Raw genomic sequence first — 230686 nt, 5'->3', positions numbered from 1 at the left:
AATGTAGTTGCAAGTAAATTAGGATCTATTAAAGAAGAATACGGTAAAGATGCTGTCGGCTTTATTTCTTCATCTAAAATTACGAATGAAGACAATTATGTAATTCAGAAGTTAGCTCGACAAGTATTTGAAACGAATAATATTGATAACTGCTCACGTTATTGTCAATCGCCAGCGACAGACGGATTATTCCGTACAATTGGTATGGGCGGAGATGCTGGAACGATTAAAGATATTGCAAAATCCGGTCTTGTTATTATTGTAGGTTGTAATCCGACAGAAGGTCATCCTGTTTTAGCTACACGTATTAAACGTGCGCATAAATTACACGGACAAAAATTAATTGTGGCTGATCTTCGTAAAACAGAAATGGCAGAGCGTTCAGACGTCTTTATTAGTCCAAAACAAGGAACAGATCAAGTATGGTTAATGGCTGTTACGAAATATATGATTGACCAAGGCTGGCACGATCAACGATTTATTGATGAGAATGTAAACTTCTTTGAAGATTTCAAAGAGAGTCTGAAAGAATATACACTTGAATATGCAGAAGAAATGACTGGTATTTCTAAAGAAACACTTATTCAAATGGCTGAAATGATTCGTGATGCAGATGGTACATGTATCCTTTGGGGTATGGGAGTAACGCAAAATACAGGTGGATCTGATACTTCCGCTGCGATTTCAAACTTACTTCTTGCAACAGGTAATTATCGTCGTCCAGGTGCTGGTGCATATCCACTTCGAGGTCATAATAATGTACAAGGTGCTTGTGATATGGGTACTTTACCAGGATGGCTTCCAGGATATCAGCACGTTACGAACGATATGGAACGTGCGAAATTTGAAATGGCTTACGGAGTGAAAATTAATAGTAAACCAGGTCTTAATAATATTGAAATGCTTCACGCAATTGACGAAGGGAAAATGAAAGCTATGTATCTTGTCGGAGAGGATATGGCTCTTGTAGACTCTAATGCGAACCATGTACATGAAGTGTTATCGAGCCTTGATTTCTTCGTTGTACAAGATGTTTTCTTATCTAAAACTGCTCAATATGCAGATGTTGTATTACCGGCAGCGCCATCTCTTGAGAAAGAAGGTACTTTCACAAATACAGAACGCCGTGTACAAAGACTATATCAAGTTCTTCCTACACTTGGAGATGCGAAGCCAGACTGGTGGATCGTGCAAGAAGTTGCGAATAAATTAGGTGCAAACTGGAGTTATAGTCATCCAAGTGAAATTTTTGCTGAAATGGCAAGTTTATCACCGCTATTTTCACAAGCAAACTATGAAGTACTTGAAGGATGGAATAGTTTCCATTGGGGAAGTTTTGATGGAGCGAATACACCACTACTTTTCCAAGATGGATTTAACTTCCCGGATAAAAAAGCTCGTTTTGCGATTGCTGACTGGGTACGTCCAGCTGAATTCCCAGCGGAGTTTGATCTTCACATTAATAACGGGCGTATGCTTGAGCATTTTCATGAAGGGAATATGACAAATAAATCAACAGGTATTCAAACGAAAGTGCCTGGTGTATTTGTTGAAATTTCTCCAGCACTTGCAAAAGAACGTGGAGTGAAAACAGGTTCATTAGTTCGTCTTATCTCTCCTTTTGGAGCATTAAAATTACGTGCACTCGTTACAGATCGTGTAAAAGCGAATGAGTTATATTTACCGATGAACTCTACAGATAATGAAACAGCAATTAATTTCTTAACAGGTCCTGCTGTGGACGTACGTACGAACACACCTGCTTATAAACAGACGAAAGTGCGTATGGAAGTGCTAGAAGTTGATGGCGCAAATCCGATGCCAAAAGCGAACCCGCGTAACAAAAAACGTCATCCTCAAGCTGGTATTGAGGTGAATCGTAAGTGGGCACGTCCAGGGTATGTGCATTTAACGGATAAGTAGGAGGAGAAAAATATGGCTGCACCTATAAAAATGATTCAAAAACAAGAATTAACTGAGGAAGAAATAAAACAGCAAAAATTAGATGATTTAAAAGAGCTCCTAGCTAATAATGAAGAAGCTTTAAATCAAATGTTTAATATTGTTGGGGAATTAAATGACATCGGAATGCTAGAAGCTGCAAATTCTATGCTAAAGGCGAAAGAACCAATCGCAAAGATTGTTCTTGGCCAAGTGACTCGTGAGCCTGTTACAAATTTAATTAATAATATGATGGGTGCTGCGGGTGCTTTAACAGAACTTGATCCGGAACTTACGAAAAAGCTTATAGGTAGCTTATTAGTAGGACTAGAAGAAGGAAATGAACATCTAGAGAGTAACAAAAAAGTAGGGGTATTCGATCTTATGAAAGTATTGAAAGACCCAGACATTAACCGTGCTATCGGGTTTGGACTTCATTTCTTAAAAGGTATGGGGAAAGGGTTAAAAGACGAATAAACTTCATGAAGTGAACCTTTTCGCCCAAATGTTTGTACGAAATAGTTTGGGCGGAAGGATCATTTTGGTAAAATATATAATAAAGTAAAATGAGGCTTTTGGGAGGTATAATTGTATGTCAAAAAAAGTACATGAATTTAATGATATGATACGAAAACTTCGAAAAGAACTTTTCGGAAAAGGGCCAGAAAGAATTCATACTGTATTTGCTGAAAATATGGCGATTGCGACCCTTTATGGAAACTTAACACCTACTGAAAAATTCATTTCAAGTACGATGGACGGTGCAGAAATGGTTCATATGGCTAGAACGAAAATGATTCAAGAAGTGTATGCTGCGAATTCCCGTGAACACTTGGAGGAACTTGTTGGAGCGAAATTAGTGAATTTATTTTCAGATATGAAAGTAGAAGAGGATATTGCAGTTTCGGTATTTGTTTTTGATAAAAATATAACGTGAGAGAAGGATACTGATCGTGAACCCGATACAGGTAGAAAGAGAAATCTTTCGTTATGAACATGGGGCGTTTAAACATATAGAGGACAGTATTGTAACAGAGTTTCCAGTCACGATTAAAATGAACGGACAGGAGTTTGTTACAATGGTTAGTACTCCAGAATATATAGAAGATATGGTAATAGGCTTCTTAGCATCTGAAGGAATCATTCGGAAGTATGAAGAGATTGATGACATATGGGTACAAGAGAAAGAAGGATTTGTACATGTCACGACAGCAAAAGTGAATCCATATTACGAACAAATGCAAAATAAACGATATATTACTTCATGCTGTGGTATGAGTAGACAAGGGTTTGTTTTTGCGAATGATGCACTAAGCGCAAAGAAAATGAATGGAGTCCATGTACAGGTTGCTGCAGAAGACTGTTTTCGATTAATGAAAGAAATGCAGCAATCTGCGGAGACGTTTCGTCATACAGGTGGCGTTCATAATGCATCTTTGTGTGATGTGAATGGTATTATTTTAAGCCGAATGGATATCGGTAGACATAATGCATTAGATAAAATTTACGGTTATTGCTTAAAAAATAATATTTCTATAAAAGATAAAATCATTGTTTTTAGTGGTCGTATTTCTTCGGAAATATTATTGAAGGTTGCAAAGATTGGTTGTGAAATTATACTGTCAAAATCAGCTCCAACTGAGTTGGCTTTGCAGCTAGCAGAAGAACTAGGTATTACTACGATAGGGTTTATTCGGAATGAATCCTTAAATGTATATACCCATCCAGAGCGTGTTATAAATATAAAATAAGTAAAAGCGAGGCAATAAAGATGAAACCTGTCACATTAGACAAACTACAACGCCCTTTAAAGGATTTACGTATTTCTGTTACTGATCGCTGTAATTTTCGCTGTCGCTATTGTATGCCAGAAGAAATATTTGGTCCGGATTATTCGTTTTTGTCTAATGATAAAATTTTATCTTTTGATGAGATTGAAAGGATAACACGTATTTTTGTTTCTTTAGGTGTAAGAAAGTTACGAATTACGGGCGGAGAACCGTTACTTCGAAGAGGTCTTCCGCAGCTTATTGAGCGCCTTAATAAAATAGATGGTGTGGAGGATATCGGTTTAACAACCAATGGATCACTACTGAAAAAGTTTGCTCCTGATTTATATAAGGCGGGTTTATCACGTGTGACAGTTAGTTTAGATTCCTTAGAAGAAGATCGGTTTTTCTATTTGAATGGTAATAGAAGCAAAGTGCAAAGGGTCCTGGAAGGAATACAGGCTGCAGCTGAAGTTGGTATGAAAATTAAAATTAACATGGTCGTTCAAAAAGGGAAAAATGAACAAGATATTTTGCAGATGGCGCAATACTTTAAGGAAAATAAGCATATTCTTCGTTTTATTGAGTATATGGACGTTGGGAATTATAACGGTTGGGAATTAAGAGAGGTCGTCTCGAAACAAGAAATAGTAGATGCCATTCATCAAGTTATGCCATTAGAACGGATAGAAGCAAATTATGCAGGTGAAGTTGCGACTCGCTATCGTTATATTGGAAGTGATGAAGAAATAGGTATTATTTCATCAGTAACAGATTCCTTCTGTTCATCATGTACGAGAGCACGTATTTCTGCAGAAGGAAAATTATATACTTGTTTGTTCGCTTCTAAAGGAAATGACTTGAGAGAACTACTTCGATCTGGATACACTGACGAGGAAATAACATATATCGTACGCGATATATGGAACAATCGAGAAGATCGGTATTCAGATGAACGCTTAAATAATACAAGTAAAAGAAGAATACCTAAAATTGAAATGTCACATATTGGTGGTTGATATATAAAAGTGACGCTTTGAGGAAGTATATACAAAATGGAAAGTATGCAACGTTTGTAGATTTTCTATTTTATAGTAAAAGTGATGATTGATATCTCTGTAAAAGATGTGCAGAGAAATTAAGCAGCATTCAAACACCTTTATTTTGAGGAGGTTTTTTGAAGCTGCTTTTTTATTTGGAGAAAATGGAGGAATTAGTAATGGCATTTCATAAACCGGAACAAATTGCTGAGCTTGTAATTGAGGCCGGTGTTCAAAAAGTAAGTCAGACGTTGCCAGCAATGCTTATTCTCGGTTTTTTAGGAGGAGCGTTTATTTCGCTCGGTTTTTTACTTAACATTCGCGTTTTAGGTAACTTACCAGAGCGCTGGGGTAGTTTGGTCAATGTTTTAGGAGGAGCGGTTTTTCCTGTTGGATTAATGCTCGTCGTATTAGCAGGAGGTGAATTAATTACCGGAAATATGATGTCACTTTCTATGGCGCTTTATGCAAAGAAAATTACATTGGTAAGTGTACTAAATAACTGGGTTTGGATTACTTTCATGAATTTCGTGGGAGCTATTTTTGTTGCGTATTGTTTCGGTCATCTTGGCGGATTAACAGAGGGAGATTATTTAAATAAAACGGTAGCGATAGCAGAAGGAAAGTTACATGAAACGTTTGGGAGAACTTTAATTTTAGCGATTGGATGTAATTGGCTCGTTTGTCTTGCGCTTTGGCTCGCTTATGGGACGAGTGATTTTGTCGGGAAAATAATCGGAATTTGGATTCCAATTATGGCATTTGTAGTGATTGGATTTCAGCAAGTGGTAGCAAATATGTTTGTTATTTCAGCAGTTATTTTTGCAGGTCATCTGACGTGGATGGATCTTGCTAGAAATTTTGTTCCTGTTTTTATCGGAAATGTAATTGGGGGAGCTGGATTTGTTGGATTTGCTTATTTTGCTTGTTATCAAAAACAACATTCTAATATGAAATAGAGTTCGTGAGAGGAAGGATATGTAATGGCTGAGCGGTATTCACGACAACAGTTGTTCAAACCAATTGGGAGTAGAGGGCAAGAAAAAATTCGAAATAAACATGTGTTAATTGTAGGAGCAGGCGCATTAGGAAGTGCAAGTGCCGAAAGTTTCGTACGTGCAGGTATTGGCAAGTTGACGATTATTGATCGTGACTACGTTGAATGGAGTAATTTACAAAGGCAACAACTGTACTCTGAACAAGATGCGAGAGAGAAAATACCGAAAGCAATTGCTGCAAAAAATCGGCTAGAACAAATTAATTCGGAAGTACAAATACATGCTTTCGTAATGGATGCAGTTGCAGAAAATATGGAAGACCTATTAAAAAATGTAGATGTAATAATTGATGCAACAGATAATTTCGATATTCGATTTGTAATAAATGATTTATCGCAAAAACATAATATTCCTTGGATATATGGTTCTTGCGTTGGATCGTACGGTATGAGTTATACAGTTATTCCGCAAGAGACACCATGTTTACATTGTATGCTGAAGAACGTTCCTGTTACAGGTGTGACATGTGATACAGCTGGAATTATTAGCCCGACTGTTCAAGTTGTCGCAGCATATCAAGTGGCGGAGGCATTCAAAATTTTAGTAGGAGATTTCTCAGCAATTAGAAAAACATTTTTCATGTTTGATATATGGAGTAATCAAAACCATTTTATAAAACTAGGGAAAATCAAAACAGACGATTGCCCTTCGTGCGGTTCGGATCGAACTTATCCTTATTTATCATACGAAAACCAAACGAAGGTAGCTGCTTTATGCGGAAGAAATACAGTGCAAATTAGGCCAGTAGAAAATAGAAAGTACGATTTTGACGATATAGAAAAAGTATTAAACAAACTAGGGAAAGTAGAGCGGAATCTGTATTTACTATCTTGCCAACTAGATGATTACCGCGTCGTTATTTTTCGGGATGGTCGTGTTTTCATTCATGGTACAAATGATATTTCGAAAGCGAAACAATTATATTATCGCGTATTCGGTTAATAGAAAGGGATGTCAATAATGGAAAGAAGAGTGCCAATTACGGTTGATGAAGCTGTTCGTAAAGTAATGGGATTTGCTAGTAACGGCTTAAAGGAACTACTACCTATTGAATTAGCTTACGGACGTATATTAGCGGAGGATTTAGTAGCTGACCATGATGTACCTTCATTCAATCGTTCACCGTATGATGGGTTTGCTATTAGAGCAGAAGATACGAATTTAGCGGGTTATGAAACGCCAATTGTATTTAAAGTAGTTGGTGAAATTGGCGCAGGATCGCTATTCGATGAGAAAGTAGGTCCGTTTCAAGCGGTTCGAATTATGACGGGAGCACAAATTCCGAATGGGTGTGATGCGGTTGTTATGTTAGAGCTGACTCGTCAATATGAGGAAGCTGGCAACAATTATATGGAAGTGAAGCGATCGTTCAAAGCGGGCGACAATATTTCTTTTCAAGGTGAAGATGCTCGTAAAGGAACGGTTCTTGCAAAAAAAGGATCATACATTCATCCAGGGATTTCAGCTCTTCTTGCTACGTTCGGATATAGTGAGGTACCAGTGGCGAGAAAGCCTGTAATTGGATTGTTAGCGACTGGTAGTGAATTACTGGATGTAAATGATTCGTTACAGCCAGGGAAAATCCGAAATAGTAATACGTATATGATATTGTCTCAAATTCGAAGAGCGGGCGGCAGAGTAAAATATTTTGGGAAGTTTAGCGATGATTTTCATACATGTTTCACAGCTGTAAAAGAAGCGTTAAGCCAAGTGGATATGCTCATTACAACAGGCGGTGTATCAGTAGGGGATTACGATTATTTACCAGCTATTTACGAAAAGTTAGGTGCATCGGTTCTTTTCAATAAAGTTGCAATGCGGCCAGGAAGTGTTACGACTGTAGCGCAATTAAATGGCAAGTTATTATTTGGTTTATCAGGAAATCCATCTGCTTGTTACGTAGGATTTGAATTATTTGTAAGACCGTGTATTCGGACGTATATGTTTATTGAAAAAGCACATGTAAAAAGAGAAAAAGCGTTATTAGGAGAAGATTTTTTAAAACCAAATCCATTTACAAGATTTGTGCGAGCAAAACTGACATATAACGAAGGGCAATTAATTGCTTATCCGTCAGGGTTTGATAAATCTAGCTCGGTTTCTTCTCTAGCAGAGACAAATATATTTATTGTACTTCCAGGTGGTACGAGAGGTTATAAAAAAGATATGTTCGTAGATGTTCTCTTGCTGGAAGATAACGAAGGTAGTGAATGGCCTTGGGCATTTTATAAAGTGAGAGGTGTTTCTAATGGGACAAGCGCTATTTGAGATTGTAGATATACCGATTGTAGTTGAAGAAGTAACGAATAAAGTCGCAAGAAGAGAAGCAGGTGCAATTACAACTTTTATTGGTACGGTGAGAGAGTTAACAAAAGGAAAACGAACATTACATTTAGAGTATGAAGCATATAAACCGATGGCAGTAAAACAACTTACGAAAATTGGTGAAGAAATGAATGGAAAATGGCCGGATGCAAAAGTAGCAATTACGCACCGAGTAGGGCGGTTAGAAATCATGGATATTGCGGTCGTTATTGCAGTTTCATCACCGCATCGTAAAGTAGCGTATGAAGCGAATGAATACGCGATTGAACGTATAAAACGAATCGTCCCAATTTGGAAAAAAGAATTTTGGGAAGATGGAACGATGTGGATTGGAGATCAACTTGAAAATACGGCATATCCGGATGGAAAACCGAAGAAGGAAGAATGAGAAGATGATTACAATTTTATTGTTCGCAAATTTACGTGAGGAAGTCGGATCGAATCGACTAGTAATTTTAGAAAAGCAAGAAATGACAGTTCAGCAATTAAAAGAATGGCTCAAAGCAAGCTATTGCTTACAATCGTTTGATAGAGTGATGGTGGCTGTTAATGAAGAGTTTGTAACGGATGAAGAGATGATAAAAGCTGGAGATATAGTCGCATTAATCCCGCCCGTTAGTGGGGGATAATAAGCTTTTTCGCCAAGAAGATGTTGTATATAAATTCGAATACGAGAAGGGATGAGTTCTATGATTACTCAAGAACAAATAATGAACGCATTAAAACATGTAGAGGATCCGGAGTTACACAAAAGTATTGTAGAATTAAATATGGTTAGAAATATACAAATGAATGGAACAGAGGTTAAACTTGAAGTAGTGCTAACGATTCAAGGTTGTCCATTAAAGGCAAAAATTCAACAAGATGTGGAAGAGTCTCTTCAGGCAATTGGTGCATCTAAAGTAGATTTGACATTTGGTTCTATGACACAAGAAGAACGAGCTGCGCTAACAGAGAAGTTAAAGAAAAATAGTAGAACAGAAACTGGAATGCCGAGCATGCTTCGCCTTGATTCAGGGGTACGATTTATTACTGTAACGAGCGGTAAAGGTGGAGTTGGAAAATCAACGGTGACAATTAACCTTGCAACTGCTTTAGCTCGTATGGGCAAAAAAGTGGGGATATTAGATGCAGATATATATGGTTTTAGCATTCCAGCTATGATGGAAACGAATCAAAAACCGACGATGATTGATCAAACAGCAATTCCGGTTGTTAGTCACGGTGTTAAAATTATGTCGATGGGATTTTTTACGGAAGGAAATAACCCAGTTATGTGGCGCGGACCGATGTTAAATAAATGGATTCAAAATTTCCTTGCGAATACGCACTGGGGAGAATTAGATTATTTACTTCTTGATTTACCACCTGGCACAGGAGATGTAGCTATTGATGTTGCAGCAATGATCCCGCAGGCGCAAGAAATTATCGTTACAACACCACACAATGTAGCTTCATTCGTAGCATCTAGAGTAGGTGTTATGGCAAAACATACGAAACACGAGATTTTAGGGATTGTAGAAAATATGGCTTATTATGAAGAACAAGATGGATCGAAAAATTATCTCTTCGGAAAAGGTGGCGGCGAAATGCTTGCAGAACAATTGCAAACAGAAGTGATTGCACAAATACCTTTTGCAAAACGAGAAGAAAATAACGGTTCATCTGTATATGATGAAGAGTCTCTTGTAGGAGAAGTGTTTACATCGTTAGCGGAGGATATTATTTATAGAGGATAGAGGGGGAAGTTTAGTATGGCGTGTAATATCGATCATTCTATGGAAGATGTAATGAATAAGCTTGAAAGTCAAAAGAGTTTTTTGCCTAAAGAGATTTTTACAGGATTGAAGGGATTTTTGCAAGGTAATCATTCACAGGAAATATTAAATGATATCTTTCATCTTTTAAAAAAGTATGACTTAGTTAGTAAAGAAGAACGAGAGATGAGAAATATTCAATTATTGCTGATTATAAAATAAATACGCTTTGGCTTTTGTTTTTTTGCAGAAGGGGTGAATGTAATGGATATGAAAAAGATGATTGAAACGATAGAAGCAACTAAAGTGACTGACGAAGAATTATCGATTTCTACTTTACATCAAAAGCTTGTGAAGTTGTATAGTCAAAAAGATAGTGCGGAGTATACGGAGATATTAAAATATATTTTATCATTATCCGTGCAGCTGAAGCTGAATCTCGTATTGAAATATTTTGGTGTGCGTCCGGTTGTTGCTGCAGATGAACGTATGCAATTTCAAGAGATATTTAAATGTTTAGCTAAGAAAGATGATAATGGGGAATGGTTTCTAAATTTCGTTTCTTTATATGTAGGACTAATTGTAGTTCTTCATTTTGATGAAAAAGAGATTGAGAGAAGTTTTTTCGATGATATGGTAGTGGATGAAGGGAATGCAATATAAGATTCTGCTTATAACATCTTTCTATTTAATTGCTTTAACTGCGATTTTAGTTCGTTATTTAAATATAAAGGTAACTAATTAATAAAAAGTGTTCTTCAGTTGTTTCCATCGTTTTTTCATGTTACCATTAAGCGAATTTTTCATAGGGAGAGAAAGCGATGAAATGGATTTATTTTATTATTATTAACGTTATAGCTTTTAGCCTTATGGGGCTTGATAAACGAAAAGCGAAGAAGAAACAGTGGAGAACGCCAGAAAGTACGTTGTTTTTATCAGCGGCAGCTGGAGGCGCAGTTGGTGCTTGGATCGGTATGTATATGTTTCACCATAAAACACATAAAAAGAAATTTGTTTTCGGTATACCATTACTTGTCGTTATAACAGTATGTTTACTTTTTGTTGTATGAGAAATGTCGAAAGAATTGCAGATTGATTATTGGTAAAGTGAGCATGCGGGACCGTATAATGGAGAAAAATGAGAAGAGGAGAAAAGGGAAGATGGGGAGTCAATCAGCACAGCAAAAAAAAGGGATTATATATGCAGCTGGTGCTTATACGATGTGGGGAATCCTACCAATCTATTGGAAATGGGTTGAGGAAGTTCCAGCAGATGAAATATTAGCACACCGCATCGTTTGGGCGTTTGTTTTTATGTTACTTGTATTAGGTGTTACGAAGAGGTTTCGTCAGTTTATTGGGGAGTTCGTGAACCTTTTTAAACGACCTAAATTATTAATGTCATTAACAATAGCTTCAGTCTTGATTAGCGGAAACTGGTTTGTCTACATATGGGCCGTTAATCATAATCATGTTATTGAAGCAAGTCTTGGATATTATATTAATCCGCTTATTAGTATTTTACTTGGTACAGTCGTTTTAAAGGAAAAGTTAAACTTTTGGCAATATGTTGCAGTTGGTTTAGCTGGAATAGGGGTTATCATTTTAACAGTCCGTTTCGGATCTATTCCGTGGGTTTCTTTATCACTTGCCTTTTCGTTTGGATTATACGGATTAACGAAAAAATTGTTAAACTATGATGCGACAATTGGTCTTACGATGGAAACAATGTTAGTGACGCCGTTTGCAATTATTTATCTCGTTATGACAGGAGCGCATGGATTCGGTTCATTTGGATCTATTTCCATGTCATCGACGTTACTATTAATAGGAGCAGGCATTGTTACAGCTTTACCACTTTTTTATTTTGCAAAAGGAGCACAACTTATTCCGCTTTATATGGTAGGATTTTTACAATATATTGCACCAACGATTAGTTTAATTTTAGGTGTATTCGTATTTGGTGAACATTTCACATCTACTCATATGATGGCATTTTTCTGTATATGGGTTGCATTATTTGTGTTTTCAATAGCGAAAACAAAGTTTTTAGTGCAGAAGCAACCGAAATTTATAAAAAATAAATCAGCAAAAGTATCATAATGCGTAGTATTTTCTACGCATTTTTCTTTATACTGATACTATATAGATTTCCATTATAGTCAGTAGGGAGCTGAGAACGTGGAAACAATTTTACATAATGATCCGCTTATGGCCGCTGTAATTTCATGGTTTCTAGCACAATTAACGAAAGTAGTCTTTAAATTATTCAAAACGGGTGAATTTGATTTTGCAAAGTTTTTCGCTTCAGGTGGGATGCCGAGTTCTCATGCTTCAACTGTTACAGCACTTGCGACAGGTGTTGGCGTTGTGGAAGGTGTGGAAAGTACCTTATTTGCTATTGCTGCTATCTTTGCAATAATTGTTATGTATGATGCTTCAGGAGTAAGACTTGCAGTTAGTAAACAAGCGAAAATATTGAATGAGTTCTTTCACGGTAGACAAACAGAATATAAGAAGTTAAATGAACTTGTCGGGCATACACCGTATGAAGTAGTAGTCGGTGCTTTAGTAGGGATTATTGTCGGAGTGGGATATTGCTTATGAGCAGAACATTTTATATGTTCTGTTTTTCTTTGTTTTCATACATATTTAGCTACCTTTTTGAATATCGTTATACGGATTTCGAAAGGGTGGGTGAGTAACTTGTTATTATATGAAAAAGTGCATGAAGAAATAGCGAGAAGAACAACTGCACTTCAAACGATGCAACGGCAAGATGGTACGTGGCAGTTTTGTTTTGAAGGAGCACCATTAACAGATTGCCATATGATTTTTTTATTAAAATTATTAGGTAGAGATAAAGAGATAGAACCGTTTGTAAAAAGATTAGCATCACTTCAAACAAATGAAGGAACATGGAAATTGTATGAAGATGAAGTGGGTGGCAATTTATCTGCTACAATTCAATCTTATGCGGCCTTACTAGCTTCAAAAAAATATACAAAAGAAGATGCGAATATGAGGCGAGCCGAAATGTTTATTAAGGAACGTGGAGGCGTGGCGCGTGCTCATTTTATGACGAAGTTTTTATTAGCAATTCATGGAGAATATGAATACCCTTCGCTCTTTCATTTGCCAACACCGATTATGTTTCTGCAAAATGATTCACCCCTCAGTATATTTGAATTGAGTAGCTCAGCACGTATCCATTTAATTCCGATGATGGTTTGTTTAAATAAAAGATTTCGAGTAGGAAAAAAGTTACTGCCAAATTTAAATCATATCGCAGGCGGGGGCGGGGAATGGTTTCGGGAGGAGCGGTCTCCGTTGTTTCAAACGTTATTAAGTGATGTAAAACAAATCATATCGTATCCACTTTCTTTACACCATAAAGGATATGAGGAAGTCGAACGTTTTATGAAAGAGCGTATTGATGAAAATGGAACGTTATATAGTTACGCAACTGCCTCATTTTATATGATTTATGCTTTACTCGCGTTAGGACATTCTCTTCAATCATCAATGATTCAAAAAGCTATAGCAGGGATAACATCTTATATATGGAAGATGGAAAGAGGGAATCATTTGCAAAACTCTCCTTCAACTGTATGGGATACGGCTTTACTCAGCTATACGTTACAAGAGGCCCACGCTTCGAAAGATAATAAGATGATTCAACATGCAGCAGCGTATGTATTAAAAAAACAGCATACAAAAAAAGCTGATTGGAGCGTACATGCTCCGGCGCTTACTCCAGGCGGTTGGGGTTTTTCGGATGTGAATACGACAATTCCAGATGTCGATGATACAACAGCCGTGCTAAGAGCGTTGGCAAGAAGTAGGGGGAACGAAAATGTAGATAATGCTTGGAAGAAAGGGGTCAATTGGGTTAAAGGATTACAAAATAATGATGGTGGTTGGGGAGCGTTTGAAAAAGGTGTGACGAGTAATTTATTAGCAAATTTACCAATCGAAAATGCAAGCGATATGATTACAGATCCCTCTACACCAGATATTACAGGAAGAGTGTTAGAGCTTTTCGGGACATACGCGCAAAATGAATTGCCTGAGAAACAAAAACAAAGTGCGATAAATTGGTTAATGAATGTGCAAGAGGAAAATGGATCATGGTATGGGAAATGGGGGATTTGTTATATATACGGTACGTGGGGTGTTATGACTGGTTTACGGTCACTCGGAATTCCATCTAGCAATCCATCAATGAAAAGAGCAGCTTTATGGTTGGAACATATACAGCATGAAGATGGTGGGTGGGGGGAATCGTGCCAAAGTAGCGTGGAAAAAAGGTTCATTACTTTACCATTTAGTACACCATCCCAAACAGCATGGGCGTTAGATGCTCTCATTTCTTACCATGATGAAGAAACACCAGCTATTCGAAAAGGTATTTCATATTTGCTTGCGAATCCTTATGTGAATGAAAAATATCCTACCGGAACAGGTTTGCCAGGTGGGTTTTATATTCGTTATCATAGCTATGCCTATATATATCCGCTACTTACTTTGGCACATTATATAAAAAAATATAGAAAATAAACCGAGAGGATATCTCTCGGTTTATTTTGTTGGGTAGTAGGTCCCTGTTGAAAAGAATAAGGTTGTGCGTTCTTTATTTTTCTGTTGACTGGCGTTTTTGACGTGCATCAGCGGCATTTGCACGTGCGTTTGCTTCTAAGTCATTGTGGTCAGCGAGTTCACGAGAGAACTCAACATCAATGCCATCAGCAGCTTTGTTTTGCTTGAAATTTTTTTTGTTCATTCGACACAATCTCCTTGTGTTTTATGCGACGTTGCAAAGTTAGTTTGACACAAATAGACTTTTTTATACAAAGAGGAATTGGGAAGCAAAGAGCCGAAATATACAGTATAAGTAATAGAAATGGGGGATAGGGATGGAGTTTTTAAATGGGAAAACAGCTGTAGTAACAGGAGCTGCACAGGGAATTGGAAAAGAGATTGCAAGGGTTTATGCAAAACTAGGGGCTAAAGTATTAATTAGCGATGTAAATGAAGAGAAGCTACAAAAAACGACACGTGAATTATCAGATGAAGGATATGAAGTGAAGCAGTATCGTTGTGATGTGAGTAATCAAAATGATGCGAAGTCCTTAATTGAATACGCTGTCCAAACATTTGGTACACTGCACATTTTAGTAAATAATGCAGGAATTACGCGAGATGCTATGTTACATAAAATGGAGAAACCAGAATGGGAACAAGTACTGCAAGTAAATTTAACAGGTGTTTTTTATTGTATGCAGCCAGCGCTTCTTTACATGAGACAACAAGGGTATGGACGCATTATTAATATATCTTCAATTAGTAGAGAAGGAAACATAGGTCAAGCGAATTATGCTGCTACAAAGGCAGGAGTTGTAGGTTTAACGAAAACAGCGGCGAAAGAAGTTGGAAGCTTCGGCATTACGTGCAATGCGATTTGTCCAGGGTTTATGGATACAGATATGACAAAAACGATACCAGATAAAGTGAAAGAAAAGATGGTTGGCGCGATTCCAGTTGGTAGAATTGGAACGCCAGAAGATATTGCGAACGCAGCTGCCTTTTTAGCGTCAGAATACGCATCCTATATTACAGGAGAAGTATTGAATGTGAGCGGAGGACTACAAGTTTAAAGGAATACATAATGAAAAGAACCTGACCGGATAGGCCAGGTTCTTTTTTCGTTAATTTAAGTTGAGCCAAACGCTCTTCACTTCTGTATAGTTATTTAATGCGTAAGATCCCATTTCACGGCCAAGACCAGATTGTTTAAAACCTCCGAATGGAGATGCTGCATCAAAGACGTTATAACAGTTTACCCATACAGTACCAGCACGTACTTTACTTGCAACATAGTGTGCTGTTTTAACATTTTCTGTCCACACACCAGCCGCTAAGCCGAACTGTGATTTATTTGCACGTTCAATTACTTCATCAATATCGTTAAAAGGTATTGCAGAAATAACTGGACCGAAAATTTCTTCTTTTGCGATCGTCATTTCGTCATTTACGTCGGCGAATACTGTAGGAGAAACGAAGTAGCCTTGATCGAATGGATTGCTTCCTCCGCAAAGTACTTCAGCGCCTTCTTCAATCCCTTTTTCAATGTAGCCCATTACACGTTTTTGTTGTTCTTCGGAAACGAGAGGACCGATTGTTGTTTCAGGGTTAAGACCGACACCTTGATTTAGTTTTTTAGAATAGAGGACGAGATCAGCCATGACATTATCATACATTTTCTTCGGAACAAATAAGCGTGATCCAGCAGAGCATACTTGTCCTTGGTTAAACATAACACCAGAAAGTGCACCAGGAATCGCGCGAGATAAATCAGCATCTGGCAAGATGATATTTGGTGATTTACCGCCTAACTCAAGTGTAACGCGTTTTAATGATTCAGATGCTTGTCGCATAATTTGTTTACCGACTGGAGTAGAACCAGTAAATGCAATTTTATCAACGAGTGGATGATTAACGAGAGCTTGTCCAGCTGATTCACCGAATCCAGGAACGATATTAATAACACCTTTCGGGAATCCAGCTTCTTCAATTAATTCAGCTAAGTATAGAGCAGATAGTGGAGTTTGCTCTGCAGGTTTTAAAACGATTGTACATCCTGTAGCAAGCGCTGCTCCCATTTTCCACATTGCCATAAGAAGTGGGAAGTTCCAAGGAATAATTTGACCGACGACACCAACAGCCTCATGGCGTGTATAGTTAAAGTAATTACCAGAAACAGGGATTGTTTGACCAACGATTTTCGTAGCCCAGCCAGCATAATAGCGCATATGTTCAATTGCAAGTGGTATGTCTGCTGCCATTGTTTCACGGATTGGCTTTCCGTTATCTAATGTTTCGAGCTGTGCAAGCTCTTCTTTATGTTCTTCCATTAAATCAGCTAACTTGTACATAAGACGGCTTCGCTCAGCAGTGCTCATGCGAGACCAAGGACCTTCGTCGAAAGCCATGCGAGCTGCAACGACAGCTTTATGAATATCTTCTCGACCAGCCTCAGAAACGACGGCAAGTGTTTCGCCGGTTGCTGGGTTAGGTGTTTTAAATGTTTTTCCGGAAGCGCTCTCAATGAAGGATCCATTCACATATAACTTTTTTGTACCTTGAAGAAACTTTTCTACCTTTTCATGAAGATTTACAGCTAGTTGACTCATTGTATAACCCCCTTGAAAATATAATGTAAACGCAGTACGAGACGGCGTTTATTCCGAAATCAAGGATGTGGGAACTAGATGGAAAGCCTCTAATTTTAATCATAATTAACAAATACTGAAAATTCAAATTTCATTTGTGTTACAATTGTAAAAAATATGTAATGTAAGAGAAACTTCTATATGATTATAAAAAATCCTGCTTGTTTTTGCTTTCTAGTAGGAAAAACTAGAAGAACAATGGTACAATAATACATCGTGAGAGGAGGGAGAAAATGAAGAATTATCATGATGATCCACGCTTTCGAATTGCCCATAGAGAAGCGTTAATTGGTCTTGGACTTGCTATTATCAATTTTATAATATGGTACGGATTTGCTTATGGGCTTGGTAGTGAAAATCCAAGTGAATATACATATGTATTCGGTTTTCCAGCATGGTTTTTTTATAGCTGTATCGTTGGATTTATCGTTATGGTTATTTTACTTAGTTTAGTTGTTCGTTTTGTATTTCAAGATATTTCACTCGATGAGGAAGAAAAAAGTGAGGAATAATAGATGAATTGGTATGTAATCATTCCAATGATAATTTCGTTTATCGTTGTATTTTTAATTGGTGTATATGCTTCAAGACGCGTACAAGCGACTGCTCATAATAAATTTTTACAAGAATATTTTCTTGGTGGGCGTGAACTTGGCGGTTTATTATTAGCGATGACAATGATTGCTACGTATGGTAGTGCTAGTAGCTTTATTGGTGGTCCAGGTATTGCGTACAATATGGGCCTCGGATGGGTATTATTATCTGCGATTCAAGTTGTAACAGGGTATATAGTTTTAACGGTTATCGGTAAAAAGTTTGCAATTATCGCTAGGAAGATGGAAGCCATTACTCTTATCGATTATTTAAAGGGAAGATACAATAATAAAGCAGTTGTTATACTTTCTGCGTTATGTATTATTATCTTCTTATTTTCAGCAACAGTAGCTCAATGGGTCGGCGGTGGCCGATTAATTGAATCACTAACGGGTCTATCTTATACAACAGCACTATTTTTATTTACTTTTTCTGTACTTGTGTACGTATTAATTGGTGGATTTCGTGCAGTTGCTTTATCAGATACGTTATTAGGAATTATTATGTTAGTTGGAACGACAATCATTTTAATTGCTACTGTCATTGCTGGTGGTGGAATTGAAAAGATTATGCAGGAACTTATTCAAATCAATCCGAATTTAATTACACCATTCGGAGCGGATGGTAGTTTAACGAAATCATATGTGACATCATTTTGGATTTTAATTGGAATTGGTGTTGTTGGTTTACCGCAAATTAGCGTGCGTGCCATGTCTTATAAAAATTCAAAAGCTATGCATCAAGCATTAATAATTGGAACGGTTGTTGTAGGTACAATTATGATTGGTATGCATTTAACAGGTGTATTTGCACGAGTCGTACTTCCGGGTATAACGGTACCAGATAAAGTAATGCCGCTACTCGCGATGGAAGTGTTGCCACCTTGGTTAGCCGGAGTTTTTTTAGCCGCGCCAATGGCAGCAATTATGTCTACAGTAAACTCGTTATTGTTACTTGTAAGTTCATCAATTATTAAAGATATATACGTAAATTACATAAATAAAGATGCAGCAGACAGTACGATCAGAAAAGGAAGTTTGTGGATTACTGGTATCGTAGGGCTACTCGTTTATGCAGCAGCAATTAAACCACCAGATTTTTTAATATGGTTAAATTTATTTTCTTTCGGTGGATTAGAAGCAGCATTCATTTGGCCAATTGTATTAGGGTTATATTGGAGAAAAGGAAATGCAACAGGAGCGCTTGCCTCTATTTTAGTTGGGGTAGGCTCATATATGTGTATTCATCTTTTCTATCCAAATCCGTTCGGTATACATACAGTTGTCTTCCCAATTTGTTTTGCGTTTATCGCTTATATCATTGGAAGTATGAGTGCTGTGAAGAAAAACAGTATAGGTTAGAGGAAGAACGTAGTCCTTATAGAGGACTACGTTTTTTTGTGTGAATTTATTCTTTTTTATTCTGTATATGTAAGGTTATTCATAAATTAATAACAATTGAGGGGATGGAGTTGAGGTCGATGAAAAAAGTATTATTTTTGGGAGACCCAGGAATTGATGACTCTTTAGCCATCATGTATGGAATTATGCATCCTGATATTGATATTGTTGGTGTTGTAACCGGATATGGAAATGTAACACAAGAAAAGGCGACAAGTAATGCAGCATATTTGCTGCAAATGGCAGGGCGGGAGGATATACCTGTTATTAATGGTGCGAAAATTCCTTTATCCGGAGATGTTACAACGTATTATCCAGAAATTCATGGGGCAGACGGTTTAGGGCCAATTAAACCTCCAAAAGCTTTTTCGCCAAATATAAAACCTTTTTGTGCTTTTTTTGATATTCTTGAAAAGTATAAAGGAGAATTAATCATTGTTGATGCTGGTAGGTCAACGACACTAGCGACAGCATTTATTTTAGAAAAGCCGATGATGAAGTATGTGAAAGAATATTATATAATGGGTGGTGCTTTTTTAATGCCCGGCAATGTGACACCAGTCGCAGAGGCGAATTTTCATGGTGATCCGATTGCGTCACAATTAGTTATGCAAAATGCCAAGAATTTGACATTAGTGCCACTTAACGTTACATCTGAAGCAATTATTACGCCAGAAATGGTGAAATATATTACGAAACACTCTAAAACGAATTTTAATAAATTAATTGAACCGATATTTACGTATTATTATAAAGCGTATAAAAAGTTAAATCCGAAAATAACAGGTAGCCCAGTACATGACGTTGTTACAATGATGGTTGCGGCGAATCCGTCTATTTTGGATTATGTGTACCGTCGTGTCGATGTGGATACAGTAGGGATTGCAAAGGGAGAAAGTATTGCTGATTTCCGTCCACAACCTGATGCAAAATCCTTAAAGAATTGGGTGCGAATTGGTTGGTCATTACATTATAAAAAATTTCTCGAAGACTTCGTAAAAATTATGACGTAGACATAATAGGAGAATACAAGTTAAAATAATGGAGATGATTACTAAAATAATCATCTCCATTATTTTGTTTGAAAGAGATAGATAGAGAAGAGTTATACAATAGGAGAGGAATTTTACTTGAAAAAAACTATAGTATGCGCAGTGATTGTGGGTATTTTCGTTTTGCTAATATCGGGTAATTTTTTAGTGAAAAAAGTGTGGAGTTCAAATAATGATGATGCACAGTATATCGCATCCTTTATTGAAGAACATAAAGATGAAAAAAATAGTGCGCTTCTCGTGAAGAGAAATGATAAAGTTGTTTATTCTGTAAATCCAAATGTTGTATTGCCAGTTGCTAGTACGATGAAGTTAATTGTGGCGCTTGAATATACGAAACAAGTTACGGAAGGGAAAATTGATCCGTCTAGTTTCGTTTCCATTAATGATATAAATCGTTATTATGTGCCGAATACAGATGGCGGTGCACAAGATAGATGGCAAAGGTATTTGCAAAAGACAGACAAGATAACAGAAGAGGCAGTTTCTTTAGAAGAAGTGGCAAAAGGAATGGTTAAGTTTAGTTCGAATGCGAATGCTGAATATTTAATGGAAGTGTTAGGGTTGGATAATATTAATCGAAATTTACAAAGTTTATCCCTTCCAGCACATCAGCCGCTATTTCCGATTGTTTCATCTTTATACATCCCTGGATATTTGCATAAAGAACTACATGTTCCGAAATATAAAATAGAGAAAAAGTTAAAAGAAATGTCTCAAGAGCAATATCGTGAATATGCGATGATTATACATGAACGCTTAAAAAAGAAGGGGCCATTATTACAGAAGGAAATACCTCTTTATTTAGAGGAACGTTACGATAAAATTTGGTCAGATCGATTACCAGCAGCTTCTGCAAACGATTATATGGTACTGCTTCAAAAGGCAAACCATAAAGGTGGCCTAACAGAAGCCGAAGAAAAAGTGTGGGCGAATATCGTTGAAACAGATATGAGCGCTAAAAAATATCGTAAAACATTTAGACATGCAGGGCAAAAAAATGGCTATACGCCATGGACAGTTACAAAAGCAGTTTATGCGATGGATAAACGCGGGAACTGTACAGAAATAGTGTTTTTAGCCAATAATTTAAATGAGGACGACAGTGCAGAAATACGGAAACATTTAGCAAACTTACATTTCCAAGTGTTGCAAAGTGATAAGTATGATGCGACTTTTATTAAGTAAACTCGGTGCAGAGAGCACCGAGTTTATTTTTATGTACAAGCACATTTTTCCTATCTCTGGGTATGATGGGTAGTAATACTTAGGTGAGAGGGGAAAAGGTGATGAAACAAAGTAAAGAAGATTTTATAAAGAGTGAAGGCGCTGATTTCCCTGGAAAAACATATGTGGATTGCGTATTACAACATGTATTTCATTTTCAGCGAAATTACTTATTGAAAGATATGTTTCAAGTGCATAAAGCGCATATTGTGATGCTAACAGAAGAAAGTCTAATGAAAAAGGAAGAAGCTAAAGTTATATTAAACGCTCTTAAAAAGGTAGAGGGAATTCAAAAAGATCAATTGCTATATACAGAGCAGCATGAAGATCTCTTTTTTCTAGTCGAACATTTAATTTCTCAAGAAGCGAAATGCGATTTTGTAAGTAATATGCATATTGGTAGAAGTAGAAATGATATGGGGGTAACGATGTATCGTATGAGTTTAAGGCGATATGTACTACGATTAATGGAGCATCATTTGTTATTGCAAGAAAGTATACTACAACTTGCTGCTGATCATAAAGAAACGATTATGCCAGCTTATACACATACACAACCAGCACAGCCCACAACATTTGGTCATTATACGTTAGCGATTTATGATACGATGCAGAGAGATTTAGAACGAATGAAACGAACGTACAAACTTTTAAATCAGTCTCCAATGGGAGCCGCCGCTCTTTCTACAACAAGTTTCCCAATTAAACGAGAGCGAGTTGCCAATTTACTTGGGTTTACAAATGTAATTGAGAACTCATATGATGCTGTTGCTGGAGCGGACTATTTATTAGAAGTTAGCTCGTTACTTATGGTAATTATGACGAATACGAGTAGATGGATTCATGATTTTTTATTATTAGCGACGAAAGAATATGATGGTATTACTGTTGCAAAGCCATATGTACAAATAAGTAGTATTATGCCGCAAAAGCGAAATCCAGTTTCCATTGAACACGCCCGTGCGATTACGAGTAGTGCTTTAGGAGAAGCATTTACAGTATTTCAAATGATTCATAATACACCATTTGGTGATATTGTCGATACGGAAGATGATTTGCAGCCGTATTTATATAAAGGAATTGAAAAGACCATTCGTGTTTTTTGTATTATGAATGCAGTTATTCGAACAATGAAAGTAGAAGAAGAAACGTTAAAAAGTCGTTCTTATAAACATGCAATTACGATAACTGATTTCGCAGATGTTTTAACAAAAAACTATAGCATTCCATTTCGGCATGCGCATCATGCAGCGAGTGTTATTGCGAATATGTCATTGGAGCAACAAAAGGAGCTACATGAATTACATTTAAAAGATGTAAATATATACTTACAAGAAAAATTTGAAATACATTTATTGGAAAAAGAGTGGGGGGAAATAATATCGCCAGAAGCATTTATTCAAAAAAGAAATGTATACGGTGGACCGAGTAAAAAAGAAATGGAGCGCATGATTAAAAATCGAACAGAGTCATTTCAGAAAGAAGAAGAGGTATTTGAAAAGGAAAAACAGAGAATTTTACAAGCGGAAAATGATTTGAATACGTTAGCTTCGAATATTATTGAATCGTAAAAGAAGGATTTAATGAATTAATCGCCAATACTTAATGAAACTATAAATAGAGGGAAGAGATTGTCGATGATTCAATTACATGTATACGAAGAGATTCTTCATTTTAAAGAAGAGGTTACACCATTTTTAGAAAAGAATGAGCAGGAAAATAATCTCATATTAGGTGTATTACAAATGGTCCAACAACCGATATTTATGGGGGTAGCAAAACAAGAGGAAGAAATTGTAGTTGTATTTCTTCAAACAGAAGAAAAGAAACAAATCATTGTTGCTACGTCTGAAATTGAGGAAGAGGATATCGTGGAACTTGCAAAAAAATTAACGAAAGTATATTCAAATGTTCCTGGATTGATTGGTAATAAGAAAATTGTACAGAAATTAGCGGAAGAGATTGCCGTGTTAGAAAATAAGAAAACGAATGTTGTAATGGAGCAAGGTGTGTATGCATTACAACAAGTTAAGAAGAAGTGGACCGAGGATGGGGCTTTTCGAGAAATAGGTAGTGATGAGCTACCATTAATAGAACAGTGGATTTATCAATTTTGCGAAGATGTAAGGCTTCCTACTACGAAAGAAGAAGCGAAACAAACCGCTCATACATTAATTACGAACCGTCGTCTATTTGGTTTAGAAGTAGATGGGAAGCTTGTTTCTGTAGCTGCAAAAACGAGACCAACTACAAAAAATATAACAGTTAATTTCGTATATACACCGAAAGAAGCGCGGAAAAAAGGGTACGCATCTAGTTGTGTCGCTGCACTTAGTCAACGTATGTTAGATGAAGGATATAAGACGACTACGTTATATACTGATCTAGCAAACCCTACGTCTAATAAAATTTATCAAGAAATTGGTTATGAAAAAATTGCGGAGTCTGTACTTATATTTTTAGAGAAATAAAATGAAAAGGCACGCTATTACAGCGTGCCTTTTTGTTATTCATCAATTCGAATGACTTCACCTTGCGGGAAATTCTCAGTTTCTAGTAAGCTACGAATTGCTTTCGCAACGTATTCAGGTGACAGTAGTTTTCCTTCTTCTTTTAGTGCGATGAAGCGGTCTAAATTTATGAAGTCTTCTTTATTTGTTTCACGAATTTGTGCTTGCATACTTGTATCAACAACACCAGGTGCAAAAGCGACGATTTTTACTGGATATTCTTTTTCTGCTTCTTCGGTTGCTACGCACTGTGTAAACATATTTACACCAGCTTTTGTTGTACAATAAGCGCCCCATCCAAAATAAGGATTTTTTCCTGCACCAGATGAAATGTTTATAACACGTTTATCTACTTTCCAGTCTTTCGTATATCTCATGAAAGTAGAGGTAAGAATCATCGGTGCAAGTAAATTAATTTGAACGTTCGTAATGAACAGTTCGCTCTCAGCTTTTTCTATCGGTTTCATGGGTGCGAGTGTACCTGCGTTATTAATTAAATGAATAGATGATACAGTATCTTCTTTTATAGATGAAATGATTTCGTTAAAGTTAGATTCTAAGTTATGTATATCTTGAAGATCTAAGGGGTGGAAAATGCAATTGCTGTTATATTGTTCTGCGAGTTTAGTAAGCTCTTTATTTTCTCTTCTAGAAATAGAGATGATACTCGTGTTTTCTTCTAACAATTGCGCGGCGATTGCCTCACCTAAACCTTGTGAAGTTCCTGTTATGATAACGTAGCGCATAGGGTAGTAAACTCCTCTCCATATATGTGGAATTTTGTTGGACAACGTACATTGTATAGTTTGTCTACATTTTATAGTATAGAGCACTTTTTACTATAAATGAAATGAGATGATTGTGTGCCTTTTATGAATCGCTTTACAACAACAGTAACTGGTGCCGTCACGTTCACTGGGAACACGTTAGGACTAAGTCCTACATCGCCTGCACCAAATAATAACTTCGGTACGATTGATGTATTTACAACGGTAAATACATCGCTCCAAGTAACTGGATTCCCAGCAGGAACGACGAATGACTGGCCATTAAATTCTTCAAGTGCAATTTTGAATCTTCCGGCAGGGAGTAGTATTTTATACGCAGAACTAGTATGGGCCGGCACATACCGGACCGATACAGAAGATGTTTCAGCTTTTTTAAATGATAACATTACATTTACAACACCAGCAGGAACGTTTTCAGTTACGCCAGACCCTGCTACCGCGCAGCAAGGTTCAGTAGGAAACCAGTTTTATTATGCTCGCTCTGCTAATGTAACGAATCTTGTAAGTGCAGGTGGGGCAGGAACTTATACGACAGGGGCCGTACCGGCTACAAGAACTTCAGCTGATCCAACAATTAGTCGTTCAGCTGGCTGGACGCTTGAGGTTGTGTATCAAAATGCAAGTTTACCGCTTCGAAATTTGTCAGTATATGCAGGTCAAGAAATTATCGATGCTTCATCACCACCAGTTGATGCTACTATTTCTGGATTTGCTACTCCGGCAACAGGAGCTGTAACAGGAAGGGTACTTGTAACTGCCCAAGAAGGTGATTCTAACATTTCTGGAGATCAGCTTCGCTTTGGGCCGAATGCGAATACTACAGTTGCGTTATTCGGACCAAGAAATCCCGCGAATAATTTCTTTCAGTCACAAATTTGTAATGACAGTGGAAATTTAGATACGAGCGGTACATTTGGAGATTTGAATCAGCCGTTAGGGGTAGCTTTGGCTGTCCGAAGACAAGGGTGGGATATTACGAATGTAGATGCCTCTTCATCTTTAATAAACAATCAAACGTCAGCAACGGTTCGCTTCGTTACAAATGGAGATGGATACGCTGCAGCTGGTTTTGGTGTTCAAATTGATGCAACGGGGCCAATTATTAATCCTGTTAAATCGGTCAATAGAACAGTCGCAGGGGTAGGGGATACTCTCACCTATACGATTACGGTCCCGAATACAGGAACAGGAAGCGCAGAAAACGTTGTATTACGTGATAGTATTCCGAGCGGAACGACGTTTGTTGCAGGTAGTGTAACGGTAGGGGGAGTAACGCAGCCGAATGCAAACCCTGCTAATGGAATTAATTTAGGTACAATCCCAAATAACACGCAAAGAATTGTTACATTTCAAGTTCGAATAACATCATTCCCGAATCCAAATCCTATTTCAAATCGTGCAATGGTGTCATATCAATTCCGTCCTTTCGTCGGTAGTCCACCTATTACAAGTACCTCTTCTTCCAATACAGTACAAACGACAGTGAATCAAGCAACTATAAGTATGCAAAAATCTGTAGATTTACAGACGGCAACGCTTAATGATGTATTAACGTACACGGTTAATGTGACGAATAATGGAAACGTTACCGCAAATAATGTTATTTTTGTTGATAGTATTCCTGCAGGAACAACATTTGTAGCAAACAGCGTTACGGTAAATGGAGTAGGACGTCCAGGAGCAAATCCAGCAAGTAGTATTAATCTAGGAAGTATTAATGCTTCGCAAACGACGGTAGTGCGCTTTCAAGTTCGAGTAACATCTAATCCTCTTGTCAATCCAATTCCGAACCGTGCGAGTGCAACATTTACCTTTACTCCAGTACCTGGTCAACAACCAGTTTCCGGGCAAGCGACAAGTAATACTGTATTTACTACTATTAATATAGCTGACATAAGAACAAGAAAAACAGTAGATAGAGCTTTTGCGACAGTAAATGACATTCTTACGTACACTGTAACAATTGAAAATACAGGAAATGTACTTGCAACGAACGTTATTTTTCAAGATCCAATCCCAATTGGAACGACTTTTATCGCAAATAGTGTGACTGTGGATGGGGCTTCACAGCCTGGAGCAAATCCAGCGACTGGGTTTACAGTAGCAAATATTTCTCCAGGTGGAAGTAGGACGGTTACATTTCAAGTCCGGGTGACATCTACGCCATCAGGAGGTACGATTGCGAATCGCGGAAATGTATCTGCTAATTTCGTCGTTAAACCGAATCAACCACCAGTAACGATTAATAGGCAAACGAATACAGTTGTGACACAAGTGAATACAGGTGGTTTAAATGTAATAAAAGAAGTGAATACAACGCAAGCAGCAGTCGGTGACACTTTAACGTACACGATTGCCGTTCAAAATACAGGAAACGTTCCGTTAACAAATGTATTTTTCCAAGACACTATTTCTTCCGCTGTTTCTTTCGTTGCAAATTCTGTAACAATTAATGGAGTACCGCAAAGTGGACTGAATCCGAATACAGGATTTACTCTTCCAAATATTCCTGCGGCTCAAACAGTTGTAGTGACATTTGACGTATTAATTGTACAGGATCCAGAAAATGAAGATATTTTAAATCAAGCAAATGTAACAGCAAGTTTTCAAGTGAATCCGAGCGAACCGCCAGTAACAATCAATGTTCCGAGTAATATTGTGAATACAACTGTACAATCAGGGAACTTTGAAGTTGTGAAAGCAGTGAATACGGATGTTGCAACTGTAGGGGATGTTTTAGTATATACAATCGAAATCATAAATGCAGGTAGTGTACCAGCTACAAATGTATTTTTCCAAGATTCAATTCCACAAGGGACATTATTTATTGAAAATAGTGTAGTTGTTAATGGTGTTTTACTAGAAGGGGCAGATCCAGAACTTGGATTCCAATTAAATAATTTGCCTACTGGCGCGAGTGTGATTGTTACGTTTGAAGTATTAATTGATGAAATTCCCCAAGGAAATAATGTCGTAAATAATGCGAATGTAACTGGTGATTTCCTTGTAAATCCAACAGAGCCACCGATTACTGTAACAGTACCAAGTAATACTGTTATGACAGTCGTGAATTCTTCAGGATTAAATGTAATGAAAAGTGTAAGTGCTACTGAAGCAGGAGTAGGAGATACGTTAACGTATACAGTTCGTATACAGAATAGTGGAACAGTAGCAGCAACAAATGTATCATTCCTTGATCCGATTCCTACTGGAACAACGTTTGTAGCAAATAGTGTAACGATAAATGGAGCGCCACAACCAGGTTTAAACCCAACAACTGGATTTCCACTTGCTAATATTCCAGTAGGAGGGATGGTAACAGTTACTTTTCAAGTGACAATCACGAGTGTACCACCAAATAGAGTTCTTCCGAATAATGCGAATGTAACTGCGGATTTCCAAGTAAGTCCTCTCCAGCCGCCAATTACAATCGTAACGATTAGTAATATTGTTGTGACGCGAGTGAATGTAGGATCACTTAATGTAATGAAGAGTGTAAATACACCACAAGCAGGAGTAGGAGATACGTTAACGTATACGATTCTTATTCAAAATACAGGAACTGTTCCTGCAACGAATATTATTTTTCAGGATCCAATTCCGTCTGGTACTGCGTTTGTAGCAAATAGTGTGACGATAAATGGAGTTGTTCAACAAGGCGCGAATCCTATGGCAGGTTTCCCAGTACCTAATATTCCAGTTGGGCAAACTGCTACAATTACGTTTCAAGTTACAGTGACGAGCGTGCCGAGTGGTGGGAATATAAGAAATCAATCGAATGTAACTGCAAGTTTTCTTATAAATCCGGCTGGTCCTCCTATAACGACTGTTACGAATAGTAACTTTGTAGTGACGCAAGTAAACACAGCTCGGTTAAATATACAAAAATCTTCATCTGTACAACAAGCAGCACTTGGAGAAACTTACACGTATTCTATTGTCATTCGAAATAACGGCACAGTAACAGCAACGAATGTCTCTTTTATTGATCCAATTGCTTTAGAAACAATATTTGTAGTAAATAGTGTAACGATAAATGGAGCGCCACAACCTGGATTTGACCCAAATATTGGTTTCCCGCTTCCTAATATTGCAGCTGGAACATCATTGACAGTAACGTTCCAAGTTACGGTAGTTGCACCGTCTACACGTGGGGCAGTATTAAATACAGCATCTGTTACAGCCACTTTCTTATTAAATCCTTTACAACCACCTGTAACAACAACGAACTCAAGTAATACAACGGTAGTTACAATCCCGTTACCTCCTCCTGGTGAAGTAACAGCAACAAAAACAGTTGATGTTGCAACTGGGGCTGTTGGGGATGTATTAACGTATACTGTGCTAATAACGAATGTAGGGATTATCCCTGTTACAGATGTGTTCTTCCAAGATGTCATTCCAGAAGGAACAACATTTGTAGCAAATAGTGTAACGATAGGTGGAGTGCAGCAACTTGGTTTAAATCCAGAAATAGGATTTACAGTTACTCCATTATTAATTGCTGGTGGAAATATTGAGGTAACGTTCCAAGTGACGATTACAGAAATTCCAGATAATGAAGTCATATTAAATGATGCAGACGTTACGTTTACTTCACAACCAAATCCTCAGGAACCACCGATTACGGAAACGATATTAACGAATTTAGTCGTTACGACAATTAATATAGCTTCGATTTTCCCATTAAAACTAGTAGATAAAGAAGTAGCCACTGTAGGAGAAATATTAACGTATGATGTATTGATTTTTAACTTTGGAACAGTGGCAGCGACGAATGTTGAATTTATCGATACTACTTCCACTGGTGTAGCATTTGTACCAGGAAGTGTGAGCATAAACGGGGTACCGGCACCAGGATTAGATCCTTTCATAGGTTTTACAGTTCCAGATATACCTGTAGATGATTTTGTACTTGTCACATATCAGGAAGTGGTTACAAGCATACCAGAAGGTGGAACGATTGTTAACTTTGTAGACGTTACAGCTACATTTGCTGTAAGTGGAACAGAACCACCTATTACAGAGACGACGACAAGTAACACGACATTAACAGAAATAAATGAACCTGGTCTGAATGTATTAAAATCAGTAAGTCAGCCGATTGTTGCAGTAGGCGATATAATCACATATACAACAGTAGTTCAAAATACAGGGACAGTGGTAGCGACGAATGTTCAATATAGTGATGTATTACCGTCCTCGATCACATTTGTCCCAGATAGTGTAACGATAGATAGTGTGTTACAACCTGGATTCAATCCTAATAATGGATTCCCGCTTCCAGATATAACTCCAGGTGAAAGTGTAGAAGTTACGTTCCAAGTAACAGTTGTCAGTGTTCCATCAAACGGAACAATTGCTAATACTGCAAATATTACGGGAAGCTTTATATTAGTACCAGGAGAACCACCAGTTGTAGTAAACCAACCGAGCAATACAACACTTACAACTGTAAATAGAGGACGATTTAATGTTATTAAACAAGTAAATAGGGCTGCTACTCTCGTTGGAGATGTATTAACGTATACAGTTCAAATAACGAATACAGGAACAGTAACAGCTAATGATGTTCAGTTTATTGATACAATTTCAGCAGGAGCGTCATTTGTACCAAGTAGTGTAACGATAAATGGAGCCCCGCAACCAAACTTAAATCCGATTACTGGCTTTGGAGTTGGAGATATACCAGTTGGAGAAACAGTTATCGTGACGTTTCAAGCGACAGTTACAAACATCCCGTCATCAGGAACCATTACGAACGTTGCAAATATAACGGGAAACTTTACTTTAGTACCAGGAGAGCCACCAGTTGTAGTAACAGAGCCGAGTAATACGACAATAACAAGGGTAAATAGAGGACGATTTAATGTTATAAAAACCGTAAATAAAGAAGCAACACGATTAGGGGATACGTTAACTTATAGTGTGCAAGTTACAAATACGGGAACGGTAACAGCGACGAATGTTCAGTTTATCGATGTTCCGTCACCTAGTTTAGAATTCGTTCCTGGAAGTGTGCAAATAAATGGAATTCCGCAAGTAGGTTTAGATCCATTTGTAGGCTTTTCATTACCAGATCTTGCAGTAGGGGATAGCTTATTAATTACATTTGAAGTAAATGTAATCGCGGTTCCACCTTCTAGTAGCATTATGAATACAGCGAGAGTAACTGGTGATTTCGAATTGATTCCAGGAGAACCACCGTTTACAATTACGAACTCAAGTAATACGACAGTCACACCAGTAAATAGAGGCAGTTTAGATATGCTGAAAGAAGTAGATCATCCGATTGTTGGAGTAGGAGAAACGGTAACGTATACTGTTCGTATATTAAATACAGGTACTGCTGATGCGATGAATGTTCAATTTATAGACGTGTTATCTCAGGAAGCTGAATTTGTTCCAAATAGTGTAACGATAAATGGAGTTCCGCAGCCAGGGTTAAATCCACAGGCTGGATTTACGATACCAGACATCCCAGTCGGTGAGACGGCACTTGTAACATATGAAGCTACAATTACAAGTTTTCCAGATGGTGGTACAGTAGTGAACGTTGCTGGGGCGTTAGCAGAGTATATTTTAGTACCAGGAGAGCCGCCGGTTACAGTAATGGACACGAGTAATACTGTTATTGTAACAGTAAATACTGCAATTTTATTTGTTGCAAAAGGAGCGGATTTTGAAGTAGCGATGGTAGGAGATGTTGTCACTTACGGAATTGCTGTTATAAATGATAGTACAGTTCCTGTGACGAATATTGTTTTAACGGATATCATTGATCCGAATACGTTATTTATAAATGGCACGGTAACGGTAAATGATGTACCTCTTCCGTTTGCCAATCCGAATACTGGTATTCCGTTAGGGGATTTTCAGCCAAATGATGCGGCAATTATTAATTTCCAAGTTGTAATAACAGGCGGGCAAATAAATAACTTAGTTACAAATACAGCTACGGCGAGTGGGCTTGCAATTGTGAATCCAAATGAACCGCCTGTAGTAGTTGAAGGCGATAGCAATACAGTTGTTATCCCGTTTATTCCTCAAAATGTCTCAACGACAGTCGTAAAAACGGCAGACCATCAAACAGCAACAATAGGAGATGTTATTACGTTTACGACAGTTATTACAAATACGGGTGATACTGTAATACAAAATATTCGTTTTCAAGATATGTTAGATAGTAGTGTTCAATTTGTCCTTGGAAGTGTAACGGTTGATAATACGCCAGTGCCAAATGTAAACCCAATATCAGGATTTCTTATAGGAAGTTTAAATCCAGGTGAAGCACGCACAGTCTCGTTCCAAGTAGTAGTTCAGAGCGCGCCAAGTGGTTCAGGAAATTATATAAATCAAGCGAGTATTCGCTTCGAACACCAAGTAGGAACAGTATTGCCACCTGTTACACAAATAATAGAAAGTAATATAGTTGTTATTCCGTTTGTTCCAACAATTGAACAAATTTGTGAAACAAACTTTAATTGCTTAGATAAAATTCCATTCCAATGTTCTCCATGTAATCATTTGCACGAACATAAAAAATAAAACAAAAAAGAGCATTTTGTGAAGTGCCCCCTAAAAGTTAGACACGGTTATTTCATTAGGCAGCTTGATAAAAGTGAGTCCGGTATGTACCGGGCTCATTTTTAATTTTGCCTTAATCCGTAGTGCTTTTTCTATATCATTTAAAGCAATGGATCTATTGTTAAAAAACTCAAATATTTTTAATAAATGAACCTAAATCATAACCTGTTTTTATTATAGCTATAGCTGAAATCACAATTAATGGATATTTAATATATGGATTGTTGAGGAGTTCCATTATGTTTTTCATGTTGTAAACCTCCTTGGCATTATTTATATCATTATATTTATAATATAGAATATAATGATTAACAGTCAATATAATGTAAAGAAAGATACTTAATTGAAGGAGAACTAAACAAAATAATAGATAAAAAAACCTTTATTTTTATCATTTCTTCTACAAGTAATTAAGAGTCAGTATAGCATATAGAAACAGATCTTAGGAAAGAAGCTATTAGGCAATTGAAATAAGCCTCTACTTTTACCGTATTTAGTTTAAGAATTAGTTTGTCCAATTCTTTTGAAACATAACTATAATAATTTAATTTCAATATCATAAGCAACTCAATTATTATATAGAAATACAAATTCAATGACTTGAGTTCAATGTTTTGTTACGCTATAAATAGCTTGATTTGTTTTTAACTTAAACATATTAAGAGTACTTAATAATTTTGATGAAGGTGTACTTACAAGTATTTCAGGAGATAGTGCTCAAGATTTACAGCAACAGGGAGACTTAAATCAGTCTAGTACTCTATCAAAAGAGGATGCAAAGAACCAGATTTTTAATCTATACGGGAACGATCTTAAATTTGTTGAGGAACCTGAGATCAAAGAAGTAGTATATGTGAATACGTCCTATAAAGTAAAATTTATGCTCTGGATCTTTAGCTCAGCTGGTTAGAGCAAACGGTTTATAACCGTTCGGTCGTAGGTTCGAGTCCTACAAGGTCCACTTATAAAAACAAGGAGAAAGCACTCAAATGGGGGCTTTCTCCTTGTTTTAATAAATAAAATGTCTTTTTTTCTTTAGCAAGGTTTATAAAATTCTAAGAGTTCAACTGGAATATTATTTTTGTATGCTATACATGCTTTTGTATCACCAGGCTGAATGGTCTTTTGGTCAATTAACAAAAGCGCAGCAAACGTATTTGCTTCTATCTCTAATTTGTCAACGGAAAAGAATGTATTCTTACGCAGAAAAGGTGTATTTGCATGAGTATGTAGGACTGCATGTCCTAATTCATGAGCACAAACAGTTCTCTGCATAGATGGAGATAAATTAGTATTAATAACAATGAAACGATTTCTTTTTTCATATTTATAAAAACCATTTATTTCTTCATGTAAATCCCATGTTAGTACATGTATTTTTAAGTAATCTGCAAGCTCATAGGGGTTTGTCGTGTTGTATTTGTTGCTAAGTTGTTGGACTAGATCTCTAATGACGAATTTCAATGTATTCCCTCCTAAGCTCGCATCAGTTATCGTCTGGGTTACGATATTTCTTAGGCACGTATTTTTTATTGATTACTTTCGTTTGTTTTACAATATACTCCATTGCATCTAATAGTGATTCTACAGCTTCTTGACTCATAGGTTCACCAGAGAACATTAAGCCATCTTCTCCTTGAAGGTCTTTTTTTATTTCTTCCATTCTTTTTGCTATGTCTTTCTCATCTTTTGGCGTTAATTGCTTCTTAGTTTCGTCCGTAACAGCTCGTCCTAGTAAATAGTCAGCTGAAACTGAAAAACAATCCGCTAATTTAGTTAGAACATCATGTGGAGGGAATCTTTCTTCTGATTCGTAGTAGCCTATCATTCTTTGGGATACTCCAATTTTTTCAGCCAATTGTTTTTGTGTTAAATTTTCTTTTTTTCGTAAGGATTTTATTCTAACTCCTATCACATTGTTCACCTCTCTGATTGAACTAATTGTTCTCTTTTGAATTTATTTTAGCACAAATTGTTCTTTTTTGCATTGACACAGAACAATTAGTTCTGTAATCTGTATTTAGAACTAATTGTTCTTTCGGAAGTGGGATAATGGGAAATAAAATGTACGATCCGCAAAAGAATTTATATAAAGAAATTGCACATTATTGTGGAGTGACTGAACGGTATATTCGAATGGTTGATCAAAAAGAAAGAACTCCATCAATGGGAACAGCTAAGAAGATTGCTAAGTATTTTGATATGAGTATAGATGCTCTTTTTTTTAGTAATAAATCGAACTTAAAGTTCTTTTTAATGTCGTGTTGGTTTGAAAGGAATAAAAAGTAGGTTTCATCATGGGGAAGTTATTGATAGTGAGTACAGAATCTCGAATGTAGGTATTTGATCTTAACAATAGTGGAGAGGTAGATATTATGGGGATTTTTAGAGTTAAAAAGGATAATAATTATTCCGTTATTAATAATACGGGTTTAAAAGATAAAAGGCTTTCTTGGAAGGCGAAGGGGATATTAGCATACATACTTACACTTCCAGATGATTGGGTGTTTTATAGGGAAGAATTATCGCAGCACGCAAAAGATGGTATTAATAGCTTAAGAGCTGGAATGCAAGAATTAAAAGAGTACGGATATATTAAGAGATTTCCTATTAAAGATGTAAAAAACAAAATTGTCAGGTGGGAGACTATTATTTACGAAATCCCATTGGAGGATTTTCCACCAGTGGAAAACCCACCTGTTGATAATCCTGTTGCTGGGAACCTAACGGTGGAAAACCGCAAGCTACTAAATACTGATATACAAAGTACTAAAGAACTAAATACGGATATACCAAATACAAATTATCATCATGATAATCAAGATAAATCACTATCACAAAGATTGATGGATGAAGATTTTAAAATAGCTTATAGCTATTTGCTGAAAAACGGTATTTCGTTAAGTAAAATAGCTATCGCAGAGCTTGGTGAATTTTGTGGAGTATTGGGAAGTGAATTGGTTCTTGAAGCAGTAAATAGATCTCTTGATGAAAATGTACCGAAATGGAGATATGTACGTGGGATTCTCAAAAAGTGGGAAACAAAAAAAGTAAAAACACGAAATGACGTAGCTGTACTAGATGAACAGTTTGATCTTAGTAAAAATAAAAAACAATCTGGTTCAGGATACACAAAACGAAATGAAATGGTACCAGGATGGTTACATCAAAAGGAAGATGAAGACTCAGGAGAACAACATAGACATATTAATGAGGTAACGATTGAAGAAGAGCGTGAGAGGTTAAAAGCTTTATTAAGAAAATACAAATCACAATAAATATCCGTTTTTCCGATTAAATTGATTATTAAGGTTAGTTTATCTTTGGTTACATCAATAAAAGCAGAATTTAAATAAAGAAAAGTAGGGGGATTATTGTATGTTTGACTGGCTGAAAGATTATCAGAAACTAGAAGAAGAAATTACATATTTAGAATATAACTTAGACAAATCAAAAGCGGAATTAAAGCGCTGGACTAGTGGTGACTTGCAACATGTACGATTAACCGCTGAATCGGAAGGGGCTAAAGTAGAAGACCGGATTGAAGCTATTGGATATGAATTAGGACATAAGATGAATGAAGTGTTCAATTTAAAGATTTTAATTAATAAGTTTACAGGACTAGATCATCAAATACTCAAAATGAAGTATGTTGATGGAATGACCTTAGAACAAATAGCGTTTGACTTGCATTATAGTACAGGCTATATCCGACGAAAACACGCTGAAATAAGAAAGATTGTTAAGTTTTTAGATGGGTTTTAATGTTACCTTTTTGTAGGCTACATGCGGTGTACAGAAAGTATTGAAAAAGTGATTTATAGTAGTAATATAAGATTTCGACGAAAGAGCAACTATTTTATGGTTGCTCTTTTTGTTGTGAAAGAAGCTAAGTACTATGGAGTAATTCAATAGGTTAATAGGTATTTAGAAGTTAAAAGTACTTAGTAAAATAGTAGTGTTTGGTCCAAAAATAATAGGGAAATAAGGAGATGTTTAGTAATGGGTATGTTAGCTGCGTCAGTTAAGACAAAGAATTTGCCGCAACGGGTCCTCCGATGGCAGACAATGGTAGAAAATGAATGTAATGCACAAGGGGTACCTGAGTTAGTACCTTATGTATTAGGAATTATTATGGTGGAAAGTGATGGTAATGCTGAACAGACGCCCGATATTATGCAGTCAAGTGAATCTCAAGGGAGACCGATGAATTCAATTGACAATCCTAAGGAGTCAATTCATTACGGGGTAATGCACTTAATAGGAGCTTTTGCAGATGCAAAAAAATATGGTATTACAGATTTAAGTGCAATTGTTCAAGCATATAATTTTGGGCGTTTTTACATCCGTTGGTTAGCCTCTAACAATAAACAGCATTCACTGCAGGTGGCAGAACAGTATTCTAAAACTGTTGTTGCGCCATCTCTTGGAAATAGCACTGGCGCAATGATTCGATATAGTCATCCTATCGCTGTGGCATACAATGGTGGCTATAAATATAAAAATGGTGGAAATTTCTTCTATGCTGAAATTGTTAAACAGTATGTAGATTTTGTCGGAGGAGTTGATCCTACTGATGTAGATACGCGTAAAAACGTGACGCTACCTTCTGATTGGTTAACTAATAACTTAGGTTGGTTACAATGTATAGAACGACAATCTTGGGTGTATAAAGAACCAAATGAACTTGCGGAAGTAGTAGGAAAGATTCCTCTTGGCAGTGGGCATGTGTATTTAGAGACTGCATGGGATGGGAAAAGATTTTGGTTTAAAATTGCCAATGATAACTGGGTTCCTGAAACAGTAATGCGTATTGAAAAAGATGGTAGAAGTAAAGGTGTCATTTGGAATGAATGGGATGGGCTAGAATGTTACCATCACGCAAATTACAACAGTGGTATACGCGATCGAGTAAGTGTAGGCCAATGGGTAATTGAGTTTAGAGATAACAACTGGATTTATATTACAGATAAAGGCTGGGTAGAGTTTGACGAAAAAATTATTCGTTGGATTCGATAGATTTGTTAAAAAGAAGAGTAGGTCCTTATGGAGCGACTCTTCTTTATTTTTTATTAATTAGAATCACAAGCTAAATAACAATGTAGCTAGAAAAAGGATTTCTATCAATGATTAACAAAGGAGCATGTATAAATGAAGAAAATAGCAGATATATCTTATCATAATGGAAATATAAATTGGGCTGAAGCGAGTAATGATTTGGAGCTGGCTATTATTCGTGTACAATATGGATCTAATAAGGTTGATTCAAAATATAAAGAATATGTCCAAGGTTGTAAAGCATATGGAGTTCCATTTGGTCATTATGCTTATGGATGTTATACAAGTGTCCAAGACGCTATTGTAGAAGCAAGAGATTTTATGAATCGTGCAGACAAGGATGCAAAATTCCTTGTATTGGATGTAGAAGATGACACACTTGCTAGTTGTGGACCCACTAACTTAGCAAAAGCATCTCAGGCCTTCATTGATACATGTCGTGCAGCGGGCTGGAAAGTTGGATTATACGTGTCACATCACATGTATACAAGTTATGGACTAAATAGTGTGAGTGCAGATTTCTTATGGATTCCTCGTTATGGTGGCAGTAAACCTGCATATAGCTGTGATCTATGGCAATATACTGAAACTGGTAGGGTTGCAGGAATTACTGGTAATGTAGACTTAAATTACTTAGTAGGAAATAAAACTATTGAATGGTTTATAGGAAAGGGCTCTAATTCAAATAATCCTGATCCTACAGATGTAGACACCCGAAAGAATGTATCATTACCACCAGATTGGTTAACCAATAACTTAGGTTGGTTACAATGTGTAGAGCGACAGTCTTGGGTATATAAAGAACCAAATGAACTTGCGGAAGTAGTAGGAAAGCTTCCTCTTGGCAGTGGCCATGTATATTTAGAGAGTGCATGGGATGGGAAAAGATTTTGGTTTAAAATCGCCAATGACAACTGGGTTCCTGAAACAGCAATACGTATCGAAAAAGATGGTAGGAGTAAAGGTGTCATTTGGAATGAATGGAAAGGATTAGAGTGTTACCATCATGCGAATTACAACAGTGGTATACGTGATCGAGTAAGCGAAGGACAATGGGTAATTGAGTTTAGGGATAACAATTGGATTTACATTAAAGATAAAGGTTGGGTAGAATTTGATGAAAAAATCATTCGCTGGATTCGCTAATTAAAAAAATTATTTGTATTAAAGTAAAACTAAAAAAGATGAAACATATCGATAGGATAGTTTTAGAACAAATAGCGTTTGACTTGCATTATAGTACAGGCTATATCCGACGAAAACACGCTGAAATAAGAAAGATTGTCAAGTTTTTAGATGGGTTTTAATGTTACCTTTTTGTAGGCTACATGCAGTGTACAGAAAGTATTGAAAAAGTGATTTATAGTAGTAATATAAGATTTCGACGAAAGGGCAACTATATTTATGGTTGCTCTTTTTGTTGTGAAAGAAGGTGAGCAACATGAAGTAATTTTATAGATTAATGGGTATTTGGCTGATAGTCATATTTAATATGGTAGTAGTTTTTTAGGCAAGCATAATGGGAAAATAAGGAGATGTTTAGTAATGAGTATATTAGCTACTTCAGTTAAAACAAAGAATTTGCCACAACAAGTGTTACGTTGGCAATCAATGGTAGAAAGTGAATGTTCTGCACAAGGAGTACCTGAGTTAATTCCTTACGTACTTGGAATCATTATGGTGGAAAGTGACGGGAATTCTGAAAAAACACCTGATATTATGCAATCAAGTGAATCACAAGGGTGGCCAATGAATACAATTAAAAATCCTAAAGATTCAATTTATTATGGAGTAAAGCATCTAAAAGGAGCTTTTGATGATGCGAAAAAAAATGGTATTACAGATTTAAGTGCCATTGTTCAATCATATAATTTTGGACGAGCTTACCTTCGCTGGTTAGCTTCAAACAAGAAACAACATTCATTACCGGTGGCGGATCTGTATTCTAAAACGGTTGTTGCACCATCACTTGGAAATACAACAGGTGCCATGGTTCGATATAGTAATCCAATTGCTGTGGCATACAATGGTGGCTACCGATATAAAAACGGAGGGAATTTCTTCTACGCTGAAATTGTTAAGCAATATGTTGATTTTGATGGGGGAACTAATCCTTCTGAAAATAAAGAACCATCAGAGTGGGCGAGAAGTGCATGGAAGTGGGGATTAGAAAAAGGAATTGTAGATGGGAATTCACATCCACATGGAACGGTAGTAGAAGAAATCTTGGTACACATGTTACAACGTGTATACAACAACAAAGTATTTTTAGGTACTGGAAGTGCAGTATCCTTCGCTATTGATACAAGTTACCGGAATGGAGAACCGTCAGAATGGGCGAGAGACGCATGGAAGTGGGGTCTAGAAAAAGGGATTGTAGATGGAAATTCACATCCACATGGAGAAGTGACAGAAGAAATTCTGGTACACATGTTGCAACGTGTATACAACAACAAAGTATTCTCAGGTACTGGAAGCTCAGGAGCATTTGTCACTAATGTAAGTTATCAAAATGGAGAGCCATCAGAATGGGCGAGAGATGCATGGAAATGGGGATTAGAAAAAGGAATTATAGATGGGAATTCACATCCACATGGAAAAGTAACAGAGGAAATTTTAGTACACATACTACAACGATGTACAAATAATGGGGTATTTAAGTAATTATAAGATTTTCATATTATAAAGATTCTTGTCAAATAAAAAAGTAAACGAAGGTACTCATTTAAGTACCTTGATTATACTGTGCAAAAAAGAAAGGAAGATTAGTATGGCAAAGTTTATTTATCCAACAGATACAACGAGAGTAACAAGTGGTTTTAGAGGCAGCAGACCAAATCACCATGGGATAGACCTTGCTGAAGCAGGGTATCATCCGATTTATGCAGCGGCTAATGGAAAAGTTAGTCGCTCGTATTTTTCATCTAGTTACGGTGAATGTATTATGATCGTGCATACTATTGATGGAGTTACATGGGAGACTGTATACGCTCATATGCGTAGTGGTTCTCGAACGGTGAACGTAGGAGATTATGTTACCCAAGGACAAACTATTGGAGTTATGGGGAACACTGGGGATTCTAGTGGCCAACACTTACATTTTGAACTGCATAAAGGCGGCTGGAATATTAATAAGAGTAATGCTGTGAACCCATTAGACCATTTAGGAAAAGGACCTGATCCTTCTGAAAATAAAGAGCCATCAGATTGGGCAAAAGATGCATGGAAATGGGGATTAGAAAAAGGAATTATAGATGGAAATTCTCATCCGCATGGAACAGTTTTAGAAGAAATTTTAGTACACATGTTACAGCGTGTATACAATAACAAAGTATTCTTAGGTACTGGAAGCGTAGTATCGGTTTCTATTGATACAAGTTATAGAAATGGGCAACCATCGGAATGGGCGAGAGATGCATGGAAATGGGGACTAGAAAAAGGAATTGTAGATGGAAATTCTCATCCACATGGAGAAGTGACGGAAGAAATCCTGGTACACATGCTGCAACGTATATACAATAACAAAGTATTCTCAGATACTAGAAGTACAGTGTCAATCGCCTCTAATGTGAGCTACCAAAATGGAGAGCCATTAGAATGGGCGAGAGATGCATGGAAATGGGGATTAGAAAGAGGAATTATTGATGAGAACTCACATCCACATGGAAAAGTGACAGAGGAAATTTTAGTGCACATTCTACAACGATGTGCGAATAATGGAGTATTTAATTAAATAAAAAGCCTGATTCTTATTCTGCTAATCCCTGTCTAATAGACAGGGATTAAAATTTATAATTAGAAGATTTAAATTCACAAATCGTTTGTTTTTAGTGTAGCTGAACTAAGTGTATACAATCTACGTTGTGTTTTAGAAATAGTATATGTTTACTAGAAACATATTTTTGATATTAGGTTACGACGTAAGTGATCCGAATTGGTAGTTTTTCTGTTAAATACTGCACTCATTAAATATCTGAATATTCTTTCGAGTCGGAGAGTAAATATTACTCCTTTAATTAAATTAAGATATTATTTTTCAAACTACATAGCAAAATTTACGTACTAAATGAGATTGTTAGAAAATCAATAAACAAAATTAAAACGGGAGAGGAAGATATGACAAATACACATCCAGAGGAAAATCAATTTCAGAACCAAATTCTAAATCAAATCATGCCAAGTGATGACAATCAATTTATGGAAATTGATGACGTTGTGGATAATTTAGTGAATGCTGGGATTATTACCGCTAGCAATTTTAACGTCAACGTGGAGCTGTTTAGAGGAAGTCCAATTACTGTTTCCATTGTAAAAACGGGAAACCCAGCAACAGAGGTTCCTACAAAAGTAGTTACCGAGGATAGTATTGAGGGACAAATTGAGGTGGACGTTAAACCAGAAGGGATTAAATAATGAGATGAAAAGACGAGTATATGTATATTAAGATTTTTAACTTTTAATTAAATACGAAGTAGGAGAGAGGTGGAAATAATGGATGGTTTGCAAGAGATGAAAGGTGATGTTCAGGAAATAAGACAAGATATTAAAGATATACGATTAGAGATTAGAGGTCTAGAAATGAGGACAGCAGGTAATGAAAAAGACATTATTAATATTAATAAGCAATTAGATAAGATTAGTGCAAATACAACATGGATATTACGCCTTATTATTGGTGGAATAATTGGAGCAGCTCTGACCTTCCTCTTGAAAGGTGGCGGTATGTAATGATTGAAATTACGGCAATGATTGGGGCTGTTATAGGGTTATCGCAAATTGCTAAAACAAATGGATTGCAAACAAAATATATTCCGATATTTAATTTGACGCTTGGCATTATACTGGGTGTTTTATTTTTGTCTCAAGATATCAAAATGAATATATTTCAAGGAATGATTATCGGATTGTCAGCAAGTGGATTGTTTGACCATACGAAAATTATAAAAAAGGATGACAATAGGAAATGAAAAAGAAATCCAAATTAACCCATGGAATGATCGTATCATGGAAGAAGAACACAAGTGGTTATTAGAACCAAACGCGAAAATTTGGCCCGAAAAGGAATAGACGAAAATAAAAACGAGCACTCCTATTTATAGTGATGAAGTGACCCCTAAAAGTTAGACACGGTTATTTTATCAAGCTGCCTTAATCCGTTTTGTATTATAATAATCTGTATATATTTCTAATTCTATTTTAAAATGCTCTACACTTTCAAATTCTTTTATGTAGAGGAACTCCGCCTTCATAATTCTGAAGAAATTCTCTATTACTGCGTTGTCGTAACAGTTACCTTTTCGAGACATGCTCTGTACAATAGCTCTTGATTCAAGTGTACGGACGTATTGTCTCATTTGATAATGTCATTCTTGATCAGAATCCATCAGTAGTTGGTGATTTTCAGGCAAATGTTCTAATGCATTCTCTAACATCTTTGAAACAAGTGAATACGTCGGTCTAGAACCAATTGTATAGGTAATAATTTCACCATTATACAAGTCTAATACAGGTGATACATACAGTTTCTCTCCAAACAATGTAAACTCTGTGATGTCCGTTACCTATTTTTGATTCGGTGCATCTGTATAAAAATTACGCTCTAAAATATTAGGTGCAATTCTACCGACTTTTCCTTTATAGGATTTATATTTCTTCATATGCACAACACACTTTAATCCAAGCTCTTTCATAATGCGTTGAACCTTTTTGTGATTCACTTTCTGACCACGATTCGTTAATTCATCACGAATGCGACGGTAACCATAACGACCTTCATTTTCCTCATAAATCGCTTTCATCTCAGCTTTCAAATCGGCATCTACATCTGGACGATTCATTTTCTTTACTAAATTATAATACGTGCTTCGTGGAATATTAGCTAGCTCCACGAGTACCTTCACCGAATATTTATGCCTTAATTCATAGACTACTTGCGCTTTGTCTGGTCTCGTGATTTTTCCAAACAGAAATCGTTGAAGGGGCAGGAATGTTAAAAATAGCTGCCGTCTCAAATAAGGACATACCGTTTTCAATCATAAAGTTTAGTACGTCTAGTTTAAATTGTTGTGTGTAATTTGTACAACGTTTTAGAAAAGCTTCCACACCATTCTGTTTATACTGGTTTACCCAATTCAAAATAATTGTGTTACTTATACCGATCGCTCTACCCATTTTTCGATAACTTTCATTTCCGTTCAAATACCGTAGAACGATTTGTATTTTTTCATCAGCTGTAAATTTAGCCATAGAAAAACTGCACCTCCAATTGTTAGACTGTGTCTAACAATTGGAGGTGCAGTTCAGAATAAGATGCTCTTTTTGTATCAATCACATAGATTCGTTTTCGGGTGAGGTAAAAAACTCGTTGATTTTGTTGGAAAGTAGAAATGGAATGGCTCCTTTTATAATAGAAATATCCCAGTCCCACCATGCGAGATTTTCTAGTTTGTCAATCGTTTCTTGCGGGAAACGATATCGAATAAATTTTGCAGGATTACCAGCTACAATTGCATATGGGGGTACGTCTTTTGTAACAACACTCTTTGCCCCAATAATGGCTCCGTTACCAATTGTAACACCAGATAAAATGCAGGATTGATAACCAATCCATACATCGTTGCCGACTACAATGTCGCCTTTTGAAGAAGGATGACCAGTAATATGTGCTCCTTCATTAAAAAATGCATTAAATGGGTATGTCGTTATCCAGTCTGCGCGATGTTCACCGCCAAGTATAAAAACGACTTCTTCTCCTAATGAACAAAACTTACCTATTTTTAATTTTGTTTCATCATTCCAAGAAAAAATGGTTGGACCTACTTTACTATAAGTATAATCACCAATATCATATTTATTATATTCAGGTTTTTGATTTAAAAATAACATAACAAATTTAGCATCCTCTCTAAAGCAAGTAATGGATATGGAATATTATATGCAACTTGGAATAAGTCGAACTGTGTTGTATGAATTGGTAATGCACAAAAATAGTAGTAGGCGTAATGCATAAAAAAGGAGTGGAATGAATGATATACGAAATGGGATTATATAATAAACCTTTTCAATCAATTCAATTAGGAAAAAAAGTATATGAAGTACGTTTATACGATACAAAACGTCAACTTATAAAACAAGATGATAATATTGTATTTACGAACCTTACGACAGCAGCAACGATGACTGTAAAAGTAACGGAAATAAAACGATACGCAAGCTTTAAAGCAATGTACGAACAAATTGATCACAAATTATTGGATTGTGAAAATGATAGTTTAGAGGAAATGCTAGAAAGTACATACAAAATATATACGAAAGAACAAGAAAAAAAGTGGGGAACAGTTGCGATTCGTATTGAGGTAATAAAATGATAAGAAATCGCGGCGGGGCTATCATTGTGCAGGAAGGGAAAATTGCTCTTATAAAACGTATTCGAGAAGGGGAAACATATTATGTTTTTCCAGGCGGAGGAATTGAAGAAGGAGAAACAGCTGAAGAAGCAACAAAGCGAGAAATTTATGAAGAATTAGGGGTACATATAAAAGTGGAGCATCTCATTGCAAAGGTGGAGTATAAAGGTACGGAGTATTATTTTAATGCCCATATTATAGATGGAGTTTTCGGAAGTGGTAAAGCTGAAGAATTCAAACTGAAAGATAGAGGGAGTTATATTCCGTTATGGTTGCCGATACACGAGTTGGAAAAAGTGAGTATAAAACCGTATGAAGTGGTCGGAAGTATATGTAATCATTATAAAAAGTAAGGTCTGACAACATACAAAAAAAACCATTGACATAGTCTTCTGATTTAAGTATTGTATTCGAGTATGTTTATAATCAGGAGGTTTATATGAGCAATCAAACTACTACACATCATGTGAAAATGACAACAGCAGATCCATCTGGAATTGGTCTATTTGGATTAGCGATGGTAACACTTGTAGCATCATCTCAAAAGTTAGGCTTAACAGATGGCGTTTCACTTGTATTACCGTGGGCAATCTTTTTAGGAGGATTTGCACAAATCTTTGCGTGCATTCACGATGCAAAGCATAACAATACGTTCGGTACAACAGCATTCGGTGCCTACGGCCTATTTTGGTTAGGTGTTGGAATGACTTGGTTAATTCAACTTGGAGTATTTGGCGAAAAATTAGCACAAGCTGCAGATTCAAAACAGCTGGGTGTAGCCTTTATTGGATATTTGATTTTCACAATCTTTATGACAATTGGTGCAATGGAAACACATAAAGTATTATTTATGATTTTCGTCCTTATTGATTTCTTATTTATTGGTCTTTCATTAAGTACTTTAGGTGTTATGCCGCATGCAATGCATAATTTAGCAGCGTATTCTGAACTATGTATTTCATTATTATCTTTCTATGGTTCAGCAGCAGCAGTGTTAAATACACACTTCGGTAAAGTTGTATTACCAGTTGGAAAGCCGTTTGGTATTTTTAAAAAGTAATAAAAAAGCACAGGTGATTGTATAGTCATCTGTGCTTTTTTATATGGAATAAATAAAAATGAAAAATATAATTGAAATTGATTCTCATTATTAATATAATGAGAATGAGAATCATTTATTGTAAGAGGGGGATGCCGAAGTGGCAAAAATTTTAATAGCCTATGCAAGTATGTCAGGAAATACAGAGAGTATTGCTGATTTAATAAAAGTTAGTTTAGATGCTTTTGATCATGAAGTAGTATTGCAAGAAATGGAAGGCATGGATGCTGAAGAATTATTAGCCTATGATGGAATCATTTTAGGATCTTATACGTGGGGCGATGGTGAATTACCGTTTGAGGCGGAAGATTTCCATGAGGACTTAGAAAATATAGATTTATCAGGGAAGAAAGTAGCGGTATTCGGATCAGGTGATACGGCGTATGAACTATTTTGTGAAGCGGTAACGATATTTGAAGAAAGACTTGTAGAACGCGGTGCAGAGCTTGTACAAGAAGGATTGAAAATCGAACTAGCTCCAGAAGATGAAGAGGATGTTGAAAAATGCAGTAATTTTGCAATTGCATTTGCTGAGAAGTTCTAAGAATGGGAGTGTCAACGTGGAGACAATGTTAAGTGCGACCGCTATTACAAAGTTAAGAGATGGAAAACTTATGTTAGCTACTACATATAATGGCTTATTTATTGAACGAGACGGAGAATGGAAACAAATATTAAATGGTTTTCAAAAACGAATTAGGGATTTACATAGCGAAGATAATGTAGTGTATGGTGTAGGTGACGAAGGGATTTTTATTCGTAGTATGAATGGTGGGGAGAACTGGACGGTTCAGCGTTTTCCAACAAAAGCAACGAGTTGGAATGTGTGTAGTAATGTACAAGGAACAGTCATTGCTCATGGAGATAAAACGTTGTATCGTTCTAATGATTTTGGTTCGACATGGGAAACCATTCATCCATTTCTTGAGTATGGTGGCGGGGCACCATCTATTCGATCGTTATTTTTATATAAACATTACTTATTTATTGGTACGAAAATACATGCTAAATATGGTGGTGTTTGGCTCTTTAATTTGGAGACACGTAAATTAAAGAGGATTAAAATCGTGATGAATCAGATGATCTCAGCGTTGACTGTACACAATTCTTATATAGTAGCAGCGAGTGGATCGTGCAAGGGGATTAGCGGGAATATTTCTTTTTGTAAAATAGATGAAAGTATTGAGAGTGAAAAAACATATTGGCACACATGTCAAAGTGAGCAGAAAGCAAGTAGCTATTTAGCCTTGAGTGTAGATCAACATGTGCTATATACAACGTCAACGCAAAATAAGGCGGGGATTAGTACGGTTTGTCGTGTACTATTAGAAGAAGGACTTGTTACAGTATGTGACTCAGTTAAAGGGCATGGCTGGCGCATCGTTAACCAAAAAGAGGGTTATGTTGTAGCTGGATCAGGTGAATCAAAAGCGATGCAATGGAAGAAAAAAATTATATAGCAAAAAAAACTTTACTTTTATTATATTGATATGATATAGTTACTTTAAACCATTTTACTTTTAATAATATAGAGATTTAAATGAGCTGTAACTTCCGAGGAGGATAGCAATGTTAAATCTCCTCTGGGGTTGCAGTTTTTTAATTTTTGAAGTATTATTGTAAAGTGGTTGAAAATGAATATGTACATATAGGTACATTGTAGGAGGATTTTTTAAATGCAAAACGGTAAAGTAAAATGGTTTAACGCAGAAAAAGGTTTCGGTTTCATCGAAGTTGAAGGCGGAGAAGACGTATTCGTTCATTTCTCAGCTATCCAAGGCGACGGCTTCAAATCTTTAGAAGAAGGTCAAGAAGTTACTTTCGAAGTAGAACAAGGTAACCGTGGACCTCAAGCTACAAACGTTAACAAGAAGTAATTATGGAAAAAAGAAGGGCTTGCCCTTCTTTTTTTTTGCATTTTTATTGAATAACCTCCTATGTACATATAATAATGAGATTAAATTTTCGTTTATTAGACGAAGTATTTCATGCATAAAGTGCATGAATAAATAAATACTGAAAATAGAGTATGTGTGTGAAAAGGAATTTAGAAAGAGGTAAATAAATTGGAAAACGCTACACATTTTATTGTGTTCGATATAGAGAGAAATTTCAGGCCGTATAAATCAGAAGATCCGTCAGAGATAGTTGATATCGGAGCTGTAAAAATAGAAGCAAGTACAATGAAGGTAATTGGAGAATTTTCGGAGTTAGTAAAGCCGAGTGCACGACTCACTCGTCATACGACAAAATTAACAGGAATTACAAAGAAAGATTTAATTGGTGTGGAGAAATTCCCGCAAATTATAGAGAAATTTATTCAATTTATCGGAGAAGACTCTGTATTTGTTTCATGGGGAAGAGAAGATTATCGTTTTCTATCTCATGATTGTACGTTACACGGTGTAGAATGTCCATGTATGGAAAAAGAGAGCAAATTTGATTTGCAGAAGTTTGTTTTCCAAGCGTATGAAGAGTTATTTGAGCATACACCAAGTTTACAATTTGCAGTAGAACAGCTCGGTTTAACGTGGGAAGGAAAGCAGCACCGAGCTTTAGCGGATGCTGAGAATACAGCGAATATACTTCTTAAAGTATATAGCGAGAGAGACATTCATAAACGGTACAAAAGACATGGTGAGCTTGAACTTGTAGAGAACGGAAAACTAACAGAAAAAGCGAAAAAAAAGATGCGAAAATGGGTATTTAAAGAAATGAGAAAAAATACAGAGCGTCCTTTCGTTTGGAGTGCATTTGAAAGTAGTGACACGTGGGAAAGTATAACGGAAAGATATTATATAAGTGAAGCTACAATAGAACTTCTGAAAAAGCATTTTCCTACGGCGGTGAGAAAAGCGGAAAGGCAGATTAGGTATTTGGCTGAGATGGAGGAGAATGTAGAGGTTAAATGACATTCTCCTCTATTTCTAGCTACATAAATTTAAATTCATTGTACTGATGGATGAATAAAGTATTCATATTAAATAGGAATTGATTTGTTGTGATTAGGCCATTATAATTGCTTTGAAAATTAAGGTGTGGTAAGAATTTTTAAATACATTCATAAAATTAGAGCCCATAGAAATGAAAGAGGGTAGAGTTAAATGGAAGCAATCTTTAACATTGTAACAGTTTTAGTTTTTGGGATAATATTTACCACGCTATTAGCAGTAATTACACTTCCTTTCATAGCAAAGAAGAAGAATTGGAAAAAGCTTAATATATCTTTAAAGCGTGGTGTATTAAAGATTAAAATCGAAGAGTAAATATGAGTTTTATACAAGGGAGGTGTGATAGTGATAGACTTGGATATTAAAGACGTCACCGTACAGATGGAATTAAACGGTGTCTTTTGGAATGAGGATGGGCTTGCTGAAATGACGGTGACTACAAAAGCTGAGCATTCTCTTATTCTTCGTCTAGTAGTTGACTTAGAAAGTAAAACTATTAGGGCGACGAGTGCCGAAATAGTGAATGGATTCTGCCCTCTGTGCAAACAGAAAAGGGACGAATGTAGTGAACTTAATGACTTGCAAAACAAAATGGATATTTTAGAAGAAGCCTATGATTGGGTAAGAGAGCATCCAGAATATCGTTTTCAATTATCTTTTTACGAGTACAATAAATTTGAGGTAGTGAAGTGAAATTTTCATTTTACCAACATACATAGTGACTACTCTAATGGAAATACGCTTGTACAACAAGGAAGGAATCTACTGGATTCTGCAACAATTGTTATCTTGGATTAAAAATAAACATATTTTGTTATAAAGCAGAAAAACCGATTCTACTAAGAATCGGTTTTTAATATAAAGGTCAACTAAGTTCAAAATAAAAGAGCGCTTATTAAAAGCGCTCAGTAAAAATAGATATATGGAAGGATTTATTCAATCCCGTTCGGATCATAAGAATACTGCTGCTTATTCTCAATCCGCTCAATCACATCTTGCAATTCATCTGGCTTCAGAAATTCAATCGGAGAGAAGCCTTTCTCAAACGTAAGTGTATCAGCTTCGATCATTAGTACGTATCGGTCATTTACTTTTGCGATATGTATTTGATCCCCGAAATCAGCAAGCAGGGCCTTCACAGAGATATGATCTGCTTTTAACTTTAATTCCACTTCAGGAGCATGCTCGACGATTTGAGCGGTAGCCTCCATTACTTCTTCAGTTGAAAATTGTTCCATAATTTCGCGTTTCGGACTGGCAGCCCATACTTCCATTGCTTGGTCGAATTGTTCGCGTTCTTCCGTACCTTCTTCAAATACATCTTCAATTTGGTCATATACCATGTCCATTACTTGTGTTTTCATAATTTCAGGCATAGAGCGTTCGTACTCGACGAATTTTAAGAAGTCTTCAAAGTAGCGGGCGTGTGATGCTTGGTGAATTTTTAGTTCGCCTACTTCAACCATACCTTCTTCAGGCATGTACGGATATTGGATAGATTTCATATTTTTTGTTGTGATGGCCATTTCAACGTTACGAATCAGTGTGGATTCATCTGAAATAGAAGCGACTTTCGGTTCGAAGTCACATTTCATAACGAAAACGAATGGATCATCAAAGTATTTGCGTAGTTTTGCTTGCGCAATTAAAAATACACCACCGCGTACAGCACTTGTGTCCAGATATGTATAAACGAGAGGTTCACTCATATCTTTGAAGTTTTCTTTTGTTTCCGCAAAGCGAATGCGATTAAAGAGGTTGTAATGAGGGTTTGAATCAAGTTCGTGCCCTTCTTCTACAATGAAGCGACCAATCTTTGTCGGAGCTTGTTCTGTTTTCGCATGACGTTCTACTTTTCGCTTTGAAATTTTTAATAATTCACCATTCAAAAATTCTTTTAAGGAGCTATCTTCATACTCTTCAGCGTCTAACGTTTGAAAATGTTTGTAGCGTTTATCAACAGCTTCACCTTTTCCTTCTACTTGTACAACATAAAAGGAAAGATAATTTATTTCAAAATCCATATTTATCACCTTGTTTCATTTCATTAACTCTTATCAGTATAGAGATGGAAAAAACTTTCGTCAATTTATATAAAGGAAGGGGGAGCCCCTTCCTTTATATATTTTTTACTTTCGCAATTAAAATCCGTCTTCTAATGCTGAAAATGGAATGTTTAGTCTGTTTTCTATTGTACGTAAACGCTGGTTTAAGCGGTTTAATCTACGTGTATGACGCTCAACCGTGTTTTCTAATTGACGTACTCTTTGTTCAAGCTCATTTACTCGTCTTTCTAGTTGACGGTTTCCAGTACCAGGAAAAGAGATTGGAAGTTGGAATTGTCGATTTTGATCATATGGATTAACTTGTTCTGCTGGATCTATATATTGTTGGTATTGTGCTTGTAAATCATATTGAGGTTGATAACCATTTTGGTTATATGGATCGTATGGATTGTAGGGGTACATAAAAATATCCTCCATTTCTTTAAAATAGGTTAATTCACCATAATGTATGTGTGAAAGCGGAGTGTGGCACGGCAAATACCTATTTATGTTCACAAGGTGTTTCTTTATAAATAAGAATATGGAGTTTTACATTTGTATTTCTTTCGTTTTATGGTATATACTGGATAAAAAGGTGAGGTTACATAAAGGTTACAATTCTATCGAACTCCAACTTTTATGTAAATATGTATAGACATTTAGAAAAGAAAAGAGTAATTTATATAGAGTGAAAAATAACTTGTAACATTTTATAAATATATTGTAAAATGATTGTAACAAAACATACATAAAAATGAAATAATACATAAAAGTAATATTGGGAAAAAGGGGAGAGTATATTGTTCCGTAAAGTAAAGGGTATATTAGTTGGGGTGTTATGTGTAGCTATAGTGAGTGGTTGTGGTGCAAAAGTAAGTGATGTTGCATTAGTAAGTGACATTGGTGGCCACACGGTAGAGGCTAAAGCAGAGGTGCAGGATTCTATTAGTTTAGTAGATGGTCGTACTGGTACGGAAGTGAAAAAACTAGATTTATCGAGTCTAGGTTATTTTGAAGATGAAGCAAAATTTAAAAAATCGGTAACGAAGGTTGCTAGTGAGGTTGGGAAAAGCGTTGATAAAAAGATGGTTCCTTCACGCGTAGCACCTGATGGAAGTTGGCAAGAAGGAAAACCTGCTTATGAGTTAATGGAAAAAGAATTAGTAGATAAATTATTAAACGTTGGTATGTGGGACTCTTCCTATCAATTACCTATTGTTGAGAAAAAGCCTATCGCAACATTAAGTGATGCGCAAGGAAGTGGTACGGTAATTGGTAGATATGAAACGAATTTAGGTGGCTCAGCAGGTGGCCGTATTGAGAATATTCGCTTGTCAGCAGCGGGCATAAATGGAGTTGTATTAGCAAAAGGAGACAGTTTCTCTTTCAATGCATTAATTGGTGATACAACGCCAGATAAAGGATATCAACTAGGAAAAGAAATTGTAGATGGTAAATTAGTAGATGGATACGGCGGTGGTGTTTGTCAAACATCATCAACATTATACAATGCAGCAGATCAAGCTGGTTTGAAAATGGTAGAGAGAACGACACATTCTAAAACGGTAGGTTATGTTCCACAAGGAAGAGATGCTACAATTGCGTATCCATACTTAGACTTAGTGTTTGAAAACACGAATGATGCACCTGTGAAACTTTATATGGGCATTCAAGGTGGAAAGTTAGTTGCTGAAGTACATAAAATGAGATAAGAATAATAGTAGACTGTTTCGTAAAGTCACCTTTTCTGAAAGTTAGAAGAGGGGGCTTTTTTATTATGGAAATAAAAAAGATTATAAATTCTGACTTTTCTTATTTACATAGGGTGATTTTAGTTGTATCCTTCATAGTAACGGTTATATGTATTGGAAATATATAAGGATAAGGAGATGGAGTTATTCATGGTACAAATTCATCCGAAAACACGTATTGGTCATGTTGAATTTAAAGTGCAAAATTTAGAGCGCCAAATTGCTTTTTATGAGAATGTAGTAGGCTTAGAAGTAATTCAGCGTGAGGAGAATAAAGCATATTTATCAGGAAAAGGTGGAAAGAACACGTTACTTGTTCTTGAAAAATTAGAGGACGGGGTATTGCAAGAGCCGCGTACGACTGGTATATATCATGTAGCTTTTTTAGTTCCAACTCGTGAGGCTTTTGCTTCGGCATTATTTGGGGTGATTCGTAATAAGAATGTAATTGATAGTCCGGATGAGCAAGAAGGACGTTATACATATTCAAATGAAATTTTACCGATCTCAAGGTTTAATAGTGCAAGTGATCATACATATAGCGAAGCGTTTTATTTACAAGATTTAGAGGGGAATGGTATAGAAATTTATGCAGACCGCCCGCGTGATCAATGGGGAGAAGGACCAGGAGGAAGTACGCCGCTAGATTTAAAAGAACTGGCAACGCTCGTTGATTATGAGGTTGATGGATTGCCTGCTAATACTGTCGTTGGGCACGTACATTTACGAATAGCGGATGTAGAGAAGTCACACGAGTTTTATGTAGAGACAGTAGGATTTGAAGTGCAACAGCGTGAAGATGACTGCTTATTCATTTCTGCAGGAGGATATCATCACCATATAGGTGCAAATACGTGGAACGGAGTAAATAATCCACATCCACCAGCGTATGCAACTGGACTTAAGGTATATACAATTGTATTACCGCATAAAGAAGCGTTAGATGAAGTGAAAGAAAGATTAATAGAAAAACAACATAAAGTAAACGAAAGTACAAACGGATTTACAGTAGTAGATCCTAGTGGTATTACAGTGCAGTTTGAAATAGAGACAGCATAAAAGAAGTCGGAAGGTGTATAATCACTTTCCGACTTCTTTTTGATACGTAATCCAAGTAGCACAAGGATTGAAAGGAAAGGATTTTAATATCTCCATTGCATATATACTCGTTGAATCGAATTCACCTTGAATGAAAGAATAACCATGTTCACTTGCATACATAGATTGTTTGAAAACGAGAAGTTTCAGTAAGGATAAATTTTCTGTAGTGTGAGTCCCACACCATCCTAGTTCTACCGTATTATCTCTTTCTGATGTATGGAGGAAAGAGTACGCAATAATTTTATTTTCTTCATCTATCATTACAAAGCTCCCATCTAGTAACACATCATCAGTTAAGATCTGTTCTTTCCAAGTTTCGAGCGGGTATGAGGCAACGGGATTTGCTAAGTGAGTATCCTCATAATTCGTTTTTACTAAGTGAGCTAGCTTTTCAAAGAAGCTATTATTAAACTCGATGTTTGATAAGGTTTGTACATGATAATTTGAATGAAGCATTGTATCGATAGCTATGATTTTTCGTACGTCTAATATCGGCATATATGTTCTTCGGATTTCCGTAAAATTATGTTCTTCATAATAGGCTTTTAAATGAGCCGATGTTTCCCATATAGAGGTTTGTAATGGTAATTTGAAGTTTTCTCGTTTTAGAATCTCGGTTAAAAAAATTTGTTCTATGTGTAGCACTGAATAGAAAGGGTTCGTATATATTCGAAAGTATGTGCAGTATGGATGGAAGTTATTATTCCAGGTGAGAAAGGTGCCTACTACATCTTTTTTATAGTAGGCAACATATGCACATTTTGTTTTATTATCTCGTAATAAATTAAATAGATAAGAGTCTTCATTGTATAAATCAATAAGTTGTTTTACTTTTAGCTCATTACTTCTACTATATTTCTCTATAACAAGATTATTTTTATCGGATGACTTTTTCATAGCTTAATCCAAAATCTTCTTACTACATTTCCATCTTCCTCGATGAAATCATCATCACGAAGCCCGCCGTTATGTAAAATTGTTTTTTCTGATCCTGTATTCACTTCGTCACAAACGACAAGTACTTTCTCGATGTTTAATTCCTTCGTTTTTTCTAGCGATAATTCTAATAACTTCGTAGCATAACCTTTTCTTCTTTCAGAAGGGCGAATGCCATAACCGATATGACCTCCAGCGTTAAATAAATGCTCGGTTAAACTATGACGTATATTAACAGCTCCTACAATTTTATTTTCATCTGTAACGAGCCAATACGTAGAGTCTGGTACCCAAGATTCAGGGAGGTTTATTCCGTTATGCGCATCGTGAAGTTCTTGAATCATTGCCGTGAAATTAGAGGGGTCTTTTGAGATAACCCATGGAATCATTGTTTCACCGCTATCTTTCCATTCTTTATAAAAATCTAAGTATTCTTCTTGTAAATCGGTAGTAGGTGTAAGTAAAGAGACGTTCATTGTTAGTAAGCTCCTTTATTTATGTAGTATTTATAAAAAATTACGATACAAAATGAAAGCGTTTTCTAAACTTTCTCAACCTCATTTTATGCAATCCATATCCCGTTTTTAAATGGAAAGTAAAGTTTATGGTTTTTCGTATAAAAAGTGGGCTGAATTCTATTTATGTTAATATTGAAAATATTAACATAAATCACCTAGGATATTAAGTATATTTTAATGAAATGTTTTTATATCGATAAATGGATGTGTGTGATAATTTTTGTTTTATCTATCTATAATGAATGAAAGGGGGAAGGGCTCGTGAGTGTAAATTTGGATTTGATTATACGAATCGGTGTTGCGGGTTTGTTAGGAGCAATAATCGGTATTGAAAGGGAAATTCGATCAAAAGAGGCGGGATTAAAGACTCATTTCCTCGTAGCGGTAGGGAGTGCTTTAATAATGGTCGTTTCAAAATATGCCTTTTCAGATATTATGAATGAAGAACATACGGCTCTTGATCCGAGCCGTATTGCAGCGCAAGTGGTTAGTGGAGTAGGTTTTTTAGGTGCAGGTACAATTATTATTCAAAAACAGGCGGTGAAAGGGTTAACGACAGCGGCTGGTTTATGGGCTACAGCAGGAATTGGATTAGCAATTGGCGCTGGCATGTATGTAGTAGGCATTGGAGCGACGATTCTAGTTTTAATTGGTTTAGAGATTGTGAGTCGTATTTTTAAGGTGCAATTTTTATTTCCGCAAAATATAACAGTGCAAATGTGTATAAATAAACATGAGGCGGTACAGCAAATATTAGAAATACTTCATATGAAAGACATTCCAATACTTTCATATGAAGTGGAGACTTCACAGCAAGGCGCAGAAATAGTATATAAGGTAGGAATGCAGCTGAAAAATATATCGTCAGAAGAAAAGAATGAATTTATTCAGCATATGCAAACATTACCGGAAGTTACGTTTATAAAGTTAAAATCATAGCGTTGAAAACGAGGGTAGATATAGCAGACATTTCGCTATTATCTATCTTTTTTTGATATAAAATTCACATAAAGTCAAGTGTTAATTTTGCTAGGCATGGATACATGTGTGAACGTTCCCTTATTTTTTTCTCAATACAGAATAAAAAGTAAGAATAGTAAAATAATGGTGCGGGACACTAAAAAATGTAAGGTAGGGGAGAGCATGAAAGGCTATTCAAAAAAAGTGTTAGTAGGGGTAAGTTTTGCTAGTTTAATGTTAGGGAGTTTTCAAGGGAGCACATTGGCAGAAAGTAAAAAGGGAGAGCAAGTTTCTTATCGGAATGTGCTAAAAATGGAACCAGTTGGTGTGCAACTGCCAGTGCAAGAATTAGCTCATTCATCAAAAGTGCTTGAAAATAAGTCTTTTGAGAAAAGGCTACAATTTGCTGATTTGTCGCAAAGACCACCTGAAGTAAAAAAAGAAAGTAAGCAATTAGCTGCAGCGAAAACTTATACAATTGCTGAACTAAATCAATTAAGCAATCAGCAGTTAGTAGATTTACTTGTAACAATTGATTGGGAGCAAATTACGGGTCTATTTCAATTTAATAAGGATAGCCTTGCATTCTATCAAAATGATAGTAGGATGCAGGCAATTATTGATAAATTGAAGCAGCAAGGACAAGTTTATACGAAAGATGACTCCAAAGGGATTGAGACTTTAGTAGAAGTATTACGTTCAGGGTTTTATTTAGGATTTTATCATACAGAATTAAGTAAACTAAATGAGCGGAGCTATCATGATAAATGCTTACCTGCATTAAAAACGATTGCGAATAACCCGAATTTCAAACTCGGTACGTTAGAACAAAATAGAGTTGTATCATCATACGGAAAATTAATAGGAAATGCTTCGAGTGATGTGGAAACGATAACATCAGCTGCAAAGATTTTTAAACAATATAACGATAATTTTTCTACATTGGTAGACAATCTTTCAGCTGGAAATGCGATTTACGATATTATGCAAGGTGTTGATTACGACATTCAATCGTATTTGTACGATACGAGAAAAGCACCGAAAGATACAGTATGGTACCAAAAAATTGATAGCTATATTAATGAATTAAGTCGTTTTGCTTTAATTGGAACGGTGACAGAGAAGAATGGTTGGTTAATTAATAATGGTATTTATTATACAGGTAGACTTGGTACGTTCCATAGTACAGGAACGAAAGGATTGCAAGTTGTAACAGACGCGATGAAAATGTATCCGTATTTAGGAGAGCAATATTTCGTAGCGGCTGAGCAAATCGCGACGAATTATGGCGGGAAAGATGCAAATGGAAATGTTGTTAATTTAGATCAAATACGAGAAGACGGGAAGAAAAAGTATTTGCCGAAAACGTATACGTTTGATGATGGGGCAATTGTTTTAAAGGCTGGAGATAAAGTGACAGAAGAAAAAGTAAAACGTCTATATTGGGCGGCAAAAGAAGTAAAGGCACAATTCCATCGTACAGTTGAAAGTGATCAACCTTTAGAAAAAGGAAATCCTGATGATGTATTAACGATGGTTATTTATAATAGTCCAGCTGAATATCAATTTAATCGTCAATTGTACGGATATGAAACGAATAACGGTGGCCTTTATATAGAAGGAACAGGTACGTTCTTTACTTATGAACGTACGCCAGAAGAAAGTATTTATAGTTTAGAAGAATTGTTCCGACATGAGTTTACTCATTACTTACAAGGTAGATATGAAGTACCAGGGCTTTGGGGACAAGGTAAGATGTATGAGAATGAGAGATTATCTTGGTTTGAAGAAGGGAATGCGGAGTTTTTTGCGGGGGCAACGAGAACGGATAATGTTGTACCGAGAAAGAGCATTATAGGAGGAATATCTTCAAATCCAGCAGAACGTTATACGGCAGAGCGAACGTTAAATGCAAAGTATGGAACGTGGGATTTCTATAATTATTCCTTCGCTTTACAATCGTATATGTACAATAAGAGATATGATATGTTTGACAAAGTTCATGATCTTATTAGAAAAAATGATGTAACAGCATATGATGCATACCGTTCTACTTTAAGTAAAGATGCGAATTTAAATAAAGAGTATCAAGATTATATGCAAATGTTAGTCGATAACCGTGAGAAATTTAATGTTCCATTAGTATCAGATGATTATTTAGCAACTCACGTACCAAAACCAGTTTCAGATATTGCGGTAGAAATTACAGCAGAAGCAAAATTAAGTAATGTATCAGTTAAGAAAAATAAATCACAGTTCTTTAATACATTTACACTGCAAGGAACGTATACAGGTACTACTGCAAAAGGGGAATATGAAGACTGGAAAACAATTACACAAAACGTAAATGATACGTTAAAACGTTTAAGTGCAAAAGAATGGACAGGCTACAAAACAGTAACAGCTTACTTTGTGAATTATCGTGTGAATGCATCAGGGCAATTTGAATATGATATTGTGTTCCATGGTATGAATACAGAAGAAGGTGCTGTGAATAAAGCACCAGTCGCGATTATAAATGGTCCATATAGCGGAAATGTAAATGCAGCAATATCGTTTAAAAGCGATGGATCAAAAGATGAAGATGGAAAAATTGTTGCTTATAAATGGGAGTTTGGTGATGGTACTGTAAGCAATGAACAAAATCCAACTCACGTGTATACAACAGAAGGAACGTACACGGCAAAATTGACAGTAACAGACGACAAAGGATTAACGAATACTGTTACAACGAATGTAACGGTTCAAAAGAAAGAAGATAACAGTGTAGAAAAAGAGCCGAATAATTCATTCCAAACAGCAAATAAACTGCAATTAAATCAAGTTTTACGTGCTAGTTTAGGAAATGGTGATACGAGTGATTACTTTGAAATTAATATCGAAACGGCGAAAAACCTACAAATTAATGTAACGAAGGAAAATAATATCGGAGTAAACTGGGTTCTTTATTCAGAAGCGGATTTAAATAATTATGTTACGTATGCCCAGCAAGAAGGAAATAAGTTAGTAGGAAGTTACTACACGTATCCAGGAAAATATTATTTACATGTGTATCAGTATGGCGGGGGAACAGGGAATTATACGGTAGAAGTGAAATAGTAAAAAGGTCGCCGTGAGTGGCGACCTTTTTGTTACGCATAATAAAAAAATTTAAATGAAATTTATAAAAGTTTGATAGGCAATACCAAGGGAAAGTATCGTAGCTACCATATGTGCAGTCCATTTAGGCATACTTAAATTCAGTACGACATTATACAAGATTCCATATAAGATAAAAATGATTAATATAAATGCAATGAATTGAAGAATTAGAAAAAAAGTGGTTGTTCTAAAGAATTAATATCATGTTGTTCCATTTATTCTCACTCCCTTTACTTATTATATTGATATAATATATTTATAAGTGGAAGAGTTATTTCTATAAAGTACCAAAAATGTGATATGAAAGGGGTATTGGAAATTACAAGAACTAACGCGAACTATCATGTAACGTAACATATTATGCGTTATAGCCGAATAATTTTAAATCTTCCCCTGAGTCTGAAATGATCTCTTCGAACTGCAATCCTACTTTTTCTAAAAGCTTTCCTGAATTGATGTTATCAATAGTAGTAATGGCTACAATTCGTTTCATACCTAGGTTCTGTACACCGTAGTCTATTACAGCAGAAGCGGATTCAAAACCATATCCCTTTGAACGGAATTTCTCTAAAAAGGCAAAGCCGATATCAACATCTTCTAATGAATCTCTTTTAATAAGTCCGCACATACCAAGTGGAGTGAAATCTTCTTTTCGCTCTACTAAGTAAAGACCAAAGCCCATTTTATTATACATATCAACTGGTCCGTTTAAGATGTATTTTTTTGCATCGTCTAAGTTTTTAATCCTTTTATCACCAATAAACTGAATCCATGCAGGATCGTTTACTAATTCTAGAATAAATGGGGCGTCTTTTATATCAAACCAGCGAAGAACGAGTCGTTCAGTTTCAAGAACTATCAATCCATTGCACCACCTTTAATAGTTATAACAATTAGTATGGGTTGCGAAATACAAAAGTGCAACATATTTTAATTATGCTCTACTTGTTCACATAAAGTTCGTTTGTTTTGTATAAAGGGATATTTTATAATTAGAATTGATTGTAAAGAGTGAGATACTTATACAATGACTCCTAGGTAACTAGGAGTTTTTACTATATAACTATCATTATTACTAAATATGACACACTACACATTCTACTCAAGGAGGTACATAATGAAGAAATTATATAATGCATCGTTTACGTATTTGATTATCGGTTTATTATCAGGGATTTTCGCTAGGGAGTATGGAAAGTATAAGGGGATTGTAGGCTCTACTTTGTTAAATCTTTTGCATACACATACACTTGTACTCGGCTTTTTCTTCTTTTTAATTGCTTTAGGATTAGCAAAAGTATTCGCGTTTCATGAAGCGAAAAGTTTTAATAAGTGGTTTGTTTTACATAATATTGCATTAATTTTAATGTTAGGTTCATTGGCAGCGAGAGGGCTGCTTCAGCTAAATGGAGCGGACTTTAAAGGGTTAACTTATATTGTAGGATTTTCCCATTCGTTAATGGCAGTTACTTTAGTTTGGTTTATGTTGTTAATAAAGAAGTCGTTTAAAATATAGTTTTATAGAAAAGAACTTGCAGCAATTGCTGCAAGTTCTTTTTGTTTATTCGAAAGTAAGAAATGAATTTTGTATATGTAAAACTTGAATTATTTAATTTTTCGGATTATTATGTATAAAACCCTTAACATATTTTGTAATTCTAATTTATAGAAAGTAGGAGTGTGTACGATGGAGATAACAGTAGAACGTTTAGTAAATGAACTAAAGGGTGTACTTCCCGAAGATCGAGTAGTTGTGAATACGACAGTAAGAGAGTTACATAGTAAAGATGAATCTTATCATACTAGTAGTTTACCCGATGTAGTTGTTTTTCCGAAAACGACTGAAGAGGTTAGTAGAATAATGAAAGTGGCGGGTGAGCATAAAAAACCTGTCGTTCCTTTTGGGGTAGGCTCTAGTTTAGAAGGACACGTTATTCCATATGAAAAAGGAATTACAATGGATTTCTCTCTTATGAATAAAATACTCGAAATAAGAGAGAAAGATTTTCTTGTGAGAGTACAGCCGGGAGTGACTCGCTCTCAGCTTAATAAAGAATTGAAGAAATACGGTTTGTTTTTTAGTGTAGATCCAGGTGCAGATGCAACGTTAGGTGGAATGGCTGCTACAAATGCGAGTGGAACGACAGCAGTTAAATATGGGGTAATGCGTGATCAAGTTCGTGATTTAGAAGTCGTTCTTGCTGATGGGGAAGTAATACATACTGGAAATTTAGCAGCGAAGTCATCATCAGGTTACCATTTAAATGGTGTTTTCGTAGGGTCAGAAGGGACGCTCGGATGTTTTACGGAGTTAACTTTAAAAGTATACGGCATACCAGAACATGTTATGGCAGCGAGAGCATCGTTTCCAACTATAAATGATGCAGTAGAAGCTGTTATTAATATACTACAAGCGGGTATTCCAATTGCGAGAATTGAACTTGTAGATGAATTATCTATGAAACAAGTAAATCGTTATAATGAAACAAGTTACAGAGAAGAGCCTACACTGTTTTTAGAGTTTCACGGTAATGAAGCTGGGCTAAAGCAAGATATTGAATTCACGAAGGAAATTGTTTTTGATCATACATGTAAAGAAGTTGCTTTTGAAACGGAAACTGCAGCGAGAAATAAATTATGGGATGCACGGCATAATCTAGCGTACTCTTACGTTCATAGCTATCCTGGTAAAAAGCTTATGAGTACAGACGTATGTGTACCAATTTCAGAATTAGCTGGTGCAATCCAACATGCGAAAGAAACATTAGATAAAGTAGGTCTTGTCGGTGGTATTCTTGGTCATGTAGGAGACGGAAATTTCCACGTGCTCTTAATGGTCGATCCGAACGATAAAGAAGAAGTGGAAAAAGCGGACGAAATAAACGAAAGTATCGTTTTATATGCTCTTAAACGAGGTGGAACGTGTACGGGAGAACATGGCGTTGGGATTGGGAAACGGAAGTATCAAGAAGAAGAACATGGGGCGGCATTACTCGTAATGAAAAAAATAAAAAAAGCTCTCGATCCGCAAAACATTTTGAATCCGAATAAAGTTTTTCAGTTGAAGGATAGGGGATGATGGGGTGAAAGTACTAGAAGCGATAAGTAATATAGCTGGAAAGTATTTTGCATTTTGGGTTATTTGTATTGCAGCTATTGCATATTTCATTCCTGGACCATTTCTCGGGTTAACTAGTTACATAACGATTTTACTCGGAGTTGTCATGTTTGGGATGGGATTAACATTAAAGGCTGTTGATTTCAAAATCATAGCTACAAAACCATTGCCAGTTATTATCGGTGTATGTGCTCAGTTTATTATTATGCCACTTGTCGCATACGTACTAGCCTACGTTATGAATCTGCCAGCTGAATTAGCAGCTGGATTAGTGTTGCTCGGTTCAGTACCGGGTGGCACTGCATCAAATGTTATGGTTTATTTAGCAAAAGGGAACTTAGCGTTGTCTATTGCAATGACGTCATTATCAACGTTACTAGCACCAATTGCTACACCTCTTATTTTATTATTACTTGCGGGACAATGGATGCCAGTGAATGCTATTTCTATGTTTCTTTCTATCGTACAAGTCATTATCATACCTATTATTTTAGGATTAGTAGTGAAGAAGTTTTTCCCTACAACTGTTACGAAAGGAATGACTGTTATTCCTTTAATATCAGTTGTAGCAATTATCATTATAGTTTCAGCGGTGGTTTCAGCGAATGTAAGTAGCATTACTTCTTCAGGTCTTCTTATCTTTATCGCAGTTATGCTCCATAATGCATTTGGCTTTTTACTCGGATATATAACAGCGTTCGTACTTGGACTAGACGAAGGGACAAGAAGAGCTATTTCAATAGAAGTAGGAATGCAAAATTCAGGATTAGGTGTTGCGCTAGCAACAGCACATTTTGGACCAGCTGCCGCACTCCCAAGTGTATTAGCAGCAGTATGGCATAACATTGCAGGACCGATATTAGCAACCATCTGGTCAAAAAATGCAAAGAATACTTTCAGTGATGAAAATGTATCGGTAAATATAGAAAAATAGGAATGATAAAGAATGCAAAAACGTATTGTACATTTTGAAGGACTTGTTGTTTTCTTAGCTACGATTTATACGTATTCGATATATGAATTTAGTTGGATTATATTTTGGGTATTCCTTTTAGCACCGGATTTATCAATGTTAGCGTACGGTATAAATAATCGTGTTGGTGCTAACATTTATAATTTATGTCACACATATATTATATCTATATTAATAGCTATCATAGGTGTCTATTTTAAGATAGATACCGTTATAATGATTGGGTTAATATGGACAGCGCATATTGGAATGGATCGAATGTTTGGATATGGATTGAAATATGAGACGGATTTTAAGGATACTCATATTCAAAGGTTGTAAATTGTATTGGGAAGAGGGATATATTGAAACAGAGAATTACTATCGAAGAATATAACACCAAATGGGAAAGTGAATTTAATAAACTAAGGTCGCATTGATTTTGATTACGTGCGACCTATTTTTTTCGTTATTGAAAGCTGCCACTATAAAATAATGACAAACTGTCCCTGTTGGAAGCTGCGATTACTAAATATAATAAGAAATAAAATAGAAAAGACCGGAAAAGAGGGAGCTTATGTACATACCAAAATATTTCGCAATACAAGATGAAGAGATGAAGTACGAAATAATTGAACAAAATAGCTTTGCGACATTATTTTCTCAACATAATGGGGAACCATATGCAACGCATTTACCGTTGTTATTAAATAGGGAGACTCTAACTTTACATGGCCATTTCGCACGTCCGAATGAACAGTGGAAAGATAGTGAGAATCAAGAAGTATTAGCTGTATTCCAAGGACCACATAGCTACATATCGCCGTCATGGTATGAAACGAACAATGCAGTACCAACTTGGAATTACGTTGCAGTACATGTATATGGAGAGTTGGAAATTGTTGAGGGTGAACAGGAATTAATAGATTCTCTTCAAGATTTAGTACATACATATGAAAATCCAAAGAGTACCTATTCACTTGATGATGTAGATTCGAATTATATGGCAGGATTAAGTAAAGGGATAGTTGGTTTTAAAATTAGGATTAGTAAAATAGAAGGGAAAGCGAAGTTAAGTCAAAATCATTCTGTAGAAAGAAGAAAATTAGTTGTGGAAGAACTTGAGAAAGTTGGTAGTGAGGGGAGTAGGGGGATTGCGGAGTTGATGAGAAAATAAAGTTTACTTGAAAGGGAAACATTCTAAATAAGCATATTTAAAAAAGACCTTCTGAATTGAAGGTCTTTCGTTTTTTAAAGCGCTTTTACAGCTGTTGTTGAGTTGTAGTCTTTACTTACGTCAACAGATTGAACAAAGTCAGGTCTTTGTGGTGCGGGAAGATCAGCGTGACTTGCTTTATATGTAAATGAACTATTTATCCCAATAGACACAATTCCAATAACAGATAATCCTAATAAGATAGAACTAATTTTTTTTATCATTTTAATGCCCCTTTCTCAAAAGTTTTTTCTTTTGCTTGTAATGCTTTATGAAAATACTCACTTGCTTTTATGTGATTATTTTCATCGTAAAGTTTAACTGCTAATCTTTCTGAATATTCTTGAGTGTAGTTATATAAAGATTCTTTGTCGAAATACGTAATTCCTTCAAGAATAATATTTTCTAGATCTTCAGTTGTCTCATTATTGTTAAGAGAATTTAAAATTTTAAAATGAAGTATATATTCATCATTGTTTAGTTCTGTACAAACTTCCAACCCTTTTTTGATAAGTTTTTTAGCAATGTTTATTTCACCAAGTTTAGAATGCTCTCTGGCTTGTAAAAAGAGCGCTTTAAAGTGTGTAGGTATTTTGGTTGACACCTCTGATAAATGTCGAATCGCTAGAGAAGACAGGTTTTGACTTGCATAGAGCCAGCCTAGATTATTACGAACGCTTAAAACTAAATCATTTTCGTTTAGTTTTTGTAAAATGGAAAGAGCAGAATTGAACTTTTCCTCTGCTTGTTCATATTGCTTTAAAAATACACAGGAGGAACCAATTATATTGTCGCAAAGTGCTAATTTTATCTCGAACCCGTTTTCAGTCATGAAAATATTTCGGGCTTTTGTTGCTTGCTGAATTGCTTCAATAGGTTTATAAAAATGTTGATTAAAGATAGCGAATCGGTAATTAAATTCTGCTTCCTCTAGTTTATCTGAAACTTTTCCTAGTAGCTTTTCAGCATTTTCGTAATGTTCGCTAGCTAAGTTGTAATTTGTTGTTAAAGTAGCATGAATTGCTTTAAAGAAATGATAGTAGTAAGAAAGTTGGTGATTAGCTGGAATCGAGTAAGAATCTATCTTATTGAAACTGTCTTTTGTAATACCTAAACCATCAGTTAAAACTTTGAAACGAAAATTTAATAGAGAATAGTATAATGCTAAGTTCTCATCTTCCTCAAAGTTTAGTTCCTTTTCCTTAATTTCATGCTTTAAGTTTGTCGCCAGAGACACATCTTGTTTAAGCATAGCTAAATACCAATCATTAAATAATTTCGTAATTTGTTCATTACCTTGTAGTTGAACGTTCATGAAATCCCCTCGCTTTTTGAATATTCTTATAAAATATAGTATCAAAAATAACAATATTTAGAAATGGTGTTTTATATTTCTCAACATTTGTATAGTAGAGTTGTGATTAGGCTCATTGAAATGGAGTGGAGTTTGTTTTTGGAGTAAAGAAAGAGCAGAGGAGATAGTATAAAAAAGGTGTGTTCACACAATTTGTATGAACACACCTTTTTACATATTAAACAATCAAGTCCCACAAAAAGTACGATAAGGGCGATTCGTCGGCGTAGGTGGAACGCAGTATTCTTCTTGATCTGTAGAATACGCATAAGGATTTGATAGAGCCTCAAGAAGTTTCTCCATTACGCTATAGTCGCCATTTGTGACAGCTGCTTCTAGTGCTTCTTCTACGCGATGGTTTCTTGGGATGATTGATGGATTATTATTTTGCATCATTTCGTAGGCATTTTCTTTCGATTCTTCTTGTTTTTCTAATCGAGATTGCCACAGTTTATACCATTCTTTAAATTCAGGGCTATCGAATAGAGGCGTATTTTCTAACGTATCAAGAGTTAATGAACGGAATGTATTTGTGTAATCCGCTTTATATTTCTCCATCATTTTTAAAAGTTGCTCAATAAGTGAGTGATCTTGTTCTTCGTTGCTAAATAGTCCTAATTTCTTTTTCATTCCAAGGAACCACTGTTTTTCATACTGTACGCTAAATTTTGAAATTTCATCTTGAGCAATCTTTAATGCTTCTTCTTCATCTTCGTGTAGGATTGGTATTAAAGATTCAGCTAGTCGCGCGAGGTCCCATGCGGCCATATATGGCTGATTTCCATATGCGTAGCGACCTTGTGTATCAATAGAGCTAAATACGGTTCCTTGGTCGTAATTATCCATAAATGCACAAGGGCCGTAATCAATCGTTTCTCCACTAATTGTTATATTGTCAGTGTTCATTACACCGTGGATAAATCCAACAAGTTGCCATTTAGCGATGAGGCTTGCTTGTTTTTTGATGACTTCTTGTAGCAATGCAGTATATCGGTTTTCATGATCTTCAATTTCTGGGTAATGTCTTTTTATTGTATAGTCAGCTAGCGATTGAAGATCCTCGATTGAGCCGCGAGCTGCAGCATATTGAAATGTGCCGACGCGTATATGGCTACTTGCTACTCTAGTCAAAATAGCTCCAGGTAACTTTGTTTGACGATAGGTTGGTTCACCAGTTGTGACAACTGCTAAACTGCGGGTAGTTGGGATATCAAGTGCATACATTGCTTCGCTAATAATATATTCACGTAGCATCGGACCGAGTGCAGCACGACCATCACCGCGGCGTGAATACGGAGTAGGGCCAGAACCTTTTAGTTGAATGTCAAAACGTTTTCCTGAAGGTGTAATTTGTTCGCCAATTAAAAGAGCACGACCGTCGCCTAACATATTAAAATGTCCGAATTGATGACCAGCATATGCTTGAGCTAATGGATGAGCGTCTTCTGGGAGAGCATTACCGGCGAAAATAGCGATTTCGGCTTCTTTCTTCAGTTCTTCAGGATTAAAGCCAAGAGATATCGCAAGTGAATGGTTTAGCTTAACTAACTCCGGTGAACTTACGGGAGTAGGGGGGATTTCTGTATAAAATGAATGTGGTAAAGTCGCATAACTATTATCTAAATTCCAACCTGCTTCATTATTTTTAGTCATTTTATCTCCTCCTTGTTTATTTTTTTATTATGTATTTGTATGTATGTATTCTTTGTAAAATTAGCTAAAAGTATAATATGATATTTCCCCTTGCAATCTATTGTAAGGACTTCACTGCACTATGTCTATTTAACAGCAAATATAAAAACTCCATTTTAAAAAATGGAGTTTTTATTATTACTTAATTTTTACAATTATTTTCCCTTTTGCTCTTCCAGCCTCTGAATATTCCATTGCTTTTTGAGCATCTTCAAAAGGGAAAACGCGATCGATTACCGGTTTGATTTTGCCAGCTTCAATATAGTTTGCAATAGTGCGTAATTGATCGCCGCTTGGCTTCATAAATAAAAATGAATATCGAGCATTATGCTTTTTTTCAAGTGCAGTAAGTTTTTTACTTGCTAATGAAAATAAGAGTGTTTTGAAAAATCCCGAACCGAATTCTTTACCGAATCGAGCATTCGGCATACCTGAAACGGAAACAATGTTGCCGCCGCTTTTTATAATGTTGAATGATTTTTCAAGTGTTGTACCGCCGATTGTATCAAATACTGCATCATAATCTTTTAGTATATCTTCAAATTTTTCTGTTTTGTAATTAATAATTTCATCTGCGCCAAGAGATTTTACTAAATTCGCACCAGCTTCACTAGCAGTCGTTGTAACAGTAGCACCCATTATTTTTGCTAACTGAATTGCGAAAGTACCAACACCACCAGATCCAGCGTGAATTAAAATCTTCTGTCCTTTTTGTAATTGCATGATGTCATGTAAAGCTTGATAAGATGTTAAGCCAACGAGTGGAATCGACGCCGCTTCCTCAAAACTTAAATTTTTTGGTTTTAAAGCTATATCATCTTCATGAATGGCTATATACTCCGCGAAAGTACCAATCTTATTTTTTCTTGGACGAGCATATATTTCATCACCGACTTTAAAACGAGTTACTTTTGATCCAACCTTCGTGATGACACCGGAAAAGTCATTCCCAAGGATTAGAGGCATTTCATATTTCAGTAACATTTTAACTTTTCCATCACGTATTTTAAAATCAATTGGGTTAATACTAGCTGCATGAATTTCTGCGAGCAATTCATACTCATTTATTTCAGGAGTAGGTACCTCGGCCATACGCATTGGAACTTTTCCGTACTTATCAATTATCATCGCTTTCATTTCTTATACCTCCAAATTTCAATAAAGTGAAACTTTAATCAGTGGGGGATTCTCCATCCCCCACTGATTATTAGCCCTCACCAATCGGACTTTTATGGGCAGTTGATCCCCTATCTAAATTCTTTGCTTTCGCTGAATTCTGAGGTGGGGGTCTTACTGCCCGTTAAAGTGGGATAAAAGTTGTGCAATAGCTTTTCAATATCTAATACAAGATTTTTTAATAAACTTAATTTTGTACGTATATCAATATAATAAAAGTTTTTTGTACCTTCTTTTCGCATTAAAATAATACCGGCTTCTCGTAAAATTCTAAGGTGATGTGATACTGCTGGTCGAGAAAGATGTGTTTGTTTCGTAATTTCGCCTACACGTAATCCGGTTTGACATTCTGTTTCCATTAGAACTAACAAAATAGCTTGCCGTGTTTCATCACCAATTGCCAATAACACTTTTTGTGAATCAATAAAATCTCTTTTTATAATATTTAATTGTTCTTGTTTATTCATTTCAATCACTTTACCTCCTGCTAATTAGTCGAAAGGTTTAAGATGATGGACCATTACTTCGATACGATAATGCTACATGATTGTTGTATGAGCTGCAATATTGGGAAAGAAAATCGAGACGAATGAATTTTTTATGTTGAAAATTATAGGGAGATAGAAAAGGGATTAGAAGGACTACATAACACAATAGATGAAGTTTTAAAAACAAAAAATGATGTAACAATAAAATAAGCTGTTGTAACCTTATATAATCCATAAGGTTACAACAGCTTATAATATTTGTATTATCGTTGATTTTTACGATAGAACATGGTTCAACGTAAAGTAAGTTCTTTTGTTTTACATTTTCATACAGACACAATTTAGGTGGGTTATAGATGTATGAAAATATAAAAGTGTTTTGGGGCGTAATCTATCTATATGATAATTCAAAATGAAATATAAGTCTATATTTTAATGTTTTTTTTGATTATATTTATATCACTGAGCTCAGAACAATGATGTGGAGGGTAAATTTATGAAATCGAATGATGTACCAGTTTTAATTGTTGGAGGAGGATTATCAGGATTAGCATCTGCGCTATTCCTTGCAAAACATAACATGGAGTACTTACTTATTGAAAGGCATCCGTCTACTGCCATTCATCCGAAAGCAGGCGGTCTTACTTTCCGTACAATGGAGTTATTTCGAGAATTAGGTTTGGAACAAAGAATTAAATTGGAAGGTAAAGCATTAGAGAACTGCCGAGGAAGAATAGTAGTTCATACAATAGCTGAGGCGAATAAAGAAGAATTGGAACAAATGAGAGCGACGCAATACGGAAGCGATGAAGAGTTACTTCAAAAAATAGAAAAGATTAGTCCATCAAAACAAACTGCGTGTTATCAAATAATTTTAGAAGAGATGATGTTACAAGAAGCGAAAACGCTAGGCGGGCAACTATCTTTTTATCATGAATTAGTTTCATTTGAACAAAATGAAAACGGGGTAAAAGCAACGATTCGAAATCGTGAAACAGAAAAAGAAAGTGTCATACATTGTGACTATGTAATTGCAGCAGATGGAGCGAATAGTAAAATACGTGAGCAACTAGGGATAAGTACTGAGGGACGAGGTACAATCGGTGGCTATTATATGAATATTTATTTTGAAGCGGATTTAAGTGTGTTTATACAAGGAGATGCATTTGGTTTTACTATGGTACTTCATCCGGAAGTACTTGGTGCGCTTATACCAGTTGATAACGAAAGAAAATGGATTTACCATGTATCCTACGATCCATTAAAAGGAGAGGGACCAGAGGATTTCACTATAGAACGCTGTAAACAAATTATTCAAACCGCAATTGGAAGCACAAATGTTGAGCCAGAAATAGTAAGTGTTTTACCGTGGGAAGCGACTGAAAGTACTGCTACAAAATTTCAAGATAATCGCATTTTTTTAGTTGGTGATTCTGCCCATATTATGCCGCCAACTGGAGGATTTGGTTCAAATACAGGAATACAAGATGCGCACAATCTAGCTTGGAAATTAGCGGCTGTTTTAAAAGGGAAGGCAAAACCAAAATTGTTAGAAACATATCATGAAGAGAGATGTCCTGTTGCAAAATTAACGACAGATTATGCGAGTAGTTTACTGTTTCATGCGGCGAATAGAGAAGAAGGTAGTTTAAATAATATGGACGGTTTAGCTGTTACAGTTGGATATCAGTATTGTTCAGAGGCGATTATAGATGACTTAGTTACCCCGCATAGAATGGATATTGTACAGTTGAACGGAAGACCTGGTACGCGGGCACCACATTTTGTTGGAATGTATGAGGGGAAAGAAGTCTCTGTACTTGATTTATTAGGTAACGATTTTGTTTTATTTACTGGAGCAGAAAATGGTTCTTGGGCTGAATCAGCACATACTGTTTCAGCTAAATTAGGAGTAAATATAAAAGTGTATCGCGTTGGTTTAAGTGGAGACTTTATTGCTCAAGAAGATATTTTTAGTAAATTATATGGGATAGAGAATGGAGGAGCTGTATTAATTAGACCAGATGGCTTTATAGGATGGCGTTCGGAAAAAGAGGTAGTAAATCTAGATGTAGTGCTTGAAGAGGTAATGGTTAATTTATTATGTGATTTTTAAGTAACTAAGGAAGTATTGTCTTTTATAGGACGATACTTCTTTTTTTAGCTTAAAAAATAAAGATTGTGTAGTGAAGAGACATTATTATTATAAAAATATATGTAAATTAATTCTCTTTCTTTTTGTTGTTATTAGAATTTTTTTAGTTTTTAGATATAAGTGTTGGCAATTACTAGATTGAATCATTTTTTTATTGTATTATATTTCCTAGAGATTACATACTACATTACCTCTAGCCGAAGTAAAGCAAATAGACGATGTAAAAAGACATATTTTATCACCAAAAGAATTTCTTAAAGATTGATTAAAATTAAAAACAAGTGCTTTAGGCTATGCAGCAATTGGGGTTGGTACAACTGCTGTAAGTGCCTTTGCGGGAGCCAAAGTAGGCGCAGCTGTAGGAACTGTTGCTGGGGCTTGTATTGGCTTGGGTGTTTCTATAGGAGCTAGTATAGTAACAGATGGAATTAAGTTTAATAAAGGTGATTGGAATCATGATGGTAAACAGGATTCGATAAAAGATAAAGTTAAAACTGGAATCGGAGTAGCTTTAGATAAAATTTTTTAGTTTTTGGGAGATTAATATGGAAAAATACCACGGAAAGAGCACGGAACAAATTATTCAGAAATTGATGCCTGACAGTGTAAGATCGAGTGTTGTTATGGTGTGGGTAGTTATTAATTTTATGATTTTAACCCCATTTTTATTTCCTCCAACCTTTACTATATACTTATATATAATTTTACCTTTTCTTTTGACTGCTAATATATGGGGGGGATGGGTATTTTTTTATAAACCAAATGAGCCAAGGTTGGTACACATTTTATATAATGGATTTATGGGAATAACTTTTTCTTTTGGAAGCTTTATAGTGATTCAAAAGATTGCATATACTTTTATTAAAATTGAAACACCTCTGTTTTTTATTGTTACTTTTCTGCTTTACATTCTTACAATCTATAAATTGATTTCAATTGGAATGAAAAGTTTTTTAAGGCGATTAAACAATGAAGAAAATGAAAATATAAAAATTTCTCCAATTGTTTATTTATCAGGATTGGGATATGTAATTGGACAAATATGTATAGGTACATTATCACAAAACGGTTTAGCGACGGTCTTAATTTTAGTCTTTTCTTTATTTGCTGTTGTGCTTAGTATATCTGGAGTATATATATGGGTATATGTTGATTTGAAGAGGAAGGAAATGGATGGGATGCATAATGGACAAATATAATGGCAACAACATAGTGAATTGTATACGAATATTAATACCATTTGATATAAGGAATGTAGTAGGGGCCTTTATGTGGGTTATCATGAATTTTATGCTACTTATCATTTTATTCATATTTCCACCGTTCAATATATACTCCTACGTAGCCTTACCATTTTATGTGATATGTAATCTATGGGGGATTTGGGTTTCCATTTATAAGCCCCGGCAGTCTCAGTTGCAACATTTACTATATTCTGGATTTGTTTCATTAAGTATTTCATTTTGTAGTTTTATAGCTGTGCAAAAGTTAGCTTACGAATTCGTAAAAATAGAGTCGCCTTTATTTTTTATTTTATCGCTTATTGCATATAGTTTAATTGTTTATAAATCTGAATTATTCTGGATTAAATATTTTACAGCCCGCTTAAGAGGGACAACGGATCAAGATGTAAAAATCCCTAAAATTGTATTTTTTTCAAGTTTAGGTTATATGATTGGTCAAATTAGTATTGGAATTTTGAGCCAAAAGGCTATGGCTATTTTATTAATCATTCTCTTCTCATTTTTTTCCGTTGTGTTCTTAGCTCTAAGTACACATGTATATTTTTACTTTGATTTTAGAAAACAAGGTATTACTTCGGGACATTTAAAAGAATTACATTCTCAAAAGAAACCTAAATTGTCAAGGAAGGAAAGGAGACAATCCGTGGCTGCTTCGGGACATGTAAATATACCACATTCTCAAAAGAAACCTAAACTTGCAAGAAAGGATATACGAAATTAAGAATTTGTAATTAAGTAAAACCTAGATTTACGTAAATATCACGTCAAATGACAATAGAATTTTATCTTGTATGAATGGAAATTAAAGAAGTTAGATAGGAATTAGGCTGTACAGAAAATTCGATGTGTTCAAATACTAATTAGTATAAGATAGATATATAACTTATACTGATTAAAGCTTTACCGTACTGAAAAAATAATATTCACAAATTTTAATAGGTTTGGTATGATTAATTTCGACAAGTTAATCGAGGCCGGAGATATTTGAGATAAGCCATAAATTTATTTAGGGGTACAGAAGTGTCCTCTAAATAAATTATGGCTTTTTTTATTGGATGAACCGTACACAATAGGGAAGTTACATGTGGAAAGGAGGGGTATAGAAAATAAATAGTTTTCTATATCAATAACATAAGGAAAGTATATTCGTAAGACTGAAATTTTAATATAAGCTTATAAAAATAATGAAAATATATCTTCTATTTCGTGTAAATCTCATTAACTTGTTGAAATTTACAACGTAGGAAGGGTTAGAAGGATGAGAAAAATTATTAGCGTGTTAGTTATTTTCTTTATGACGGGAAGTATCTTTGCTGGGGGAGCTGTTCATGCGAAAGCAGAAGGAAAGCATGAGTGGAATACGAATAAGTTTTTAAATATTGCACATCGCGGAGCAAGTGGACATGCACCTGAGCATACTTTTGCTTCTTATGATCTTGTGAAAAAAATGAAAGCGGATTATTTGGAGTTAGATATTCAATTAACTAAGGATGGCCAATTAATTGCAATGCATGATACAGCAGTTGATCGCACTACAAATGGAACAGGTGAAGTACGAGATAAAACATTAAGTGAAATAAAAAGCTTAGATGCAGGATCTTGGTTCAATAAAGCTTATCCAGAAAAGGCTAAGCAAGAGTACGTTGGTCAAAAGGTTCCGACTCTTGAAGAAATCTTCCAAAAGTACGGAAGAAGCATGAAGTATTACATTGAAACAAAATCACCAGATGTGTATCCAGGAATGGAAGAGAAATTATTAGCTTTATTAAAAAAATATAATTTAGTAGGTCAAAACATGTCTTCTAGCCGTGTTATGATTCAATCATTTAGTAAAGACAGTTTAACAAAGATTCATAGTATGAATAAAAATATTCCGTTAGTTCAACTGCTTTGGTATTATCCAAATGAAAACAATGAGATTGTTGAATGGTCTGGTATTACACATGAACCGAAAAGTGTAACGAATGATGATTTTCAAGAAATTAAAAAATATGCAGTTGGTATTGGACCGAACTTACGTAATGATAACGGAGAATTAATTATTGATGAGTCATATATGAAAATGGCTAGGAAAAATGGACTGTTAATTCACCCGTATACAATTAACGAGAAACCAGATATGAGATTGTTAATTAAATGGGGTGCTACAGGAATGTTTACAAATTATCCAGATCGATTACATAGTGTGTTAAAAGAAAGATAAGTAAGATAGCATAAAAGGTATACCGACGTTGTGGTATACCTTTTTCTATTATGCTAGATTATAGTAGTAGGATACATATTCTTCTAAGCCTTGAACTTCTTTTTCAGGTGGCTCAATGCCGCCTTTTCTACCGTAGCAAACATTTCTCAAGTATTCTCCAAAAATCATAGAGCGGCTTTTCTTATTTTCCATCCAATTATATCTATTAATTATAAACTCACCATCGAAATTTGTATCAAATGTATATGGGATACAAGTAATTGTTTTAGGTAAATGTTTTTTTAATACTCTATATTGTCGACCAGCTCCTAAACTTTTACATACAAAGAGTAATCGATTAATCTTTGTGAAATCAAAAATCTTTTTCGCTTCCATTACATTAGCGATAGAATGGAGGGAGTTTGTCTCGAATATAATAACGTCTTTTGGTACGCCATGTTCCATTAATTTATTTACAATTACTTCTGCTTCTGATAAATCCCCGTAATTCCAGATCGGATGTTTCATGCCATGCAAACTAGTACCGCCTGTAACGATAATTTGGTTTCCTAAGCCTTGTTGATAAGCTTTTAGAGGGGCTTGCCAATTGCCAGGATGAGAACCGCCAAAAACGAAAATGGCATCACATTTTTGTGGTGTGGTTTCTTTTAGAAAAGTGATTTCTGTAATTTGATCGATTTGTTTTTTCGTAAGAGTAGGGACATCAGGATATTTAGGGATTACCATTTGAAAACCTCCTATATAGTAAAATGATAAATTCATTATATAGCGATTTTATTAAGTAGAAAAAGAGAAGCTTTTTATTTGAAAGTTCCCCTTTTAAGATAACTCTCCAACAAACCAAATCTCTTTTTCATAGATTGCATCCTCATCATAAATGACTTCTTGAAAGTGTAACATTTGGACAGTAGGACAAATTGAAATTCTCCATGCTTCCCAAAAATCAGATTCATTTGAAAGAAGAATCCATTTTTGGAATTCACTATTTCTATTAAAGAAATTATGAAAGTAACCCTCATTTTTAAATACAATGATTTGTGAGTCCCATAAATTCTCTATAGAAATCAAAGTAACAACTCGATATGTATGTGTATCACTCGGCTTTATTTTTATTAAATGCTGTGCTTGATTTAATAAGGTTTGTATACACAATCGTTTTACTTTTCTAGGTGTTTTACACGAATTGATAAAAGCTTGGGAAACTGGTAAAGGCATATACCAATATTCATCGTTATAGAAAGCAGAAGGGAACGTTTTTGTATGTTCTTCAATTCGCTTTATCATCGTGTTAGTTTTACGCTTCATACCACGTATTTTCTTTTCACGCATTGTTAAATCATCTCCATAAATTTTTGTAATGCAGCTGAGTGATATAGATCTTTTCTAGTAATAAAAGTAGTAGGAACTTTTTTGAATCTATTTGGTAAAGGATTGAATGATAAGTTATGTGCATGACCACTTAAAATAGATTTCATCATAATTGCTACGCCCATATTTGATTTTACACATGCGAGTATCGCTTCAATTGTTCCGAACTCTAATATTCGTTTAGGCGAGATGTCTTCTTCTTGAAGCCAGTCTTCTAATAAACTTCTATAATAGCAACCGTGACTAAAAGCGAGTAAATTCATATTTTCTATGTCTGTAAGAGAGGGTAAAGGTTTTTTACTAATGAGAACTAATTCTTCTTCACGAAATACACTTGTATGAAGTTCACCGTGCGGAGTAGAGCCAGCTATAAACGCTCCGTCTAGTTTTCGTTCTAACACAAGCCTAATTAGTTGTTCGGTCGTATTTGTTTCTAAAATTAATTCGACTTTTGGATATTTCTCATAATAGGCAGTTAATATAGATGGCAGCCTTACCGCAGTTGTAGATTCTGTACACCCAATTTTCAAAGTGCCTTTAGGCTCGATTCCATTACTTTGAACCGCTTTTATAGATTGATCCATTAAGTGGATAATTTGTTTAGCGTATGTTAATAAAATCTCACCGTTAGAAGTTAAAGTTACACCTTTTCCGTTACGGTAAAATAAAGGCACGCCTAATTCATTTTCTAGTTGTTTCATACGCATTGTTACGCCTGATTGTACATAGTTCAAATTTTTAGCTGCGTGAGAAATATTATTTTCCTTCGCAACTTCGTAAAATACAGTTAAATCTTTTATGTCCACGTATCATCCCTCCGAAAAGGTATCAATTTTTTTGATGGATTATATGATGAATCTTTATTTTATATGATATCAGAACTTTCATACAATGGAAGTGAGTGGAGGGATGATTGTGTTAATCGAAGAAAGGATGAAAAGTACTTATAAGTGGATGATGTTAATTGTTGCGACGATTGCTCAAACAACAGCGACACTTATAACGTATGGTGTTGGAGTTTTGGCGTTATTTTGGAAAGAAGAATATGAGCTTACGAATATGGAGAGTGGATTGTTAGTAAGTGTTGTAAATGTTGGACCATTATTTTGTATGCTTTTTGTTGGGCGGCTACTTGATCAATATAATGAAAAGTTGTTAATTTCTATCAGTTCATTTTTGCTAGGAGGTTCGCTTTTACTAACCAATATAGTAAGTGGATTTAATGGACTGTTATTTGTACTTTTATTAGTAGGAATGTTTTATAGTGTTTCCCAGCCAGGAGGAAGTAAAGTGATTTTAAAATGGTTCTCAAAAGAAAATCGTGGATTAGCGATGGGAATAAGGCAAGCTGGTATACCGATTGGTGGTGCGTTAGCGGGAGTGTTAATCCCTTTTCTTACGATACAATATAATGTGACTTACGCGATAAATAGTATGGCATGCATTTGTATAATTGGAGGTTTATTATTTTTTATGTTTTATAAAGAGCCATATGCTCAGGAGGAAGTAAGGAAAGAACATATTAAAATTTCTTTTTGGACGCAGCTAAAAGTAGTGATATGCAAAAAAGAGTTGTATCCAATTTATATAACGGGGATTTGCATGATTTCATTGCAAATGGTGTTAGTTGGGCACTTTATGAAATTTCTAGTAAGGGAACAATCAATTCCATCTATTGTAGCCGGAACAATATTTTCGGTTATGTTTTTTTCTCGAATGATTGGCCGTGTTATATTAGCAGCTATTAGTGATTTGTTTTATAAGGGGAATCGGCACATACCTTTATTTATAGCTGTCTGCGCTTCTATCGGTTTGATTCTATTGTTAGTAATGTGCATACATACAGTAACGAGTGGAGTATTATATGGTATAAGTGCATTGTTAGGCTTCTTTTCAATTGGATGGTTTAGTCTTTTTATCGTCGAAGTTGCTGAATTGGCAAGTGAAGAACGTGTTGGAATAACAGTTAGTTTGGCACTGACATTCAATCAAATTGCGATTATTGTTGCACCTGTTTTATTTGGTTATATTGTAGATGAAAAAGGCTATACGTATGCGTGGTTATGTATAGTGGTATTACTATGTATCTCGGCAGTGAGTTTATATAGTAAAAACAAAAAATAAAAGAAAGTTAGTAATGTAAATTTTATATGAAGAAAATCTAAAGAAATGCCGAATGTGCGACATTTCTTTTTTATATGTTGTATAATCAAAAAATAAATGAGATTTGTTTTCAATGACGTTCATTGCCTCTTTTGAAATTACCTGTTACTTTAGCCATAATGAGTTGTTTTTCTGTATCGTTATGTGCATGATTTATTTTGTTTAAAAATTTTTCAGCATCATTTCCTTTTAATATTTTAATTTGTTTTCCGTAATATTCAATTAAAACTATGTTATTTTTTGTTACTCTGTAATGGAACATCATATCATTTAAACGATTGTGTTTATCGGTATTTTTCATCGTAACAACTCCATTTCTTATTATGTGTAACAAATGTTACATAAGCTGTTGAAATTATAGTAGGGTGTATCCGATTGTAAGGTGGAAATTTTGCAAGAAAGAAATACAATAGAGAGTAGCCAAAAACTGAATATGAGAAAAAGGAATCTAGTTTAAATAGGTGAATATAATAATATAAAGTATTTGAAAATTAACAGATATAGAATAGAATGGATGCGCGTTAAGTGAAACTAGATAAAAGAGGGTTCCTATTATGCTAAAGAAATGGTTAATTGTTTTCTTTATTTTTGCTATTTTTTGTGGGAGTGTCGTTGCACTAATACATGTAAATAAAGGTAAGAAATATGATATAAAGGCATTTTCTAATTTAAATAGTAAGCAAAAGGACGGTATGCAAGAAGTTGATGCAAATGAAAAAAAGCGCTATGAAGTTGTAGCTGGAAAACTAGATCAATATTTAAAAGAAAAAGGATTTAATGGGAGTGTTCTTGTAGCTAGTAAAGATCATGTGATTTTACGAAAAGGTTATGGGTATGCGAATGTGAAAGATAAAGTAGTCACGACGCCAAGAACGAAATATCGTATTGGTTCTATTACGAAAACAGTAGTTGCAATATCTATTATGCAACTAAAAGAAAAAGGGAAATTAAACATTGAAGACAATGTAAATAAGTATATTTCTTCATTTCCGGCAGATAAAAACATTACGTTACGAAATTTGTTAACACATACGTCTGGGTTGCCAGATCAGGGACAAGGTAGGGTTGATGCGGCGTCACGATTAAAGTTAGTAACGTGGATTGGTGCACAAAAATTGCAATTTCCTGCAGGGACTGGGTGGAAATATACAGATTATAATTATATGGTGCTTGCGTATATTGTAGAAAAGATATCGAATAAACCGCTCGCTGAATATGTGAAAGAAAATATTTTTACGCCTGTTGAAATGCATGAATCAGGAATGGGGGCTACCCTTCCTGAAGATATTTTCTTAGCAGAAGGTTATACGAAAAAAGATAATGAGTTAATAGCTGCACCCCGCTTAAAAATGAATTGGTTGTATGGGTGTGGTGAAATGTATACGACTGTTGAAGATATGAAAAGATTAGATGAGGCTATTATGGATGGAAAACTGCTGTCTAAACAAAGTGTATTAGATATGTTTACTGCATCACCTGTAAGAAAATATGGATTTAGTTTCTATACTAATCCAGATTATTATCATAATCATGGTGTATTAGCTGGTTGGAATACATTTAATAATTTTAACCGGGATAAACGAACGTTTGTAATATTATTCTCTAACGTACAAAATGATATGAATGATACGTTTAATCAGGAGTTTAGGAAAATGGCGAATGATTTAATAGAAGGAAAATAATAATTTGTAAATCGGTATTGATATGTAATTATCAATACCGATTTTTTATTTGGGAAATTTCAATGAAGAAGTAACTATGAAGAGGGATTATTAGAATAATTTTATATAGGAAGTTAAATGATATGTATGTTAAATATAGGAAAGTTGCTGCGTGAAGTTCATCTGTTCGTATTGAATTTATGCGTAAGATTAATTGTTAAATTTTACATCTACAAAAAAGCTTGAGCTTCACACTATGTGAAGCTTTACATTATTGGAGACAAGAACAGGAGGTTTACAAAATGAAAAAAATAGTAAAGTTTTGCTTAATGGCTACATTATCTACAACGATTATTAGTGGATGCTCTTTTGAGGGGAATAATGAAAATGCTAAAGGGAAAGAGAGTGAAAAAGTAGAGGTACAGAAAAATGCTGGGAAATATACGATGCCAGATGAAAAAGATAAACATGAAGGTACATGGCTACAATGGCCTCATGAATTTACATATGGTGAAGAGTATAAGCAGGAAGTGGAACCGATTTGGATTAAGATGGCAAGTGCATTAACTGAAGGTGAAAAAGTCCACATTGTTGCATACGATGAGGAGGAGAAAGAGCGCATTAATAAGCTTTTGATAGATAAAGGACTGAATATGGATAAAATTGATTTCTTTATCTCGCCTACTGATGATGTATGGGCAAGGGATAGTGGACCAATTTTTGTTTATGACAATAATAAAAATCTCAAAATATTAGATCCAGCATTTAATGGTTGGGGGAAGAAAACTCCTTATAAAAATGATGCTCGTATACGTGAGAATGTTAGTAAACAATCAGGGATTGAAAGAATTGATTGGGGAAAGTTTGTCCTTGAAGGTGGTGCAATTGAATTAGACAGTAATGGGACTGCTTTATTAACCCGGAGTGCTGTGACGAATAAAAATAGAAATCCTGATTTATCAGAAAAGGACATTGAAACATATATTAGTGATCTTGGGGTAACAAACTTTATTTGGTTAGACGGAGTGCCTAATTTAGATATTACTGACTTTCATATTGATGGATTTGCTAAATTCCATGGTAAATCTACCATTGTAACGATGAAAGAAGATGACCTAGCCGAATGGGGTTTGTCAAACAAGGATATGGATGCATTGTTAGATGCAAAAAATGCTTCAGGACAGAAGTATAAGTATGAATACTTACCCCTTAGTAAAGATAAAGTTACTTTAGAAAATGGAAAAGCTCTCGATTATAAAGGTTCGTATATCAATTATTATATTGGGAATACAGTGGTGTTAGTGCCTAATTATAATGATCCGAATGATAAAATCGCAAATGATACGATTCAGAAGTTATACCCAGACCGTAAAGTAGTTGGTATTGATGTGAGAGAGCTGTATAAAAATGGTGGCATGATTCATTGTGTTACACAGCAACAACCGATTCAATTGAAATAATCGATTGAAATTCAGCAACCTTCTGACAAAATAGGTACATTGTTACCTTTATCTATTTTGTCATGTTTTATTTTTCGCAAAAAGGAGCAAGGGCATTGAAAGGAATAATATTAACTAGTTTCATAATGATAGGGCGTATGATTCTATTATTAAATTTCATACTTTCATATAAAATTTTATTATTGTATTTTAAAAACCTGTCAAGAGTCAATTTTTCGCTCAACCACGGCTATATATTTTTTATATAAATATATAATATTTCTCCGTGCTATAATCCATTCATGAAATGTGCACGTTTCGAACATTGTTATGAAAAGGTAAATAGTTGACATAGTGAAATTAGTTATTCAACCATTATTAAAAAGCGAGGTAAATAGTATGGAACAAAAACATAATGGAATTATTTTTACTGCAATACCAGATAAATCGAATGAATATTATCGCCCATTTTATGAAGATCTAATTTATTTTAATGAATATTTAAATGAAAATAAAGCATTTACTGATCAACTTATATCTTTATCTGTTGAGGAGCAAGGCTTTCATACAAGCTCTTTTGAGTATGATGATATTTGGCTAAGGGATGTTGCGCCAGTTGTAACAAGTCATCTAGTTAAATTTAAATATCGCCCAAATTATTTACCGAAAGATCAAGGGCGATATTTAGATCAACAATTTAATAAATGGTTGAAAAAGAATGACTTTGAATATGTAAAATCTCCATTGATATTAGATGGTGGAAATCTGATTTGGAATAAAAAAGATACTGTTATATTAACAGAACGCATATTTGATGATAATTATGATTGGACGGAAGAAGAAATTATAGAGCAACTGGAATGGGATTTAGATGTGAGCCGAGTTATTATTATTCCTGCTGAAGAAGGAGATGTACTTGCACACGCAGACGGAATGGTTAAATTTATTGATGAACATACAATGTTTATTAGTGATTTTCTTGGGGATCGTGAATTTAGATATAGTGTTCAAGAGATTATTCAAGAGCAAATGCCAGAAGCTGAATTTATAGTTGTTCCGTCATCATATACAGAAAAGGGGCAATATGATCAAGAAATAGCATCGGCAAAAGGGTTGTATATAAATATGTTAGAAACATGTGATGCGATTTACGTTCCTAAGTTTGGACTACCTAAAGATGGGGAAGTTTTACAATATATTCAACAATATACGGAGAAACAAGCTATTCAAATTCATGTAGGAGAAATATCAACAATGGGAGGCGCAATAAATTGTTTAACGTGGTATTGTCCTGATCATTTGTTACCTTCAAAAATGAAAAGATTGCACAATCAGAATGAAGAATTTTCAGTTAGGAAGATTTTTGATTGGTTTTAAAATAAGCGTATAAGAAAATGTATTCAAGGGGTATGTATATGTATACAATTACTGAATTTTCGCGGATTTGTAAAATGAGTACACGGATGTTAAGGCATTATGACAAAGAGGATATATTAAAACCAGCATATGTGAACCCGGAAAATGGGTATAGATATTATGAGCAAGGGCAGTTAGAAATAGCGTTAAAAATTAAAAGGCTAAGAGAGTATAAGTTCCCTCTACCGAAAATTAAAATAATTCTTCAGTCATCAGATCAAGATTCATTTATTAAACATATGCAAGCGCAAATTATAGAGTTGTCTCATGAGGTGAAACAAAATTTACAGGTTATTTCTGAAATGAATGAAATGGTAAATATGAATCATGCTTTAAATACTGCTTGTCATAGAAATTACGATATATTTATTGGAATGAGAAATGAAATAACAGTAATTGCTCAAAGATTACAAATAGATATAGAGGATATGGATGATTATTTTTATGACTTATATGAAAATATACAAAAGAATAACTTTCAAATAGTCGGTTCGCCCTCTACAGTCTTTTATGATGAAGAGTATATTCCAAATCATAGTGATATTGAATTAAGAATTCCGATTATGGATGAGGATAATAAAGGTGTATTACAAGAATGTGAAATAAACAAGCTAAATCAGCATCAAATTGTTACTACTATGCATTATGGTAGCTACGACTATATAGGTTATGCTTATATGGCATTAGAAGAGTGGATAGAAAGGAACGGTTATATAATAGATGGTCATCCATATGAAGTTTATATAAAAGGGCCTGAATGTGATTGTTTAGTAGAAGAGTATGTGACACAAATTTGTTTTTTAGTTACGAAAATAGAATGAGAATATGGAAAGAACCTCTCATTCTGTATGGGTTAACTCAAAGGCACTCGAGTTAGCGGGAATAAATAAAGATACGAAAGATCCACAAGGCGGAAGAATCATTCGGGATCCAGAGACAGGAGAACCGTTTGGGATTCTTTATGATACAGCAGGAGATATGGTGATGGAAAAAGCATGGAATTCCCAGCCGAAACTCTTTGAAAAAAATTATGAAGGTTTGCTGGATGGATTAAATGAGGTTACGAAGAATGGTATTACTACAGTTGGCGATGGCCGTCTTTATTGGAAGCGAGGCTGGTTAGACGTTTGGAATAAAGTAAATGACGAAAAAAAACTAACAACGCGAGTAGTACTTCGTCCATGGGTATATCCGAATTTAAATGAAGCAGAACAAATGGAGTATTTCAAAAAAATTAAGCGTGATGATATATCATCTCGAATGCTTATTAATCAAGTGAAAATGTATAGTGATGGAATTAGCATTAACAGCACAGCTAAAATACTAGAAAAATATAAATTTGAGTGGTTTAAGGGAACACCGTATGGTTTGAACTATATTCCGGAAGAAAAAATGAAATGGTGGTTGACGGAGCTTAATAAAATTGGTTACGGTGCACTCATTCACACAATTGGGGATGGTGGAGTAAGAGAGAGTTTAAATGCGATTGAAGCAGCGAAAAAAGAAGGAGCGAATCAGCCTTATACGCTTACGCACGTAGAAATGGTAGAAGATAGTGATATAAAACGCTTTGCTAAATTAGGTGTTAGCGCTGATTTCCAAGTAGGTCATGATTTTGCAGAAGATCCTAAACAAAGCTGGGCAAGTACATATTTTTCAGATCAACAGATGAAACGAATTATGCCGTTAGGGCGAATTTGGAAAACAGGTGCAAATGTATCGCTTAGTAGCGATTGGGATGTAAACGAACTGAATCCACTTGTGACGATTTCAAATGCATTAAGTATTGATGAAAAGGGTTTATCTGATGTATATGCAGCTATTGATGCTTATACAATTAAGCCAGCAAAAGCATTAGGCCTTGATAATATCACTGGTTCGATTGAAGTAGGGAAATCGGCTGATATGGTATTACTAGATGAAGATATTACTAAAATGAGTGCTGATAAGATTCCGAATGCGAAAGTTTTGGTGACGGTTTTACAAGGAGAACTAGTGTATCACAAGGAGAACTAGTGTATCACAAGGAGAAATAAAGAGTTGTTTTATGAAGGTGCTTCAAGAAAATGAAAATATTTCTGTTGACCTTAACACGATGTCAAAGTTTAGACTGAACTTACATTCGAAGAAGGGGTGAACAGGTATGACAAAAAGTTTATTTTATATGCCTGCTGAGTGGGAGAAACATGAGGGGACATGGCTCCAATGGCCTCATAATAAAACGCATAGAGGTGAAGGTTACAGAGCTAAGCTAGATGATATTTGGGTAGCGATGGCAAAGGAACTTCATTACGGAGAAACTGTGCATATTGTTGTATATGATGAGAAAGAAAAAGTACATGTCCAATCGAAGTTAATAGAAGCGAAAGTGGATATGGATAAAATTGATTTTTTAATTGAAAAAACGGATGATGTTTGGATAAGAGATAATGGGCCGATCTTTGTGAAAGATAAAGAGGGAAATCTCCGCCTAACACACTGGGTATTTAATGGTTGGGGGGATAAATATCCGTATGAAAACGATGCTATTATACCAACGAAAATAAGTGAAAGGTATAGTATTCCAAAAGTTGAATCTAGTGTCTGTATAGAGGGCGGGGGAATTGAGGTGAACGGAAACGGGACCTTAATGGCAGCGAAAACTTCTATTATAAATGAGAATCGAAATCCTACACGAAGTCAGAAAGAGATTGAAATAGAGTTGACCAAATATTTAGGAGTAACGAATTTTATATGGATAACCGGTATTCGCGGTGAGGATAATTATGATGAAGATACAGATTATCATATTGATGGGGCAGCACGTTTTGTAAATGAAAATACGATTCTTTATGAATATGATCCTTTCGGGGAAGGCGAGTCATATCTTTTGGAGGCGTACGAAAAGCATTATCAAGAATTGCGACAGGCAAGAAATATAGATGGAAAGCCATTTCAGCTCATACCAGTACCGGTGACAAGAAAAGTGGTAAAAGAAGCAGACTGTAAGGGCTCATATTTAAATTTTTATATTGGAAATGAAGTTGTATTAGTTCCTATATATGGCGATGAGCATGACAAGTTAGGGCTTCAAATCATTGAAGGGCAGTTTCCGGGAAGAAGAATTGTCGGCATTTATGTAAATGAACTGTTTGCATATGGTGGCATGATTCACTGTGTGACGCAGCAACATTTAGCATAAAGTGATGCAAATGAAAAAAGCATGCAGAGTATATACTCTGCATGCTTTTTATAATGCTGAAAACTCTTCAACAAGTGAGCTAAACCGATTTAGTGCACTTTCAATCGGTTCTGGTGTAGTTAAATCAACACCAGCTTTTTTCAGTAAGTTTAATGGATAGTCAGAACTTCCACCTTTAAGGAACTCAATATAATGTTTTTGAGCATTTGGATCACCGCTTAATAATTTGTCGGCAATTTGGATTGCAGAAGCGAATCCAGTTGCGTATTTGTACACGTAAAACGGACGGTAGAAATGAGGTATTCTAGCCCAGCCGTATTTTACTTCTTCGTCAAATACGAGGAAGTCACCATTATACTCTCTGAACAAGTTTTCATAAACTTCGCTAAAGACTTGGGCATTTAATGGTTTGCCTTGCTGTGCCATTTCATGTGTGATTTTTTCAAACTCAGCGAACATGATTTGTGTAAAGAAAGTGCCTTTAAATTTCTCGATGAAATGGTTTACTAAATGGTTGCGTACATCAGCATCTTTTGCTTCTTTTAATAAATGATGAATTAATAGCACTTCATTTACTGTAGAAGCAACTTCTGCGACAAAAATAGTATAGTGTGCAGAAATTCTTGGTTGGTATCCGTGTGAGTAATGTGTATGCATGCCGTGTCCACATTCATGAGTAAGAGTGAAAAGGCTATTTAAATCATCGTGATGATTTAAAAGAATGAAAGGATGAACACCGTATACACCAAAGTTATAAGCGCCGGAACGTTTTCCAGGTGTTTCTCTTACGTCGATATAGCGTTTATCTTTAAAGCTTTTTAATGTTTCAATATATTCTTCACCTAATGGAGCTAGTGATTCGATCATCATGTCAAATGCTTTGTCATATGGAATGTCTTGTTTTACACCCGCTACTAAATCAACGCCCAAGTCGTATTGACGTAGTTCATCTACATTTAATTTTTCTTTTCGAAGTTCATTATAGGTATGTAGTGATTGAATATTTTTTTTCGTCGTCTCAATTAAATTTTCATATACTTCTTTCGGAACCATGTCGCCAAATAATGACTTTTCTAAAGCTGATGGATATTTTCTTAGCTTTGAAACAGTAACATTATTTTTAATAGCAGCAGATAAAGTAGAAGCGATAGAATTCTTTAATTGAACGTATGGCTTGTAATAAGCTTTATAGGCTTCTTTACGTTTCTCGCGATTCTCATCTTCTATTAACTTTGCATACATTCCGCGCGTTAAAGTAACTTTTTCTCCATCATCAGTAGTCACTTCACCAAATAGTATATCCGCATTATTTAACATGCCATATGTATGCTGCGGAGAGGAAAGTGCTTCACCCATTTGTGATAAAATCTCTTCTTGGTCTTTATTCAATACGTGTTTTTTATAACGGTATAATTCAAATAAATCTTCTTTATAATATTGTAAGCCTTCTGCTTCTTCTATGTAAGAATGTAATGTGTTTTCATCTACGCTAAGTAAGAATGGGGAAAAGAAAGATTTAGCCGCACTTACTTTCACGTGTAATTGTGATACTTTATCGACAAGAGATTGGGCGTCAGTATCGCGCGTATCAAGGTCAGATTGTAATCGCGCATAAGCGAACATTAAAGATATTATGCTAGAAATTTCTTCACTCTTTGTTAAATAAGCTAATAAGCTATTGCCGTCGTGAATAGTGCCATTAAACTCATGTAAGTCTGTCGTTAATACTTCAATTTTATGAAAATCGCTTTCCCAATCTTCAATGCTATGGTATATATCCGTTAAATCCCATTTCTCCTTATCAGCTACTTGTAGTCGATCTTTAAGTTCTGTCATAATCATTTCCTTTCTAAATATGTAGTTATATTCCTATATAACTATGAAATACAACAAATTGCAAAAAATCCCTGCTGAAAATTGAAAAGCCTTGCTAAAAATAGCAAGGCTTAAAAAATTATAATGTAATGCCGAATTTTGAATGTAAAAGCTTTTTATATTGCACATCTGTAACGTTTTCTTTCGTTTTTTTACCGTTTTTCGTTATTGTCAGACTATCCTTTGTTAAAGATGCATGCCCATCTTCAGTTAATTTTACAATAAGAGGTACTTTGTTGAATGGTGAGCCCTCATGTTCAACGATAATTTTTTGTGCTGCATTTGCTTTTTCTTCAGCCACTTCTTCTATATAAAATGCATAGCCTAACGTCCAATCATCAGCAGAAGATTGATCCAAAAACTCATTGTTTTTACGCATCTCTAACATATAGTTTCCCTTTTTGGTCATTTCTTTACGAATACGATGATCTCCTGTAACGGAGTGAATGACTTCACCTGAGAAAGGGACAGGTGCAAGAGGTAAGTATGATCCGAATCCAACCTCAATTAAATAAAATTCATTATGATGTGTTAAAACGGTTGCGATATGGCCAGAATCAACAGCCCATATAGAATTTGCAGCATTGTACACTGTTCCTGAAACGAGATGAACATCAAATCCAGCGTCTTTAAGGAAGTAATACATAGTAGGATTGAGTTCATAACAAAGACCACCACGGCTGTTTACTAAAATTTTCTCTTTCAAATTTTCTTTTGATATTTCTTTAAAATTCTTTTCGAGAATATTTAAGTTTTCAAAAGGAACAGTTTGTGCCATTGCGTACATAATGTTAGATAAATCTTCAAATGAAACTTTGTGTTTTTCTTCTATATGTAATCTTGAAAAAAATTGTTTTTGAAAGTCGGTCATAGAAATCCCTCCGTTATGCTTTTATAGGTAAATTGTAAACAATCTTGAATAGGATGTGAAATTAAAACTACGTTGAATATTTGAAGTGAGACTAAAAATAATGTGGGAGAGTGAGAGATTGCTACTTTACTAATTCTAGAACGAATATTATAATAATTCCGATAAACTATGCAAACGTTTTCTTAGAAGGGGATGTTGTAAATATGTTAAAAAAAATAACAGTAGTCGGCTTGTCGGTTGTTTTGTTTTTACCTAGTATACATGGGGGAAGTAAAGTGTATGCAGATACGGTTAACAATGGAACGTTAATGCAGTATTTTGAGTGGTATGCTCCGAATGATGGGAATCATTGGAATCGCTTGCATTCAGATGCTGAAAATTTAGCGCAAAAAGGAATTACATCTGTTTGGATACCACCTGCATATAAAGGAACTACGCAAAATGACGTAGGATATGGAGCATATGATTTATATGATTTAGGTGAATTCAATCAAAAGGGAACAGTGCGGACGAAATATGGGACGAAAGAACAATTGAAATCTGCAATTGACGCTTTACATAAGAAAAACATCGATGTATACGGTGATGTAGTTATGAATCATAAAGGTGGGGCTGATTATACGGAAACTGTCACAGCAGTTGAGGTAGATCCAAGCAATCGAAATGTTGAAGTATCAGGTGATTATGAAATTAGTGCGTGGACGGGATTTAACTTTCCGGGGCGCGGAGATTCTTATTCTAATTTCAAATGGAAATGGTATCATTTTGACGGAACGGATTGGGATGAAGGAAGGGAATTAAACCGAATTTATAAATTTAGGGGCATAGGTAAAGCGTGGGACTGGGAAGTGTCTAGCGAGAATGGAAATTATGATTATTTGATGTATGCGGATCTTGATTTTGATCATCCAGATGTTGCGAATGAAATGAAAAAATGGGGAACGTGGTATGCGAAGGAATTAAATTTAGATGGATTTCGTTTAGATGCTGTTAAACATATTGATCATGAATATTTACGCGATTGGGTAAATCATGTCAGACAGCAAACGGGGAAAGAAATGTTTACAGTAGCTGAATATTGGCAAAATGATATCCAGACTTTAAATAATTATTTAGCGAAGGTCAATTATAATCAATCTGTGTTCGATGCACCACTTCATTATAATTTTCATTATGCTTCAAAAGGAAATGGGAATTATGATATGAGGAATATTTTAAAAGGAACAGTAGTTGCGAATCATCCTACACTTGCAGTTACGCTAGTTGAAAATCATGATTCACAGCCTGGTCAGTCATTGGAATCTGTAGTGAGCCCTTGGTTCAAACCGTTGGCATATGCATTTATTTTAACGCGTGCAGAGGGATATCCTTCTGTTTTCTATGGTGATTACTATGGTACAAAAGGAAATAGTAACTATGAAATTCCAGCGTTAAAGGACAAAATTGATCCGATTTTAACGGCACGAAAAAACTTTGCATATGGTACGCAGCGTGATTATTTGGATCATCCAGATGTGATTGGCTGGACAAGAGAAGGTGATAGTGTACATGCTAATTCTGGTTTAGCAACATTAATCTCTGATGGACCAGGAGGGGCAAAGTGGATGGATGTTGGAAAGAATAACGCAGGGGAAGTATGGTACGATATGACGGGTAATCAAACAAATACTGTAACAATTAATAAGGACGGATGGGGGCAGTTCCACGTAAGTGGAGGATCAGTTTCCATATATGTTCAGCAGTGAATTGGTGATAGAAAAGAAGAGGAAGACTGAAATATAAGTCTTCCTCTTCTTTTTATATTGTTATCATACCTAAATCTTTATTTTAATAAATGAATTAATCGACTTTTAAAACAACAAGAGATGCATTGGAATAAATAATGTCACCCGTGGCTTCTCTTATTCGTACCCGAAGAACATCTCCTTGGTTTAAAGGTAATAGATCAGTTCTGGCGGATGTAGCTCTTACCCCAGAACCACCACCAACTCGTGTTTCAATTGCGAATTGAATAGAATCGTTTATTGTAAGATTTAATATACTAGACGAAATAGCTTGTATCGCAAATACGATTGAAAAGGATATAGAGTATACACCAGTGGTATTAATTGTAATGGAGTTGTCTACTGGGTTTAGAGTAGTTCCACTAACAGGTCCTGGAACGGTAAAATTAACATTTGTATTAACTACTGCTGAAAAACCGATACCTATGTTAGAAGTTATTGTTCCAAATACGGGAAGGATTCCTAAACCGGTTGCTCCAGTGGGACCAGTTATTCCAATGCCGGTAGGTCCTGTACCCCCAGTGGGACCAGTTATTCCAATGCCGGTAGGCCCTGTACCCCCAGTGGGACCAGTTATTCCAATGCCAGTAGGCCCTGTAATCCCAGTGGGACCAGTTATTCCAATGCCGGTAGGCCCTGTACCCCCAGTGGGACCAGTTATTCCAATGCCAGTAAAACCTGTCGCACCGGTAGGTCCTGTCATTCCAGTAGGTCCGGATGGGAATGTAAATGGTGGAATTGGTGGTAGTGTGGGGCCAATTAAATTTGGTTCAAGGGCAGGCCCATGTAAAATAATATATTGTTCGCTCATATAGTAACCTCCTATGATTGCTTGTCATAATTATTAAATGTATTAGGGAAAGTAAATGACATTCGCAATAGCGGAGGCGCTTATTTAATTTTTTTGCAGCGAAATTAAAGTTATTACTTTAAAGTTCGATACAATAAAAAACTGTATTGTGATTGCTATAGAACTAAATATTAGTATGTTTTTAACGTGATTTTCATATATATTATATTTGCTTTACACTATAAGTGTAAAGTGATAATAAATGAGTGTTTTTACACTTGTGGTTATGAGAAGAAGTTCTTTATATAAATCGTAATTTAAAATCCATAAGGACATTTCTGTATAGGCAGTAGTAGCAAAAGGAGAGGCAATATGAAAAAAACAATAATGAAATATAGCATAATGTTTAGTTTATTACTATTAACGTCATGTGATATATCGGATAAAGAAATTGAACAAAAAGCACAAAGTTATACAAAATCGGAGCATGGTATTTCTGTAAAACTAGATCGAATTGAAATAGCCGACCAAGGTAAGGATTTTTTAGGTCCAAACACACGAACAGCTTATGTACAGCAAGTAGATGAACCGCATTTACAATTTCAAATATCCTTCGATGGACGAAGTTCTCTGAAGGTAAATAATGATAACTATAAAATAAAAAAAGGAGCAAATGATTTACGAGAAAGATTCAATACATATTATGAAGAAAAAGGGACTAATACTCTACTTACTTTCGAGAAAATGCAGACGGGGGATATTGTTTTCAATAAGGATGCAGAGAAAAGAATAGTGAAGAAACATCCGAAGCATTATGTTACGGCAGTTTTCAAAAGTAATATCTTTTTGGACGTAAACAACCGTGCACATATGGAAACGTTAGCGGAGCTTGCGAGAAGTATTCAGGAATTTAATAAGATAATTGAAAATAGTAAGAGTAGTGTGGATGATATAACGATTCAGTTGCCAAATGATAATAAGGATGTATTACAACATATTCCGGTAGATTATATAGTAACGGCTGAAGAGGCGAAAAAGACACTTGAGAAAAATGTTGATTATATGAAAGCTTTACAGTCTGCAAGGAAATAGTCTGACACCTTTACTTCTCACAAAACATATAGTATGATGATTTCAGTAAATTAGATTTCAATGACTATAATATAAATTAATGAGAGGTGCTTTTTGTGAGTGCGGTAGGTACTAAATAGGAAAAATTTAATGAAATAAATCGGATAAGACCAGGGGATTTTTATGTATATCATACCCCTAATTTTGTCATGGATTTATTTCGATACCTATGAAGATACCTACAATACTTTATAAAGCGTGTAATAAGAGGATTGTCATTTGTTTTTTATGGCTTATTTCCTCATAGGTTATTACACATGCCTTGTAAATGTAAAAGCTGCGGTATCCCCGCAGCTTTTTTGTGTATATTTTTAATGTATAAAAATGGTAATTGAATAATGTAGAACTCATTGGAATCTAATGAGTAGGTATCTTCATTTATGATAAAAATCAATCATAGTGAGGAGAAACAAAATGAATACGATGACTTTTGAAAAGTTACAATATAACGAATTAAAGGAAATAGTGAAATCATATTGTGTAAGTGGATTAGGAAAAGAAATATTAAATAAATTAGAGCCGAGTACGAATATAAAAGTAGTGAGAAATCGTTTAAATGAAACGACAGAAGCACGAGCTATAGTAGATGCAGAAGGGCATGTTCCTTTCTTCGGCATTTCAAATATTGCTAGTACAATTCAAAAATTAGAAAAAGGGATGATTTTAGATCCTGAAGAGTTAGTAAGTGTTTCAGACTTTTTACGTGGCTGTAGAAAGATTAAAAAGTTTATGTTAGATAAAGAATTTTTTGCGCCAGTATTAGCTTCTTATGCGAATTCAATGACTGAATATAAAAGTATTGAAGAGGAAATCAACTTTTCCATTAAAGGTAATAGTATTGATGCAGTTGCGAGTAAAGAGTTAAAACGAATTCGAAATAACATTGATTCTGTAGACGGAAAAATAAAAGAGCGCTTAACGAAGTTTTTAAATAGTAGTGCAAATAAGAAGTATATTCAAGAGTTCTTTATTAGTAAGAAGGATGATAGGTATACAATTCCAATTAAATCTTCTTATAAAAATCAAGTTGCGGGAAGTATAGTTGAAGCGTCCGCTAAAGGCTCTACTGTATTTATAGAACCACACACGGTTACAAAGTTAAATGCGGAACTCGCTAGTTTGAAAGCAGAAGAAGCGATGGAAGAGTATCAAATTTTAGCGACTTTATCAGGGATTGTAGTAGAAAATATTTATCATATAAAAATTAATATGGAATTAATTAGTCAGTATGATATGGTATTTGCAAAAGCGAAGTTTAGTAAATCGATTGATGGAATAGAGCCAAAGTTAAATGATCATGGCTACATTCATTTAGTAAATTGTAAGCATCCGCTTTTAAGCGGAAAAGTAGTACCGTTACACTTTGAAATCGGTCAAAACTATCGTAGTTTAATTATTACAGGACCAAATGCAGGCGGGAAAACAATTGTATTAAAAACAATCGGATTGTTAACTTTAGCGACAATGTCAGGCTTGCATATTGCTGGAGATAAAGAAACAGAAATTGCTATTTTCGAAAATGTATTTGTAGATATTGGTGATAATCAAAGTATCGAAAATGCACTCAGTACATTTTCATCTCATATGAAAAACCTTTCTGAGATTATGAGGATGTCAAATAATAATACGTTGCTATTATTTGATGAAATAGGAAGTGGGACTGAACCGAATGAAGGGGCAGCACTTGCAATTTCTATTTTAGAGGAGTTCTACCTTGCGGGATGTATTACAGTTGCAAGTACGCATTACGGTGAAATTAAACGCTTTTCAGAAATGCATGGTGATTTTATGAACGCAGCAATGCAATTCAATAGTGAAACACTAGAGCCACTTTATAAATTAGTAATCGGTAAATCAGGTGAAAGTAATGCGCTTTGGATTGCGAATAAAATGAACGTAAGAGAGCGTGTACTGCAAAGAGCGAAAGAGTATATGGGAAATAAAGAGTACGCTCTAGAAAAAGTGAATGAAAGCAAAATTAGAAAACCGAAATTTGTGCAAGAAAAAAGAGAAAATCATTACGAGTACAAAATCGGCGATCGTGTAAATGTATTAGATTATGATGATTTTGGTATTATCTATAAGGAAATAGATAATTTCTATAACGTCGTTGTATATTATAACGGTGAATTTGTTGAAGTGAATGTAAAACGTATTACTTTAGAGGTAGCGGCGAAGGAATTATACCCAGAGGGATATGATTTAAATACACTATTTGTCGATTATAAAGAAAGAAAAATGCAACATGATATTGAGCGCGGATCGAAAAAAGCGCTTCGTAAAATCCAAAAAGAAATAAGGAAGAATAGAGGATAATATAGAATGGTAACGATTAGACAAGAACAAAAAAATGATTACAGAAAAACAGAAGAAGTTGTACAACAAGCATTTTTAAATGAAGAATTTAGTGATAAAAAGGAACATGAACTTGTAAAACGTATTAGAGAATGTGACGCATTTATTCCAGAGTTATCAATTGTTGCAGTAGCTGAAGAAATAGTCGGTCACATTATGTTATCGGAAATTACGATAGAACAGGATGGGATTTCTGAAGAATCATTAGCACTTGCACCAGTTTCAGTTGCTAGGGGCCATCAGAAAAAAGGAATTGGTGGAAAACTTATTGGAGCTGCGTTAGAAAAAGCGAAAGAACTTGGATACGGGTCAGTTGTAGTATTAGGACATCCAGAGTACTATCCGAAATTTGGCTTTAAGAAAGCAAGTAAGTGGAATATAAAAGCACCATTTGAAGTGCCTGAAGAGGTGTTTATGGTGATGGAATTAAGGGAGAATGCTCTTGAAGGTGTAGAAGGAGTTGTTCAGTATTCGAGTGCATTTGCTGAGTAGGAATATCAGTTAAGAAATGTAATCATAAAAGATGCTATCTTTTTGTAGAGATATACAGAAAGATAGCTTTTTTTATTAAGCAAATTCACTTACGTATATTTTGCTCAATGAATAATTAAGATGGTAAAATTGATATAGAAATGTAAAAGGAGAGAAAAGGATGAAGAATAGAGAAACAGATAGCAATGAGAATGTAGTTACGTTATATGTTACAAGACACGGAAAAACAATATTAAATACGAATCATCGCGCGCAAGGCTGGGCAGACTCCCCGTTAGTAGAAAAAGGTGTTGAAGTTGCCTCTAATTTAGGAACAGGATTAAAAGATGTTCATTTTACGAATGCGTATAGTAGTGATAGCGGCCGAGCGATTGAAACTGCTAATTTAGTATTAAAATATAGTGAGCAATCAAAGTTAAAACTTGAGAAAAGAAAAAAATTACGAGAATTAAATTTTGGTATTTTTGAAGGTGAAAAACTTGAAAATATGTGGGATGTGGTTGGAAAAGCTGCAGGCGTTGCATCACCAGAAGAACTTATGAAGTTTTCTATTCAAGAAGTGATTAATCTGATTAGAGCAGCAGACCCTACGAAACAGGCGGAAGATTGGGAATTATTTTCTACTCGTATAAAAGCAGAGATTGATAAAGTTAGTGAAGAAGCTGCTGCAAATGGAGGTGGCAACGTTTTAGTTGTCGTTCATGGGCTTTTGATTACTGCATTAATTGAAATGCTAGACAGTAGTAAAACAAAACTTGGAGTGGAAAATGCAAGTGTGACAAAGATTGTATATCAAGATGGAACATATACAGTCGAGTCTGTTGGGGATATGAGTTACGTTGCAAAAGGGAAAGAAAGTGTGGAGATATAAAAATAAGAAAAGGAAGATAGAGAAATCTAGCTTCCTTTTCATTTTGTGAATTACGGGATTAATAAAATCTTCCCTGTACTTTTTCTGCTCTCTAATAAATTATGTGCAAGAGCACCATCTTGTAAGGCGAATGTAGTAGGATTCGCAATGTTTAATTTTCCAGTAGTAATCCAATCAAATAATTGAGTAGAGCGCTGCTTACGTTCTTCAAAAGTAGTAAGCACATTCCAAAGGTCTCCGCCAGTTAAAGTTTTTGAAGTATCCATCAGCATACGCGGATCAACGGGCGCAGGATTACCGCCGGCCATTCCGTAAAATACGATAGTGCCACCAGTTTTAGTAGCGCTAAAACTTTCCTCTAATGTAGAACCTACTGATTCATATACAACATTTACTCCATTACTGTTTGTTATTTCAAGTACTTTCGCCGGCCATGCTTCCGTATATAAAAATACGTGGTCAGCACCAGCTAATGTAGCTATTTGTGCTTTTTCTTTTGATGACGTGAGGCCGATTACTGTTCCGCCTAGTAGTTTAATTATTTGGATAAGAAGTTGCCCAACACCACCAGCTGCGGCATGTACTAAAGCTATATCACCTTGTTTTATTTCATAGCTATCTTTCGTTAAATAATGTGCTGTTAATCCTTGTAATAAGACAGAAGCGGCTGTTTCAAAAGAAATAGAATCTGGAAATATAATTGCTTTCTCAGATGGAACGGCAACTAGTTCTGCATTAGCAAATGGTACATCAGCAAATGCAATACGATCTCCAGGATTAATATTCGTAACGTCAGCTCCTACTTTTTCAACAATGCCAGCCCCTTCATAACCTAATATATACGGCGGGTTGCCAGCGAGATGATAATCACCGCGGCGTCTATAAATGTCGGCGAAATTTAAACCGATTGCTTTCGTACGGACAAGAACTTCATTTGGATTTATGATTGGATCATTTAGTTCTTTATATTGTAGTACATCCGGATTTCCGAACTGTTCGAAACAAAGTGCTTTCATATGGAATACCTCCATTTATATTGTTTGTCGATGCTCTTTATCATACAATACAAATATCGATAGACAAAGAGGATTATTTCGATGAAATCAATCGAAAATTACGATTGAAAAGAGGGATGAGAAATGGAGATAAAACAATTAGTTACATTTAAAATAGCCGCGGACACTTTGAATTTTACACAAACTGCGAAGAAATTAAACTTTGCTCAATCGAGCGTAACAGCGCAAATTAAAACGTTAGAAGCTGAGCTAGGTACGCCGTTATTTGAAAGATTAGGAAAACGCCTTTTCTTAACTGAAGCAGGTAGGAAGTTTCAACTATATGCCGACAAGATGATTGTACTTAGTAATGAAGCGAAAATGGCTGTGAAAGATGATGAAGAAATAGCTGGTACGTTAACGATTGGTGCACAAGAAAGTCAGTGTACATATAGGCTTCCATCTATATTAAAGAGGTTTAAAGCACAATTCCCTCAAATAAAACTTATATTTAAACCAGCGCATTCCAATAAAGATGCGAAGGAACAATTGATGGAGGGAAAAGTCGATCTTGCCTTTATTTTGGACGAATGTAAAACAGAAGATGCTTTACATGTGGAGCCGCTTATGAAAGAAGAATTAAAAATAGTAGCTGCTTCAGGGCATCATTTACTCGAGAAAGCTTCCATTTCTACAAAAGATTTAGAAAGTGAGACGCTGTTGCTAACAGAGCTAGGGTGCTCGTACCGGACTTTATTTGAAGAGCTACTTCGTACAGAAGATGTGTATCCAGCAAATAAAATTGAGTTCGTTAGTGTAGAGGCAATTAAACAATGTGTTATTGCAGATTTAGGAATAGCTGTTTTACCAGCGATAGTAGTAGAAAAAGATATACGGGAAGGGACGATAAAAGAGTTACATGTAGAAAGTGCAATCTCACCAATTTACACACAAATTGCTTGGCATAAAGATAAATGGATGACAGTGCCACTGCAGCAATTTATTGATGTAACGAGGGAGTTTCTTACAACGGATTAAGTGGAGAAATATTTATTTTATATAGTAGTAAAAATGGCAATTTTGTATAAAGAACCGATGCTTGCATGAAACGAGTATCGGTTCTTTTATGTTTTAAATAAAGGATGCTATAAAATGTGTATTTCTCAACTTTTTTTCTTAGATGGATACGTAAATTTCTTCGTATATTCCAATAATCATAAGGAAATTTACAACGTTTATTGGTTTCTGTAAGATGCCTCTAGGAAGTATGAAAGGAGGGGCGTACATAGGGGATAGATTGTCTTTATTATACGTACTTATTTTGAGGGGGAGATTTAAAATGTTTAAAAAGCTAATGAAAGTATGTGCGTTAAGTGTAGTGAGTGTCGGGGTATTATTTAGTTTTCAAGAAAGTACATTTGCAGCTACTGATTTAAGTAGTTATTATGACGGGAAAAATCCAGCAACAACAAAGGTATACGGGGGAAGTACAACGTGTGATGCTGATGGATTTAATGCAAAGTCTACAGCCGTGTACGAAGGTAGTAAAAAAGTAGGAACAGTGTATTTACGTTACAGTAATAAATGTCATGCAGCATGGTCTAAGCTTGTTTTAGATCAACCAGCACCAGCTGTTTCTGGAGGAGTGTATGCGTACGCTGTTGTGAATAAATACAAAAATGGTGTATTCCAAAAATCAGTCACTTCTAATCAGGGAAACGGCACAATAAAAACAGGTCAAACGAGCACTTATACAGGAATGGTATTTGATTTAACTGCTGATTTCGGATACACAGCAGATGCTGAAGCGGTTACGTTTAATAACGGTTATGGAAAAACAGGACGCTATTAAAAAGGAGTGGAATACTTTGAAACTTTTAAAAAAGCTAAGCGCATGTTTTTGTCTATCATTGCTCGCTTTAACTAGTGTGTTTAGTACGACGAATAGCGATAAAGCATATGCAGAAGATCATTCGTATGATGGGAAAAGTCCTTACTATAATAGCTGTGATCAATCCGCTGTAACGAAAGAAAAGAAATGGATTGATTCCAATTCTTATGTAGAATTAAAGTTTAGCACGACGTGTAAGACAGCATGGGCGAAAGTTACAGTAACTCGTGCAGCAGTATATAATAACGAAGCTGATGCAAGAATCGTAAGAAAAACAGATGGAAAGGCATATACTTGCGGGAGTGCTGGAGGAAATGGTGTTGTGAATAAAGGGCAAACATCATGCTATACGCCAATGGTATATGATTTAGATCCAAGAAAGGCACAAGCGCAAGGGAAACATGCTATTCCGAATAGTGATGCATATAATTATGCGGAGACAATTTGGTATTAATATAATACATGAGTTAAGAGTTGTTATTTGATATAAAAATGGAAGAGCCTTACTGCATTTTAGTGTGGTAAGGTTCTTTCAAGTTGTTAATAGTTTAAGAACAGTTCTTTACAATGACATATCTTTATAATCACTTTTAAGTATCGCCATAATAATTTCATCCGAGTACGTATCGTTATAAAATAAAGATTGACGTAAGGTGCCTTCTTTTACAAAACCAACCTTTTCATAAGCTTTAATTCCGCGTAAATTATGGCTAAACACTTCTAACTGTAAACGATTTAATGATAGTTGTTCAAAAACAAAACTTAAAACTATTTTAATAGCTTCAGTTCCATAGCCTTTTCCTGTTAATGACATAGAAAGCATCGATATTCGGAAGCCTGCTCTTTTGTTACCCTCATCGATATCTAAAATCGACAACTCTCCAATCATTTCGTCATTGCTTTGTAAACAAATAGCGAAATCGTAGCGACTCGAATCATTATTTATATGAGCTATATGTGTCTTTATTTGTTCCAATGAAAAAGTAGGTTTGGTTCCAGTCATATAACGTATCTCTGTATCCATCGTACTTTCTAATATAATTGGGGCATCTAGTTCGCAAAGAGGTCTTAAATAAATTCTTTCACTCTCTAATCTCATTATAAATTTCTCCTTAAGTTTGGTGATAGAGTATATAAATATTTTTGCTCTACATGGAAGAAGAGTTTTATTTTGTGTATTGTTTGAAAAGTATGTGTCTTACTTTGATGTTACATGAATTTTATAATGATATGGTATACCTAAAACAAATAATAAAAGTTTTATACATAACAAAATGCATCAACAAGTTTTTTAATAGTCGAATTAACTAAGATCTGTATCAGGAGGAGTATATCCAAGGTGACGAGTCATTGATACAATTTGTCCTTTATGGTGAAACTCATGAGTCTCTGTATGAGTTAAAAGCCATAGCGGAGTTGTGCTCCAAGGCTCTTTTTGCCATTTCACTTCATTTGCTATATTTTCGAGCCATCGGTCATTGTATTCATCTAAAAAACGTATTACAACCTCATCTACTAACTTAAATCTATCACGGACTTTCTCGATATCTGCATGCTCAATTTCATAATCACTAGCAAATGAAAAATCTGCCCGTTTTTGCTTGAATGCGAATGATCCAAGCCAGTATCGGTAGCAATCGGCTACATGAATATGCGTCTTTATAATGCTACCGCTTCCGAAATTTGGAACAGTGCTATGTAATTTTTCTAGTGGGATTTCTCCCAAAAATGTAAATAGAGTTTCTCTTGTAGAACTAATAAGATTATATTGTTGTTTTAAAATATGTAACATGTAATTGACACTCCTCTATTATTTACTAAACTAACTGTGTAGTAAGTAATTCTATATTTATTAGGGGTGAACCTTTTAAATATTATTACTAAGCATATTAGATGTTTTTCTTAATCGTTTCTGATAGATTAAACAAGGTGAAACTTTAATAAGTTGAACATTCTTAGTTCATAATAAATGGTACATGAAGAAGGGGAACGATCAAATGAATAGACTAGTTGGCTTAAAACAATTTGAAATAACGCGTGGGGAATTGCTTAAATTTATGGAGACGCTAGACGATAAAACTGTGGATACGCAGCCACGAGGTTTTAATAATACAATTCGCTGGCATATCGGTCATGTGTTAACGGCAGCAGAAGTTTTCATGTTTGGAAAAGAATTCAAACAATTACCAACTGAATATCCAGGTATGTTTGGGTATGGATCAAGACCGTCTAAATGGAAAACAGAAGGACCATCGTTAGAAGTGTTAACGACTCAATTAAAAGAACAAGCAAAACGTATTAACGAAATTCCAGCAGAAGCATTTGAAAATAAACTGCCAGAGCCATTCCTAGGATTGGAAACAGTAGGGGAGCTTTACGGTATGATGCTTTATCATGAAGCTGATCATATTGGACAAATGAAGGCGATGGAACGTATTATTAAGGCTCTTTAGTTGTAATTGCATATAAAAAACGAAATTATATTGTGAAATATTATAATGACAAAAAGGATAGATAATTTATTATCTATCCTTTTTGTCGTTGAGCTTAAAGAATTATGAACGCTTGCCATCGTGATACTGATAAAGTAGGTATAGTTATTATATTTATTTTACATAATAGAAAAATATTGAAGGAAATACAGAATTAAGGTTGCAAAAGCCGTACGAAATATAAGTATAATAATAGAGAAGAACTAGAAATAGGGGTGAATACTATGATTACATTAGAACAAAAGTTGGAGCAATACACACATACGTATGGACAGTTAAAGGGAGAACTAAAATGGAAAACGAGTGATTCTCGAACAGGAATGATGATTGCTGCTATGTATGCAGGTAGTGATAAATTGTTTGATCTCGGACGTTTTTTAGAAATTAGTAGTTATATTAAGAATCAGGTAGGGATGTTTTCATACTTGAAGTCTTATCATCGCTTTGTGGTGGCCGCAACTTTAGATATTCACTTTACAGATTACAAGGAAGCTTTCCGGAAGTTTTTAGATTTATATGAACAATTGGTCGCTGGTGGTTTTAGCCGAAGTATATTTACTTATCTCGCAGCATCTGTGCTTTTAACAGAAGAAAATGAACAGCATGGCACGCACATTCAGCGTTCGATGCAAGTATATAAACGTATGAAAGAGGATCATCTTTTTCTTACAGGTACAAATGATTATCCACTCGCGGTTTTACTAGCAGGACAATCAGAGAATGTAGAAACACTTATGGACCGAGTAGAACGTCTGTATCAGAAACTAGCGAAAGCTGGTTTGCGTAAAGGGAATGATCTTCAGTTTTTAAGTCATATCCTCTCACTAAAGAAGGATGTTCGTGAAGAAATGTTAGTTGCAACATGTACAAACATATGGAATTTGTTAAAACAAGAAAAGGTAAAAGTGAAACAGATGCATTATCCAGCTATCGGGCTACTAGCGTTACTTGAAGATGGAGAAAAAGAGATTCATTCTATTAAAGCATTGATTGAAAAATTGCAGGGGGAGAAATTATTCCGTTGGCATACAGATGCGAATATTCTTATTGCTATTCAACTGTTCGTAAGTCAGAAAGGTGAGGAAAGTAAAACTACCAACACAGGTTTACAAACAATGATAGAAGTCCTCATACAGGCACAACAGGCAGCTATGATGGCAACGATTGCTGCTTCATCTGCAGCAACCTCTTCTGCTAGTAGTAGTTCATAATGTGCAACGAATGGCTTATGCTCTTGTAATTCATAACTCCTTTGATAAGGGCGGTTTAAAAAAGCCCATCACTCTCTAATGAGTGATGGGCTAACTGTTTTTACATAATCAGCATTATCTTTTCGATTCCTTCAAATATTTGAGTTGTGTAACAATCATAATGCTAATAACAACGAGTAAAAACCATGAGCTAATTTTGCTTAAGTGAACGAGATTCCACGCTTCCCGTTGATTTGGATATTGCCATGCTCCGAAAAATGTTGCGATGTTCTCTGCAATCCAAATAAAGAAACCGATAAGGAAAAAGGAGAGAACGAGTGGCATTTTATATGTAAAGCCTCGTAATGAAAATTCTACAAATGTCCGAAAGAAAACGATGAATAAAAGTACAGTTAATACCCATCTAAAGTCATATAGAAAATGATGTGTAAAAAAATTAAAGTAAATCATTGCTCCTAGAGGTATTGCAAAAATAGCTTTCGGCCAATGATGCATTTGCAAATGCAATCTTCTCCACGCTTGGCATATGTAACTTGCAACACTTGCATACATAAAGCCGCTGTAAAGTGGAACTCCAAAAACCTTTGAATATGCCTCTTCCGGATAACTCCATGAACCGAAATGTACTTTATATATTTCTAGTAAAAGGCCGATGAGGTGGAAGACGGTAATTACTTTTAATTCGTCTTTCGTCTCAAGTCCAGTTTTATACATAAACCACTGCATAAGAAGACATACGATGAGTATGAAATCATATCGGTATAATCCTGGGATAAAAACGATTTTTGAAAGGGCTAGTGTTAAAAAAATAACGACAGGGAATAAACAGGATAATGCTTGTTCATAAGTAAAATAGAGTAGTTGTTTTACATAAAACATGTTTTCACCTTCTAGGATTTCTTGTTTTGATTGAATAATCTGAAGAATAATTAAGTATACTATAGTTCTAAATGATAGAGAACTATAATTAGTTTGTTTGAAAAAACAAAAAAATGTAAAATGAAGTTAATTCAATGTAGAGGAGATGTGCCAATGTCAGCGCTTATTGTAAGTATCCCGTGTATAAAGCAGTTTATAGAATAAGGGGATAAATAGGCTAATAATTATCCCCGTTATTAAAAAAGGGGGAGTTTGAAATGACGATGAATCTTTTTCAAAATAAAACTGTTAAATTATCCGCTATTAGAGAATCAGATGCTGCAGTAATGGCTATGTGGCAAGAGGATAGTGAGTATTTAAGAAATGTCGATACAGATGTAGCGTTTCCGCAATCGTTACAAGAAATAGCAAGTGATGGGCTATTAAAGGGACGGAGATCGAATAGTGTATCTTTCATGTTGAGGACAGTTCAAGATGATCGTTTAATTGGTTTTGTTGCAATTCATGGCATAGAGTGGAATAACAGAACAGGTTTATTAGCTATTGGTATAGGAGATGCAAATGATAGAGGTAAGGGATATGGAAGAGAAGCAATCCATCTTATTTTAAAGTATGCATTTCATGAATTGAATTTGCACCGCATCGGTCTGGATGTGATTTCTTATAACAAAGCTGCTATTGAGTTGTATAAAAAGATGGGTTTTCAGATGGAAGGCTGTATGAGAGAAGCGGTTCAAAGAGATGGGAAGTGTTTTGATCGTATCATTATGGGGATATTGCGAGATGAGTGGATAGAGCTGCAAGATTAAAAATGCATTCTTATATGTGTAATATGCAGGAGATAAAACGATAATTGGCGAATTTTTACAATGTACTGATTGAACTTATAAGGAGTTATGCAAAATGAATTTAGAAAAAGCAAAACCAGTAAATGAAGAGGTCGCTGAATTAAAGGAACTAATTAAAGAATTGCACGGAAGTGTACATCAACTTCAAAGCGAAGTGCAGCAATTAAGGCATGAAAGACCGGTTGTTGAAGTGAGAAAAGGTGTTCAATTATCGCCAGCAATCGTCGGGCAAATTGGTGGTATGATTTTAGGTGGCTTAGCAATTATCGGTATATTTTGGTGAACGAAAAAAGGTATGCAATTTAGAGCTGCATACCTTTTTTATTGTCGTTATTTGTCGGTAAGTCGATATTTTCTGTCGAATCGTCGATATAATTTCACACACTACAACTTTTACATTAAATAACGTAAATAAATATAAGCGTGTGATAACAATAATGCAATAATAGTTAACGGTAACCCAATTTTTAAAAAGTCCATATATGAGAAAGCATGTCCTTCACGTTTTGCAATACCAGCAACGACTACGTTTGCTGATGCTCCGATTAACGTTCCGTTTCCTCCTAAGCAAGCTCCAAGTGATAATGCCCACCATAGTACTTCGATTTGCGGAGAATCGACAGATAGTCCGAGCCCTGTAGCTAAATCTTGAATAAGTGGGATCATCGTTGCGACAAATGGGATATTGTCAATTGTCGCAGATGCGATGCCTGATACCCATAAGATAAGTATAGCGGCAAAACCGATATCACCATTCGTTACGTCGAGTACTTCTTTTGCGAGTGAAGAAATAAGTCCGATATCAATTAACCCGCCAACGAGAACGAATAGTCCAGCGAAGAAGAAAATAGTTACCCATTCAACGTGGGCAAATACATCTTCAATATCATGTTCTTTCACACCGATTAACATAAGAAGTGTAGCGCCTGTCATCGCGATAACCGCAGCGTCTACATGAATAATCGAATGAAGTACAAAGCCTAAAATAGTTAGTCCTAAAATCGAAATGGATTTTAAAAGGAGGCTTTGATCTTTAATATAATCTTTTTCATTTAATGCCATTAATTTTTTGATTTGCTCAGGTGTTGTTTTTAGTTTGTTACGATACAGGAAGTAAATAATGCCAAGTGTCACGATAGAAATAATAATTACGATTGGAGCTAAGTTTAGTAAAAAGGCATTAAAATCTAAATGCTTATTTGCTGATCCAATCATAATGTTAGGTGGATCACCGATTAATGTTGCTGTTCCGCCTATATTTGAAAATAGTACTTCTGAAATTAAATAAGGAACAGGGTTTACTTTTAAAATACGTGTAATAGATAGTGTAACAGGTACGATTAATAATACGGTTGTTACGTTGTCCAAAAATGCTGAACCGACAGCAGTTAATAGGGATAGCAATAATAAAATGCGGATTGGTTTTCCGCCAGCTGCCTTCGCTGCTTTAATGGCCACAAATTCAAAGACGCCTGATTGACTCGTAATATGTACGAGAATCATCATCCCAATTAAAAGGGTGATCGTTTCCCATTGAATATGTGATGTGAAAGCGGTATGTAAATCTACAATTCCAAAAATAATCATAATAGCAGCACCGAATAGTGCAATTACAGCACGATTCAATTTCTCAGAAATAATAAATCCGTACGTGACTAAAAATACGGCAATTGCAAAATAATATTGCCAATTTGCTACTTCATGTGCTGATTGTTCCAATCATGTCACCTTCTTTAAAGTATGTATTCAATTGTAAACATGCATCCTTCTGCATAATTTATATTGTAGCAAATTCAAAAAAGAAAGAAAACTATTTAACAAAGTGAAGGAAAAAATGTGTTTTTTACATATGATATAAAAAAATAAAGAAACACAGTGCAAATTATTAGGAAAAGTAAGAGTTGTCCTCTAATATAGAGATAGCAATTTACATTATTTTTGCGTAAAATGGTTTAAAGAGGTGAATTCCGATGGAAATAGTAAAAGATAGTTCTCTTATTCAAAATGAAATTGAACGTTTTGTAAATAAAGATGTATATATTCATTTAGAAACAACGAACGGAGCGTATGCGTCACACTTTAACGAAAAGATGATGACAGTTGGAGCATTCATTCGAAATGCAATTATTCGCTTTGAACGTGGGAAGATTACTGGAACAAATCCATACCGAGTTGGTTTGAAAATGGATCATGGCTGGGTATATGCAGAAGGTATTACGCACTGGGAAGTAGACGATAAAGAGCGTTTATTACTTGCAGGGCATGATAACCAAGGCCGCTTAGCAGTTGCACTTGAGTTAAGCTTAACGCCATTTAAGTAAGAAGGAGGGAAACTTATGGAGAGACATGTACTTGTTGTATTTCCGCATCCAGATGATGAAGCATTTGCGGCGGGAGGAACAATTCGCTTATTAACAGATCAAGGAGTACCTGTAACGTATGCATGTGGTACTTTAGGACAAATGGGACGTAATATGGGGAAAAACGTATTCGCTAACCGTGAAACGATTCCAAATATCCGTGAAAAAGAATTGAAAGATGCATGTAAAGCGATGGGGATTCAAGACTTAAGAATGCTTGGTTTCCATGATAAAACGTTAGAATTTGAAGATGTTGATTTCGTTGCAGATAAAATTGAAGCAATCATTCAAGAAGTAAATCCATCTCGAATTATTACATTTTATCCAGAGCACGGCGTACATCCAGATCATGATGCATTTGGCCGCGCAGTCGTTCGTGCTGTATCACGTATGCAAAAAGAAGAACGTCCAGTCATTCATGCAGTTGCGATTACGAGAAATCGTGAAGCAGTACTCGGTGAGCCCGATGTTGTAAATAATATTAGTGAAGTATTCGAGCATAAATTAGCTGCACTAGGTGCGCACCGTTCACAAACAGAAGCGATGTTAGAAGAAACACATGCAAAAATAAAAAATAAAGATGCAGCAACGTTAAAATGGCTGCAACTTGAACAATTTTGGACTTATAAATGGGAGTAGGCTAGAAGGGAACCTTCTAGTAGCTCTTACATAGAAAAAGCACCGTCATTTGTGACGGTGCTTTTTTAGTGAATAATTTTTATTCTCCGCTATTTGAGAGTAACCTTCACTTTATCGTGTACTCCATTCTTTTGTAAATTCATCATGATATGCTTCGCTCCAATGGTATGGCTGCAACTCTTTTAACGGTTTGAAAATGATATCTTGTTTAGAATTTGTAATGGCGCATAGTACTTCTGGTCCCCAATAAAATAACCGTTCTTGGCATACACCACAAGGTGATAATACTTTTAATTCAGAATGCTCATTTTCCCTTGCAAGACAAATAGAATGTGTAACTTTCTTATGAAATTTATGTGCTTCTAAAATTGCACCTGTTTCCATACAAAGTTCTGTTGAAGCGTTTATTACGTCAGGGGCCACACTTGTATAAATGGATCCATCTTCTACACGGATTGCTGCAGCTCCGCCCCAATTATGTGGATATCTTTGGTCAATTAAATTTTTCACTGCATCATATAATTGTTGTTCAATGCTCAATTGTATTTCCTCATTTCTGCTTAATTTTCGATTCAATGACTGTTATTTTTTTAGTAATACCGTTAAAAAAGAATAGACATTCAATTTCAAACTATAAATGCAAGAATTACTTTTCATCTGCATACTTTTCCTCTAAGGCAATTAATAGAGGAATTGATATAGTTACAAGAATGATTAAAGTGGTTATAAAGGATTTAGAAAGAGAAAAAGAACCTTCGATTAAAGGTGATAAAAACTTGAATGAAAGTATACTTGTTATTAAGGAAACTACTAAAAAGCTAAAAAGAGACACATTTTTATTTTTGATAGATGTTTCTATAAAATCTTTAAGACAGCTTATGACGACAAATATAGTTAATATAATAAGAGAAATAAAATAATGTGTTACATTTGTCATACTAATAGTAGGATCGTCTATTATGTAAGCAAGTAACTTAGATACTAACATACCTCCAAATAATAAAATAATAAAAGCAAGTAATCCTTCCGATGTATAAGTGCTGAAATTATCTTTCTTGTTAAAGAGTTTATAATTCAGAGTAGATTGGCTTATTTGAATTAGGAATAGGATAATAATCCACACATAATATACAATTGGTAATTCTCCTGAGAATAGAGCAACCAGGAAATTTATTACTGTCCTCAAAATTTCAATCATTACAAAAATCCTCCTGTGTGTAAGCTTTGCGACATTAAAATATGCTAGTCTATCGTGCAATAATTTGATCTATCAATTCAAACTATTCCTAATTATTCCATAAAAAGGTGGTGGCATCAAGTTATCTTTTTAACAAATACTCTAAGGCCTAGCACTAGAAAAAGAAACGCAATATGTAATATAATTGAAAAAGTATATATTAAAATCAATGTTAATATTACCCTCCTATAAGTATTAACATACGTAATTGAGGTGTTTTCTTTGTTGTTTTATGATCGAATTTCTATAATGGCCCCTCCTGTTCCGTAGCTTAGGAAAGTCTTTTTATTTCTGAGATTTTCAAAGTTATAGGAGGGTATGAAAAATGAAAAAAGTCTCAGTACCATCACTTTTGTTAATGATTATTCTTGTGGCATTTCCGCAAATTAGTGAAACGATTTACACACCGTCTTTACCTGACATTTCACAGGCGCTACATGTAAGTAATAATGAGGTACAGTTAACGCTTAGTGTGTATTTCGCTGGATTTGCTTTAGGTGTATTTTTTATTGGATGGTTATCAGATATAATTGGCCGTCGCCCGGCAATGTTATTTGGAATAGTCGTATATGGCGTTGGGAGTTTCTTATGCTTTATTGCAAATTCCATTGAAGTTTTATTGGTAAGTCGTTTTATTCAAGCGTTTGGAGCAAGTGCTGGCTCTGTTGTTACACAAACGATTCTTCGTGAAAGTGTAGAAGGGCATAAGAGGCATGTTATGTTTGCTCAAATCTCGGCAGTCATTGCTTTTACACCAGCGATAGGACCGTTAATTGGTGGCTTTCTTGATCAAATGTTTGGATTTAAAATCGTATTTTTAAGTTTAGTAGTTATGAGTGTCGGGATTTTTCTGTATACGTTTGTTTCTCTTCCGGAAACAAAAACGGACTCAGTAACGAATAAAATAAATGTGCTTTCAGTCTTGAAGAGGTTAATTACAAATCCGAAAGTAGTAACATATGGGGTATTAATTGGAGGAGCGAATGGTGTTTTATTTAGCTATTATGCAGAAGCGCCGTTTATCTTTATTGAATACTTTCAGTTATCGCCTAGTATGTATGGATTTTTAGGAATTGTTGTTGCTTCTGCTTCTATTATTGGAGCGAAAGTTTCAAAACGATTGCTTGCTACTTATAAACCAGAGAAAATTATATATATCGGTTGTCTCGTAATGACAGGAGGAGCTGTTTTTTTATCTGTTATTACGTTTGTTGGATCAAATCCGAATGTAATATATATGATTGTATTTTTAGTATCGATGTTTATATTGCTATTAGGAATTGGGATAGCGTTACCTAACTGTTTAAGTTTAGCGTTAGTAGATTTTCAAGATGTCATTGGTACTGCGGGAGCATTGTTTAGCTTAGGGTACTATGTCATTGTAACGATGACAATTTGGGGAATGAGTCAGCTGCATACAGGTTCGTTACTCGTGATGCCACTTTATTTTCTGGCTATTGTAGTTAACATGATGGTGTTTACTAAAGTGTTTATTTTAGGTAAAGAAACTTCAAAAATGAGTTAAATATGAAATGGTAAAAGGGTCTCATTTTTTAATGAGACTCTTTTATATTTTATCCCGCTGTTTTGAGGCAGCAAGATTCCTGCCTCAAAATTGGGCTGGATTAAAGAAGTTAGTAGTTTATTAATATATTAAATTTCTGGTTGGTATATAAATCGGACGTGTGGGAAATTGCGTTATCAACTATAAAGATTGAAGTACATGAGATGTGAAACCGAGGAAGAAATACTCTCCTCGGTTATTTATATTGTAATAATATTCATACCGGAATCATATTGAATAGATGTATTTTATTGTTAATTTAGTTAAAAATTAATCAGACTTATGTATAATGATTTACCGAAAAAATAATTGAACTTTTCAGATAAATGAATTAATATAAGGTAAGTAATTTTAAGATTTATAGAATATTGGAAGATGAAAGGTTTTGAGAATTTTGTAAGAGGCAAAAAACGATTTTAGGATAGCTTTAAAGCTAGTGTAAAATGACGTTTGCTTCATCATTTTCAGGGCCGAAAGGAATCAGGGGAAAGCATCTTGTTTTAAAATGCGGCTATGAATCATCTAAGAGGGGGAAGTGAAGTGGCAAACAAAGAATTGAAAAGGGGTTTAGAAGCACGTCATATTCAAATGATCGCTTTAGGCGGAACGATTGGTGTTGGCTTGTTTATGGGGTCAGCCAGCACGATTAAATGGACAGGTCCGTCAGTAATGCTTGCTTATGCAATTGCAGGTATTTTTATCTTCTTCATTATGCGTGCGATGGGTGAAATGTTGTATATGGAACCAAGTACAGGTTCATTTGCGACGTTCGGTCACAAGTATATTCATCCGTTAGCTGGTTATATGACAGCGTGGAGTAACTGGTTCCAGTGGGTTATCGTTGGGATGTCAGAGATTATTGCAGTTGGAGCCTATATGAAGTATTGGTTCCCAGACTTACCAGCTTGGATACCAGGTGTAATCGCAATGGTTATTCTTGGCGCAGCTAACTTAATTTCTGTTAAGTCATTTGGTGAATTTGAATTTTGGTTTGCGATGATTAAAATCGTTACGATTCTATTAATGATTATTGCAGGATTTGGACTTATTTTCTTTGGAATTGGTAACGGTGGAGAAGCGATTGGCATATCTAATCTTTGGTCAAATGGCGGTTTCTTTACAGGTGGTTTTTCAGGATTCTTCTTTGCATTATCACTTGTAGTTGGTGCATACCAAGGTGTGGAATTAATCGGTATTACTGCTGGTGAAGCGAAGGATCCGAAGAAGACACTTACAAGAGCAATTCAAAGTACAATTTGGCGTATTTTAATTTTCTATATTGGTGCTATTTTCGTTATTGTAACTGTGTATCCGTGGGATCAATTAAGTACAATTGGTAGTCCGTTCGTAGCAACTTTTGCGAAGGTTGGTATTACGGCAGCAGCTGGACTTATTAACTTCGTTGTTATTACAGCGGCAATGTCGGGTTGTAATAGTGGTATTTATAGTGCGGGCCGTATGCTTTATACGTTAGGTGTAAATGGACAAGCGCCGAAATATTTCACGAAACTTTCTGGAAATGGTGTACCTTTATTCGGTACAGTTGGTGTAATTATCGGTTTAGCGGTTGGTGTTGTATTAAGTTATATTGCGCCGAAAAACTTATTCGTATATGTATATAGTGCGAGTGTACTTCCTGGTATGGTGCCATGGTTCGTCATTTTAATTAGTCAAATTAATTTTAGAAAAGCAAAAGGGGCAGAGATGAAAGATCATCCGTTCAAAATGCCATTTGCTCCTGTTACAAACTATTTGACAATTGCCTTTTTAATAATGGTATTAATCGGAATGTGGTTTAACGATGATACGCGTATTTCACTAGTTGTAGGTATTGTTTTCTTAGCTATCGTAACAATTAGTTTCTATGCTTTCGGAATAGGGAAACGACCTCCGTTAGACGTTCAAAATGATCAAGAGATTTCAAGTAAATAAAGGTGAAAAAAGTCCGATTTCTTATTTAGAAATCGGACTTTTTGTTATTAAAATTTCTCTAAAACGATTTTTCCAATTGTACGCCCACTTTCAAGTAGTGCATGTACTTTTTTTACGTTTTCAGCATTAATTGGTGTGAATGTTTCATTTAAAGTAGTCTTTAAAATACCTTCATCTAATAGTTCGCTTACTTTATTTAATAGTTCGTGCTGCGTAATCATATCACCAGTTTCATACATCGCTTTTGTAAACATAAATTCCCAAACGAATGTAGCACTTTTACTTTTTAAAATACCCATCTCAAGAGGGTGTTCATTTTCTACGATAGAGCAAATTTTTCCTTGTGGTTTAATGAGGTCGCATATTGCTTGCCAATGTTGATCTGTATTGTTTAAGCAGAAAATATAATCTACATCTTTTAGCCCGAACTCTAATATTTGCTCTTGTAAAGGTTGGTGATGGTTAATGATATAATCGGCACCGAATTTTTCAACCCAGTGTATCGTTTCATTGCGGGATGCAGTTGTGATAACATTCAGTCCAGCCCATTTTGCTAATTGAATTGCAATCGAGCCAACACCGCCAGCTCCGCCGATAATTAAAATATTTTTAAATGTATTCTTATCTTTCTTATTATAATCAATGCCCAAGCGTTCGAATAAACCTTCCCAAGCTGTAATAGCTGTTAACGGAAGTGCTGCAGATTCAGCATCACTTAACGTTTTTGGTTTTTTACCAACGATTCTTTCATCAACTAGGTGGTATTCACTATATGTACCTTGTCTCGTAATACTTCCAGCGTAAAATACTTCGTCGCCTTCTTTAAATAACGTACAACCTTCGCCTGTTTGCACGACAACACCACTAGCATCCCAGCCAAGTATTTTCGCTACATCTTCTTTTTTATCTTTCGGAGAGCGAACTTTTGTATCAACTGGATTAACGGAAATAGCGTTAATTTTAACAAGTATATCTCTTCCTGTAGCAACAGGTCTTTCAACTTCAATATCAATTAAACTGTTTTCTTCTTCAATAGGTAAGTATTCATGTAAACCAATTGCTTTCATTTGTATTCCCTCCATTAAAGTAAGAGTTTTTCTCTTTTATTATAGTAGGTAAAGCGTCATTATGTAAAAAAGTTGAGTTCTTTCCATTTTGTAAAAGAGCTGTTTCAACTTCATTTAGAACTTTGTAACTGGCGAGCAACATCCATCACTCTGATTTTATAAGCGTCGGATGAGAGGTATACTTATTTTTCCAGTGTACCTTGCAATGAACAATACCAAGTGTTATATTATACTTGTAGTTATTAGTTATAAAATAGTACTAAATAATAAACAGTAGTGGATATCAATTAGAATAGGGTGAATGAATATTGAATGTACAATTTAAAAAAGGAGTTTTAGAACTTTGTGTTCTTGTCTTACTGGATAAGCAAGACCGTTATGGATATGAATTAGTTCGAAATATTTCCAATCGAATTGAAATATCAGAAGGGTCTGTTTATCCTCTTCTTCGAAGGCTAACTAAGGAAGAATATTTTACAACGTATTTACAGGAGTCTTCAGAAGGCCCTTCAAGAAAGTATTATACACTGACGGATAAAGGTAGAACGTATTTGTATCAACTTTTGGAGGAATGGAATGAGTTTTCACAAGGTGTCAATCAATTAATTAAAGAAGGTGTAGGTAATGACGAAAGATAAATTTTTACAACAATTAAATGTATCTCTAAAAAGGTTATCTGATAAAGAGCGTGCAGAAATTTTAAAAGATTATGAAGAACATTTTACTTTCGGATTAGAGGAAGGGAAAAGTGAAGAAGAAATTGCAACTTCATTAGGCTCTCCAGCTCAAATCGCCAAAGAGTTATTAGCAGATTATCATATTGAGAAAGTAACAGCAAGTGCAACAACAGGAAATGTTTTTCGGGCAATTTGGGCAGTAATTGGATTAGGTTTTTTTAATTTGTTAATCGTGCTTGGACCTGCAATTACATTAGCGGCATTAATTTTTTCAGGATGGGTTCTAGGTATCTCATTTTTAGGCGCACCATTACTTGTTTTAGTTGATACGATTATACATCCAAATACATTCTTGCTATTTAATCTTTTTGTTTCTTTAGCACTTTGTGGACTTGGATATTTCATTGTTATTGCTATGTTATTTTTAACGAAGCTAGCAAAGAATGGATTTGTTCGTTATTTAAAGTTCAATATAGCATTAGTAAAAGGTGGTTTGAAGCATGATAAATAAAAAGAGTCTTTCAATCATTGCAGGTATTATTTTCATTATTGGTATTATCGGAAGTTTATTCACTTATCGTTCAATTGCTGCAGTACCAATTTCAGAAGAAAAGGTCGTTAATAATAATAATGTGTCAAGCGTCATTATTGATACAAATAACGTTCGTGTTAATATCAATCCTACAAAAGATAGTAACGTGAAAGTAAAATTAGATGGCGAGGTTAATCCAAACGTAAAAAGAACATTAGCTACGGATGAGGAAGATTCAACGCTTCTCATTTCTTATAAAGAAAAACAACAGAGCTGGTTCAACTTTAATATTTCTGAAGTATTGGCTCCATTAACATTAAATGTGTATCTACCTGAAAAACAATATGATTCATTAAAAGTTTCCAATAATAATGGCTACGTTTCTGCTAAAAAACTAAACGCAACACATTTTAATATCAATACAAGCAATGGACATGTTGAATTAAGAGAAATCAATTCGCCAAAAATTATCGCAGAAGCAAACAATGGAATTATGGATTTCAAAGATGTATTGGCACAAAATATTCATGTGAAATCGAACAACGGACGAATAATGCTAGACCATGTTGAAGGTGAAATAGAGGGGCAAACTAAAAATGGAAGTCTTACTCTTAAAACGAATGAACTGGATCGAAATCTCAATTTTATGACTCATAATGGGAAAATTAATATTGAAACCGAAAAAGAACCAACTAATGTTCAATTTAATGTTTCTGTCGACAACGGCAGCGCGAATATCCTGAATAAATATAACGGGAATACGGTTATTGGAAAGGGAGAAAATATAATTAAATTAAACACACATAACGGAAATATTACAGTGAAAAACCAATAGCATATTACCTTTTATAATCTCAGCTCGTCGCACATAAAGAGCAATAATAAATAAAAAAGAACCGACTCCTTTTTTCAACATATAGGTAGTAGGTTTTTTTTTATGTAACCTTCGTTTAAGTGTGTATCCTTTTCGTATTTCAAAATACAAACAGTTGATTTATTACCCTGGATTCTTAGAAAAATAACGAATAATAATTAATAGTGTAAGAAGAATTTGTGAATGACTCAAAAATAATAGCTGAAACAATGAAAAGTGAGAAGGAGTTTATTTCTAGCAAGAGGAATTCTTTACTGTATTGTTTTATTCAAAACTAAATGTAAAGGTGGATACATAATGACAGTAAAGAAGCTTTATTTCGTCCCAGCAGGTCGTTGTATGTTGGACCATTCGTCTGTTAATAGTACATTAACACCAGGAGAATTATTAGACTTACCGGTTTGGTGTTATCTTTTGGAGACTGAAGAAGGACCTATTTTAGTAGATACAGGTATGCCAGAAAGTGCAGTTAATAATGAAGGTCTTTTTAACGGTACATTTGTTGAAGGGCAGATTTTACCGAAAATGACTGAAGAAGATAGAATCGTGAATATTTTAAAACGGGTTGGTTATGAGCCGGAAGACCTTCTTTATATTATTAGTTCTCACTTGCATTTTGATCATGCAGGAGGAAATGGCGCTTTTATAAATACACCAATCATTGTACAGCGTGCTGAATATGAGGCGGCGCAGCATAGCGAAGAATATTTGAAAGAATGTATATTGCCGAATTTAAACTACAAAATCATTGAAGGTGATTATGAAGTCGTATCAGGAGTTCAATTATTGCATACACCAGGCCATACTCCAGGGCATCAATCGCTATTAATTGAGACGGAAAAATCCGGTTCTGTATTATTAACGATTGATGCATCTTATACGAAAGAGAATTTTGAAGAGGAAGTGCCGTTTGCTGGATTTGATCCAGAATTAGCTTTATCTTCAATTAAACGTTTAAAAGAAGTTGTGATAAAAGAGAAGCCGATTGTTTTCTTTGGGCATGATATAGAGCAGGAAAAGGGATGTAAAGTGTTCCCGGAATATATATAGTGCAAAAAGTCACGGGCGAATGAGCTCATGACTTTTTCGTTTAAATAATTTTTTTGAATAAGTTATAAACTTTTTTTGAACTATCTTCATTTAATTGATAGTACGTAAGGTTTACATCATCGGGAGTATCTTGCTGAGCAATCATCACTTCACTACTGTGATGATCAACTACCCATATGAAATATTTTTTATAAGTTCCATCCTCGAAAGTAATCCACATATCACAATCTATTAAATCTGATCCTTCTTCATCTAATGTTAATTTGCCTTTTTTGGCGGTATCCATACTGTTAATAAACGTTTTTAATTCATCTGTTTTTGTGAGAAAGATATCCTTTTTTGTTTTAATTGACTCGACATGAATATCTTTTATTTCCTGTTTTCCTAAAAAGACAGGGGGCTCATTTGGGTCTCTTTGAGTTGAAATGATAGTAGCTTTCTTCTTTGGCTTATTTGCTGTATAGAAGTCTTGAATAGATTTTTCTGAGTTAAAAAACCATACGATACCAAAAATAATCAATGTGCTACAAAGCAGTAAAATGATTTTTTTAATAGAATATTCTCCTCTCTATTACTTCGTATGAAGAGCGTTTCTATTAATATATGATAGGTAATCGTAAAGTATTATAGTTGAACTTGGTTATGCTTCACAGTTTTTATCGGACGATCTACGAGTAAATTGTAAGTGAGCCCAATTAATACGAAAATGCCACCGACAACTTTGCCCATTGAGAGTTCGTGTGACAAAATGAAATCAATGATAGTCCCCGCAAATAACTGTCCAATAAAGATGAGTAACGTTAAATAAAATGCTGATATTTTAGGAGTGATATAGTTCGATAATGAGATGACGATAACGCCTACTAATCCGCCTAAGTAAACAGCGATAGGAATAGATTGTAATGTATGCATTGGAATATACAATGAATCTGAACTGAAAAGTAAAAATAACATAGAGAAAAATAATCCAGTAATATAATTAAAAAACGTGCCTTCCCAATTTCCAATCTTCGCTGCTAAATTCGCATTAATAATTCTAGCAACAACGATAGAAACACCAGCTAAAATAGCGATAGTAATATATAACATTTTTTTGCCCCCATTAATAAATTGTCATGATTATAATTCCAGAAGAGATGAAACATAATCCAATTAGTTTTTTCTTTTCAAACTTTGAAACTTTCATTCCTAATAAGCCAAAATGATCAATAACGATGGAAGCAATGGATTGACCGAATAAACTTAATGCGATTGTAATGGAGGCACCAAGGACGGAGAAACTTATATTATTAAAAAGAACAGTGAATACACCAATCGCACCAGCGCTATATAAGAAAAGTGGAATCCCTTTATTAAAATGGATTTTATTTTTGTTTATGATTAAAACGAAAATAACTGCAATTAAACCGACAAGGTGAATGACAACGCTTGCGGTATACTTGCCAATTAACTCAGATAAAATCCCATTCAATGGGAGCATAATGGCAATAAGCACACCAATAAAGACAGAAAGAAAGTTATACAATGTAATATCCCCTTTATATTTCATATTTGTAATGACTGTATCATGCTGAAATTGTCTATTACTATGACATATGTCATAGTGGAAGAAGAAAATTTTGATTACAATGGGGAGTAGTTGTAAAGGTGGGGGACTATGAAGAAAGTATGTAATTCTATTAAATTAGCAGAGTATATGAAACAAAATAATATTGACGCATTTTTTAGTAATGATATGAAGCCGTATATGGAATTAATATTTTTTAAAAAGAATGAGTTTATTTGTAGAGAAAATGAAGAGATAGATTATTTATTTTTCTTCGTTGAGGGAAAAGCGAAAGCGTTTAATACATTAAGTAACGGGAAATCTGTATTACTATGCTTTTATGATAGTTTGCAGTTACTAGGAGATGTGGAGTTAATTCATTCTCAAAAGACTGCTTCAAACGTACAAGTAATGGCAGATTCATATTGTGTTGGTTTGCCTTTAGGGAAAGTGAGAAATCAACTATTTCATGATGCGAAATTTTTACGGTGTATTTGTGGATCGTTAGCACATAAATTAAACCGACTTTCAAAAAATAGTACAATTAATTTATTATATCCACTTGAAAATAGACTTGCGAGTTACATGTTAGCAGCAGGGGAACGAGCGGTGCAGCACGGAAATCGAATTGTATTTAGTGGGAATTTAACGGAAACAGCTGAATTGTTAGGAACTAGTTATCGGCACCTATTACGTACATTAAATATTTTTTGTGATAAAGAGATTATAAAGAAAAATAATGGTTGCTTTGAAGTAGTAAATGTGGATGTTTTGAGGGAACTGGCGGCAGATGTTTATAAATAGGAGGAGATTATAAATGATTACACCTATATTTAGAATTTTTGATATTGAAAAAGCAAAGCTATTTTACATAGATTTTTTAGGATTTAAACTGGATTGGGAACATCGGTATGAGGAGCATATGCCATTATATATGCAAATTTCGTTACATGATGCTGTAATACATTTATCAGAACATCATGGTGATGCTTCGCCAGGCGGTGCGATTCGGGTGAAAATAGAGGATTTAAAAAGTTATTATGCTATTTTATCAAGTAAAGATTATGCTTATTCAAAACCTGATATAGAGAGAACACCGTGGGATACAATGGAATTAACTGTGATTGATCCGTTTTCAAATAGAATCGTATTTTATGAAGAGAGATGGTAGAGCCGGAAGGGATTAATATATAAATTTTTTAGAGATCGTGCAGTGTAATTGCGTATTAAATAAATGTAATGAAGAGTAGTTCATAAAGTAGCGAACTACTCTTTTTCCTTTTGTTAAACAAATTGAATTATTGATAAATAAATCGTATCATAAAACATATAAACGAATGAGTATATATTCATGTGAAATGGGAAGGAGGAAAAGGATGTTAGATGCAATTATCGTTGGAGCTGGTCAAGGTGGATTAACAATGGGATATTACTTGAAGCAAGAAGGATATAATTTTTTATTACTTGAGGCAGGAAACCGAATTGGGGATTCATGGAGAAATAGATATGATTCTTTACAGCTCTTCACACCGAGGGAATATAGTAGTTTACCAGGTATGATAGTAAAAGGAGAAGGAAAGGGATTTCCATGTAAAGATGAAATTGCAACGTATTTAGAAGAATATGCAAGGTACTTTACATTACCAATCCAATTGCAAACCGAGGTTTTAAAAATAAAGAAAGAAAAAGAGATATTCGAATTACATACTCCTACAGAAATTTTACAAGCAAAAAAGGTTGTTATCGCAACAGGTGGTTTTCAGCAACCGTACATCCCCTCATTTTCACAACATCTTTCATCACATATCTTTCAAATACATTCATCACAATATAAATCACCATCACAAATTCCTAAGAGAAAAGTACTAGTAGTAGGTGGCGGGAATTCAGGAATGCAAATCGCAGTAGAACTTGCAAAAACTCATGAAGTTACAATGTCTATCGGTCATCCTTTAACATTTTTACCGTTACATCTTTTTAGAAAAAGCATTTTTAATTGGCTAGAAAAATTGGGTTTATTGTACGCCGAAGTAAATACTAAGAGGGGAAAATGGTTTCAGAAGAGAAAGGATCCTATTTTTGGTTTTGAAGGGAAAGAACTTATTCGTAATGGAGCAATTAAACTAGAGGGAAAAGTGGTTAGTGCATCAGAAAATAATATTATGTTTCAAAATGGTGGCACGTATAGTGCAGAAAGCATTATATGGTCAACTGGTTTTATTCAGAACTATAAATGGATTGAACTAGAAAAGGCAGTGAATGAGAATGGATTTCCTAATCATGTAAGAGGAATAAGTCCAGTAAAAGGATTATATTATATCGGTTTGCCGTGGCAATCTCAAAGGGGATCTGCACTTATTTGTGGTGTAGGAAAGGATGCAGCGTATTTACTTTCTGAAATCAAAAAAATAGATCAGTAGCAGCAACTACTGATCATCCATATGTACATGAATTAGGAGAGGTCAAACATTTATTAACTTTATTATAATAGATTTTCATGAGAATAAAAACTGAAAATTCTAATTTTATGTTGAGAAAGTTTTTTGTATCGAAATATATAAAAGAATAGGGATTTTTATTAAAAGAAAAAATAATATTTATATTTTAGTAGATTATGGTATAGTCTACATGAGATGCATTTCCATAAATATAATTATTCAAATGATAATTGCATTTATGTGAGGGAAGGAGAAGGCATTATGAAGTTTGATGATCAACGCCTATTAGGAGTACGATTAGGATCGGTACTTGTAACAGAGGAAAATCAATATTTAGTAATTAAGAAAAAAGATCATTATGCATTATTAAATATACATGATTTAGAATGCACACATGTTGAAGTGCAGTTAGAACATATTGAAGAATTGTTGCGGGAAGATTTCCAAGAAAGTATAACGGAGATTATCGCGCCGGAACATATCAAAATTGTTGCGAAAAATGTTATATAGAGAAAGAAGCTGGAAGAACAGCTTCTTTCTTTTCATTATAAGGATAACGTTTTTAAAACATCACCAATAATTCCTTCCATTTGATGAACACCTAAGTCAGTGTTCGTCATTATAACAGCACCATTACCTCGGTATGGATAGCATACCATTATACATTGAAATCCCACGCCCCATCCAAGTGAATACATTTGTAAGTCGTCGTTAGAATCATCTAGAAACACACCTAACCCAGTCCATTTTGAGCAACCTTGAGGAGAAATCATATCTTGTACTAATTTTTGAGAAAGTTTTAGTTTGCCCTGTCCTTGCAAAGAATGAATGATTTCAATTACTAAAGTTGATAAGTCAGTTGGTGTTGTCCAAATGCCTGAAGCAGCTGCGAATGGATAAAATGGATACTTCTCATTTGTAACGGTGCCATCTTTATTATGCCCACAAGCAAAGGCCTCCATTTTATTTATATCTTTAGTAGAGAATAGCATGCTATTTTTCAGTTGTAGTGGCTGAAAGATATATTCTTCAAGTAAAAGATTGAATGGTTTTCCAGCTATATCTTCAAGTAGTAGTTCAATAATACAAAAGTTTGCATCAGAGTAGTGAAATTCGCTTTCTGGTTTATAAGTTATTTCTATCGGTACTGGGCAATATGATGTTTTACCGGCAAGGAGTTCAGACAAGTTTGGTCGGCCTTGTGCAAGTGTATAATGTTCAAAACTATTAGGAGGGTCAATAATTCCAGATTGGTGACTTAATAAATTTCGCAACGTGACTTTGTTCTGTGAGGTAAATAGATTGGTAGGTATGTTCCAAGATGTGAGTCTATCATTTACGTCTTCATCTAAATACACGATTTTTTGATCTGATAACGTTAGTACGAGCATTGTAGTGATGAATTTACTAATTGAACAAGAATTGAATATGGAATTCGTAGTGACAGTTTTAGTTGTTCCAGATTCAAGTGTTCCAAAAGCAATCGCTTCGTCTAGTTTGCCGTCACGTATAACGGCAAGGCTTAAACCTGCAACGGAATATTGGTTCATTTTCTCGTATATAGTGTTACTTTTTAAGTTCATAGTGACTCCTTTCTTGCAAAAGACAGAATATTAGTTCTATTATACAGTAGTTAATAGAGAGAATGAGAGAAAAAGAAAAAACTTCATCTTTTATCGATGAAGTTCTTTTAGTTAATTCGAAGTGAATGCTTTAAAAAATTTATCTCGGTACATGTACATAAGCCATGAGGTTGTTAGTAAAGAAATAATGATTTGTTTGTTTTGAATTGGCGCATTGAAAACAAGCCAGCCAACGATATCAAATAATAAATGTAGTGCAATTGAAAGAACTAAAAATTGTAGTAACGTATTTAAAAATCTTTTCATAAAGTGTCCCCCTGAAATAAAAGGTTTTATCAACAGTGTTGTATATTAATATTATACATTAAATGTGTTTAGTGGTAAAATTTACATAAGTTAGTGAAATAAAACAAATGAAAGCTAATGAGGAGGAATAGTCATGGAATTTTGGATGATCATACCGATAGCGGTCTTTGGGTTTATTTATATCGTTGAAAAATTAAATAGAATCGAAAAGAAAACGGATGCCCGTTTAAAGCGGATGGAAGATAGATTACAATTAATTTCGAAAGAAATGGGAATTGTAGATAGAGAACCTGAAATTAATAAAGAGTTGCGCCAGCTTATGGAAGAAGGAAAAACAGTTACAGCAGTTAAGAGAGTAAGAGAGGCTTTTGGTTTTTCATTGTTAGAAGCGAAGCAATATGTCGATAAATTATAAAAAAGATCATCCGATTGGGTGATCTTTTTTCACTGCACCATGCGTGTATTTACATAAGCAGCGATTATAACGTGGCCAATTATAATGATAGGAAATACGATTTTTGCATTAGGAGTAATGAAGACACTGCCAATTGTGGCGATAACACCGGCAATTAAATTATAAAGACCAACTATTTTTGATAACTTTACTTTATTTGGTACACGGCGTTCATTGAATCCTGATAAGAGCCAAGTGTATTGTTTTACTCCGATGAAATAGGCTAGTGCAAATGAGATGATTGCAAGTATGAATAATGATGGGGAAGCGAAGAGAGTCATTGAAAAACACCTCCGTTAAAGGGTTATAAATAAATTATAGTATGATTGTTATAATTTAACAAAGTAGATTTTAAGTGTAATAGAAAAACGGAGTATTTATCATGAAGGGAGATTAAGTATGAATATTGTGGAATTCCAGAGATATGTATCAAATTTCAGTAAAGAAAAAGGATTTCAAGATACAACCATTGAAGAGCGTACGATGTATACGATGGCGGAATTGGGTGAATTAGCGGAAGTTATATTAAAGCGTGATAAAATACAAGATTCGAAAAGAGAGATTGGTTTAGAAATGTTTGATGTCATTTGGAATGTATGTGATTTAGCGAATAAGTTAGAAATTGATTTAGAGAAGGCATTCGAAGAAAAAATGATGATAAATAAAAAGCGTGAATGGTAGGTAGGATTTTAATTTGTAAAGATGGGTGATATGAATGAAAAAGAAGCTTATTATAGGAGGAGTCTTTACCTTAATTAGTGTAATGAGTGTTTTCGCTTACTTAGTTTTTCAAGGCATATTTATTCCGAATCAAATAAGTGCGGATAAGTATGAAATAAAAGGTGTAGATGTCGCATCGTATCAAGGTGATATAGATTGGAGGGAGTTGGAAAAGCAAAATATGAAGTTTGCGTTTATAAAGGCTACTGAAGGAAGCGCGTTTGTAGATAAGTACTTTTCGAAAAATTGGACGAATGCGAATAAGACAGGTATGCGCGTCGGAGTGTATCATTTTTTTAGTTTTGATAGTAAGGGTGAAACACAAGCAGAACAATATATACGAACTGTTCCAAAATATAAACAAGCATTGCCACCCGTAATTGATGTTGAGTTTTACGCTAATAAAAAGGATAATCCGCCTAAGCGTGAAGATGTTGCAAAAGAGTTGTCAGTCATGGTTGAAATGTTAGAAAAACATTACGGTAAGAAAGTAATATTGTATGCAACTCAAGAGGCATATGATTTGTATATAAAGGATGCGTATCCCCAATGTGATATATGGATTCGTAGTGTTTTTACAAAACCGAGTTTATCTGATGAGAGAAAATGGACGTTTTGGCAATACACAAACCGCGGGAGATTAAATGGTTATAATGGAAAAGAGAAGTATATTGATTTGAATATATTTTATGGGAACGAGGAAGAGTTTGAGAATTATGGAATAAAAGGTTAAGTTTTAAAGCGCACAAAGTTTTGTGCGCTTTTTATTAATGGTATGAAAAATATGTAAGAAAAGATGGAACAAACATTTGAAATGAATTGTCTAATATAGGTAATAACTATTTCGTTTGAAAGAAAGGGTGGAGAAAATGAAAAATACATTATTAAAATTAGGGGTATGTGTTAGTTTACTAGGAACAACTCAATTTGTTAGTACAATTTCTTCTGTACAAGCAGAACGAACGGTAGAGCAAAAAGTAATAAAAAATGAGACAGGAACTATTTCAATTTCTCAGTTAAACAAAAATGTATGGGTTCATACGGAGTTAGGTTACTTTAACGGAGAAGCAGTTCCTTCGAACGGTCTAGTTCTTACTACTTCTAAAGGGTTAGTACTAGTCGATTCTTCTTGGGATGATAAGTTAACGAAGGAATTAATAGAGATGGTAGAAAAGAAATTTAAGAAGCGCGTAACGGATGTTATTATTACACATGCGCACGCTGATCGAATAGGCGGAATAAAAACGTTGAAAGAAAGAGGCATTAAAGCGCATAGTACGGCATTGACTGCAGAACTAGCAAAGAAAAATGGATATGAGGAACCACTTGGAGACTTACAAACAATTACGAAATTAAAGTTTGGAAATATGAAAGTAGAAACGTTTTATCCAGGGAAAGGACATACAGAAGATAATATTGTCGTATGGCTACCGCAATACAACATTTTAGCTGGAGGCTGTTTAGTGAAATCAGCGTCCGCTAAAGATTTAGGAAACGTCGCTGATGCCTATGTAAATGAATGGTCCAAATCGATTGAGAATGTGCTGAAGCGATATGGAAATATAAATGCAGTAGTGCCTGGTCATGGAGAAGTAGGGGATAGAGGATTACTTTTACATACTTTGGATTTGTTGAAATAAAAAATTATGGGAATAAAAAAGCGAGGAGAAACAATTTTCTCCTCGCTTTCTTCTAGCTATATTTAAATGCGAAGCTATCAATTATGCCTGCATACGTTACTGAGATTTTAATTCCAAGTATACAAATACCAGTACCGTCATAATTGCTATAACAACGTAAGTAGCATCAAGCATTATAAGTGTTTTTAAAGTTTCAGTCATCCTCATTCACCCCTGGTATAAAAATATAAACATAATCTCTTATTAATTAGATAAGAGATTATAAAGATTACAATGTACATGAAATTTCTTAAGTAGATTCTATATAAATATATCATATAAATAATGTAAGTAATGTTAAGATAGTGTAAATGTATTGTAAATAAAGTGATTTTTCATAAAATCTTTAATCAAAAAATTGATAGGTCTTCAAAATGAAAAAACGCTATTCTTTCATTTGAATAATAAAAAGAAAGAATAGCGTTTTTGTATGTCTATTTCTGTTTGCTTAAGAGATTTATAGTACGAAATTTTCATTTCGTACTATAAACTAGAAAGTTAAATATGTGATTCAGCAATAGTTTAGATATTTGAAAAACTGAACAATATGATTATGTAATGTTTTTTGGTGTCAATAAAAATATTATGTCAACAATATGAACTGTCACAAATTTATAATAAGTATTGTGATTGATATCACATCCTTTTTTCCCAATGGGTATTATGCTTGATTTGTAAGGAATGATTGGGAGAGGGTGGGATGATAATGTTTTGTTATCAATGTGAACAAACACCAACAGGCGGATGTAAAGTAATAGGTGTTTGCGGTAAAAATGAAACAATAGCAAGTTTACAAGATACGATTGTGTTTGGCTTAAAAGGAATTGCTGCTTATCGTACGCATGCTGCTCAGCTAGGGTATACTGATGCATTTGTAGATGCTACGACGCAAGAAGCATTGTATATGACATTAACCAATTCTAACTTTAATGAACAAGAACATATTGATATGGCTATGAAAGTTGGGAAATCGGCTTTACGAGTAATGGAGTTGTTAGATGAGGCACATACGAATCATTTTGGTGTTCCAGAGCCTGTTCAAATTACGCAAAACCATGTAGAAGGTAAAGCAATTGTAGTTACTGGTCATAATTTATTTGCGTTAGAAGAATTATTAAAACAAACAGAAGGAAAAGAAATTAATATTTATACGCATTCTGAAATGTTGCCAGCACACGGTTATCCGCAGCTGAAAAAATATAAACATTTAAAAGGAAACATTGGTAAGGCATGGTATGATCAACGACGTCTTTTTGAAAAATTTACAGGTGCCATATTAGCGACAACGAACTGTGTTATGCCAATTAAAGGATCATACTCTGATCGATTCTTTTCATATGATATTGCAGGTTTAGAGGGTGTACAAAAAATTGAAAATGATGATTTTGCACCGTTGATTGAAAAAGCGCTAGAACTTCCAGAAGTACATATGGAGTCGGATGAACAGTTAGTAACAGGGTTTCATCATAATACAGTATTATCATTAGCTCCGGAAATTATTAATGCAGTAAAGGAAGGAAAGATTAAGCGATTCTTTGTCATCGCAGGTTGTGATGCTCCGGGAAAAGGCGGAGAATATTATCGTGAGTTAGCAACGTCACTTCCGCCAGAAACAGTTATTTTAACAACTTCTTGCGGGAAATTCCGCTTTAATGATGTGAGTTATGGTGTTGTGCCTGGTACAGAGATTCCGCGTTACATTGACTTAGGGCAATGCAATAATTCAATTTCTACAGTGAAAATAGCGGCTGCTTTAGCAGATGCTTTCCAATGTGAAGTGAATGAATTGCCAGTTAGTATTGTCTTATCATGGTTTGAACAAAAAGCGGTTGCCATTTTACTTGGGCTATTTAGTCTTGGAATTCAAGATATTCGCATCGGTCCAAAGGCTCCAGAATTTATTTCACCTGGCGTGCTTGATGTATTACAAGAAACATTCGGTTTAAAACTAATTACAACTGCAGCAGAAGATATGGATATGATGTTATCGTAACGAAAAAATGTTTTTATTTAATTATGGCTGTATAAATCATTTGTATGTGCGTGATTAAACGTACATACAAATGATTTATCTTATTAATAAAAGGAAGCTGCTATATCTATAAAATTTATGATTTTATAAGGCTTTTAAAGGGTCCCACCACATGCCCATCAACTTAAGATTTGTAAGTATCCACAAAATGAAATTTCCACATGAATATCTATAATTTTACCTCTTTTTCATTTGAATTGAAAATATTGAAAAAAGCCCAACTCATTTTGATTACACTTTTCAACATGTAGGGCTTTTTTTACTGTAACAAAAAGTTGGGGTACAGACGCATACCCACCAACCGTTTATTATAAAGTAATCTCTGAACGTATTATATTATTGTTTTTTCTTGACAGACATAAAAATGATTTATTTGCCTTGTTGATAATTGTTAAACGATATTATAAAATGTTTATGTATATTCAAACTTATTTTATTTTCGTTTGGTTTTATTGGATGTGTAGGGAATGTTAATGACAATAAAATAATGGGTATATTACCTGCAAAAAGAGTGGAACTAATACGGAAAGGATGCGTTTGTTAAAAAATTAAAAAAGTAAGCATTGTTAGCTCTTGAAGAAAAATGAATAAAAAAGTTACAAGCATATGGAGAATAGGTGTATATAAAAAAGTCCTAAAGGGGGACGGAATTATGAAACAAAGAAAGTATTTGGTAACACCTCAAGATCGAATGAATTATGTATTAGGTCTTTATTCTGCAGATCAACAAATTAATGCAGTTCTTTATTTTCCTGTAGGTATATCAAAGGAAATACTTCAAGAATCAGTAAGGATAACGTTACAATTGCAGCCAGTTTTGAACAGCCGGTTTGTAGAAAATGATATTCCTTACTGGGAGGAACATTCATCTGGCACTAAATCACCCATTTTCTTTTTTGCAGAAGGAAATAATCAAGAACTTGAAATAATGGCAATGGATTTTATTAAGGAATCTGGTGATCGTATTCATGGGCCTATGGTTCAAACAAAATTATTACGAGGCACTACAATAGATATGTTAGTTGTGAAATTATCTCATCTATGTTCAGATGGTGCAGGAGTCAAGGAATATATTAATTTACTTGGAACAATTTATACTCAACTTTCCTTGGGACGATCTAAGAATCAAATTATAAAGGAATTTGGTGAGGAAAATGAGAGTTTTCGAGATCAATCACATGTATTCAAATATGCTGGAATATCGGACATAAAAAGTGCGTATCGTCCTAACCAAGAACAACAGGCATCGTTATGGTCTTTTCCATCTAAACCTAACAAAAATAAATTCCCCCAAATGTCCGTACGACGGTTGAGCCATGAGCAAACTCTACGTCTAACTCAATGGGCAAAAGGACAACAGGCTACCTTGAATGATGTAATCATGGCTGCATACTTCCGAGCTTTATCACATTTCACTGTGTATGCAGAACCTCGCACCGCAGAAAAAATGATTGGTTTGACAATTGATTTACGTCGATATCTGCCTAATAATACAACTGGTGCTATTTGCAACTTATCCGGTATGGAAATGCCAGTGATTAAATTGGAAGAAGATGAAACATTTAATCAGACTCTTGTTCGAGTTAAACAATCAATGGATAAAATAAAGTCTCAAAATCCAGGTCTTTCTTCAGCTGCAGGAATGGAGCTACTGGCAGAAATAAAGCTATCTACAGTGAAAGAAATGTATAATCAGCAATACGAACAGGCTGTACAGATGGGGATGGCGTTGCCATTACTGACAAATTTGGGAGTAATCGCTGATGAAGCTATTCAGTTTGGTCAAATTCAAGCTGAGGACGGGTATATGACATCGCCTATTATGTATGCACCATTCTTTTCAATGGGAGCAAGCTCTTATAATGGAAGACTTACATTTACGATTGGTTATCATGCGCCGGATACATCAAAAGAAAAGGTAGAAGAATTTTTAGATAGTGTTGTGAATCAACTATCATAAATAAAAGAGAATACAACGTAAAAATTTCTAATGGGGATGGTATTTTAGTGGCTCGTTTCATGTACGGCTAATCTTTGATCGCACCTATTTTTATGCTGTATATTTATAGAAAATCGTAGTGAGAAACAAAATATATCGGCATAAAAGTACTAAAAAAGAGCTGATTTAAACTACACTTTGAGTCAGCTCTTTTTATTATTTTTTTGAAATGTTTCATACATATTACTCATAATAGGATTGATATGTATGCTCATCAACCCAAGATTTTAATATATCCTCAAAATCAAAATTTTATATTTCTACAGTTGCGAAATGAGAGGGAATTGCCAAACGGTTATGTAAGAGATGCGGTTGTATACAGTATTATTGCAAGTGAATGGCTGATTATAAAAGAACAACTACTACAAAAACTTGCTGTATATAAATAAGGAAATAAGGTCAAATATATAAAACCGAGATACTCCCATCTTTTTGATTTGAGGGCATCTCAGTTTTGGTAGCTTGATGGCGATGGGGTAGCAGCCTCTACAACAAAAAATGTACATATTTTTGTTGTAGAGGTTTCTTTAGCTGACTAGTTATATGAATAATTCATTATAAAAAAGTAGCCTGTATCTGATTGGGATATAGCGGATTTTAAATTTTTTTGAAAATAAAGTTGACATTCTCTCTACTCAGTCATACAATGTAGTTGTAATAAGTAATACTGAATAGCGTGATTTTAATCAAAAGCTATTCAGTAAAAATTCGCCTTAGTACTCTGTGATACTGAATATAAGTCAGACAGAATAGGGGGTAAAGGAGGATCATAACATGGAAAATTTAACTGAAATGCTGAAAGGTTCACTGGAAGGGTGTGTGCTGGAAATCATTAGCCGCCGAGAAACGTATGGCTATGAGATTACCCGCCACCTGAATGATCTTGGGTTTACCGAAGTTGTGGAAGGGACGGTTTATACTATCCTCGTACGATTAGAAAAGAAAAAGCTTGTGAATATTGAAAAGAAGCCATCAGATATGGGGCCGCCTCGTAAGTTTTATTCATTAAATGAGGATGGCCGTCAGGAGCTTGAACTGTTTTGGAAAAAATGGGATTTTGTATCTTCAAAAATTAACGTCTTGAAGTCAAACTAGCCTCATAATATAAAATGTTCCGGCTCATATTTGGAGAGTTTCTTGTTCTGCTTTATAAAAAAGGAGGAAAATAAGATGTTGGAAATGTTTAAAAAATTAATAGGTGATAAAAAAGAGTACAAAATGATGATGGCACGTGTTGGAGCACTGCCAGAGGATTATCAGTTTGTGTTTAAGAAAATTCAAAACTACATGTGGAATTTCTCAGCGGGTAATGGGATGGATATGCTGCACATACAGTATGAATTAATCGATTTGTTTGAAGCTGGTGCAGCGGAAGGCAGACAAGTGCTTGACATTACTGGGGAGGACGTAGCATCCTTTGCTGATGAACTAGTGGCAAACGCTAAAACGTATGTCTCTAAGTATCGTGAAGATTTGAATGAAAGTATTATGAAGAAATTGAGAAAAAAATAAATGCAATTAGTAATACCGACTGATTAGCTGGTTACAAATGTGAATTGCCGCCATCGCTATTCAGTTATATTTTTAAACTGCTACTAAGTAATACAGATTATCAGTGATACTAAATAGAGGTTATAGGTAACCTATTTTAATAAGGGGGAAAAAGTATGAGCAATGCAGCAATTTCTGTAAAAGGGTTAAAAAAATCTTTTAAAGATAAAGAAGTCTTAAAGGGAGTGGATTTTGAGGTGCAGCGTGGCTCCATTTTCGCGCTGCTAGGCTCAAATGGAGCGGGAAAGACGACAACGGTCAACATCCTTTCAACGCTAATGAAACAAGATGATGGTGAAGTAAGTATTTGCAGTTTTGACGTCCAACGTCAATCAGATCATGTTCGTCAAAGCATCAGTTTGACAGGACAGTTCGCAGCTTTAGACGGCATGCTTACTGGAAGGGAAAACTTGATAATGATTGCTAAATTACGTGGTGTTTCCAATCCCACTCAAGTTGCTGATAATCTACTTGCAAGATTTAGCCTGACTGATGCGGCCAACCAGAGGGCAGACCAGTATTCAGGTGGGATGAAGCGCCGACTTGATATCGCGATGAGTTTGATTGGGGCGCCAGCAGTTATTTTTCTTGACGAACCAACGACTGGACTTGATCCGGAAGCGCGGATCGAAGTGTGGGATACAGTCAAGGAACTTGCCGGCAGCGGCACAACGATCTTACTTACGACTCAGTACTTGGAGGAAGCAGAACAACTGGCGGACCGTATCGCTATTTTGCATGGCGGAAAAATCATAACGACAGGTACTCTTACAGAACTGAAAGAGATGTTCCCGCCAGCAAAAGTAGAGTATATCGAGAAGCAGCCGACGTTGGAAGAAATTTTTCTTGCGATTATCGGTAAAAAGGAGGAGATGTAAATGAAAAGCAAAACAGGGGTATTACTAGGGCGCTTAATGCGTAATATTATGCGTAGTCCGGATACAATTATTACAGTAGCAATTACACCGATTATGATGATGCTATTATTTGTTTACGTATTTGGCGGGGCTATAAAGACAGGGACGGATAACTACGTTAATTATTTATTGCCGGGAATTTTGTTAATGGCTATCGCATCCGGTGTGGCTTACACTTCTGTACGATTGTTTACGGATGTAAAGAGTGGGCTGATGGCACGTTTCATTACGATGCCTATTAAGCGCTCATCGATATTGTGGGCTCACGTTTTAACTTCTCTTGTTGCTAATGTACTTACTATCGTGGTGGTTATTCTTGTTGCGCTCTTAATGGGCTTTCGTTCTAGTGCAAATATGCTAGATTGGCTTGCGGTAGCGGGAATACTGGGGATGTTTACGTTAGCGCTAACATGGCTAGCCATCATTCCAGGACTGAAAGCGAAGTCTATGGAAGGGGCGACAGCTTACTCGTACCCGCTAATTTTTCTTCCATTTATTAGTTCAGCCTTCGTACCTACAGAAACGATGCCTAAAATTGTTCGTGCGTTCGCTGAGAATCAGCCTGTAACTTCGATCGTGAATGCGATTCGCGCCCTATTATATGAAGGGACTGTTGGCAACGATATTTGGACTGCACTGGCTTGGTGCGTAGGTATCATGATTATCTCTTACTTTTTCGCTAGCAAAGCATTTAAACGTCAGTTAGGGTAAGTGAATTAAGTCATCCGAAATTATATATATTTGAAAAAGCACGGGAGATTTTCCGTGCTTTTATTATTTGTTGCGCACTTATGGTAGAAAATATAGGAAACAGGTAACGAATTAAACTCAATATTTTGAGGTTTAACCGATCACTGCTTATGGAGAATATAAACATAACCGCTCTTGTAAATCGTTTAATATTTCTTCAGGCATTTCCCTGGTCGTAATATCTTTCCCTAGGAAAAGTAGCCAATTTGTTATCTCTGTCACTTCATCGGAATTGTTAACATTGATAAATGTTTTTAAAATGGCTGTGGATTGGTAAGGGTTTGTATAAGAAATTGAAATTTTTAAAGGATGGTATTTTTTGTACTGGGCAATCGCTTTTGGACCAAGTTCAAGTACAAGGTTAATTGCTTCGTCCTTCTTATTTAGTTTTTCTAAAATCTGTTTCTTATTTAACCTCTTTTTCGTCATGTACGGTTCGATATTGATGAGGTCATCGACAGGGAACATCATCTTCTTTTCCTCTTTTAAGTCAAATCCTTCAATAATCCAATGGCTTTTTTCTTGATAAAGGTGTAATAGATAAATGGGATAAGACTTGATTTCTTTCTCTTCTTTGGTTGTAATCAATAAATGACTATCCAAAAGAAGGATTTGGATGAGTTTTTCTAACATAGGGTGGGGTAGGTCAGAAAGCTCAAGTAGATCGGGATTATGAGGATTAGTCCCTTCAAAAAGTAAGAGTTGATTTAAAAGAACGAGGTCATCTTGCTGGGTTTCTGAAATGAGTCCTAGTAGTTTTTCGGCTAAAGATTGACGACTTTTTAAATAGGGAAGTTGTTGATTTCTTGTAGCCATAAAGGCAATAAAAAGAGCTTTGACTTCATTGTCAGTAAAGCGAACAACGGGCAGGATAGAATTATGCATGACAAAATATCCACCAGTTCTTCCAACTTCAGCGACAAGTGGCATGCCCATAGCTTCAATGTCTCTAATGTCTCTAATAGCTGTCGATCGTGATATGTTAAATTCTCGCATGATTTCAGTAATCGTAAAGTGGGAGCGATTGTTGATATACCGCATAATTGTATTAATCCGTTCAACTTTTTTCATTGGAGTCTCCTAAACAGTATCATTTTTTGACATGATTTAAAGATATTATAAACGTATCAGATGAAAAGATAAATCGTTTGATTCATTTTAAAAAAAGGAAGGTTTTGAATATGAAAAATTATACGATTGAAGAAAAAGATAGCTTTATTGTGTTAGGTATTGGAACTGAAATTAAGAGTGACTATACAAACTTTGCTGGAATAAATAAAGAAAAAGAAGACTTTTGGTCAGCTGTTAAAGAAGATGGAAGGTTGGACACTTTAAAAGCTTTAGCTACAAATGAATACATTTTTTCTGTGAGCGAAGCGGTGAATAATAAGATGATGTATTATGCTGGTGTCATGACAGAAGCACAAATAGAAGAAGAATCTAGAGTGATCCAGTTTCCGAAGGGAGAATACTTAGTAGTGAAAGGGGAAGACAAAACGGCTGAAGAGCTAAGTAATAAGCTGACTGGCATCGCCTTCGGTCAAGCTTTACGAGAAGCAACAGATTTTGCTTATGTTGGTGGACCGAATACAACGGTTGAGATGGGACAGAGAGACGGCTTAGTATTTGGTGAAATGTGGATTCCAGTTGTTAGGAAGTAAAGTGATAAAAGGTACGAATATGGAAAATAGAGGCTAACAATATTGAATTGTTGGCCTTTTTGACATAAATAAATTATTCATTCATATGCTGCTACACATTATGTTCTGATAAAATGGAATGAAAGGGAATTAATGTAAGGTGGTGGCAGGGTGAATAAAAAAAGGATATTTGAGCTATTCATAGTAGCGTTTATTTTTCTATTCCTTCATGTAAGCACATATACCAATGAAAAATTTAACGATAAATTGGGTTCCTTTACTTTCGTTGTTCTATTTCTTATCGTTTATATTAACGCTATATTTATAGAAAGGTATTTTGATGATATACAAAAGTGGGTTCGAAATATCACAATTTGTTTTGCTTTGTTAGTAGTTGCTGTAGTGTCACTGTGGATAGGGTATTTTTAAATCCTTGCTTAATTGATCTTTTCTTTCCTCAGTCATGATAAAATTTACAATAGGAAATTTTATGTAACATGAAGGGAGAAGGGTTATGGTTAGCTTTAGTACTTTGTTAGCTTTTGCAATTGTTTCACTTAGCATGGTTTGTTCACCAGGGCCTAATATGATTTATCTTATCTCTCGTTCCATTACGCAAGGGCGTATGGCAGGATTTATTTCTCTCTTGGGTATTATGCTCGGATTTGTAATTTATATAATCGCAACAATGTTCGGACTGACAGTTTTATTCCTTGCAGTACCCGCTGTCTACGAAGCAGTCAAGTGGGCAGGTGCTGCTTACTTGCTCTGGCTTGCCTGGAATTCGATAAAACCGGGTGCTACTTCTATTACGGAACCTCATACTATTTCTAATGAGCCACCACGGAAATTATTTCTAATGGGACTTATGACGAACCTTCTAAATCCAAAGATTGCTATTTTATATGTGTCACTGTTACCCCAATTTGAAGATCCTGAGAAGGGATCGTTGCTACTACAAGGTGCAGTTTTAGGCCTTACGCAAATCACTGTTAGTTTTATAGTCAACCTTCTAATTGTGTTTACAGCAAGTAAAATTGCTACATGGTTTGGCACACGCCCAACGTGGCTACGAGTGCAGCGTTGGCTTATGGCAAGTGTATTAATGGGGCTTGCTGTACGTCTTGCTTTTGAACGTCGACAGTAGGATTATCTTTAACATTTTGACGATCTTATTGAAATGATTCAAGTTAGTTATAAAAAATAGTAAAAGAAAACCATCAATTTGATTAATTTTTTAAAATTGATGGTTTTTATTTTTGAAACAAATATTTATTTTATAGAAAATATTTTTAGACCCCCATAAATTTTGTTGTTCCTTCGAATATGTATAGTGCAGAAAGCAAATGGAAGTAAAAGTGCACATCGGATACAGCATTGAAATATTTATAAAATTGCTAGATTAAATGAGGAAGCCGAAAGAAAAGGCTGAAATTACCAGCAATATAGAGAAGAGTTATTTAAAGATTGCAGATAAAATAGAAAAAGAGCAAGCAAAACAATATAAGAAATTAAATGAAAATGCAGATTTAGCTTTTGTATAAATAGAACAGAATAATCATTAAGAAAACGGTGAGAAAAGTCATTCTTGAAAAATATGAGCAACAGCAAGAAGACAAGCTTAAAGAAAAGTACTAAGAAAATGTGGTTAAATGGTCACTTTTTTAGTGACCATTTTGCTATGTGAAGGAGGCTGGGAGATTACAAGTGTTGAGTTTAGTAATGAAGATCTTAAGAAAACCAAAAATAGAAGATATCGTATGTAATATACAAAACAACGGAGAAGATAAGGAAGCTTTTATCTTACAGTATCAGCCGTTTATTAGAAAATCAATCTCGTCTGTCTGCCGTAGATATATTACAGAACAGGATGATGAATATAGTATTGGATTGTTTGCGTTTAATGAAGCAATTGAAAAATATTCATATAAAAAAGGGAAATCTTTTCTAGCGTTTGCTGATCTTCTTATAAAAAGAGATGTAATTGACTATATACGCAAGGAGTCTAAGCATAACCTTGTCTTTTTAAAAGAAGATGAGCAAGAGGAAATGTTAGAAATGCAAGTATCGCTTACGGAGTATATGAAAGAGATGGAAAATAGTAACCGTAAGGAGGAAATTCTTCATTTTCAAAGTGTGCTAGCTGAATTTAAAATCACATTTTCAGAGCTTGCTAAAGAATCTCCTAAGCATCGTGATACGCGCGAGCACCTAATAGAAATTGTGAAGATTATTATAAAAGAAGAGGAAATGATGGAAGAACTGTTCCGAAAGAAAAAATTACCGCTTAAACATATTGAACCGCGTGTTAGAGTAAGTCGTAAAACGTTGGAGCGACATAGAAAATATATCATTGCAATGTGTATTATCTTCGCAAATAACTATACATACATTCTTGATTATATAAGGGGAGGGAAGCATGTTGAATAAAGGAATTGTGATGGATATAAAAAAACATAGCGTAGTTGTTTTAACGCCAAATGGAGAGTTTATTACGTGTAAAAGAAAAGGGGATTCTTGCGTGATTGGAGAGGAAATCTCGTTTGAAGAACAAGAACAAAGAACATCGCGTTTTTCAATCCCTTATTTCTTAAAGCCGGCATCATTACTTGTTGCTTGTTTTCTATGTGTGCTGTTCTTTTTCTACAACCAACCGGAAGAAAAAGTATTTGCCTACGTCTCAGTGGATATAAATCCAAGTTTAGAGGTGAGCGTAACAAAAGATTTTCGTGTTATAGATTTGCAAGCTTGTAATGATGATGGAAGGCATATTTTAAAAGAATTGAAGCAATGGGAAAACAAACAATTGCAAGAAGTAATACGTACGATTATAAAGCAAAGTCAAGAAGATAAGTATTTAACAAATGATAAGCAAGTTATGCTAACAGCTGTTGCAAAGGATAAGTCACTAGCACCAAAGTTGGAAAAGGTAATGAAAGAATTAAAGAAAGAATATGAGCTAAAACATATTACAGTCGAATATCAAAATAGTACGATGCAAGTACGAGAGAATGCTAAAAAAGCTGGAATTGGCACAGGTTTTTATATAAAGCAAGAGAATGAGAAGAATAAATCGCTTACGCCTCCTTCCACGCCGTCTAATCAAGTGGAAAACGAAGAAGAGGTGCAATCGCAGCCGGAGGCATCTCCTGATGTATCACCGAATTGGTCTCCTGTAAAAGAAAAAAAATATGAGAAGCCAGAGCATGAAGAACAAAAGAAAACAGAGGAACAGCCATCTAGGCAAATAAAAGAAAATAATGGACAACAGCAAGGAAACAACAGTAGAGGATCTCAGCAAGAAAATAGAGGGAATCAACAGGAGAATAACGGTAGAGGATCGCAACAAGGAAATAAGGGGAATCAGCAAGGGAACAACGGTAGAGAATCGCAACAAGGGAATAAGGGGAATCAGCAAGGGGACAATGGAAGAGGATCGCAACAAGGGAATAATGGAAATCAGCAAGGGGACAATGGAAGAGGATCGCAACAAGGAGATAAGGGGAATCAGCAAGGGAACAACGGTAGAGAATCGCAACAAGGAAATAAGGGGAATCAGCAAGGGAACAACGGTAGAGGATCGCAACAAGAAAATAATGGAAATCAGCAAGGGGATAATGGAAGAGGATCGCAGAAAGAAAATGATGGAAATCAACAAGGGAACAATGGGAGGGGGTCTCAACAAGAAAATAGAGGCCACCAACAAGGAAATGAAAAGAAGAATCAATAGAATATGGAAGTGAGAGATTCAATTCAAAGCTAAAAGGATTTATCTCGCTATTGTGGGCAGTAAAACTCCCATCTCTAATTTTGGCTGGGGCAAAGAAGTTAGATAGGAGTTGGGCTGCTTATAAATACCCAATTGGTGAGGGCTGATTAAAGTTGCATTTTATTATTCTATAGTTCTATTAAGAAGGAGTATGTGAAAAATATAATGGAGAAAAACATTCAACAAGAGAAAGGTAAATCAAAACCTATTTTTTATGATCCTAAAGGAAGGAGGAACATAGCTTTTATCTCGTTTCTATGTATCTCAATAGTTAGCGTAAGTAGTGTATTTTATTTTTTCTTTCAAAGTATTTTTTCAACACCAGAAATTCCAAATATGAATCCTACTGTAAAGCAAGATACGAAACTTGTACCAATTAATCAAAAACTTAGTGACGAGCAGTTAAAGAAGGAAGAATTCAAACCAAATACCGAAATGAAGGGTAATAAAAATTTGGTGAATTCGATGAACGATAGTGAACAACCAAAAGAAGTGTATGGTTTTTATGTGAATTGGGATAAAAATAGTACAGCGTCTTTAAAAGAAAATATCAATTCATTAACCACATTAGTACCAGAATGGTATCATTTAAAAGAAGATTTAACGATTAGAAGTGAGATAAAACCTGAGATTGTAAAACTAGCGCAAAAAAATCATGTGAAAATTATGCCGTTGCTTACTAACTATAGAGAAGAAGCTTCTGGCCCTGACAGTGAGCTTATCCGTAAGTTACTGAATTCTCCGAATGATGCGAAGACGAAGTTTATTAATGATTTAGTAGGCCAAGTTAAAAAGAGTCAGTTTTCAGGTATTAATATTGACTTTGAGGCCGTACCTGAAAGTGATAGAGAAAACTTAACAAATTTTATGAAAGAACTTACTACGGCCTTTCATAAACATGATTTGCTCGTCACACAAGATGTTCCAGCTAATGATAAGGCCTTTGATTATGGTGCGTTAGCAAAAGTAATAGATCGAATGATTGTAATGATGTACGATGAGCACTATGGAGCGGGGGAACCAGGCCCGATTGCTTCAAATAAATGGTTCCAACACACATTAAAAGAACTGAATATTCCGTCTAATAAACTTGTAGTTGCTTTCGGTAACTATGGATATGATTGGGAAGTAAATAGTAAAAAACCTGCGAAGTCTTTAACTTTTTCAGAAGTTATGACAATGGCTCATGATTCTAATATGAAAATTCAATGGGATAACATGAGTGGAAATCCTTATTTTAGATATAAAACAGGAGAGAAAGATCATACTGCTTGGTTCTTAGATAGTGTTACTCTCTATAATCAAGTGAAAATCGCAATGGAAAACAATGCTAAAGGGTTTGCATTATGGAGATTAGGAGCAGAAGACCCTACAATATGGAAAGTTTTAAAAAATCCGATTGGGGTACAAAAAAATCCTGATGCATTACATAAAATTACTAGTTTAGATGAAGTGAATTATGCTGGACAAGGTGAAATTTTACAGATTGAGAATGAAAGAGAAAATGGGTTGAGAGATTTTAAAATAGGAAAAGATGGTTATCTTACAGATGAAGTATATAGATCATTACCATCTACATACGAAGTGCAACGATATGGAAAACCGAATGGGAAACAAGTAGTATTAACATTTGATGATGGGCCAGACCCGAAATATACACCGGAAATTTTAGATATATTAAAAGAGAATAAAATAAACGCTGCTTTTTTTGTACTTGGTGAAAACGCGCAACTAAATCCTAGTATTGTGAAAAGAATATACGATGAAGGGCATGAAATTGGCAATCATACTTTCAAGCATCCTAATGTCGCTGATACGTCTTTACTACGAACAAAATTAGAACTTAATACGACGCAACGTTTAATTCAAGAAATAACTGGACATTCTACGGTTTTATTTAGACCGCCATATGAAGCCGATGCTAACCCGGATTCATCAAATGAAATATTGCCTATTTTGCGTGCACAAAATATGAACTATACAATGGTAGCAGAAAAAGTTGATCCTGAAGACTGGGCAACACCATCAACAAATGAATTAGTAAAGCGTGCTCTTACTCCCGTTTATAAGGGAGCGGGAAATATTGTTCTACTACATGATGCGGGAGGGAATCGTACCCATACGGTAGAAGCGCTTCCGGTTATTATTAAAGAACTTAAAAAACATGGATATAGTTTTGTAACAATTTCAGATTTAATGAATAAAGAACGAGATGAAATTATGCCTCCTGTTTCTTCTGAAGGAAAGCAATATTTACTTTACAATAAAGCTGTCTTTTCAGGAACGGGATACTTTAAACGTATATTAACAACTATTTTTTATATTGCCATTGGATTAGGTATTTTTCGATTCTTATTCTTAATTTATTTTGCATGGAAGCAGAAAAGAAAAACGCTATCTCGTTGCATTAATTCGTCCTATCAACCTTTTGTTAGTGTTGTCATAGCAGCATATAATGAAGAAAAGGTGATAGCCAAGACGATTCGCTCAATTTTGGATAGTAATTATAGAGAGTTTGAAGTTATTGTTGTGGATGACGGATCGACAGATGGTACATTAAAAGTAATGCAAGAAACATTTTATAAACACCCTAAAATTCGTTTCATTCAGAAAGAAAACGGCGGGAAATCATCGGCAATGAACCTAGCGTTTCAACAATCGCGAGGAGAGATCATTGTCACTTTAGATGCGGATACTATTATTGCGCAAGACGCTATTTCTCTCATGATTAGACACTTTGAAGATCAGAATGTAGCGGCAGTTTCAGGTAATGTCAAAGTGGGGAATAGACGAAACTTGTTAACTACTTGGCAACATGTTGAGTATATTACAGGGTTTAATTTAGAACGTAGAGCTTTTGATGAGTTAAATTGTATTACAGTAGTTCCAGGAGCTATTGGGGCATGGCGTAAAAAGAATGTAGTGGAATCTGATTATTTAAGTGAAGATACATTGGCAGAAGATACGGATCTTACTATTACATTTTTACGTCAAGGGTATAGAATTGTATATGAAGAAAAGGCGTATGCTTATACGGAATCACCTGAAGATGTGAAAAGTCTCATTAAACAGCGATATCGTTGGTCATATGGTACACTCCAATGTCTTTGGAAACATCGAAAAGCATTGTTTAATACAAAACATAAAACGTTAGGATTTATTGCATTGCCTAACATGTGGTTATTCCAATATGTTCTGCAATTCATTGCTCCTTTTGCAGATATATTAATGATTATGGGGCTATTTAGTAGTGATCCACTAAAAGTTTTAGGATTTTATTTTGTATTCTTTTTAATGGATCTATTCGCATCTTTGTTTGCATTTAAATTAGAGGAAGAGAATCCGAAACCACTAGCATGGTTAATTTTACAACGCTTTATTTATCGTCAATTTATGACTTATGTTGTCATTAAATCTATATTCTCATCAATTCGAGGAGTAGCGGTAGGGTGGAATAAGCTAAAGAGAATGGGAAGTGTTAAACATTCTACGGAACATAAGGAGGCATCTTAAGAGAACAGATTATCTGTTCTCTTTTTCATTGATTTTAGTTAGATGAGTGTAGAATAGATACGTTTTTATCTATAAGGGGATTTTTATTGATTACTGATAGTGAGACATTATGTTAAGATACTCCTTTAGTTTCGGGGAAAAGTTTTTTATATTTTTTTTAAAATGACGGACATAAAATCGTATATACCTTCGAATTATATATGTGGATAACATAAATATGTATATAAAAGGGGAGAAAAAACATGAAAGAAATGTATGAAGAAATCACTGAAATATTGAAGGTATTAGCACATCCTGTCCGCTTATCATTAGTAAAAATAATGCTTGCAAAAGGTCCTATTAACGTAACGACAATGTATGAAATGTTACAAATGCCTCAAAGTACAATTAGTCAACATTTATCTAAACTAAAAGCTACGAAAGTCGTTACAGGTACTCGGAAAGGGTTAGAAATTTATTATGAGGTAACTGACAATCGCACAAAATCAATATTAGCATGTTTAGTTTAAATACTGATTGTCTAGATATTAAGAAGAGGATGCTAAAGTAATTCTATGACTACAATTTTTAAGATTTTATACAAAAGTAATATGTATAAGTGTATGTGGTTTTCTTACTAACATAAGTGTATGTAGACTGGTTATTAATTTGTTATACTTCTTAATTAGATTATTTTATTTCATAATATTGTATGATCTTCACCTTGTTAAATTTAATATTATTTTATTAAAAATTAGTAAGGTGAAAGATTATTTATGTACACATGAAATATTTTATAAAGAGTACGACTTTACTCCAAAGTTACATTTTTAGTTTTTTATCTATAGATCTAATACTAAAGGGAAAATAACTGAAATATAAATGTAATTGAAAGGAGTGGAGTAACAATGGAGGTAAGCCTTTTTTTAGGATTTTTTTGGGGGTGGATAACGGTTATCATCTCAGGAATACTTTTTGTGCGACCATCTATACTACGTGAACTGAAAAAATTAGTGGTAGAAGACAGAGGATTTGGAATTATGTATGGCTTTCTATCAATTTTCCTCGGGTTAGGTACGGTTATCCTACATAATGTTTGGACACTTAATTGGCAGGGACTTATTACACTTATTGCATGGCTCGCACTATTAAAAGGGATTTATGTAATTGCATATCCTGAACCATCCAAGAAAACCGATTTTGAAGTAAGGGTACTATCTACTCGTATAGTGCTTGCTATCCTTGGTGCTTTATCTTTATGGATGCTTATAATACTTTATATGAAATAGAGACAAATATTTATGATCATGAGAGTATGTAGGTGGGGAGTTTTGGGTAGCCCTTTGGAACGGGATGTTATAGTTAGCTGTAAATTTAGTGTTTCTTCCCTTGTAGATATGTTTTTATAAATAGTGAGATGGGCAAAACGAAGAGAGTCCTAAATAAATAGGATTCTTTTCGTTTTATAAAAGTGAATTTATCTTGTATTACTAATACAATTGATAATCATTTTTCCGGACTATTCGCAGTTATCTACCTTGGTATACTTAATATCGGCTATGTGACCATCTGGTCGAATCAAAATGGTATCTATATTTTTAACTCGGAATCTTGTATTTCTCCTACAACTATCTTTATGTGCGAATCAATATTCATTTTATTTATCTTATCTATATAAGAAGGGTGAATTAATAAAATAAATTTACCATCTTTCATTAATTCAAAGAGTTTATAACTTTTCTTATTTTGAGAAGAAATAGTGAGATTTGTACATCTTTTTCCTATCAATGGATGCCTATCTGTATCGTGCATCGACGAATACATAACCCCTAAACCACTTACTCTTTCAGATAAATCGTGATTTACCTCGGGGTATGTAAGCAAGTGCGAAAATAACTCCCTTAATTCCATTCCTGCGTTTGAAAAGTTTATCATTAATTGTTCTTGCGCTTGTACTTCCTTGAAAAATTGTTTTCCCACAGCATGTCGTTCAATATGATAACTTTCTAATAGGCTTTTATATTTTTTTTGTTTTATTGCGAGTCCTAATTTCCAGCCTATATTAAAAGCATCTTGTAAACCTACATTCAAACCTTGTCCTCCAGCAGGGAAATGAATATGTGCTGCATCCCCTGCTAAGAATACACGCTTATGTTGATAAGTATTTGCTAATTTGGTTGCATTGCCAAAACGAGAAAGCCATATTGTGCTCTTAATTTGAAGATGTTCACCTGTAATACTATAAATACTATCTATAAACTCCTTTTCTGTAACAGCAACATGAACGGGTATTGTCTGATTCTTAGGATCAACAATTGCAAAACGAAATACATCAGGTGCAATAGGCACCATTATTAATATCCCATTTATATTAGAAGTAGATAAAAATGGAGTATCTGGTATATTTTCTAAAATAACATCGCCTAATATAGCAGTAGTTGTTGTGTTTGTTCCATTAAACGGTATATTTGATAATTCACGTACTACACTTCTTGCTCCATCAGCTCCTATTACATATGGAACTTCTATTTTATATATTGTGTCTCTTTGTTCTATTTCTAGTTGTACGAATGTTTCATACTGTTTTAAGTCTTTCAGAGTATGCCCACGTTTAATGTCTACACCTAATTCCAATGCACGTTCTTCTAATATTTCTTCTGTAATAGATTGGGGAATAAAAAGTGTATATGGAAAATCAGTATCTAAATTTTTAAAGTTTAATCTTGTATCTAAGGCAGCAAAATGACTTGTATCTAATTTCTTACCTCTAGATAAAAATCGATTTTCAATGCCTCTCATGGCCATCAATTCCAGTGAGCGGGGGTGTAGTGTTAGTGCTCTAGAATTTCGTACTCGATCTAATCTTCTCTCTAAAACAATAACTTTTACGCCTTGAATAGCTAATTCGCATGCTGCCATAAGTCCAACTGGACCACCACCAACTACCGCTACATCATAATAATTTTCCATGTCATGCCCTCCATTTATTTAAGTGACTAAGAGCTAATGTAAAAAATTGTGAAAGTTATCTATTGTACGTATATAATTATACTTCATTTTAGTTTCCTTGGAAACTAAAATGAAGTTCCTTGGAAAAGTCTACATAGTAAATGTGGAATTAAAGGTATATAGCGTGTCTGCAGCTTCTTCTGCTTGTACTATTGGTGTTAAAAAGCCTATCGAGTTCCTTCTGGGAGTTGTAAAGGGTTTTCCACTATTCGTAGTTGGAAGGAAATGGTAGTGGCTTTAACTCCACTTCAAATAATTCGCTTTCAATTTCATTAAGTGCATACATTGATACAGGATATGGAGAGGTATTAGATAAGACTTGTGATGAAAGAAGCTCTCCTGATGAGGAGTAAAATGTAACAAACACTTGTGAAAATGGAGGGGCCATAATAATTACACGGTCAGTTTTTTGTAACGTATTAACCAACTCCAAAATAATATAGTTTTATAAAAATCAAAAAATAGATGAATGTAAAGAGATTATTATGGATACTTTTCCAATAGTGAATTAAGAAAATTAATAAACTCTTTACTCCATTGTAAACAATTTAAGAGCACACATTTATGCGTGCTCTTAGAATAGAAAGGTAGTTTTCTATGAGTAGGGAGTCCCCATACAATAAAATATGCTTGTCCAATTTAAATGTGAGAAGTTTTTTAATAAAAACGCTATTTGGTAAGTCTATGTAAAAAAATGTCTTGTACAGGCACTCTTTGCAAAGTGTGTTGTCTACTGTCGTGATTTTTGAAAAGCGATGAGAGCTATTAGCTAACTTATAAAACTAGCTAGTAAGCTCCTAAAAAAGAAACCCCACCGACCAGTTACTAGGGTGATAGTTAAGAAAAAGATTGGTATTAAAATAATCATTATTAAAGATGTTTCTTTATATGAAGTGAATCCCTAAAACAGGACATATTTCAAAACACCTAAACTCTCTATTGCCTAAATTCTTTAGGTAATAGAGGGTTTAATTTTTCTTGAATTCGCACACAATTGTAGCCCATTTGTCACTTATGATTGCTGTTAATTATATGGAGCATGTAGCAATAGGATTGAAGAAAGTCCCGATATTTGTGCATATTCCACTTCAGATTATTATATCGGTAATTTTTATTTGTTATTGTTATAATTCGCAAAAGGATACATTCATAGGGGGATATTTTAAAAGATTAGTGGTAATCAATATATAGTGTCAAATGCAGTGATGATGTTTTACTATGACTATGAGATAGCCTGTATTTTTCTAGGCATAATAAAACCACATCCCAAATTGTTGACTATATGTCTAACAACAACTAGGATGCGGTTCAATTAATAAAAAGTGTCTGAAGGAAATATAAGGTAAAAAGTATAGGATACTTTTGTTATAAAGAGTATTTATAGATGAATGTTATTGTTTTTTACTTCTGAAAGATTTGGGGTTCTAAATTACGAGTTGTTGGAGTACCTCTACTATAACATTTCAGTAGAAATATTGAACCACTAATATGAATGTAGAAGATTTAATAAAGACGGTAATGTTCTGTTAGTCATGTAATCTTTTCATTTGATGGTCTTTTCCCCATTCAAATAGTTCATCCATAATTTGCATTAAAGATTTTCCATGTTCGCTTATTGTGTACTCAACCTTTGGTGGTACTTCTTGATATACAGTACGATGGATAATCCCATCAGCCTCAAGTTGCCGAAGTTGCTGTGTGAGAACTTTTTGTGTAATGTTTGGAATTTCTCGTTTTATTTCATTGGTTCGCATTTTTCCATCCGCCAAAACACATAAAATATAAATTTTCCATTTTCCACCGATCACGTCGAGTGTCGTTGCGATTGGGCAATTATCATTTTGATTCATATAACACCTCCACAGGTACTTTAAGGTTCCTATAGCACTTTAAAGTACGTACTTTTCAATTATATGTGACTCACTCATACTAATACGTAAAGGATTGAATAATTTAAAAAGGGGATGGAAGATGATGAGAACACTTGTAATTGTAGCACACCCTGATATTGAAAAATCAAAAATTAATAAAAGATGGATCGAAGAACTTGAGAAACATTCGGATGAAATAACGGTGCATGAATTATATAAAGCGGCACCGAATTGGGAGTTTAATATCGAAGAAGAGCAAAAGCTATTAGTAGAACATGACAGATATATATTTCAATTTCCGCTTTATTGGTACAGTTCACCACCATTATTAAAAAAATGGTTTGACGATGTATTAACATATGGATTTGCGTACGGATCAAAAGGAGACAAAGTGAAAGGGAAAGAATTTGGTCTAGCTATTTCTATAGGTGGATTAGAAAAAGACTATGAAAATAGCGGAATTACAATGGAAGAGTTAACGAAACCATTTCAAGCTACTTGCTTATATACAGATATGAAATTTATACCTTCATTTTATTTATATGGTGCCGAATATAAATTAAGTGATGAAGAGATTGATAAAAGTGCACCTGAGTACGTACGATATGTGATGAATAAGGAGTATTCTAATATATAAGAGGAAATAGCCATTTACTTGTTAAGTAGATGGCTATTTTTATTAAATTTATATTCACTAAGTGTAATCTTTAGTAAATTAATAGTTAATCTGGTAAAATAAAAAACCTAACATATATAAAGGGGAGTTTTACTTGAGAACGATGCAAAAATTATTACAAAAAAGAGCAATGCAATCACCAAATTTGGAAGCGCTTGTAGGGGGAGAGAAAAGGTATTCGTTTCAGCAGTATAATGAACGAGTAAATCAGCTTGCACACTATTTGCTACATAACGGTGTACAAAGAGGGGATCGTATTGGAATACTATGCAAAAATAATCATCCGTTTCCAAGCGTTATGATGGCAAGTTTAAAAATTGGAGCTGTATGTATTCCGCTAAATCATCAGCTTACTGCTTTTGAATTAGAAACGATTGTAAAAGAAGCAAAATTAAAAGTGTTAGTTATTGATGAAGAATTTAAAGAAGTTTTATTAAAGATTGATGCTGTTAAAGAAATCTCTTATGTAATTAAAACGACAGAAGAAGGTTTTGGTTCATTTGAATTAACATTACAAGAACAGCCAATGACAGAACCGAACGTAGAAGTTCATGAAGAGGATGATGCGATTTACTTATTTACTTCAGGAACGACTGGACAGGCGAAAGCATGTGTTATTGGACATAAAAACTTACATCATTATTTTGCTGAGATTGCAGGACAAAGAGAAATTCCAGCAGGTGAGCGCTTTTTATCCGTGCATCCATTGTTTCATATGAGTGGCGTGCTTTCTATTTTAAATTGTATTTATCATGGCGTTACGATGATATTCTTAGCTGATCCGAATCCTACTCTTATTTGGGATAAGATTGAAGAAGAGAAAATTACGACAATGCTTGCATTCCCGGCTGTTTATAGCTACATGCTTGATGAGCTAAATAAAAAAGAACGTAACATTTCGACTTTTAAAGTAGCGCAAAGTGGTGGTACAAAAGTGCCAGAAACACTCATTCAAAAATATATGGAAAAAGGAATATATATGGTGCAAGGCTATGGTAGTACGGAAGGTTGGGTTGTAACTTCTTGGCATCCAATGATGGGGAAAGAAAAGATGTCTTCTGTAGGAAAAACGCTTAAACATGTAGAGCTGAAAATTGTTCATCCAGAAACAGGTGATGAACTAACAACAAATGAAGTTGGCGAAATTCATGTAAGAAGTCCATACATGTTTAAAGGATATTGGAATAATGAAAAGGCGACAAAGAAGGTAGTAAAAGATAATTGGTTTAACATGGGCGATGCTGGCATGATAGATGACGACGGATTCCTGCATATTATGGGAAGATATAAAGACGTTATCATACGCGGTGGTGACAACGTATATCCAGATCAAGTAGAAGATGTCATTCATGAAATACATGGTGTTTTAGAAGTTGCAGTAGTTGGGGTTCCAAATGACTTTTGGGGAGAGATTCCGACAGCGTACATTGTAAAAGACATGCAAACGTCTTTAACAGAAGAAGAAATTATGCAGCACTGTAAAGAAAAACTAGCAAGTTATAAAATACCCGAAGTTGTATTTATGGACAAATTACCGAAAAATGCTTTAGGAAAAGTGTTGAAGAGGGAATTAAGGGAAGATGTACTTGTAAAATAAAAAGTGATTAGATGATAAGGAATCCAGTTATGCAGTGAGAGCATGACTGGATTTTTGTTTGTAAGGAACATAATAATTTACTAGATTTTGTATTTTGTGTAAGATAATAAAGAATATTCAATTAATAATTCGAGGATGAGAGGTAAATGAAGCTACCATTATTAGAAGTAGAAACAGAGAGACTTATGATCCGTCCGTTCCAAAAAGATGATTATGAAAGTTGGTTAGATGGATTTAATAAGAGGCTGCCATCTCAATATAAATACGATGATGGTTATCATGACATGTCGTCTTCAACAAAAGAATGGTTCGCGGAATGGATAAGAGGTTTTGATGAAGCAGCACATCGAGATGAGATGTATGTATTAGGTATTTTTCGTAAAGAAGACGGGGCTAATATTGGAAAGCTAGAGCTAATAAAAATTTTACGTATAGATTATCAATGGGCGATGATGGGGTATTCCATACATAATCAATACTGGAAAAATGGATATGGTGTTGAAAGTGTGAAAAACGCGTTATCGTTATTTTTTAATAGTCTTCATTTTCATAGAATTGAATTACATATACGTGTTGATAATGAGCCATCCGTTCATCTCGCGGAAAGAGCAGGCTTTTCTTTTGAATGTAAGAGAGAGGCTTTTTCTTTAGAGAAGGATAAGTGGATGGATTTTCTTATTTATTTTAAAAATAAGGAGATGGATATATGAGAGTTCTAATTACAGGTGGAAATCGCGGTTTAGGGTTACAGTTAGTCAAAGTATTTCATGAAAATGGGCATATCGTTTATCCGTTAGTTAGAACTGAAGTTGCGGTAACGCAATTGAAGCAAATATTTAGTTGTAGATGTTTTCCTATATTGGCAGACTTATCGATTGATGAGAGTACGGAGCAAATTAAGAACCAGCTTAAGGAATATACGGAGCATATTGATCTAGTTATAAATAACGCTGGAATTACTGGAAAGGAGACTGAGATTTTACATACAAATTCAGAAGAGTTAACCGACTTATTTAATATTCACTGCTTAGGCGTAATTCGAGCTGTAAAAGGTACATATGTGGCTTTAGCTAAATCAGATCATCCGAGAATAATAAATGTGTCCTCTCGGTTAGGATCACTACATAAAATGGCGAACAAAGAGTTTCCGCAAGGACAGTTCTCATATTCCTATCGAATTGCTAAAGCTGCACAAAATATGTTAACACTCTGCTTACAACAAGAGTTTGAGGATAAAGGAATTCGTGTAACTGCTATTCACCCTGGAAAATTAAAGACTGACATTGGTGCTTTTGATGCGAATATGACTCCGGCTGAAGGAGCGCAAAATATATATGATTGGGTAATAGATTCAAATGAGGGTACTTCAGGGAAGTTTATTGAGCCAGGTGTGGGGGAATTGAAGTGGTAAAGTATGATCTTATAAGTATTCAATAACTATTTGGATTTTCATGGAGAATATGAAATGGTTTGCTACACATAAGTACAATTGGATAAAAAAAGAAAGTCCAGAATACATCCGGACTTTCATTATCTGTTCAACACTTCAATATACGAAGCATCTCCAGTTGTTCTTAAAGCAGAGCGGAAATTGTTGTTTTCTAACGTTTTAGCGACTTGTTGTAACTGCTGTGCATCATCATGATGGATAAGTAGGCTGTCGGCACCGCTTTCTTCTATATGAATGTGTTCGACATTTCCAATAGCATCATGTACAGCTTTTAAAAATTCAGGTTTCATATTGTCCTCCTATATGTATGTAACGTTGTTGTTAGTATTTCCTTATTTTTGAAATATAAAAGTAAATGAATTTTTGTTATATTAAGATTTTGGAAGGGGTTTCCTATTTGTTTGTCAAATAGTAGTAAAGTTGTCTTTTGAATTAAGGGAATCTTCGGAATTAAAGGGTGAGGGAATGAATATTTCAATAATTGCTACACAACTAGTTAAGGAGAAAGTTATTTCACATGATCCAAATAGCGTAAAAGTGCTGAATGGAGGAACGACAAGTACTGTATATTTGTTGGATGAAAAATATGTAGTAAAGCTGAATGAAGCGGAAGTAATATGTGAAGAAGCTCATTTTCTTTCTTTTTATGAGGGGAATACATTATTTTCAAAGCTTTTGTATAAGGAACCTTTACATACATATATTGTGTATTCTTTCCTTGAAGGGAGTACGTCGTGCGAACAAGGACATAAACGAAGTACGCTTAGAACACTTGTAAAAGAAGTTATCAATAAGTATAAAATTGTTCCAGAGGCAGAAGGCTGGGGATGGAAAGAAAGTCCGGTTCAATGTTGGAATGAATTTTTAACGGCAAATGTAATGGAAGCTTATGAAAATGTAAGACGTTACATAAGTGAGGAAGATTATAGAATTGTTCTTAAACTAGCAAATAGGGACGCCGGAGTAAATCAGCCATTTTTATTACATGGTGATTTCGGATTTCATAATTTTATATTCCAAGAGAATGAGCTGTATGGAGTAATTGATCCATTACCAGTGCTAGGAGATCCTATATATGATTTAATTTATGCATTCTGTTCAACTCCTGAAGATATAACAAAAGAAACGATTGATTATGTGATGAAACAATGTGTATTTCATAAAACAGAACGAGATTTATACGAGGAAATAGTAATAGGATTATATTTGCGTATAGATACATGTTTGAGACACCACCCGAAAGATTTAGAAGATTACTTAGTAGCTTGGCGTTATTGGATGGGCGAAATTGAGCCGGCTTTATAGTACAAATAGTTTGGGGGAGATAGTGAAATGAACATAGCAGAAGCAAAACGAGATTTAGCACAAAGAACGAAAAAAGGATTTCCAGTTATAATAGCTGGTATTTTATTTTGGGTTGTAGCGAGTATAACGGGTGTTCTTCTTTCAGAAAAGCAAGTTGTGTGGGTGTATTTAATTGGTATGGGTTGTGTGTTTCCTTGCGGCCTAATGATAGCTGCCATATTAAAAATTGATATGTTTGCGAAAGGAAATCCGCTAGGGACTTTAGCTGGAGTAATTGGTGGGATAAATGTATTAAATATTCCGTTTGTATTACTTGCCTATTTTCAATTTCCAGAGTGGTTACCTTTCGTAGTAGCGATGTTAATAGGTGTTCATTTTGTACCGTACGTTTGGATTTATGAAAGTAAAAGTTATGGTTTATTGTCAGTAGGGACTATATTCGTAACGTCAGTTTGCGGGATTCTTTTTGCAGACAATGGATTTACTGTAATTCCATTGTCAGTTACAGCAGTCTACTTACTAACTCTAATAGGTTTATTAATTGAAAATAAAAAAATAGATCATTATCAACAAAAATCAGCTTAATAAAAATATAGGGATAGGGGGAATTAGTATGAAAAATTTCGTTTGTACAACGTGCGGCGTACAGTATGCAGCGAGTGTGGAAGAACCGGTAAGTTGTGTTATTTGTGATGAGGAGAGACAATATGTGAATCCGAAAGGGCAATCTTGGACGACTTTAGAAAACTTGCGAACGAGTGATACATATAAAAATGAAATAATTGAAGAAGAGCATGGACTTTATAGCATTACGACAAAACCAAAATTTGCGATCGGTCAAACGGCATTTGTCATAAAAACAGGTTCCTATCGTTTATTATGGGATTGTATTACTTATTTAGATGAAACGACAATTGAGAAGATAAAAGAGTGGGGCGGGTTAGATGCGATTGCACTATCTCATCCTCATTATTATTCAACGCAAGTCGAATGGGCAGAAACGTTTGATGTACCAATTTATATACATGAAGACGATAAAGAGTGGGTAGTACGCCCGAGTAGTCGTATTATTTACTGGTCTGGCGAGTCTTTACAATTAGCGGACGGAATTACTATTCATCGTCTTGGAGGACATTTTAGCGGTGGTTCTGTATTATATTGGGAAGAAGGAAATGATGGGAACGGTATTTTATTAACAGGTGATATTATTCAAGTTGTAGCGGATCAGCAGTGGGTGAGTTTCATGTACAGCTATCCGAACTTAATTCCATTGCCAGCGAGAAAAGTGGAGGAAATGGCGAATCGAGTGAAGCCATTACAATTTAATCGTTTATATAATGCTTTTCACGGAGTAGTGAAAGAGAATGCAAATGAGGCAGTGGAACGTTCTGCTGAAAGGTATATTAAGGCGGTAGAAGGAAAGTTATTTCGTACGTAAAAGGAGATTTAGCTCTATGAAAACGTTAGTATGCTTCGGTGATAGTATTACAGCTGATGAAATATTTTTTGATGGAACGCCGAGGTTAACACCGCGTTTGCAGGAGATGTTTTCAAATTGGAAGGTGGTAAATGCGGGGGTTCCGGGTGATAATACGTTCGATGCGTTACATAGGGTTGAAGATGATGTACTATCACATAAACCAGACTTTGTAACAGTTTTTCTTGGTACGAATGATTCGGTATTATTTGATCCAGTACCATTACAAGTATACAAAGACAATTTAGAGAAGATTGTAAGTATGATTTTACCAGAAAAAGTATTACTTATTAGTCCTGCACCAGTTGATGAAGAACGCCAGCATAATAGAACCAATAAAGTACTTGGTCAGTATGCAGACGTAGTAGAGGAAGTGGCGAAGGAAACAGGAAGTTATTTTCTAAATTTATATGCTGAAATGATTCAAGAGCCTCATTATAAAAGATTAGTAGAAGATGATGAAAAAGACGGTTTACATTTTGGCCGACAAGGTTATGAATATGTAGCGGAGTTAATTGGTAAAAAGTTAAAAGGGATTTTGTAAGAAGCAAAGTGTGCGCGCTTTGCTTTTTTGTTCGCGTATTTCCTCCTACAATGTTGCTGTGTTCAATGCAGTAGCTTTTATTATGCTAAACATGTAGGAAAGAAATGAATAAAGTGGAATATAATTTGTTTCGCTAATGGAATGCATCCAAGACTTAACAGTTGATTAATTGAACTGTAAAGTTTAAAATTACAGTATAGTTTTTAGAAGTGAGTTGCCATCGTTTGTAAAAAACAGATAAATTAAATATTCTCGAATAAATAATATAACGTGTATTTCATTCTAAACTGTAATTTTTTTTAATACATTTCAATAATCTATATAATAATTTTAAAAAGTAAAGGAGTGTGTAAAATATGGTGGTTTTATATACGACAGCAAGCTGTAGTTCATGCCGAAAAGCAAAAGCATGGCTTGAAGAACATCAAATTGATTATACCGAAAAAAATATCGTATCAAATTCTCTTACAGTCGATGAGCTTAAATCCATTCTCCGTTTAACTGAAGATGGTGCTACTGAAATTATTTCAACTAGATCTAAAACTTTTCAGGAATTAAATATAAATATTGAGGCGCTTTCGCTTAATGAGTTTTATAAATTAATAATTGAGTATCCTCAAATGTTACGTCGTCCAATTATGCTGGATGAAAAAAGATTACAGGTTGGTTTTAATGAGGAAGAAATTCGTAAATTTTTACCGCGTAGCGTTCGAACATTTTTGAATATTGAATTGCAAAAAATGGCTAATTAATAAGTAATATTTTGAAAGGAGGAAACAGAAGTGATTGAAGTATGTGTTACAGTTAATTATAAAGATAGAAACTATCACACAAATGTTATTGTGAGTAAAGATACGATTTGGACAAAAATTAAACAATTGGCAGAAGAACAAGTTAAGAAACAGTGGACTGTTTAAATTTATTTGCAACTTAAAAAGCTAAATGAAGTTAGGAGATATAGGGGAGTTCTGATAGAATATAAAGGAATTTATTTTTTCATGCTAAGCATTATTCTTGAATATTTTAACATATTATCCGAAAGAAGTCTCCTTCCTCAGGTGTGTGAAACACGATAGTCTAGCGGCATTGCGGAGATGAATTTCGGTTTGGCGTAGCCAAACATTTGGTTTTCCTATTTATTTCGCCTCTGATATAATCAGTCTTATAAGAGGGGAATTTTGGTATAACAATGAAAGTAGATAATAATCTTGTAGTGTTCAGGTTGTGTGATCACCGTCATAGCTTATGGAAAATGAGGTGAATGGATATGCCAAAGCAGAATAAGGCGTATAAATTCCGTCTGTATCCAACAGAAGAACAAGCACATCTCATACGAAAAACATTCGGGTGTGTACGTTTTGTGTATAACAAAATGTTAGCTGAACGAAAAGAAGTATATGAAAAATATAAAGAGAACAAGGAAGAACTAAAGAAAGAAAAATTCCCTACTCCTGCAAAATATAAGACAGAGTATGAATGGTTGAAAGAAGTTGATTCATTGGCATTGGCCAACGCTCAATTAAACTTGCAAACTGCTTATAAGAATTTTTTTAGTGGTCAAAGTGATTTTCCTACATTCAAAAGTAAAAAGAGTAGAAAATCCTATACAACGAATCGAGTAAACGGAAATATTATGTTATTTCATGGTTATATCAAATTACCAAAATTGAAAATGGTGAAACTGAAGCAACATAGAGAAATCCCGCCAAAACATATCATCAAATCGTGTACGATTTCGATGACACCTACTGGTAAATACTATGTGTCCATCTTGACTGAATATGAAAAAGAGATTGTACAAAAAGAAGTACAAAGTGTAGTTGGATTAGACTTCGCAATGGCTGAATTGTACGTGAGTAGCGAAGATGAGAAAGCCAATTATCCTCGCTTTTATCGTCAGATGTTAGAGAAATTAGCGAAGGCACAACGAGTATTAGCAAGACGTGTGAAAGGTTCAGAACGCTGGAATAAACAACGAATTCGTGTAGCGAAGTTGCATGAAAAGGTCGCCAATCAACGTAAAAATTTTCTTCATCATAAGTCTAAAGAATTAGCTACGAGTTTTGACGTTGTAGCAATCGAAGACTTACATATGAAAGGAATGTCACGAGCATTTAGATTTGGTAAGAGTGTAGCGGACAACGGTTGGAGGATGTTCACGACATTTTTAGCATATAAGCTACAAGAACAAGGAAAACAGCTTGTAAAAATAGATAAATGGTTTCCTTCTACAAAGATGTGTAGTAATTGTGGAAATAAAAAAGAAATGCCATTATGTGAACGCACGTATGCGTGTTTGTGTGGACTCACAATTGGCCGTGATTATAATGCAGCGATCAATATCAAAAAGGAAGCCATCCGCTTATTAGTGTTGGCATAAATAGTAATAAAATAACCTTTGGAACAAGGGAGTTAGCTCGGCTGTCCTAGGACAAATTCGTTAGCTATCAAAAGTAGCGATGAACCGAGAAGCCCCTACTTCAAGTAAGCTCGTAAGAGGTACTAAGTGGTGGGTAGTTCACCGTTTGACTAACCTATCTGTAATATTTATGGCTACAGTATGTTACTAAGCAAGAAATCATATTTTTTATCGTAGGAGGACAACAATGAACAGCGACTTTACCTTGGCCATTCACAGTTTAACTTATTTAGCTTTACAGCCAGATCGGATGTCAACAAGTAATGCTATTTCAGCAAGTGCAGGTGTTCATCCAGTACGCATTCGCAAAGTGCTAAGTTTGTTAAAAAAACATAAGTTTATACAATCAAAAGAGGGAACTGGTGGAGGTTTTATTTTTGCCCGTGATTTAAGTGAAATTAATCTTTGGAATATGTATCAAATAACCTCTGAAGGTGCATTGCAGCCGAAGTGTCCAGAATCAAATGATCAGTGTATTGTAGGTTCGAATATGCGGAAAGTTCTTTTTGCTATTTTCTTAGGTGCGGAAGAACATCTAGGTGAATATTTAAAGAATTATACAATGAAAGAAGTTGTTGACCTTATCAATCAAGAACGTTAAGCGGCTTAATTATTATGTAGCCGTGAGTTCTTAAAAAATAACTGTAAATAAAAATATTACAGTTTAATTTAGTTGTTATATATTTTTTATCGTTACAAAAAATATTTATAAGAAGGTGAAAAAGTATGATGTCAAATAATAATCATGTTTTAAAAGTGGGAGATTGGGTTCGTGGAATATCAAATGAGGGTGAATTCATAGTTGGTTACATTGTATCACTTGATGAAGTAGAAGATGTAGTTACAGTTAGCATTGTGAAACGTGACGACAAGTACACAATGAACGAAGCGATTTTACTTTTTAGTAAACATGTTAACAAACTCCCTGAATCAAAGGTAATCAATAAGGAACAAATCCTTTATCTTATAGATCTTGCGTTATTAACAGGAGATGAAGAATGGTTTATTGAGCTTTCTGCAAAATTAAACTCGATAAAAGAGCTAGTTAATGGGGGATTTTAAAGCGTACATTAGCTATTTTTAATAGGGTGGATTGTGCAATAATATCATCTCTTTTGTTGCATTTTAATAAAAGAGGTGATTGATGGTATGAAAATGAAAATAATTAGCGTCATATGTTTTCTGAGTTTTTTATTACCCTGTATTTCCGCTCAAGCAATTGTAAAAAAAGAAAATAATAGAAATGAAAGCTTTGACATAGATTTAACCGGTTATGAACTTTATTCGTTTGGTGACTTTAATCAATTAGGTTATAAGATAACGCCGCTTACTCAACTGTTTTTAGGGATAGTTCAAACAGAAGGGGCATGGATTGATGAACCACGACTATATATTAAGGGAAATAAAGGGTATTTTCATCTTTGGAAAGAGGACGGTACGAATGTTCTTTATACCGTTGAAAAGAGCGGTGATTTTTGGAGAATTATAGATGTAAAAAGAAAGAAGATCAACAGAATACCTGTACCAAAACAGTTTTTAAAAGAGGTATTAATTAATCTCTTATTAGAGCCAATAAGTAAAGAAGTTGAAAACTATTATAAGGAACCAAAACTTTGGTATCGAGGTTTTGAAAAAATACTTGAAATAAAAACAGATAAAACAAACAGTATTTTTTATGTAACTGTTCAAATTCAAACTTTTGAGGGGGCACATAATCCACCTTATGGAGAGGACACAATTACTTTTCGTATAAAAGGAAATGATGTAAAAACGATTCATTACAAACATAGGGATATTCCTGAAGAAGAGTTAAAAAAACTCGAATTAAGATGACATGGAAGTGATTTGTTTGCGCACTCCTAATAACAATCATTTTGTATATAAGCTGTCCATATGGGCAGCTTATTATATTTTTTGCTTAGATTAGGTTTTTAAAAAGTGTATATGAATTCAATATTGATAATATATATCCTAAAAATTGGTTTATACATTTAAAAAGATATTTCTTTTTAACCACGTTAATTATTTAGTAGAATATCTTTTTAAAATTAAAATAAAATTTTTCGATAAAGAAAAATATAAATATTTTTAAAATGAGTAGCTTAAATAAACAATATTTTACTGTATTTTATGCTAATTAATTCCGTTTTAAGCGATAGGAACAAGGGTTGTGCACTAACTGTAAAATATTATCCATGTAAAATTATATCCAATTAATATTTCTGAAAATATAAAAATATTAATTTTATAAATATACACGTTATAATGAGTGCGTCGAGAGAAATTTTATTATCTCTGGAGAAAATATAAAAAATGCGATTATTAGTAAGAAAGGTGTGTGGTTAGAGGCGAAATGTATGTAAAGTGCTTCAGTGGCTTGTGTAATCAATACCATAAATGCTGCCGAAGCTATTAAAGTGATGTATAGAATTGAGAAAGAAATGCCTCATAAATGAAGAGAGGCCGGTTTAACTGAAATTACTGTTACAAGTAATTCAGAGAAACCATTAAAGTAATACACTGTTATTAGAAATGTTGCAACGTATTTATGAAGTCTATTCAATATTGTTCTCTTAAGCGGTCTTTATATAAAGAGCGGATATTACGAGTAAACTTTTTTGTGAACGCTAACATTTATGTTAGGACGCTAACTAGCGAATGTTTCAATTTGGATTCATTATGATGAAGGACATACAATGTGGGGCAACTTGTAAGGAATTCATTATCCAAAAAGGTAAATATTTGTTAGCAATAAAAAGAGACGCAGGAATAGATACAAGGGGGAGTTATTATATGAACGGGAATACTGCAAAGAAAATAGAAGTTCAAGCTGAAAATACCGCACTAAAAAATGAGCAATATGCAGATCCGAAAAAGTGGCATAAGCAGGATACTACATGGGCATTGAGCCTATTTGGAACTGCAATTGGAGCAGGGGTGCTCTTTTTACCGATTAATGCAGGTTCAGGTGGTTTATTATCTTTACTACTAATTACATTGCTTGCATATCCAGTTATGTACTACTCACATAGGGCACTTGCTAAAATGATATACGCTTCTAATTCTGCTGATGAGGGGATCACAGGTACAATTAGAGAGTATTTCGGAAATAAAGCGAGTATCATTTTTAACATCGTATATTTCGGTTCAATTTATACAATCGTACTAATGTATTCGGTTGCACTTACAAATACTGCAAGTAGTTTTATCGTGCATCAATTGCACATGCCAGAGCCTCCAAGGGCTATTTTATCACTTGTATTAGTTCTTGGTCTTATCGCTATACTGAATTTTGGTCAAGATATTACTGTAAAGGTAATGAGTATGCTAGTGTATCCTTTCATAGCTTCTCTACTGTTTATCGCAATATCTTTAATTCCACAGTGGAATACGTCAATGCTTAGTTTTTCAGCTGTTTCTACTGCTTCAACAGGAATAGGATATTTTGGAACGATATTAATGATTCTACCAATCATCGTATTCTCATTTAATCATTCACCTATGATTTCATCATTTGTTGTGAAACAGAGAGCTACGTATGGGATAGAAGCTACTGATGCTAAATGTGCGCAAATACAAAAGGTTTGTTATATCATGACATTTGCGGTTGTTATGTTCTTCGTCTGGAGCAGTACATTGAGTTTGACTCCAGATGATATTAAAATGGCAAAAGAGCAGAACTTATCAATCCTTTCATATCTTGCTAATGAGCTTAATTCGCCTGTAATCACTATTGCAGCTCCTATCATTGCTTTTGTGGCTATTACAAAGTCTTTCCTTGGCCACTATATCGGAGCATATGAGGTAATGCGTGACGTGATTATGAAGTTCGGTAAAACACGTGGAAAAGATATAGAAGAAAAAACAATTAAGACAATAATCCTTACTTTTGTCGTATTAACATGCTGGTATGTTGCTTATGCAAATCCAAGTATTCTTGGAATTATTGATTCTCTAAGTGGTCCATTAGTTGCTGCTATCTTATGTCTATTACCGATGTATGCGATTCAAAAAGTACCAGTACTAGCTAAATACAAAGGGAAAATGAGTAACGTATTTGTTATTATTGTAGGTGTACTTACTGTTTTAGCAAGTATTAAATCATTATTCTAATTCACGATTGTTAGTTCTATTGCAAAATAAAATAGAACGATTTTGGGACAGGTTTCTCCGTTTGGAGAGTCTGTCCTTTTTTAATGCGAAACAATTTTATCTTATTGATTTTATGTGATATTTCCGCATAATTGTAGCTAAGGGAGATGATTTCAAGTTGAGTAAACTGAATATTAGTACAACGATTTCAGGAGATATAATTGTTACCCGTCTTATTGGCAAGATTAAAACAGATGATGTTTATAAATGGTTTAATGGTTTCGAGCAGGTTTGTCAGCAATTCATTTCCGAGGGGCGGAAATACAAATTGCTGGTCGATAGAAAAGGATACATACCAGATCATTTTTCTGTTCAAAAAGCATGGAAAGAGAAGTTTTTCAATGAAACGATTTTGAATCACAGTAAGGCAATTGCTTTTCTCCTTGAAGAAGGGGAGATACTGAATTATTTACAACAGTCCAATACAAAAGAATCTGTAAAATTTTTCGATGATTATGAACAAGCATTCCTTTGGTTGAATGAATATCCCATATAAAACTTTTAGTGAACCAGTTGCTTAAGTAACTGGTTTTTTTATGTTTGCAAGTAGTATCTGGAAGAAAACTTCTATACGAAATGTTTAGCGCTAGAGGACATACATTTTTAATGAGTTAAATATAATTCATAATAGCACCAAGAAGAAAAGAGTACGCTTTACGGTATTACTTATATGGAAAGGGCGTACGATAGAGTCACAGAAATTCAAAAATATCAATGTGACATAAAGTGAGTAAGGGGGATAAACATATGAGTACTTCAAATTTGAATGAAATTAGTAAACAAATTTTAATAGAGGAGGAAACACTTCAATTTGCCTCTTTTACAAATGAAGATGCTTTGCAAATAGGTTTATTTATCGTTGAAACAGCGAGGAAAGAAGGGAAATTGATTGCTGTTGATATAGCGAAAAATGGTGTGCAACTATTTCATTTCAAGATGACAGGGACGACTGCGGAAAATACGCAATGGATTGAGCGTAAAAAACGAGTTGTTTCTTTGCATAATCATAGCTCGTATTATATGCAGATACAAAGTGAAATAACGGGCATTCCATATAATGAAAAATATCTTTTAGATAGGTCGGATTATGCTGCGTTTGGTGGTTGCGTTCCTGTGCAAATAAAAGATGTAGGAGTTATTGGAATGATAACAGTTTCAGGGTTACCACCAGAAGAAGATCATGAATTAGTTATAAGGGCAGTTAAAAATCATTTGAAACAATAATAAAAAGGCAAAACCGAACAAGAATATGTTCGGTTTTGCCTTTTTATTATTCAGTTCATGAACATATTTCTAATAAGATGTTACGGAATAAAAATCTTTAATTCGAGACACTTTTCTTGACGATTATAATCTATGTAGTTAATATGGTAGACATAACGTAATTAAATTACTAAAAGTAATTAAGTTATTTTATATAAGTAAAGGTGGGTAAGTAGCATGTGGTAAAAATGCTTTGAATTGCCACTATTAATATTGGGGACAATTAGAAAGCGACAACTATAAAAAATTAGAAGTTAAGAAGTAAGATTGGATCAACAATAATAGTAGCTTCTGTACAATGCATTCTTACTATAGTGGCAATGACTATACATCACGAGGAGGACTGAAATTGGAATCGATGACCTTTGTTTTATTTGGAGCGACAGGGGATTTAGCGAAAAGAAAAATTTACCCCGCGCTATATAACTTATATAGAGATCAAAAGCTTCCAAAGCCAATATCCGTTATTGGGCTTGGAAGACGTGAAGTATCTCATTTAGATTTTCAAAAAAGAATAAAAGAGTCCATAGAAACTTTTTCTCGTCGCAGAGAAGAAGGTACTCCGAAAATAGAAGATTTTTTAGAGTATTTTCGTTATTGTCCGTTAGATGTGAATAAGCCAGAAGATTATAAAAGGTTATTACAAGTAGTTCGTGAAAGGGAAGAAGAACAAAATATACAAGGGAATAGAATGTTCTACCTTTCAGTTACTCCTGACTTCTTTGAGACAATTGCTTTAAATATTAAAGAAAGTGGACTCGATGGAACGGATGGATGGAAGCGCCTGATGATTGAGAAACCGTTTGGTCATGATCTTACATCTGCCCGAGAGCTGAATGATAGGCTTAGTCGAACGTTTGAAGAAGACGAAATATACCGTATTGATCATTATTTAGGTAAACCGATGATTCAAAACATTGAAGCACTTGAATTTGCAAATCCTGTTCTTCAATCGATTTGGAATAAAGAACATATTGCGAATGTACAAATAACAGCTAGTGAAACGGTTGGGGTAGAAGAAAGGGCAGCATATTATGATCATGCAGGAGCCATTCGCGATATGGTTCAAAATCATATGTTGCAAATATTAATGATGACTGCTATGAATCTGCCGGAAAAGATAAATGCATGTGAAATTCGTGAGGAAAAACGAAAGGTAATGGAAACTCTTCGTAAAGTGAAAAAAGAAGACGTTCAGAACCATATCATTCGCGGACAATATGCTTCAGGGGAGATAAAAGGACAAGAAGTTGTAGCGTATAGAGAGGAGCCAGGAGTAAATCCTTCTTCTCAAACAGATACATATGTTGCGGCTCGCTTATGGATTGATAACCCATTTTGGACTGATGTTCCTTTTTATATACGAACAGGAAAAAGAATGAAAGAAAAGTCTACTCGTATTGTAATTGAATTTAAAAATACGTTAAAACAGCAATATCAAGATAGTAATCCTAATGCAGAGCCTAATTTGTTAATCATTGAAATTAGCCCAAATGAAAATGTTTCACTCCAATTAAATAGTAAAAATCCATTGAACAATGGAGAGCTTGAACCGATCCGAATTCATTTTACTTGTGAGCAAACAGGAGTGGGAATACCGGAAGCTTATGAAAGACTCATTTATGATGCTATATGTGGAGATGCTACATTCTTTGCACACTGGAGAGAAGTTGAATTGTCATGGGAATGGGTGCAGCCAATACTTGAAGCATTCGAAGAAAACTTGTTACCTCTTCATGAATATGAGTCTGGCTCGTATGGTCCGGATGCTGCTCATGCTCTATTACAAGAAAGTGAATTTAAATGGTGGTTAGATGAGGGATTGAAAAAATAAGTACATTCTTATAAGTAAAGCAATACGAAAAAAAGATATTCATCATTTTATTAACATGTATTTATGATGAAAGGTAATTCAAGGAGGAATTATATTATGAGAGTAGGATTAATTGGTTTAGGTAAAATGGGATTAAATTTAGGGAAGAATTTAATGGATCATAAACATGAAGTAGCGGCATTCGATTTAAATACGAGTGCGGTGGAAGAAATGAAAGAGTATGGTGCTACAGGTGTATCTAGTTTAAGCGAACTCGTTCAATCATTGGAATCACCAAGAATTCTTTGGGTAATGGTTCCGCACGCTGTTGTTGATTCTGTTATTAATGAGATTACTCCGCTGTTATCAAAAGGAGATATTTTAATTGAAGCTGGTAATTCACATTATAAAGAGTCTATTCGCCGATATGAGCAATTAAAGAAAGATGGTATTCACTTTATGGATGCAGGAACTTCTGGCGGAATGGAAGGTGCTCGTAATGGTGCTTGTTACATGATCGGAGGAGATCAAGAAGCTTGGGACATCGTTGAACCTATCTTCCGTGATACAGCTGTAGAAAATGGATTCTTATATGCAGGGAAAGCTGGTAGCGGTCACTTCTTAAAAATGATTCATAACGGAATTGAATACGGAATGATGGCTGCTATTGGTGAAGGATTTGAGGTTTTAGAGAAGAGTGAATTTGATTACGATTATGAAAAAGTATCAAGAGTATGGAACAACGGTTCAGTCATTCGTTCATGGTTAATGGAATTGACTGAAAATGCATTTTCTAAAGATGCAAAACTGGATGAAATTAAGGGCGTTATGCATTCTTCTGGTGAAGGGAAATGGACAGTAGAAACAGCATTAGACCTTCAAACAGCAACGCCTGTTATCGCAATGTCTCTATTAATGCGCTACCGCTCATTAGATAATGATACATTTACAGGGAAAGTTGTAGCAGCACTGCGCAATGAATTTGGCGGACATGCAGTAGAAAAGAAATAAACATTTTAAAAGTATAACTCGTTAACGTTTAAAAAATGGAGGGAATAAATCATGAAGTTTTTTATTGATACTGCAAATCTTGAGGACATAAAAAAAGCATATAAACTAGGTGTTTTAGCTGGTGTTACAACGAATCCGTCTTTAGTAGCGAAAGAAGGCATTAAGTTTGAAGACCGTATTGCAGAAATTTGTCAGGCAGTACCTAACGTTGAATCTGTTTCGGCAGAAGTAACTCCAGATGTTGTAGCAGCTGAAGAAATGATCTCCCAAGCAGAAGAACTGATTAAAATTAATGGTGGCGATAAAAACATCACGATAAAACTTCCGATGACACTAGCAGGATTAGAAGCTTGCCGCTACCTTACTGAAAAAGGTGTGAAAACGAACGTTACACTTATTTTCACTGTGAACCAAGCTCTTTTAGCTGCTCGAGCAGGTGCAACGTACGTTTCTCCATTTTTAGGTCGCTTAGATGATATTTCTGAAGATGGCGTACTATTAGTTGCTAAAATTGCTGAATTATTCGATGTGCATCAATTAGATACACAAATTATTGCGGCTTCTGTCAGACACCCAGACCATGTCACTCGTGTAGCGATGGCAGGTGCACATATTGCTACAATTCCTTATAAAGTCATTGAACAACTTGCTATGCATCCACTAACAGATCAAGGTATTGAAAAGTTTGCTGCGGATTGGGCGAAAGCGCCTAAGTTATAATGTGGTGAGGCTGTCGCTTTTCAAAATAGCACTATAGTTATAAAAAGGACCTCCTTATGAGAGTGAAGTTTGTTAAAACGTAGCTCTCATAAGGGAGCGTCTTTTTTGTATAAATCAGGGGCTCTTTTGTTATAGGAATATTTTGAAAGGGGTTACATAGTGAACTCAAAATACATGATTGGTGTAGATATTGGGACAACTAGTACAAAATCAGTTTTGTTTTCGATTGATGGATCAGTTATTGCAAGTCATGGAATTGAATACCCTTTATATTCTCCCGCACCAGAAATAGCAGAACAAGATCCAGAAGAGATTTTTCAAGCGGTCATACATACGATTAAAGAAACTATACGATCAAGTAATATACAGCCAGTTGATGTTCTTTGTGTTTCTTTTAGTTCGGCCATGCATAGTGTCATTGCTGTAGACGAAGTAGGGAAGCCGTTAACGAGATGTATCACTTGGGCAGATAATAGAAGTGCAAGCTGGGCAGAAAAAATAAAGAATGATATGAATGGTCATGAAATTTACCTTCGTACTGGAACACCAATTCATGCTATGTCACCACTTTCGAAATTAGTTTGGCTTAAAAATGAACATGCTGAATTGTTTGCAAAAAGCTATAAATTCATTTCTATTAAAGAGTATGTGTTCTATAAGTTATTTAAGGAATATGTAATTGATTATTCTATAGCATCAGCAACAGGAATGTTTAATTTGAAATCTTTAAAATGGGATGAAGAAGTTCTTCGTGTTGCAGGAATTACAGATGAAAAGCTATCTACAGTTGTTCCAACGACGCACAGTTTAATCGGGATAAATGAAGAACTTGCAAGAGAGATGAATGTACTTGTTACTACTCCTTTTATAGTCGGTGCGAGTGATGGAGTACTATCGAATTTAGGTGTGAATGCAATAGAACCTGGGGTTGTTGCTATTACAATTGGTACGAGCGGTGCAGTACGAGTTGTAACAAATCAGCCTGTAACGGATCCGAAAGGTAGGACTTTTTGTTACGCGTTAACTGAGGACCTTTGGGTAATTGGTGGACCGGTTAATAATGGTGGCATGATTTTTAGGTGGGTTCGCGACCAATTATGTACGTTAGAAGTTGAGGATGGGAAGCGCTTAGGAAAAGATCCTTATGAATTGCTTACTGAAATAGCAGCGAAAGTGAATCCTGGATCGGATGGTTTATTATTTCATCCGTATTTAGCAGGAGAAAGAGCTCCTTTATGGAATGCGAATGCGCGTGGATCTTTCTTTGGGCTTGGGCTACATCATAAGAAAGAGCATCTTATCCGTGCTGTTTTAGAGGGAATCATTTATAACTTGTATACAGTTCTTCTTGCTTTAAAAGAGCTAATTGGTGAACCGAAAAAAATTCAAGCGACAGGTGGCTTTGCAAGATCGGAACTTTGGAGACAGATGATGGCGGATATTTTTCATCAAGACGTATATGTTCCTGAAAGTTTCGAAAGCTCTTGCTTAGGAGCGGCAATCCTCGGGTTATATAGTTTAGGTGAAATAGATACATTACATGTAGTTTCTCATATGGTAGGTGCCAATTTTTATCATGAGCCAAACATGGAAAGTGTGGAGAAATATAAAGAATTAATACCGATCTATATTCGTCTGGCCCGTCATCTAGAAGAAGAATATGAGAGTATAGCGGCTTTTCAGAAAAAGTGGGTTTAGAGGCTATTTGGCAGGGAAATATGGTAACTTATAAAGAGGTACTCCGATTTTTTAGGATACTCTTTCAACATAAAATATTTTAAGAAGTATGGTGAATGAAAAATATAGGGAGAGGGTTATGAAAATGACGGATAACAAAGAGTTTATTGGATATGTTGGAACGTACACGAAAGAAAATAGTGAAGGGATATATACTTTTACATTAAATACAGAAGCACAAAAAGTTAGTAATGTAGCACTTGCGGCAAAGCTAGATAACCCTACATATGTAACGATTAGCAAAAATAATCAATATCTCTATTCTGTTGTTAAGGAAGGCGAATCTGGTGGTGTAGCTGCCTATTCGATTCATAGTCATACTGGAGAGCTAACAGAACAAAACAGACAAGTAGTAGAAGGGGCTTCTCCTTGTCATATTAGTGTGGATAGTGAAAATGGTACGGTAGTTACAGCGAATTACCATAAAGGAACGATAGAGTCTTTCGTAGTTAATGAAGAAGCTGGAACTGTAAATGCTGCCACATCTATTATTACACATGAAGGTTCAGGTCCGAATAAAGAAAGACAAGAAAAACCACATGCACATTACGCGGGATATACTCCTGATGAAAAATATGTAGTGGGCGTTGATTTAGGGATAGATAAAATCATTACGTATGAAATAAAAGATAGTAAGTTAAAAGAAGTAAATAGCTTGTCTGTAAAACCAGGAAGTGGTCCGAGACATATTACTTTTCACCCGAACGGAAGGCACGCTTATGTGATGACTGAACTGAGTTCGGAAGTCATTACGTTATCATATAATCCAGAAGAAGGGTCCTTTACAGAATTACAGTACATTGCTACAGTGCCGAAAGAATTTGATGACAATAGTCAAGGAAGTGCGATTCATATTTCTTCTGACGGCCGTTTTGTATATGCGGGTAATCGTGGTCATAATAGTATTGCTGTTTTCAGTGTGGATCAAAATGCAGGCCAGCTTACATTTGTTGCACATACATCTACAGAAGGAAATTGGCCGAGGGACTTTGTGTTAGACCCGACTGAAAAGTTTCTTGTTGCTACAAATGAAAAATCACATAATCTTGTGTTATTTTCAAGAAGTGAATCTACAGGTAAGTTAACGCTTATCCAATCTGACGTTGTTGTGCCAGAGCCTGTTTGTGTTAAATTTTTAAATATTTAAGTTGTGTTCGATATATTTGAAAAATCGTTGATATAATTTCATAAGTCTAAAAAAAGCAAAGCGATATCGCTTTGCTTTTTATTGTTTCTTTTTCGGTCTACGTACTAACTCGCCGCCGCAGTTTGGGCAAACGTTTTGTCTTTCTTCTGTACATGGTGCACAAAATGTACATTCATACACGCAAATGTAAGCTTCAGAATTTTGCTCGAGCGATTGATCGCAAATTTGACAGTTTGTTTTCATTTCGAGTGCCATAGTAAGTCTCCTTTTAGTTTGAATATTTATAATTTAATTATAATTCATTAGATAGAAACTGTCTTTTTCAATTGAAAGGAAATCAAATGATAAAGTTACGATTTGAAATGAAAGATGCTATTTTATTTTAAAATTGATTATTTATTACAGTTGGAATATTATGAAATAGTCAAAAGACAACAGGGGGTATATATTTTGACTAATCATAACGATCATTTAAAAGCAAATTGTGAAAAATGCTTCGGTTTATGTTGCGTGGCGTTACCGTTCGCAGCATCGGTAGATTTTGCGGTGAATAAAAATGGTGGGAAGCCATGTTCTAATTTACAGTCAGATTATAAATGTAGCATACATAAAGATCTTAGAGGAAAAGGTTATAAAGGTTGTACAGTATTTGAGTGTTTTGGCGCTGGGCAGAAGATTTCGCAAGTTACGTTTAACGGGATTGATTGGCGGAAAGATGCTAAGCATGCAAGGGAAATGTATGATGCTTTTCCAGTTATGCATCAGCTTCATGAAATACTGTGGTATTTGAATGAGGCTATTCTGTTAAAGGCGACACAATCGATTCATAAAGAACTAAGTAAAGCGATTGAAGAGACGGAGTGCCTTTCAAATTTAAATGCGGACGAGTTAATGAAAGTAAATATTCCATTACATCGTGCAGAAGTAAATGTATTACTTTTAGAAACGAGTGAGCTAGTTTTGAAGGAAATGAATGCCGCGCGTAAGAAACGAATGAGTCACCGCGGAGCAGATCTTATGGGAGCAAATTTGAAGAAGAAAGATTTGCAAGGAGCGAATTTAAGAGGAGCTTATTTAATTGCGGCTAACTTAAATGGAGCAAACTTAAGAGGAGCAGATCTTATCGGAGCAGATTTACGAGATGCAGATATTCGTGGGGCTGATTTTACAAATAGTATTTTTCTGACGCAAGTTCAAATTAATGCAGCGAAAGGGGACAAACATACGAAATTGCCGAAAATGTTGTCCCGTCCATCGCATTGGAGTGCGTAAAGAGTATGGAACAGGCAGAGATTAAGAATCTCTGCCTGTTTTTTCATTTCTTTTCAAAAGTAGTAATGAAAACACTACATATAATAAGAATACCACCAATAAAAAAGTTACTATTTAATGTCTCATTTAATAAGAGCCAACCAAGCAACGATCCGACGATAGGTTGGAAGAAGAAAAATAACGATCCGATGCTTGCGTCCATTAATTCTAATCCTTTATTCCAAAGGAAAAAGGCACCTGCCGTTGAGACGACACCTAAGTAAATTACGCCTAATATTACGTACGTATTTACTGTTTCGATATAGGTTGATTGTAGTTCCCATATCATAAAAGGTGTAATGAAAAAGAGTGAAAAGAATATGGCGTACGTTGTAATCACTAAAGATGAAAATCGAACTGAAGCAATCTTTACATAAATGGATAGTAAAGCCCACGTAATAGCGGCTCCGACTAATATGATCGTACCGATAAAATAGGAGCCAATTTCAATATCCCATCCAATGACGATAATGACGCCAATTGTCGCTATGATAGTAGATAGCAGTCTACGAGCGGTTAGCTTTTCTTTTAAAATGATCGCTGCAAAGATAACCATAAATGCAGGGGTGGCTGATGTTACTAACGAGCCTGTATGAGCATCAGATAATTTTGTTCCGATAAATTGACATGTGATCGAAATGAAGTATCCGATAAATCCAATCCAAGCGAATAATAGCCAATCTTTTTTGCGTATGGTTATTTTTTTCTTTTGCTTTTTCTCAGCTATTTTCAAAATTGCATATAAAACAACAAAAGCAACGATAAAGCGTAGCCAAACGAGTGTCAGTGGTGGGATAAAGTCGAGTACGTATTTGCTAACAACATACATACCGCCCCATATACTAGCTGCTAGTGATAAACATATAGCTCCTAAAATTGTTTATTTCATGTTAAAGTACCTCCGTCTATTTTTAGGGTATTATGAGTTCCCTAAGACGAGGCATAATGCACGTGTTATATGAATGCCCGTCTTAGTTTATAGACGGCCTACAGGTTGATCGTTTTCGAATGAAGTGTTGTAGTACATGCGTGCATTCCTCCTTCATATTTTATAATGATATTATAACTTAATTTTCAGTTTATTGGGATGATTATTATACGGAGTGGATTCTTTAGAAAATGGTGGTTGTTTAAGAAAGTATAGTATATAGAAGTTAATTCTTTAATTTGTACTGATTGACCAGAAGCGATATTGATTGTGCCAGTAACGTCGTGTTCTAATACTGTTACGAGAGCATCAGCGACGTCATCCACATGGAGAAAATCTCTCGATTGTTTTCCAAGTGTACAAAATCCACCGGCAAGAATAAAAGCTTTCATTTGTTCCTCTCAATTAAAAAGAATTTGATATCGATGTTATTATGATATGTACTTAAATTAGAAAGGAACGGGCAATTTCATAGTTATATTTTGTTCGTTTTGGTTTTTTGAATTTGAGTATTTTGCTATATAGTTAAATTAATAGGTTAGGTCATATAAGATAAGGCGATAAATTTTGTATAAATTATGAATAATAAACCGTCACGTTTGACTGTACAGTTTATGTATTGTATGATGTTAGTAATATAAACAAGGGGGGAAGATCGTTGGGAAGGTGTATCGAATCGGACAGTTGGCTCTCATGGCTCACGTGTCGAAACGCACGATTGATTATTATACGAATCTAGGAATCTTAAAAGCGGAGCGATCTCAATCTAATTATCGCTATTACGATGAAACAGCATTTGAGACATTACAATTTATTGAGAAGTGCAAAGAAATGCATATGCCGCTTTGTGAGATTAAAGAGAAAATCGAGGAGAAGAAGAAGCTGCTCGGTATCAATGAACACGTTTCGAAACAAGTGAATGAAGTGACAGACCATATTCATCAATTAGAAGCAGAGTTAACGGAGTTAAAGCCGCTTTTAGATGGATTGACTGATTCACAACGTGAAAAAATATCGAAATCTTTATCTGGTCAAACGACAGCTTTAATACAGACACTTGCTCTATTATTATAGAAAAAGTGAAATCCGACCTCTTTAATTTTTGTATCGGGCTATGTTTTCTAATAAACAAATAAGAAAACATTATAGTATACAGGAGGTGGACACCTTAGTTTTTTAAACTAAGGGGATTCATTGGAAATATTTAATTTAGTCATGGTTGCGATTTTAATCGCATTTACTGGATTTTTCGTAGCAGCAGAGTTTGCGATTGTAAAGGTACGTTCAAGTCGTATTGATCAGCTTGTTGCGGAAGGGAAACGCGGTGCTTTAGCAGCGAAAAAAGTAACAACAAATTTAGATGAATATTTATCTGCTTGTCAATTAGGTATTACAGTTACAGCTATGGGATTAGGTTGGTTAGGTGAACCGACAATTGAAAAGTTATTACACCCGTTATTTGAGAAATGGAACATAAATCCTTCTATTTCATCAGTATTAACATTTGGTCTTGCTTTTATGCTAATGACGTATCTACACGTTGTAGTAGGGGAATTAGCTCCGAAAACGATGGCAATTCAAAAGGCTGAGCAAGTAACATTGTTATTGGCAGGTCCGTTAATGATGTTCTATAAAGTCATGTATCCATTTATTTGGGTATTAAACGGTTCAGCTCGTGTTGTAACTGGCTTATTCGGTTTAAAACCAGCTTCAGAACATGAAGTAGCTCATACAGAGGAAGAATTACGTCTTATCCTTTCAGATAGCTATGAAAGTGGCGAAATTAATCAGGCTGAATACAAGTATGTAAATAACATTTTTGAATTTGATAATCGTATTGCAAAAGAGATTATGGTACCGCGAACAGAAATCATTGGTTTCTACCTGGAAGATTCAGTAGAAGAACACATGAAAGTAATCCAAAATGAACGATACACACGTTATCCGATTTTTGGAGAAGATAAAGATGATATTATCGGTATGGTCAATGTAAAAGATTTCTTTATTCGATATATGAACAACGATAAAGAAGATTTATCATCGATTCGCACGTATATGCGTCCGATTATTGAAGTGATGGAAACAACTCCAATTCACGATTTATTACTTCAAATGCAGAAGAAGCGAATTCCGATGGCTGTTTTATATGATGAGTACGGAGGAACAGCCGGAATTGTAACGCTTGAAGATATCTTGGAGGAAATCGTCGGCGAAATTCGTGACGAATATGATGAAGATGAAGCACCACCAATTCAGCATGTGAATGAGCACCATAAAATCGTTGATGGAAAAGTGCTTATCTCCGAAGTGAAAGATTTATTTGGATTACACATTGAAGAAGATGATGTGGATACAATCGGTGGCTGGATTATGATGCAAAATCATGAAATTGAAGAAGGACAACATGTTGAGGCGGAAGGGTATGCATTTAAAGTGTTAGAAAAAGACGCTTACCAAATTAAACGTGTTGAAATTCGTAAGATGGAGCAAGAACAAGAAGAAGAGAAAGCAGCAACTGTGTAAGTTGCTGCTTTTCTTCTAAAGTATAAAAAATGCGAAATTAGGAGCGGATATTTTGATTCAAGCAGCCTTACGTGTATATCGATTACAATTGTATGTGATCTTTAGTGGTTTACTACTTATGTGGACGATTACTCCGTTTGGAAAACAAGTAACAGGGTTTGGTATCGGATTAGCTGTAAGTGCATATTGCCTTTGGTTATTAGCTCGCAGAGTGGAGAAACTTGGGAAAAGTATCGTCATGAAAGAAAAGGCTCCTGGATTAGGAGTTCTAAACCGATTTGCAGCAGCCATTTTAGGGGCTATTATCATGTATGAAATTGAGCATGAAATGGAAATGTGGGCATTCGGTACAGGCATTTTAGGTGGTCACTTTTTAATGATTGCGAATTTAGCTTATGCAAATATGCAGTTAGTGAAGGAAGAAGAGAAGCAAAGGGAACATGCTTCGAAAAACATAGAGCTATGATGAAAGGGACCTAGTGGGGTTCCTTTTTTGAGTTTAAGCGAGCTAATGAAGAGAATCAAATTTACGACAAATATAATACGCTTCTTTTTTACGTTTTTCAATAGTATGAAAAATAATGTAAAAAAATTAAAAAACCCATCGATTTCTAAAGGTTATGTATGTTATTATGACAAAAGACTTTTTGAAAGAGGTGGATACCAATGTTACAAGCGTTACTTATTTTTGTGCTTCAAATTATTTACGTTCCAATTTTAACAATCCGTACGATTTTGCTTGTAAAGAATCAAACAAGATCCGCTGCTGGTGTTGGATTGTTAGAAGGAGCTATTTACATTGTCAGTTTAGGTATTGTGTTTCAAGATTTATCAAATTGGATGAACATCATTGCCTATGTCATTGGCTTTAGTACGGGACTATTATTAGGCGGTTATATAGAGAATAAATTAGCAATTGGATATATTACGTATCAAGTTAGTTTGCTAGACCGTTGTAATGAATTAGTAGATGAACTACGTCACTCTGGATTTGGTGTTACAGTATTTGAAGGCGAAGGAATTAATTCAATACGTTATCGCTTAGATATCGTTGCAAAGCGTTCTAGAGAAAAAGAACTGTTAGAAATTATTAATGAAATTGCACCAAAAGCGTTTATGTCTTCTTATGAAATCCGTTCATTTAAAGGCGGATATTTAACGAAGGCGATGAAGAAAAGAGCATTAATGAAGAAGAAAGATGAACATGTATCGTAAAGAAAAGGGAGTTGTGCAGCTGTAAAAGCATTTCATAATCCCTATATAAAAAAGAGAGGAATCTACATTAAAATAGATTCCTCTCTTTTTTATGTATTATTTTTTTCTACTCTTTCTCAGATTAACAATTAACCATACAACTTGAATAATTAGTGGTAATATAAATGCAATTAATAAAACGATAAAGGCAATTAATTTCAGCTCAAGTGTTTGAGTAACACCGGTCCCATCAACCTCTCTTAGCCAAATGATAGCTGTCAATATCCCGAACGTTATAATCCAAAATATGTTACCAATCCACCAATAAATCCATCTTCTTTTCATGCTAGCACTCCTTACATTTACCCTCTGTTAAAAGTAAATTTTCGTTCGTTACATTTATAATGAAATACCTATAAAATTAATTTTTTTTAACTGTATATCTAACTTGTTTAAAGGTTACCATGTCTCCATCTTGAGTATCATCTTTCGTTTGCAAAAGTTGGACTTTTGGTTTGTAATCTGTCCTATGAGCGTGCTCGATATCTTTAATGTTAACTTTGTAGGATTCACCATTCTTTATTTTTTGTGCCAATACTTTTTTATTGGCAACATAAATAAAAGTTACTTTATTTTCATCAATACCTTCAGTCTTAATTTCTAATTCATTATCTTTTGTTGTAATCGTTGGTGTTAATAATTCCATACTGCCTTTCCCGGTTTCTAAAGAATTTTCTGCTATAGTTGAACATCCGGATAATATGATTCCAGTGAATAGAAGAAAAGCTAATTTCTTTTTCATAACATCCCCCGATTTCAAGTGATTTTTGATTTTGGCATTGCTAGGCTTGTAGTGTTTTATGTAAATGTTTAGCTAGCACTCTTTTTAATTGTAGCATAATATGTAAAGTGAAACAGGTTATATATCCAATTTGTGGATAATAGGAAAGCTTACTTATGACCGAGAATCAGTACTTTTACAGTAAGTATCTATTTTCGTTAGAAAGCGGTGTTGCTAAAGGCATTATAAATTGGATGTCCAAATGTAGGATAATGAATTTATTTTTTATGGAAATTACAATTTTTACATTTTAAAATAATGATAGGGAATAGAGGAATTCATTTACTTCGGAGGTAGTTACTTGAACATTAACGAGAAGGCAATTGAAATGTTTGAACAAAATAAATATGAGGAAGCGATGGAACTGTTTCAACGAGCAGTACACGAATCTAGAGGTGTACAATCCCTCAATAATCTTGCTTGGATGTATTTTTATGAGGAAGAGGATGATGATAAAGCTCTTGAATTAATAAAAGAAGTTGTTAAGTTGAATCCTTCCTCATACTTCCCTTATAACATTTTAGGGGACATTTACATAAAACAAGAAAAGTGGACAGAAGCGAAAGAAGTATTACAAAAGTCTATTTCGATTCAACCATCCAATGAAGCATATCACAATGTAGCTGTAGCGCATTATAACCTTGGAGAGCTGGAAAAAGCTTCGGAATTTTTCTTGCGAGTTGCAGGGGATTCGGACTATATCATGTATTGCTATGTAAAATGTTTAATTGATTTAGAGCGAACGACAGAAGCGAAAGAGAAGTTAGATGCTTTTAACAGGAAATCTGATAATTTTTTAGGAGAAATTAATGTAGCAGATTTATATGTTGAGTTGCATTGCTATAAAGAAGCAATTGAATGGTTCGAAAAGGGATACAAAGAATGCTGGAAAAGTCCCAATTGGATTAGTAGATTTGTGTATGCTCTATATAAAGCTAATAATTACTCCCGTATGAATGAAGTTATACGGGAATCTATTGAAGCGAAAACAGAAGAAATAGAAGACGTTCAGAATGAAGAGGTAGAAGAAAACTGGACAGAAAAAGATAAGAAAGAGTTAATTGAGGAATATACAGAAGAGAATAATTGTTATAAAACAATGATAGAACGTATCAAATCTGGATACGTTCCAGGGTTAGAATTTGAAACGGATTATATAGGGGGATGCTATTTATTTGGCTGTAAAAGACATAATCATCTTGAATATGAAGAATAAAAAAATCGGCTGTCAAATATGACGGTCGAATTTTTTTATGATAGGCCGGTTGTCTAAAGGTACCATCTCAATTGTAATGTGATTACATAGGTATATATCTTCTTTAGGGAATCCTTTTTTAATATTTAAAATATGTAGTGAAATAAAACCAATAAGTCCTATTCCACCGAAAATAAGCCATGGTGTATACATTCCGCCTAAGTTGGATGTAAAAGATGTACCGGTATAATTACCGATGATAAAACCAAATGCGAGTGATAGTTGATAAAATCCGAAGTAAGTAGCTGTATATGATTCGTTACTGTAATTTGCAATAGCAATATCAGCGTTAGGTAATACGAGTGTTTCGCCAATTGTAAATAAAATTACACAAATAAATAGCCAATACGGGTGTTGAAATAAAGGAATGAGTAAAAAGGAAATACTCATTAATAAAACACCGTATTTAATAATCGAAAGTGTATTGTATTTATGAAATAGTTTTCGAAATAATACCATAAATATGACGCCTGTTATTGCATTTATCGTAATAACTAGTGTAGCAAGCTGGTTGCTATTACTAATGTTTTTCATATGAAGTGGAAGTGCGACAGTAAGCTGAGTAAACATAATATAGAAGAAAATCATAATAAATGAAAACAAAAGGAAAGATTTGTTTTGTAAGATAGCCTGTAGCCCTAATGTAATAGACGTATTTTCAGTAGTGACTTGGAAGTGATTTTTAAGTAAGTAAAAGATAAAAGCAAATAACAGCATAAGAGATCCTGTTAGAGAAAAAGCATAGATTGGATCGAGTAAGAGTAAGAACCCTCCTGCAATTGGTCCAATTATTGCACCGCAATTAAAACTAAGGTTTAAATATGTAAATAAATTTTTTCTCATATGAGCTGGTTGTGAGCCGAATATGGCGCGCGCAGCAGGTTCGTAAAATGCGGTTCCGAAGCCAATAAGTGCAGAAGAAATAGAAGTTGTATAGAAATCAGAGCATATTCCTAAAGCGATAAATCCGATTCCTCTTAAAAATAATCCGGCTATCATCATAATGATATAGCCTATTTTGTCAGCAATTAAACCTGAGAATAATGGGACAACTCGTGATGTGATTGTCATAACCGTCAACACTGTTCCTACTTGAACAGCAGAAAAATGAAGAAAGCTTAATAGATAAATAGCTAAAAATGCGTATACTGCAAAATACCCAAAAGACATAAAAAATGAAGAAATAAGCATGAAACGTATCGGTATTGAGAAACTTTTCATAGAACTCCTCCTAATATTGTAACCAGTAAAATTATTTAATGGTAAACTATTTTATATTATAATTATACATAAAGTCAGAAAAAAGTAAATTTTAAGAAGAAGGTGGATGGAATTGAATCAAAATGCACCAAATGAATTAGAATATATTCGGGAATTTTTAAATACATGGAAAATACCAAACGATACGAGAGAGCCAATTGATATGCTGCAAACAGAAGAGGATATAAAGCTCTTTATGAAAAAATATTTTCATGAAGAGGTTCCATTTCATACGATAGAGGAATTAAAAAGTTTTCGAGAAGATATTCGGTTAACCGTTGAAGGCGAAGGATCATTGCAAAAGTGGTTAGAGAAATACCCATTTCATGTACATGTAAAAGAAGATATGAAAGGTATTACATATGAGCCTGTGCACGAAGAGAATGTATATACAAAAGTATTAAGCGTTGTTTTAATGGCGATTCAAGAAAATTTGTGGGGAAGGTTAAAAGCATGCCCAGATTGTCGCTGGGTATTTTATGATTATTCGCGAAATGGAAGTAAAAGATGGTGCGGTATGTATGCTGGAGAAGCCGGAGGAAGAGCGTGCGGTACGATTGCGAAAGTGAAAAATTACCGGGCGAAGAGAAAAGGGAGATCGGGTTATAATGTGTAATTTATATTAGGGGAAGAAAATTGGATGGGGGAATGTAGAATATGAAAGGTACACAAATGTTAGCTTTAAATAAAAAGTGTTGGGATACAGTTGCACCATATTTCTTTCAAGTGGATTGTTTACCGAAATATGGTCCGTATACAGCGTCTGAAGATGAGATTCATTTGTTCGATTCAATTAGAAATAAAAAGGTTCTTGATATTGGATGTGGAAGTGGGCATTCGTTGCAATATATGGCAGAACACGGGGCAGAGGAAGTATGGGGGCTTGATCTTTCAAGTGAACAAATTAAAACAGCGAGTGAAACGTTAAAGTGTTGGAATCCAAAATTAATATGCGGAGCAATGGAAGAGGAAGGGGATATTCCGAAAGGGTATTTTGATATTGTATATTCCATTTATGCATTAGGTTGGACTTCGAATTTAAGAAAAACGTTGGAACTAATTTATTCGTATGTAAAGCCAGGCGGAAGTTTTATTTTTAGCTGGGAGCATCCAGTGTATTCAAACTTACAGTATGGTACAGAAGAAATTGTTTTAAAGTCTTCATACCATGAGGAAACACCTATTACGTTTGAAACATTTAAAGGAGAAAATGTACAAGCGACATTATATAAGAGAAAAATAAGTACATACATAAATGAGTTAAATAGAGCGGGATTTACAATTGAGAGAATAGAAGAGCCTGAACCATCTAGCTCATTTGATGAAGAACGAGCTGAGCCGTCTACGAAATATTATTCTTTATATAAAGCTAGAATGGTGCCAACGACTTTTATTATTAAGGCGAGAAAGTAAAGTGCTTTATAAAAAGAAGCCTATCATTTCAAATAAATGAAATGATAGGCTTCTTTATTTTTTAAAAAATGAGTTCAGAGTGTACTTTTCTTATAAAAATGCATTTCATATAAAAGGTGTAATTATTTTGGGGAAGGGGGATTGTTGTGCGTCATCATAGAAAGTGCAAAAAATTTGGAGTGGCACTGCCTCTTCCACTTATAGGAGCAACGGGTCCAACTGGTAATAGTGGTCCAACGGGTCCAACTGGAGGGCATGAAGGTCCGGTCGGGCCTCCGGGAATCACTGGACCGATAGGAGCAACGGGTCCACAAGGCCCTCAAGGTATTCAAGGCATACAAGGTTCGCGAGGAACAACGGGAGCTCAAGGAATACAAGGTGCCATTGGTGATACTGGAGAGCAAGGTGTAACAGGTCCAGTTGGTTTGCAAGGTCCTCAAGGATTAATTGGAGAGCAAGGTCCTGTTGGCGATATTGGATTACAAGGACTAGAAGGAATACAAGGAATTACAGGCCCTGCTGGTAGTCAAGGTATACAAGGCGCCCAAGGGATACAAGGAGAAATAGGTGAGCGAGGACAAACGGGAGCACAAGGAATGCAAGGTGTGATAGGTGAAGCTGGTATTACAGGTGTAACAGGTTCGCAAGGTACCCAAGGAGCACAAGGAATACAAGGGGAGGACGGAACTACAGGTATACAAGGAGAAGAAGGTCCACAAGGCATACAAGGAATTACTGGAGAGCAAGGACACCAAGGTGATCAAGGGATACAAGGTGTAACTGGCCCAACTGGTTCTACTGGAATACAAGGCCCTCAAGGCATAAGCGGAATAAAGGGAATAACAGGTGTAATAGGCCCTCAAGGTCCACAAGGTATTCAAGGGATACAAGGAGTAAGCGGATCCACAGGTTTTCAAGGAGCAAAAGGAGTACGAGGGATAACAGGAGCAACAGGGAGTATTGGTATGCAAGGCCCAGAAGGACCACCCGGTGGTCCGACGGGAACAACCGGTCCAATTGGTCCATCTAGTGGAGTGACAGGTCCATCTGGCCCACCTGGTCCACCTGGGGGGCCAACAGGTCCAACGGGAGGAACAGGTGCACGGGGTATAACCGGAGGAACAGGTGCAATAGGAATACAAGGTTCACAAGGCATAACTGGTCCTACTGGCGCTCAAGGTGTAAGGGGAGCACAAGGTTCCCAAGGGGTAGTTGGTGTAGTTGGAATGCAAGGTGCACAAGGTTCTCAAGGTAACCAAGGAATAACAGGAGCAACTGGTGTAGAAGGCCCCCAAGGAATTCAAGGCCCGCAGGGAGAAATTGGTCCAACTGGTGCAGAAGGTCCTAAAGGTGTGCAAGGTATACAAGGGGTAACCGGTCCAACAGGGGCACAAGGAATACAAGGTCCACAAGGGGTAACGGGGCAGGCGGGAGCAACAGGACCGACGGGAGCAACTGGTCCACAAGGGGTGCAAGGAATACAAGGTCCACAAGGGATAACGGGACCAACGGGAGCGACCGGACCGACGGGAATAACAGGCCCACAAGGAATCCAAGGAATCCAAGGTCCGCAAGGTGTGACGGGGGCAACCGGAGCAACAGGAGCGACGGGAGTGACTGGTGCGACCGGCCCGACAGGGTTACAAGGGATAAGAGGAGCAACCGGTGCGACTGGTCAGGCGGGAGTAACAGGTCCAACAGGTCCGACGGGAGCAACCGGCGCAACAGGTCCTACTGGATCGTCTGCCATATCAACAGGTGGTGGCTATTTCTTCTCTACCTCAACAAGTACAATTGCAGCAAACGCCAACATCCCAATTAATTCTGGATCAACTGTATATGGAACGGGTGTATCTTTAACTAGTGCTACAACTGTCACAGTATCCACACCAGGAATATATTTAGTAAGCTACTATTTCCAAGGGGACGCGACTGGTGGGAATGAGACAGTATCTGTTAGGTTGCTATTAAATGGAACACAAGTAACAGGGAGTTTCATACAAAATGTGACGACATCAACGGTAGTAATCGAACCAGCCATTTCAAATACACTTCTTGTGAATGTAACGAGCGCCAATTCAACATTAATATTACAAAATGGCCCGTTAGGTGTAGGGCATGTGACGACTATAGCAGGTGCGATTACGGCAAGTTTAAATGTAGTGAGAATACTATAAGAAATATAAAAAACACAAGGAATGTCTGTATAGACACACCTTGTGTTTTTTTTCTTTATCTTTTCGGTTGAAAAATATGCTGAAAGAAGTATTTGTGATGTAAGTTATCTACAACTTTATTTGCTTGATATGTGCGATGTTGTTCGAGTCGAAGTCTTTGCTCCATCATTTTTATTGCGTGATCAGATAAACGTAACATTATACATGTCTCCTTTTCTATAAATATAGGTGTCTATTGGTATCGATCCCATATTTATAATTAAGGAGGTACACTGTGTAACATAGGCAAAAAGCACCTTCCTCTCCCATTACGCTTACGAGGTTAGCTGTCGGACTCGGGAAGTGAGAGTTTCCCTACTTAAAAAAGATTCGCCCCAAGTAGCATGGCTACAAAAATGGTTCCCCCGCTCCAAATTTTGGACTCAGCAAAAGGTTTTATAAAGTAAAAGATAACACAAATAAATCGACGAGTCAAACTATTTGATGTTTTCTGATTTTTTTTAGTGAGGTTAAAACCACTCCATCGGATAATATAATATCATTTATTTTAATAAATCCATGTTTTTTATATAAAGACAGAGCAGGTGTATTTTCTTTCCCTGTTTGTACAATATATGTTTGTGAAGGGGAGAACATGTCAAATACATAAAGTAGTAGTTTTGTAGCAATTCCTTTATGAAAATGATCGGGGGATACTACTAAACGATGAATATCAACTTCCTCTTCATCCATTTTAAAAGAAATAAACCCGGCAAGTGTATCTTCATAAAAATAGCCGTAGAAAATTTCATCACATGATCGAATATCGGCTACAGTATCATAAAGGCGAGGGATAGCTGTACTATTTATATATTGTGCCTCGATTTCATAAGCGGGTATTTGAATGCTTAAAATAGAAGTAGCGGTTTTGTGAGAAGTTGTTATTAATTTTTGAATCACTCGGTAAAAACCTCCTTGTAAGCTTTATTTTCATAGATTTGACAAGATTTTTCTTTATTGGATATAATAATTATAATAGTTACATAATAATTTAGTATCAAAAAGAAATACACCATAATAGAAATGGAGGACTAAAGATGGGATGGATTATCACATTAATAGTTGGTGCTATTATAGGTGCAATTGCAGGTTCTATAACGGGTAAAAATTTCCCGGGTGGTATGTTTGGAAATATTATCGCAGGTTTATTAGGTGCTTCGTTAGGTGGTAGATTATTTGGATCTTTTGGGCCATCATTTGGTGGGATTCATGTCGTGCCAGCATTATTAGGAGCAATCGTATTAATTCTTATTGTATCATTTGTAGTGAAAGCTGCAAGAAAATAAAGATATAGATTATGATGAAGAGCCCTGAATAAGGGCTTTTCATCATTCGAAGAGGTGGTTTCATTGGAAAAAGTAAATATAAGAAAAAGAGATAAGTTGAAAAAGTTTTTTAGAGAACAAAATTATTTAGCGGTGTTACTTGGATTTGCGTTATTGTTTATTAACATATTATTGCTAACGAAAATTTCTTTTGTGTTTACTCCGTTTATCGTCTTTTTAAAAACAATTTTCTTCCCTGTATTATTAGCGGGTGTACTATTTTATATTTTACATCCATTCGTTTCGCTTTTAGAAAAGAAAGGCGTTTCAAGAATCGTATCAATCGCTTCTATATATATAATAGTACTAGGATTATTTGTGTTTTTAGTTGTAACAGTAATCCCGATTATTAAAGATCAAATTGATGCATTAATAGATAACTTACCGTATTTCGGTCATGAAATTGAGCGAGCGGCACGTAGATTTGGGGAAAGTAATTTACTAGGGAAAATTCAAGAGAATTTAAATGTTGATGTAGCGAGTATGGTAAAAGACTACACAGTTGATTTTACGAAGTCGTTATCATCAGTAACTGGAAATGTAACTGGATTTTTAAGTACTGTTACAGAGGTCGTTTTAACGTTTGTAATGGTTCCATTTATATTGTTCTATCTTTTAAAAGATGGTGAACAATTACCGAACCACTTTTTAAAGTTTATTTCAGAACAAAGACATCCAGCAGCGATGAGAATACTAGATGATATGCATTATGCGATTAGCTCGTATATTAGAGGGCAAATTATCGTTAGCTTGTTTATCGGTATTATGCTATTAATCGGTTACCTTATTATTGGTATTAAATATGCGGTACTACTTGCTATTTTAGCAATGATTGTAAATATCGTTCCATACGTAGGACCAATCATTGCAATTACACCAGCATTAATTATCGCATTTATTGACTCGCCATCAATGGTGTTAAAAGTAATTATTGTAATGATGGTCGTACAATTAGCAGAAGGTAAATTTATTTCTCCGCAAGTTATGGGAAAAAAGCTAGACATTCACCCAATTACTATCATTTTTATTATTTTAACTGCCGGAAATTTATTTGGAATTATGGGGATTATTTTAGCAATTCCAGGATATGCGATATTAAAAGTGTTAGTAACGCATAGTTATAGATTTGTTAAGTTAAATACGTAAAAAAATAGCTAAAACAGATAAAACTGTTTTAGCTCTTTTTTATTAAGAATTGATTTGCGTATTGGCGTGCCCATTGATCAGCTTCTAATATAGCATCGAGTGAAGGATCTTTTACATTATGATGAGCCTCAACTGTATTGTAAATTGTTTTTTCGATATCGAAAAATGCAATTTCATTTTTAAGAAATAGTGCATTTGCAATTTCATTCGCTGCATTTAATACAGCTGGAGTTGTACCGCCAATTTTGCCACATTCAAATGCGTATTGTAGACAGGGGAACTTCTCTAAATTTGGTTTTTCAAAATGCAAACTACCAATTTCTAATAAATTTAATTTTTCATAGGATGAAGGTAGTCGAGTAGGGTAGTGAAATGCATATTGAATCGGCATTCTCATATCAGGGGCACCGAGCTGTGCCATGACTGATCCATCAATAAACTCTACTAAAGAGTGAATGATACTTTCTTTATGAATCATAACATCAATTTTTTCATAAGGAATATCGAATAGCCACTTAGCTTCCATCACTTCAAACCCTTTATTCATTAAGGTGGCAGAATCTATCGTTAGTTTTGCCCCCATTAACCAGTTTGGGTGTTTTAAAGCATCCTTCGCTTGTAATGTTTTCATTTCTTCACGTGTTTTATCACGAAAAGCGCCGCCAGAAGCTGTAACAATTAATTTTTCGATTTCCTTATTATTTTCCCCATTTAAACATTGGAAAATAGCTGAATGTTCACTATCGACTGGAATTAGGCGGCATCCGTTTTGTTTCGCTAGTTCGGTTACGATATGTCCAGCTGCAACTAAAGTTTCTTTGTTAGCGATGGCGATATCTTTCTTCGCCTTTAATGCTTCAATTGTTGGGAGTAAACCTGAAACACCGACAACTGAACTTAATACAAGATTTGTATCAGGATGGGTAGATACTTCAATTAAACCATCAGTTCCATATGTAATTTTTGTATTTGTTGAAATACGAGAACGCAATGTGTCCGCTAATTCTCTTGTCGCTACGCTTACAATACGAGGCTGAAACGATTCGATTTGCTTTTCGAGAAGATCGATATTATAATTTGCGGTTAAACCGACGATTTTAAAATGTTCAGGATGAGCGGAAACGACATCTAATGCAGATGTGCCAATGGATCCCGTTGAACCTAAAATGGATATATATTTTACCATGAAAAAACCTCCAAAGTTGTTTCGAGTATTTCTGCAAACCTATATATTATTAGACAATCAAGGTGAAAATTCCTGCTATATAAAACAGAAAATTAGGGTTTAATTGGAAAGGGAATGTGATAAACTGTAAAAAATAACGAAAAAGCAACGAAAGAGAAGAGTACATATTCAAAACTTTGCAGAGAGCTGATATGTGGTGGAAATCAGTAAGGGATGAATGTGGAATGGGCTCCGGAGCTTCTAGCTGAAATGAGTAGGCAAAGACGGTTACTTCACGTTAAGAAGTTGAAGTGAGCTATGATGATAGCTAATTAAGGTGGTACCGCGGGAGTCTCTCGTCCTTTTTATAGGATGAGGGGCTCTTTTTATTTTAAGGAAGGAGGAGTTAGAGTGAGTGAAAAAATAATGTTAACAGGAATTAAGCCGACAGGTTATCCTCATTTAGGAAATTATATTGGTGCGATTAAACCTGCATTACAAATGTCAAAGAAGAATGAAGGAAAAGCATTGTATTTTATAGCGGATTATCATGCGTTAAATGCTGTACATGATCCAAGTCAGTTTAGTAATTATACGAAAGAGGTAGCAGCCACTTGGTTATCACTCGGACTTGGAGAAGATGTTATTTTTTACCGACAAACAGAAGTGCCGGAGATTCTAGAATTAGCTTGGATATTAGCTTGCCTAACTCCGAAAGGGATTATGAACCGTGCCCATGCATATAAGGCGAAGGTGGAGCAAAATAAAGAAGCGGGTTTAGAGGTAGATGCAGGCGTGAATATGGGATTATATACGTATCCGATTTTAATGGCAGCTGACATATTACTATTTCAAGCTACTCATGTACCTGTCGGAAAAGACCAAATTCAGCATATTGAAATCGCGCGTGATATTGCGACGTATTTTAATCATACATTTGGTATGACATTTACGCTTCCGGAGTATGTCATACAAGAAGAAGGTGCCATTTTACCTGGTCTTGATGGAAGGAAGATGAGTAAAAGTTACGGGAATGTAATCCCATTATTTGCAGAACAAGAAAAACTACGAAAATTAATATTTAAAATCAAAACAGATTCTTCACTTCCAAATGAACCGAAAGAACTAGAAACATTATTTATGATATATAAAGAATTTGCGAAGGAAGATGAAATACAGTCGATGCGCGAAAAGTATGAAACTGGAATCGGATGGGGCGATATGAAAAAAGAGTTGTTTCGCGTTGTAGACCGCGAATTAGCAGGACCTCGGGAGAAATACGCTATGTATATGAATGAGCCAAATTTATTATATGAAGCGTTAGAAAAAGGTGCTGAGCGAGCAAGAAAAATCGCGAGGGTAAATTTAGCAGAAATAAAAAAACGGATTGGATTTGAGAGGGAACGTTAAGCGTTCCCTTGTTTTTTTAGATAATCTGTAATAACCCTCTCAATAACAGAAGGAAGATTACTAGGTAACTCATCAAGTGAAAAGAAGCGTAGTTCTTTCGATTCCATTTGGTCGCATACAAGTTCGCCATTGAATTCGCGGCAAATATAAACAACGAGTACACCGTGTACTTGATTGCCGTTTGGATAGATTTGAAAGAAATCTGGTCCTGAGTATGTACGGAATAGTTCTGGATTTTTAATAATAAGTCCAGTTTCCTCATATACTTCTCGCTTTAAAGCGTCTTCTAACGTTTCGTTATATTCTAAGGCGCCGCCAATAATGCCCCAGCGGTTAAAATCTGTACGTAGCTGCAGTAATATTTCATCTTTCTCATTTAATATAATGGCGTGTGAACCTATTAAAATAAGTGGATGATTTCCTACTAAATTTCTCATGTCTTCAATATAACCCATAGTTGTTCTCCTTATAGTTAATAATAGTTAGGAAGTTCTTTTAACATTCTTTCTGTTTTACGTGCTGTATAGGCTAAGTTATGATCATCTTTCGTTCTGAAAAATAATGTGCGTAAAAAGGTTTTAATGTTGGCACATAATATACAATACTCATTAAGCGAAAGGCGTTTTCTAATTTGAGGAAGCCTTTTTATTTTTTTATAAATAATTGAAATCAACTCATCTTGCGGAAAATCATGATATAGCATCGATAGTAACGGTGTAACAATTCGTTCATCTTCATTATTATGAAATAGATCCGATGGGATAAAAATTTTATTTAATAAACAATGAATTAATTCTTCATACCATTCAAAGGTCGTATAGGAATTGTGAACAATTTCAGTAAAGGCATCAGATACGTGGGCAAGACAATGAGCCCATCCTTTATTTTCAATATAGCCTCGAAAATCCGTTTCTAAGTTTGTGTATGTAATGAGTTTGTTTTTTATTTCTTCGATATCCTCTTCTGCAAAAAAGTAGTGCGAGTTAGCGAATTGTAGTATTAACGCAAGTAACGAAACCGTGTAAGAACGTGTGAAAACCCCATCTGTATGCGGTGTGTAAATGTCATAATATAAATACTCATCACTTAAACAAGTTTGTAGAAGTAATTTTAGCTGATCATCCATAAGGAATTCATGATGAATGAAATGTGCAAAACATTTATATATAAGTTGGTAACGAACGTAACTATCAGTTGTTCCGATATACTGAAGCATATTGAGCGTTAACTCATTCAAATCTATATGTTGCAGTTGCGTATAGTCATTTTGTTGTATAAGCTCTAACTGTTGTTGCAATGCTGTAATATCCAATGGAGAACCTCCTCCGCACTTTAAAGATGCAATGTTTTCTAGTATTCTATATATTCAAGGACAATCCTGCTCATGCAAGGAGAACAAGTAGAAATTCGAGTATGACATAGATGAGGGAAGTATATGATGACTATAGAACAGTTAGAAAAACATTTTAAAATAAGAAGAAATGCTTCTTCTATCATAATAAAAGAAAATAATGCAGAGGCTTTTACAGAAGAGAAATTAAAGGAAATAATGCAATATTGCGTTGCTGAGGCTGAAAAAGAGGGAATAGAAAACTTACATTTTGAAATTTCTTCAAAAAGCCCAAATTATGATGTGTATAAGAAATGTTTCGAAACGTATTCATTTGAATATGCCACTGAAAACATGATTGTGTTTAAGGATATATATGAAGTAGAAGATGTAGAGAGTGAAATTGATTTTAAGCTTATTGAAGAGATAGGCGAAGACGTTTTTTATTCACTGTGGAATGAAGTGACGGGAGAACAAATCGATTATGATCACTTTGTAAATATGATGCTACAAGAAATTGGTGAGCAATGGAAAGAGCATTGTTTAACAGCGAGTGTCGATGAAGAGCCGATAGGAATTGTAATCCCACATATTGAAAGAGGTACGTTAGAAGAAGGGAAACTCATGTATTTCGCAGTTTCTCCAAATATGCGAAATAAAGGATATGAAGCAGCGTTCTTTACAGGGGCAATGTTTGTCTTAAAAGAAATAGGCGCATCTTATTATATTGGCGAGACAAATGTACAAAATGAGTGGATGAAGGATGTTTTTGAAAAGAATGGATGTCAGTTATTAAGTTCTACTGAGCGATATGTGAGGAAGGTTTAGGAGGCTGAAAAAGGTTCTTGAACTTGTTTAACGGGAATCCGTGTACAAATTTTGAACAAGTAAAAGAACTTCTTGCCTGTTTGTAAGATAAAAAGAAAAATGAGAACGACAAAATAGATATTTCTATAATACAATAAAGAAAGATTCGATTATACGAGAAAGCGTTGGTGAAAGAATGGAGCAGCAAAGACATTGGTTACAAGCAACTGTAGAAAGAAATGAAGATCATACGTTACAAATAAAGTGGGAAAATAATATAGAAGAAGTTCGTATTTATTGGAGTACTTCACCAGATCATATTGAAGAAACTGGAGAATTACTTGCAACAGTAAATGGAGAATCATCATATACAATTGAAAATCTAAGTGAAACTGAGCGTCCATATTTTAGACTAGTAGGTAGTAATGGACAAGCAGTAACAGTAGCTGAGCGTAGATTGCCATTACAAGGCGCGTTTAACTTCCGTGATATGGGAGGATATGAAACGACTGAAGGCCGTAAAGTAAAATGGGGCAAGTTGTACCGTTCTGAAGAATTAGCAGGACTAACTGAATGGGATATTGCGTATTTGCAAAAATCTGGCTTGAAGTTAATTTGTGATTACCGTACAGATTTTGAGGTAAAGCATAAGCCAAACCCAGAAATTACAGGCGCTCGTCAAGTGTGTTTACCCGTTATGCAAGAATTAGCGAAAGACTTAAATATAAATGAATTTTTCCAAGTTGGTGACCTTTCTATGTTAGGGAAACCAGGCGAGTACCTTGTGAAAATGAATCAAGATTTCGTAAGTGGTAATGAAGCATTCGTGAGCTTCTTAAAACTAGCGCAAAATCCGGAAAACTTACCGTTAGTAAACCATTGTACAGCTGGAAAAGACCGTACTGGATTTGGATCAGCATTATTATTACTTTTACTAGGTGTACCAGAAAAAACAGTAATGGAAGACTACTTACTAAGTAATGGTTTCCGTGAAAAGTTAAATGAAAAAATGATGGCCTTTTTAGGTGCAAAATTACAAAACGATGAAAGTAGAGCAATATTAGGTGCAATGTTTGAAGCGCGCGCTGAATATTTACAAGCTGCGATTGATGAAGTGAAAAAGCAATACGGTTCAGTTGAAGCGTATGCTGAAAAGGCACTCGGCTTTACGAAAGAGTCGTTAGAGGAAATGAAAGAGTTATTGCTAGAGGATAAATAAGAATTCGGGAGGCTGATGTGGATTAGCCTCCCGAATTCTTATTGTTGATATAATTTCGTTCCATAAAGTGATTGATAACCGAATATCGTTGTTCGCATTATGAAATTTTTCGTTGCCTTATTATGCCTATAATAATTGGAATAGCTGTCCCAATTAATAATATCGGTAAAAATAATTTTCCAAAACCGCCGCTCCAATCTAGAGCTATTGAAATTGTTTCAAATTGGATGAAAGCAAAAATAAGTAAACAGACATTTTTTAATTGATTAAGCATTTTTCTGCTATTTAAATAAAACTGTTTAGCATTCGATTCATTAAATCTTTTTGGATAGTTATGAACTTCTGGAAACTTTTCTAAAGTTTGCATGAGAAGGAGTATGAATGCCCCTATTCCTGGTAGAAGTAAAAGTTCCCACTTTGATCCCCAACGATCTACAGCCCCATATGCGTTATAATGTGCAGGTACTTCCTCAGGTAATCTTCCCCAAATGATAATCAAAAAAATGATTGATCCAAAGAACAATGAATATCCAATAATATCTCCAACCCATTCACTTTTTGTTTTCGGAATTTTTATTTTAGGTCTTTCCCATGAATTTACTATATTTTTCCGCCCCCCTCTATGGTAACTATAGTAATATACTTCCTGTGTTCCCTTTTTAAAAATTGGATTCATTATCCAAATTATCTCAAATTAATAGTGTTTTCACAATTAATTATTATTGAATAACATGACTCATGTACCTTAAACAACTTTAAAATCTCTGTACAGCTACTATTCGTAAAGGGAAAAAGTTCGACTTAAGAGACGATTAATGAGAAAATACAAGTTGTAAATAACGTACTAGTTGAGGAGAACATTATGAAATATAAAGTTATATTATTCGACGTAGATGATACATTATTAGATTTTCCTGAAACGGAAAGAAACGCATTACATAACGCGTTTGTACAGTTCGGGATGCCTACAGGATATAATGATTATCTTGCAAGTTATAAACAGATTAGTAATGGATTATGGAGAGATTTAGAAAATAAAATGATTACGCTAAGTGAATTAGCGGTAGATCGATTTAGACAATTATTTGCACTTCATAATATAGAAGTAGATGCGCAGCAATTTAGTGATAGATACCTTGAAAACTTAGGAAAAGAAGTACACCTTATAGAAGGTGCAGTGCAATTATGTGAAAATCTACAAGATTGCAAGCTAGGTATTATTACGAATGGATATACGAAGGTGCAACAATCTAGAATCGGAAATTCACTTTTAAGTAACTTCTTTGAACATATTATTATTTCAGAAGAAGTCGGCCATCAAAAACCAGCACGTGAGATTTTTGATTATGCGTTTGAAAAGTTTGGGATTACGGATAAATCAAGCGTACTAATGGTTGGAGATTCCTTAACTTCTGATATGAAAGGCGGAGAAGATTACGGTATTGATACGTGTTGGTATAATCCGAGTTTGAAAGAAAATAAGACAGATGTTAAGCCGACTTATGAAGTGGAGAGCCTGCTAGAAATTGTGGAAGTGGCGGAAGAAAAGGTAGTTTCATTTTAATCGTGTTGATATTTGTCGATAAGTCGATATAATTTGAGTTACGATAGATATATCGAAAAAATCGTTGATATATTTTAAGTTACGATAGATATATTTGAAAAATCGTTGATATATTTTAAATTGCTCTGGTCAATATAGGAAAGAGCTGTGTAACAACTAGAGGTGAATAAAGAATGTTAACATTTTTATTTGAGTTAGAAAAAAGTCTCCCGAAGAAGGATGAGCCACGGTATGATGCTTATTCAAAGGGCTTTATCGAAGGAGATGTAACGATTCGCGCGAATGACAGCGTACTTTTCCAGAAGTCATGCATGAAGGTCGCAGAGCTCGGCATTTATTTAGGACAGTGGATGGAACAAGTGCAACATGGGCAGAAAGAACAATTGAATTATGAAACGAGTGACCGTGAGGAGGTAATTCTCGGGTTCTTCTATGAAGAGGAAGATCAGTGGAGAGTTTCTTCCAGTTGGCAGCAATTTGAACTTCAGGAACGTATATCCACTACAGCATTAGTAGAGAGCGTTGGGCGTTATTTGAATGAGCTAAATAAGGAACTGCGCGCGATAGAATATCCTGTTACGTTTGATCAGTATTTAAGAGGAGAGCGAATGATGCAGCTTTCTTATAAACGACTGTGTGATAGTAAAGCGGATACGACTTCAATAGAGGTTTACAATGGAAGCGAGGGAGTAGGCGCAGTACGGGGCTATTATAAAAATGCTTTGATGAAAGTGCTAGACTTCATTCCGAAAGTCGGTAGTAATATCATTTATGAAATAAAGGATAGTAAGGACAATATTCGCGTCATTGCAAAGGATGTAAGTAGGCAGCGTCAAAGAAGGATTTTAGTAACGTACATCGATAATAATGATGCAGAGCATGAAATACTTGTATGTGATGGAAAGTTATTAGATGCAAATTTCTTATTTACCTTTACATATAAGGGAGAAGAATATGTTGTTCACAAAACTTCAATTGGACTTGGAAAGTTATTGCGAAACGGCTATGTAATCGCAGATTGGAATATTCGTCTTGAGGAAGATATGTATTATATCAAAATGGATGTATATGATGAAGATTATATAGAGGATCAATACTTACTGTTAGGCGTATTTCATGCTGTTTTGTATGGGTGATAAATGAGTAGTACCGGTATTCTTCATGGAAAGAATGCCGGTATTTTTATATGATTTTTTGTCTTCAATTAATCCTCGAAAATAAAAACCTCATCAATTGTACTATGAAGTGCCTTCGCAATATCGTGAGCAAGTTGCAAGGAAGGGTTGTATTTTCCTTTTTCGAGATGGCTTATCGTTTCACGACGTACACCAACAGTTTTCGCTAAATCTTCTTGTGTCATATTCAATTTGGCGCGGTATTCTTTTATTTTCGTTACGAACGCCATGGTGCATCTTCCAATTCATCCACTGGTTTATCGTAAAAGAACATAGAGAAGCCGAACGTAAGAATGAGTGTGCCGAAAAGAAGAGCGATATCAATCTCTTGTAGCGCCGGGTTTGGAAATAACATTTCAATAAACATAATGATAGCGGTCGTTAGTAATGTAACGATAAATGCATTGCGGCACGATTTATTGACGATTTGTTCAAACAGTTCATCGTGTTGAACTGTTCTATACGATGTGAAAAAGGAGAAGAAACAGAACATAGTAAACAATCCTTGTTCATAAAAAAAGCCGAGGAATCCAAAGAAACCGAGAAAACCTAAATATTTAATCCAAGTTGTTTTCACGATAGATTCTCCTTTCAATGTTAGAAATAAATCACGTTATGTTATAAATATATCACATATGAAAATGTATAGTAATAATAATTTTCCAATTCTTTTCATAATAATAGTAAAAAGAGGAAATATAATGCGAAATAAAGAGGATAATATTGTAAAATGGTTGTAAGGAGGGGGAGGAAGGAATGCTAACTTGGATTATGATCGTTGTATTACTTGTAGTGATTACTGTAGTGGCAACGGTATTAATTGGGCGGAATGGTGATGCGGATTATAGTAAAGCGACAAAAGGGAATATTAAACGGCTGACGATGATTTATATTATACTAGCTGTCGTTTTAATCGTTGGATTAGGCTTGTATATTTATTTTAAAGGTTGAAAAAACTGAAAAAATATAAAAATCTAAAAATATAAGTATGCTATAATGTTAATATAGTTATTTGGTAATTAAGGAAAGGATTGGATGGAATGATTGAAATTACGAATGTGTCAAAAAGTTATAATGGGTCTACTTATGCAGTAAAAGATTTAAGTTTATCTGTGCCTAGCGGAGAAATCTTTGGGTTTTTAGGACCGAATGGTGCGGGTAAATCAACGACAATTAAGATGATTACTGGTATTCATGGAGTGGACAAAGGGACGATTACGATTAACGGTAAAGATATTATGAAAAATCCGATGGAAGCGAAGAAGACGTTTGGTTATGTTCCAGATAGTCCGGATATGTTTTTACGATTAAAGGGAATTGAATATTTAAACTTTATGGCAGATATGTATGAAGTGCCGAAAGAAGTACGCCAAGAACGAATCGAGTCTTTAGCAAAGAAGTTTGATCTTTATAATGCGTTATCTGATCAAATTCAAAGTTATTCACACGGTATGAGACAAAAAATTGTTATTATTGGTGTGCTCGTGCACGAGCCAGATGTATGGATTTTAGATGAACCGTTAACAGGGCTTGATCCGAAATCTGCATATATTTTAAAAGAAATGATGAGAGAGCATGCGGATAAAGGAAAGATAGTATTTTTCTCAACGCACGTATTAGAAGTGGCAGAAAAAATATGTGACCGCGTCGCGATTATTAATAAGGGAAATCTTCAGTTTAAAGGAAATTTAAATGAAATGAGAGATCATTTTAAATCCAATGAATCACTTGAAAAAATGTTCTTGGAGATGACGGGCAATGAGTAAAATTTGGACGTTAACGAAAGTATTATTGAAATTAAATTATGCAGATTTCATAACAGATAAGAAGAAGCGCTGGGCGTATGTATTTTCATTTGCAGCCATTTTATTTGTTGGTTTTTTAATATTTGGTTCGATGACGCACGGAATGTATGAAGGTATGAAACATTTGGGGCAAGATCCAGGAATGATTATCGCAATGGGACTTGCGATTGCGAGTATATGGGTATTTTTAATGAGTATAACGAACATTTTAACTGTATTTTACTATAGTAATGACATTGAAATGTTATTGCCGTTACCATTGAAACCAGCGCAGATTATTTCGGCAAAGTTTCTAACGGTATTAATTACACAATACGTAATGAGTTCATTTATTTTATTACCAATCTTTATTACGTACGGGTTAAAAAGTGGCGCATTTATTACATATTACATATACATGATTTTTATTTACTTACTCTTCCCGATTGTGCCGTTAGTATTAGCTTCATTACTGATGACAGTTATTATGAGGTATACAAATATAGCGAAAAATAAAGATCGAGGCAATATATTTATTGGAATCGTAAGTATACTATTTATTGTAGGAATTAATGTATTTTTACAGTGGAAAAATAAAAGTTCATTTTCTGAAGATGCACTTACGAATTATCTTGCGAGCAACGAATCTTCACTTTTAGTACAAATGACAAATTATTTTCCAACTACATATTTTGGAGCAGTGGCATTAGTAGAAAATGCAAATTGGAAGGGTCCTTTATACGTAATAATTTTTGCACTTATTTCATTTGTATTTTTTGTGTTGTTTTATTACATTGCAGAGCGTACATATTTAAAAGGGGTTATTGGACTTTCAACGAGTACAGCAAAAAAAGAGGTCATTTCAGCAGAAGGTTTACAGAAATCAACGGTACAAAGTTCACATTTGAAAGCGTATGTGAAAAAAGAGTTTAAAACGTTATTCCGTACACCGCAATTTTTCTTAAATTGTATCGTACAAACTTTCGTTATGCCGATTATGTTATTCTTTGTTTTATTCGTGCAAGATGGAAATTTAAAGTGGATAACAGGGTATATTGATAATCCAGAATCAGCAGGTCTTGCAATTGGCGTTGGTCTTTGTGCATCGTTATTTTTAATGGGAAGTAATGTTATCGCAACAACATCATTTTCACGAGATGGAAGTTCATGGTTTGTGAATCGTTATTTACCTGTAAAAGCTTCGGATATCTTTTTTGCGAAAGCGATCACTGCTTGGTTAATTAATGTAATTATTTTAGCAGTATTCGGTATTACGATGGCAGTTGTAGCGGGGATATCTCCAGTATTTATGGTACTTTGGTTCTTACTAAGTGCGAACGGTTTATTGCTAATCAATTTAATCGGTACACGCTGGGATGCACAAACTGCAGATATACATTGGGATACAGAGCAGAAATTATTTAAGAGCCGATATACAACTTTGTGGAACTTTTTAGCTAATATTTTTATAGCTTTAGTTATTGTAGCGGGAGTAAGTCTATTATACTTCTTCCTTCAAGTAGGACTGTGGGTTATGTTTATCGTTTTATTTGTAATGTTTACGATTGTAAATTATATCTTCATTAAAATTTTAAAATTAGGTGCAGAACGTATATTGTCAAATATTGAATAAAAAGATAGATCCTCTGTATTCGTGCAGGGGATTTATCCATAGATGGAGGAGAAAAGGTGAAGAAAATAGCAATTGTAACAGGGGCAACTCGTCTGAATGGAATTGGTGCAGCTGTATGCAAGGTGCTTGCTCAAAAAGGGATAGACATTTTTTTCACGTACTGGTCTCAGTATGATAAAGCGATGCCGTGGGGAATGCATGATAAAGAGCCCTTTTTGTTGAAAGAGGAGATTGAAAGTTTAGGTGTTCGATGTGAAATGGCAGAAATCAATTTATCGCAGTCGTATTCGCCAAATCGTTTGTTTTATATGGTCTCAGAACGTTTAGGTGATCCATCTATTTTAATTAATAATGCAGCGTATTCTACTCATACGAGAATTGAAGAATTAAATGTAGAACAGTTAGATAAACATTATACAGTGAATGTTCGCGCTACTATGTTATTAAGTTCATTATTTATAAAACATTATGCACTGAAAACGAGTGGCAGTATTATTAATCTTACTTCAGGACAGTCATTAGGGCCAATGCCTGATGAACTAGCATACGTAGCGACGAAAGGAGCAATTGAAGCATTTACAAAATCAGTAGCACCAGTTGCGATGGAGAAGGGAATTACAGTGAATGCTGTTGATCCAGGACCGACGAATACAGGATGGATTACAGAGGAGCTGAAGCATCATTTAGTGTGGAAGTTCCCGCAAGGTAAAGTAGGAGAACCGTCAGATGCAGCACGCTTAATTTCTTTTTTAGTAAGTGAAGAAGCAAAATGGATTACGGGGCAAGTCATTCATTCGAACGGTGGTTACTCATAAATATATTATGTTAACAATTGTTGAGAAACAAAAAATGAAAGAAAATATTATTTTTTTGTATAAATAAAATGTCAAGAAAGATAAAAATTTGATAGGAGAGTATATCGTCATATGAAGATAGTAATTCTTCATGTGACAATATACTCTTTTTCTTTTACTACAGAGAAGAAAAATGAAGTAGAAGAAACTCGAATATTCAAATTGGTTTATCAGTTTTTGTACGTATTATTATGAAGATTACTGTCGGAAAGATGGTAATTCGTATGAAAAGGGATTTTTTAAGAGGAAATCGAATCGTAAAGGGGAGGATAAATAAAGTAAACATAGGGGGATTTATATGAAAATGAAAAAGGTCGCTATCGCATCGATAACAATTGGTACAATGCTTACTATGGCAGCTTGTAGTCCTTCAGCAGAGAAAGAGACAGAAAAGAAAGAACAAGTAACAGCTCAAAATGAAGGAGAATCAAAAACGACAAGTGCAGATGAGACGTCAAAAACAACGAAAGATACTGAAAAAGATACAAATACTTCTTCAAATGAAAAAACAGATAAGGATGCAAAAAATACGAAAGAATCATCAGGAACAGAGAGTAACGGCAAAACATCAACTCAAAATGAGAATGTGAAAACAAAAGAAAAAGAAACGACAGGAAAAACGAATGACGAAACGACTAGCGGAAAAACAACAGATCAAAGTACAAGTACAAACTCAAACGGAAAAACAACGAAAGATCCGAAGAAAAGCGTAGCTGTGAAAACGAGTGTTAAAGAAGTTGCTGCATTAGTTGATAGCTTAGACAAGCAATTAGCTGCGAATCCGAAATTAGAAACAGTAAATAAACTTGGAAAACAAATTAATGAAAAATGGGATGTAATCGAGAAAGAGTTAGAAGCATCACACCCAGCTGAGTATAAAACAATCGGACAAAGTATGTATCCGTTAATTGTAGGAGCGGAGAAAGAAAAGATAGATATTAATAAAATGAAGTCATTAACGACGAAAACGAAAAAAGATTTAAATCAGTTATTAACGAAACTTTCGTAGTTTCAAAAGCCTACTGTGGAAGTAGGCTTTTTTGTATTTTTTGTAAAAGTCTATTTATTTTCAATTACGATACGAAATGAACCGAATGCTTGTTGACTGACATAATCTTCTTCGCTAGTTTTATAAGGAAATGGAAAAGCGACGAGCTGAAAATTACTTTCCTGATCCACTGAAGGCAATGTAAAATTGAAAATTTGTCTCGTTTCAGGTGCGACCGCAGTATAAACGATTTTTTTATCATTACATATTTCAACTTGTTCCCAATCTTTAAATGCTACGATTGCGTAAGTCATTTCATCTTTCGTTTCATTACCGTTTGATAAGGTTAATTGTCTGCCTTCTTTTTCAGAGAAGACAGTTTGTAATTTTTCTTCAGTGTTCGTAACAAATAATGGTTCATAAAGACCATCTTTTAAAATAGCATTTGGTTGTATAAAGGTGAATTTTATTTTTTTGCTTCTCTCCTGAGAGGAATTTATGGAGTATCGCATACTTAAAATCTCTTCTAATATAACCGCTTTATTTAAGTCATTATCTTTTAATTTATATTCAGGTTTTTTAATTATTAAAAAGGTTAATTCACTTGCATTAGGAGAAGTGTGTAAAGTGATTCTCGTAGTAATTGAACTATTTGGTTTCATATCAAAAGAATAGTGTAATACTTCATTAGCAGCTTCTTCTATTTTAAAAGGTTTTTGTTCGTAATCTTCTAGGACAATTAATCCATATTTTCGGTCTTCATCAACATTATGTATGAATGATAACGATACATTTATTTTATTATTCTCCATAGTAATTTCACTACCATTGTTAATATGTTGACCTTTAGTATTCTTCAATCCGTAAGAAATAGTATTGGTTTGTTGCTCTCGCTTATTTTCTGTAGGAGATGTATGTGGTTGTATGATTGAAGTATGGAATAAAACATAAATGATAATTAACGAAATAAGTATAACACTGATAATAATATACATTTGTTTCATAAATAGCACCTCAATATATTTAAAATATAAGAGAAAAAAGATATGCAAGATGCATATCTTTTTTCTCTTTCTTACCAGGAAGCTTTTGTTTCGTGATTCACATCATTATAACCATTTAATTTATAGGTATGATTACCAATAGCATAATCATCTCCATAATAAACACTTGTATTGGTCGCTGTAGCACTTACATAAGTTGTTTTTTTGGCACTATTACTTTTCGTATTCACTATTGAGCCATCGCCATTGAAAGTTCTTGCTTTTGCATAAATATAGTCTTCGGTCGTAGTTGATTTCGATTTAGCAACTGCATATGGGTTACCGAAAAAGGGAGTATACACGCTAATGTTAGAGTCGTTCTTAGGTGCAGCTGCAACAATCAAACTAGGAACATTAGATGTTTTTGCTGATTGAACTGTATCATAGTCAACTAAAACAGGCTGCTTGTCTGCAGCACCCACCTCTGAGGCACTTGCGTTATTAGTAAAACCAAAACCTAAAACCGCTAACCCTAAAGTTATCACCGCTAAAGATTTTTTCATATTCACTAATTTTCCCACCTTTTTAAATTTTTGAGTTCGAACTCAATTCATACAATATATGAAAATTTTGAAACTCTCAATAACTTGTCCCATACTTAACTTACCTTTTACTTTTGATTCAACATTTCTTCATTTGTAAAAAATCGAATATCTCTTCTAATGCTTAGCCAGCAAGGGAAACAGGTTTAACTTTATGAAATTCGTGTAAATTTAAATCTATTCATTTCATGATCTCTGTTATTTTTAAGGTTATGTGGGAAACTTATTTAAAAAAGGATGGTGATAAAAATGACAATCGATCGAGTTTGTACAATTGGGCCAGCAAGTAATAATAAAGAAACGTTAGCGAAGTTAATAAACAATGGTATGAAAATAGTACGGTTGAATTTATCACATGGTACGCATGAAAGTCATAAAGATATCATTCGTTTAGTCAAATCGTTAGACGATTCTATTAAAATTTTAGGCGATGTACAAGGTCCTAAAATAAGGTTAGGTGAAGTAAAAGGAGAACAAATTACACTTCAGGCGGGAGATTCTTTTATTTTACATACGCAACCAGTTACAGGGAGCAATAGAGAAGCAAGTGTTGATTATGCAGGAATCGCGAATGACGTGAAAGTTGGCAGTAGAATTTTAATTAATGATGGAGAAGTTGAATTAATTGTTGAAAAGATAAGTACGGATAAAATAGAAACAAAGGTGAAAACAGGTGGTAATATCTCATCTCATAAAGGGGTGAACTTACCAGGGGCAATCGTTAGTTTACCAGCTATTACAGAGAAAGATAAAAAAGACATTCAGTTTCTTCTAGAAGAGGATGTTGATTTTATCGCATGTTCTTTTGTAAGAAAACCTAGTCATATAAAAGAAATACGAGATTTTATACAACAGTACAAAGAAACTTCTCCTAATGTAATTGCCAAAATAGAAACGATGGAAGCGATCGAGAATTTTCAAGATATATGTAAAGAAGCAGACGGAATTATGATTGCACGGGGCGATTTAGGAGTAGAGTTGCCGTATCAATTTATTCCGCTTTTGCAGAAAATGATGATTCAGGAATGTAATCGAACGAATACATATGTTATTACAGCGACACAAATGCTTCAATCTATGGTAGATCATTCTATTCCAACAAGGGCTGAGGTGACTGATGTGTTTCAAGCTGTACTGGACGGAACGAATGCAGTTATGCTTTCTGCTGAAAGTGCGTCAGGCGAGCATCCAATTGAAAGTGTAAGAACATTACATCTCGTTTCTGAATTCGCTGAGCATGTGAAAAAAGACGGGCCTTTTGTCATGAAAGATGTATTGGAATTGCTGCATAAGTCTTTGGATGAGTGATAAATAAAAAGAGGGCGGATATGCATCCACCCTCGTGTTTTTCATTCTTATTATTCTTGCTCTTGCTCGTCCAAAATTTTATCAAAAGCAGCAGATACTTTATCAAACTCTTCATCATTTTCAATGTATGAAAACTCATTATCTTCTTCTACTTTTAAAAAGAAAATATCAATGTCTTCCTCAGATTCTGTTTGAATGTCTTCTACGAAGGCAACTGCAATATATTCTGCGCCTTCGACATCCATCGCTCCAAGTACTTCTACTTCCTGATCCTCATTATTCTCATCACTGAGAGTAAACACTTCGCCAACTTCAATATCAGACATATCCATTCTCCTCCTGTTCGACTCTAAAAAATAGAGCGCTCAAACTGTATACATACTAACATATCTTTCCATGAAAAATCAATTTCATACATTAGAAAAACAACTGATTCTTCAATAGAATAAGTATTTAGCTAGAAGGAGTTTTATTTGTGAGTGCTATATTACTTAATCCATTCAACAATTGTATCCATAGTTTGTCTTGTTTTATCACGCTTTGGCTCTTCTTTACGGTAACCAAAGGCAACCATAACAGATACTTCAAGATTATCATCTTTTATAATACCTTCTTGACGAAGTAAAGAATCTACTTTCTCTTTATCAAATCCTTCTATTGGACAAGAATCAATGCCGATTTGAGCTGCACTCGTCATCATATTACCTAAAGCAATATAAGATTGCTTAGATGCCCAATCAAATACAGCACGATCCGATTGTAACAAGTTAAAATCGGATTCCTGGAACTTTTTGAAGAATTCATATCTGATTTTTTGAGTGTCTTCAGGTAATCCAATAATATCGTTCATCATATATTTAATATACTCTGCATCATAATGCATATCTTTAATGTTTCTTGAAAGAACAATGACAAAGTGACTAGCTGTTGCAAGTTGCCCACTAGCGCCCCATGAATACGGTTGTAGTTTTTCTCTTAATTCTTTATTTTGTACGACAATAAATTTCCAAGGTTCATAACCAAAAGAAGAAGGAGATAATCTGCCTGTTTCTAAAATGAAATGAAAATCCTCTTCTGAAATTTTGTGCATAGGATCGAACTCTTTACATGCATGTCTGAAATGGAAAGCCTCCATAATTTTCTCTTTTGTAATTTGTTTTGTATTTGTCATAAAAGTTCCTCTTTTCATTAATTTATTTTTGTAAGTAAATTATATTTTTAAAGTAACATAGATACAAGTACGCACATTTATGTGTTATAGTATCAAAAAAGATACTATTGGTAAGGGAAGAGACTTATGATGGATTGTTCAAATGAAAATAATATAAATCACCCATTTTTAAATAAATATTCTTGTCCAGTAGAAGCGATGGTTGAGGTTATTGGCGGAAAATGGAAAGGGGTTATTTTGTATCATTTATTAGATGGTACAAAGCGGTTTAATGAATTAAAAAGATTAAAACCTAATATCACACAAAGAATGTTAACATTGCAGCTGAGAGAACTTGAAGCAGATGGCATTATACATCGTGAAGTATACCGTGAAGTGCCGCCAAAAGTAGAATATTCGTTAACGGAGCTTGGTGAATCACTACGTCCAATGATTCTATTAATGATGGAATGGGCAACTCATAATATGGAGAAAGTTTTGGAGAGTAGGAATACGAAAAATAATAGGTAAGAGTTGTAGAAATAAAAGGTGTTTTCCATATGTGAAGACACCTTTTATTTCTATATTTTTTACTTTTTAACTTCAACTGCTGAAATTGCAAAGTCATGCAAGTTTACAGTTTTGCCATACCAATCAGCGTGTTTAAAAACAACACCTTTTCCATATCCTTCAGTTGAAGTACGTTCCCATAGCGTTGTTGAATAGCTAGCAGTAGGGGATGCTGTACTTACGGAAGAAATTCTATTTTGCCAACTAGGAGGCAAATTTTTAAAACCACTACTAAGAGAAAAATACTCGCCACCTTTATTTGCATGTTCATAGAAGTCTGTACTATTAGGTCCGCTCCCGCCAACCCCAAGGGGAGTGATTGTATGATTCAACCTTTGTTTATCTTTTTTAATAAAAGACTCTAAACTTTCTTTGCTCGAAAATCCATAAGATAACCAGTCTCCATTTTGATTTTGTTTCGGTAGAACTAACGTTATTTTTACGTCTTCCTTTGGTGGAGCATCCAATTGGTTAAACGAATCTACAGTCTTTTCATCTACAGTTACATATTCAAAAGAGGTAATCGAATAATCCTTTTCGGTACTAGCTGATACTGATCCCAATCCTACAGTTAATGATGAAATGGCTACCACTGCACTTACTATCAATTTTTTTAGCATGAATTCATCTCCTTTACACTTAGTTTTTTTACATACATAAAATGTATGATAATTAAGTTGTATTGTAAATATTTAGAATTTTATAAAAATAAAACAGAATATTCTTTTATTAGTCTGGGGTAAGGAGAGTAATTTGAAAAAGGATTTACTTAAAAAGTAAATCCTTTTTGGGGGTTAGCAATAAAGTTATTGTGTAAATTTTGCAATTTGCTAACCGACTTCAAAACTCTACTGATTAAAGTTTCATTTTATCCTGTTATGAATCATACACTTCTTTTGCATTCATAGAAGCCGCATCTAATAAAAGGAAAATGGCTGCTATAATATGTAGAACGATTACTATATAAGGAAAGAAGGCAACTAGAGTAACGATAATGCCGATATAATGAGGGTACGTATTCATGTCTACTTTTTTAGCTAATAAAATAGTAGTGATATGTAACACAATCAATAGAAGTAAAGGTATCCCATATAGGTTAACGTGACTTAGAAATAAATAATAACAAGGAAGTAATAAAAGATGATAGATCCCTGTAGTCCACTTTAGTGCTTGGATGTAGGTTTTCAAAGTGAATCCTCCTAAAATAATTCATATCTATATATTACCAAAAATAATAGGTAATTGGATATTATATATTTGTAGATTTTAGTAGAATGTAATTTTTTTATGTAAACTAAGTATAATCTATAAGATAGAAAAACCACCCAAACGAGGGTGGTTCGTATTATAAATAATTACTTAAAGAAGAAAGCGGAACCTTCACCTCACTACCTTCCTTCATATTCCGCAGCATAACGGTTTCTGTACTAAGTTCTTCTTCCCCAATAATAAGCACATAAGGGATATTCTCTTTATTGGCATAATTAAGGGCACGTTTTAATTTGCGTCCTGCTAGTTCGAGTTCGACTTTTAAGGAAGTGGTAGAACGTAATTGCTGAGCAATTTGTAAGCATTGTAATTCTGTCCCGAGTGGGATGATAAATACATCCGCTGTAGATGATATTGTTTCTTTCTGCGATAGTGCTGTATAAATAACGTCTAAACCGAATGAGATACCGACTGTTGGATAGGTCATATTATCGCCACGGAATGCCCCGATAATATTATCGTAACGGCCACCGCTACCGATGCTGGATGTAATCGATCCATCTTTTAGAAAGATTTCATATACGGTGCCTGTGTACATTGTAAGTCCTCGCGCTAAAAACGGATTGAATAAAGCATTTTCATTTATTCCGAGAGCGATTAAATATTGCTGTAATTGTTGTAATTCGTTTACTCCTTCGGCAACGAGTGGAGTATTGAAAGCTTCTTTAAAGTCAGCAATTGAAAGCTTTAGACAAGATAAAACGGTATTACATATCGTATCAGCCATTTCTTCAGAAATTCCGCGCTCTAATACATCTTTTCGTACACCATCAATCCCAATCTTTTCGATTTTGTCTAATGATAAAATAACGTCACTCGTTAGTTCAGTAGGGATGTTAATGGACTCAAGAATACCGTTTAACAATTTTCGGTTATTATATTGGATTGTTACTTCTAAGTTTAACGTTCGGAACAGTTCAAACGCCATGCTCATAAGTTCCGCTTCTGCCATAACTGATTCTACACCGACTATATCAACGTCGCATTGAATGAACTCACGAAATCTTCCTTGTTTAATTGGCCCATCTCGAAATACTTTTCCAATTTCATACCGTTTAAAAGGGAGGCGGATGTTCGGATTCATTGCTACGACTTTTGCGAATGGGATTGTTAAATCATAGCGTAAGGCAAGGGCACGTTTTCCTTGATCTTGAAGCGTATATATTTCTTTTAAAATTTCATCGCCACCGCCGTACTTGTAAGACATAAGCTCATACATATTTAACGTTGGTGTTTCTAACGGTTTACATCCGTATCGTTCAAACGTGTCTTCACACACTCTTTTAATTTTGTTTCGCAGTACTTGTTCCTCTGGTAAATAGTCCTTTGTTCCTTTTACGTTTTTCATTTCCATCTTAATCACTCCTTTTTTAAATTAAAAAAAGCTATATGGGTATAAAAATACCCACATAGCTTTATGAACGCTTCGTGGGTCAACAGGAAAAGCCCTGTACCCACGAAGAAAAATTTTTCTTCGGATACACGGCGTTACGTATGATGATGAAGTTGGAAAGACGTATTAAAATTTTGCATTAGAAATCTCTCCTTAACATAAGTTTTTCCAAATTATATCAGATGATTTTTGAAATATCAATATTTTCAGTTTTGAAATATACGTGAAGTTATGTAGGAGAATTGGAAAAGGGTGTATAATAAAAGAAAATTTAATGTTATGAAATAACTTTTTAAGGAGAAACTCATGAAAAAAGATAAAACAAATGCGATGCGAATATTAGATAAAGAAAAAATTGAATATTCGATGATGTCATATGATCCAAACGATGGGAAAATCGATGGCGTATCAGTAGCCGAGAAAATTGGACGAGAAGTGAGAGAAGTATATAAAACGTTAATCGCTCAAGGAAATAGTAAAAATTATCACGTTTTTATCATCCCAGTAGATGAGGAATTGAATTTAAAAGCTGCCGCAAAAGCAGTAAGTGAAAAGAAAATTGAGATGATTCCTGTAAAAGATATTACGAAAGTTTCAGGATACATTCGCGGTGGTTGTTCACCAGTCGGAATGAAGAAGTTATTTTCTACATGTATTGATGAAAGCGCCCAATCACTTGAAACGATCATTGTAAGCGGCGGGAAAATCGGTATACAAATTGAGCTGAAAGTGGATGACTTAGCGAAAGTGACGAGAGCGCAGTTTGGTGAGATAACGAAATAATGATACATAGGAAAAGAAACTCTAGTTTTATTAAATTTAGATAAAGATTTATAGGATAGTTAGTCCATTATGGGGCTGATTATCCTTTTTGTTTACATACTGGATAAACTGAATCGTTTGTTTGGCTTTGGGAGGAGGACAAAGCCTCGCGCGAGGACTTTAAATAAACAAGGAGAGTTACTCACAAAGATAGACAAAGGAAGGGAGCGTGTTTTAATGAAGGTTCAAGAAATCCCCATAAGAAAGCACATATTGTGGGATTCCAGTATTTTGGAAAATTCTCACGCTAAGAGTATGCAAGATTTTATACAGTTTTTTTGCTAATTCAGTAACAAACAAGAACCCTAAAACCGTGCTAGTATAGGAATGTATAAAAAAATGTATAGATTTATAGAACAAAAAAAGAAGGTTTCCTTGTGAGAGCAGGATTCTCTTTTTTCCTTGATACTGATAATGAGACGTTATGTTAACTTTACATGTATATGTTATACATCAAAACTCCGCATACAGCGTTCCACCCACATGGTACAATTAGAAAAAGGAGGAGGACTTCAAAATGATTTTAGAAGCAGTCATGTTGCAAGTAAAAGACGGTATGGAGACGGAGTATGAATCGGTATTTAAGCAAGCATCCTCAATCATCTCTTCCATGCAAGGATACATAAATCATGAATTACAACGCTGTATGGAGAAAAAAGGAAAATATTTGCTCCTTGTGCAATGGGAAACTTTAGAAGACCACACGATAGGATTTCGTCAATCTAAACAATATCAAGAGTGGAAAACATTATTGCATCACTTTTATGATCCATTTCCAACAGTTGAACACTTTGAGCGTGTAGAGTTATCACGAAACTGAACTTGACCGTCTATTAATACTTGAAAAGTAACTTCCAATAACGAAAATTATGTAAATAAGCTGTTCACTGGATTCTCATAGAAAACTGTGGTGAGATGGCTATGTATCGGTACCCTACAATAAAAAGGCAGGAACATATCAAATATGTTCCTGCCTTTGATTTTAGACAGATGTTTCCTAACAGTTGATTTTGTTAACGAAAGTCGACTTTAAATCAATATCTTGCGTGGAATAAAGTACATATAATAAAAGTATGAGGTGATGATGTGAAAGAGATAAACATTCATAAAAAAATTGCGGATAAGAGAAAAGAAAAGGGAATTACGCAGGAAGAGTTAGCAGCGTATATCGGTATTACGAAGGCGTCTGTTTCCAAATGGGAGACAGGACAGAGTTATCCGGATATTACATTTTTACCACTGTTAGCATCGTACTTTAATATAAGTATAGATGAACTAATCTGTTATACACCACAAATGGAACAGGGAGATATTAGGGATTTATATCATAGACTAGCGGAAGCTTTTAGTGAAGAACCGTTTGATGAAGTAATGATGGAGTGCAGGGGAATAATTAAAAAATATTATTCTTGTTTTCCATTATTACTTCAAATGGGACTACTTTTTATTAACCACCATATGTTAACAAAGGATACGGATAAAAGAATTGAAATTTTAGAAGAGGCAATGTCTCTTTTTAGCAGGGTGCAGGAAGAAAGTGATGATGTTTCTCTTGTGAAAGAGGCGGTATCGTTTCAAGCAACTTGCTATCTTATACTCAATAAACCGAATGAAGTATTGCAATTGCTTGGCGAAACGATACGTCCTAACGTTCCAGAGGAAGATTTAATCGCACAGGCGTATCAAATGCTTGGAAATACTGAAAAGGCAAATGAAATAATGCAAATTAGTATGTATCAACATTTAATACAACTCGTTGCGACAATACCAAATTATGTAGTAGTAAATGCCTCAAGCGTTGAAAAAGTAGAGGTAATTTTAAATAGAGCTTTTATGTTAATAGATATATATGAAATAGAAACATTACATCCTAATATGACTTTAAAAATATACTATGCTGCTGCGCAAGTATATTGTATGCAAGACAATTTTGAAAGAGCATTAGAAATGTTACGGAAATATGCAGCGGTTTGTGCGGCGAGCTTTACAGTAAATAGTCTACATTTACATGGGGATTCCTATTTTGATGCGATTGATGAATGGTTTGCAGAGTTTCCACTTGGTGCTAAAACAGTTAGAAATGAAGAGATTATAAAGCGAAGCATGTTACAAAGTATTGCAGAGAATCCAGTTTTTGCTCCAATGAAAGATGTAAGAGAGTATAAAAATATAATAACGAGTTTGAAATTTAAATTGGATATAAAAGAATAGGGGTGACAAAATGATGACTTTTGATGAATATGAAGTAGCGATCAATAGTGAGTTTACTTTACAAGGTACGATTACAAGGCCCAAAGCTGACGGGAAGTATGTGGCTGTTGTCATTATCGCGGGATCTGGGGAGATTGATCGTGATGGAACGATTGTACCGCTAAAGCTTGCGTCGAACATATATAAAGATTTAGCGCATATATTGGCGCAACTGGGCGTGGTGATGCTCCGCTTTGATAAGCGCGGAGTAGGAAAGAGTGACGGAGATATCATGAAGACTGGAATGTGGGATTTAGTTAGTGATATAGAGTCTACGATTACGTATTTAAAAGAACAACCATTTGTTGATCCAGAAAATATCATTTTGGCTGGTCATAGTGAAGGGTGTATGTTGGCAACAGTAGTAAATGCAAGAACACCAGTTAATGGGCTCATCCTTCTTACAGGAGCTGCGGAATCATTAGAAGAAGCTACGAAAAGACAAAGAGAAATTGCATATAAAGAACTAAAAGAGCAGAAAGGAATAAAAGGAAAACTAATGCGTCTTCTCAATGTGGAGAAACGTGGAGAAAAGCAGATGGAAAAAATAAAAGAAAAAATGATGAACACAGAAAAAGATACGATTAAAGTTGGTTTTAAACCGATGAATGCAAAATGGTTTAGAGAGCATTTTCAGCATGATATTTATAAAGATTTACAACAAGTAACATGTCCAGTACTAGCTATTGCTGGTGATAAAGATATTCAGGCTGACCCTGAAAGAGCGAAGCGGATTGGTGATTATGTGAAGGGTGATTCTGAAGTACATGTAATAAAAGATATGGATCATAGTTTGAAAAGTTTTGAGGGAGATTTCAAGGCTTTAGAGTTTAAAAAGAATTATGAAGAAGGGGCGGGAAAGCCACTTCATCCAGAGTTGGAAGAAATAATTGTGAATTGGATGGAATCATATTTTATCCCAGGTAGTAGGACTCTTACATCAAAATTAGGTGAATATGAGGAAGATGGAAGGGAGAGTAACTGCCTGTAAAAGACGGACTGGTGTGGGGGAATAGTAGGTGTAAGTAACTTCTGTAGTTTCAAACATATTCCCCTGATTGTAGGTTCTATAAACACCTTATAAATAATCCAGGCTATTTAATATTAGGAGGAAGCCAACTATACACATAATCCATGACAGAGCCGATCCTGTACTATTAGCAATTTTCATTCGAAGCTTCTCGAGAGGTTTTTGCATCCACCGACCAAATAGGAGATAGAAGAGAAACAGTACGAGAGAGGGCAATACCATAATAAAGTTGTATCCCGCTAAAATAGAAGACCATTCTATCCATGATAGATTAGAAGTAGTAAGTATGCCAATTGCCGCAAAATAAGGAAATGCAGTACCCGCTTCAATTAATGTAGTAGTGAATCCTAGTGCAATCATTGAAAAAATACTTTTTGTTTTTGGTGAAGGGACTTCTGAATTTTTCTTAGGTGGAATATAAAAGCTTACGATGAATAATATGACGCCAATAATAAATAACAACCAGCTTACGATTCGATTTTGAAATAAGCCAGAAATAAATTTAAACAAAAAATCTAATCCTAACATGAGTGAAACGCCAACAGCAAAATAACATCCTGCTACGGTCAATAAATAAACGAATAAACGTTTCGTAAGATTCTCTTTATCTGTTAAAAGTAGATATATTGTTACTCCTATTGTAGTAGGGCTTAGCGTGTCCAATATGGCTAATCCGCCTATTAGGAGAAGTTGTTCTGTACCCATCGCTCGTGCCCCCTTATTTCGGTTCAGGATGATTCTTTTCAGCCATAAAAATGGCATGTGCCTCGTTCATAAACTGAAGCACATCTTGATCAATTGGATATAAACTTAGCTTCTCTGATTGTTTTGGGGACATTCGTATCTCCCAAAGCTTATTTAAAAATTCATCCTCACCTTCAAATTCTTCTAAGCACTTTTCTTCCATTCTTCTTATGATATTTTGAACTTTTGTTGCTTTTGGTCCGTCCTTCATATAACGCTTTAACTGACCTATGAGGGCAATCCATTCGAGTGAATCAGAGCAGTCACTTGCCATTTTGGGGACTTTTTCTAATAGTTTTATTTCTTTTTCTTTAAATATAGATTCGCGATAATACTGTTGTATTTCTTTATCTTTGCTGGATAATTGCATGATTTTTTGAATCGCGATCCAGCTTTCTTCTCCCTCTAACGCAATTCCATTTATCATTTCTCGTAAGGATAATTCTATTTTCTTTAAATTTTCCTGCTCATTTATTACATAAGATAATTGGCTCTTTAAACTATCCGACCAATCCCACTCATTGAAGTCGAGCATATGTTTAATCTCTTGTAACGGAAATCCAACCTTTTTTAAAAATTGAACTTGCTGAAGTTTTTTTATTTCTTCATTTGTATATAAACGATGGCCACCCTCTGTTTTGGATGCTGGTTTTAATAATCCGATTTTATCGTAATAACGCAGTGTTCTTACTGTAACGCCTGTCAGTTCTGCAACTTTATTAATGTGTATCAACTGATAAACCTACCTTTCTGTACGTTAAGATTTTATCTTTAACGATTATTTTCTTATTTCGCATCTAACCTTCTTTACTAAGAAGATTTTTAAGTAAGTAGCCTGCTCCTAATCCAATTAGTGCACCAGGAAATCCATGATCCAGTAGCAGTCCAATACCTGCACCTATAATGACACATCCATAAATAATAATATCGCCCTGTTTCATATGAAAACCTCCTATTTTTCTAATTTCTTTTATGAAATTGCTAAATAGTAGCTACTTAACAGTATATAAAATGACCCAACGTCAACTTCAAGTGTTTTTGATTATTATTAATACATTTATATAAACCTTTAAAGCGCCCTCTAACGGAAGATTTAATTTCAAAATATTTTGCGGGCTTATCGTTCCAAAATATTTATACTAAAATATATAATACGGGGGTGTGGTTAATGGGTAGAAAGATTAGTTTTAATAAAGAGCAAGCTTTAAATAAAGCTATGTATTTATTTTGGGAGAAAGGTCATAAGCCGAGCTACTCTCTACGATAGTTTTTGAGGTAAGGATGCACTATTTAAACTAGCTGTGGAACATTATAAAAACTTTGGTGCCTTAGCATACAAAATTCACGTATTGTTCTTGCTATCCTGAGGTGAAATGGGAGGGAATGTCTTTTGGGAAGCATGCCTGTAAAGTTATTTTTTAAATCAATCCTATTTTTTTTCTTATGCGGTATTGTTGTTTATTCTATATTTCAGATTATGTTTGTCTGGAGTGCTTTGACAGGATTAGGAAGGGATGATATAGTCGGATTTTCTGATAATAAGTATGTAATTGGTCGTCCACCTGTTAGCTATAATTTATATAAAAAAGATAGTGGGGAAACTATATTAGATAATGTTATTGGTTATAAAAAAGGAAAAACGAAAAGCTATGTTCGGAATGAAATCGAATTTGTAGTGATAAATGAGATAAAGGGTAGCTATGAATTGTATAAAATAGAAAAGGCTTCAGAAAAGGATATAGAACGGCTGAAAGAAATGCAGAAATTAGAATGAAAGAGACTATTTGAAGGATAAAAATGCTGTTGGGTTGAAATAAAATTTAATAAAATACTAACTTCAGGATTTTTCATTTTTAACAAACTTAATTGGAATTTTACAAATGCACACATGTTATTGTTAAATCTAAAAAATGGTTTAGACTGATAACTGAGTTTTATTTCATGAAAAAAGTCAGCATAAAAATAAAGCATTAGGAGTTCAGTCCCATGTCTATCAAACTAATTAAAGTTTCTTTTTCAGGGATAGAAAGGAAATGAAATCATGGAAAAATCAATAAATAGTGAATTGATTGGAATGTTTATCTTTAATGAAACTTTTCATACATATGAACAAAACGAAGGAAAAGTACATTGGGGATTGGATATTGAAAAAGAGCTTGTACATGTACATGAAATGATGAAAAGAGCAGAAAAGCTTTATGTATGTATAGAAGAATTTGATAAAAAAGCTAAGGTCGCTATAGCGGAAGAATTAATAGAGTATAAAAATGATTTTTGGCCTGAATATGATGAGAATGATGAACATTTAGATTGGGATGCTGTAGATGCAGGAGAATATGATATGACGAAAGAAACATTTGAGCGGTCTATTACTCTGATGGACATTGTAATGAGAGAAAATGATATATATTGCGAATATAATGATGGAGATTTATTTGGTGGACATAGAATCCATGCTTCTTTTGACAATGAGTACAATTTATTAGCTGCAGAGATTTAGTTTTGAGCGATGAAAATGAAAAGGATTGATTACTATAATCAATCCTTTTTGTCATTATTATAAGATAACGGTGAAATACTAGGTAGAGAGTTGCATAGTGTTAACGTATTATCCGAAAGGAGTCTCCTTCCTGGGGCGTGTGAAAGGCGATAGTCTAGCGGTAGGTGGGAGATGAATTTCGGTTTGGTTTAGCCAAACATTTGGTGTTCCTATTTATTTCGCCCCTCATATAATCCGTCTTATAAGAGGTAACGTTTGGTATAACAATGAAAGTAGATAATAATCTTGTAGTGTTCAGGTTTTGTAATTACCGTCATAGCTTATGGGAAATGAAGCGAATTGGTCATTATGTGAAGGGTGATTCAGCAGTACATGTAATAAAAAATATGGATCATAGTTTAAAAAGTTTTGAAAGAGATTTTAAAGTATTAGAGCTTCAAAAGAACTATAAAGAGGGAGCGGGAAAGCCACTTCACCCGATGCTAGAAGAAATAATTGTGAATTGGATAGAGGCGCATTTTATCTCGCAATACGAGAGGAATAAGACTTCCAACTCAATATAAGGTGGAAGTGAGGAAAATCAATTGTTGATATACGATCGGTTGTTGTAGGTGAATCTAGTTTAGTATTTGTGTTGTAAGTTTTTTGTGTTTTTATCCCCTGTATAATGAAAAAACCTATTGGTTTTAGCTTTAAAAACGAACATTTTAGACATTATTTATAAAAATGTTCATATTTAGATTGCGTGCACACTAAAAGTTTGATATATTACCAATATAATAATTTTACACATCATCACTCGTATATACTCGGTAATATGGTCCGAGCGTTTCTACCTAGTTCCCAATGAAAGAACTGGACTACGGGTTAAAGTATTCGGCCGTGCTGTTCAATGAGCGCTACCGATCTATAATTTGGCATTTGTTTTATCTTTTGCTTAATTAACTTTGACTACCGTAGTTCTAGAAAGTAGAGATTCTTCTACAATTTCTAGAACTTTTTTGTTTGGACCAAAAGCATCGAGTATAGAAAACAACAAGAGAAAGAGGAGATTATTTATGAAGAAGAATACGTTGAAAAAATGTGCTGCCCTAGTAACTACTGTTGCATTTTCATTCTCGATACTTGCGGGATGTAATGCGAGTCCGAAACAAGTTGAGGCAAAAAACAATCAAAAACCAATCTTAATTCAAGGGCCAATGCCGATAGAAGCTGAAAAGTTTGCAAAAAGGTTAAAAAATGTGAAAGAAGAAAAGTCTGGAACTTTCGTATTTTATAAAGGAACTGTCGACAATTATCCTGTAATTGTTGCGAAAACAGGTAAAGGTATGGAAAATACAGCAGCCGCTACAGCAGTGGCTATTGAAAAATATAAGCCTATAGCGATTATTAACCAAGGAACATCAGGTGGACATGATCCTAATTTACATGTATTTGATATTGTTTTAGGGAAAAAAGTCGCGAATATAGGTTCATTAAAAACAACAAATATGGATGAGAATCAAGGGATTGAACCGAAAAAATGGATTTCAATGGACTTAATGGCTTCTGAAGGAAGTGCAGGAGAAGATCCAAATGCTGAGAAAATCCGATACTATGAGGGAGATAAGGATTTACTTGCAGCAGCTAATGCGGTGAAAGATAAATATACAAAAGGTAAAGTGGTGGAAGGGACTATAGGTTCAGCAGATCTTTGGAATAATGAAGTGGATAGAATTAAGTGGTTCCATACAAAATACGGTACATCTGTAGAAGAAATGGAAGGTGCTGCAGCAGCGCAAATTGCAAAAGCTTATGACGTACCATTTTTAGGGATTCGAGTATTATCTAACAATAAAACAAACGGTGGAAAATACAATCCAAATACAGCGGCGGCAAATCAAGAATATGTATATGAAGTAGTTAAAAAGTATATAGATTCGATACCAAATAAATAGTAGTAGTTCTGTCTCAATATAAAAATGTAATTATTACTGCACAACGTGTTGTGAACTCAGAATTGACACAGTTTCTCTAATTAAAATAGATTGGTGCCTACATGGTATCCAATCTATTTTTGTACTTATTCTTCAGAGGAAAAAGGGTTTTACACCAAAAAATAAAGACAATTATAGAAAAAGGAAAAGTCGAACTATCATCTTAATTTTTATTCAAAATGTTTTCTGAACGATTTATCAAATATGCATAATTGCATAAAAAAATTGAAATATATAAGTTAACATTAAACTACTTTTTAATTGTAAGGAATATTTTAATAATCTTTACTAGAGAAGGATATTCCTTGTGAAAAGTGAAATTGCTTGAAAAGTAGATAAACCAAAGTGTGGAAATAATACAGACTCAATAGAGTTTTGTATTAAATAAAAAGAAAAGGATGGGTATGGCTTTCTAAAAGTTTTTGGGGGTTAGAAAGCACTTTTTAGTTAATAGCCTCAAATTATATTTTAAAGGGGAAATGGGTATATGAAATTTCGAAATACAAAGCTTGCTATGGTTACACTATCTTCATTTTTTATTTTAGGTACTGCATCTGTATCATTCACAGATATCATACACGGTGAAGTAGCTTCTGTATCACCACAAGAGATTACTGTAAAAAGCTATGACGATACATATTATAATAATGCAATAGGAAAAACGGGTTTAGAATTAAAGAAGGAACTTCATAATGTTATTGATGATCATACAAAGTTATCATACAGTGCGGTTTGGGAAGCACTAAGAGATACGGATGAAGATCCAAATAATAAAAACAATGTGATACTCTTATATACTGGGCGCTCGCAAGGGAAACTTACGAATGGTTCAGGAGTTGATAATTGGAATCGAGAGCATGTTTGGGCAAAATCTCACGGTGATTTTGGAACCACTGCAGGAGCTGGAACAGATTTACATCATTTAAGAGCGACGGATGTATCTGTAAATAGCTCACGTGGAAATCTGGATTTTGATAATGGTGGTGTGAATCATTCGGAAGCGACAGAATGTAAATATGATAGTGATTCTTGGGAGCCTCGTGATAGTGTAAAAGGAGATATCGCTAGAATGCTATTTTACATGGCTGTTCGTTATGAAGGAGACAATGGGGAAATAGACTTAGAATTAAATGAAAAGGTGAATAACAATAAAGATCCATACATGGGCAAACTATCCGTTTTACTAAAATGGAATGAACAAGACCCGGTAGATGATTTAGAGCGAAAGCGTAATGAAGTGATTTTTACGAAATATCAACATAATCGTAATCCTTTTATTGATCATCCGGAATGGGTAAATAAAATTTGGAACTAAAATACTTAAAGGTATTTTACTTTGAGAGAAGGGATTGATCACTATGATCAATCCCTATTTATATCTATACTAGAATAAGTGATTTTTATAGGATTGGAGAGGGGAATAGGATAGATATTTTATCAAGTTAAGTATAATATGAGTCTTTTAATAAGGTCCCCACTCAATATTCACGCCAACAATAAGAAAAATAAGTCCGATGATAAACCAGATGAATGCAAGAGGAGCCATAAACCGAATCCATTTTCCGTAAGAAATGCCGCTCGCTGCGAGTACGCCCATTAAAACACCGGAAGTTGGATTGAGGCAGTTTACCACACCTTCGCCGAGCATAACAGCTTGTACTGTAACTTGGCGTGTAATGTGCATGAAATCAGCTAATGGAGCTAATATCGGAATGAAAATAACAGATTCTCCTGTCCCGGATGAAATGAGGAAATGTAATGCGGCACTACTTACATACATACCGATAACGCCAAATACAGGGCTTTGTCCTTCGAGAGACTGTGCTAGCTGATTCACAATTGTATCAAGCAATTTGCCTTGTTCTAAAATGACTGAAATACAACGAGCCATTCCGACGATCAAAGCACCGTATATGAGATTTTGGCAGCCTGCTAGAAAAGTAGAAGCGATATCGTTTGCTTTCATGCCGCCTATTATTCCCGCTGTAATTGCTATGAAAATAAAAGTAGCGGTCATTTCTGCGTCTGTCCAATGTAGACGAAAAGCGCCTATTAAAAATGCAAGTAACGATAAAGCTGAAACGAGTAAAATTAATTTGTGGCGTATTGTCCAAGGAACTTCTGTTTTCTCTATTTCTCTCTCACTTGAAAGAGCATTACTTGGAAACCAGTTGTCACCGAGAATGCTTCCTTTATTCGATTTCTTTAAACGTTTTACGTACCAATTAATATATAAAATGGTAGCAATTAAAAAAGAGATATAAATTGCCGTGCGTAAACCAATCCCCGAAAACATCGGAAGTTCTGCAATTTTTTGTGAAATGCCTAAAGGTGAGGGAGATAGAATAGTAGCATTAAAACCGGCATAAGTGCCTAAATAAATAATTGCTACGCCGACGATAGCGTCCCATTTTAATGTACGTGCAACGATGATGCCGATGGGGATAAAGCCAATAACTGAGTTAACGATAATACCAGTCGTTCCGAGAATAGAAAAGAGTGCGGCGACAATGCAAATGAAAAGTAATTGCTGATTACGAAATTTGTTAATCACATGATAGATTAAACCGTCAAGAGCGCCTGTTTTTTCAAGAATCGCAATAGCTCCACCTGTAAATAAAATTAAAAAGATGATAGGAGCAGCAAGTGTCATTCCTTTTTCAATAGCGGTAAAAAAAGAAACAAATCCTACCGGCGATTGTGGAACAGAATGATAACTTCCTGGTATTGTCGTTGTAACAGTCCCGTTTGTAACTCTTTTAAACTCTCCAGCAGGAACGAAATATGTAGTTATTGCACAAAGTAAGGCAATAAAAAATAGTAGTACGTACGCGTCAGGCATTTTAAACTTTCGTTTACTAGGCTGTTTTTTCGCCTCGGTCTGTAATTGCATAAAACCCCTCTCTTTCACTTGGTTAATTTTCAATATTCTGAAATTTATCTGTGGAATCGATTATAATAAAGGTTGCTTCCTAAGGCAATAGTTTTTCTGTTCTTTTCCTGCAATACAAATTGTTGCAACATTAGACAGGGAAACGAAAATAATCCAAGAATATGTTATATAGAAAGAATAAGGAAAAGAGGGGAATAAGATGTGGAAAACTACGGATTTATGTGATGAGTTTGAAAAGGAATTACAAATATGTCGCCAGTCTTTTCGTTCTTTTGGGAAGAAAGAACAATTTCACGGGAAAATTGCAACGGTAAAAGTGAAGGATGATAATGTACTAGTGAAGGAAGGATTGCAAACACTACCAGAAGGAACGGTATTAGTTGTTGATGGCGAAGCATCTACGAATTGTGCGTTACTTGGTGATAATTTGGCAGCTATTGCGGAGGAAAGAAAGCTAGCAGGGATTATTGTGAATGGATATGTTCGTGATTCTAGTGAACTAAAGAATATTAATATTGGTATTTTAGCGTTAGGGACGATGCCAAATAGAAGTGTAAAAGAGGGAAAAGGAGAGCGGAATATTTCGTTGCAATTTGGACAAGTAGAATGGAAGCCGAATGAATATGTGTATGCGGATGAAGATGGCGTCATTATTAGTGAAAAGAGTTTGCATCGTTAAAGGCTAGTAAGTTACTATTCTTAGAAAATAAATCCGATAAAGCATGGACAAAATTCTTTGTCAATAGTAAAATAATACAGAAATTTATAATTTACAGAATGTATAGGTTTATCGTTTTACGATAACTGAAATGGAAGTAAGTAGTGCCTAGAAAAGTGAATGTTATCACAATGATACGTTCATAAACAAAATTATTTTTCCTATACAAATATAGCCGCGAATGATGCGGGTAGGAGGTGTTGTACAGTTTGTTCGACACTTACAAAAAAAGAGTGTCAATTGCACGCCCTTGAAGGGCCTTTTTTTGTGTGAATAGTAGTAAGGGAGGAAATTTTGGGATGGCAATGTTGAAAAAATGGCTGCTTACGTCGTTAATGGCAGTTACACTCGTATTTGTTTCTTTTGCGAATACAGTACATATTACGTTTGCTGAAGGAAATACAGCAAAACTTGCAATTATTGGTGAATCACAAAAGGGCATTATGTTATGTCCGAAAGAAGAGCAAATTACAGATGGGGAAACAGCTTTAAGTTTGCTGCAAAAAGTCATGGGGGACAAAGTAACAGCAGAGACGATGTCGTTTGGAACGTATGTTAAAGGCATTGACGGCTTAATGGCTGGGGACACAAGCGGCTGGTTGTATGATGTAAATGATAAATCTGCAGAAGTTGGAGCAGATAGTTATAAATTAAAGTCTGGAGATGTTGTTGTCTTTCGTTTTGTTGCAGACTGGAGCAATATGAGCCAGGAAACATTACAGCAAACATTAGATAAATTTGGTACTTGTAAAACTGTAGAAGAACCAAAGACAGATGACCCAAAACCAGAAGAACCAAAACCAGAAGAACCAAAAACGGATGATCCAAAACAAGAAAAACCAGAAGAACCAAAAACAAATGATGAAAAGATAGAACAACCAAAGCAAGAGAACATTCAAGTTCCAGCAGCGAAAGTAAATGACGCGATCTCTAAGACATCTGAAAAGATGTTACAAGATGGAATTGAAAGTGATTGGGTAGCTTTAGGCCTTTCTCTTTCTGGAAAGAATGTTCCAATTGAGGCGAAATTAAATTATGTTAAGTCAGTAACTGGAAAAGTAGAAAAGCGCATTAACCGTTTTTCAGCGACAGATTTAGCTAGAACGATTATTATGATGAATGCAATGCAAGCAGACCCTACAAAGGTTGGCGAACATAATTTAGTTCAAAAATTGTATGAATCAGATAAAGTAAATTCTGTTACAGGTTATACATTTGCTTTACTTGCATTTGATACGAAGAAATATGAAGTTCCAGTGAATTCAAAATGGAATCGAGTTGCTTTAGTAGATGCGCTTTTAAACTCACAGCATACAGATGGCGGCTGGACTTACGATAGCGCAAGCAGTAAAGACAGTGCTAGTAGCGTTGATGTAACAGGTATGGTTTTATCAGCATTAGCTCCATATCAAGATCGACCAGATGTGAAGACAGCTGTAGAAAAAGCTGTTGCCTATTTATATAAAGAGCAACTAGAAAATGGTGGTTTTTCTGCTGATGGACAAGAAAACTCTAATAGTGTTGCGCAAGCAATTATTGGACTATCACTTGTGAAAGATGTAGATCAAAACCGTCTACATAAGGCAGTGCAAAATCTACTGTCATATCAACTTCCAAATGGTGAATTCAAATGGTTACCAAGTGATCAAAACGGTAGCGGAATGGCTACAGAGCAAGCGTTATTAGCACTACTTCAGTTTAAAGATCTTGAAAAATCGATTTATGACTGGTCAAATGTATCTGTTCCTGAAATCGATAAGAAACCAAATGTGGATTCAGAAAATGTTGTAGTAGAAAAAGAAGTTACTGAACAACCAGAAGAACAAAAACAAGTACAACAGGAAACGAAAGATGATAATTTAAAAGTTGTTGTTGATAACGAACCGGTTAAAAGCAAAAAGTCAGGAAACGGTAGCACGTTACCAAAAACAGGAGCATCTTCTCATAGTGCAGCTACAGAAGTAGGTATGGGTGTATTATGTATTGCTTCTGCATATGTATTATGGAGACGTAAAGCAGCTTAACAAAAATTAGGGGCAATCATTTGCTCCTAATTTTATTATGAAAGGTGAGAGGCAATATGAGTAAGATGAAATGGTTTATTTCTTTCATGCTTTCACTTGGGCTACTTGCTGGATGTGATGAGGCAGCTGTAAAGCCTGAGAAGAAAGTAGAACCAAAGCAAGAAGAGGTAGCAAAACAAGAAGAGAAAAAAGATGAAGCGAAACCGGAAGAAAAACCGGAGGAAAAACAAGCTGAACAAGAGAAAAATAAGCAAGACGAACAGAAAGAGAAACAAGAGCAAAAAGTAGAAGAGAAGCCGAAAGAAGAAAAGCCGCAGGCACAACCGGAAGTAAAGCAAGAAGAGAAACCTAAAGAACAGCCTGCTGCTAAGCAACCAGAACAGCAAAAAGCACAAGAAGAGAAACAACAACACCCGAAAACACCAGAAGTAAAAGAAGAAGCGAAGGTTGTGAATCAGCCGAAAGAAACACCGAAGCAGGAGCAAAAGAAAAATCCAGAAGAGAACAATAGTGTACCAACTCCGCCAACACCGGTACCACCACCAAACCCAGTACCACCACCAGAACCACCTAAACCACAAGCAAAACAAGTTACGATCTCAGTAAAAGGTAATGAAGGCTACTTATTAGGTGCGAAAAAAATGGATGTACAAGAAGGCGATACAGTGTATAAAGTATTGCAACGTACAGGTTTAGATGTGGATGCGAGTGGATCTAAAGGCGATGTTTATGTAAAAGGGATTAATGATTTATATGAAAAAGATATTACAGCTACTAGTGGATGGAAATATCGTGTGAACGGTGCGTTTCCAAACCATAGTGCAGGTGTAGTAACAGTTAAACCAGGAGATACAATCGAGTGGGTGTATGTATTAAAATAAGAAAGGCATTCGGTAAAGGACTATGAAAATAAGTTTTTCTTCTTTACATCCTTTTGTGAATTTTTTCTATTATATCGGGGTGATGATACTATGTATGATGTGTCTTCATCCTCTTTTTTTAATTGGGGCAATTCTATTAATCGTTATAATCAATGTGATGCAAGGGAATAGCGAAAAGATAAGAAATATGTTACCGAGCACAATCGTTTTCTTTTTTATGGTCATTTTATTTAATTCGTTATTAACGCATAGAGGCCGAACTACATTATTTTGGTTAGGTGATAGCCGTATTAAGCTTGAGGCGATTATGTTCGGACTAGTAATGGGGTTATTATTAGTTGCGATTATGTTTACGTTTGCTTCGTATAATGATATTATTTCAAGTCATAAATTTTTATATTTGTTTTCTAGAATTTCACCGAAAGTAGCATTGTTAACGATGATTACGGTGAGGTTTGTTCCATTGTTTATGAGGCGATTACAGAAAATAACACTCGTCCAAAAGACAAAAGGTATACAAGTAGATGCAGGTTCCATTGTGGAACGGGTGAAAAATGGTATGCAATTGCTACAAGTATTATTAATTTGTTCATTAGAAGATGCGCTGCAAACAGCAGATTCTATGCAAGCCCGTGGATTTGGTGTAACGAAGCGTACGACATATATTCGGTATAGAATGGAAAGACGAGATTGGTGTACGCTCAGTTATTTAAGTATGCTACTTATCATTGCTATTATATGTAATACGTATGGCGGGGGAAAGCTAATCATTTATCCGAAAGTCGAATCTATTCTATTTCAGCAATACGATGGAGTGATGTTCGGAGTATTTATGATGTTTATTAGTCTACCAATTATAATGGAAGGAAAGGAATGGATATGGTGGCGCATGCAGAAATAAACAATTTATCATTTGTATATGCTGATGAGAACGAATATGCGTTACAGCATATTTCTCTTTCTATTCAAAAAGGAGAGTTTATTGCACTTGCTGGAGGGTCAGGCTCTGGAAAGACGACTTTATTGAAACATTTTAAAAAGGAATTACTTCCAATCGGTACACGTTCAGGAGAAATTTTTTATGAGGACGTTTTATTAGAGGAAGTACCTGATTTATTATCTGCACAAGAAATTGGTATGGTATTTCAAAATCCAGAAAATCAGCTCGTAATGGATACGGTCATTCAAGAATTAGCATTTTCTTTAGAAAATATCGGGTTACCATCACAGATTATTCAAAAACGAATAGCAGAGCTTATTAGCTTCTTAGGATTTCAAGATTTATTGCACCAATCTGTTCATACGTTATCTGGCGGGCAAAAGCAGCTCGTCAATTTAGCTGCGGTATTAGTTATGCAGCCAAAACTATTATTATTAGATGAACCGACGGCGCAGTTAGATCCAATTGCAGCGAAAGAGTTTTTAGGATTGTTAAAACGTATTAACGAAGAACTTGGCATTACGATTGTTTTAAGTGAACATCGTTTAGATGAAGTGATACCACTTGCAACACGCGTTATTTGTATGAATAATGGTCAAATCGTGTATGATGGCAGCCCTAAAACGGTTATAGCGAACATGTGGGAAGTTGAAAAGTTCCGTCCATTTATTCCGCAAATTCCAAGATTGTTTTTAGAATGGAATGTAGAAGATATTCCGTTTACAGTGCGAGAAGCGCAAATGAAACTGAATAACTTTTCAGAGATATCATATGTGAATGAGCCAGTAGCAAAAAGTGAAAAACACGAAGTTATTTTAAGTGCAGAGCATATTTCGTTTCAATATGAAAAAAATAGTCCACTTATTTTACGAGACTTAACCGTATCGATTGAAAAAGGAAAATGGGTAGCTCTCGTTGGAAAAAACGGTACCGGGAAGTCCACGCTTTTGACGATTTTAGCGGGATTGCAAAAAGCGAGAAGAGGGAAAGTAAAGTGGAATGGGAAAGTGGTACATAAAATTGATTCGAAAGAACGATTTAAAAGTATCGGGTATGTATCACAGCATCCGTATTATCATTTTACATTTGATACAGTGTGGGAAGAAGTGTATGAACGTGCACGCGAGTTATACGGAGAACAAGGAAAAGAAATAGCAGAAGATATGTTGAAGAAGTTTTGGTTGTGCTCGCTTAAAGAACGCCATCCGCATGATTGTAGCGGGGGAGAGCAACAACTACTTGCGTTATGTACAACGTTATTATCAAAGCCGACTTTATTATTACTTGATGAACCGACAAAGGGATTAGATCCGTGGAAAAAAGAAAGAGTAGGAGAGGTATTTAGAAAGCTACAAAAAGAAGGTACAACAATTGTAATGGCAACGCATGATATTGAGTTTGCAGCGAAATACGTTGATCAATGTATGATGTTATTTGACGGAGCAGTCATTATGAATGATACACCGAAAGAATTTTTTAGTGGCAACTTCTTTTATACAACCTCTATTAATCGATTTATTCGAAAAGAGTTACCATATGCATTAACGTGGGAGGATGTGTACGAAGCGTGTCCAAACGATATGTTGCATTCATAATATGTATTTTTGCAGTAATAATAGGCACATTACTCTTTACTACACTTATCATGGACGGTTATTACATGTTAAGTAGTTTGTTTTTATTAGTTGTTATTATGTTACCGTTTTATATCCGCTTTGAAAGAAAGGCTTTTGTTTCACGTGAAATTGTACTCGTTGCTGTGTTAGCGGCAATTGCAGCAGTTAGCCGCGTACCATTTTCGATATTGCCAAGTGTACAACCGACTTCATTTGTCATTATCGTTTCTGCAATTGTGTTTGGGAGTGAAACTGGTTTTATGATTGGTGCAACAGCGGCTATCGTATCTAACATTTTTTTAGGACAAGGTCCGTGGACGCCGTGGCAAATGTTTTCGTGGGGTATGATTGGTTTTATAGCTGGATTATTACGTAATACAGTATTAATGAAAAAGCTATGGGGAAGACTCCTGTACGGATTGTTTGTTGGATTTTTATTTGGCTGGATTATGAACTTCTGGGGGCTTCTCGGTTTTATCCAGGAAGCAACGTGGGAAACAGTTGTCGCGTACTATGTTGCAAGTTTTTATTTCGATTTGAGCCATGCGATTTCGAATGTTATTTTCTTATTACTATTTAGTACGTCTTGGATTACGATTCTTACGAGGTTTAAAAAGAAATATGGCATATTAGATGAGCATAACTTGGCATAGAAAAGCATACTCATATAAGGTAGGGTCGCGACTTACATATTCGTTTGCCTCTTTCATGCTTCTTACATATTGTAAGGAGCATTTTTTATTGTCAAAAAATAGTCCAATATATATCCGTTACTATATAAAATTATTTGTATAATAGTAGGTGAGAACTATTTTCAAAAGGGAGGTGTATAGTTAATGAAGTTAGTTATTCCGAAGCAACATGGTGCATGGGCCATGCTCGTTATACCATTTCTATTAAGTGTCATACTTGGAAAACCTACTATGTATCATATTCCATTGTTTTTAGCTTGGTTCTTTATCTATTTAGCTACGTATCCATTTCTTACATACATAAAGCAAAGACGAAAAAAAGAGTTGTTACATGCTGCAATTGTATATTTTATCATCGCTTTCGTATTTGGGATGATTTCTCTATTATATGAATGGCGCATTCTTTTATTCGTAGTGTTCATGATTCCATTATTTATTGTAAATATGTATTACGCTCGTCAAAAAAATGAAAGAGCATTACTAAATGACATTAGTGCGATTATTGTTTTCTGTATTGGTGGTTTAGTTAGTTATTATTTTTCAATGAAGTTCATAGATAAAACAGCACTATTTATTGCGCTTATTTCATTTTTATATTTTTTAGGAAGTACGTTTTATGTGAAAACGATGATACGTGAGAAAAATAATCCGAAGTATCGTCTTATATCATGGGGTTATCATATCCTATTAACAATCATTGTATTTGCTATGAATCCGTGGTGCTCCCTTATTTTTATACCGAGTGTCATTCGAGCAATTATGTTATATGGTAAAAAAATTTCTATTATCAAAGTAGGGGTTTTAGAAATTGCTAATTCTGTATATTTTTTAATTATAACGGTAATAATTATGAAGTATGCCATTTGAAAAAACTTCCCACCTTATGATGGGAAGTTTTTTCAATCTTGTTCTAAAATATGAACTGTGTAATCACAGCGTTGAATAGCTTGTTCAATCGCATAAAGTGATTGTTCAATACGAGCGCGATTAAAATCTTTTTCAACAGTCTGTAGCGCTTCTTCTAAACAATGTTTTGCTTCTTGTAATGATTGAAAAGAATTTTGGACATATCCGCGAGCATTTTCGTGCATTTCATAATCCTCCTTAAATATTCATATATGTATAGTATGAACAGTAAGGAACAAAATATAATTTGTTATATTTGTTTGACAATTAAAATGAAATTACGTATAGTAAGAATTAAGTGAATATTTTCTTATCCAGAGAGGTGGAGGGACTGGCCCGATGAAACCCAGCAACCGCGATGCAGGTGCTAATTCCAGCAGAACATATTTGTTCTGGGAGATAAGACGAAGATATATACGTAACTTCTTCTTATCGGAGAGGTTTTTTTGTTGCAAAAAAACCGATTACGAAAATTTATATTAAGAAGAAAGGGGTTGCGAAGTACTGTGACACTCGAAAAATACGTAAAACTGCGTAGTACAGTTTATGAATATATGATAGAGCAAGGTAAGCCAATATCATTGTTAGATATTCAAGAACATATCGTTTCGCATCATGAAGGAAAATTCACGAAAAAGATGTTACATCAATTTTATTTATCAAGACTATTAGATGAACTGAAACTGGATGGGAAAATTACATTAGCTGATGAATATCTCTATACTGAAAAAGGGGTATTTTATAAGGCGGGAAAAGGGAGCTAAGCTCTCTTTTTTTTGAAGTATGTAGAGTAAAAGACTGCTTGAGCAGCCTGATACAAGGGAATGGTGTTGAGTGTGTAGTGTCAAAGATTGAATGTGCCTGAAAGAGGCACTTCATATCGGCTGCAAATGAAAAGAGACACCTCCGCCGAATAGGTGTCAGTCGTTTTGTCATATAGACTTGCTATTTGACAGTTATTAGAATAACATGCAGGGGTTATGGAAGTCAAAAGGGAATTAAAGGAAGAGGTGTTGTTATGTACGCTTACTTATTACATGATATAACGAAATGGATTCCTAAGTACATTATGGATAAAGGGTATGAATATTATGAAGAGGGACATGTAGAAGATGTTGAAATACAAGACAAGAAAATATTTGCTTTCGTTACTGGAAATGCAGGAAACTATGAAGTGATTATTGATCTTGAAGATTTTACAGAAAGTAGCTGCGAGTGTCCTTATGAAAACTATTGTAAACATATGGCGGCAGTTGTTTATGATATTCAAGGCACTGGTGAAAGTACGGTGAAAGAGAAACTGAAAGATTTAGACAAGGAAGAGTTACTTACCGTATTAAACCGTTTATTACAAAGCTCAAAAAACGTGCAAATTGTAGAGAAGATGTTAAAGAAGGGGAAACTTTAACTTATAGAGGGAGTTGTTTTGTAGTGAATGTACTAATTGTATACGCTCATCCCAGTCCTTCCAGTTTTAATGCGGCGATTTTAAAGCATGTGCAAAAAGGATTACAAGAAACAGATCATTCGGTTACGGTACTTGATTTATATAAAGAACAATTTGATCCAGTCCTTGTATTTAATGAGGATAAGAAAAGACGTGATTTAGTAAATGAAGAAGAAACAGCCCGGTACAGAACGTTAGTGGAAAAAGCAGATACGCTTCTCTGTATATATCCGATATGGTGGTGGGGGATGCCTGCTATTTTAAAAGGGTTTATTGATCGCATTTTCGTTGCTGGCTTTGCTTATAAATATGAAGGTGCCCTGCCGAAAGGATTATTGAAGGGGAAGAAGGCGTGGGTGATTAATACGTTAGACTCACCGTTATGGTACGTCGCCTTATTATATCGATCAGCAGATTGGATTATGATGAAGAGAGGTGTGTTACGTTTTTGCGGTATTCGCGATATAAAACGGTCAGTTTTCCAATCAGTGAAAACGAGTAAACGAGAGAAGCGGGAAAAATGGTTAGTACAAATAGAAGAAAAGGCTCGTACATTATGAATGAAATCGATCGTATTCTAAACTGTTGTGGGTATGATAAAGAACTTTTGCGAACGTATATTACATGTTTACTTCAATTGAAAAAATGTAGCGAAACATTTCAACAAATGACGATTCAATTAAGAAATGATTATCTAATAAGAGGAATCTGTGAAAGAGAAGTGGATGAGGTAGTAAGAGGAAGTAAAGAGTATGAAACGTATTTTCTTCCTAAAGCGTTACAGTGGAATTTCCTTAAGAAAAATCCACATTTAATTGAAAAAGTATGTGAAGATTTTTTTGCATTTGAGGCGTTACATCTTACGGATATAGAGTGGGAGACCGTGATAAATTGCACGGGAAATAAGTGATTTATTATGTAAAAAAGCTAGTATAAAACTAGCTTTTCGTTTAAATAAATAAGAAACATAGACTAATGATGAATCCTGCATATAGTAAGTTCACAACGCAAAATCCCATAATATCACGAGCGCCTAAACCAGCTATCGCTAATGCCGGTAATGCCCAGAAAGGTTGAATTAAATTCGTCCAAGCATCACCCCACGCAATTGCCATTGCTGTTTTTGCAGCAGGTACACCAAGTTCAGCGCCAGCTGGAATCATAATGGGTGCTTGCACAGCCCATTGACCGCCACCAGATGGAACGAAAATATTAACGATGCCAGCACTTTGAGTTTTTATAAAGAAAAGGCGCTATCCTCAAAGTACCTCCTCCTACTTAATCTATTCCTTCTATTAAAATTATAAATTGAAATACATTTTTTTATTAAGATAAGAAGCTGAATTAATACAATATCGTGATGAAATTTCTATATGTTGGTGAACTGGTTCCGTTAGCACTTGAATTTGAATTTCCTAAAAGGATTAGCGGTAGATTTGTATTGGCTGGTCCTGTTAGTGATTCGTTCCCTTGAGCAACTTGAACAGGGGGAGAAAACGGCTCTAAATGCGTATTGATTATCTGAAAGTTACGTCCATTTGCGCTAACTTCGATAGACAACCATCCCGGAAGAATTGTAAAGGGTTGTCCGCCAATTAGTATTGTTAATTTTATTTTGAAATTGTTTATTCCTGTGGATTTAAAATAATAATGCCTGTAGTTAAAGAGTTAAAAAATGAAGCGAATTTAGGAAACTATTTCATTGTTGGATTAGATACAAATGGAGCCTTTACTACTGAGCAACTTGTTTCATTTATAAAGTTAATTGGAAATGAACATAAAATGGTATTTATTAATACGAGGGTACCACGTCCGTGGGAATCAATCGTTAATGAAAGGGTGAAAGTAACGGCATCTGAGTGTAACTCTAGTTGATTAGTATGCAGCAAGTGCAAAAGGATTTTATTTTCTTTTGTGGAATGTTATTTATATTTACCTTATTAAAGTTTAGAAAGGAGAATATTTATGAAACATTCTTTATTGGAGACAAATCCAGAACCAGGAAAGAAAGAATCATTGCTTACACGATGTGCAAATGTATTTTCGAGATGGTCTCAGAAATATGTCCCAGATGCCTTTGTTATTGCTGTGTTGCTAACTTTATTTACTTTCATTATAGCTTTATTGATGAATCCCTCAAATCCGTACAAAATCGTAAAATCTTGGGGGGATGGGTTTTGGACTTATTTAACGTTTACAATGCAAATGGTATTATTAATGGTTACAGGGATGACGCTAGCTTCTGTCCCTTTTATTAATAGAGGCTTGCAGTCCGTTGCAAAGTTAGCCGATACACCCCAAAAGGCTTATACGATGACATTTTTGATCAGTGCAATTGCATACTATATTAATTGGGGACTAGCCGTAGTTGTGGGAGCGATCATTGCGAAGGAAGTAGCGAAAAAGAATCCGAATGCACATTTTCCATTACTTGTAGCTGCTGCTTACGCTCCGACAGCCTTATATAGCGCAGGTCTCTCCAGTTCTATTGGCCTGACAATTGCCACAAAGGATCATTTTCTTGTAGATATGATTGGAATTATTCCTACCTCACAAACAATTTTTAGTTACTCTACTTTAATTATTTTTTTCATTTTATTCATCACGATGCCAATTATTATTGTCCTTATGGCTCCAAAAAGTGGGATTATCAGCTATAAAGCAATCGAAACAGATACAAATTCTTTTGTAAAACCTCCTCAAAAGAATTTAACTGCTGCGGAAAAACTGGAATGGACACCGGTTCTAGGAATATTATTAGGCGGAATTGGCACGTTGTATTGTGTTTATGAATTCATGAACGGTCATAGTTTAGATTTAAATATCATTAATTTGTTTTTCTTATCACTTGGTTTACTCTTGCATGGTTCTCTTGGCAACTTTGCGCAAGGATTCAAAGAATCTGCGCAATCCATTTCTCCAATTATATTACAGTTTCCATTTTATGCGGGGATTATCGCTGTTTTAGGTAGTTCAGGATTGGGGAGCTCAATCATTCAATGGATGGCATCCATTGCGTCAAAGGATACCTTTGATATATTTACATATTGGTCAGCGGGATTGGTGAACTTATTAGCACCATCTGGCGGGGGGCAATGGGCTTTGCAAGGGCCACTGCAGGTCCCTGCAGGATTGAAGTTAGGTGTAGATCCGGCTACTATCGCTATGGCGGTAGGCTGGGGGGACGCCTGGACAAATTTAATTCAGCCGTTCTGGGCACTACCTCTTTTAGGGGTGCTGGGATTGAAAATTAAAGATATCATGGGTTATTGTTTCATTCTCTGCATTTGGGTCGGGATTGTAACAAGTTTATTGATGTTATTTCTATATTAGTTTTCATAGGGATATACATTACTATCAAGTAATACCATTAAAATGAAAAAACACGCTATTCTTTCTGTAAAAACATGAGGAGGGATAGTGTTTTTTTATGTTTTTTAGAAAGGATGATACATAATACATGGCTAATTGATGGCCAATATCAAATTCATTCGTAAGCTGTTCTTTATCAAGCTGAACATGATAATCACCATCAACGCTATGGTTTTAAAACTATCCAAAATGGTATGGAAGAACCGGGAGTGTTGGAAGTACTACGAGAACAGTTGCGTATGATTAATAAGAGACAATAAAAAAATCCTCCTGGATGCAAGAGGATTTTTTTATAGGGAATAGTAAGGATGAGAGGAGGTGCATTACATATGGGAAAAGGTAGAAGTAATAATGCTGGTAAAAAGCAACCGAATTTCGATGATTCATCTAATTTCGCTAAACAAAGCCAACCGACAGAAAAGAAGAAGAAGTAAAAAAAGGATCTCTCTTTATCAAGAGAGATCTATTTTTTATATTGACGTTTCAGCACAACATATCCATCGCTCAACCAAATAGTCATACATGCAAAGCTTAAACTCCTTCGAATGGAAGTCAATTTAATATTATTGTCCTGTTTTTTATAATGCTTCTTCACGTTTACCTTATTTAAAAAGCCAATACAAAAAAGACGCGTTTCCTAAATAAAAAGAGCTCTTAATGGAGTATTATCTTTATTTTGAGCCTTTAATAAAATTCTCCAATTTATATTTTACTCTATTAGGCTATGAAATTTAAGTGATTAAATGTAAAATTTATATAGATAGTTATATAAAAAGTTAAAAACATCGGGTGCGTTATTCTACAATCGGGTCAAATTATAGAGTAAAGGTTGTACTATGGCTAAAAATATTGATAAGCATGAGGAGAGGATTACATTGACTATTTATGAGCAATTTATAGAGGCTCTTAAAGAAAAAATAGGCGATACTGTAACATTTGCAGAGATAAAGGACAGATTAATAACAAAATTTAATACGAAACCGGGGAGTATTAATCCTGCTGATTATTGTTATAACCGTTATAACAAAGGGAGAGTGTTTAATAAAAATCTGTTTATATATATAAATAAAAAAACGTATAGATATGTAGGTGAAAATTATCCTTATACAGGATTAGTTTTTCACAAACCTAAAGGGGCAGATTGTGAATCTGTTGTAGGTGAGTGGGATAATGGTAAACTTCTTTTTTATAAGGATAAGGATAAAATAGGAATCTCACAAATCAAAAAGTTATATGAGGCATACTTTGAAATGTTACGATTTGAAATGAATGTTCTTGGTTGTAAGGCGACTGAATTAAGGCATCTTATAGGTCGTCTAGGTGAATTTTTTTGTGTTCTTTACACAAATGGTGAGCTATCCAAAGTGACTAATCAGCATGGATATGATGTCATTAAAGATGGGAGAAGAATAAGTGTTAAAACAACTGCCCAAGAAAAAGGGTTTATCGCGATCAATCAAAGCACATTTGACCAATTTGATGACTTCTTTGTAGTTCAGTATAAAGATGATGATTTGAAAGTATTATTTTATGGGCCAAAGGAAGAACTTCCGGCGCTTAGACCATATGGGAATACTTATGAGGTTGATATAAATTCTTTAAAGAGAGTAGAAAAGACACTCGTATTGAAGTGACCCCTGTCAAGTAGACAGTATTCAAAAAACACAACTAAGCAACCTGAGTTCTATATTTATATGGACTCA

The 230686-nt window shown here is 35.0% G+C and carries 237 protein-coding genes, 1 tRNA gene, 14 pseudogenes, 3 riboswitches and 1 other annotated feature (1 of these 256 cut by a window edge); of the genes and pseudogenes, 182 read left to right on the top strand and 70 right to left on the bottom strand.

The annotated features are described in order from the left end of the window. The 17 genes from fdhF to JDS82_RS10580 form a co-directional block, all read left to right on the top strand. Nucleotides 1–1923, top strand: the 3' portion of a protein-coding gene (fdhF, locus tag JDS82_RS10660) for a formate dehydrogenase subunit alpha (protein ID WP_088091716.1). It extends 1017 nt beyond the left edge of the window; only the last 1923 of its 2940 coding nucleotides appear in the window; the start codon falls outside the window, past its left edge; it ends in the stop codon at nucleotides 1921–1923. A gap of 12 nt (nucleotides 1924–1935) precedes the next feature. Beyond that, complete coding sequence (locus JDS82_RS10655) at nucleotides 1936–2418, top strand: helical membrane plugin domain-containing protein (RefSeq protein ID WP_000729894.1); 483 nt, start codon at nucleotides 1936–1938, stop codon at nucleotides 2416–2418. 115 nt (nucleotides 2419–2533) lie between these two features. Then, entirely contained in the window at nucleotides 2534–2878 is a 345-nt protein-coding gene (locus JDS82_RS10650) for a Na-translocating system protein MpsC family protein (protein WP_000039582.1), read from the top strand. Nucleotides 2879–2894: 16 nt separating this feature from the next. Beyond that, entirely contained in the window at nucleotides 2895–3692 is a 798-nt protein-coding gene (gene fdhD, locus JDS82_RS10645; protein WP_048565915.1) for a formate dehydrogenase accessory sulfurtransferase FdhD, read from the top strand. 20 nt (nucleotides 3693–3712) lie between these two features. After that, nucleotides 3713–4729, top strand: coding sequence for a GTP 3',8-cyclase MoaA (gene moaA / locus JDS82_RS10640; protein WP_064057559.1), 1017 nt, complete (start codon nucleotides 3713–3715; stop codon nucleotides 4727–4729). Between the two features lie 200 nt (nucleotides 4730–4929). Then, nucleotides 4930–5709, top strand: coding sequence for a formate channel (locus JDS82_RS10635; protein ID WP_002107908.1), 780 nt, complete (start codon nucleotides 4930–4932; stop codon nucleotides 5707–5709). Nucleotides 5710–5733: 24 nt separating this feature from the next. Continuing rightward, nucleotides 5734–6750, top strand: coding sequence for a molybdopterin-synthase adenylyltransferase MoeB (locus JDS82_RS10630; protein WP_199713211.1), 1017 nt, complete (start codon nucleotides 5734–5736; stop codon nucleotides 6748–6750). Between the two features lie 18 nt (nucleotides 6751–6768). Further along, a complete protein-coding gene (gene moeA / locus JDS82_RS10625; protein WP_199713210.1) occupies nucleotides 6769–8076 on the top strand; it encodes a molybdopterin molybdotransferase MoeA in 1308 nt (435 codons plus the stop codon). Further along, a complete protein-coding gene (gene moaE / locus JDS82_RS10620) occupies nucleotides 8057–8521 on the top strand; it encodes a molybdopterin synthase catalytic subunit MoaE (protein WP_000529381.1) in 465 nt (154 codons plus the stop codon). The genes moeA and moaE overlap by 20 nt, the downstream gene beginning before the upstream one ends. A 4-nt stretch (nucleotides 8522–8525) precedes the next feature. Further along, nucleotides 8526–8762: a molybdopterin converting factor subunit 1 gene (moaD, locus tag JDS82_RS10615; RefSeq protein ID WP_000628506.1), complete on the top strand. Its 237-nt coding sequence runs from the start codon at nucleotides 8526–8528 to the stop codon at nucleotides 8760–8762. 60 nt (nucleotides 8763–8822) lie between these two features. Beyond that, nucleotides 8823–9872, top strand: coding sequence for a P-loop NTPase (locus tag JDS82_RS10610; RefSeq protein WP_048543984.1), 1050 nt, complete (start codon nucleotides 8823–8825; stop codon nucleotides 9870–9872). 15 nt (nucleotides 9873–9887) lie between these two features. Then, entirely contained in the window at nucleotides 9888–10112 is a 225-nt protein-coding gene (locus JDS82_RS10605) for a hypothetical protein (protein WP_000752392.1), read from the top strand. A 42-nt stretch (nucleotides 10113–10154) separates the two neighbouring features. Beyond that, nucleotides 10155–10553 (top strand): nucleoside triphosphate pyrophosphohydrolase family protein, encoded by a 399-nt coding sequence (locus tag JDS82_RS10600; protein WP_000367290.1) that lies wholly within the window; start codon nucleotides 10155–10157, stop codon nucleotides 10551–10553. 158 nt (nucleotides 10554–10711) lie between these two features. Next, nucleotides 10712–10960 carry a DUF1294 domain-containing protein gene (locus tag JDS82_RS10595; RefSeq protein WP_000871327.1) on the top strand — a complete coding sequence of 83 codons (249 nt, stop codon included), beginning with the start codon at nucleotides 10712–10714 and terminating at the stop codon, nucleotides 10958–10960. 91 nt (nucleotides 10961–11051) lie between these two features. Next, complete coding sequence (rarD, locus tag JDS82_RS10590; RefSeq protein ID WP_000535553.1) at nucleotides 11052–11993, top strand: EamA family transporter RarD; 942 nt, start codon at nucleotides 11052–11054, stop codon at nucleotides 11991–11993. Between the two features lie 78 nt (nucleotides 11994–12071). Further along, nucleotides 12072–12497: a divergent PAP2 family protein gene (locus tag JDS82_RS10585; protein WP_000447816.1), complete on the top strand. Its 426-nt coding sequence runs from the start codon at nucleotides 12072–12074 to the stop codon at nucleotides 12495–12497. A 99-nt stretch (nucleotides 12498–12596) separates the two neighbouring features. Further along, entirely contained in the window at nucleotides 12597–14450 is a 1854-nt protein-coding gene (locus JDS82_RS10580; protein ID WP_199713209.1) for a terpene cyclase/mutase family protein, read from the top strand. A gap of 73 nt (nucleotides 14451–14523) precedes the next feature. On the opposite strand, the gene JDS82_RS10575 is transcribed toward JDS82_RS10580, so the two are convergent. Further along, a complete protein-coding gene (locus JDS82_RS10575; RefSeq protein ID WP_001035806.1) occupies nucleotides 14524–14673 on the bottom strand; it encodes a YfhD family protein in 150 nt (49 codons plus the stop codon). A gap of 133 nt (nucleotides 14674–14806) precedes the next feature. Here JDS82_RS10575 and fabG point away from each other — a divergent pair, with 133 nt between their 5' ends. Next, nucleotides 14807–15547 (top strand): 3-oxoacyl-ACP reductase FabG, encoded by a 741-nt coding sequence (gene fabG / locus JDS82_RS10570; RefSeq protein ID WP_000395032.1) that lies wholly within the window; start codon nucleotides 14807–14809, stop codon nucleotides 15545–15547. 51 nt (nucleotides 15548–15598) lie between these two features. Here the strand turns inward: fabG and dhaS are convergent, their stop codons facing one another. Next, nucleotides 15599–17083, bottom strand: a complete 1485-nt coding sequence (dhaS, locus tag JDS82_RS10565; protein WP_000080285.1) for an aldehyde dehydrogenase DhaS — start codon at nucleotides 17081–17083, stop codon at nucleotides 15599–15601. A 272-nt stretch (nucleotides 17084–17355) separates the two neighbouring features. Between dhaS and JDS82_RS10560 the strand changes: the two genes are divergently transcribed. From JDS82_RS10560 to JDS82_RS10535, 6 genes are all read left to right on the top strand, one after another. Next, nucleotides 17356–17634 (top strand): YhdT family protein, encoded by a 279-nt coding sequence (locus JDS82_RS10560; RefSeq protein WP_000800717.1) that lies wholly within the window; start codon nucleotides 17356–17358, stop codon nucleotides 17632–17634. A 3-nt stretch (nucleotides 17635–17637) separates the two neighbouring features. Next, nucleotides 17638–19077: a sodium/pantothenate symporter gene (gene panF / locus JDS82_RS10555; RefSeq protein WP_199713208.1), complete on the top strand. Its 1440-nt coding sequence runs from the start codon at nucleotides 17638–17640 to the stop codon at nucleotides 19075–19077. Nucleotides 19078–19196: 119 nt separating this feature from the next. Beyond that, complete coding sequence (locus JDS82_RS10550) at nucleotides 19197–20129, top strand: nucleoside hydrolase (protein WP_000756434.1); 933 nt, start codon at nucleotides 19197–19199, stop codon at nucleotides 20127–20129. A gap of 117 nt (nucleotides 20130–20246) precedes the next feature. Further along, nucleotides 20247–21356: a serine hydrolase gene (locus JDS82_RS10545; protein WP_000751361.1), complete on the top strand. Its 1110-nt coding sequence runs from the start codon at nucleotides 20247–20249 to the stop codon at nucleotides 21354–21356. Between the two features lie 101 nt (nucleotides 21357–21457). Beyond that, entirely contained in the window at nucleotides 21458–22966 is a 1509-nt protein-coding gene (gene argH, locus JDS82_RS10540; RefSeq protein ID WP_199713207.1) for an argininosuccinate lyase, read from the top strand. Nucleotides 22967–23032: 66 nt separating this feature from the next. Continuing rightward, a complete protein-coding gene (locus tag JDS82_RS10535; RefSeq protein WP_199713206.1) occupies nucleotides 23033–23866 on the top strand; it encodes a GNAT family N-acetyltransferase in 834 nt (277 codons plus the stop codon). A gap of 35 nt (nucleotides 23867–23901) precedes the next feature. Here the strand turns inward: JDS82_RS10535 and JDS82_RS10530 are convergent, their stop codons facing one another. Then, nucleotides 23902–24651, bottom strand: coding sequence for a (S)-benzoin forming benzil reductase (locus JDS82_RS10530; protein ID WP_048560364.1), 750 nt, complete (start codon nucleotides 24649–24651; stop codon nucleotides 23902–23904). A 117-nt stretch (nucleotides 24652–24768) separates the two neighbouring features. Here JDS82_RS10530 and JDS82_RS10525 point away from each other — a divergent pair, with 117 nt between their 5' ends. The 3 genes and pseudogenes from JDS82_RS10525 to JDS82_RS10520 all read left to right on the top strand — a co-directional run bounded on the left by JDS82_RS10525 (nucleotide 24769) and on the right by JDS82_RS10520 (nucleotide 33241). Further along, nucleotides 24769–32241 carry a DUF7507 domain-containing protein gene (locus JDS82_RS10525; RefSeq protein ID WP_199713205.1) on the top strand — a complete coding sequence of 2491 codons (7473 nt, stop codon included), beginning with the start codon at nucleotides 24769–24771 and terminating at the stop codon, nucleotides 32239–32241. Nucleotides 32242–32959: 718 nt separating this feature from the next. Then, nucleotides 32960–33139, top strand: a pseudogene (locus tag JDS82_RS29715) (M4 family metallopeptidase); the annotation flags it as partial. 28 nt (nucleotides 33140–33167) lie between these two features. Then, nucleotides 33168–33241 (top strand) — tRNA-Ile (locus JDS82_RS10520). Between the two features lie 74 nt (nucleotides 33242–33315). Here JDS82_RS10520 and JDS82_RS10515 read toward each other — a convergent pair. Beyond that, a complete protein-coding gene (locus JDS82_RS10515; RefSeq protein WP_000673783.1) occupies nucleotides 33316–33744 on the bottom strand; it encodes an ImmA/IrrE family metallo-endopeptidase in 429 nt (142 codons plus the stop codon). Nucleotides 33745–33766: 22 nt separating this feature from the next. Further along, nucleotides 33767–34195 (bottom strand): helix-turn-helix domain-containing protein, encoded by a 429-nt coding sequence (locus tag JDS82_RS10510; protein ID WP_000580595.1) that lies wholly within the window; start codon nucleotides 34193–34195, stop codon nucleotides 33767–33769. A gap of 137 nt (nucleotides 34196–34332) precedes the next feature. On the opposite strand from JDS82_RS10510, the gene JDS82_RS10505 reads away from it, so the two are divergent. The 11 genes and pseudogenes from JDS82_RS10505 to JDS82_RS10455 all read left to right on the top strand — a co-directional run. After that, nucleotides 34333–34569 carry a helix-turn-helix transcriptional regulator gene (locus JDS82_RS10505; RefSeq protein ID WP_000527105.1) on the top strand — a complete coding sequence of 79 codons (237 nt, stop codon included), beginning with the start codon at nucleotides 34333–34335 and terminating at the stop codon, nucleotides 34567–34569. 86 nt (nucleotides 34570–34655) lie between these two features. Further along, a complete protein-coding gene (locus JDS82_RS10500; protein WP_061672840.1) occupies nucleotides 34656–35558 on the top strand; it encodes a DnaD domain-containing protein in 903 nt (300 codons plus the stop codon). Between the two features lie 100 nt (nucleotides 35559–35658). Beyond that, a complete protein-coding gene (locus JDS82_RS10495) occupies nucleotides 35659–36045 on the top strand; it encodes a hypothetical protein (RefSeq protein ID WP_000460741.1) in 387 nt (128 codons plus the stop codon). 237 nt (nucleotides 36046–36282) lie between these two features. Further along, nucleotides 36283–37299 carry a lysozyme family protein gene (locus JDS82_RS10490; RefSeq protein ID WP_061672839.1) on the top strand — a complete coding sequence of 339 codons (1017 nt, stop codon included), beginning with the start codon at nucleotides 36283–36285 and terminating at the stop codon, nucleotides 37297–37299. A 132-nt stretch (nucleotides 37300–37431) separates the two neighbouring features. Further along, nucleotides 37432–38484, top strand: coding sequence for a glycoside hydrolase family 25 protein (locus JDS82_RS10485; protein ID WP_199713204.1), 1053 nt, complete (start codon nucleotides 37432–37434; stop codon nucleotides 38482–38484). A 399-nt stretch (nucleotides 38485–38883) separates the two neighbouring features. Continuing rightward, a complete protein-coding gene (locus tag JDS82_RS10480; RefSeq protein ID WP_000025241.1) occupies nucleotides 38884–40002 on the top strand; it encodes a lysozyme family protein in 1119 nt (372 codons plus the stop codon). A 106-nt stretch (nucleotides 40003–40108) separates the two neighbouring features. Then, the gene (locus JDS82_RS10475; protein WP_001051383.1) at nucleotides 40109–41071 is read left to right on the top strand and encodes a M23 family metallopeptidase; all 963 of its coding nucleotides are present in this window, start codon (nucleotides 40109–40111) and stop codon (nucleotides 41069–41071) included. A gap of 383 nt (nucleotides 41072–41454) precedes the next feature. Continuing rightward, complete coding sequence (locus JDS82_RS10470; protein ID WP_000185567.1) at nucleotides 41455–41751, top strand: hypothetical protein; 297 nt, start codon at nucleotides 41455–41457, stop codon at nucleotides 41749–41751. 78 nt (nucleotides 41752–41829) lie between these two features. Beyond that, on the top strand, nucleotides 41830–42066 hold the full coding sequence (locus tag JDS82_RS10465; protein WP_000348873.1) for a hemolysin XhlA family protein: 237 nt from the start codon (nucleotides 41830–41832) through the stop codon (nucleotides 42064–42066). Continuing rightward, nucleotides 42066–42305, top strand: a complete 240-nt coding sequence (locus JDS82_RS10460) for a hypothetical protein (RefSeq protein WP_000570181.1) — start codon at nucleotides 42066–42068, stop codon at nucleotides 42303–42305. Before JDS82_RS10465 ends, JDS82_RS10460 begins: the two co-directional genes overlap by 1 nt. Nucleotides 42306–42318: 13 nt before the next feature. After that, a pseudogene (locus tag JDS82_RS10455) lies at nucleotides 42319–42405 on the top strand (5-deoxy-glucuronate isomerase); the annotation flags it as partial. A gap of 71 nt (nucleotides 42406–42476) precedes the next feature. Here JDS82_RS10455 and JDS82_RS10450 read toward each other — a convergent pair. Both JDS82_RS10450 and JDS82_RS10445 read right to left on the bottom strand, forming a co-directional pair. Next, nucleotides 42477–43584: pseudogene (locus JDS82_RS10450) on the bottom strand (IS3 family transposase). 81 nt (nucleotides 43585–43665) lie between these two features. Next, entirely contained in the window at nucleotides 43666–44223 is a 558-nt protein-coding gene (locus JDS82_RS10445; RefSeq protein WP_046954606.1) for a CatB-related O-acetyltransferase, read from the bottom strand. Nucleotides 44224–44363: 140 nt separating this feature from the next. Here JDS82_RS10445 and JDS82_RS10440 point away from each other — a divergent pair, with 140 nt between their 5' ends. The 9 genes from JDS82_RS10440 to JDS82_RS10400 all read left to right on the top strand — a co-directional run bounded on the left by JDS82_RS10440 (nucleotide 44364) and on the right by JDS82_RS10400 (nucleotide 49487). Continuing rightward, nucleotides 44364–44705 carry an ASCH domain-containing protein gene (locus JDS82_RS10440; RefSeq protein ID WP_199713203.1) on the top strand — a complete coding sequence of 114 codons (342 nt, stop codon included), beginning with the start codon at nucleotides 44364–44366 and terminating at the stop codon, nucleotides 44703–44705. Further along, complete coding sequence (locus JDS82_RS10435; RefSeq protein ID WP_000620841.1) at nucleotides 44702–45097, top strand: NUDIX hydrolase; 396 nt, start codon at nucleotides 44702–44704, stop codon at nucleotides 45095–45097. The genes JDS82_RS10440 and JDS82_RS10435 overlap by 4 nt, the downstream gene beginning before the upstream one ends. 86 nt (nucleotides 45098–45183) lie before the next feature. After that, the gene (locus JDS82_RS10430) at nucleotides 45184–45804 is read left to right on the top strand and encodes an acetate uptake transporter (RefSeq protein ID WP_000070936.1); all 621 of its coding nucleotides are present in this window, start codon (nucleotides 45184–45186) and stop codon (nucleotides 45802–45804) included. A gap of 139 nt (nucleotides 45805–45943) precedes the next feature. Next, nucleotides 45944–46387, top strand: coding sequence for a flavodoxin (locus tag JDS82_RS10425; protein WP_001062763.1), 444 nt, complete (start codon nucleotides 45944–45946; stop codon nucleotides 46385–46387). 16 nt (nucleotides 46388–46403) lie between these two features. Beyond that, nucleotides 46404–47303, top strand: coding sequence for a WD40/YVTN/BNR-like repeat-containing protein (locus tag JDS82_RS10420; protein WP_000449522.1), 900 nt, complete (start codon nucleotides 46404–46406; stop codon nucleotides 47301–47303). Nucleotides 47304–47519: 216 nt separating this feature from the next. Continuing rightward, nucleotides 47520–47720: a cold shock-like protein CspB gene (cspB, locus tag JDS82_RS10415; protein WP_001179147.1), complete on the top strand. Its 201-nt coding sequence runs from the start codon at nucleotides 47520–47522 to the stop codon at nucleotides 47718–47720. A 189-nt stretch (nucleotides 47721–47909) separates the two neighbouring features. After that, a complete protein-coding gene (locus JDS82_RS10410; RefSeq protein ID WP_064056702.1) occupies nucleotides 47910–48755 on the top strand; it encodes an exonuclease in 846 nt (281 codons plus the stop codon). Nucleotides 48756–48947: 192 nt separating this feature from the next. Beyond that, nucleotides 48948–49109 carry a hypothetical protein gene (locus JDS82_RS10405; protein ID WP_000387289.1) on the top strand — a complete coding sequence of 54 codons (162 nt, stop codon included), beginning with the start codon at nucleotides 48948–48950 and terminating at the stop codon, nucleotides 49107–49109. A gap of 30 nt (nucleotides 49110–49139) precedes the next feature. After that, entirely contained in the window at nucleotides 49140–49487 is a 348-nt protein-coding gene (locus JDS82_RS10400) for a hypothetical protein (RefSeq protein ID WP_000566109.1), read from the top strand. Nucleotides 49488–49726: 239 nt separating this feature from the next. On the opposite strand, the gene JDS82_RS10395 is transcribed toward JDS82_RS10400, so the two are convergent. Together JDS82_RS10395 and JDS82_RS10390 are read right to left on the bottom strand one after the other, a co-directional pair. Next, a complete protein-coding gene (locus JDS82_RS10395; RefSeq protein ID WP_000345047.1) occupies nucleotides 49727–50818 on the bottom strand; it encodes a DUF3900 domain-containing protein in 1092 nt (363 codons plus the stop codon). Between the two features lie 117 nt (nucleotides 50819–50935). Then, complete coding sequence (locus tag JDS82_RS10390) at nucleotides 50936–51277, bottom strand: hypothetical protein (protein ID WP_116300170.1); 342 nt, start codon at nucleotides 51275–51277, stop codon at nucleotides 50936–50938. A 362-nt stretch (nucleotides 51278–51639) separates the two neighbouring features. On the opposite strand from JDS82_RS10390, the gene JDS82_RS10385 reads away from it, so the two are divergent. Beyond that, nucleotides 51640–52551 (top strand): VanW family protein, encoded by a 912-nt coding sequence (locus JDS82_RS10385; protein WP_000488975.1) that lies wholly within the window; start codon nucleotides 51640–51642, stop codon nucleotides 52549–52551. Nucleotides 52552–52740: 189 nt separating this feature from the next. Next, nucleotides 52741–53649, top strand: coding sequence for a VOC family protein (locus tag JDS82_RS10380; protein ID WP_061672834.1), 909 nt, complete (start codon nucleotides 52741–52743; stop codon nucleotides 53647–53649). 21 nt (nucleotides 53650–53670) lie between these two features. On the opposite strand, the gene JDS82_RS10375 is transcribed toward JDS82_RS10380, so the two are convergent. Continuing rightward, complete coding sequence (locus JDS82_RS10375; protein ID WP_199713202.1) at nucleotides 53671–54588, bottom strand: GNAT family acetyltransferase; 918 nt, start codon at nucleotides 54586–54588, stop codon at nucleotides 53671–53673. Continuing rightward, nucleotides 54585–55103, bottom strand: a complete 519-nt coding sequence (locus JDS82_RS10370; RefSeq protein ID WP_001103112.1) for a GNAT family N-acetyltransferase — start codon at nucleotides 55101–55103, stop codon at nucleotides 54585–54587. The genes JDS82_RS10375 and JDS82_RS10370 overlap by 4 nt, the downstream gene beginning before the upstream one ends. Nucleotides 55104–55406: 303 nt before the next feature. Here JDS82_RS10370 and JDS82_RS10365 point away from each other — a divergent pair, with 303 nt between their 5' ends. Together JDS82_RS10365 and colA are read left to right on the top strand one after the other, a co-directional pair. Continuing rightward, nucleotides 55407–56084, top strand: coding sequence for an MgtC/SapB family protein (locus JDS82_RS10365; RefSeq protein ID WP_199713201.1), 678 nt, complete (start codon nucleotides 55407–55409; stop codon nucleotides 56082–56084). A 204-nt stretch (nucleotides 56085–56288) separates the two neighbouring features. After that, nucleotides 56289–59204: a collagenase ColA gene (gene colA, locus JDS82_RS10360; protein ID WP_199713200.1), complete on the top strand. Its 2916-nt coding sequence runs from the start codon at nucleotides 56289–56291 to the stop codon at nucleotides 59202–59204. Nucleotides 59205–59255: 51 nt separating this feature from the next. Here the strand turns inward: colA and JDS82_RS30350 are convergent. Both JDS82_RS30350 and JDS82_RS10355 read right to left on the bottom strand, forming a co-directional pair. Then, a pseudogene (locus tag JDS82_RS30350) lies at nucleotides 59256–59461 on the bottom strand (hypothetical protein). Between the two features lie 143 nt (nucleotides 59462–59604). After that, entirely contained in the window at nucleotides 59605–60108 is a 504-nt protein-coding gene (locus JDS82_RS10355) for a GNAT family N-acetyltransferase (protein ID WP_061672829.1), read from the bottom strand. Between the two features lie 255 nt (nucleotides 60109–60363). Between JDS82_RS10355 and JDS82_RS10350 the strand changes: the two genes are divergently transcribed. The 6 genes and pseudogenes from JDS82_RS10350 to JDS82_RS10330 all read left to right on the top strand — a co-directional run bounded on the left by JDS82_RS10350 (nucleotide 60364) and on the right by JDS82_RS10330 (nucleotide 64493). Then, entirely contained in the window at nucleotides 60364–60762 is a 399-nt protein-coding gene (locus JDS82_RS10350; protein ID WP_000737899.1) for a DUF2871 family protein, read from the top strand. 171 nt (nucleotides 60763–60933) lie between these two features. Beyond that, on the top strand, nucleotides 60934–62325 hold the full coding sequence (locus tag JDS82_RS10345; RefSeq protein ID WP_098057363.1) for an FAD-binding oxidoreductase: 1392 nt from the start codon (nucleotides 60934–60936) through the stop codon (nucleotides 62323–62325). A gap of 4 nt (nucleotides 62326–62329) precedes the next feature. Further along, on the top strand, nucleotides 62330–63298 hold the full coding sequence (locus JDS82_RS10340; RefSeq protein WP_000865830.1) for a bile acid:sodium symporter family protein: 969 nt from the start codon (nucleotides 62330–62332) through the stop codon (nucleotides 63296–63298). Nucleotides 63299–63310: 12 nt separating this feature from the next. Next, a complete protein-coding gene (locus tag JDS82_RS10335; RefSeq protein ID WP_001172043.1) occupies nucleotides 63311–63658 on the top strand; it encodes a DUF4260 domain-containing protein in 348 nt (115 codons plus the stop codon). 23 nt (nucleotides 63659–63681) lie between these two features. Then, a pseudogene (locus JDS82_RS29710) lies at nucleotides 63682–63750 on the top strand (GrpB family protein); the annotation flags it as partial. A 143-nt stretch (nucleotides 63751–63893) separates the two neighbouring features. After that, a complete protein-coding gene (locus JDS82_RS10330; RefSeq protein ID WP_199713199.1) occupies nucleotides 63894–64493 on the top strand; it encodes an FMN-binding negative transcriptional regulator in 600 nt (199 codons plus the stop codon). Between the two features lie 74 nt (nucleotides 64494–64567). On the opposite strand, the gene JDS82_RS10325 is transcribed toward JDS82_RS10330, so the two are convergent. The 5 genes from JDS82_RS10325 to JDS82_RS10305 form a co-directional block, all read right to left on the bottom strand. Further along, nucleotides 64568–64756, bottom strand: a complete 189-nt coding sequence (locus tag JDS82_RS10325) for a Phr family secreted Rap phosphatase inhibitor (RefSeq protein ID WP_000592005.1) — start codon at nucleotides 64754–64756, stop codon at nucleotides 64568–64570. After that, nucleotides 64753–65847, bottom strand: a complete 1095-nt coding sequence (locus JDS82_RS10320) for a response regulator aspartate phosphatase (RefSeq protein ID WP_199713198.1) — start codon at nucleotides 65845–65847, stop codon at nucleotides 64753–64755. Before JDS82_RS10320 ends, JDS82_RS10325 begins: the two co-directional genes overlap by 4 nt. A 225-nt stretch (nucleotides 65848–66072) precedes the next feature. Continuing rightward, nucleotides 66073–67539 (bottom strand): protein adenylyltransferase SelO, encoded by a 1467-nt coding sequence (locus JDS82_RS10315; protein WP_199713197.1) that lies wholly within the window; start codon nucleotides 67537–67539, stop codon nucleotides 66073–66075. A gap of 177 nt (nucleotides 67540–67716) precedes the next feature. Next, on the bottom strand, nucleotides 67717–68715 hold the full coding sequence (locus tag JDS82_RS10310) for an NADP-dependent oxidoreductase (RefSeq protein WP_199713196.1): 999 nt from the start codon (nucleotides 68713–68715) through the stop codon (nucleotides 67717–67719). Nucleotides 68716–68825: 110 nt separating this feature from the next. Beyond that, a complete protein-coding gene (locus JDS82_RS10305; RefSeq protein ID WP_048550281.1) occupies nucleotides 68826–69230 on the bottom strand; it encodes an ArsR/SmtB family transcription factor in 405 nt (134 codons plus the stop codon). 508 nt (nucleotides 69231–69738) lie between these two features. Here JDS82_RS10305 and JDS82_RS10300 point away from each other — a divergent pair. From JDS82_RS10300 to JDS82_RS10280, 5 genes and pseudogenes are all read left to right on the top strand, one after another. Continuing rightward, complete coding sequence (locus JDS82_RS10300; protein WP_199713195.1) at nucleotides 69739–71358, top strand: FAD-dependent oxidoreductase; 1620 nt, start codon at nucleotides 69739–69741, stop codon at nucleotides 71356–71358. A 220-nt stretch (nucleotides 71359–71578) separates the two neighbouring features. After that, a pseudogene (locus tag JDS82_RS30165) lies at nucleotides 71579–71926 on the top strand (WXG100 family type VII secretion target); the annotation flags it as partial. Nucleotides 71927–71942: 16 nt separating this feature from the next. Continuing rightward, the gene (locus JDS82_RS10290; RefSeq protein WP_064471145.1) at nucleotides 71943–72596 is read left to right on the top strand and encodes a hypothetical protein; all 654 of its coding nucleotides are present in this window, start codon (nucleotides 71943–71945) and stop codon (nucleotides 72594–72596) included. Next, nucleotides 72571–73362, top strand: a complete 792-nt coding sequence (locus tag JDS82_RS10285; protein WP_000501776.1) for a hypothetical protein — start codon at nucleotides 72571–72573, stop codon at nucleotides 73360–73362. Before JDS82_RS10290 ends, JDS82_RS10285 begins: the two co-directional genes overlap by 26 nt. Before the next feature lie 537 nt (nucleotides 73363–73899). Continuing rightward, nucleotides 73900–74844 carry a glycerophosphodiester phosphodiesterase gene (locus JDS82_RS10280; RefSeq protein ID WP_199713194.1) on the top strand — a complete coding sequence of 315 codons (945 nt, stop codon included), beginning with the start codon at nucleotides 73900–73902 and terminating at the stop codon, nucleotides 74842–74844. Between the two features lie 48 nt (nucleotides 74845–74892). Here JDS82_RS10280 and JDS82_RS10275 read toward each other — a convergent pair whose 3' ends face one another. The 3 genes from JDS82_RS10275 to JDS82_RS10265 form a co-directional block, all read right to left on the bottom strand. Continuing rightward, entirely contained in the window at nucleotides 74893–75570 is a 678-nt protein-coding gene (locus JDS82_RS10275) for a YdcF family protein (protein WP_199713193.1), read from the bottom strand. Nucleotides 75571–75663: 93 nt separating this feature from the next. Next, nucleotides 75664–76173, bottom strand: coding sequence for a DUF3916 domain-containing protein (locus JDS82_RS10270; protein WP_199713192.1), 510 nt, complete (start codon nucleotides 76171–76173; stop codon nucleotides 75664–75666). A 2-nt stretch (nucleotides 76174–76175) separates the two neighbouring features. Then, a complete protein-coding gene (locus tag JDS82_RS10265; RefSeq protein ID WP_199713191.1) occupies nucleotides 76176–77018 on the bottom strand; it encodes a LysR substrate-binding domain-containing protein in 843 nt (280 codons plus the stop codon). 85 nt (nucleotides 77019–77103) lie between these two features. On the opposite strand from JDS82_RS10265, the gene JDS82_RS10260 reads away from it, so the two are divergent. Further along, nucleotides 77104–78336: an MFS transporter gene (locus JDS82_RS10260; RefSeq protein ID WP_199713190.1), complete on the top strand. Its 1233-nt coding sequence runs from the start codon at nucleotides 77104–77106 to the stop codon at nucleotides 78334–78336. A gap of 109 nt (nucleotides 78337–78445) precedes the next feature. Here the strand turns inward: JDS82_RS10260 and JDS82_RS10255 are convergent, their stop codons facing one another. After that, the gene (locus JDS82_RS10255) at nucleotides 78446–78676 is read right to left on the bottom strand and encodes a hypothetical protein (RefSeq protein ID WP_064056690.1); all 231 of its coding nucleotides are present in this window, start codon (nucleotides 78674–78676) and stop codon (nucleotides 78446–78448) included. 253 nt (nucleotides 78677–78929) lie between these two features. Between JDS82_RS10255 and JDS82_RS10250 the strand changes: the two genes are divergently transcribed. The 6 genes and pseudogenes from JDS82_RS10250 (at nucleotide 78930) to JDS82_RS10225 (ending at nucleotide 86072) form a co-directional block, all read left to right on the top strand. After that, complete coding sequence (locus JDS82_RS10250; protein ID WP_000915182.1) at nucleotides 78930–80057, top strand: serine hydrolase domain-containing protein; 1128 nt, start codon at nucleotides 78930–78932, stop codon at nucleotides 80055–80057. 281 nt (nucleotides 80058–80338) lie between these two features. After that, the gene (locus JDS82_RS10245; RefSeq protein WP_064471150.1) at nucleotides 80339–81496 is read left to right on the top strand and encodes an agmatine deiminase family protein; all 1158 of its coding nucleotides are present in this window, start codon (nucleotides 80339–80341) and stop codon (nucleotides 81494–81496) included. Nucleotides 81497–81874: 378 nt separating this feature from the next. After that, on the top strand, nucleotides 81875–82852 hold the full coding sequence (locus tag JDS82_RS10240; RefSeq protein WP_199713189.1) for an agmatine deiminase family protein: 978 nt from the start codon (nucleotides 81875–81877) through the stop codon (nucleotides 82850–82852). A 38-nt stretch (nucleotides 82853–82890) separates the two neighbouring features. Then, on the top strand, nucleotides 82891–83712 hold the full coding sequence (locus JDS82_RS10235; RefSeq protein WP_199713188.1) for a MerR family transcriptional regulator: 822 nt from the start codon (nucleotides 82891–82893) through the stop codon (nucleotides 83710–83712). A gap of 4 nt (nucleotides 83713–83716) precedes the next feature. Next, nucleotides 83717–84907, top strand: a pseudogene (locus JDS82_RS10230) (amidohydrolase); the annotation flags it as partial. Nucleotides 84908–85034: 127 nt separating this feature from the next. Further along, nucleotides 85035–86072, top strand: coding sequence for an agmatine deiminase family protein (locus tag JDS82_RS10225; protein WP_016135082.1), 1038 nt, complete (start codon nucleotides 85035–85037; stop codon nucleotides 86070–86072). A 48-nt stretch (nucleotides 86073–86120) separates the two neighbouring features. On the opposite strand, the gene pepF is transcribed toward JDS82_RS10225, so the two are convergent. Both pepF and JDS82_RS10215 read right to left on the bottom strand, forming a co-directional pair. Then, entirely contained in the window at nucleotides 86121–87908 is a 1788-nt protein-coding gene (gene pepF / locus JDS82_RS10220) for an oligoendopeptidase F (RefSeq protein ID WP_199713187.1), read from the bottom strand. Between the two features lie 118 nt (nucleotides 87909–88026). Then, nucleotides 88027–88818, bottom strand: coding sequence for an arylamine N-acetyltransferase family protein (locus JDS82_RS10215; protein ID WP_199713186.1), 792 nt, complete (start codon nucleotides 88816–88818; stop codon nucleotides 88027–88029). A 203-nt stretch (nucleotides 88819–89021) separates the two neighbouring features. Here JDS82_RS10215 and amyS point away from each other — a divergent pair, with 203 nt between their 5' ends. Further along, nucleotides 89022–90563, top strand: coding sequence for an alpha-amylase (gene amyS / locus JDS82_RS10210; protein WP_199713185.1), 1542 nt, complete (start codon nucleotides 89022–89024; stop codon nucleotides 90561–90563). Nucleotides 90564–90657: 94 nt separating this feature from the next. Here amyS and JDS82_RS10205 read toward each other — a convergent pair whose 3' ends face one another. After that, complete coding sequence (locus tag JDS82_RS10205) at nucleotides 90658–91413, bottom strand: exosporium leader peptide-containing protein (RefSeq protein ID WP_199713184.1); 756 nt, start codon at nucleotides 91411–91413, stop codon at nucleotides 90658–90660. 351 nt (nucleotides 91414–91764) lie between these two features. On the opposite strand from JDS82_RS10205, the gene JDS82_RS10200 reads away from it, so the two are divergent. From JDS82_RS10200 to JDS82_RS10185, 4 genes are all read left to right on the top strand, one after another. Then, entirely contained in the window at nucleotides 91765–92484 is a 720-nt protein-coding gene (locus tag JDS82_RS10200; RefSeq protein ID WP_199713183.1) for a hypothetical protein, read from the top strand. A 453-nt stretch (nucleotides 92485–92937) separates the two neighbouring features. After that, nucleotides 92938–94839 (top strand): endonuclease MutS2, encoded by a 1902-nt coding sequence (locus JDS82_RS10195; protein ID WP_199713182.1) that lies wholly within the window; start codon nucleotides 92938–92940, stop codon nucleotides 94837–94839. Between the two features lie 6 nt (nucleotides 94840–94845). Further along, entirely contained in the window at nucleotides 94846–95370 is a 525-nt protein-coding gene (locus tag JDS82_RS10190; protein WP_199713181.1) for a GNAT family N-acetyltransferase, read from the top strand. A gap of 160 nt (nucleotides 95371–95530) precedes the next feature. After that, nucleotides 95531–96241: a histidine phosphatase family protein gene (locus JDS82_RS10185; RefSeq protein ID WP_000797119.1), complete on the top strand. Its 711-nt coding sequence runs from the start codon at nucleotides 95531–95533 to the stop codon at nucleotides 96239–96241. A gap of 50 nt (nucleotides 96242–96291) precedes the next feature. Here the strand turns inward: JDS82_RS10185 and JDS82_RS10180 are convergent, their stop codons facing one another. Next, a complete protein-coding gene (locus JDS82_RS10180) occupies nucleotides 96292–97257 on the bottom strand; it encodes a quinone oxidoreductase family protein (protein WP_048565941.1) in 966 nt (321 codons plus the stop codon). 123 nt (nucleotides 97258–97380) lie between these two features. On the opposite strand from JDS82_RS10180, the gene JDS82_RS10175 reads away from it, so the two are divergent. The 3 genes from JDS82_RS10175 (at nucleotide 97381) to JDS82_RS10165 (ending at nucleotide 99581) form a co-directional block, all read left to right on the top strand. Continuing rightward, the gene (locus tag JDS82_RS10175; protein WP_199713180.1) at nucleotides 97381–98274 is read left to right on the top strand and encodes a LysR family transcriptional regulator; all 894 of its coding nucleotides are present in this window, start codon (nucleotides 97381–97383) and stop codon (nucleotides 98272–98274) included. 301 nt (nucleotides 98275–98575) lie between these two features. Next, on the top strand, nucleotides 98576–99088 hold the full coding sequence (locus JDS82_RS10170; protein ID WP_000473729.1) for a DUF2690 domain-containing protein: 513 nt from the start codon (nucleotides 98576–98578) through the stop codon (nucleotides 99086–99088). 16 nt (nucleotides 99089–99104) lie between these two features. Continuing rightward, nucleotides 99105–99581, top strand: coding sequence for a DUF2690 domain-containing protein (locus JDS82_RS10165; RefSeq protein WP_199713179.1), 477 nt, complete (start codon nucleotides 99105–99107; stop codon nucleotides 99579–99581). Between the two features lie 108 nt (nucleotides 99582–99689). On the opposite strand, the gene JDS82_RS10160 is transcribed toward JDS82_RS10165, so the two are convergent. Then, a complete protein-coding gene (locus JDS82_RS10160) occupies nucleotides 99690–100226 on the bottom strand; it encodes a GNAT family N-acetyltransferase (protein ID WP_199713178.1) in 537 nt (178 codons plus the stop codon). A gap of 204 nt (nucleotides 100227–100430) precedes the next feature. Beyond that, nucleotides 100431–100919, bottom strand: coding sequence for a DinB family protein (locus JDS82_RS10155; RefSeq protein WP_000902419.1), 489 nt, complete (start codon nucleotides 100917–100919; stop codon nucleotides 100431–100433). Nucleotides 100920–101103: 184 nt separating this feature from the next. On the opposite strand from JDS82_RS10155, the gene JDS82_RS10150 reads away from it, so the two are divergent. Next, the gene (locus JDS82_RS10150; protein WP_199713177.1) at nucleotides 101104–101580 is read left to right on the top strand and encodes a DinB family protein; all 477 of its coding nucleotides are present in this window, start codon (nucleotides 101104–101106) and stop codon (nucleotides 101578–101580) included. Nucleotides 101581–101843: 263 nt separating this feature from the next. After that, nucleotides 101844–102830, top strand: coding sequence for a DUF4003 domain-containing protein (locus JDS82_RS10145; protein ID WP_193674017.1), 987 nt, complete (start codon nucleotides 101844–101846; stop codon nucleotides 102828–102830). 114 nt (nucleotides 102831–102944) lie between these two features. On the opposite strand, the gene JDS82_RS10140 is transcribed toward JDS82_RS10145, so the two are convergent. Next, nucleotides 102945–103709, bottom strand: a complete 765-nt coding sequence (locus JDS82_RS10140; RefSeq protein WP_199713176.1) for a DUF817 domain-containing protein — start codon at nucleotides 103707–103709, stop codon at nucleotides 102945–102947. Between the two features lie 257 nt (nucleotides 103710–103966). On the opposite strand from JDS82_RS10140, the gene JDS82_RS10135 reads away from it, so the two are divergent. After that, complete coding sequence (locus JDS82_RS10135) at nucleotides 103967–104518, top strand: GNAT family N-acetyltransferase (protein WP_199713175.1); 552 nt, start codon at nucleotides 103967–103969, stop codon at nucleotides 104516–104518. 94 nt (nucleotides 104519–104612) lie between these two features. After that, nucleotides 104613–104840, top strand: a complete 228-nt coding sequence (locus tag JDS82_RS10130) for a coiled-coil domain-containing protein (RefSeq protein ID WP_001047302.1) — start codon at nucleotides 104613–104615, stop codon at nucleotides 104838–104840. A gap of 110 nt (nucleotides 104841–104950) precedes the next feature. Here the strand turns inward: JDS82_RS10130 and JDS82_RS10125 are convergent, their stop codons facing one another. Further along, nucleotides 104951–106276, bottom strand: a complete 1326-nt coding sequence (locus JDS82_RS10125) for an ArsB/NhaD family transporter (RefSeq protein WP_000438012.1) — start codon at nucleotides 106274–106276, stop codon at nucleotides 104951–104953. 251 nt (nucleotides 106277–106527) lie between these two features. Here JDS82_RS10125 and JDS82_RS10120 point away from each other — a divergent pair, with 251 nt between their 5' ends. Both JDS82_RS10120 and bshB2 read left to right on the top strand, forming a co-directional pair. Further along, complete coding sequence (locus JDS82_RS10120; RefSeq protein ID WP_000407039.1) at nucleotides 106528–106878, top strand: YojF family protein; 351 nt, start codon at nucleotides 106528–106530, stop codon at nucleotides 106876–106878. Nucleotides 106879–106893: 15 nt separating this feature from the next. Next, complete coding sequence (gene bshB2, locus JDS82_RS10115; RefSeq protein ID WP_199713174.1) at nucleotides 106894–107556, top strand: bacillithiol biosynthesis deacetylase BshB2; 663 nt, start codon at nucleotides 106894–106896, stop codon at nucleotides 107554–107556. A gap of 111 nt (nucleotides 107557–107667) precedes the next feature. On the opposite strand, the gene JDS82_RS10110 is transcribed toward bshB2, so the two are convergent. Both JDS82_RS10110 and JDS82_RS10105 read right to left on the bottom strand, forming a co-directional pair. Continuing rightward, the gene (locus tag JDS82_RS10110) at nucleotides 107668–108096 is read right to left on the bottom strand and encodes a cytidine deaminase (RefSeq protein WP_000021272.1); all 429 of its coding nucleotides are present in this window, start codon (nucleotides 108094–108096) and stop codon (nucleotides 107668–107670) included. 106 nt (nucleotides 108097–108202) lie between these two features. Next, nucleotides 108203–108754: a DUF5823 family protein gene (locus JDS82_RS10105; RefSeq protein WP_000570028.1), complete on the bottom strand. Its 552-nt coding sequence runs from the start codon at nucleotides 108752–108754 to the stop codon at nucleotides 108203–108205. Nucleotides 108755–109118: 364 nt separating this feature from the next. On the opposite strand from JDS82_RS10105, the gene JDS82_RS10100 reads away from it, so the two are divergent. Together JDS82_RS10100 and JDS82_RS10095 are read left to right on the top strand one after the other, a co-directional pair. Further along, a complete protein-coding gene (locus JDS82_RS10100; protein WP_199713173.1) occupies nucleotides 109119–110318 on the top strand; it encodes a multidrug effflux MFS transporter in 1200 nt (399 codons plus the stop codon). A 579-nt stretch (nucleotides 110319–110897) separates the two neighbouring features. Then, nucleotides 110898–112289 (top strand): amino acid permease, encoded by a 1392-nt coding sequence (locus tag JDS82_RS10095; protein WP_199713172.1) that lies wholly within the window; start codon nucleotides 110898–110900, stop codon nucleotides 112287–112289. A 47-nt stretch (nucleotides 112290–112336) separates the two neighbouring features. On the opposite strand, the gene JDS82_RS10090 is transcribed toward JDS82_RS10095, so the two are convergent. Further along, nucleotides 112337–113356, bottom strand: a complete 1020-nt coding sequence (locus tag JDS82_RS10090; RefSeq protein ID WP_199713171.1) for a zinc-binding alcohol dehydrogenase family protein — start codon at nucleotides 113354–113356, stop codon at nucleotides 112337–112339. Between the two features lie 308 nt (nucleotides 113357–113664). On the opposite strand from JDS82_RS10090, the gene JDS82_RS10085 reads away from it, so the two are divergent. The 4 genes from JDS82_RS10085 to aiiA all read left to right on the top strand — a co-directional run bounded on the left by JDS82_RS10085 (nucleotide 113665) and on the right by aiiA (nucleotide 116489). Continuing rightward, nucleotides 113665–113994 carry a PadR family transcriptional regulator gene (locus tag JDS82_RS10085; protein ID WP_001102638.1) on the top strand — a complete coding sequence of 110 codons (330 nt, stop codon included), beginning with the start codon at nucleotides 113665–113667 and terminating at the stop codon, nucleotides 113992–113994. Continuing rightward, on the top strand, nucleotides 113981–114544 hold the full coding sequence (locus JDS82_RS10080) for an HAAS signaling domain-containing protein (RefSeq protein ID WP_000159076.1): 564 nt from the start codon (nucleotides 113981–113983) through the stop codon (nucleotides 114542–114544). The genes JDS82_RS10085 and JDS82_RS10080 overlap by 14 nt, the downstream gene beginning before the upstream one ends. Then, nucleotides 114534–115400, top strand: a complete 867-nt coding sequence (locus JDS82_RS10075; RefSeq protein WP_000608748.1) for a DUF4097 family beta strand repeat-containing protein — start codon at nucleotides 114534–114536, stop codon at nucleotides 115398–115400. The genes JDS82_RS10080 and JDS82_RS10075 overlap by 11 nt, the downstream gene beginning before the upstream one ends. 336 nt (nucleotides 115401–115736) lie before the next feature. Then, nucleotides 115737–116489 (top strand): quorum-quenching N-acyl homoserine lactonase AiiA, encoded by a 753-nt coding sequence (aiiA, locus tag JDS82_RS10070; RefSeq protein WP_000216610.1) that lies wholly within the window; start codon nucleotides 115737–115739, stop codon nucleotides 116487–116489. 40 nt (nucleotides 116490–116529) lie between these two features. Here aiiA and JDS82_RS10065 read toward each other — a convergent pair whose 3' ends face one another. The 3 genes from JDS82_RS10065 to JDS82_RS10055 form a co-directional block, all read right to left on the bottom strand. Further along, nucleotides 116530–117024, bottom strand: a complete 495-nt coding sequence (locus tag JDS82_RS10065; RefSeq protein ID WP_074650912.1) for a hypothetical protein — start codon at nucleotides 117022–117024, stop codon at nucleotides 116530–116532. 89 nt (nucleotides 117025–117113) lie between these two features. Continuing rightward, nucleotides 117114–117578: a DMT family transporter gene (locus JDS82_RS10060; RefSeq protein WP_000965808.1), complete on the bottom strand. Its 465-nt coding sequence runs from the start codon at nucleotides 117576–117578 to the stop codon at nucleotides 117114–117116. A 13-nt stretch (nucleotides 117579–117591) separates the two neighbouring features. Beyond that, nucleotides 117592–118038 (bottom strand): DMT family transporter, encoded by a 447-nt coding sequence (locus tag JDS82_RS10055; protein ID WP_002107980.1) that lies wholly within the window; start codon nucleotides 118036–118038, stop codon nucleotides 117592–117594. A 108-nt stretch (nucleotides 118039–118146) separates the two neighbouring features. Between JDS82_RS10055 and yeiL the strand changes: the two genes are divergently transcribed. The 4 genes from yeiL to JDS82_RS10035 all read left to right on the top strand — a co-directional run bounded on the left by yeiL (nucleotide 118147) and on the right by JDS82_RS10035 (nucleotide 120983). Then, complete coding sequence (gene yeiL, locus JDS82_RS10050; RefSeq protein WP_199713170.1) at nucleotides 118147–118839, top strand: transcriptional regulator YeiL; 693 nt, start codon at nucleotides 118147–118149, stop codon at nucleotides 118837–118839. Nucleotides 118840–118852: 13 nt separating this feature from the next. Further along, nucleotides 118853–119206 carry a glyoxalase superfamily protein gene (locus JDS82_RS10045; protein WP_199713169.1) on the top strand — a complete coding sequence of 118 codons (354 nt, stop codon included), beginning with the start codon at nucleotides 118853–118855 and terminating at the stop codon, nucleotides 119204–119206. A gap of 205 nt (nucleotides 119207–119411) precedes the next feature. Beyond that, nucleotides 119412–120455 carry a flavin-containing monooxygenase gene (locus JDS82_RS10040; protein WP_199713168.1) on the top strand — a complete coding sequence of 348 codons (1044 nt, stop codon included), beginning with the start codon at nucleotides 119412–119414 and terminating at the stop codon, nucleotides 120453–120455. Between the two features lie 279 nt (nucleotides 120456–120734). Further along, nucleotides 120735–120983: a hypothetical protein gene (locus JDS82_RS10035; protein ID WP_046954678.1), complete on the top strand. Its 249-nt coding sequence runs from the start codon at nucleotides 120735–120737 to the stop codon at nucleotides 120981–120983. A gap of 35 nt (nucleotides 120984–121018) precedes the next feature. Here the strand turns inward: JDS82_RS10035 and JDS82_RS10030 are convergent, their stop codons facing one another. Together JDS82_RS10030 and JDS82_RS10025 are read right to left on the bottom strand one after the other, a co-directional pair. Then, nucleotides 121019–122056, bottom strand: coding sequence for a serine hydrolase domain-containing protein (locus tag JDS82_RS10030; protein ID WP_097815513.1), 1038 nt, complete (start codon nucleotides 122054–122056; stop codon nucleotides 121019–121021). Between the two features lie 111 nt (nucleotides 122057–122167). After that, complete coding sequence (locus JDS82_RS10025; protein WP_048560081.1) at nucleotides 122168–122362, bottom strand: hypothetical protein; 195 nt, start codon at nucleotides 122360–122362, stop codon at nucleotides 122168–122170. Between the two features lie 133 nt (nucleotides 122363–122495). Here JDS82_RS10025 and JDS82_RS10020 point away from each other — a divergent pair, with 133 nt between their 5' ends. Next, nucleotides 122496–122777, top strand: a complete 282-nt coding sequence (locus JDS82_RS10020; protein WP_048560080.1) for a hypothetical protein — start codon at nucleotides 122496–122498, stop codon at nucleotides 122775–122777. Nucleotides 122778–122806: 29 nt separating this feature from the next. Here JDS82_RS10020 and JDS82_RS10015 read toward each other — a convergent pair whose 3' ends face one another. Further along, nucleotides 122807–123097 (bottom strand): DUF3784 domain-containing protein, encoded by a 291-nt coding sequence (locus JDS82_RS10015; protein WP_048560079.1) that lies wholly within the window; start codon nucleotides 123095–123097, stop codon nucleotides 122807–122809. 118 nt (nucleotides 123098–123215) lie between these two features. Here JDS82_RS10015 and JDS82_RS10010 point away from each other — a divergent pair, with 118 nt between their 5' ends. The 10 genes and pseudogenes from JDS82_RS10010 to JDS82_RS09965 all read left to right on the top strand — a co-directional run bounded on the left by JDS82_RS10010 (nucleotide 123216) and on the right by JDS82_RS09965 (nucleotide 132425). Next, on the top strand, nucleotides 123216–123497 hold the full coding sequence (locus JDS82_RS10010; protein WP_071720393.1) for a MazG nucleotide pyrophosphohydrolase domain-containing protein: 282 nt from the start codon (nucleotides 123216–123218) through the stop codon (nucleotides 123495–123497). 34 nt (nucleotides 123498–123531) lie between these two features. Further along, on the top strand, nucleotides 123532–124269 hold the full coding sequence (locus JDS82_RS10005) for a glycoside hydrolase family 25 protein (protein ID WP_088113525.1): 738 nt from the start codon (nucleotides 123532–123534) through the stop codon (nucleotides 124267–124269). A gap of 136 nt (nucleotides 124270–124405) precedes the next feature. Next, entirely contained in the window at nucleotides 124406–125176 is a 771-nt protein-coding gene (bla2, locus tag JDS82_RS10000; RefSeq protein WP_088113524.1) for a BcII family subclass B1 metallo-beta-lactamase, read from the top strand. Between the two features lie 745 nt (nucleotides 125177–125921). After that, nucleotides 125922–127208 carry a hydroxylamine reductase gene (hcp, locus tag JDS82_RS09995; protein ID WP_048560075.1) on the top strand — a complete coding sequence of 429 codons (1287 nt, stop codon included), beginning with the start codon at nucleotides 125922–125924 and terminating at the stop codon, nucleotides 127206–127208. Nucleotides 127209–127899: 691 nt separating this feature from the next. Beyond that, nucleotides 127900–129207 carry a condensation domain-containing protein gene (locus JDS82_RS09990; protein ID WP_088113523.1) on the top strand — a complete coding sequence of 436 codons (1308 nt, stop codon included), beginning with the start codon at nucleotides 127900–127902 and terminating at the stop codon, nucleotides 129205–129207. A 305-nt stretch (nucleotides 129208–129512) separates the two neighbouring features. Next, nucleotides 129513–129635, top strand: a pseudogene (locus JDS82_RS09985) (GNAT family N-acetyltransferase); the annotation flags it as partial. Nucleotides 129636–130020: 385 nt separating this feature from the next. Further along, nucleotides 130021–130341: a PadR family transcriptional regulator gene (locus JDS82_RS09980; RefSeq protein ID WP_000429486.1), complete on the top strand. Its 321-nt coding sequence runs from the start codon at nucleotides 130021–130023 to the stop codon at nucleotides 130339–130341. A gap of 75 nt (nucleotides 130342–130416) precedes the next feature. Beyond that, entirely contained in the window at nucleotides 130417–130758 is a 342-nt protein-coding gene (locus JDS82_RS09975; protein WP_000891990.1) for a DUF1048 domain-containing protein, read from the top strand. A 155-nt stretch (nucleotides 130759–130913) separates the two neighbouring features. Beyond that, entirely contained in the window at nucleotides 130914–131675 is a 762-nt protein-coding gene (locus tag JDS82_RS09970) for an ABC transporter ATP-binding protein (protein WP_048560072.1), read from the top strand. Then, entirely contained in the window at nucleotides 131676–132425 is a 750-nt protein-coding gene (locus JDS82_RS09965; RefSeq protein WP_000837803.1) for an ABC transporter permease, read from the top strand. It abuts the gene before it with no gap. Between the two features lie 147 nt (nucleotides 132426–132572). On the opposite strand, the gene JDS82_RS09960 is transcribed toward JDS82_RS09965, so the two are convergent. Then, a complete protein-coding gene (locus JDS82_RS09960) occupies nucleotides 132573–133535 on the bottom strand; it encodes a helix-turn-helix transcriptional regulator (RefSeq protein WP_199713167.1) in 963 nt (320 codons plus the stop codon). A gap of 110 nt (nucleotides 133536–133645) precedes the next feature. Here JDS82_RS09960 and JDS82_RS09955 point away from each other — a divergent pair, with 110 nt between their 5' ends. The 9 genes from JDS82_RS09955 (at nucleotide 133646) to JDS82_RS09915 (ending at nucleotide 142654) form a co-directional block, all read left to right on the top strand. Continuing rightward, nucleotides 133646–134125, top strand: coding sequence for a GyrI-like domain-containing protein (locus tag JDS82_RS09955; RefSeq protein ID WP_088113521.1), 480 nt, complete (start codon nucleotides 133646–133648; stop codon nucleotides 134123–134125). A 150-nt stretch (nucleotides 134126–134275) separates the two neighbouring features. Further along, a complete protein-coding gene (locus tag JDS82_RS29705) occupies nucleotides 134276–134533 on the top strand; it encodes a DUF3963 domain-containing protein (protein WP_199713166.1) in 258 nt (85 codons plus the stop codon). Between the two features lie 85 nt (nucleotides 134534–134618). Further along, complete coding sequence (locus JDS82_RS09945; protein WP_199713165.1) at nucleotides 134619–135251, top strand: LysE family translocator; 633 nt, start codon at nucleotides 134619–134621, stop codon at nucleotides 135249–135251. Nucleotides 135252–135510: 259 nt separating this feature from the next. After that, nucleotides 135511–135648, top strand: coding sequence for a hypothetical protein (locus JDS82_RS09940; RefSeq protein ID WP_176520797.1), 138 nt, complete (start codon nucleotides 135511–135513; stop codon nucleotides 135646–135648). A gap of 163 nt (nucleotides 135649–135811) precedes the next feature. After that, nucleotides 135812–136534, top strand: coding sequence for an RNA polymerase sigma factor SigI (gene sigI / locus JDS82_RS09935; protein ID WP_098057272.1), 723 nt, complete (start codon nucleotides 135812–135814; stop codon nucleotides 136532–136534). After that, nucleotides 136524–137834 carry an anti-sigma-I factor RsgI family protein gene (locus JDS82_RS09930; RefSeq protein WP_199713164.1) on the top strand — a complete coding sequence of 437 codons (1311 nt, stop codon included), beginning with the start codon at nucleotides 136524–136526 and terminating at the stop codon, nucleotides 137832–137834. Before sigI ends, JDS82_RS09930 begins: the two co-directional genes overlap by 11 nt. Nucleotides 137835–138038: 204 nt before the next feature. Further along, nucleotides 138039–141386: a trifunctional glycoside hydrolase family 18/polysaccharide deacetylase/glycosyltransferase family 2 protein gene (locus JDS82_RS09925; protein ID WP_199713228.1), complete on the top strand. Its 3348-nt coding sequence runs from the start codon at nucleotides 138039–138041 to the stop codon at nucleotides 141384–141386. A gap of 242 nt (nucleotides 141387–141628) precedes the next feature. Continuing rightward, nucleotides 141629–141895 carry an ArsR/SmtB family transcription factor gene (locus JDS82_RS09920; RefSeq protein WP_048560064.1) on the top strand — a complete coding sequence of 89 codons (267 nt, stop codon included), beginning with the start codon at nucleotides 141629–141631 and terminating at the stop codon, nucleotides 141893–141895. Nucleotides 141896–142273: 378 nt separating this feature from the next. After that, nucleotides 142274–142654: a hypothetical protein gene (locus tag JDS82_RS09915; protein ID WP_048525572.1), complete on the top strand. Its 381-nt coding sequence runs from the start codon at nucleotides 142274–142276 to the stop codon at nucleotides 142652–142654. Between the two features lie 230 nt (nucleotides 142655–142884). On the opposite strand, the pseudogene JDS82_RS09910 reads toward JDS82_RS09915, so the two are convergent. Both JDS82_RS09910 and JDS82_RS09905 read right to left on the bottom strand, forming a co-directional pair. After that, nucleotides 142885–144335: pseudogene (locus JDS82_RS09910) on the bottom strand (FAD-dependent monooxygenase). Between the two features lie 1565 nt (nucleotides 144336–145900). After that, nucleotides 145901–146224 (bottom strand): winged helix-turn-helix transcriptional regulator, encoded by a 324-nt coding sequence (locus tag JDS82_RS09905; protein ID WP_098057259.1) that lies wholly within the window; start codon nucleotides 146222–146224, stop codon nucleotides 145901–145903. A gap of 124 nt (nucleotides 146225–146348) precedes the next feature. Here JDS82_RS09905 and JDS82_RS09900 point away from each other — a divergent pair, with 124 nt between their 5' ends. The 4 genes from JDS82_RS09900 to JDS82_RS09885 all read left to right on the top strand — a co-directional run bounded on the left by JDS82_RS09900 (nucleotide 146349) and on the right by JDS82_RS09885 (nucleotide 149929). Next, nucleotides 146349–146882 (top strand): NAD(P)H-dependent oxidoreductase, encoded by a 534-nt coding sequence (locus tag JDS82_RS09900; protein WP_048560108.1) that lies wholly within the window; start codon nucleotides 146349–146351, stop codon nucleotides 146880–146882. Between the two features lie 133 nt (nucleotides 146883–147015). Beyond that, the gene (locus JDS82_RS09895) at nucleotides 147016–148518 is read left to right on the top strand and encodes a class I adenylate-forming enzyme family protein (protein WP_001259940.1); all 1503 of its coding nucleotides are present in this window, start codon (nucleotides 147016–147018) and stop codon (nucleotides 148516–148518) included. Nucleotides 148519–148664: 146 nt separating this feature from the next. Then, entirely contained in the window at nucleotides 148665–149228 is a 564-nt protein-coding gene (locus tag JDS82_RS09890; protein WP_061672766.1) for a GNAT family N-acetyltransferase, read from the top strand. After that, nucleotides 149225–149929 carry an SDR family NAD(P)-dependent oxidoreductase gene (locus JDS82_RS09885; protein ID WP_199713163.1) on the top strand — a complete coding sequence of 235 codons (705 nt, stop codon included), beginning with the start codon at nucleotides 149225–149227 and terminating at the stop codon, nucleotides 149927–149929. The genes JDS82_RS09890 and JDS82_RS09885 overlap by 4 nt, the downstream gene beginning before the upstream one ends. A gap of 119 nt (nucleotides 149930–150048) precedes the next feature. Here the strand turns inward: JDS82_RS09885 and JDS82_RS09880 are convergent, their stop codons facing one another. Further along, complete coding sequence (locus JDS82_RS09880) at nucleotides 150049–150258, bottom strand: hypothetical protein (protein ID WP_000801653.1); 210 nt, start codon at nucleotides 150256–150258, stop codon at nucleotides 150049–150051. A 175-nt stretch (nucleotides 150259–150433) separates the two neighbouring features. Here JDS82_RS09880 and JDS82_RS09875 point away from each other — a divergent pair, with 175 nt between their 5' ends. The 18 genes from JDS82_RS09875 to JDS82_RS09790 all read left to right on the top strand — a co-directional run bounded on the left by JDS82_RS09875 (nucleotide 150434) and on the right by JDS82_RS09790 (nucleotide 167556). Next, nucleotides 150434–151273: a phosphotransferase gene (locus tag JDS82_RS09875; protein ID WP_199713162.1), complete on the top strand. Its 840-nt coding sequence runs from the start codon at nucleotides 150434–150436 to the stop codon at nucleotides 151271–151273. Between the two features lie 27 nt (nucleotides 151274–151300). Then, on the top strand, nucleotides 151301–151858 hold the full coding sequence (locus tag JDS82_RS09870) for a DUF7010 family protein (protein WP_199713161.1): 558 nt from the start codon (nucleotides 151301–151303) through the stop codon (nucleotides 151856–151858). A gap of 28 nt (nucleotides 151859–151886) precedes the next feature. Further along, nucleotides 151887–152711: an MBL fold metallo-hydrolase gene (locus tag JDS82_RS09865; RefSeq protein WP_199713160.1), complete on the top strand. Its 825-nt coding sequence runs from the start codon at nucleotides 151887–151889 to the stop codon at nucleotides 152709–152711. A gap of 16 nt (nucleotides 152712–152727) precedes the next feature. Beyond that, entirely contained in the window at nucleotides 152728–153294 is a 567-nt protein-coding gene (locus JDS82_RS09860; protein WP_199713159.1) for an SGNH/GDSL hydrolase family protein, read from the top strand. A 356-nt stretch (nucleotides 153295–153650) separates the two neighbouring features. Next, entirely contained in the window at nucleotides 153651–154046 is a 396-nt protein-coding gene (gene spxA, locus JDS82_RS09855) for a transcriptional regulator SpxA (protein WP_048560056.1), read from the top strand. Nucleotides 154047–154076: 30 nt separating this feature from the next. Beyond that, complete coding sequence (locus tag JDS82_RS09850; RefSeq protein WP_000573513.1) at nucleotides 154077–154211, top strand: BA3454 family stress response protein; 135 nt, start codon at nucleotides 154077–154079, stop codon at nucleotides 154209–154211. A 350-nt stretch (nucleotides 154212–154561) separates the two neighbouring features. Then, nucleotides 154562–155674 (top strand): RNA-guided endonuclease TnpB family protein, encoded by a 1113-nt coding sequence (locus JDS82_RS09845; RefSeq protein WP_199713158.1) that lies wholly within the window; start codon nucleotides 154562–154564, stop codon nucleotides 155672–155674. A gap of 226 nt (nucleotides 155675–155900) precedes the next feature. Then, complete coding sequence (gene saiR / locus JDS82_RS09840) at nucleotides 155901–156314, top strand: Rrf2-family transcriptional regulator SaiR (protein WP_048560053.1); 414 nt, start codon at nucleotides 155901–155903, stop codon at nucleotides 156312–156314. A 125-nt stretch (nucleotides 156315–156439) separates the two neighbouring features. Beyond that, nucleotides 156440–156775: an IDEAL domain-containing protein gene (locus tag JDS82_RS09835; RefSeq protein ID WP_048560052.1), complete on the top strand. Its 336-nt coding sequence runs from the start codon at nucleotides 156440–156442 to the stop codon at nucleotides 156773–156775. Nucleotides 156776–156862: 87 nt separating this feature from the next. Next, the gene (locus tag JDS82_RS09830; protein ID WP_048560051.1) at nucleotides 156863–157546 is read left to right on the top strand and encodes a DUF3888 domain-containing protein; all 684 of its coding nucleotides are present in this window, start codon (nucleotides 156863–156865) and stop codon (nucleotides 157544–157546) included. A gap of 960 nt (nucleotides 157547–158506) precedes the next feature. Further along, nucleotides 158507–159826, top strand: coding sequence for an aromatic amino acid transport family protein (locus JDS82_RS09825; RefSeq protein ID WP_199713157.1), 1320 nt, complete (start codon nucleotides 158507–158509; stop codon nucleotides 159824–159826). A gap of 127 nt (nucleotides 159827–159953) precedes the next feature. After that, nucleotides 159954–160361, top strand: coding sequence for an STAS/SEC14 domain-containing protein (locus JDS82_RS09820; RefSeq protein WP_239661422.1), 408 nt, complete (start codon nucleotides 159954–159956; stop codon nucleotides 160359–160361). A 251-nt stretch (nucleotides 160362–160612) separates the two neighbouring features. After that, nucleotides 160613–161089 (top strand): heme-degrading domain-containing protein, encoded by a 477-nt coding sequence (locus JDS82_RS09815; RefSeq protein WP_048560048.1) that lies wholly within the window; start codon nucleotides 160613–160615, stop codon nucleotides 161087–161089. Nucleotides 161090–161477: 388 nt separating this feature from the next. After that, nucleotides 161478–162962 (top strand): glucose-6-phosphate dehydrogenase, encoded by a 1485-nt coding sequence (gene zwf / locus JDS82_RS09810; protein ID WP_048560047.1) that lies wholly within the window; start codon nucleotides 161478–161480, stop codon nucleotides 162960–162962. 96 nt (nucleotides 162963–163058) lie between these two features. Further along, complete coding sequence (gnd, locus tag JDS82_RS09805) at nucleotides 163059–163952, top strand: phosphogluconate dehydrogenase (NAD(+)-dependent, decarboxylating) (RefSeq protein WP_048560046.1); 894 nt, start codon at nucleotides 163059–163061, stop codon at nucleotides 163950–163952. Between the two features lie 51 nt (nucleotides 163953–164003). Continuing rightward, nucleotides 164004–164672 (top strand): fructose-6-phosphate aldolase, encoded by a 669-nt coding sequence (fsa, locus tag JDS82_RS09800; RefSeq protein ID WP_000667685.1) that lies wholly within the window; start codon nucleotides 164004–164006, stop codon nucleotides 164670–164672. Between the two features lie 156 nt (nucleotides 164673–164828). Beyond that, the gene (gene gntK, locus JDS82_RS09795) at nucleotides 164829–166370 is read left to right on the top strand and encodes a gluconokinase (protein ID WP_199713227.1); all 1542 of its coding nucleotides are present in this window, start codon (nucleotides 164829–164831) and stop codon (nucleotides 166368–166370) included. A 124-nt stretch (nucleotides 166371–166494) separates the two neighbouring features. Continuing rightward, nucleotides 166495–167556 (top strand): lactonase family protein, encoded by a 1062-nt coding sequence (locus JDS82_RS09790; protein WP_199713226.1) that lies wholly within the window; start codon nucleotides 166495–166497, stop codon nucleotides 167554–167556. Between the two features lie 78 nt (nucleotides 167557–167634). On the opposite strand, the gene JDS82_RS09785 is transcribed toward JDS82_RS09790, so the two are convergent. Next, nucleotides 167635–167811, bottom strand: a complete 177-nt coding sequence (locus tag JDS82_RS09785) for a DUF1272 domain-containing protein (protein ID WP_016080876.1) — start codon at nucleotides 167809–167811, stop codon at nucleotides 167635–167637. Between the two features lie 195 nt (nucleotides 167812–168006). On the opposite strand from JDS82_RS09785, the gene JDS82_RS09780 reads away from it, so the two are divergent. Continuing rightward, nucleotides 168007–168828 carry a pentapeptide repeat-containing protein gene (locus JDS82_RS09780; protein WP_199713156.1) on the top strand — a complete coding sequence of 274 codons (822 nt, stop codon included), beginning with the start codon at nucleotides 168007–168009 and terminating at the stop codon, nucleotides 168826–168828. Nucleotides 168829–168871: 43 nt separating this feature from the next. On the opposite strand, the gene JDS82_RS09775 is transcribed toward JDS82_RS09780, so the two are convergent. Further along, on the bottom strand, nucleotides 168872–169744 hold the full coding sequence (locus tag JDS82_RS09775) for a DMT family transporter (protein ID WP_346011106.1): 873 nt from the start codon (nucleotides 169742–169744) through the stop codon (nucleotides 168872–168874). A 233-nt stretch (nucleotides 169745–169977) separates the two neighbouring features. Further along, a pseudogene (locus JDS82_RS09770) lies at nucleotides 169978–170157 on the bottom strand (NAD-dependent epimerase/dehydratase family protein); the annotation flags it as partial. 304 nt (nucleotides 170158–170461) lie between these two features. On the opposite strand from JDS82_RS09770, the gene JDS82_RS09765 reads away from it, so the two are divergent. From JDS82_RS09765 to JDS82_RS09750, 4 genes are all read left to right on the top strand, one after another. Beyond that, nucleotides 170462–170869: a MerR family transcriptional regulator gene (locus JDS82_RS09765; protein WP_000285633.1), complete on the top strand. Its 408-nt coding sequence runs from the start codon at nucleotides 170462–170464 to the stop codon at nucleotides 170867–170869. A gap of 120 nt (nucleotides 170870–170989) precedes the next feature. Next, nucleotides 170990–172318: a hemolysin family protein gene (locus JDS82_RS09760; RefSeq protein WP_000402265.1), complete on the top strand. Its 1329-nt coding sequence runs from the start codon at nucleotides 170990–170992 to the stop codon at nucleotides 172316–172318. A gap of 52 nt (nucleotides 172319–172370) precedes the next feature. Continuing rightward, entirely contained in the window at nucleotides 172371–172784 is a 414-nt protein-coding gene (locus tag JDS82_RS09755; protein ID WP_000613585.1) for an ATP synthase subunit I, read from the top strand. Nucleotides 172785–172984: 200 nt separating this feature from the next. After that, on the top strand, nucleotides 172985–173533 hold the full coding sequence (locus JDS82_RS09750) for a DUF2179 domain-containing protein (RefSeq protein WP_000938437.1): 549 nt from the start codon (nucleotides 172985–172987) through the stop codon (nucleotides 173531–173533). A 96-nt stretch (nucleotides 173534–173629) separates the two neighbouring features. Here JDS82_RS09750 and JDS82_RS09745 read toward each other — a convergent pair whose 3' ends face one another. Both JDS82_RS09745 and JDS82_RS09740 read right to left on the bottom strand, forming a co-directional pair. Continuing rightward, nucleotides 173630–173857 carry a DUF3923 family protein gene (locus JDS82_RS09745; protein WP_000830333.1) on the bottom strand — a complete coding sequence of 76 codons (228 nt, stop codon included), beginning with the start codon at nucleotides 173855–173857 and terminating at the stop codon, nucleotides 173630–173632. Between the two features lie 76 nt (nucleotides 173858–173933). Further along, nucleotides 173934–174314 carry a hypothetical protein gene (locus JDS82_RS09740; RefSeq protein ID WP_000727606.1) on the bottom strand — a complete coding sequence of 127 codons (381 nt, stop codon included), beginning with the start codon at nucleotides 174312–174314 and terminating at the stop codon, nucleotides 173934–173936. Nucleotides 174315–174654: 340 nt separating this feature from the next. Between JDS82_RS09740 and JDS82_RS09735 the strand changes: the two genes are divergently transcribed. Next, nucleotides 174655–175569, top strand: coding sequence for a tetratricopeptide repeat protein (locus tag JDS82_RS09735; RefSeq protein WP_098057229.1), 915 nt, complete (start codon nucleotides 174655–174657; stop codon nucleotides 175567–175569). A 12-nt stretch (nucleotides 175570–175581) separates the two neighbouring features. Here the strand turns inward: JDS82_RS09735 and JDS82_RS09730 are convergent, their stop codons facing one another. After that, entirely contained in the window at nucleotides 175582–176829 is a 1248-nt protein-coding gene (locus JDS82_RS09730) for an MDR family MFS transporter (RefSeq protein WP_000834831.1), read from the bottom strand. 112 nt (nucleotides 176830–176941) lie between these two features. On the opposite strand from JDS82_RS09730, the gene JDS82_RS09725 reads away from it, so the two are divergent. The 3 genes from JDS82_RS09725 (at nucleotide 176942) to JDS82_RS09715 (ending at nucleotide 180458) form a co-directional block, all read left to right on the top strand. Beyond that, nucleotides 176942–177484 (top strand): CGNR zinc finger domain-containing protein, encoded by a 543-nt coding sequence (locus JDS82_RS09725; RefSeq protein WP_199713155.1) that lies wholly within the window; start codon nucleotides 176942–176944, stop codon nucleotides 177482–177484. A gap of 41 nt (nucleotides 177485–177525) precedes the next feature. Then, the gene (locus tag JDS82_RS09720) at nucleotides 177526–178281 is read left to right on the top strand and encodes a class I SAM-dependent methyltransferase (RefSeq protein WP_199713154.1); all 756 of its coding nucleotides are present in this window, start codon (nucleotides 177526–177528) and stop codon (nucleotides 178279–178281) included. 146 nt (nucleotides 178282–178427) lie between these two features. Then, complete coding sequence (locus JDS82_RS09715; protein ID WP_199713153.1) at nucleotides 178428–180458, top strand: collagen-like protein; 2031 nt, start codon at nucleotides 178428–178430, stop codon at nucleotides 180456–180458. A 55-nt stretch (nucleotides 180459–180513) separates the two neighbouring features. Here JDS82_RS09715 and JDS82_RS09710 read toward each other — a convergent pair whose 3' ends face one another. After that, nucleotides 180514–180657, bottom strand: coding sequence for a hypothetical protein (locus tag JDS82_RS09710; RefSeq protein WP_000945246.1), 144 nt, complete (start codon nucleotides 180655–180657; stop codon nucleotides 180514–180516). 96 nt (nucleotides 180658–180753) lie between these two features. Next, nucleotides 180754–180896: riboswitch (cyclic di-AMP (ydaO/yuaA leader) on the bottom strand. Nucleotides 180897–180929: 33 nt separating this feature from the next. Next, nucleotides 180930–181397, bottom strand: a complete 468-nt coding sequence (locus tag JDS82_RS09705; RefSeq protein ID WP_199713152.1) for a GNAT family N-acetyltransferase — start codon at nucleotides 181395–181397, stop codon at nucleotides 180930–180932. 137 nt (nucleotides 181398–181534) lie between these two features. Here JDS82_RS09705 and JDS82_RS09700 point away from each other — a divergent pair, with 137 nt between their 5' ends. Together JDS82_RS09700 and JDS82_RS09695 are read left to right on the top strand one after the other, a co-directional pair. Beyond that, nucleotides 181535–181783, top strand: a complete 249-nt coding sequence (locus JDS82_RS09700; protein WP_000539721.1) for a GlsB/YeaQ/YmgE family stress response membrane protein — start codon at nucleotides 181535–181537, stop codon at nucleotides 181781–181783. Between the two features lie 63 nt (nucleotides 181784–181846). Then, nucleotides 181847–182968: an AI-2E family transporter gene (locus JDS82_RS09695; RefSeq protein ID WP_000416920.1), complete on the top strand. Its 1122-nt coding sequence runs from the start codon at nucleotides 181847–181849 to the stop codon at nucleotides 182966–182968. 28 nt (nucleotides 182969–182996) lie between these two features. On the opposite strand, the gene JDS82_RS09690 is transcribed toward JDS82_RS09695, so the two are convergent. Beyond that, the gene (locus JDS82_RS09690) at nucleotides 182997–184154 is read right to left on the bottom strand and encodes a 1-deoxy-D-xylulose-5-phosphate reductoisomerase (protein WP_000241781.1); all 1158 of its coding nucleotides are present in this window, start codon (nucleotides 184152–184154) and stop codon (nucleotides 182997–182999) included. Between the two features lie 138 nt (nucleotides 184155–184292). Further along, nucleotides 184293–184500, top strand: a binding site (T-box leader). A gap of 5 nt (nucleotides 184501–184505) precedes the next feature. On the opposite strand from JDS82_RS09690, the gene JDS82_RS09685 reads away from it, so the two are divergent. Further along, nucleotides 184506–185543: a tryptophan--tRNA ligase gene (locus JDS82_RS09685; protein WP_199713151.1), complete on the top strand. Its 1038-nt coding sequence runs from the start codon at nucleotides 184506–184508 to the stop codon at nucleotides 185541–185543. Here JDS82_RS09685 and JDS82_RS09680 read toward each other — a convergent pair. Then, complete coding sequence (locus JDS82_RS09680) at nucleotides 185540–185998, bottom strand: NUDIX hydrolase (protein ID WP_199713150.1); 459 nt, start codon at nucleotides 185996–185998, stop codon at nucleotides 185540–185542. The genes JDS82_RS09685 and JDS82_RS09680 overlap by 4 nt on opposite strands. A gap of 17 nt (nucleotides 185999–186015) precedes the next feature. Beyond that, nucleotides 186016–186855: a DUF2785 domain-containing protein gene (locus tag JDS82_RS09675; RefSeq protein WP_199713149.1), complete on the bottom strand. Its 840-nt coding sequence runs from the start codon at nucleotides 186853–186855 to the stop codon at nucleotides 186016–186018. Between the two features lie 123 nt (nucleotides 186856–186978). On the opposite strand from JDS82_RS09675, the gene JDS82_RS09670 reads away from it, so the two are divergent. Both JDS82_RS09670 and JDS82_RS09665 read left to right on the top strand, forming a co-directional pair. Beyond that, complete coding sequence (locus JDS82_RS09670; RefSeq protein ID WP_199713148.1) at nucleotides 186979–187701, top strand: GNAT family N-acetyltransferase; 723 nt, start codon at nucleotides 186979–186981, stop codon at nucleotides 187699–187701. A 175-nt stretch (nucleotides 187702–187876) separates the two neighbouring features. Further along, on the top strand, nucleotides 187877–188899 hold the full coding sequence (locus JDS82_RS09665) for a tyrosine-protein phosphatase (RefSeq protein ID WP_199713147.1): 1023 nt from the start codon (nucleotides 187877–187879) through the stop codon (nucleotides 188897–188899). A gap of 97 nt (nucleotides 188900–188996) precedes the next feature. Here the strand turns inward: JDS82_RS09665 and JDS82_RS09660 are convergent, their stop codons facing one another. After that, entirely contained in the window at nucleotides 188997–189422 is a 426-nt protein-coding gene (locus tag JDS82_RS09660; protein ID WP_000464975.1) for a DUF1648 domain-containing protein, read from the bottom strand. Nucleotides 189423–189761: 339 nt separating this feature from the next. Here JDS82_RS09660 and JDS82_RS09655 point away from each other — a divergent pair, with 339 nt between their 5' ends. Beyond that, on the top strand, nucleotides 189762–190463 hold the full coding sequence (locus JDS82_RS09655; RefSeq protein ID WP_199713146.1) for a YjjG family noncanonical pyrimidine nucleotidase: 702 nt from the start codon (nucleotides 189762–189764) through the stop codon (nucleotides 190461–190463). A 173-nt stretch (nucleotides 190464–190636) separates the two neighbouring features. Next, nucleotides 190637–191599: a tubby C-terminal domain-like protein gene (locus JDS82_RS09650; RefSeq protein WP_199713145.1), complete on the top strand. Its 963-nt coding sequence runs from the start codon at nucleotides 190637–190639 to the stop codon at nucleotides 191597–191599. Between the two features lie 68 nt (nucleotides 191600–191667). Here the strand turns inward: JDS82_RS09650 and JDS82_RS09645 are convergent, their stop codons facing one another. Then, nucleotides 191668–191868: a helix-turn-helix transcriptional regulator gene (locus JDS82_RS09645; RefSeq protein ID WP_000896309.1), complete on the bottom strand. Its 201-nt coding sequence runs from the start codon at nucleotides 191866–191868 to the stop codon at nucleotides 191668–191670. Next, nucleotides 191856–192215: a DUF2178 domain-containing protein gene (locus JDS82_RS09640; protein ID WP_199713144.1), complete on the bottom strand. Its 360-nt coding sequence runs from the start codon at nucleotides 192213–192215 to the stop codon at nucleotides 191856–191858. The genes JDS82_RS09645 and JDS82_RS09640 overlap by 13 nt, the downstream gene beginning before the upstream one ends. Before the next feature lie 179 nt (nucleotides 192216–192394). Between JDS82_RS09640 and JDS82_RS09635 the strand changes: the two genes are divergently transcribed. The 5 genes from JDS82_RS09635 (at nucleotide 192395) to JDS82_RS09615 (ending at nucleotide 196918) form a co-directional block, all read left to right on the top strand. Next, nucleotides 192395–192589: a hypothetical protein gene (locus JDS82_RS09635; RefSeq protein ID WP_064057432.1), complete on the top strand. Its 195-nt coding sequence runs from the start codon at nucleotides 192395–192397 to the stop codon at nucleotides 192587–192589. 89 nt (nucleotides 192590–192678) lie between these two features. Then, on the top strand, nucleotides 192679–193404 hold the full coding sequence (locus tag JDS82_RS09630; protein ID WP_000570200.1) for an ABC transporter ATP-binding protein: 726 nt from the start codon (nucleotides 192679–192681) through the stop codon (nucleotides 193402–193404). Further along, nucleotides 193397–195055 carry a putative ABC transporter permease subunit gene (locus JDS82_RS09625; protein WP_061672730.1) on the top strand — a complete coding sequence of 553 codons (1659 nt, stop codon included), beginning with the start codon at nucleotides 193397–193399 and terminating at the stop codon, nucleotides 195053–195055. The genes JDS82_RS09630 and JDS82_RS09625 overlap by 8 nt, the downstream gene beginning before the upstream one ends. Before the next feature lie 56 nt (nucleotides 195056–195111). Further along, a complete protein-coding gene (locus tag JDS82_RS09620) occupies nucleotides 195112–195870 on the top strand; it encodes an SDR family oxidoreductase (RefSeq protein ID WP_000716969.1) in 759 nt (252 codons plus the stop codon). A 337-nt stretch (nucleotides 195871–196207) separates the two neighbouring features. Next, entirely contained in the window at nucleotides 196208–196918 is a 711-nt protein-coding gene (locus JDS82_RS09615) for a hypothetical protein (protein WP_199713143.1), read from the top strand. A gap of 50 nt (nucleotides 196919–196968) precedes the next feature. On the opposite strand, the gene JDS82_RS09610 is transcribed toward JDS82_RS09615, so the two are convergent. Then, on the bottom strand, nucleotides 196969–197901 hold the full coding sequence (locus JDS82_RS09610; RefSeq protein ID WP_076538882.1) for a hypothetical protein: 933 nt from the start codon (nucleotides 197899–197901) through the stop codon (nucleotides 196969–196971). A 71-nt stretch (nucleotides 197902–197972) separates the two neighbouring features. After that, a complete protein-coding gene (locus JDS82_RS09605; protein ID WP_088091688.1) occupies nucleotides 197973–198449 on the bottom strand; it encodes a XoxI protein in 477 nt (158 codons plus the stop codon). A 270-nt stretch (nucleotides 198450–198719) separates the two neighbouring features. Here JDS82_RS09605 and JDS82_RS09600 point away from each other — a divergent pair, with 270 nt between their 5' ends. Beyond that, complete coding sequence (locus JDS82_RS09600) at nucleotides 198720–199790, top strand: pyruvate kinase (RefSeq protein WP_088091687.1); 1071 nt, start codon at nucleotides 198720–198722, stop codon at nucleotides 199788–199790. Between the two features lie 50 nt (nucleotides 199791–199840). On the opposite strand, the gene JDS82_RS09595 is transcribed toward JDS82_RS09600, so the two are convergent. Both JDS82_RS09595 and JDS82_RS09590 read right to left on the bottom strand, forming a co-directional pair. Next, on the bottom strand, nucleotides 199841–200122 hold the full coding sequence (locus JDS82_RS09595; RefSeq protein ID WP_002008111.1) for a DUF1292 domain-containing protein: 282 nt from the start codon (nucleotides 200120–200122) through the stop codon (nucleotides 199841–199843). A gap of 155 nt (nucleotides 200123–200277) precedes the next feature. After that, nucleotides 200278–200961, bottom strand: coding sequence for an NAD(P)H-dependent oxidoreductase (locus JDS82_RS09590; RefSeq protein WP_000185618.1), 684 nt, complete (start codon nucleotides 200959–200961; stop codon nucleotides 200278–200280). Between the two features lie 129 nt (nucleotides 200962–201090). Between JDS82_RS09590 and JDS82_RS09585 the strand changes: the two genes are divergently transcribed. Beyond that, nucleotides 201091–201471, top strand: a complete 381-nt coding sequence (locus tag JDS82_RS09585) for a winged helix-turn-helix transcriptional regulator (RefSeq protein WP_199713225.1) — start codon at nucleotides 201091–201093, stop codon at nucleotides 201469–201471. Nucleotides 201472–201530: 59 nt separating this feature from the next. On the opposite strand, the gene JDS82_RS09580 is transcribed toward JDS82_RS09585, so the two are convergent. From JDS82_RS09580 to JDS82_RS09570, 3 genes are all read right to left on the bottom strand, one after another. Further along, nucleotides 201531–202130, bottom strand: a complete 600-nt coding sequence (locus JDS82_RS09580) for a hypothetical protein (protein WP_061672724.1) — start codon at nucleotides 202128–202130, stop codon at nucleotides 201531–201533. A gap of 256 nt (nucleotides 202131–202386) precedes the next feature. After that, the gene (locus tag JDS82_RS09575) at nucleotides 202387–202698 is read right to left on the bottom strand and encodes a hypothetical protein (protein ID WP_000860710.1); all 312 of its coding nucleotides are present in this window, start codon (nucleotides 202696–202698) and stop codon (nucleotides 202387–202389) included. 157 nt (nucleotides 202699–202855) lie between these two features. Further along, nucleotides 202856–204133, bottom strand: a complete 1278-nt coding sequence (locus tag JDS82_RS09570; RefSeq protein ID WP_199713142.1) for a histidine--tRNA ligase — start codon at nucleotides 204131–204133, stop codon at nucleotides 202856–202858. A 345-nt stretch (nucleotides 204134–204478) separates the two neighbouring features. On the opposite strand from JDS82_RS09570, the gene ybaK reads away from it, so the two are divergent. The 4 genes from ybaK to JDS82_RS09550 all read left to right on the top strand — a co-directional run bounded on the left by ybaK (nucleotide 204479) and on the right by JDS82_RS09550 (nucleotide 208235). Further along, the gene (gene ybaK, locus JDS82_RS09565) at nucleotides 204479–204955 is read left to right on the top strand and encodes a Cys-tRNA(Pro) deacylase (RefSeq protein WP_048565981.1); all 477 of its coding nucleotides are present in this window, start codon (nucleotides 204479–204481) and stop codon (nucleotides 204953–204955) included. A gap of 556 nt (nucleotides 204956–205511) precedes the next feature. Then, nucleotides 205512–205814 (top strand): antibiotic biosynthesis monooxygenase family protein, encoded by a 303-nt coding sequence (locus JDS82_RS09560; RefSeq protein WP_088091681.1) that lies wholly within the window; start codon nucleotides 205512–205514, stop codon nucleotides 205812–205814. A 266-nt stretch (nucleotides 205815–206080) separates the two neighbouring features. After that, nucleotides 206081–207205 carry a helix-turn-helix domain-containing protein gene (locus tag JDS82_RS09555; protein WP_088091680.1) on the top strand — a complete coding sequence of 375 codons (1125 nt, stop codon included), beginning with the start codon at nucleotides 206081–206083 and terminating at the stop codon, nucleotides 207203–207205. Between the two features lie 13 nt (nucleotides 207206–207218). Next, complete coding sequence (locus JDS82_RS09550; RefSeq protein ID WP_199713224.1) at nucleotides 207219–208235, top strand: alpha/beta hydrolase family protein; 1017 nt, start codon at nucleotides 207219–207221, stop codon at nucleotides 208233–208235. A gap of 87 nt (nucleotides 208236–208322) precedes the next feature. Here the strand turns inward: JDS82_RS09550 and JDS82_RS09545 are convergent, their stop codons facing one another. The 3 genes from JDS82_RS09545 to JDS82_RS09535 form a co-directional block, all read right to left on the bottom strand. Next, nucleotides 208323–208979, bottom strand: coding sequence for a GAP family protein (locus JDS82_RS09545; RefSeq protein ID WP_000536408.1), 657 nt, complete (start codon nucleotides 208977–208979; stop codon nucleotides 208323–208325). A 13-nt stretch (nucleotides 208980–208992) separates the two neighbouring features. After that, the gene (locus JDS82_RS09540; protein WP_199713141.1) at nucleotides 208993–209751 is read right to left on the bottom strand and encodes a MerR family transcriptional regulator; all 759 of its coding nucleotides are present in this window, start codon (nucleotides 209749–209751) and stop codon (nucleotides 208993–208995) included. A 64-nt stretch (nucleotides 209752–209815) separates the two neighbouring features. Beyond that, nucleotides 209816–209959: a hypothetical protein gene (locus JDS82_RS09535; RefSeq protein WP_000808927.1), complete on the bottom strand. Its 144-nt coding sequence runs from the start codon at nucleotides 209957–209959 to the stop codon at nucleotides 209816–209818. A gap of 227 nt (nucleotides 209960–210186) precedes the next feature. On the opposite strand from JDS82_RS09535, the pseudogene JDS82_RS30345 reads away from it, so the two are divergent. From JDS82_RS30345 to JDS82_RS09505, 6 genes and pseudogenes are all read left to right on the top strand, one after another. Next, nucleotides 210187–210289 (top strand): annotated as a pseudogene (locus JDS82_RS30345) (TetR/AcrR family transcriptional regulator); the annotation flags it as partial. Nucleotides 210290–210417: 128 nt separating this feature from the next. Then, nucleotides 210418–210792 carry a hypothetical protein gene (locus JDS82_RS09525; RefSeq protein ID WP_472926240.1) on the top strand — a complete coding sequence of 125 codons (375 nt, stop codon included), beginning with the start codon at nucleotides 210418–210420 and terminating at the stop codon, nucleotides 210790–210792. 267 nt (nucleotides 210793–211059) lie between these two features. After that, nucleotides 211060–211518 (top strand): DUF2262 domain-containing protein, encoded by a 459-nt coding sequence (locus JDS82_RS09520; protein ID WP_199713139.1) that lies wholly within the window; start codon nucleotides 211060–211062, stop codon nucleotides 211516–211518. A gap of 332 nt (nucleotides 211519–211850) precedes the next feature. Further along, nucleotides 211851–212081, top strand: a pseudogene (locus JDS82_RS09515) (hypothetical protein); the annotation flags it as partial. 216 nt (nucleotides 212082–212297) lie between these two features. Continuing rightward, a riboswitch (purine riboswitch) is annotated at nucleotides 212298–212401 on the top strand. Between the two features lie 175 nt (nucleotides 212402–212576). Then, a complete protein-coding gene (locus JDS82_RS09510) occupies nucleotides 212577–213455 on the top strand; it encodes a 5'-methylthioadenosine/S-adenosylhomocysteine nucleosidase (RefSeq protein WP_088091677.1) in 879 nt (292 codons plus the stop codon). Nucleotides 213456–213981: 526 nt separating this feature from the next. Next, on the top strand, nucleotides 213982–214809 hold the full coding sequence (locus JDS82_RS09505; protein ID WP_088091676.1) for an endonuclease I family protein: 828 nt from the start codon (nucleotides 213982–213984) through the stop codon (nucleotides 214807–214809). Between the two features lie 147 nt (nucleotides 214810–214956). On the opposite strand, the gene JDS82_RS09500 is transcribed toward JDS82_RS09505, so the two are convergent. After that, entirely contained in the window at nucleotides 214957–216387 is a 1431-nt protein-coding gene (locus JDS82_RS09500) for a YfcC family protein (RefSeq protein WP_088091675.1), read from the bottom strand. A gap of 199 nt (nucleotides 216388–216586) precedes the next feature. Here JDS82_RS09500 and rraA point away from each other — a divergent pair, with 199 nt between their 5' ends. From rraA to JDS82_RS09465, 7 genes are all read left to right on the top strand, one after another. Continuing rightward, on the top strand, nucleotides 216587–217066 hold the full coding sequence (rraA, locus tag JDS82_RS09495) for a ribonuclease E activity regulator RraA (protein ID WP_048565990.1): 480 nt from the start codon (nucleotides 216587–216589) through the stop codon (nucleotides 217064–217066). A 338-nt stretch (nucleotides 217067–217404) separates the two neighbouring features. Then, nucleotides 217405–219129 carry a DUF4430 domain-containing protein gene (locus tag JDS82_RS09490; protein WP_199713138.1) on the top strand — a complete coding sequence of 575 codons (1725 nt, stop codon included), beginning with the start codon at nucleotides 217405–217407 and terminating at the stop codon, nucleotides 219127–219129. Nucleotides 219130–219185: 56 nt separating this feature from the next. Continuing rightward, entirely contained in the window at nucleotides 219186–220010 is an 825-nt protein-coding gene (locus tag JDS82_RS09485; RefSeq protein WP_048565992.1) for a DUF4430 domain-containing protein, read from the top strand. Nucleotides 220011–220032: 22 nt separating this feature from the next. Next, on the top strand, nucleotides 220033–220911 hold the full coding sequence (locus JDS82_RS09480) for an energy-coupling factor transporter transmembrane component T (protein WP_199713137.1): 879 nt from the start codon (nucleotides 220033–220035) through the stop codon (nucleotides 220909–220911). After that, a complete protein-coding gene (locus JDS82_RS09475) occupies nucleotides 220884–222545 on the top strand; it encodes an ABC transporter ATP-binding protein (protein ID WP_048565993.1) in 1662 nt (553 codons plus the stop codon). Before JDS82_RS09480 ends, JDS82_RS09475 begins: the two co-directional genes overlap by 28 nt. Then, the gene (locus JDS82_RS09470) at nucleotides 222518–223219 is read left to right on the top strand and encodes an ECF transporter S component (RefSeq protein WP_048565994.1); all 702 of its coding nucleotides are present in this window, start codon (nucleotides 222518–222520) and stop codon (nucleotides 223217–223219) included. The genes JDS82_RS09475 and JDS82_RS09470 overlap by 28 nt, the downstream gene beginning before the upstream one ends. Nucleotides 223220–223402: 183 nt before the next feature. Beyond that, nucleotides 223403–224125, top strand: a complete 723-nt coding sequence (locus JDS82_RS09465) for a YwiC-like family protein (protein ID WP_048565995.1) — start codon at nucleotides 223403–223405, stop codon at nucleotides 224123–224125. Between the two features lie 32 nt (nucleotides 224126–224157). Here JDS82_RS09465 and JDS82_RS09460 read toward each other — a convergent pair whose 3' ends face one another. Next, nucleotides 224158–224349, bottom strand: coding sequence for a hypothetical protein (locus JDS82_RS09460; protein ID WP_000545003.1), 192 nt, complete (start codon nucleotides 224347–224349; stop codon nucleotides 224158–224160). Between the two features lie 122 nt (nucleotides 224350–224471). After that, nucleotides 224472–224570: riboswitch (SAM riboswitch) on the top strand. A gap of 40 nt (nucleotides 224571–224610) precedes the next feature. Between JDS82_RS09460 and JDS82_RS09455 the strand changes: the two genes are divergently transcribed. The 4 genes from JDS82_RS09455 to JDS82_RS09440 all read left to right on the top strand — a co-directional run bounded on the left by JDS82_RS09455 (nucleotide 224611) and on the right by JDS82_RS09440 (nucleotide 226521). Further along, nucleotides 224611–224928, top strand: a complete 318-nt coding sequence (locus JDS82_RS09455; protein WP_002108033.1) for a hypothetical protein — start codon at nucleotides 224611–224613, stop codon at nucleotides 224926–224928. Between the two features lie 254 nt (nucleotides 224929–225182). Continuing rightward, nucleotides 225183–225572: an SWIM zinc finger family protein gene (locus tag JDS82_RS09450; RefSeq protein ID WP_000271508.1), complete on the top strand. Its 390-nt coding sequence runs from the start codon at nucleotides 225183–225185 to the stop codon at nucleotides 225570–225572. Nucleotides 225573–225595: 23 nt separating this feature from the next. Then, entirely contained in the window at nucleotides 225596–226171 is a 576-nt protein-coding gene (locus JDS82_RS09445) for an NAD(P)H-dependent oxidoreductase (protein WP_199713136.1), read from the top strand. Continuing rightward, nucleotides 226168–226521 (top strand): group-specific protein, encoded by a 354-nt coding sequence (locus tag JDS82_RS09440; RefSeq protein WP_064470909.1) that lies wholly within the window; start codon nucleotides 226168–226170, stop codon nucleotides 226519–226521. Before JDS82_RS09445 ends, JDS82_RS09440 begins: the two co-directional genes overlap by 4 nt. A gap of 40 nt (nucleotides 226522–226561) precedes the next feature. Here the strand turns inward: JDS82_RS09440 and JDS82_RS09435 are convergent. Next, nucleotides 226562–226840, bottom strand: a pseudogene (locus JDS82_RS09435) (TIGR00366 family protein); the annotation flags it as partial. Between the two features lie 421 nt (nucleotides 226841–227261). Between JDS82_RS09435 and JDS82_RS09430 the strand changes: the two are divergent. The 3 genes and pseudogenes from JDS82_RS09430 to JDS82_RS09420 form a co-directional block, all read left to right on the top strand. Next, nucleotides 227262–227471, top strand: a pseudogene (locus JDS82_RS09430) (SGNH/GDSL hydrolase family protein); the annotation flags it as partial. A gap of 105 nt (nucleotides 227472–227576) precedes the next feature. Beyond that, nucleotides 227577–228944 (top strand): short-chain fatty acid transporter, encoded by a 1368-nt coding sequence (locus JDS82_RS09425; RefSeq protein WP_088091671.1) that lies wholly within the window; start codon nucleotides 227577–227579, stop codon nucleotides 228942–228944. A 914-nt stretch (nucleotides 228945–229858) separates the two neighbouring features. Beyond that, nucleotides 229859–230617, top strand: a complete 759-nt coding sequence (locus JDS82_RS09420; protein WP_199713223.1) for a DUF7225 domain-containing protein — start codon at nucleotides 229859–229861, stop codon at nucleotides 230615–230617. Nucleotides 230618–230686: the final 69 nt, after the last annotated feature.

The organism is Bacillus cereus group sp. N14, assembly GCF_016483555.1.
Classification (GTDB): Bacteria; Bacillota; Bacilli; order Bacillales; family Bacillaceae_G; genus Bacillus_A; species Bacillus_A wiedmannii.
Note: the sequence above shows the minus strand (reverse complement) of the source record. Positions and strands in the feature narration are given on the sequence as shown.

What these genes read in the sequence shown, in the direction of transcription:
- JDS82_RS10195 (WP_199713182.1), top strand. Translation starts at nt 92,938, where the DNA reads ATGAATACGATGACTTTTGAAAAGTTACAATATAACGAATTAAAGGAA.
- JDS82_RS10185 (WP_000797119.1), top strand. Translation starts at nt 95,531, where the DNA reads ATGAAGAATAGAGAAACAGATAGCAATGAGAATGTAGTTACGTTATAT.
- JDS82_RS10175 (WP_199713180.1), top strand. Translation starts at nt 97,381, where the DNA reads ATGGAGATAAAACAATTAGTTACATTTAAAATAGCCGCGGACACTTTG.
- argH (WP_199713207.1), top strand. Translation starts at nt 21,458, where the DNA reads ATGAAACAAAGTAAAGAAGATTTTATAAAGAGTGAAGGCGCTGATTTC.
- JDS82_RS09900 (WP_048560108.1), top strand. Translation starts at nt 146,349, where the DNA reads ATGAGAACACTTGTAATTGTAGCACACCCTGATATTGAAAAATCAAAA.
- JDS82_RS10255 (WP_064056690.1), bottom strand. Translation starts at nt 78,676, where the DNA reads ATGAAAAATACCGATAAACACAATCGTTTAAATGATATGATGTTCCAT.
- JDS82_RS10300 (WP_199713195.1), top strand. Translation starts at nt 69,739, where the DNA reads ATGAAATCGAATGATGTACCAGTTTTAATTGTTGGAGGAGGATTATCA.
- JDS82_RS09920 (WP_048560064.1), top strand. Translation starts at nt 141,629, where the DNA reads ATGAAAGAAATGTATGAAGAAATCACTGAAATATTGAAGGTATTAGCA.
- JDS82_RS10020 (WP_048560080.1), top strand. Translation starts at nt 122,496, where the DNA reads ATGGAATTTTGGATGATCATACCGATAGCGGTCTTTGGGTTTATTTAT.
- JDS82_RS09505 (WP_088091676.1), top strand. Translation starts at nt 213,982, where the DNA reads ATGAAATTTCGAAATACAAAGCTTGCTATGGTTACACTATCTTCATTT.
- JDS82_RS09885 (WP_199713163.1), top strand. Translation starts at nt 149,225, where the DNA reads ATGAGAGTTCTAATTACAGGTGGAAATCGCGGTTTAGGGTTACAGTTA.
- JDS82_RS09560 (WP_088091681.1), top strand. Translation starts at nt 205,512, where the DNA reads ATGATTTTAGAAGCAGTCATGTTGCAAGTAAAAGACGGTATGGAGACG.
- JDS82_RS09485 (WP_048565992.1), top strand. Translation starts at nt 219,186, where the DNA reads ATGAGTAAGATGAAATGGTTTATTTCTTTCATGCTTTCACTTGGGCTA.
- JDS82_RS10145 (WP_193674017.1), top strand. Translation starts at nt 101,844, where the DNA reads ATGATTACATTAGAACAAAAGTTGGAGCAATACACACATACGTATGGA.
- amyS (WP_199713185.1), top strand. Translation starts at nt 89,022, where the DNA reads ATGTTAAAAAAAATAACAGTAGTCGGCTTGTCGGTTGTTTTGTTTTTA.
- JDS82_RS10595 (WP_000871327.1), top strand. Translation starts at nt 10,712, where the DNA reads ATGAAATGGATTTATTTTATTATTATTAACGTTATAGCTTTTAGCCTT.
- hcp (WP_048560075.1), top strand. Translation starts at nt 125,922, where the DNA reads ATGTTTTGTTATCAATGTGAACAAACACCAACAGGCGGATGTAAAGTA.
- JDS82_RS10045 (WP_199713169.1), top strand. Translation starts at nt 118,853, where the DNA reads ATGATTACACCTATATTTAGAATTTTTGATATTGAAAAAGCAAAGCTA.
- JDS82_RS10605 (WP_000752392.1), top strand. Translation starts at nt 9,888, where the DNA reads ATGGCGTGTAATATCGATCATTCTATGGAAGATGTAATGAATAAGCTT.
- JDS82_RS10500 (WP_061672840.1), top strand. Translation starts at nt 34,656, where the DNA reads ATGGGGATTTTTAGAGTTAAAAAGGATAATAATTATTCCGTTATTAAT.
- JDS82_RS10320 (WP_199713198.1), bottom strand. Translation starts at nt 65,847, where the DNA reads ATGAACGTTCAACTACAAGGTAATGAACAAATTACGAAATTATTTAAT.
- JDS82_RS09975 (WP_000891990.1), top strand. Translation starts at nt 130,417, where the DNA reads ATGTTGGAAATGTTTAAAAAATTAATAGGTGATAAAAAAGAGTACAAA.
- JDS82_RS10310 (WP_199713196.1), bottom strand. Translation starts at nt 68,715, where the DNA reads ATGAAAGCGATGATAATTGATAAGTACGGAAAAGTTCCAATGCGTATG.
- JDS82_RS10325 (WP_000592005.1), bottom strand. Translation starts at nt 64,756, where the DNA reads ATGATAAAAAAAATTAGTTCTATCTTATTAGGATTATCTGTTATTGGA.
- JDS82_RS09790 (WP_199713226.1), top strand. Translation starts at nt 166,495, where the DNA reads ATGACGGATAACAAAGAGTTTATTGGATATGTTGGAACGTACACGAAA.
- rarD (WP_000535553.1), top strand. Translation starts at nt 11,052, where the DNA reads ATGGGGAGTCAATCAGCACAGCAAAAAAAAGGGATTATATATGCAGCT.
- pepF (WP_199713187.1), bottom strand. Translation starts at nt 87,908, where the DNA reads ATGACAGAACTTAAAGATCGACTACAAGTAGCTGATAAGGAGAAATGG.
- JDS82_RS09905 (WP_098057259.1), bottom strand. Translation starts at nt 146,224, where the DNA reads ATGAATCAAAATGATAATTGCCCAATCGCAACGACACTCGACGTGATC.
- JDS82_RS10535 (WP_199713206.1), top strand. Translation starts at nt 23,033, where the DNA reads ATGATTCAATTACATGTATACGAAGAGATTCTTCATTTTAAAGAAGAG.
- JDS82_RS10055 (WP_002107980.1), bottom strand. Translation starts at nt 118,038, where the DNA reads ATGAAATATAAAGGGGATATTACATTGTATAACTTTCTTTCTGTCTTT.
- JDS82_RS09610 (WP_076538882.1), bottom strand. Translation starts at nt 197,901, where the DNA reads ATGAAACAAATGTATATTATTATCAGTGTTATACTTATTTCGTTAATT.
- JDS82_RS10330 (WP_199713199.1), top strand. Translation starts at nt 63,894, where the DNA reads ATGTACATACCAAAATATTTCGCAATACAAGATGAAGAGATGAAGTAC.
- JDS82_RS10635 (WP_002107908.1), top strand. Translation starts at nt 4,930, where the DNA reads ATGGCATTTCATAAACCGGAACAAATTGCTGAGCTTGTAATTGAGGCC.
- JDS82_RS10270 (WP_199713192.1), bottom strand. Translation starts at nt 76,173, where the DNA reads ATGCGTGAAAAGAAAATACGTGGTATGAAGCGTAAAACTAACACGATG.
- JDS82_RS10250 (WP_000915182.1), top strand. Translation starts at nt 78,930, where the DNA reads ATGCTAAAGAAATGGTTAATTGTTTTCTTTATTTTTGCTATTTTTTGT.
- JDS82_RS09510 (WP_088091677.1), top strand. Translation starts at nt 212,577, where the DNA reads ATGAAGAAGAATACGTTGAAAAAATGTGCTGCCCTAGTAACTACTGTT.
- JDS82_RS10435 (WP_000620841.1), top strand. Translation starts at nt 44,702, where the DNA reads ATGATAAGAAATCGCGGCGGGGCTATCATTGTGCAGGAAGGGAAAATT.
- JDS82_RS10130 (WP_001047302.1), top strand. Translation starts at nt 104,613, where the DNA reads ATGAATTTAGAAAAAGCAAAACCAGTAAATGAAGAGGTCGCTGAATTA.
- JDS82_RS10485 (WP_199713204.1), top strand. Translation starts at nt 37,432, where the DNA reads ATGAAGAAAATAGCAGATATATCTTATCATAATGGAAATATAAATTGG.
- JDS82_RS10465 (WP_000348873.1), top strand. Translation starts at nt 41,830, where the DNA reads ATGGATGGTTTGCAAGAGATGAAAGGTGATGTTCAGGAAATAAGACAA.
- JDS82_RS10160 (WP_199713178.1), bottom strand. Translation starts at nt 100,226, where the DNA reads ATGAGATTAGAGAGTGAAAGAATTTATTTAAGACCTCTTTGCGAACTA.
- JDS82_RS10345 (WP_098057363.1), top strand. Translation starts at nt 60,934, where the DNA reads ATGGAGATAACAGTAGAACGTTTAGTAAATGAACTAAAGGGTGTACTT.
- JDS82_RS10060 (WP_000965808.1), bottom strand. Translation starts at nt 117,578, where the DNA reads ATGTTATATATTACTATCGCTATTTTAGCTGGTGTTTCTATCGTTGTT.
- JDS82_RS10575 (WP_001035806.1), bottom strand. Translation starts at nt 14,673, where the DNA reads ATGAACAAAAAAAATTTCAAGCAAAACAAAGCTGCTGATGGCATTGAT.
- JDS82_RS10405 (WP_000387289.1), top strand. Translation starts at nt 48,948, where the DNA reads ATGGAAGCAATCTTTAACATTGTAACAGTTTTAGTTTTTGGGATAATA.
- JDS82_RS10475 (WP_001051383.1), top strand. Translation starts at nt 40,109, where the DNA reads ATGGCAAAGTTTATTTATCCAACAGATACAACGAGAGTAACAAGTGGT.
- JDS82_RS10380 (WP_061672834.1), top strand. Translation starts at nt 52,741, where the DNA reads ATGGTACAAATTCATCCGAAAACACGTATTGGTCATGTTGAATTTAAA.
- JDS82_RS10280 (WP_199713194.1), top strand. Translation starts at nt 73,900, where the DNA reads ATGAGAAAAATTATTAGCGTGTTAGTTATTTTCTTTATGACGGGAAGT.
- JDS82_RS09535 (WP_000808927.1), bottom strand. Translation starts at nt 209,959, where the DNA reads ATGAAACAGGGCGATATTATTATTTATGGATGTGTCATTATAGGTGCA.
- JDS82_RS10150 (WP_199713177.1), top strand. Translation starts at nt 101,104, where the DNA reads ATGAAGAAGGGGAACGATCAAATGAATAGACTAGTTGGCTTAAAACAA.
- JDS82_RS10470 (WP_000185567.1), top strand. Translation starts at nt 41,455, where the DNA reads ATGACAAATACACATCCAGAGGAAAATCAATTTCAGAACCAAATTCTA.
- JDS82_RS09980 (WP_000429486.1), top strand. Translation starts at nt 130,021, where the DNA reads ATGGAAAATTTAACTGAAATGCTGAAAGGTTCACTGGAAGGGTGTGTG.
- moaE (WP_000529381.1), top strand. Translation starts at nt 8,057, where the DNA reads ATGGGACAAGCGCTATTTGAGATTGTAGATATACCGATTGTAGTTGAA.
- JDS82_RS10650 (WP_000039582.1), top strand. Translation starts at nt 2,534, where the DNA reads ATGTCAAAAAAAGTACATGAATTTAATGATATGATACGAAAACTTCGA.
- JDS82_RS10395 (WP_000345047.1), bottom strand. Translation starts at nt 50,818, where the DNA reads ATGGATTTTGAAATAAATTATCTTTCCTTTTATGTTGTACAAGTAGAA.
- JDS82_RS10235 (WP_199713188.1), top strand. Translation starts at nt 82,891, where the DNA reads ATGTATACAATTACTGAATTTTCGCGGATTTGTAAAATGAGTACACGG.
- JDS82_RS10460 (WP_000570181.1), top strand. Translation starts at nt 42,066, where the DNA reads ATGATTGAAATTACGGCAATGATTGGGGCTGTTATAGGGTTATCGCAA.
- JDS82_RS09425 (WP_088091671.1), top strand. Translation starts at nt 227,577, where the DNA reads ATGAAACATTCTTTATTGGAGACAAATCCAGAACCAGGAAAGAAAGAA.
- JDS82_RS09500 (WP_088091675.1), bottom strand. Translation starts at nt 216,387, where the DNA reads ATGCAATTACAGACCGAGGCGAAAAAACAGCCTAGTAAACGAAAGTTT.
- JDS82_RS09460 (WP_000545003.1), bottom strand. Translation starts at nt 224,349, where the DNA reads ATGCACGAAAATGCTCGCGGATATGTCCAAAATTCTTTTCAATCATTA.
- moaA (WP_064057559.1), top strand. Translation starts at nt 3,713, where the DNA reads ATGAAACCTGTCACATTAGACAAACTACAACGCCCTTTAAAGGATTTA.
- JDS82_RS10025 (WP_048560081.1), bottom strand. Translation starts at nt 122,362, where the DNA reads ATGAAAAGATTTTTAAATACGTTACTACAATTTTTAGTTCTTTCAATT.
- JDS82_RS10080 (WP_000159076.1), top strand. Translation starts at nt 113,981, where the DNA reads ATGACGAAAGATAAATTTTTACAACAATTAAATGTATCTCTAAAAAGG.
- JDS82_RS09645 (WP_000896309.1), bottom strand. Translation starts at nt 191,868, where the DNA reads ATGGCGTTCGTAACGAAAATAAAAGAATACCGCGCCAAATTGAATATG.
- JDS82_RS09915 (WP_048525572.1), top strand. Translation starts at nt 142,274, where the DNA reads ATGGAGGTAAGCCTTTTTTTAGGATTTTTTTGGGGGTGGATAACGGTT.
- JDS82_RS09815 (WP_048560048.1), top strand. Translation starts at nt 160,613, where the DNA reads ATGAGTACTTCAAATTTGAATGAAATTAGTAAACAAATTTTAATAGAG.
- JDS82_RS09835 (WP_048560052.1), top strand. Translation starts at nt 156,440, where the DNA reads ATGATGTCAAATAATAATCATGTTTTAAAAGTGGGAGATTGGGTTCGT.
- JDS82_RS09570 (WP_199713142.1), bottom strand. Translation starts at nt 204,133, where the DNA reads ATGGAAATGAAAAACGTAAAAGGAACAAAGGACTATTTACCAGAGGAA.
- JDS82_RS09580 (WP_061672724.1), bottom strand. Translation starts at nt 202,130, where the DNA reads ATGCTAAAAAAATTGATAGTAAGTGCAGTGGTAGCCATTTCATCATTA.
- JDS82_RS10655 (WP_000729894.1), top strand. Translation starts at nt 1,936, where the DNA reads ATGGCTGCACCTATAAAAATGATTCAAAAACAAGAATTAACTGAGGAA.
- JDS82_RS10010 (WP_071720393.1), top strand. Translation starts at nt 123,216, where the DNA reads ATGAATATTGTGGAATTCCAGAGATATGTATCAAATTTCAGTAAAGAA.
- JDS82_RS09440 (WP_064470909.1), top strand. Translation starts at nt 226,168, where the DNA reads ATGAATGAAATCGATCGTATTCTAAACTGTTGTGGGTATGATAAAGAA.
- rraA (WP_048565990.1), top strand. Translation starts at nt 216,587, where the DNA reads ATGTGGAAAACTACGGATTTATGTGATGAGTTTGAAAAGGAATTACAA.
- JDS82_RS10180 (WP_048565941.1), bottom strand. Translation starts at nt 97,257, where the DNA reads ATGAAAGCACTTTGTTTCGAACAGTTCGGAAATCCGGATGTACTACAA.
- JDS82_RS09865 (WP_199713160.1), top strand. Translation starts at nt 151,887, where the DNA reads ATGAAAAATTTCGTTTGTACAACGTGCGGCGTACAGTATGCAGCGAGT.
- JDS82_RS10190 (WP_199713181.1), top strand. Translation starts at nt 94,846, where the DNA reads ATGGTAACGATTAGACAAGAACAAAAAAATGATTACAGAAAAACAGAA.
- JDS82_RS09825 (WP_199713157.1), top strand. Translation starts at nt 158,507, where the DNA reads ATGAACGGGAATACTGCAAAGAAAATAGAAGTTCAAGCTGAAAATACC.
- JDS82_RS10430 (WP_000070936.1), top strand. Translation starts at nt 45,184, where the DNA reads ATGAGCAATCAAACTACTACACATCATGTGAAAATGACAACAGCAGAT.
- JDS82_RS09740 (WP_000727606.1), bottom strand. Translation starts at nt 174,314, where the DNA reads ATGAAAAAGAAATTAGCTTTTCTTCTATTCACTGGAATCATATTATCC.
- JDS82_RS10090 (WP_199713171.1), bottom strand. Translation starts at nt 113,356, where the DNA reads ATGAAAGCAATTGGTTTACATGAATACTTACCTATTGAAGAAGAAAAC.
- JDS82_RS10630 (WP_199713211.1), top strand. Translation starts at nt 5,734, where the DNA reads ATGGCTGAGCGGTATTCACGACAACAGTTGTTCAAACCAATTGGGAGT.
- JDS82_RS10560 (WP_000800717.1), top strand. Translation starts at nt 17,356, where the DNA reads ATGAAGAATTATCATGATGATCCACGCTTTCGAATTGCCCATAGAGAA.
- JDS82_RS10495 (WP_000460741.1), top strand. Translation starts at nt 35,659, where the DNA reads ATGTTTGACTGGCTGAAAGATTATCAGAAACTAGAAGAAGAAATTACA.
- JDS82_RS09970 (WP_048560072.1), top strand. Translation starts at nt 130,914, where the DNA reads ATGAGCAATGCAGCAATTTCTGTAAAAGGGTTAAAAAAATCTTTTAAA.
- JDS82_RS09710 (WP_000945246.1), bottom strand. Translation starts at nt 180,657, where the DNA reads ATGTTACGTTTATCTGATCACGCAATAAAAATGATGGAGCAAAGACTT.
- JDS82_RS09930 (WP_199713164.1), top strand. Translation starts at nt 136,524, where the DNA reads ATGTTGAATAAAGGAATTGTGATGGATATAAAAAAACATAGCGTAGTT.
- JDS82_RS10120 (WP_000407039.1), top strand. Translation starts at nt 106,528, where the DNA reads ATGGAAATAGTAAAAGATAGTTCTCTTATTCAAAATGAAATTGAACGT.
- JDS82_RS10075 (WP_000608748.1), top strand. Translation starts at nt 114,534, where the DNA reads ATGATAAATAAAAAGAGTCTTTCAATCATTGCAGGTATTATTTTCATT.
- JDS82_RS10440 (WP_199713203.1), top strand. Translation starts at nt 44,364, where the DNA reads ATGATATACGAAATGGGATTATATAATAAACCTTTTCAATCAATTCAA.
- JDS82_RS09465 (WP_048565995.1), top strand. Translation starts at nt 223,403, where the DNA reads ATGAAGTTAGTTATTCCGAAGCAACATGGTGCATGGGCCATGCTCGTT.
- JDS82_RS09450 (WP_000271508.1), top strand. Translation starts at nt 225,183, where the DNA reads ATGTACGCTTACTTATTACATGATATAACGAAATGGATTCCTAAGTAC.
- JDS82_RS10100 (WP_199713173.1), top strand. Translation starts at nt 109,119, where the DNA reads ATGAAAAAAGTCTCAGTACCATCACTTTTGTTAATGATTATTCTTGTG.
- JDS82_RS09630 (WP_000570200.1), top strand. Translation starts at nt 192,679, where the DNA reads ATGATTGAAATTACGAATGTGTCAAAAAGTTATAATGGGTCTACTTAT.
- fabG (WP_000395032.1), top strand. Translation starts at nt 14,807, where the DNA reads ATGGAGTTTTTAAATGGGAAAACAGCTGTAGTAACAGGAGCTGCACAG.
- JDS82_RS09520 (WP_199713139.1), top strand. Translation starts at nt 211,060, where the DNA reads ATGGAAAAATCAATAAATAGTGAATTGATTGGAATGTTTATCTTTAAT.
- aiiA (WP_000216610.1), top strand. Translation starts at nt 115,737, where the DNA reads ATGACAGTAAAGAAGCTTTATTTCGTCCCAGCAGGTCGTTGTATGTTG.
- JDS82_RS10135 (WP_199713175.1), top strand. Translation starts at nt 103,967, where the DNA reads ATGACGATGAATCTTTTTCAAAATAAAACTGTTAAATTATCCGCTATT.
- JDS82_RS10040 (WP_199713168.1), top strand. Translation starts at nt 119,412, where the DNA reads ATGTTAGATGCAATTATCGTTGGAGCTGGTCAAGGTGGATTAACAATG.
- fsa (WP_000667685.1), top strand. Translation starts at nt 164,004, where the DNA reads ATGAAGTTTTTTATTGATACTGCAAATCTTGAGGACATAAAAAAAGCA.
- JDS82_RS09990 (WP_088113523.1), top strand. Translation starts at nt 127,900, where the DNA reads ATGAAACAAAGAAAGTATTTGGTAACACCTCAAGATCGAATGAATTAT.
- JDS82_RS10550 (WP_000756434.1), top strand. Translation starts at nt 19,197, where the DNA reads ATGAAAAAAGTATTATTTTTGGGAGACCCAGGAATTGATGACTCTTTA.
- JDS82_RS10335 (WP_001172043.1), top strand. Translation starts at nt 63,311, where the DNA reads ATGCAAAAACGTATTGTACATTTTGAAGGACTTGTTGTTTTCTTAGCT.
- moeA (WP_199713210.1), top strand. Translation starts at nt 6,769, where the DNA reads ATGGAAAGAAGAGTGCCAATTACGGTTGATGAAGCTGTTCGTAAAGTA.
- JDS82_RS09665 (WP_199713147.1), top strand. Translation starts at nt 187,877, where the DNA reads ATGGAGCAGCAAAGACATTGGTTACAAGCAACTGTAGAAAGAAATGAA.
- JDS82_RS09955 (WP_088113521.1), top strand. Translation starts at nt 133,646, where the DNA reads ATGAAAAATTATACGATTGAAGAAAAAGATAGCTTTATTGTGTTAGGT.
- dhaS (WP_000080285.1), bottom strand. Translation starts at nt 17,083, where the DNA reads ATGAGTCAACTAGCTGTAAATCTTCATGAAAAGGTAGAAAAGTTTCTT.
- JDS82_RS09545 (WP_000536408.1), bottom strand. Translation starts at nt 208,979, where the DNA reads ATGGGTACAGAACAACTTCTCCTAATAGGCGGATTAGCCATATTGGAC.
- JDS82_RS09890 (WP_061672766.1), top strand. Translation starts at nt 148,665, where the DNA reads ATGAAGCTACCATTATTAGAAGTAGAAACAGAGAGACTTATGATCCGT.
- JDS82_RS10240 (WP_199713189.1), top strand. Translation starts at nt 81,875, where the DNA reads ATGGAACAAAAACATAATGGAATTATTTTTACTGCAATACCAGATAAA.
- JDS82_RS10350 (WP_000737899.1), top strand. Translation starts at nt 60,364, where the DNA reads ATGAAGAAATTATATAATGCATCGTTTACGTATTTGATTATCGGTTTA.
- JDS82_RS10375 (WP_199713202.1), bottom strand. Translation starts at nt 54,588, where the DNA reads ATGAAAAAGTCATCCGATAAAAATAATCTTGTTATAGAGAAATATAGT.
- JDS82_RS09625 (WP_061672730.1), top strand. Translation starts at nt 193,397, where the DNA reads ATGAGTAAAATTTGGACGTTAACGAAAGTATTATTGAAATTAAATTAT.
- JDS82_RS10170 (WP_000473729.1), top strand. Translation starts at nt 98,576, where the DNA reads ATGTTTAAAAAGCTAATGAAAGTATGTGCGTTAAGTGTAGTGAGTGTC.
- JDS82_RS09690 (WP_000241781.1), bottom strand. Translation starts at nt 184,154, where the DNA reads ATGGTAAAATATATATCCATTTTAGGTTCAACGGGATCCATTGGCACA.
- JDS82_RS10205 (WP_199713184.1), bottom strand. Translation starts at nt 91,413, where the DNA reads ATGAGCGAACAATATATTATTTTACATGGGCCTGCCCTTGAACCAAAT.
- saiR (WP_048560053.1), top strand. Translation starts at nt 155,901, where the DNA reads ATGAACAGCGACTTTACCTTGGCCATTCACAGTTTAACTTATTTAGCT.
- JDS82_RS09655 (WP_199713146.1), top strand. Translation starts at nt 189,762, where the DNA reads ATGAAATATAAAGTTATATTATTCGACGTAGATGATACATTATTAGAT.
- JDS82_RS09595 (WP_002008111.1), bottom strand. Translation starts at nt 200,122, where the DNA reads ATGGATATGTCTGATATTGAAGTTGGCGAAGTGTTTACTCTCAGTGAT.
- JDS82_RS09585 (WP_199713225.1), top strand. Translation starts at nt 201,091, where the DNA reads ATGGATTGTTCAAATGAAAATAATATAAATCACCCATTTTTAAATAAA.
- bla2 (WP_088113524.1), top strand. Translation starts at nt 124,406, where the DNA reads ATGAAAAATACATTATTAAAATTAGGGGTATGTGTTAGTTTACTAGGA.
- JDS82_RS10390 (WP_116300170.1), bottom strand. Translation starts at nt 51,277, where the DNA reads ATGGAGGATATTTTTATGTACCCCTACAATCCATACGATCCATATAAC.
- ybaK (WP_048565981.1), top strand. Translation starts at nt 204,479, where the DNA reads ATGAAAAAAGATAAAACAAATGCGATGCGAATATTAGATAAAGAAAAA.
- JDS82_RS09680 (WP_199713150.1), bottom strand. Translation starts at nt 185,998, where the DNA reads ATGGGTTATATTGAAGACATGAGAAATTTAGTAGGAAATCATCCACTT.
- JDS82_RS10105 (WP_000570028.1), bottom strand. Translation starts at nt 108,754, where the DNA reads ATGATTGAAATTTTGAGGACAGTAATAAATTTCCTGGTTGCTCTATTC.
- JDS82_RS10005 (WP_088113525.1), top strand. Translation starts at nt 123,532, where the DNA reads ATGAAAAAGAAGCTTATTATAGGAGGAGTCTTTACCTTAATTAGTGTA.
- JDS82_RS10225 (WP_016135082.1), top strand. Translation starts at nt 85,035, where the DNA reads ATGACAAAAAGTTTATTTTATATGCCTGCTGAGTGGGAGAAACATGAG.
- JDS82_RS10275 (WP_199713193.1), bottom strand. Translation starts at nt 75,570, where the DNA reads ATGGTAATCCCTAAATATCCTGATGTCCCTACTCTTACGAAAAAACAA.
- JDS82_RS09550 (WP_199713224.1), top strand. Translation starts at nt 207,219, where the DNA reads ATGACTTTTGATGAATATGAAGTAGCGATCAATAGTGAGTTTACTTTA.
- JDS82_RS09685 (WP_199713151.1), top strand. Translation starts at nt 184,506, where the DNA reads ATGAGGGGCTCTTTTTATTTTAAGGAAGGAGGAGTTAGAGTGAGTGAA.
- JDS82_RS10505 (WP_000527105.1), top strand. Translation starts at nt 34,333, where the DNA reads ATGGGAAATAAAATGTACGATCCGCAAAAGAATTTATATAAAGAAATT.
- colA (WP_199713200.1), top strand. Translation starts at nt 56,289, where the DNA reads ATGAAAGGCTATTCAAAAAAAGTGTTAGTAGGGGTAAGTTTTGCTAGT.
- yeiL (WP_199713170.1), top strand. Translation starts at nt 118,147, where the DNA reads ATGAAGAAAGTATGTAATTCTATTAAATTAGCAGAGTATATGAAACAA.
- JDS82_RS09960 (WP_199713167.1), bottom strand. Translation starts at nt 133,535, where the DNA reads ATGAAAAAAGTTGAACGGATTAATACAATTATGCGGTATATCAACAAT.
- JDS82_RS09475 (WP_048565993.1), top strand. Translation starts at nt 220,884, where the DNA reads ATGGATATGGTGGCGCATGCAGAAATAAACAATTTATCATTTGTATAT.
- JDS82_RS10245 (WP_064471150.1), top strand. Translation starts at nt 80,339, where the DNA reads ATGAAAAAAATAGTAAAGTTTTGCTTAATGGCTACATTATCTACAACG.
- JDS82_RS09750 (WP_000938437.1), top strand. Translation starts at nt 172,985, where the DNA reads ATGTTACAAGCGTTACTTATTTTTGTGCTTCAAATTATTTACGTTCCA.
- JDS82_RS10155 (WP_000902419.1), bottom strand. Translation starts at nt 100,919, where the DNA reads ATGTTACATATTTTAAAACAACAATATAATCTTATTAGTTCTACAAGA.
- JDS82_RS10290 (WP_064471145.1), top strand. Translation starts at nt 71,943, where the DNA reads ATGGAAAAATACCACGGAAAGAGCACGGAACAAATTATTCAGAAATTG.
- JDS82_RS09965 (WP_000837803.1), top strand. Translation starts at nt 131,676, where the DNA reads ATGAAAAGCAAAACAGGGGTATTACTAGGGCGCTTAATGCGTAATATT.
- JDS82_RS09635 (WP_064057432.1), top strand. Translation starts at nt 192,395, where the DNA reads ATGCTAACTTGGATTATGATCGTTGTATTACTTGTAGTGATTACTGTA.
- JDS82_RS10370 (WP_001103112.1), bottom strand. Translation starts at nt 55,103, where the DNA reads ATGAACGTCTCTTTACTTACACCTACTACCGATTTACAAGAAGAATAC.
- JDS82_RS10140 (WP_199713176.1), bottom strand. Translation starts at nt 103,709, where the DNA reads ATGTTTTATGTAAAACAACTACTCTATTTTACTTATGAACAAGCATTA.
- JDS82_RS09875 (WP_199713162.1), top strand. Translation starts at nt 150,434, where the DNA reads ATGAATATTTCAATAATTGCTACACAACTAGTTAAGGAGAAAGTTATT.
- JDS82_RS10600 (WP_000367290.1), top strand. Translation starts at nt 10,155, where the DNA reads ATGGATATGAAAAAGATGATTGAAACGATAGAAGCAACTAAAGTGACT.
- panF (WP_199713208.1), top strand. Translation starts at nt 17,638, where the DNA reads ATGAATTGGTATGTAATCATTCCAATGATAATTTCGTTTATCGTTGTA.
- JDS82_RS10315 (WP_199713197.1), bottom strand. Translation starts at nt 67,539, where the DNA reads ATGACTAAAAATAATGAAGCAGGTTGGAATTTAGATAATAGTTATGCG.
- JDS82_RS09745 (WP_000830333.1), bottom strand. Translation starts at nt 173,857, where the DNA reads ATGAAAAGAAGATGGATTTATTGGTGGATTGGTAACATATTTTGGATT.
- JDS82_RS09700 (WP_000539721.1), top strand. Translation starts at nt 181,535, where the DNA reads ATGGGATGGATTATCACATTAATAGTTGGTGCTATTATAGGTGCAATT.
- JDS82_RS10030 (WP_097815513.1), bottom strand. Translation starts at nt 122,056, where the DNA reads ATGAACTTAAAAAGTAACACTATATACGAGAAAATGAACCAATATTCC.
- JDS82_RS10260 (WP_199713190.1), top strand. Translation starts at nt 77,104, where the DNA reads ATGGAAGTGAGTGGAGGGATGATTGTGTTAATCGAAGAAAGGATGAAA.
- JDS82_RS09880 (WP_000801653.1), bottom strand. Translation starts at nt 150,258, where the DNA reads ATGAAACCTGAATTTTTAAAAGCTGTACATGATGCTATTGGAAATGTC.
- JDS82_RS09615 (WP_199713143.1), top strand. Translation starts at nt 196,208, where the DNA reads ATGAAAATGAAAAAGGTCGCTATCGCATCGATAACAATTGGTACAATG.
- JDS82_RS10200 (WP_199713183.1), top strand. Translation starts at nt 91,765, where the DNA reads ATGAAAAAAACAATAATGAAATATAGCATAATGTTTAGTTTATTACTA.
- JDS82_RS09650 (WP_199713145.1), top strand. Translation starts at nt 190,637, where the DNA reads ATGTTAACATTTTTATTTGAGTTAGAAAAAAGTCTCCCGAAGAAGGAT.
- JDS82_RS10285 (WP_000501776.1), top strand. Translation starts at nt 72,571, where the DNA reads ATGGGATGCATAATGGACAAATATAATGGCAACAACATAGTGAATTGT.
- spxA (WP_048560056.1), top strand. Translation starts at nt 153,651, where the DNA reads ATGGTGGTTTTATATACGACAGCAAGCTGTAGTTCATGCCGAAAAGCA.
- JDS82_RS09480 (WP_199713137.1), top strand. Translation starts at nt 220,033, where the DNA reads ATGAAAATAAGTTTTTCTTCTTTACATCCTTTTGTGAATTTTTTCTAT.
- JDS82_RS10215 (WP_199713186.1), bottom strand. Translation starts at nt 88,818, where the DNA reads ATGACCGACTTTCAAAAACAATTTTTTTCAAGATTACATATAGAAGAA.
- JDS82_RS09490 (WP_199713138.1), top strand. Translation starts at nt 217,405, where the DNA reads ATGGCAATGTTGAAAAAATGGCTGCTTACGTCGTTAATGGCAGTTACA.
- JDS82_RS10610 (WP_048543984.1), top strand. Translation starts at nt 8,823, where the DNA reads ATGATTACTCAAGAACAAATAATGAACGCATTAAAACATGTAGAGGAT.
- JDS82_RS09940 (WP_176520797.1), top strand. Translation starts at nt 135,511, where the DNA reads ATGAGGAAGCCGAAAGAAAAGGCTGAAATTACCAGCAATATAGAGAAG.
- JDS82_RS09860 (WP_199713159.1), top strand. Translation starts at nt 152,728, where the DNA reads ATGAAAACGTTAGTATGCTTCGGTGATAGTATTACAGCTGATGAAATA.
- JDS82_RS09870 (WP_199713161.1), top strand. Translation starts at nt 151,301, where the DNA reads ATGAACATAGCAGAAGCAAAACGAGATTTAGCACAAAGAACGAAAAAA.
- JDS82_RS09590 (WP_000185618.1), bottom strand. Translation starts at nt 200,961, where the DNA reads ATGACAAATACAAAACAAATTACAAAAGAGAAAATTATGGAGGCTTTC.
- JDS82_RS09925 (WP_199713228.1), top strand. Translation starts at nt 138,039, where the DNA reads ATGGAGAAAAACATTCAACAAGAGAAAGGTAAATCAAAACCTATTTTT.
- cspB (WP_001179147.1), top strand. Translation starts at nt 47,520, where the DNA reads ATGCAAAACGGTAAAGTAAAATGGTTTAACGCAGAAAAAGGTTTCGGT.
- JDS82_RS09845 (WP_199713158.1), top strand. Translation starts at nt 154,562, where the DNA reads ATGCCAAAGCAGAATAAGGCGTATAAATTCCGTCTGTATCCAACAGAA.
- JDS82_RS09730 (WP_000834831.1), bottom strand. Translation starts at nt 176,829, where the DNA reads ATGAAAAGTTTCTCAATACCGATACGTTTCATGCTTATTTCTTCATTT.
- moaD (WP_000628506.1), top strand. Translation starts at nt 8,526, where the DNA reads ATGATTACAATTTTATTGTTCGCAAATTTACGTGAGGAAGTCGGATCG.
- JDS82_RS09600 (WP_088091687.1), top strand. Translation starts at nt 198,720, where the DNA reads ATGGTGATAAAAATGACAATCGATCGAGTTTGTACAATTGGGCCAGCA.
- JDS82_RS09525 (WP_472926240.1), top strand. Translation starts at nt 210,418, where the DNA reads ATGCCTGTAAAGTTATTTTTTAAATCAATCCTATTTTTTTTCTTATGC.
- JDS82_RS10035 (WP_046954678.1), top strand. Translation starts at nt 120,735, where the DNA reads ATGAAGTTTGATGATCAACGCCTATTAGGAGTACGATTAGGATCGGTA.
- bshB2 (WP_199713174.1), top strand. Translation starts at nt 106,894, where the DNA reads ATGGAGAGACATGTACTTGTTGTATTTCCGCATCCAGATGATGAAGCA.
- JDS82_RS09945 (WP_199713165.1), top strand. Translation starts at nt 134,619, where the DNA reads ATGGTTAGCTTTAGTACTTTGTTAGCTTTTGCAATTGTTTCACTTAGC.
- JDS82_RS10480 (WP_000025241.1), top strand. Translation starts at nt 38,884, where the DNA reads ATGAGTATATTAGCTACTTCAGTTAAAACAAAGAATTTGCCACAACAA.
- JDS82_RS09830 (WP_048560051.1), top strand. Translation starts at nt 156,863, where the DNA reads ATGAAAATGAAAATAATTAGCGTCATATGTTTTCTGAGTTTTTTATTA.
- JDS82_RS10445 (WP_046954606.1), bottom strand. Translation starts at nt 44,223, where the DNA reads ATGTTATTTTTAAATCAAAAACCTGAATATAATAAATATGATATTGGT.
- JDS82_RS09720 (WP_199713154.1), top strand. Translation starts at nt 177,526, where the DNA reads ATGAAAGGTACACAAATGTTAGCTTTAAATAAAAAGTGTTGGGATACA.
- gnd (WP_048560046.1), top strand. Translation starts at nt 163,059, where the DNA reads ATGAGAGTAGGATTAATTGGTTTAGGTAAAATGGGATTAAATTTAGGG.
- JDS82_RS09785 (WP_016080876.1), bottom strand. Translation starts at nt 167,811, where the DNA reads ATGGCACTCGAAATGAAAACAAACTGTCAAATTTGCGATCAATCGCTC.
- JDS82_RS10530 (WP_048560364.1), bottom strand. Translation starts at nt 24,651, where the DNA reads ATGCGCTACGTTATCATAACAGGAACTTCACAAGGTTTAGGTGAGGCA.
- JDS82_RS09670 (WP_199713148.1), top strand. Translation starts at nt 186,979, where the DNA reads ATGATGACTATAGAACAGTTAGAAAAACATTTTAAAATAAGAAGAAAT.
- JDS82_RS10490 (WP_061672839.1), top strand. Translation starts at nt 36,283, where the DNA reads ATGGGTATGTTAGCTGCGTCAGTTAAGACAAAGAATTTGCCGCAACGG.
- JDS82_RS10015 (WP_048560079.1), bottom strand. Translation starts at nt 123,097, where the DNA reads ATGACTCTCTTCGCTTCCCCATCATTATTCATACTTGCAATCATCTCA.